This is a genomic window from Paenibacillus sp. FSL R10-2782 (assembly GCF_038592985.1).
In the GTDB taxonomy this organism is placed as follows: Bacteria; Bacillota; Bacilli; order Paenibacillales; family Paenibacillaceae; genus Paenibacillus; species Paenibacillus terrae_C.
The window spans coordinates 4,866,670-5,097,355 of sequence record NZ_CP151951.1; the positions used below are offsets into that span (position 1 = coordinate 4,866,670).

General features: G+C 46.3%; 158 protein-coding genes, 4 pseudogenes and 1 riboswitch (2 of these 163 running past the window's edge). Of the genes and pseudogenes, 19 read left to right on the forward strand and 143 right to left on the reverse strand.

Going from position 1 to position 230,686, the window contains the following annotated elements; all coding sequences use genetic code 11:
• Both uvrA and uvrB read right to left on the reverse strand, forming a co-directional pair.
• Positions 1 to 2,532, reverse strand: partial view of an excinuclease ABC subunit UvrA gene (gene uvrA, locus NST83_RS22430; RefSeq protein WP_342415710.1) — the 5' portion only. Its footprint begins 330 nt before the window's first position; the window shows 2,532 of its 2,862 coding nt (coding positions 1–2,532); its start codon is at positions 2,530 to 2,532; the stop codon falls past the left edge of the window.
• A 169-nt stretch (positions 2,533 to 2,701) separates the two neighbouring features.
• Positions 2,702 to 4,693 (reverse strand): excinuclease ABC subunit UvrB, encoded by a 1,992-nt coding sequence (uvrB, locus tag NST83_RS22435; RefSeq protein WP_137060472.1) that lies wholly within the window; start codon positions 4,691 to 4,693, stop codon positions 2,702 to 2,704.
• Positions 4,694 to 4,901: 208 nt separating this feature from the next.
• On the opposite strand from uvrB, the gene NST83_RS22440 reads away from it, so the two are divergent.
• A complete protein-coding gene (locus NST83_RS22440; RefSeq protein ID WP_342415711.1) occupies positions 4,902 to 5,729 on the forward strand; it encodes a flagellar motor protein in 828 nt (275 codons plus the stop codon).
• A complete protein-coding gene (locus NST83_RS22445; protein ID WP_137060474.1) occupies positions 5,713 to 6,525 on the forward strand; it encodes a flagellar motor protein MotB in 813 nt (270 codons plus the stop codon). The genes NST83_RS22440 and NST83_RS22445 overlap by 17 nt, the downstream gene beginning before the upstream one ends.
• Before the next feature lie 234 nt (positions 6,526 to 6,759).
• On the opposite strand, the gene NST83_RS22450 is transcribed toward NST83_RS22445, so the two are convergent.
• On the reverse strand, positions 6,760 to 6,984 hold the full coding sequence (locus tag NST83_RS22450; RefSeq protein ID WP_137060475.1) for an aspartyl-phosphate phosphatase Spo0E family protein: 225 nt from the start codon (positions 6,982 to 6,984) through the stop codon (positions 6,760 to 6,762).
• 263 nt (positions 6,985 to 7,247) lie between these two features.
• On the reverse strand, positions 7,248 to 8,648 hold the full coding sequence (locus NST83_RS22455) for a DNA-binding protein (RefSeq protein WP_342415712.1): 1,401 nt from the start codon (positions 8,646 to 8,648) through the stop codon (positions 7,248 to 7,250).
• 256 nt (positions 8,649 to 8,904) lie between these two features.
• Between NST83_RS22455 and NST83_RS22460 the strand changes: the two genes are divergently transcribed.
• Positions 8,905 to 9,276 carry a helix-turn-helix transcriptional regulator gene (locus tag NST83_RS22460; RefSeq protein ID WP_342415713.1) on the forward strand — a complete coding sequence of 124 codons (372 nt, stop codon included), beginning with the start codon at positions 8,905 to 8,907 and terminating at the stop codon, positions 9,274 to 9,276.
• A 96-nt stretch (positions 9,277 to 9,372) separates the two neighbouring features.
• On the opposite strand, the gene NST83_RS22465 is transcribed toward NST83_RS22460, so the two are convergent.
• The 24 genes and pseudogenes from NST83_RS22465 to ftsE form a co-directional block, all read right to left on the reverse strand.
• Positions 9,373 to 10,776, reverse strand: coding sequence for a DNA-binding protein (locus NST83_RS22465; protein ID WP_342415714.1), 1,404 nt, complete (start codon positions 10,774 to 10,776; stop codon positions 9,373 to 9,375).
• A 42-nt stretch (positions 10,777 to 10,818) separates the two neighbouring features.
• The gene (locus NST83_RS22470) at positions 10,819 to 12,216 is read right to left on the reverse strand and encodes a helix-turn-helix transcriptional regulator (protein ID WP_342415715.1); all 1,398 of its coding nucleotides are present in this window, start codon (positions 12,214 to 12,216) and stop codon (positions 10,819 to 10,821) included.
• A gap of 605 nt (positions 12,217 to 12,821) precedes the next feature.
• Positions 12,822 to 13,091 (reverse strand): hypothetical protein, encoded by a 270-nt coding sequence (locus NST83_RS22475; protein ID WP_342415716.1) that lies wholly within the window; start codon positions 13,089 to 13,091, stop codon positions 12,822 to 12,824.
• Between the two features lie 67 nt (positions 13,092 to 13,158).
• The gene (locus tag NST83_RS22480) at positions 13,159 to 13,869 is read right to left on the reverse strand and encodes a hypothetical protein (protein WP_137060480.1); all 711 of its coding nucleotides are present in this window, start codon (positions 13,867 to 13,869) and stop codon (positions 13,159 to 13,161) included.
• Between the two features lie 827 nt (positions 13,870 to 14,696).
• A pseudogene (locus NST83_RS22485) lies at positions 14,697 to 15,475 on the reverse strand (DNA-binding protein); the annotation flags it as partial.
• Positions 15,476 to 16,316: 841 nt separating this feature from the next.
• The gene (locus NST83_RS22490) at positions 16,317 to 17,804 is read right to left on the reverse strand and encodes a serine hydrolase domain-containing protein (RefSeq protein ID WP_342415717.1); all 1,488 of its coding nucleotides are present in this window, start codon (positions 17,802 to 17,804) and stop codon (positions 16,317 to 16,319) included.
• A gap of 34 nt (positions 17,805 to 17,838) precedes the next feature.
• Complete coding sequence (locus NST83_RS22495) at positions 17,839 to 19,194, reverse strand: FtsX-like permease family protein (protein WP_137060488.1); 1,356 nt, start codon at positions 19,192 to 19,194, stop codon at positions 17,839 to 17,841.
• Positions 19,169 to 19,945 carry an ABC transporter ATP-binding protein gene (locus NST83_RS22500; protein ID WP_137060489.1) on the reverse strand — a complete coding sequence of 259 codons (777 nt, stop codon included), beginning with the start codon at positions 19,943 to 19,945 and terminating at the stop codon, positions 19,169 to 19,171. The genes NST83_RS22495 and NST83_RS22500 overlap by 26 nt, the downstream gene beginning before the upstream one ends.
• A 138-nt stretch (positions 19,946 to 20,083) precedes the next feature.
• A complete protein-coding gene (locus NST83_RS22505) occupies positions 20,084 to 21,160 on the reverse strand; it encodes a sensor histidine kinase (RefSeq protein WP_342415718.1) in 1,077 nt (358 codons plus the stop codon).
• Positions 21,157 to 21,891, reverse strand: a complete 735-nt coding sequence (locus tag NST83_RS22510; RefSeq protein ID WP_342415719.1) for a response regulator transcription factor — start codon at positions 21,889 to 21,891, stop codon at positions 21,157 to 21,159. The genes NST83_RS22505 and NST83_RS22510 overlap by 4 nt, the downstream gene beginning before the upstream one ends.
• Positions 21,892 to 21,992: 101 nt before the next feature.
• A complete protein-coding gene (locus tag NST83_RS22515; RefSeq protein ID WP_342418024.1) occupies positions 21,993 to 29,240 on the reverse strand; it encodes an amino acid adenylation domain-containing protein in 7,248 nt (2,415 codons plus the stop codon).
• A gap of 54 nt (positions 29,241 to 29,294) precedes the next feature.
• Positions 29,295 to 31,538 (reverse strand): annotated as a pseudogene (locus NST83_RS22520) (amino acid adenylation domain-containing protein); the annotation flags it as partial.
• Positions 31,539 to 31,644: 106 nt separating this feature from the next.
• On the reverse strand, positions 31,645 to 39,420 hold the full coding sequence (locus NST83_RS22525) for an amino acid adenylation domain-containing protein (RefSeq protein WP_342418025.1): 7,776 nt from the start codon (positions 39,418 to 39,420) through the stop codon (positions 31,645 to 31,647).
• Positions 39,394 to 40,176: pseudogene (locus NST83_RS22530) on the reverse strand (condensation domain-containing protein); the annotation flags it as partial. The pseudogene NST83_RS22530 and the gene NST83_RS22525, both read right to left, overlap by 27 nt.
• Positions 40,177 to 40,187: 11 nt before the next feature.
• Complete coding sequence (locus tag NST83_RS22535) at positions 40,188 to 48,641, reverse strand: amino acid adenylation domain-containing protein (protein WP_342415720.1); 8,454 nt, start codon at positions 48,639 to 48,641, stop codon at positions 40,188 to 40,190.
• 145 nt (positions 48,642 to 48,786) lie between these two features.
• Entirely contained in the window at positions 48,787 to 67,008 is an 18,222-nt protein-coding gene (locus NST83_RS22540) for a non-ribosomal peptide synthase/polyketide synthase (RefSeq protein ID WP_342415721.1), read from the reverse strand.
• A gap of 706 nt (positions 67,009 to 67,714) precedes the next feature.
• Positions 67,715 to 71,776 (reverse strand): glycosyl hydrolase, encoded by a 4,062-nt coding sequence (locus tag NST83_RS22545; RefSeq protein ID WP_342415722.1) that lies wholly within the window; start codon positions 71,774 to 71,776, stop codon positions 67,715 to 67,717.
• A gap of 544 nt (positions 71,777 to 72,320) precedes the next feature.
• Positions 72,321 to 72,704: a hypothetical protein gene (locus NST83_RS22550; RefSeq protein WP_342415723.1), complete on the reverse strand. Its 384-nt coding sequence runs from the start codon at positions 72,702 to 72,704 to the stop codon at positions 72,321 to 72,323.
• A 286-nt stretch (positions 72,705 to 72,990) separates the two neighbouring features.
• A complete protein-coding gene (locus NST83_RS22555; protein WP_342415724.1) occupies positions 72,991 to 73,548 on the reverse strand; it encodes an rRNA adenine N-6-methyltransferase family protein in 558 nt (185 codons plus the stop codon).
• A gap of 177 nt (positions 73,549 to 73,725) precedes the next feature.
• A complete protein-coding gene (locus NST83_RS22560; protein ID WP_342415725.1) occupies positions 73,726 to 75,036 on the reverse strand; it encodes a serine protease in 1,311 nt (436 codons plus the stop codon).
• 165 nt (positions 75,037 to 75,201) lie between these two features.
• On the reverse strand, positions 75,202 to 76,668 hold the full coding sequence (locus tag NST83_RS22565) for a S41 family peptidase (RefSeq protein WP_342415726.1): 1,467 nt from the start codon (positions 76,666 to 76,668) through the stop codon (positions 75,202 to 75,204).
• A gap of 207 nt (positions 76,669 to 76,875) precedes the next feature.
• Positions 76,876 to 78,159: a peptidoglycan DD-metalloendopeptidase family protein gene (locus tag NST83_RS22570; protein WP_137060503.1), complete on the reverse strand. Its 1,284-nt coding sequence runs from the start codon at positions 78,157 to 78,159 to the stop codon at positions 76,876 to 76,878.
• A gap of 86 nt (positions 78,160 to 78,245) precedes the next feature.
• A complete protein-coding gene (gene ftsX, locus NST83_RS22575) occupies positions 78,246 to 79,163 on the reverse strand; it encodes a permease-like cell division protein FtsX (RefSeq protein WP_137060504.1) in 918 nt (305 codons plus the stop codon).
• A complete protein-coding gene (gene ftsE / locus NST83_RS22580; protein ID WP_137060505.1) occupies positions 79,153 to 79,839 on the reverse strand; it encodes a cell division ATP-binding protein FtsE in 687 nt (228 codons plus the stop codon). Before ftsE ends, ftsX begins: the two co-directional genes overlap by 11 nt.
• Positions 79,840 to 80,065: 226 nt before the next feature.
• Between ftsE and NST83_RS22585 the strand changes: the two genes are divergently transcribed.
• Positions 80,066 to 81,484 carry a VanW family protein gene (locus tag NST83_RS22585; protein WP_342415727.1) on the forward strand — a complete coding sequence of 473 codons (1,419 nt, stop codon included), beginning with the start codon at positions 80,066 to 80,068 and terminating at the stop codon, positions 81,482 to 81,484.
• 105 nt (positions 81,485 to 81,589) lie between these two features.
• Here NST83_RS22585 and NST83_RS22590 read toward each other — a convergent pair whose 3' ends face one another.
• On the reverse strand, positions 81,590 to 82,759 hold the full coding sequence (locus tag NST83_RS22590) for an S-layer homology domain-containing protein (protein ID WP_342415728.1): 1,170 nt from the start codon (positions 82,757 to 82,759) through the stop codon (positions 81,590 to 81,592).
• Positions 82,760 to 83,027: 268 nt separating this feature from the next.
• On the opposite strand from NST83_RS22590, the gene NST83_RS22595 reads away from it, so the two are divergent.
• Positions 83,028 to 83,816 carry an alpha/beta hydrolase family protein gene (locus tag NST83_RS22595; protein ID WP_342415729.1) on the forward strand — a complete coding sequence of 263 codons (789 nt, stop codon included), beginning with the start codon at positions 83,028 to 83,030 and terminating at the stop codon, positions 83,814 to 83,816.
• Positions 83,817 to 83,929: 113 nt separating this feature from the next.
• On the opposite strand, the gene NST83_RS22600 is transcribed toward NST83_RS22595, so the two are convergent.
• From NST83_RS22600 to argC, 13 genes are all read right to left on the reverse strand, one after another.
• Positions 83,930 to 85,561 carry a hypothetical protein gene (locus tag NST83_RS22600; RefSeq protein ID WP_342415730.1) on the reverse strand — a complete coding sequence of 544 codons (1,632 nt, stop codon included), beginning with the start codon at positions 85,559 to 85,561 and terminating at the stop codon, positions 83,930 to 83,932.
• Between the two features lie 109 nt (positions 85,562 to 85,670).
• Positions 85,671 to 87,275, reverse strand: a complete 1,605-nt coding sequence (locus NST83_RS22605; RefSeq protein ID WP_342415731.1) for a glycosyltransferase family 39 protein — start codon at positions 87,273 to 87,275, stop codon at positions 85,671 to 85,673.
• Positions 87,272 to 87,691, reverse strand: a complete 420-nt coding sequence (locus NST83_RS22610) for a GtrA family protein (protein ID WP_137060511.1) — start codon at positions 87,689 to 87,691, stop codon at positions 87,272 to 87,274. The genes NST83_RS22605 and NST83_RS22610 overlap by 4 nt, the downstream gene beginning before the upstream one ends.
• A complete protein-coding gene (locus tag NST83_RS22615; RefSeq protein WP_342415732.1) occupies positions 87,654 to 88,661 on the reverse strand; it encodes a glycosyltransferase family 2 protein in 1,008 nt (335 codons plus the stop codon). Before NST83_RS22615 ends, NST83_RS22610 begins: the two co-directional genes overlap by 38 nt.
• Before the next feature lie 23 nt (positions 88,662 to 88,684).
• Entirely contained in the window at positions 88,685 to 91,147 is a 2,463-nt protein-coding gene (locus NST83_RS22620; RefSeq protein ID WP_342415733.1) for a glycosyltransferase family 2 protein, read from the reverse strand.
• A complete protein-coding gene (locus NST83_RS22625) occupies positions 91,140 to 91,391 on the reverse strand; it encodes a hypothetical protein (RefSeq protein WP_137060513.1) in 252 nt (83 codons plus the stop codon). The genes NST83_RS22620 and NST83_RS22625 overlap by 8 nt, the downstream gene beginning before the upstream one ends.
• 524 nt (positions 91,392 to 91,915) lie before the next feature.
• The gene (argH, locus tag NST83_RS22630; protein ID WP_342415734.1) at positions 91,916 to 93,328 is read right to left on the reverse strand and encodes an argininosuccinate lyase; all 1,413 of its coding nucleotides are present in this window, start codon (positions 93,326 to 93,328) and stop codon (positions 91,916 to 91,918) included.
• 89 nt (positions 93,329 to 93,417) lie between these two features.
• Positions 93,418 to 94,653 carry an argininosuccinate synthase gene (locus NST83_RS22635; RefSeq protein ID WP_044646925.1) on the reverse strand — a complete coding sequence of 412 codons (1,236 nt, stop codon included), beginning with the start codon at positions 94,651 to 94,653 and terminating at the stop codon, positions 93,418 to 93,420.
• Between the two features lie 113 nt (positions 94,654 to 94,766).
• A complete protein-coding gene (gene argF / locus NST83_RS22640; RefSeq protein ID WP_342415735.1) occupies positions 94,767 to 95,723 on the reverse strand; it encodes an ornithine carbamoyltransferase in 957 nt (318 codons plus the stop codon).
• 43 nt (positions 95,724 to 95,766) lie between these two features.
• Positions 95,767 to 97,035, reverse strand: a complete 1,269-nt coding sequence (locus NST83_RS22645) for an acetylornithine transaminase (RefSeq protein WP_342415736.1) — start codon at positions 97,033 to 97,035, stop codon at positions 95,767 to 95,769.
• Between the two features lie 56 nt (positions 97,036 to 97,091).
• Positions 97,092 to 97,931, reverse strand: a complete 840-nt coding sequence (gene argB / locus NST83_RS22650) for an acetylglutamate kinase (protein ID WP_342415737.1) — start codon at positions 97,929 to 97,931, stop codon at positions 97,092 to 97,094.
• 80 nt (positions 97,932 to 98,011) lie between these two features.
• Positions 98,012 to 99,238, reverse strand: coding sequence for a bifunctional glutamate N-acetyltransferase/amino-acid acetyltransferase ArgJ (gene argJ / locus NST83_RS22655; protein ID WP_342418026.1), 1,227 nt, complete (start codon positions 99,236 to 99,238; stop codon positions 98,012 to 98,014).
• A gap of 106 nt (positions 99,239 to 99,344) precedes the next feature.
• Entirely contained in the window at positions 99,345 to 100,394 is a 1,050-nt protein-coding gene (gene argC / locus NST83_RS22660; protein ID WP_342415738.1) for an N-acetyl-gamma-glutamyl-phosphate reductase, read from the reverse strand.
• Positions 100,395 to 100,696: 302 nt separating this feature from the next.
• Between argC and NST83_RS22665 the strand changes: the two genes are divergently transcribed.
• Positions 100,697 to 101,617, forward strand: a complete 921-nt coding sequence (locus tag NST83_RS22665) for an SMP-30/gluconolactonase/LRE family protein (RefSeq protein WP_342415739.1) — start codon at positions 100,697 to 100,699, stop codon at positions 101,615 to 101,617.
• Between the two features lie 94 nt (positions 101,618 to 101,711).
• Here NST83_RS22665 and NST83_RS22670 read toward each other — a convergent pair whose 3' ends face one another.
• The 39 genes from NST83_RS22670 to NST83_RS22860 all read right to left on the reverse strand — a co-directional run bounded on the left by NST83_RS22670 (position 101,712) and on the right by NST83_RS22860 (position 143,720).
• Positions 101,712 to 102,611 (reverse strand): YitT family protein, encoded by a 900-nt coding sequence (locus NST83_RS22670; RefSeq protein ID WP_137060521.1) that lies wholly within the window; start codon positions 102,609 to 102,611, stop codon positions 101,712 to 101,714.
• 99 nt (positions 102,612 to 102,710) lie between these two features.
• A protein-coding gene (prfB, locus tag NST83_RS22675; RefSeq protein ID WP_137060522.1) for a peptide chain release factor 2 occupies positions 102,711 to 103,824 on the reverse strand; the annotation gives its coding sequence in 2 pieces (ribosomal slippage) (positions 102,711 to 103,751 and positions 103,753 to 103,824; 1,113 coding nt in all).
• Between the two features lie 355 nt (positions 103,825 to 104,179).
• On the reverse strand, positions 104,180 to 106,630 hold the full coding sequence (gene secA / locus NST83_RS22680) for a preprotein translocase subunit SecA (RefSeq protein WP_137060523.1): 2,451 nt from the start codon (positions 106,628 to 106,630) through the stop codon (positions 104,180 to 104,182).
• A 413-nt stretch (positions 106,631 to 107,043) separates the two neighbouring features.
• Positions 107,044 to 107,598 (reverse strand): ribosome-associated translation inhibitor RaiA, encoded by a 555-nt coding sequence (gene raiA, locus NST83_RS22685; protein ID WP_137060524.1) that lies wholly within the window; start codon positions 107,596 to 107,598, stop codon positions 107,044 to 107,046.
• A gap of 463 nt (positions 107,599 to 108,061) precedes the next feature.
• Positions 108,062 to 108,259: a cold shock domain-containing protein gene (locus NST83_RS22690; RefSeq protein WP_013373372.1), complete on the reverse strand. Its 198-nt coding sequence runs from the start codon at positions 108,257 to 108,259 to the stop codon at positions 108,062 to 108,064.
• Between the two features lie 464 nt (positions 108,260 to 108,723).
• Positions 108,724 to 109,434: a GNAT family N-acetyltransferase gene (locus NST83_RS22695; RefSeq protein WP_342415740.1), complete on the reverse strand. Its 711-nt coding sequence runs from the start codon at positions 109,432 to 109,434 to the stop codon at positions 108,724 to 108,726.
• Position 109,435: 1 nt separating this feature from the next.
• Positions 109,436 to 110,593: a dTDP-4-amino-4,6-dideoxygalactose transaminase gene (rffA, locus tag NST83_RS22700; protein WP_342415741.1), complete on the reverse strand. Its 1,158-nt coding sequence runs from the start codon at positions 110,591 to 110,593 to the stop codon at positions 109,436 to 109,438.
• A 45-nt stretch (positions 110,594 to 110,638) separates the two neighbouring features.
• On the reverse strand, positions 110,639 to 112,189 hold the full coding sequence (locus tag NST83_RS22705; RefSeq protein ID WP_342415742.1) for a multimeric flavodoxin domain-containing protein: 1,551 nt from the start codon (positions 112,187 to 112,189) through the stop codon (positions 110,639 to 110,641).
• Positions 112,190 to 112,287: 98 nt separating this feature from the next.
• The gene (locus NST83_RS22710) at positions 112,288 to 113,190 is read right to left on the reverse strand and encodes a polysaccharide deacetylase family protein (protein WP_342415743.1); all 903 of its coding nucleotides are present in this window, start codon (positions 113,188 to 113,190) and stop codon (positions 112,288 to 112,290) included.
• A gap of 1 nt (position 113,191) precedes the next feature.
• Positions 113,192 to 114,334: a GNAT family N-acetyltransferase gene (locus NST83_RS22715; RefSeq protein WP_342415744.1), complete on the reverse strand. Its 1,143-nt coding sequence runs from the start codon at positions 114,332 to 114,334 to the stop codon at positions 113,192 to 113,194.
• Positions 114,335 to 114,393: 59 nt separating this feature from the next.
• Positions 114,394 to 114,627, reverse strand: coding sequence for a phosphopantetheine-binding protein (locus NST83_RS22720; RefSeq protein ID WP_342415745.1), 234 nt, complete (start codon positions 114,625 to 114,627; stop codon positions 114,394 to 114,396).
• Entirely contained in the window at positions 114,624 to 116,291 is a 1,668-nt protein-coding gene (locus NST83_RS22725) for an HAD-IIIC family phosphatase (RefSeq protein WP_342415746.1), read from the reverse strand. The genes NST83_RS22720 and NST83_RS22725 overlap by 4 nt, the downstream gene beginning before the upstream one ends.
• A 31-nt stretch (positions 116,292 to 116,322) precedes the next feature.
• A complete protein-coding gene (locus tag NST83_RS22730; RefSeq protein ID WP_342415747.1) occupies positions 116,323 to 117,168 on the reverse strand; it encodes a TylF/MycF/NovP-related O-methyltransferase in 846 nt (281 codons plus the stop codon).
• Between the two features lie 94 nt (positions 117,169 to 117,262).
• Entirely contained in the window at positions 117,263 to 118,408 is a 1,146-nt protein-coding gene (locus tag NST83_RS22735; protein WP_342415748.1) for an aminotransferase class I/II-fold pyridoxal phosphate-dependent enzyme, read from the reverse strand.
• A 6-nt stretch (positions 118,409 to 118,414) separates the two neighbouring features.
• Positions 118,415 to 119,053 (reverse strand): acetyltransferase, encoded by a 639-nt coding sequence (locus NST83_RS22740; protein WP_342415749.1) that lies wholly within the window; start codon positions 119,051 to 119,053, stop codon positions 118,415 to 118,417.
• A gap of 12 nt (positions 119,054 to 119,065) precedes the next feature.
• Complete coding sequence (gene neuC, locus NST83_RS22745; RefSeq protein ID WP_342415750.1) at positions 119,066 to 120,205, reverse strand: UDP-N-acetylglucosamine 2-epimerase; 1,140 nt, start codon at positions 120,203 to 120,205, stop codon at positions 119,066 to 119,068.
• Positions 120,202 to 121,230: an N-acetylneuraminate synthase gene (gene neuB, locus NST83_RS22750; protein ID WP_342415751.1), complete on the reverse strand. Its 1,029-nt coding sequence runs from the start codon at positions 121,228 to 121,230 to the stop codon at positions 120,202 to 120,204. Before neuB ends, neuC begins: the two co-directional genes overlap by 4 nt.
• Positions 121,231 to 121,258: 28 nt before the next feature.
• The gene (locus tag NST83_RS22755) at positions 121,259 to 121,966 is read right to left on the reverse strand and encodes an acylneuraminate cytidylyltransferase family protein (RefSeq protein WP_342415752.1); all 708 of its coding nucleotides are present in this window, start codon (positions 121,964 to 121,966) and stop codon (positions 121,259 to 121,261) included.
• Positions 121,950 to 122,981: a UDP-N-acetylglucosamine 4,6-dehydratase family protein gene (locus NST83_RS22760; protein ID WP_342415753.1), complete on the reverse strand. Its 1,032-nt coding sequence runs from the start codon at positions 122,979 to 122,981 to the stop codon at positions 121,950 to 121,952. Before NST83_RS22760 ends, NST83_RS22755 begins: the two co-directional genes overlap by 17 nt.
• A 29-nt stretch (positions 122,982 to 123,010) precedes the next feature.
• A complete protein-coding gene (locus tag NST83_RS22765; protein ID WP_342415754.1) occupies positions 123,011 to 124,819 on the reverse strand; it encodes a 6-hydroxymethylpterin diphosphokinase MptE-like protein in 1,809 nt (602 codons plus the stop codon).
• Positions 124,820 to 124,945: 126 nt separating this feature from the next.
• Positions 124,946 to 125,218, reverse strand: a complete 273-nt coding sequence (locus NST83_RS22770) for a hypothetical protein (RefSeq protein WP_342415755.1) — start codon at positions 125,216 to 125,218, stop codon at positions 124,946 to 124,948.
• A gap of 71 nt (positions 125,219 to 125,289) precedes the next feature.
• Positions 125,290 to 125,673, reverse strand: coding sequence for a flagellar export chaperone FliS (gene fliS / locus NST83_RS22775; RefSeq protein WP_053326240.1), 384 nt, complete (start codon positions 125,671 to 125,673; stop codon positions 125,290 to 125,292).
• A gap of 14 nt (positions 125,674 to 125,687) precedes the next feature.
• Positions 125,688 to 127,160, reverse strand: a complete 1,473-nt coding sequence (gene fliD, locus NST83_RS22780) for a flagellar filament capping protein FliD (protein WP_342415756.1) — start codon at positions 127,158 to 127,160, stop codon at positions 125,688 to 125,690.
• Between the two features lie 14 nt (positions 127,161 to 127,174).
• Complete coding sequence (locus tag NST83_RS22785; protein WP_342415757.1) at positions 127,175 to 127,552, reverse strand: flagellar protein FlaG; 378 nt, start codon at positions 127,550 to 127,552, stop codon at positions 127,175 to 127,177.
• Positions 127,553 to 127,724: 172 nt separating this feature from the next.
• Positions 127,725 to 128,495, reverse strand: a complete 771-nt coding sequence (locus NST83_RS22790) for a flagellin (RefSeq protein ID WP_053326243.1) — start codon at positions 128,493 to 128,495, stop codon at positions 127,725 to 127,727.
• A gap of 427 nt (positions 128,496 to 128,922) precedes the next feature.
• On the reverse strand, positions 128,923 to 129,156 hold the full coding sequence (gene csrA / locus NST83_RS22795; RefSeq protein ID WP_342415758.1) for a carbon storage regulator CsrA: 234 nt from the start codon (positions 129,154 to 129,156) through the stop codon (positions 128,923 to 128,925).
• A complete protein-coding gene (locus NST83_RS22800) occupies positions 129,156 to 129,602 on the reverse strand; it encodes a flagellar assembly protein FliW (protein ID WP_342415759.1) in 447 nt (148 codons plus the stop codon). Before NST83_RS22800 ends, csrA begins: the two co-directional genes overlap by 1 nt.
• 82 nt (positions 129,603 to 129,684) lie before the next feature.
• Positions 129,685 to 130,593, reverse strand: a complete 909-nt coding sequence (flgL, locus tag NST83_RS22805; protein WP_342415760.1) for a flagellar hook-associated protein FlgL — start codon at positions 130,591 to 130,593, stop codon at positions 129,685 to 129,687.
• A gap of 24 nt (positions 130,594 to 130,617) precedes the next feature.
• The gene (gene flgK / locus NST83_RS22810; RefSeq protein WP_137060543.1) at positions 130,618 to 132,198 is read right to left on the reverse strand and encodes a flagellar hook-associated protein FlgK; all 1,581 of its coding nucleotides are present in this window, start codon (positions 132,196 to 132,198) and stop codon (positions 130,618 to 130,620) included.
• A 15-nt stretch (positions 132,199 to 132,213) separates the two neighbouring features.
• Positions 132,214 to 132,714: a flagellar protein FlgN gene (locus NST83_RS22815; RefSeq protein ID WP_342415761.1), complete on the reverse strand. Its 501-nt coding sequence runs from the start codon at positions 132,712 to 132,714 to the stop codon at positions 132,214 to 132,216.
• Positions 132,715 to 132,723: 9 nt separating this feature from the next.
• Positions 132,724 to 132,999, reverse strand: a complete 276-nt coding sequence (gene flgM, locus NST83_RS22820) for a flagellar biosynthesis anti-sigma factor FlgM (RefSeq protein WP_014278436.1) — start codon at positions 132,997 to 132,999, stop codon at positions 132,724 to 132,726.
• A 196-nt stretch (positions 133,000 to 133,195) separates the two neighbouring features.
• Complete coding sequence (locus tag NST83_RS22825; protein WP_342415762.1) at positions 133,196 to 133,606, reverse strand: TIGR03826 family flagellar region protein; 411 nt, start codon at positions 133,604 to 133,606, stop codon at positions 133,196 to 133,198.
• Between the two features lie 792 nt (positions 133,607 to 134,398).
• Positions 134,399 to 134,857: a LysM domain-containing protein gene (locus tag NST83_RS22830; RefSeq protein WP_342415763.1), complete on the reverse strand. Its 459-nt coding sequence runs from the start codon at positions 134,855 to 134,857 to the stop codon at positions 134,399 to 134,401.
• Positions 134,858 to 135,241: 384 nt separating this feature from the next.
• A complete protein-coding gene (locus tag NST83_RS22835; RefSeq protein WP_252361550.1) occupies positions 135,242 to 135,805 on the reverse strand; it encodes a phosphoribosyltransferase family protein in 564 nt (187 codons plus the stop codon).
• 350 nt (positions 135,806 to 136,155) lie between these two features.
• Positions 136,156 to 138,333, reverse strand: coding sequence for a helicase-related protein (locus tag NST83_RS22840; RefSeq protein WP_342415764.1), 2,178 nt, complete (start codon positions 138,331 to 138,333; stop codon positions 136,156 to 136,158).
• 204 nt (positions 138,334 to 138,537) lie between these two features.
• A complete protein-coding gene (locus NST83_RS22845; RefSeq protein WP_342418027.1) occupies positions 138,538 to 138,975 on the reverse strand; it encodes a hypothetical protein in 438 nt (145 codons plus the stop codon).
• Positions 138,976 to 139,067: 92 nt separating this feature from the next.
• Positions 139,068 to 139,790, reverse strand: a complete 723-nt coding sequence (locus tag NST83_RS22850) for a response regulator transcription factor (protein WP_137060550.1) — start codon at positions 139,788 to 139,790, stop codon at positions 139,068 to 139,070.
• Positions 139,791 to 139,794: 4 nt separating this feature from the next.
• Positions 139,795 to 140,955, reverse strand: coding sequence for a sensor histidine kinase (locus tag NST83_RS22855; RefSeq protein WP_137060551.1), 1,161 nt, complete (start codon positions 140,953 to 140,955; stop codon positions 139,795 to 139,797).
• Positions 140,956 to 141,002: 47 nt separating this feature from the next.
• Positions 141,003 to 143,720, reverse strand: coding sequence for a stalk domain-containing protein (locus NST83_RS22860; RefSeq protein ID WP_342415765.1), 2,718 nt, complete (start codon positions 143,718 to 143,720; stop codon positions 141,003 to 141,005).
• 273 nt (positions 143,721 to 143,993) lie between these two features.
• On the opposite strand from NST83_RS22860, the gene NST83_RS22865 reads away from it, so the two are divergent.
• The 3 genes from NST83_RS22865 to NST83_RS22875 are packed head-to-tail and all read left to right on the forward strand — an operon-like array spanning position 143,994 to position 149,468.
• Entirely contained in the window at positions 143,994 to 145,403 is a 1,410-nt protein-coding gene (locus tag NST83_RS22865) for an efflux RND transporter periplasmic adaptor subunit (protein WP_342415766.1), read from the forward strand.
• Positions 145,400 to 148,516 carry an efflux RND transporter permease subunit gene (locus NST83_RS22870; RefSeq protein WP_342415767.1) on the forward strand — a complete coding sequence of 1,039 codons (3,117 nt, stop codon included), beginning with the start codon at positions 145,400 to 145,402 and terminating at the stop codon, positions 148,514 to 148,516. The genes NST83_RS22865 and NST83_RS22870 overlap by 4 nt, the downstream gene beginning before the upstream one ends.
• A 52-nt stretch (positions 148,517 to 148,568) precedes the next feature.
• Entirely contained in the window at positions 148,569 to 149,468 is a 900-nt protein-coding gene (locus NST83_RS22875) for a TetR/AcrR family transcriptional regulator (RefSeq protein WP_342415768.1), read from the forward strand.
• Between the two features lie 126 nt (positions 149,469 to 149,594).
• Here the strand turns inward: NST83_RS22875 and metK are convergent, their stop codons facing one another.
• The 53 genes and pseudogenes from metK to NST83_RS23140 form a co-directional block, all read right to left on the reverse strand.
• A complete protein-coding gene (gene metK, locus NST83_RS22880) occupies positions 149,595 to 150,797 on the reverse strand; it encodes a methionine adenosyltransferase (RefSeq protein ID WP_137060556.1) in 1,203 nt (400 codons plus the stop codon).
• Between the two features lie 331 nt (positions 150,798 to 151,128).
• Entirely contained in the window at positions 151,129 to 151,419 is a 291-nt protein-coding gene (locus tag NST83_RS22885) for an alpha/beta-type small acid-soluble spore protein (RefSeq protein ID WP_342415769.1), read from the reverse strand.
• A 126-nt stretch (positions 151,420 to 151,545) separates the two neighbouring features.
• On the reverse strand, positions 151,546 to 152,127 hold the full coding sequence (locus NST83_RS22890) for a hypothetical protein (RefSeq protein ID WP_342415770.1): 582 nt from the start codon (positions 152,125 to 152,127) through the stop codon (positions 151,546 to 151,548).
• 56 nt (positions 152,128 to 152,183) lie between these two features.
• Positions 152,184 to 153,722, reverse strand: coding sequence for a stalk domain-containing protein (locus NST83_RS22895; protein WP_342415771.1), 1,539 nt, complete (start codon positions 153,720 to 153,722; stop codon positions 152,184 to 152,186).
• A 99-nt stretch (positions 153,723 to 153,821) separates the two neighbouring features.
• Positions 153,822 to 156,197: a copper amine oxidase N-terminal domain-containing protein gene (locus NST83_RS22900; RefSeq protein ID WP_342415772.1), complete on the reverse strand. Its 2,376-nt coding sequence runs from the start codon at positions 156,195 to 156,197 to the stop codon at positions 153,822 to 153,824.
• A 537-nt stretch (positions 156,198 to 156,734) separates the two neighbouring features.
• On the reverse strand, positions 156,735 to 158,081 hold the full coding sequence (locus NST83_RS22905) for an efflux RND transporter periplasmic adaptor subunit (protein ID WP_342415773.1): 1,347 nt from the start codon (positions 158,079 to 158,081) through the stop codon (positions 156,735 to 156,737).
• Between the two features lie 20 nt (positions 158,082 to 158,101).
• On the reverse strand, positions 158,102 to 161,236 hold the full coding sequence (locus tag NST83_RS22910) for an efflux RND transporter permease subunit (RefSeq protein WP_342415774.1): 3,135 nt from the start codon (positions 161,234 to 161,236) through the stop codon (positions 158,102 to 158,104).
• A gap of 350 nt (positions 161,237 to 161,586) precedes the next feature.
• Positions 161,587 to 165,603, reverse strand: coding sequence for an S-layer homology domain-containing protein (locus tag NST83_RS22915; RefSeq protein WP_342415775.1), 4,017 nt, complete (start codon positions 165,601 to 165,603; stop codon positions 161,587 to 161,589).
• Between the two features lie 193 nt (positions 165,604 to 165,796).
• Positions 165,797 to 166,927: an MraY family glycosyltransferase gene (locus tag NST83_RS22920; protein ID WP_044648751.1), complete on the reverse strand. Its 1,131-nt coding sequence runs from the start codon at positions 166,925 to 166,927 to the stop codon at positions 165,797 to 165,799.
• A gap of 137 nt (positions 166,928 to 167,064) precedes the next feature.
• Positions 167,065 to 167,826 carry a WecB/TagA/CpsF family glycosyltransferase gene (locus NST83_RS22925; RefSeq protein WP_342415776.1) on the reverse strand — a complete coding sequence of 254 codons (762 nt, stop codon included), beginning with the start codon at positions 167,824 to 167,826 and terminating at the stop codon, positions 167,065 to 167,067.
• 8 nt (positions 167,827 to 167,834) lie between these two features.
• Positions 167,835 to 168,971 carry a polysaccharide pyruvyl transferase CsaB gene (csaB, locus tag NST83_RS22930; RefSeq protein ID WP_342415777.1) on the reverse strand — a complete coding sequence of 379 codons (1,137 nt, stop codon included), beginning with the start codon at positions 168,969 to 168,971 and terminating at the stop codon, positions 167,835 to 167,837.
• Positions 168,947 to 170,962: a DUF5693 family protein gene (locus NST83_RS22935; RefSeq protein WP_342415778.1), complete on the reverse strand. Its 2,016-nt coding sequence runs from the start codon at positions 170,960 to 170,962 to the stop codon at positions 168,947 to 168,949. The genes csaB and NST83_RS22935 overlap by 25 nt, the downstream gene beginning before the upstream one ends.
• A 262-nt stretch (positions 170,963 to 171,224) precedes the next feature.
• Positions 171,225 to 172,943 (reverse strand): phospho-sugar mutase, encoded by a 1,719-nt coding sequence (locus tag NST83_RS22940; RefSeq protein ID WP_342415779.1) that lies wholly within the window; start codon positions 172,941 to 172,943, stop codon positions 171,225 to 171,227.
• Between the two features lie 96 nt (positions 172,944 to 173,039).
• Positions 173,040 to 173,486 carry a 3-hydroxyacyl-ACP dehydratase FabZ gene (fabZ, locus tag NST83_RS22945; RefSeq protein ID WP_137060568.1) on the reverse strand — a complete coding sequence of 149 codons (447 nt, stop codon included), beginning with the start codon at positions 173,484 to 173,486 and terminating at the stop codon, positions 173,040 to 173,042.
• Between the two features lie 899 nt (positions 173,487 to 174,385).
• Entirely contained in the window at positions 174,386 to 174,598 is a 213-nt protein-coding gene (locus NST83_RS22950; protein ID WP_137060569.1) for a DNA-directed RNA polymerase subunit beta, read from the reverse strand.
• 10 nt (positions 174,599 to 174,608) lie between these two features.
• A complete protein-coding gene (locus tag NST83_RS22955; RefSeq protein WP_137060570.1) occupies positions 174,609 to 175,436 on the reverse strand; it encodes a flagellar hook-basal body protein in 828 nt (275 codons plus the stop codon).
• A gap of 13 nt (positions 175,437 to 175,449) precedes the next feature.
• A complete protein-coding gene (locus NST83_RS22960) occupies positions 175,450 to 176,334 on the reverse strand; it encodes a flagellar hook-basal body protein (RefSeq protein ID WP_342415780.1) in 885 nt (294 codons plus the stop codon).
• A gap of 122 nt (positions 176,335 to 176,456) precedes the next feature.
• Positions 176,457 to 177,455 (reverse strand): rod shape-determining protein, encoded by a 999-nt coding sequence (locus NST83_RS22965; protein WP_044646231.1) that lies wholly within the window; start codon positions 177,453 to 177,455, stop codon positions 176,457 to 176,459.
• A gap of 172 nt (positions 177,456 to 177,627) precedes the next feature.
• Positions 177,628 to 177,915: a sporulation transcriptional regulator SpoIIID gene (gene spoIIID / locus NST83_RS22970; RefSeq protein WP_007432737.1), complete on the reverse strand. Its 288-nt coding sequence runs from the start codon at positions 177,913 to 177,915 to the stop codon at positions 177,628 to 177,630.
• Positions 177,916 to 178,116: 201 nt separating this feature from the next.
• On the reverse strand, positions 178,117 to 178,857 hold the full coding sequence (locus tag NST83_RS22975) for a M23 family metallopeptidase (protein WP_137060572.1): 741 nt from the start codon (positions 178,855 to 178,857) through the stop codon (positions 178,117 to 178,119).
• Between the two features lie 70 nt (positions 178,858 to 178,927).
• On the reverse strand, positions 178,928 to 180,364 hold the full coding sequence (gene spoIID, locus NST83_RS22980) for a stage II sporulation protein D (protein ID WP_342415781.1): 1,437 nt from the start codon (positions 180,362 to 180,364) through the stop codon (positions 178,928 to 178,930).
• A gap of 235 nt (positions 180,365 to 180,599) precedes the next feature.
• Positions 180,600 to 181,949, reverse strand: a complete 1,350-nt coding sequence (gene murA, locus NST83_RS22985; protein WP_137060574.1) for a UDP-N-acetylglucosamine 1-carboxyvinyltransferase — start codon at positions 181,947 to 181,949, stop codon at positions 180,600 to 180,602.
• Positions 181,950 to 182,275: 326 nt separating this feature from the next.
• Positions 182,276 to 182,527: a DUF1146 family protein gene (locus tag NST83_RS22990; protein WP_025683770.1), complete on the reverse strand. Its 252-nt coding sequence runs from the start codon at positions 182,525 to 182,527 to the stop codon at positions 182,276 to 182,278.
• Between the two features lie 471 nt (positions 182,528 to 182,998).
• A complete protein-coding gene (locus NST83_RS22995) occupies positions 182,999 to 183,412 on the reverse strand; it encodes a F0F1 ATP synthase subunit epsilon (protein ID WP_025683771.1) in 414 nt (137 codons plus the stop codon).
• Between the two features lie 70 nt (positions 183,413 to 183,482).
• Entirely contained in the window at positions 183,483 to 184,883 is a 1,401-nt protein-coding gene (atpD, locus tag NST83_RS23000; RefSeq protein ID WP_342415782.1) for a F0F1 ATP synthase subunit beta, read from the reverse strand.
• Positions 184,884 to 185,005: 122 nt separating this feature from the next.
• On the reverse strand, positions 185,006 to 185,872 hold the full coding sequence (gene atpG, locus NST83_RS23005; protein ID WP_137060577.1) for an ATP synthase F1 subunit gamma: 867 nt from the start codon (positions 185,870 to 185,872) through the stop codon (positions 185,006 to 185,008).
• Positions 185,873 to 186,118: 246 nt separating this feature from the next.
• The gene (gene atpA / locus NST83_RS23010; RefSeq protein WP_137060578.1) at positions 186,119 to 187,633 is read right to left on the reverse strand and encodes a F0F1 ATP synthase subunit alpha; all 1,515 of its coding nucleotides are present in this window, start codon (positions 187,631 to 187,633) and stop codon (positions 186,119 to 186,121) included.
• Positions 187,634 to 187,652: 19 nt separating this feature from the next.
• Entirely contained in the window at positions 187,653 to 188,198 is a 546-nt protein-coding gene (locus tag NST83_RS23015; RefSeq protein WP_342415783.1) for a F0F1 ATP synthase subunit delta, read from the reverse strand.
• Positions 188,195 to 188,683, reverse strand: coding sequence for a F0F1 ATP synthase subunit B (atpF, locus tag NST83_RS23020; protein WP_342415784.1), 489 nt, complete (start codon positions 188,681 to 188,683; stop codon positions 188,195 to 188,197). The genes NST83_RS23015 and atpF overlap by 4 nt, the downstream gene beginning before the upstream one ends.
• A gap of 109 nt (positions 188,684 to 188,792) precedes the next feature.
• Complete coding sequence (atpE, locus tag NST83_RS23025; protein ID WP_014278475.1) at positions 188,793 to 189,017, reverse strand: F0F1 ATP synthase subunit C; 225 nt, start codon at positions 189,015 to 189,017, stop codon at positions 188,793 to 188,795.
• Between the two features lie 104 nt (positions 189,018 to 189,121).
• Positions 189,122 to 189,946: a F0F1 ATP synthase subunit A gene (gene atpB, locus NST83_RS23030; protein WP_342415785.1), complete on the reverse strand. Its 825-nt coding sequence runs from the start codon at positions 189,944 to 189,946 to the stop codon at positions 189,122 to 189,124.
• A gap of 29 nt (positions 189,947 to 189,975) precedes the next feature.
• The gene (locus tag NST83_RS23035) at positions 189,976 to 190,356 is read right to left on the reverse strand and encodes an ATP synthase subunit I (protein WP_044646220.1); all 381 of its coding nucleotides are present in this window, start codon (positions 190,354 to 190,356) and stop codon (positions 189,976 to 189,978) included.
• The gene (locus NST83_RS23040; RefSeq protein WP_025683780.1) at positions 190,349 to 190,603 is read right to left on the reverse strand and encodes an AtpZ/AtpI family protein; all 255 of its coding nucleotides are present in this window, start codon (positions 190,601 to 190,603) and stop codon (positions 190,349 to 190,351) included. Before NST83_RS23040 ends, NST83_RS23035 begins: the two co-directional genes overlap by 8 nt.
• A 170-nt stretch (positions 190,604 to 190,773) precedes the next feature.
• A complete protein-coding gene (gene wecB / locus NST83_RS23045; protein ID WP_342415786.1) occupies positions 190,774 to 191,943 on the reverse strand; it encodes a UDP-N-acetylglucosamine 2-epimerase (non-hydrolyzing) in 1,170 nt (389 codons plus the stop codon).
• Positions 191,944 to 192,051: 108 nt separating this feature from the next.
• Positions 192,052 to 192,681: a uracil phosphoribosyltransferase gene (gene upp / locus NST83_RS23050; RefSeq protein WP_013312332.1), complete on the reverse strand. Its 630-nt coding sequence runs from the start codon at positions 192,679 to 192,681 to the stop codon at positions 192,052 to 192,054.
• Positions 192,682 to 193,088: 407 nt separating this feature from the next.
• Positions 193,089 to 193,322: pseudogene (locus NST83_RS23055) on the reverse strand (sugar ABC transporter permease); the annotation flags it as partial.
• A gap of 80 nt (positions 193,323 to 193,402) precedes the next feature.
• Positions 193,403 to 194,653 (reverse strand): serine hydroxymethyltransferase, encoded by a 1,251-nt coding sequence (glyA, locus tag NST83_RS23060; RefSeq protein ID WP_137060584.1) that lies wholly within the window; start codon positions 194,651 to 194,653, stop codon positions 193,403 to 193,405.
• A gap of 124 nt (positions 194,654 to 194,777) precedes the next feature.
• The gene (locus NST83_RS23065) at positions 194,778 to 195,365 is read right to left on the reverse strand and encodes a TIGR01440 family protein (protein WP_342415787.1); all 588 of its coding nucleotides are present in this window, start codon (positions 195,363 to 195,365) and stop codon (positions 194,778 to 194,780) included.
• A gap of 282 nt (positions 195,366 to 195,647) precedes the next feature.
• Positions 195,648 to 195,729, reverse strand: a riboswitch (ZMP/ZTP riboswitch).
• A 78-nt stretch (positions 195,730 to 195,807) separates the two neighbouring features.
• Entirely contained in the window at positions 195,808 to 196,392 is a 585-nt protein-coding gene (locus NST83_RS23070; RefSeq protein WP_342415788.1) for a low molecular weight protein arginine phosphatase, read from the reverse strand.
• Positions 196,393 to 196,426: 34 nt separating this feature from the next.
• Positions 196,427 to 196,987 (reverse strand): manganese efflux pump MntP family protein, encoded by a 561-nt coding sequence (locus NST83_RS23075; protein WP_137060588.1) that lies wholly within the window; start codon positions 196,985 to 196,987, stop codon positions 196,427 to 196,429.
• Between the two features lie 236 nt (positions 196,988 to 197,223).
• Complete coding sequence (locus NST83_RS23080) at positions 197,224 to 198,462, reverse strand: L-threonylcarbamoyladenylate synthase (protein WP_342415789.1); 1,239 nt, start codon at positions 198,460 to 198,462, stop codon at positions 197,224 to 197,226.
• 183 nt (positions 198,463 to 198,645) lie between these two features.
• Positions 198,646 to 199,338, reverse strand: a complete 693-nt coding sequence (spoIIR, locus tag NST83_RS23085; protein WP_342415790.1) for a stage II sporulation protein R — start codon at positions 199,336 to 199,338, stop codon at positions 198,646 to 198,648.
• Positions 199,339 to 199,594: 256 nt separating this feature from the next.
• Positions 199,595 to 200,788, reverse strand: a complete 1,194-nt coding sequence (locus tag NST83_RS23090) for an FtsW/RodA/SpoVE family cell cycle protein (protein WP_137060590.1) — start codon at positions 200,786 to 200,788, stop codon at positions 199,595 to 199,597.
• Positions 200,789 to 200,863: 75 nt separating this feature from the next.
• Positions 200,864 to 201,763 (reverse strand): peptide chain release factor N(5)-glutamine methyltransferase, encoded by a 900-nt coding sequence (gene prmC, locus NST83_RS23095; protein ID WP_342415791.1) that lies wholly within the window; start codon positions 201,761 to 201,763, stop codon positions 200,864 to 200,866.
• Between the two features lie 3 nt (positions 201,764 to 201,766).
• Positions 201,767 to 202,834 carry a peptide chain release factor 1 gene (prfA, locus tag NST83_RS23100; RefSeq protein ID WP_025683383.1) on the reverse strand — a complete coding sequence of 356 codons (1,068 nt, stop codon included), beginning with the start codon at positions 202,832 to 202,834 and terminating at the stop codon, positions 201,767 to 201,769.
• 258 nt (positions 202,835 to 203,092) lie between these two features.
• Positions 203,093 to 203,944, reverse strand: a complete 852-nt coding sequence (locus tag NST83_RS23105; protein ID WP_342415792.1) for an alpha/beta hydrolase — start codon at positions 203,942 to 203,944, stop codon at positions 203,093 to 203,095.
• A gap of 294 nt (positions 203,945 to 204,238) precedes the next feature.
• Positions 204,239 to 205,339 (reverse strand): redox-regulated ATPase YchF, encoded by a 1,101-nt coding sequence (gene ychF, locus NST83_RS23110; protein WP_014278491.1) that lies wholly within the window; start codon positions 205,337 to 205,339, stop codon positions 204,239 to 204,241.
• A gap of 143 nt (positions 205,340 to 205,482) precedes the next feature.
• Entirely contained in the window at positions 205,483 to 205,977 is a 495-nt protein-coding gene (locus NST83_RS23115; protein WP_342415793.1) for a GNAT family N-acetyltransferase, read from the reverse strand.
• Entirely contained in the window at positions 205,974 to 207,074 is a 1,101-nt protein-coding gene (fni, locus tag NST83_RS23120) for a type 2 isopentenyl-diphosphate Delta-isomerase (protein ID WP_342415794.1), read from the reverse strand. Before fni ends, NST83_RS23115 begins: the two co-directional genes overlap by 4 nt.
• 212 nt (positions 207,075 to 207,286) lie before the next feature.
• Positions 207,287 to 207,904: a sugar O-acetyltransferase gene (locus tag NST83_RS23125; protein WP_342415795.1), complete on the reverse strand. Its 618-nt coding sequence runs from the start codon at positions 207,902 to 207,904 to the stop codon at positions 207,287 to 207,289.
• A 179-nt stretch (positions 207,905 to 208,083) separates the two neighbouring features.
• Positions 208,084 to 208,575: a DMT family transporter gene (locus NST83_RS23130; protein ID WP_137060595.1), complete on the reverse strand. Its 492-nt coding sequence runs from the start codon at positions 208,573 to 208,575 to the stop codon at positions 208,084 to 208,086.
• Positions 208,576 to 208,612: 37 nt separating this feature from the next.
• Entirely contained in the window at positions 208,613 to 209,314 is a 702-nt protein-coding gene (locus NST83_RS23135) for a cyclic nucleotide-binding domain-containing protein (protein WP_137060596.1), read from the reverse strand.
• Positions 209,315 to 209,371: 57 nt separating this feature from the next.
• Entirely contained in the window at positions 209,372 to 209,797 is a 426-nt protein-coding gene (locus NST83_RS23140) for a DMT family transporter (protein ID WP_283653604.1), read from the reverse strand.
• A gap of 298 nt (positions 209,798 to 210,095) precedes the next feature.
• Here NST83_RS23140 and NST83_RS23145 point away from each other — a divergent pair, with 298 nt between their 5' ends.
• Positions 210,096 to 211,562: a phospholipase D family protein gene (locus tag NST83_RS23145; RefSeq protein WP_342415796.1), complete on the forward strand. Its 1,467-nt coding sequence runs from the start codon at positions 210,096 to 210,098 to the stop codon at positions 211,560 to 211,562.
• 38 nt (positions 211,563 to 211,600) lie between these two features.
• On the opposite strand, the gene cls is transcribed toward NST83_RS23145, so the two are convergent.
• Positions 211,601 to 213,112, reverse strand: a complete 1,512-nt coding sequence (gene cls, locus NST83_RS23150; RefSeq protein WP_137060598.1) for a cardiolipin synthase — start codon at positions 213,110 to 213,112, stop codon at positions 211,601 to 211,603.
• A gap of 268 nt (positions 213,113 to 213,380) precedes the next feature.
• Between cls and NST83_RS23155 the strand changes: the two genes are divergently transcribed.
• From NST83_RS23155 to NST83_RS23170, 4 genes are all read left to right on the forward strand, one after another.
• Positions 213,381 to 213,974, forward strand: coding sequence for a TetR/AcrR family transcriptional regulator (locus tag NST83_RS23155; protein ID WP_342418028.1), 594 nt, complete (start codon positions 213,381 to 213,383; stop codon positions 213,972 to 213,974).
• 64 nt (positions 213,975 to 214,038) lie between these two features.
• Positions 214,039 to 214,380: a multidrug efflux SMR transporter gene (locus NST83_RS23160; RefSeq protein WP_014278502.1), complete on the forward strand. Its 342-nt coding sequence runs from the start codon at positions 214,039 to 214,041 to the stop codon at positions 214,378 to 214,380.
• On the forward strand, positions 214,380 to 214,694 hold the full coding sequence (locus NST83_RS23165) for a multidrug efflux SMR transporter (RefSeq protein WP_137060600.1): 315 nt from the start codon (positions 214,380 to 214,382) through the stop codon (positions 214,692 to 214,694). Before NST83_RS23160 ends, NST83_RS23165 begins: the two co-directional genes overlap by 1 nt.
• A gap of 14 nt (positions 214,695 to 214,708) precedes the next feature.
• Positions 214,709 to 215,641, forward strand: coding sequence for a 1-phosphofructokinase family hexose kinase (locus NST83_RS23170; protein ID WP_342415797.1), 933 nt, complete (start codon positions 214,709 to 214,711; stop codon positions 215,639 to 215,641).
• 89 nt (positions 215,642 to 215,730) lie between these two features.
• On the opposite strand, the gene NST83_RS23175 is transcribed toward NST83_RS23170, so the two are convergent.
• Positions 215,731 to 216,165 carry an Lrp/AsnC family transcriptional regulator gene (locus NST83_RS23175; RefSeq protein WP_137060602.1) on the reverse strand — a complete coding sequence of 145 codons (435 nt, stop codon included), beginning with the start codon at positions 216,163 to 216,165 and terminating at the stop codon, positions 215,731 to 215,733.
• Between the two features lie 159 nt (positions 216,166 to 216,324).
• Between NST83_RS23175 and NST83_RS23180 the strand changes: the two genes are divergently transcribed.
• Both NST83_RS23180 and NST83_RS23185 read left to right on the forward strand, forming a co-directional pair.
• A complete protein-coding gene (locus NST83_RS23180) occupies positions 216,325 to 216,801 on the forward strand; it encodes a VOC family protein (RefSeq protein ID WP_342415798.1) in 477 nt (158 codons plus the stop codon).
• Between the two features lie 215 nt (positions 216,802 to 217,016).
• Entirely contained in the window at positions 217,017 to 217,481 is a 465-nt protein-coding gene (locus NST83_RS23185; RefSeq protein WP_137060604.1) for a DUF3592 domain-containing protein, read from the forward strand.
• 11 nt (positions 217,482 to 217,492) lie between these two features.
• Here the strand turns inward: NST83_RS23185 and NST83_RS23190 are convergent, their stop codons facing one another.
• The 4 genes from NST83_RS23190 to NST83_RS23205 all read right to left on the reverse strand — a co-directional run bounded on the left by NST83_RS23190 (position 217,493) and on the right by NST83_RS23205 (position 224,577).
• A complete protein-coding gene (locus tag NST83_RS23190) occupies positions 217,493 to 218,107 on the reverse strand; it encodes a LysE/ArgO family amino acid transporter (protein WP_342415799.1) in 615 nt (204 codons plus the stop codon).
• An 86-nt stretch (positions 218,108 to 218,193) separates the two neighbouring features.
• Positions 218,194 to 218,988 (reverse strand): molybdenum cofactor guanylyltransferase, encoded by a 795-nt coding sequence (locus NST83_RS23195; RefSeq protein WP_342415800.1) that lies wholly within the window; start codon positions 218,986 to 218,988, stop codon positions 218,194 to 218,196.
• Between the two features lie 220 nt (positions 218,989 to 219,208).
• On the reverse strand, positions 219,209 to 222,820 hold the full coding sequence (locus NST83_RS23200) for an Ig-like domain-containing protein (RefSeq protein ID WP_342415801.1): 3,612 nt from the start codon (positions 222,818 to 222,820) through the stop codon (positions 219,209 to 219,211).
• A 17-nt stretch (positions 222,821 to 222,837) separates the two neighbouring features.
• Positions 222,838 to 224,577, reverse strand: a complete 1,740-nt coding sequence (locus NST83_RS23205) for a 6-hydroxymethylpterin diphosphokinase MptE-like protein (RefSeq protein WP_342415802.1) — start codon at positions 224,575 to 224,577, stop codon at positions 222,838 to 222,840.
• Between the two features lie 613 nt (positions 224,578 to 225,190).
• Between NST83_RS23205 and NST83_RS23210 the strand changes: the two genes are divergently transcribed.
• Complete coding sequence (locus tag NST83_RS23210; protein WP_342415803.1) at positions 225,191 to 226,414, forward strand: MFS transporter; 1,224 nt, start codon at positions 225,191 to 225,193, stop codon at positions 226,412 to 226,414.
• 185 nt (positions 226,415 to 226,599) lie between these two features.
• On the opposite strand, the gene NST83_RS23215 is transcribed toward NST83_RS23210, so the two are convergent.
• Complete coding sequence (locus NST83_RS23215) at positions 226,600 to 228,279, reverse strand: glutamine--tRNA ligase/YqeY domain fusion protein (protein ID WP_342415804.1); 1,680 nt, start codon at positions 228,277 to 228,279, stop codon at positions 226,600 to 226,602.
• A gap of 208 nt (positions 228,280 to 228,487) precedes the next feature.
• Between NST83_RS23215 and NST83_RS23220 the strand changes: the two genes are divergently transcribed.
• Both NST83_RS23220 and NST83_RS23225 read left to right on the forward strand, forming a co-directional pair.
• Complete coding sequence (locus NST83_RS23220) at positions 228,488 to 229,213, forward strand: copper amine oxidase (RefSeq protein WP_342415805.1); 726 nt, start codon at positions 228,488 to 228,490, stop codon at positions 229,211 to 229,213.
• Positions 229,214 to 229,297: 84 nt separating this feature from the next.
• Positions 229,298 to 229,846, forward strand: a complete 549-nt coding sequence (locus NST83_RS23225) for a GNAT family protein (protein WP_342415806.1) — start codon at positions 229,298 to 229,300, stop codon at positions 229,844 to 229,846.
• Between the two features lie 111 nt (positions 229,847 to 229,957).
• Here the strand turns inward: NST83_RS23225 and NST83_RS23230 are convergent, their stop codons facing one another.
• On the reverse strand, positions 229,958 to 230,452 hold the full coding sequence (locus NST83_RS23230; RefSeq protein WP_342415807.1) for a GNAT family N-acetyltransferase: 495 nt from the start codon (positions 230,450 to 230,452) through the stop codon (positions 229,958 to 229,960).
• Between the two features lie 103 nt (positions 230,453 to 230,555).
• A protein-coding gene (locus NST83_RS23235; RefSeq protein WP_342415808.1) for an MFS transporter crosses the window boundary here: on the reverse strand, positions 230,556 to 230,686 show its end. The gene runs 1,123 nt beyond the window's last position; the window shows 131 of its 1,254 coding nt (coding positions 1,124–1,254); its start codon lies beyond the right edge, outside the window; the stop codon is at positions 230,556 to 230,558.

Consider the following 230,686-nt stretch of genomic DNA (forward strand, 5'->3'; position numbering starts at 1 on the left):
ACGATACAGTTCGGAAGCCAGCTTCACACGCTGCGCTTCGCCCCCGGATAAGGTAGTCGCAGGCTGTCCCAGCTTGATATATCCCAGGCCTACATCCAGCAGCGTCTGAATCTTGCGATGAATCTTCGGAATATTTTCAAAAAACTCTGTCGCATCCTCTACCGTCATCTCCAGCACATCGGCAATACTTTTACTTTTGTACTTAACTTCAAGGGTTTCCCGATTATAGCGTTTGCCCTTGCATACTTCACACGGAACGTACACATCCGGCAGAAAGTGCATTTCAATCTTGATAATGCCGTCGCCCTTGCAGGCCTCGCAGCGACCACCCTTAATGTTAAAGCTAAAGCGACCTTTTTGATAGCCACGGACCTTAGCCTCATTTGTTTTTGAAAATAAATCACGAATATCATCAAATACTCCGGTATAAGTTGCAGGATTGGAACGTGGCGTGCGGCCGATCGGAGACTGATCAATCTCAACGACCTTATCGATATTTTCAAGTCCGCGAATTTCCTTATGCTTACCCGGACGCACTCTCGCCCGGTTCAGATCACGCGCCAGTGTTTTGTATAGGATTTCGTTGATCAGCGTTGACTTCCCGGAACCGGATACGCCAGTAACAGCCGTGAAAACACCTAACGGGATTTTAACATTTAAATTTTTGAGATTGTTCTCCTTAGCCCCGCGTACCTCCAGCCACTTATCCGTAGGCTTGCGCCGTTCGGTATTGACCGGAATGAACTTGCGCCCGCTCAAATATTGCCCTGTCAGGGAATTTGGGTCTTCCATAACTTCCTGCGGGGTACCCTGTGACATGATCATCCCGCCGTGGATTCCAGCTCCCGGCCCAATATCAATAATATAATCGGCTGCCATCATCGTATCTTCGTCATGCTCCACCACAATCAGCGTATTCCCGAGATTCCGCATATGCTCCAAAGCACTAATCAGGCGGTCATTATCCCGCTGGTGCAACCCGATACTTGGCTCGTCCAAAATATACAGTACACCCATCAGGCTGGAACCGATCTGTGTCGCCAACCGGATGCGTTGTGCCTCACCACCGGATAACGTGCCGGCTGCACGACTTAAGGTCAGGTACTCCAATCCAACATTAACGAGGAATCCCAAACGGCTGTTAATTTCCTTAAGAATGAGATTGGCAATGGACTGTTCCTTCTCACTCAACACCAGCGTTTTGAAAAATTGAGACGCCTCGCCGATGGACAAATCAGTTACATAGGCAATGTTACGCTCCTGAATAGTCACCGCCAGGGTTTCTTTCTTCAAACGATGTCCCTTACAGGTGTTACACGCCTTTGCGCTCATAAATCCTTCAATAAATTCACGGATACCGTCAGAAGCTGTGTCACGATAGCGACGCTCCAGATTCGGGATAATTCCCTCGAAGGTCACATAGGCTTCCTTGCGTTGTCCAAAATCATTTTCATAACGGAATCGGATCTTTTGGTCACCCGTTCCATGTAGTATGGTGTTCATTTGTTCCGTGGTCAGTTGGCTGACAGGAATGTTCTGTGGAATACTATAATGCTCGCATACAGACTGCAAAAATTGCGGATAATAGGTGGAGGTTCCTCCACTCCATGCCTGAAATGCTCCATCTTCTACACTTTTCTCCGGGTCAGGAATGAGCAGGTCGGGGTCGACCACCATTTTAACGCCCAATCCGTCACAATCCGGGCAAGCACCGAACGGACTGTTAAAAGAAAACATCCGTGGCGACAGCTCGTCTATACTGAAACCACAGATCGGGCAGGCAAAATTAGAACTGAAGCGCAGCTCTTCTTGCCCCATCATGTCCACCAGCAACTGACCTCCTGAAAGGTTCAATGCTGTCTCAATAGAGTCGGACAAGCGTGTACGCACATCCTCCTTCACTACGATCCGGTCTACAACCACTTCAATGGAATGCTTCTTGTTTTTCTCCAGCTCGATCTTTTCGGATAGCTCACGCAATTCGCCATTGACACGCACCCGTACAAAGCCTTGCTTGGCAATATCCGCAAACAGCGTTTTATGCTCCCCTTTGCGTCCCGAAACCAATGGGGCCAATATTTGCAGCCTTGTCTTTTCAGGGTATTGCAAAATGCGGTCTACCATTTGTTCAACCGTTTGTGATGTAATTTCAATGCCATGTTCAGGACAATGAGGGTGACCGATTCGGGCAAACAACAGCCGCAAATAGTCATAAATCTCTGTAACCGTACCGACAGTAGAACGCGGATTACGGCTCGTAGTCTTTTGGTCAATGGAAATCGCAGGTGACAGTCCGTCAATGGAATCCACGTCCGGCTTTTCCATTTGCCCCAGGAACTGACGCGCATACGCGGATAAAGACTCCACATAACGCCGTTGTCCTTCTGCATAGATCGTATCGAAAGCCAGTGACGATTTACCTGAGCCACTTAGCCCCGTCAGAACGACAAATTTGTCCCTGGGGATGGTCACGTCAATATTTTTGAGATTATGCGCCCGAGCGCCTTTGATGATGATGCTTTCATTCGCCAAATGTTTCATCTCCTTAGCCATAGTTCACGTCATGCTATATTGCGATGGAATACCTCATGCAAGTGATATATCGCAAAGAGAACGACCACATGGGCCGCCCTCTCTATTTTCAAAAGCAATCATACATTTCATTTTCAATGTGTTTGCGCTACTAGCCGCCCCTGAAAGCTTAATCAGCCCGCAGCTCCAGCAAAGCGTCACGCAACTCGGCGGCGCGCTCGAACTGTAGATTCTTGGCAGCATCCTTCATTTCCGCTTCCAACCGCTGAATCAGTGACTGACGCTCCTTCTTGGAAAGTTTACCCGTCTCGCCAGGAAGGTAATCATTACGTGCCTCTGCCACCTTGGTCGCTTCAATGACATCACGAATCTTTTTACGAATCGTTTGCGGGGTAATGCCGTGGTCTTCATTATATTGAATTTGAATCGCACGGCGGCGTTCGGTTTCTTTTATCGCTTTATCCATAGAATCCGTAATTTTGTCACCGTACATAATAACACGACCATCACTATTCCGCGCTGCCCGTCCAATCGTCTGGATGAGTGAACGTTCGGAACGCAGGAAACCTTCCTTGTCCGCATCCAAAATCGTCACCAGCGATACTTCTGGCAAATCCAGACCTTCCCGTAACAGGTTGATCCCAATCAATACATCAAAGGTACCCAAACGGAGGTCCCGTAAAATCGCCATCCGCTCCAGTGTCTTAATCTCGGAATGCATATACCGGACCTTGATACCCACTTCTTTTAAATAGTCGGTCAGATCCTCAGACATCTTCTTGGTAAGCGTGGTGACCAGTACCCGCTCCTCACGCTCCATACGAAGCCGTATCTCGCTAATGAGATCGTCGATCTGTCCCTTGCTTGGACGAACCTCAATGATGGGATCAAGTAGTCCTGTAGGTCGGATGATCTGTTGCACAGTCGTTTCGCATTTCTCCAGCTCATAGGGGCCTGGTGTAGCTGATACGTAGACGATCTGACTCACCTTGTCCTCGAACTCTTCAAACTTCAGCGGGCGATTATCCAGCGCAGATGGCAGACGGAAACCATGGTCCACCAGTACATTCTTACGTGCCTGGTCACCATTATACATCGCCCGAATCTGCGGCAACGTAACATGAGACTCATCAATCACGATCAGCATATCATCTGGAAAATAATCCATCAGCGTATATGGTGTCGCCCCCCGCTCGCGGAATGTCAGTGGACCTGAGTAATTCTCGACGCCGGAACAAAAACCAACCTCTTTCATCATCTCGATATCATAGCGGGTACGTTGCTCCAAACGTTGTGCCTCCAGCAGCTTCCCTTGTTCCTTCAGCTCCACTAACCGTTCTTCAAGCTCACGTTCAATGTTGACCAGTGCTACCTTCATCGTATCCTCATGAGTAACAAAGTGAGATGCAGGGAAAATGGCAATATGATCACGTTCACCGATCAATTCACCCGTAAGCACATTAATCTCGGTGATCCGTTCAATTTCATCCCCGAACAGTTCTACCCGTATAGCGTGTTCCCCATGGGAAGCCGGGAATATTTCAACAACATCCCCCCGTACACGGAAAGTACCCCGCACGAAGTTGATATCGTTCCGCTGATATTGAATATCGACCAAGCGGGACAAAATCTGATTGCGGGGTTTCTCCATACCGACTCTAAGCGAGAGCAGCAGGCTTGAATATTCTTTCGGCGAACCCAAACCATAAATGCAGGAGACACTCGCTACAATAATAACGTCACGACGCTCAAACAGAGAGCTTGTGGCCGAGTGGCGAAGCTTATCAATCTCCTCATTAATGCTGGAATCCTTCTCAATATACGTATCGGAAGACGGGATGTATGCTTCCGGTTGGTAGTAATCATAGTAGCTGACAAAATAATCGACAGAGTTATTCGGAAAAAACTCCTTAAACTCACTCGCCAGTTGGGCAGCCAAAGTCTTGTTATGTGCAATAACCAGCGTAGGCCGATTCAGCTTGGCAATCGTCTGCGCGATGGTAAACGTCTTACCCGTTCCCGTAGCACCCAACAGCGTTTGATGCTTTTTTCCTTGTGTAATCCCCTCTACCAGTTCAAGAATGGCATGAGGCTGATCGCCTTGAGGCTGGAATTCCGACTGAATTTCAAAAGTCTTGTCGCTAACAACGATATCACTCATTGCCCTGCATCACCCTTATCGTCTAAAATGAAAACATCATGTTTCTACAACAGTCGAGCTGAAACGTCTTTACCTGTAAACCTATGTCGATATTTCCCGAGCAATGATACTTGGGAAATATGGTTGGATAAGAATGTTTGTTCCCGTATTATACCTCTTTCTTACCTTGGATGCAAACGATAAGTCTTGAATAGGAGTGAATTAAATTTTGGATATCACCATCGTGTTGGGCATCATCGCCGGAATCATAGCATTAATCGGTGGCTTCTTATGGGAAGGCGGACAATTTACAGGGCTGCTTCAGGGTACATCGGCTCTGATTGTGTTTGGCGGAACGCTCGCAGCAGTTGTTATCAGCTATCCCGCCTCTAAACTAAAGAGCATACCTGCGGCCCTTCGGATGGCTTTTAGCCGTGAGGAGAATCTCTCCGAGCAATATATTGAAGATTTGGTTTCCATGGCAGCCACCTCCCGCCGATCCGGGGTCCTTGCGCTGGAGCGTATTTCGTCAGAGCATCCAAATGCATTTCTGCGCGAAGGTCTTCAACTGGTCATTGACGGAACCGAGCAGGAACAAATTAAGCAAATTCTGGAACTTGAATTAGATACCATTGAGCATAAGCACGAAGGATATGCCAAAATATTTGAATCCGCAGGCGGCTATGCCCCTACGATGGGGATTATCGGTACTGTGATGGGCCTGATCCATGTACTCGGCAGCCTGACTGAGCCAACAGCGCTTGGACCGTCTATTGCCGTCGCTTTTATCGCTACACTATACGGCGTTGCCAGCGCTAATCTGATTTTCCTGCCCATCGCATCCAAGATCAGAGCATGCAGCGAAAGTGAAATGGTCACGATGGATTTACTGCTGCAAGGCATTCTCGCCATCCAAAACGGAGAGAATCCGAAGCTTGTACGCAAAAAACTGGAGTTCTTCATCCGCTCAGAGCAAAATCTGGATCATAAGCCGCCTCGTCGCTCACGTTCCGAGGATGCTACTCCAAAGGAGGACTTCCATGAGAGCGCGCGCTAAGCGCCGTGGGCAGCAAGGAGGCGGAGACCATCGTGACCGCTGGATGATTACTTACGCCGATCTGATCACACTGCTGCTCATTTTTTTCGTAGTAATGTACGCTATGAGCAGCCTGGATGCGAAAAAATACGATGTCGTTGTTCAATCCCTACAGGATACGTTCCATAAAGGCAATTCTATTTTGGAGCAAGGTTCAGGGATTACGGGTACTGCTGACCGTTACACAAGTAAGAATCCGCCCACAGCCAAGCAACCTTCATCCGATAACAAAGCAGCGGGACCGACCAAACTGACCGAACGTGAGCAGGCATTTCGCAAGCAGGAAAAAGAACTGCAAAATCTGATGAGCGTCATTGAGCAGTATATTTCGGATAATAAGTTGCAAGATCAGATTTTCGTGTCAGATCAGCCGCGCGGTATTGTCATCACCCTGAACGACCGCTTTTTATTCGATCAGGGCAGGGCTGCACTCAAGCAAGGCTCTGCAAACACGTTATCCAAGCTGGCCAGTCTGTTCCGGGATCTAAGAACGCCGATCAGCATCGAGGGCCATACGGACAATATTCCGTTCACACGCGCTTCGAACGCTTCGACCTACAAGGACAACTGGGAGCTTTCCGGGGCGCGGGCGCTATCCGTGCTTCGATTCTTTCTAGACAGAGAAGGATTATCTCCTACAGAATTTCAATACGCAGGTTATGCCGATACCCGACCAGTTGGAGATAATACCACCGAGGCCGGACGACAAAAAAACCGCCGTGTCGAAATTACCGTACTGCGCCAGCTTCAACAGTAAATGCCAAAAACCTCCTAGTCACACTTAACGTGAACCGGGAGGTTTTTTTAGATAGATATCATCGTTCTAGATGGCTTCCGCTCTGATGTGGCGCAGAACAATAAACCGTACGAACAGCGTTGTATAGAGCGGCGTACGAGATACGAGAGAGATTATTTTGTTTAAGTCTATATCCCCACTATGTATTTGAAGCCCAAGATGAAATTAAGTAAAGCCTGGTCATGATGCTGGAAATCAATAAGATAAGGCAAATTCGTGTTGCTTCTCTTGCACTGGTGAAGTTGTGGAGATGCTTTGCTTGTGGTAGCTATATTTCCAATCGCTGTACAAATTAAGGAGCCGATCCAACTCCATAGACTTGGTCAACACCTGTCGATCCTTCAATCCCACCTCTTTCGCCAAATCATTTAATTCTTTACGCTTTTCTTCGATGCAATCCTCCAATTCTTTCAATTTCACATCAACAAACCTCCTGTTTGGTATGGTATTTACAGTTAGTTTACAAGCTGATACCTTCCCTACAGGTTAATAATATAATAAAACCCATTTCATCCCTTTAACGGAATAAATCAAAGAAGCCAACCCCTTAGGATCGGCCTGGAGAGTGTGAACTTTTTTTCATGAATCTTATGTCCATCTATGAAACTTAACCCATACCATGATTAAATAGTATGATTCTATCAGAATGCTCTGCATTAATTGGATAATATAAAGGGAATATACTAAAGAATAGAATACCTAAGGCTAGTACCATCGAATAACCTTTTTTCATAGATATTCACCTCCTTAATTATATTTTCATATCTTTTCGTTTGCTCACTAGTCGCAAACTCTCTATAGACTTCAAATAATGCAACACATTGCTTAAAGTCGCTATCATTCCGACTAATTAATGATAAAGCAAGACAGTCCAGAACAGAGTTTGTACCTTTTTCAAATCTGTTATTCTTATACTCATAAATTGCCCTTTGATATAAAAAACAACAATAGTAGTTTCTATTCTTTACGTCATCAAGATATTTAAATTGTTCAATCTCTGCTGAAAAACTTTCAAGCACAGAATCTACAGAAAATTTGTACATATTGGCTGATTCCAAGATAGTTAAAAGGCCAGATAATTTTTCTTCTGGGTGTTGATTGAGAAAAGTAATATATTCACCTAGTACCTCTCTCTTTCCTAAGAGCATATCCAGTGTATAAGAGTTTGCCTTTGCCCAAAGACTAAACATCTTTACATATTGCTCTCCCTCCGAATTAAGTCCCTTAAACCAACTTAAATCAGCGTAGTTTTGTATATAGGATTGTGCTTCCTCAAACATTTCCATTTTCTGAAGAGCTGTAGATTTAGATAGGTAGCCATATCCATAATAAAAAACAAGATTTTTCTCTGTTTTATAGTCATCTTTAACTCTTCTTTTAGCATTATTCTCATATCGATTTAAATAAACAGTTTTGGCAAGAGTCCACAACTCATCTCCGTATTTCTCTACGCTGTCCCATTTATGTAAGTAAAAATAAGTATTGATAATTTTTAAAATTCCATCTAATTGATAATTCTCTGGTAAGCGATTTCGATAAGGAATAAATCTCAGTACGGCTTCCAAGTTTCTCTCCATATCTTGGCCTACCGATGCAACAAACAATTTATAATGACTAATCGCCAAGCGTTCTGAGTGCTGGTATTTTTCATTCTCAATCACGCACTCATAAAAGGGAATCGCCTCTTGTAACTTTCCTGCTTCGTAAAGTTCTTCTGCTAAAGTAAAGATAGTTGGAATGTGGTTAAGATCCTCCATCAGCCGTGAAAGTACCTTCTCCACGCACCGCAGATTTCCCACCTCAACACAACGAATCAGAAATGGTTTAACCCTTTTCCAATGAGGTCTTCCATCATAAAAGCATTCATCCACATATAATTCATACAACCAATCTTCGGGATAATTCAGTGCCTTAGTGATTAAATCCATTTGTCTAACGGAAATAGGTTTAGGCGGATTTCCGTTAAGCATGGCACTAAATATGCCCCGATTAAGACCCGTAGCTTGTCCAAAACTATTAAAAGTGTAACCACCAAGTTTTAATTCTTTCTCAATTTCCGAACGAATCGTGGTTGCATTTTCCAATAAAAACACCCCCCGGCGTATTCAGATGATTTTAAAAAATCACCCTCCTCGACAAACAATTACAATATACTAGAAATTATATGAATAAATTGGATGATGGTCAACCCCTTTTTTACATCGTTTCAATATATATTGGAATTTAATGTGTGTTTAATAGTCTCTACAAGGACTTAATATTATACTATTTTGGTAATGCAATTACCTCCACGCTTGATCTACCTTTGTCTACACTCATACTATAGGAGTGTGGATGTCTATGGAAACAACAAAACTCATAGGAGTAAAAATCCGCCAATTTCGAAAATTGCGTGATATTACACAAGAACAGCTTGCAGAAGCATCTGATTCAACAGGTTCCTATATCGGCAAGTTGGAGCGTGGTGAGGTCAATGTACAGATCAAAACTCTGGAGAAAATAGCCGAAGCCTTGGGAACAAACGTATTCGCATTTTTTGACTTCAATCCATATGAAGAACTCCGAAGTCAGCCCTGGATATGGGAATGTGTTCATTTACTCTCCCAACAGAATGAAGCCGATCAAAATAAGGCATATCGGATATTGAAGGAACTGTTCACCTCTTCAGAAAGTGGACCTACAGCAAGTAAACCCAATGAGTCCAGCGAATAACGAAAAAAATTAATTTTTTCCCGATTGGTCATGAACATAATATTTCAAAAGGGCTATGTTACTCTACCTTAGTAGGTTACATAGCCCTTTTATGTTCTAAGAAGTCATTTGGTTGATGTTATTTTCCACTGCTTTTATCACTTTTTCATATTCTGTCCGTTGTTCTTCGGTCGAATGATCCTTATATTTCTCAAACAACAACGTAATGGACTTGATATAGTAAGCCTTATCGTTTAACTGTGAGGATGCTTTGAGACTATTCAACATACTGCCTATTGCCTCAAAGTAGCTTCCTTTATTAAAATAGTAGCGACTAAGCTCAAGAAAAAAACGGGAATAGGTCACCAGATTGTAATTTGTATGATAGTAAGAAATATTTGTACGCAAGTCCCTAAACTCATTAATGTTTTCTGCAAAAAGGAGCAGAATATCGTCTATAGAGTGATTGTATTTATTGGCCGATTCCATAATGGTTAGTAGCCCCTGAAGTATCTCTGCAGGATTACTTTTAAGAAGATCGACATAGGCAGGCAAACTAACCATATTTCCCATTAGAATTTCTAAATTTAAGCGGTTTGCTTCTGCCCACATTTCAAATTTCCTCGCCTCTAAAATTCCCATTTCATCCAGTCCTTCAAAACCAGTCAAATCTGCATAGTAAGGTATGAATTCCATTGCTTCTTCATATAGTCCTTGCTTTTCGCGGGCATTCCCCTGCATTAAATAAGCTTGACCAAAATATACGATTAGATGTCTTTCTGTATTTAGAGGTTTAACTTCACGATTTTTTAATCTAACTTGAATCTGCTGCTGATAAACATTTGTGGCAATTACCTCAAGTTCTTTCGCATATTGCATAGTTGTCTCACAGTCATAAGCTTGAAAGTATACGTTTACCAGCTTTAACAGAGCGTCCAATTGATGATTTTCAGGCAAATTCTTACGAAAAGGAGCAAACTTTATAGCCAGTTGGCGATTATTCTCCAGATCTTTATTTAAAGAGTAAGAAAATAGTCTATACTGGCTGATCGCTAGCCGCTCCGAGTGATAGTATCTTTCGTTCTCTATTACACACTCGTAAAAAGGAACTGAATCCTTTTCCTTTTCCTTTCCTTCTGCGTGTAGCTCTTCTGCAAGCGAAAATATGGTCGGCACATAGGACAAGTCCTCTGTTAGCCTCGACAATACCTTTTGAATAAAGTCCTGTCTTCCTAACTCCACACAACGCAACAGAAACGGCTTGATCCGTTTCCAGTGCCCTTTTCCTTCGTAAAAGCATTCATCTATGTACAACTCATACAGCCAGCCTTCGGGATACCCTAACGCCTTGGTAATCAGGTCCATCTGCCGAACGGAGATCGGCTTGGGTGGGTTGCTGTTCAGCATGGCGCTGAATGTGCCGCGGTTAATACCGGAGATTTTACTAAAACCGCTAAAGCTATAGCCCCTTTGCTTCAATTCTGTCTCTATTTTTGAGCGGATCGTAGGTGTATGTTCCATGTTCATCCCCCCTGTGTGGTCAGATACAAGATAAATATTAGTTTAGGGAACCATTTGCTTCATACCATAACGCACTTCTTCAAGTACTTTTTCATATTCTGCAAGTTGTTCATGCGTAATATGGCCTGTTAGTTTTTCGAATAACAAGGTTACTCCCTTAATGAATGTACTCTTCGTATTTAATTGAGAAGATACTCTGAGGCTTTTGATTATATTATCAATGGCTTCTGAATATCTGCCTGTATTGAAATAGTAACGCGCAAGTTCCAAATACAAGCGAGAATAATTCCATAAAAGAGTGCTTATTTGATAGTGTGAAGATTTTGAAACGAATTTCTTATAGTCGCCAATTTCCTCAGAGAAAACATCTAGAATACTTTCTAAAGAGAAATTGTACTTATTTGCCGACTCTATAATAGTGATTAATCCATGAGAAATTTCTTGGGGATTGTGCTCTAAAAGCTCGACATAAGATGCTAAACTGCTGACCTCTCCAATTAAAACTTTTAAATTAAGAAGATTAGCCTTTGCCCATAATTGGAGTCTTTTCACCCCTTGCAGCCCATTTTCATCCAGACCCTCAAACCATGTTAAATCTTCATAATAGGGAATGAATTTTAAAGCCTCTTCATACAATCCTTGATTCTCCAACGCATTTCCGTGCAATAAATACCCTAAACCATAGTATACGACTAGAGGCTTTTCAGTATCGAAGCTATCTAGTTGCCTGTTTTTTGAACGGTTATAAGCCTGTTGATGATAGACACTTATAGCCAGTGTACGGAGTTCTGTCGCATACTTTATTGCAGCCTCCCAATTACTTGCGTTGAAATAAACATTAGTTAACTTTAATAATCCATCCAACTGATAATTCTCTGGCAAACTTTTGCGGAACGAATTAAAAATAATAGCAGCCTGTAAGCTGCTTTCTAAATCTTCGGTAAGCGAGTAACAAAACAATCTGTATTGACTGATCGCTAGCCGCTCCGAGTGATAATATCTTTCGTTCTCTACTACACACTCGTAAAAAGGAAATGAATCCTTTTCCTTACCTGCTTTATGCAGTTCTTCTGCAAGCTCAAATATGGTCGGCACATAGGACAAGTCCTCTGTTAGCCTCGACAATACCTTTTGGATGAAGTCCCTTTTTCCTAACTCTACACAACGCAACAGAAACGGCTTAATCCGTTTCCAGTGTCCTTTTCCTTCGTAAAAGCATTCATCTATGTACAACTCATACAGCCATCCCTCGGGATATCCCAATGCCTTGGTAATCAGGTCCATCTGCCGAACGGAGATCGGCTTGGGCGGGTTGCTGTTCAGCATAGCGCTGAATGTGCCGCGGTTAATTCCAGATATTTTACTGAAGCTGCTAAAGCTATAGCCCCTTTGCTTCAATTCTGTCTCTATCTTTGAGCGGATCGTAGGTGTATGTTCCATGTCAATCCCCCTCATTGAAAATAATGTTTCTTTTTTATGTAAAATACATCCTATAATCATTTTTAAAATAATACAATAGTGTGAAAAAAGAGAAATAAATGGTTTATATACTCATTCTAATTTATGATGCCTTAGAAAGAAGTCTTTTTTAAACCAATCCCATGATAATTGAAAAGTGAATGAAGTACATAACGTTTAAATCCTTCATCCAGTATGGATTGAACCTGAAAGTTGGGCGCACGATTCTGATCCTTTTCAAGAATATTAAGAGCTACTCGCAGTTCATCTGATCACTCCGCTTCTACGACCTATTCTTCTCTTTCCCATATGTAATTGACTAGGGACTCTTTAGGTTCACCCAAGCGTAGTAGCAGCTCCTTCTGGACCAGCTTGCCGTGTTCCAATAGCCATATATAACCTAACCACTTTTATTTGAACTCAGCACCCATACCGCTTCTTTAACGCTATACAACTCATATACCTGTATAAGCTCTTTAATGGATAAATCCTTTACTCTTCTCTCTCTTTGGTCTTAGCTCGGTTCCCTGAAAAACAGAATAAAACGCTCCTGGGGAAATTGAGCTTCCGCAGGAGCGCGTATGGAGCTAATTACTTTTTCTTCTGAGATACTTGGATGCTGCTGCTGCGACAATCACAAATACCAATATGGCAAAATAAGGATATGAATCGGAGCTGCCAGCATTGCTAAAAGCTTTGATAAGCGCATACAATGCCACCAATCCAATGAGACCAACAACGAATTGGGCACTTCTTCGTGCTGGCTGCTTTGAACGCTTAAATATGAACAGGACAGCAGCAACGCCCAAAAGAGCATAAACCATCAGAAAAGCAGTGACATAAAAAATTGGGTTCATAATTACCTGCCCCTTCTTTTACAGTATATACAATATTATAGTAAAAGTAAGGTGTTTAGTGCAAATCTTAGTTGGAATTAACCGTGTAATAAGGAGCTGGCAACCAGTGTAGATTGAGCGTAGTACCGCGTGAACCGTTATAGTTGTCCAAGCTTGAAGCAACCAAGTCTGTTCCTAAAGATACTAATGCAGCTGCGGCACTGGCAGCCCAAGGTATAGGATTAGGACCCATAATACCACCTATTGCAGCAGCCAAACCTGAAACAGTCAAATATCCTTTAGATTGTTGCTTTAATGAATAGGAGAGTTGTTTGGTTTCGCTTTGTGACATCGTTATTGCTACTCCCCACCAATACGAGTTCGAGGAAGCATTAGGTGTGATTACGTTTTGCGGTTGAATAGGTGCTTGTCCAGACGGGACAATCGTTTGGTTTTCAACGTCTAATTTGGTTTGTCCACTTTTGAGAGATTCGTTGATGATCTGAACACCACTAGCAATATATTCGTAAGCCTCTTTAGAGACAACATCCTTACCAGCTTCGTCAATGTAGAGCAGACCGTCCGCGCCCGGTTTAATATATTTCTCCAAACCCTGGGCTGCTTCCAGATTCTTTTGCAATGTTGCTGTATCGAGATGCTGTAAAGTTACAATAGGAGATTGGCTTTGTTCTTGAAAAGAGTCATTTACACTTGAACTTGCAAAAATTGCACTCGGCGCGACAACAGCTCCTAACAAACTAAAAGATAAAGCGGTAGCAACCAGTCTATTCTTCTTCATAGATAATTCCTCCGATTCAAGATATTTTTTCAAACTCAGTAAAACCCATCCCCCAAACGACTACACTACAACCTGAACATCCACACATTTAAGTCATTAATTTATAGTAAATATTACGAATTTTTTTATATGCGAAAACAAGGATGAATTATTCAAAATTATTTTAGTTCAAAGGGCAGAGTATCCCCCACAAAGTGTTTAAAGCATGGCCATTCTATAGAACATAATGGTTCTTTTTTACTTATTTCCACTTATCTTGCTTCTTATTTAGTATTTATTTTTGTTGAAAGGAAATCACTCTCAAAAAATGTAGTAGTTTTTTATATCTCCTCCCTTCCTAATGGGGCCGCTATATTAGCACAAACAAGATCTTGCGTGGTGGTTTTTTCCGCCCTAGATTTGGAAATCCCCTTGGTTGTTCTTGCTTCATGTGTCAAAAAATACGAACTCCTTTCAAACAAGTGGTTTTAGCTCCTTTGTTAAAATGCGAGTTCCTTTTAGCAAGTTCCTTCATCCACTGAGCCAACTGCTTTAAATCATACATGATTATTCATCTTAAAACCTATCCTCCTTCCCACCAGCTCTAAAGAAATTGTAATTCTTGATGTGTTACAAGAACGATGAAAATAAACATATCATTTCTTTTTTTACAAAATAATCAATAAAAGACCAATCCCTTATGATTGGCCTAATCTGATTGCATATGATTTTGAAGACTCTCCATAGAAACTGGTGGCTTAAACCAATTTCTTTGCTTGGATAATGAAAGATAATTAAGGGTGTCCTTTTGCCCTTTTAGGATGCTCTACATCTGCTTCACCTTCTATATCAAGCCCTTTAAACCAGCCTAAATCTGCATAGCCCTCAAGCTCTGCCTTTGCCTCCTTAATATATCCTTTCTTTTGTAAAGCTGTTGAGACAGAAAGGAATCCATAACCGTAGTAAAATACCAAGTGCCTTTCTGCACGTGAGCAATGATCTGCTCTTCTTTTTTCCTTCCTTATTTGTCTATCCATATAGATTTGTGCAAGTAAAAATATATATTTGTGATCTTGTGAATCGCCTCCAACTGATAATGCTCAGGAAGCAAATTACGATATGATGTAAATTCCAATACAAACTCAAGACTCTTTTCCAAGTCATACATTGTATAAGCTTTAAACCTTTTATATTGACTTATAGCCAGCCGCTCCGAATGACGATATTTTTCATTTTCGATTACACATTCATAAAAAGGAACTGATTCCTTTTCCTTTCCTTCTGCGTGTAATTCTTCTGCAAGCTCAAATATGGTCGGCACATAGGACAAATCCTCTGTCAGCCTCAATAAAACCTTTTGAATGAAGTCCTGTCTTCCTAATTCCACACAACGCAACAGAAACGGCTTAATCCGTTTCCAGTGCCCTTTTCCTTCGTAGAAGCATTCATCTATGTACAACTCATACAGCCAGCCTTCCGGATACCCCAACGCCTTGGTAATCAGGTCCATCTGCCGAACGGAGATCGGCTTGGGTGGGTTGCTGTTCAGCATGGCGCTGAATGTGCCACGGTTAATACCGGAGATTTTACTAAAACTGCTAAAACTATAGCCCCTTTGCCCCGGAATCCTTTGACCGTCGAAGCGACCATGTACGTCTCAATATGTGCCATAATCGGTTTGGAAAAGTAGAGGGGTAGGCGAATCCGGGACAACTAGTTGCGAATGGCGGCATGTTCGGGTGCGATATCGGTATGAAACATAGTCGTTTCTCCTTTGGTTTGAGTTGGTGTGGTAACTACCTTTTACCACAAGGAGATACCCTTGTCTCTATTCTTTTTGTTTTTAAAGTCTACTGGAAGCTAATTTGCTCATTTATAGTTGATAACTCAATTGAGATGGCATGGATGGTTTCAGTGATAATTTACCGCTTGTATTTTCCTTTTCATTATCAGAATTCTCACTAAAATGCATAAGTTCGGTTCTATTTGGAAACAGCCCGGTTCTGAAAATTCTCCATAGGTCAGCCCAGATGTCTTATTTCCAGTAGACAGATTCTCGGCAGATTTCTGAGATATCATGTCGATAAAAAGTAAGCTGTTCACCCTGCTGTTTTTTGTCTGCAGCTTGGTGTAGACGTATTTCCAACGCCTGTTGATATAAAATCCCGGGACTATTTCTGTTTGGATGCCTGAGTTGGCAAAGGCCCATCAAGTATAGATATCTTGTCGAAACATACCGTTCAAGTGCATTTGGCGGTATTGGTCCATTCCAAATAAATCTAAAAATACGGTTTTTACTTCAGGAGGAAGAGCATCTGCTATTACCCAGGTTGTAAGAGAAGAATGCGATTGACCGAACAGACCAATGCGTGCAATGGCTGGGGCGCTCTAACTCTGCCATGCAGGAATTCTTGCGATTATGCTAAGATGAGTGTAACTCATGGTGGATTCTTCTTTGAAGGCTTCCATTATACTAAATGATGTTTTTTCTTTAGAATAGTTCGCATCACAAGCGCCGTTTTTACAACACCGACACCTAACAATAAAATAAGAATAAAGTAAATGACATGTCCCAGACCAGGTAAGAACAGTTTAATAACAGACCAAGGAACCAGCAATTTGGGGAGTGTCATTAATAACAGAGATGGAATCAGCACATGGAAGAAAAGGATACTTACAATGTGAAGCAAACGCCCTGAAGTCGTTCGGGAACGGGTTTTCCAATTAAACAAACCGAATACAGACTGAGCAAGAATGGCGAGAATTGTAATAAGGACCCAATTCACAAGTAAAAAAATAGTTCTCTCTAAGTCTGACATCCCAATTTGAGGTATTTCTCCTCCATTCAATATAGCGTTGATACCAGTCATGATCTTGTCATACGATTGTAAGTCCAAATAATCCAGTGAATTGACAAGCAGGATGACTCCATAGTTTTCATTAATTGTCATTTTTGAATACGTATTTTCGGTAGCGCCATTATGAGAAATACCCTCCTTATCCACAACCCAGCCCATAGCATAATAGCTTCCTCCCCCCATATAAGCAATGGGTTTTTGTAAAGTTCTAATGCCTTTTACCGACAAAACAGGGGAGGGCCCATTCTGCCCTTCATTCATCTGTGCCGTCAAATAATGTGCCATATCTTCGGCACTAGAGATTAAATACCCTGAAGCTACAGTACCTTCATGATTAAGCTGCTTTGTCGGGAGCATAAAGCCAAATACAGGCTGATACCCGGTTGCCAGTCCGTCTTTTCGGGCTTCGTCAGGCGAAGTATAGCTATGTTTCATATGGAGCGGCTTGAAAATATGTTGTTGTACATATTCCGTATACGATTGACCGGAAGCAGCCTGGATGACACCGCTCAAAATGTTGTAGTTCAAATTCGAGTATTGAAATACAGAACCCACCGGCGCAGTCAACTGGACATGCTTTAGACTCCGGATATGCTGTTCGATGGATTCATCGCCCGTTGTTAATGTACTCTCCCCTGCATAAGTAGACAATCCACTGGTTTGATTTAGCAGTTCCCGGATTGTAATCCTTCTGGAAGCTTCTAGATCAGCTACACGAAACCATGGCAAATAATATTGAACCGGATCATCAAGTCGAATTTTACCCTTTTCTACTAGCTGTATTACAGCCATGGCTGTAATAGATTTGCTCGTTGAACCGAGGACGAAAGGTGTCTGCGGCGTCACCGGAGAGCTATCCGGCCCCGATATCCCATATCCTTCCATATAAACAATTCGACCCTCTTTGACGATTGCAAGTGAAGCCCCTGGAATATTTAATTCATTCATCGCCGAATTCACAAATTGGTCGATATGAGCGGTATCCACACTCTCCTCTGCAGGTTGAGCATGTACCGAAAGCGGAATAAGCAAGCAGACAATCGTAAATGGAATTATAATTACAGCTTTCCACAAGTGTAAAAACACCAAAGTTTTCATGGTAACGTCCTTACTGTTTAATTTTATGATCATGCTACTGCAATACAGCTCCTTTCATCATACTTTTCATGTAATCGTGGCAGGTAAGCAGAAAATAAATGGTTTGCATGATAAGATATACACCAATAACAACAAAGGAATAACTCCAATTGGAGTATGTCAAAATGTTTTCTAAAGCTTTCATAGCGAACAGAGCATGGAGAATGCCCACAATACAAGGGACAAAAAAGATAATCGCTAATTGTGTCACCACGATTTTACGAATTTCCTGCTCTGTCATTCCGATACGCAACAATGCTCTGAATTGAGCCTGATCTTCCTGAAGTTCTGTGAAAAGCTTGAAATAAATCATACTTCCTGAGGCGATAAAAAACAGTAGACTGATAAACATACCGATAAACATAGTCAGTGAAGCGATTTCCTTTAAATATTCATATTGAACGGATTTGACCAGAATGTAGAAAGCACCGGAAGCCGTTAAAATGACTGCACTGAGAATTGACACCATAAACAGCATCCGTGCATTGTCTTTGATCTTGTAACCAAGCTGTGCAACAATGACCATATTCGTTCGATGATAATAAATCTGATGGCGTTTTCGAATAAAGCTAAGCAGCAAAACACTAAACTGGGAAAAAAATAAATACGTTCCTAATGTGACAGGAATCAATATTAGCAGTGTCATCAAGATGAATGCTTGAGCGTCCAATAAATAAAAATTGGATCCGTTGAACGTCATAGCGATACCATATCCAGTTGCCAGGCAAACAATTGAGAGCGCCACCAGCCACGGAGAATAGATCAGTTCGCCCGTAGAGCGGCGTGAGGCTTTGAATAAATCAACAATCTCAGTTCTTCCTATTCTGAACACTGTGCTCAAAGATGTTATAGTGAATAATATTAGAAATCCCCCAACTGTGAACCACACCGCCTCCAAAGGTACAGCGAACTTAATTGGCTCCTTCATATCGAGCAACGCAGCGAGAGCCATAAAAAATAGTTTGCTGAACAGCATACCAAGTACGATTCCGCACCCGATGGCCAAAACGGAAATCATCATATTTTCATAAATGACCAGTTTGCGAAGTTGCATACGTGTCATTCCGAACAGCGAATAAAGACCAAACTCCTGCTTTCTTGTTTTCAGATAGGCTGAGTTGGCATACAACACAAACAGGAAGGAAAAACCAACGATAATATACTCACAAAAAATCATGCCCTGCCTTACCTTATCTGCTGCAATAATATGACCGTTGACGACGTCTGGATGAGCAAGAAATGAAGCGTAAATGTAAAAAATCATAACAGAAAATACACTGCTCATAAAAAATGCACTGTAAGAGCGCCAGTTTCCCCGAATGCCACTAAATGCGAGCGAACGGAACGTCATCAAAATTCCCTCCCAAGACGCTGAGCGCATCCAAAATTTGTTGAAAGAAAGCCTGACGGTTCGCACCGCGGCGTATTTCGGAAAACAGCCTTCCGTCTTTAATAAAGACAATTCGCTGGCAATAGCTTGCGGAAAAAGGATCATGTGTAACCATAAGTACTGTAGCGTGCAATCGCTCGTTCATATCTTTGAGAGCATCCATGACGTCTTTGGCTGCTTTAGAATCCAGATTACCTGTCAATTCATCAGCCAGCACCAGTGAGGGCTCATGAATGAAGGCCCTTGCAATGGCTGCTCTTTGCTTTTGACCACCAGACACTTCATGTGTACGTTTGGACAAAATACTGTCGATTTGCAGCCATTCTGCGAGTGGTTTGAGACGTTGTTCAATAAGTTGCGTAGAAGTGCCGTCCAGCACCAAGGGCAAAATAATATTTTCCTTTAAAGACAAAGTATCCAAAAGGTTAAAATCCTGAAAGACAAAACCGAGCTTGCGGCGACGGAATAAAGCCAATTTCCGGTCACTCAGTCGATTCGGATTAATACCTCCAATTTCAATTTGTCCTGACGTAGGACTGTCTATCGTAGCTAGTAGATTGAGCAGAGTTGTCTTTCCGCTGCCTGAGGGTCCCATAACGCCAACGAATTCCCCGGATTCAATATGCAAATTAATATCTTCCAGTGCTTTATAAGCTATATTTCCTTTAGAACTATAAGTTTTCCCAAGCCCTTCAGCACGTAGTACACTCATTCAGTTATCCTCCCGCTTTAAAAAATATTAAATGTTCTTTGTAGCTTTAGTATAGCTGTACACTCACGTGTGGCCCCATCGATTTCTCTTACAATTTGCATAAAGCTACCTTACATTATTGTCACTTTGCTCAGTAATCTAATTGTGAATCATATGAATTCCACTGTTCTCAAAAGTGATCGTGAACGTTGTCCCTTTGCCTAAGACAGACGTAACTGACAAACCATGTCCAAGCCGGGTACATACCTCTTTAGCCAAATACAAGCCCATGCCCGTTGACTCACCCGCCATCCGTCCGTTCTCGCCGGTGAAAAAAGCGTCAAAAATTCTGGGAAGATCGTAGTCTGCTATACCAATCCCTTCATCTGTGACCTTAAGGATTCCCCCCCCCATTCTATTATCTTTAAGCCAAAACTTGAGCGTCTTGTTCCCTGATTTACTTTTACTGTACTTAATCGCGTTGCTGACAAACTGGTTTAGCACGAAAGTCATCCACTTCTCATCCGTCTCAATCCACATTTCACCATCAATACTGGGAAAAATGGAGTACCTTATACAAAGACGCTTGTGTGCGTTTATCACCGAGCGGATTAAGTCGTGGAGAGCCGTGGTACGAAGATGCAAATCGATTTCAAACTTGTTCAAGCGGGCTGTATACAGCATCATTTCCAGTCCGCTGGTCATACGCTCGGTTTCCTCTTGGACACTCAGCGATAGCTGCTTCATATCCACTGGTTTCGAGTATTTATGCCCTATCATCTCTTGAGCTAGCAAGTCTATTACGGATAATGGTGTTTTCATCTGATGCACCCATTGCATGACAAAATGATTTTGCATCTCTTGCTGACGACGGTAATTGTGAAGCTCGTTCATATAAGCGTTGTATTGTTGTTCCAGCAGGAATGTAATCATCCGTTGTTCACTGGTAATTGAGGATTGAACGATGATTGTCGCCTGCAATTCATCGGAGCGTTCAAGAGCACCCCGCAGCTGCGCATAGTAACGACGTTGGCGTAAGTAATCAAATATTAAGCAGCTGATCAGCAAAAATGAAGATAAAATAATAAAATAAGGAATTGAACCCATGTCATCACGCCCAGGCTGATGTGCCTTTTCCAGTAGCATAAAGCCTACTCCCAATGCCGTAACAATCAAATACAGACCGATATATATGAAACGGTCCCGAATAAAATTAATTTTAGGCCCTTTCCTCATAATTCCTCCCGCATTTCAGCAGCTACATCCAGCTTGTACCCTTGTCCGCGAACCGTTTCAATGGCTTTGGGCAGGCCCAACTCCTCTAGCTTTTTCCGTAAGCGTGTCACATTTACCGTCAAAGTGTTGTCGTCGACAAACTGTACATCATCCCATAACGCTTCAAGCAATTGCTCACGGGTAACAACCTGACCCGAATGTTGGAGAAAACATTCCGAAAGCAATTGTTCATTTTTGGTCAGTTGCATCCGTCTCTCTCCCCATACCAGCTCATTACGGCTGCTGTAAAGCTGAAGACCGTTCACATTCCAGTCAGGTTGCGGTGCCCCTTGCTGTGCAAGATGTACTTGTCCGCCAATCGCATATTCCCCATAGACCCGCCGAAATACACTTTTCACCTTTGCCATCAACAGGTCCAGGTGGATTGGCTTAGTAATATAATCGTCACCACCATGTTCGATGGCCATAACCTGATCCATTTCTCCAGCTCTCGCCGATATGAATATAATAGGAATACTGGAACGGGAACGAATTTGACGACACCAGTAATAACCATCGTAATAGGGCAAGTTAATATCCAACAATACAAGATGTGGAGCAAAAGCCTCCAACTCCGACAAGAGCTCCTGGAAATGCTCTGCACAAACAGACTCAAATCCATACTTCTCCATATTCTTTTGTAAAATACGACTGATTTTGTCGTCATCCTCTACGATAAAAATTCGGTACAAAGCTTTTCCTCCTTTTCAATGCTTTCTCTTTCGTACAAAAAGGCCGCCATAGGATGGCGGCTAAAATGAAAGTTATACTCGTTAAATCCCGTTATTTATCACTACACATATAATTTCTTTCTATTCCTAGCAGACGGACAAAAATAATTTGCAAATGCTTCGAACAGTTCAAATTTATTTACTATACTTTGATTGCACATCAGGAAGGCTCCGGTCTTCTGGTCCGGAAGCAGCCACATCAACGCACTAAAGCCGGGAAAGTTGCCGCTCTTAACCAAAATACGTTCGCTTCCGTATTCTGGATGGATGTTCATCTCGAATCCGTTTCGTCCGTAAGGCTTGCCTGCTTTAATGTCCGGTTTTACGGACATTAAAGCTTGAGCCGACTCTCGGCTTAAGATACGACTACCACCATAAGCCCCCTCCCCCAGCATCGCAAGCATGAAACGGGCCATATCGTCCCCGGTGGACACCAGACTTCCTGTGGCCGTGTCTATTGGGCTATACGGATAAGCTGGAACAAGCTGCTGGTCAGGATGGTAACCTTTCGCTAATCTATTTGACCATTCTGCTGGCAGTGTGAAACTACTGCTGTTCATCCCGAGTGGCTGAAGGATGTGGCTATGGGCATATTGCCCACATGACATGCCTGTAATTTGTTCAATGATGTACCCCAGAATAGTGTAAGCAAAGTTGCTATATTGATATTGTTCCCCAGGAATATGAACAACAGCAGGCATATACTTATAGATAAACTGCTTCAATGTCATAATCGAAGGGACTTCGCCCCTGATCAGGTCATCCATCCCCGAATCCGGATGATCCAAACCGGATTCATAATTCAGTAGATGCTTCAAAGTTAACGACTCGTTAAACGCTCCAGGAATGTCAATGTCCTCGATGAGAGAACGAACCTTTGCATTTATATCCAATTTACCCTGCTCTGCCAATTGCCGGATAACGACCGATGTAAATATTTTATTGATGGACCCGACCCTCATCAGCGTAGTAGCTGGATCTACCTTTGTAGAACGTGTCAGATCGGTATAACCGCACCCCTGATTCACAACAATTTTGTTATCTTGAACCAAAACCAAAACAGCTCCTGTCACACCATCCATCCAAGGAGAATGAAGCAATCTGTCAGCAAATTCGTTTGGTTTTTCTATATAGCCTGTATACTTTATATCCTCAGAAGAAGGTATACGAAGGTTTTCACCTTGACGAACACAGTGCTTAATGATCGTTCGCAGATTGTCCTTCATAAGGTCTCCAAGCCGTTGAATGGATACATTCTGGAACTGTTTTGTGCTATAACTGATAGCCAGTGTGAGCTTGCCGGAGGTGATGCTGCCGACAATATCCAGTACATAGCGTCTTTGTTGCATCTCACTTACATCATTTCCTTTGGAATATGGTGAAATATCAATCGCACTGTTCTGCAGCTCTTGGTCAAACTGTCCAAGATAATTAAAACTGACTTCCGGCTGTATGGCGTTTTTGAACTCTTGCGCCCAATCGGATATATAGCGCAGTATTCCAAAGCCGATACCCTTATTCGGAATCTGGCGTAAATTATCCTTTGTTTTCAATATATGCTGTGAAATATCATCGTTCGCATCTGCCACGAGTCTGACCGGATATTGAGTCGTAAACCAGCCAACTGTACGTGTGATATCAATTCCGGGAATGATTGCCTCCCTGCCATGACCTTCCAAATGTATTATCGTCTGATAAAGATTTTTCCATTGGTACAGTGCCTGGCTCCATGCAGCGAGCAGCAAATCTTGAATGTCTGTATCATAAGCTTGATGAACCTGTGTAAGCAGCTGCCGCGTTTCTTCGTTCGACCACTCTATAGTGATGGTTACCGTGTCTTTGACAAGGGAATCCTTCTCCGTGTAATCCTTAGGAATCGGCTGACTTCCCTGGGATGTAACCTCCTGCCAATACGCACGCTCATGCTGCAACTGCGGCTGGTATGCATAAGCATGGAGCGCCTCCGCCCAGTTTTGGAAGGACGCAGTTTTGGGAGGGAAAGTTACAGCTTGCCCGTTGACTGCTTGCTCATACCCTGATGTAATGTCCTCTAGTAAAATCCTCCAGGACACCATGTCCATAACAAGATGGTGGACTACAATCAGCAAATGGTCGCTAGGATTACAACGGAACAGAACCAGCTTAACCAATGGGCCAATGTCCAATTGAATGCTGCTTTGTACCCGGTTGGACGCTTCCTCAATAGCAGTAGCTGGATTGTTTAACTGGATACAATCCCTGACTTCCAGCGTATAGAGCTCTCCTTCATCGACCTGCCGAATGTAAGGAATGTATTGTTCACCGCTCCGGCGGAATACGGTCCGCAGTCCATCATGATGTTCCGCAATACGCCGCATGACCCGATGAATAGCTTCCAGATCCAGACGATCAACCCCGGCAAAGAGCATGGATTGATTAAAATGATGAGGATTTACATTATCCGGGCTTTCCAGAAACCACCGCTGAATGGGGGTTAATCGAACCGTGCCGCTCACTGGACCTTGATCTACCTTATCATTCATTTGTTCCACATGTACGCTTAACTCTGCAATCGTCTGACTCGTATACCAATGTCTCATTTCCAGCTGGAATCCGGCCTGAGACAGTCTGGAAGATACCTGAATCGATTGAATCGAATCCCCTCCCAGATCAAAAAAATCATCATGGATGCCTACCTGTGGCACTCCCAAAATCTGCTGCCAGATTTCAACCAGCAAGCTCTCTGTTTCCGTTCGTGGTGCTGCATATCCACTTCCAGGGGTTTTCACACTGTTTTCAGGAGCAGGGAGTGCATTACGGTCAATTTTTCCATTCAAAGTCAGTGGCATGGCTGGAAGCTTAATGATAAAGGCCGGAATCATATACGCAGGCATATCCTGTTTCAATATCGTTCTTATACGTTCCGATGTCAGGGTGGAACTGCTTGTGTAGTAAGCACACAGATGTTTGGTCCCGCCTTCCTGTTCTATGGCAATGACAATGGTTTCCTGAATCTGCTCAATATTTAAGAGCCGAGTTTCAATCTCTCCAATCTCCACGCGGTGACCTCTTATTTTAACTTGATGATCTATTCTGCCCAGATATTCAATCGCACCGTCCGGGAGCCATTTTACCCAATCTCCGGTTCTATAGACTCTCTCTCCAGGGGAGAAAGGACTGGGAATAAATTTTTCGGATGTCAGCTCTGGCCGGTTGAGGTACCCGCGGGCAAGTCCACTCCCACCCACCCATAATTCGCCTGGTACGCCTGGTGGCTGGAGCTGTCCTACTTCATTCACAATGTAAGTGCTCGTATGACTTACCGGGTATCCAATAGGAATGACTGCTTTGTGTTCTGTGATATCATTGACGTGATATGCGGTTGCAAAGACTGTACTTTCTGTCGGCCCATAAACATGGATAAGCCTGTCTGGTCCAAGGTAACTCAATGCTTTCCTAACATGATCTACAGACACACGTTCTCCCCCGAAAAGAATTTTACGGAGTGAAACCAGGCGGTCCGGGTATATATCAAACATAACGTTAAATAAAGCGGTCGTAACAAACAAAACGCTGACATTATGCGCAGCCATATGTTTCGTCAGCTTATCCATATCCAGCAATGCATCTTTTGAAATCAGCACCAAGCCAGCTCCATTAAGCAAAGCTGAATAAATGTCAAAGGTGGAGCCGTCAAATGCATAGTTGGACAATTGTAATATCCTATCTTCTGGTTTAATTGTAATATAATCACTCTCATACACCACTCGGATAATGTTACGATGAGTTGTCAATATTCCTTTAGGCTTGCCCGTTGTGCCTGAAGTATAGATGACGCAGGCCAGCGAGTCCGAATGGGCCATACGTGGTTTTGTCTGCCTGTATAATTTCTCCTTCTGCTCATTTAGAGGGCCGGTTTCATCATTAAAAACGATGCACGTGCCGCTAAAGAACGAGGCTACCTTTTCCTGCAAATGGCTTTGTAGCAGCAAAATATCGGCGCCTGAGTCCTCTAACATATAACGGATTCGCTCCTGCGGATATGTCGGATCTACTGGCATATAAGCTCCACCCGCTTTGAGAATTGCTATCATGCCGATGATCATGTCCGGGCTACGATCAGCCATCAGACAGACGATTCGCTCAGATTCGACTCCGTAAGCAGTGAGTTTTTGGGCAAGTCTGTCTGCCTGTTCATTCAGCTCACGGTACGTTAATTGAACATCGCCATGCACTAGTGCAACATGATCAGGGTAACGCTCTGCTTGTTCCTCAAATAGCTGATGAATCGTTTTCTCGGTACATCCAGGCCCGGCTGCGTGATAGCACTGTTCCAGTGTCTGCCTTGTCTCTTCTACGGTCAAAAGCTGCAATTCCGCCAGCTTGCTATCCGGCTTGTCCACAATCTGTTGCAAGAGATGGTGCACATGCTCACCTATGCGCTTCACATTTTCCGCAAGAAAGACACGCGCATTATAGTTGAAGCGGATGCTGATTTTCTCACCCGGAACTACAATGATATTAAAATTATAGTTCGTCTGCTCCTGAACTTCAGCGTGAAGAATGTCAAGACGATCCGCGCTTGGCAAGCCGCTGTCTTCAAGTTGTTGTTCTACAGGATAATTTTCAAAGATCATAATATGAGTAATAAGTTGTTGTTTCTGTACCAGCTCGGATTGAATTTCATAAAGCGGATACGTATCAAAGGCTCCTGATGCCACAGCCTGCTGCTGGTTACGTTGCAGCAACTGAGTGAAAACCTCTCCTTCCTCCCAGCGAATACGAACCGGAATCGTATTAATGAACAAGCCGATCATTCGTTCAATGCCGGGGATTTCAGCTGGTCTGCCCGAAACAACGCTGCCAAATACAGTATCTGGGGTCCCATTATATTTGTGCAGCACAATCCCCCAGACCGTTTGTAAAAGTGTATTCAGGGTTACATGATTTTCTTTAGCCAGTTGTTTCAGACTGTCAGTCAGTGCTGTGCTTAATTCGAATGCGGTTTCGGCAAGCTCGTATCCTTGATGTATACTTGTATCTGCCCCTGGAAGTACGGCCTGTCCTTCATAATATTCCAAATATCCCTTCCAGTAAAGGGAAGCCTTGGCATGATCTTGTCTTTCCAGCCAAGAGATATATTCACTGTAAGGAGCTGTTGGAGGCAATTCCACTTGAGTATGACGAAGCTTGGCATAATATATTTCAAGCAATTCATTAAACAAAATCGGTGCGCACCATCCGTCCATAAGTACATGATGGAAGCTCCAGACTACGTGGTAAATGGTGTCATCTTTTTGAAATATGGAAATCCGCATGAGCGCATCGGATGCAAGATCCATACCGCGCATTTTATCATTGGCTGCATACATTTCCGTCCACTGTTTGGCATCCTCGTTCGTCATATACCGAATATCTGCAACATGCAGGGCCGGTTCTTTCTCACGGTACACCACTTGCAACGGGGTATCCCTCCAGCCAAAATAAAAGTTGGTCCTCAGGATGTCATACCTGTCTATGATTTGACGAAGACTTTCCCTGAAAACGCGCACATCTAGCTCACCCTGCATATCAAACGTAATTTGCTCAAAATATGAGCCCGAATCAGGAGCAGCCAAGCTGTGAAAAAGCATCCCCTTTTGCATAGCGGTCAACGGATATATATTTTCAACTGTACCTGTTTCTGCCGTATCTCGGGTCAGTTGCTCCAACTCAGCCATTGTGATCCCGGTCAACATAATATCGCTTGGCGTAAGCTCAGGAGATGCCGCTTTCTGTGTGCAGTGGGTAATGATGTCCAGCAAGCTGTCATGCATCAATTCAGCGAGTTGCTCCATTGTTTCTTTCCTGTAGTCTTTTCTACTGAACCCAATCCCCATCGACAATACTCCTCCTGTAATCATTCCATTGATGTCCAGGGTGTAAGGTCTTTCCTGAAGGGCGCTCATATCCGGTCCACTGGAATAAGGCGACAGTTGGATGCTGCTGTTCTCCATGTCTTGGTCAAACTGTCCAAGATAGTTGAAGCTGATATCGGGTCGGATTTCGCAAATGTCATGTGTATTCGAAGCAGCTAAATAACGGAGCAAGCCATAACCCATGCCCTTGTTCGTCATTTGCCGCAGCATTTCTTTGGTCTGTTTGATTTGTCTGGACAGTTCATGGTCTGCATCTATTTGAAGCACCACCGGGTATTGGCTCGTAAACCACCCTACCGTGCGTGTAATATCCAGACCGGGAATCATCGACTCACGTCCATGTCCTTCCAAATGAACAGCAACCTTCCCCAATCCTTTCCACTTATTAACCGCTATCCCTAGTGCTGTCAGCAGCAAATCGTTTATTTCCGTCGAGTAAGCTTTATAAGCATATTTCAGCAATTGTTCAGTTTCAGTTGCAGTCCAACGCACAGCAACCACCTCACTGTCCATCACTCTGGAAACTCCCCTATCCAAATCTGTTGGCAGCGGTAATACCGGAATTGTACTGATGTCCCTCCAGTAATTACGTTCTTTCTCTATTTCGGAACTGTTCGCATACTCTTGCAGTTGCTTTGACCATAGCTGGAAAGAGTCGGTTTTGAGTGGAAGCTGGATACGCTCTCCTTTCACAGCCTGCTCGTAAGCCTTCTGTAAATCTTCCAGCAAAATACGCCAAGAGACGCCATCCACGACTAGATGATGAATGGTGATTAGTAAATGATCGCCATCCATACAGCGGAACAATCCAGCTTTAACAAGAGGCCCCTTATTTAACTGAAAACTGGACTGAATCCGGCTGGACGCTCGCTCAACAGCCTCACCTGCATCGGTATGTTCACGAAAGTCAAATACGTCTAGACCGTAAAGCTCTCCATCTCCAACCGCACGGTTCCAGACCTCATAGCCGTGGTCGGCTTCATGAAAAACAATTCGCAGTGCATCGTGGTGTATTACTAATTCTTTTAACGTTGCATGCAGTGCTTCTTCCTGAAAAGCATCTTTTCTATATAGCATAAAGGATTGATTGAAATGATGAGAGTCTTCGGTCTGGCGCTCCAGAAACCATCTCTGAATAGGTGTAGACATGACCGGCCCGCTGATTTCTCCTTGGTCTGCTGTCTGGCTAACCTTTTGGACATGTGGGCTTAACAATTCAATGGTTGTATATTTGAATAAATCCTTTACATCTACTTTGTAGCCAGCCTGGTATAACCGGGAGGATACTTGTATCGCTTTAATAGAATCACCGCCGAGATCCAAAAAATGATGCTGGATGCCGATGGGAGAAACGCCAAGCACGGCTTGCCAAATCGTAACAAGTGTCTCTTCTACAGCGGTTCGAGGAGCCATATATTTATCATTTTCTCGCTGAATTTGTTCTTCGGGAGCCGGGAGCGCTTTACGATCCACTTTTCCGTTTGGCGTAAGAGGCATCTGCTCCAGCTTCACAATAAAAGCAGGAATCATATATTCCGGGATTTTTTCCGACAGGGCGCTGCGGATATCTGACGTCCGACATTCTCCACTGCCTGCAATATAAGCACACAAATGCGGAATACCTTCTCCATTTACGTGTGTAACTACCACGGCTTCTCGAATAGAGGGCATGCTTAATAGAGCTTCTTCGATCTCGCCCGGTTCGATCCGATAACCGCGGATTTTGACCTGGTTGTCTATTCGCCCAAGGTACTCAATGCTGCCGTCAGGTAGCCAGCGTGCCAAATCGCCTGTTCTGTATATACGGCCGCCGGGAACAAAAGGGTCCTCCGTAAATCTCTCCGCTGTTTCCTTCGGTAAATGGAGGTAACCTCTTGAAAGGCCCGGTCCTTTAATACACAGCTCTCCTGGAACATAGACAGGTTGAAGCTGATTCTCCGTATTTAAAATATAAATTGTAGTATTGGCAATCGGCTTCCCGATGGAAATGGCATGGTCTGTAGCACTCATTCTCCGCATAGTAGTGATGACGCTATTTTCAGTTGGCCCGTATTCATTGCAAATCTCGATCTGCTCGTTAAGTCCAGTTAAATGACGGATAAGCGCTGGGGTGATATTTTCACCACCGACAACTACATTTTTTAATGAAGATACGTCCCGGACATCCATCATGTCCAAAATACGGTATAAAAATTGTGGCGTGCTCTGCAAATGAGTGATTTTCCAGCGTCCGACCGCCTCCTTAATTGCAAAAGCATCTGCACTCTGCTGTCCATCAAGCAAATAGATGGTAGACCCTGAAATTAGCGGACCGAACAGATGTGTAATAAAGGAGTCAAACACAAAGTTGCTCATCATCAAAACACGATGTTCTTCCGTGAATGCATACGACTGTGCTTTCCATTGCAGGGTATTGGTGATGCTATGATGCTCAATCATCACTCCTTTAGGAGTGCCAGTTGTGCCTGAGGTATAAATTAAATAGGCCAAATGCGTATTACCCGTATCATCCAGATCAGCAGTATTTTCATCATATGCAGCTAGTTCATCGAGATAAACAACTTCTCCGCTGTAGTCTGACGGGACGGCGACATGCTTTTGAATTAAAACCATGTCTGCTGCCGAATCAGTCAACATATACTTCACGCGCTGCTCCGGGTATGCAGGATCAATAGGAACATAGGCGCCTCCTGCCTTCAGGATACCTAAAATACCTACAATCATTTCAATAGAACGGTCTGTGATCAGAGCAATGAATTGTTCTTTTCCAACTCCTCTGGACTTTAGAGTGCGCGCCAGACGGTTAGAGCGTTCATGTAACTCACGATATGTAATCTGTACATTTTCCATGACAATGGCTAGATGGTCCGGTGTGCGCTCTGCTTGTTCACGGAACAGTTGGTGTATCGTTTTTCCCTCAGGATATTCGATAGCAGTGTTATTAAATAATGCTAACCATTGTGCCGCATCACTGGAGGACAACAATCCCACACTGCCGTAGTGCAAATCCGGCCCAAATAAAATAAGAGACAGTATGTGCTCCAAATGCTGAACGAGCTGATTCATATACGCGTGATCGTACAATTCTGCATTACAGGACAATGTTAATTGAATGCTATTCTCTACATGCTCAAACTGAAACCATGCATCAGAAGAAATCCGTTCGTCACATGACTCCACATGAAGATGGCGTAAGGAAACAACGGTATGAAAAACAGGAGTATGATTCGCTGTATATGTGAGGCTCAGATTTTTCACCATTTTCCGAAACGGAAGATTTTGATGCTCAAGCGCTTCTGTTACCGTCTTTTTAAGCCCGGAAAAGGCGGATCTAAACGTACTGGATCGGCTCAGCCTCGTTTTGACAGGAAGGCATTCGTTCATTGGAAGCTCTGTAGTAGCTTGTTGCTGTAAAGCCGGCATGCCTACAATGATCTGCTCTTCCCCAGTATATTTATATATCAGACACTCCACGCCAGCCAGCAAAATCAAATAAATAGCCATAGGAGTACCCTTCGACATAGACAGGATACGCTCAGAAACTTGCGCGGATAACGAAAAAGACATGTGATGCAAACGGGAAATAGAGCCAGCGTCAGCTTCTTTTGAGTTCAGACTGGAATATGGTAACGAGTTCATCCGATCCTCGGGACTGAGCATTTGTTCCCAATACAGTTCATGTTCCTTGAAAATAGACAATTTATATACCTCCCATTGTGTGTAATGACATCAAGCTGCGAGCAGGTAGCACAAATTTTCAATTGGCACAGAATGAACGGAAAAAGCACGCAGAAGCGCACTCTTTCCGCTGTCATCGTCAAAAGTTAAGCTCTATCGCGTCCATGTCTACGATAGGTTGGGCCTCTGCTTGTTGCAATTGAATTTCATTGATTTTAATGGAGACATGTTGGGTGACCACTGAAAGAATATGTGTATAATCAGCGACAAGCTTGTCAATCATCTGTTTTTTGAAAAGGCTGGTACTATATTCAAAGTTTCCGCAAATCCTGTTTCCATCCTCATGCATGTACAGCGTCAAATCAAACTTAGCTACGGTGGTGTCACCTAGATCATACGGCTCCATTCTTAGAGAACTGCTGTGAATTGCTTCAGCATTCATGTTTTGCAGGACAAAAAACGTATTAAACAAAGGATGCCGATTGGCTGGTGCCGAAATGCCCAGACGGTGAATCAGCTGCTCAAAAGGGTACTCCTGGTTTTCATAGGCTGACAGCATAGTTTCTTTAACATGGCCCAAATAATTGGTGAATGTCAGTTCACCTTGAGGAACTGTGCGAATTGCCAAAGTATTTATAAACATGCCAATGAGCGGCTCCATATCGACATGGGTTCTACCCGCAACAGGAGTTCCTACAATAATATCTTCCTGACCGCTGTATTTGGACAGAAGTATTGTATAAGCAGACAGCAAGATCATATACAGGGTTACTTTTTCGTCCTCTTCCATTTTGCTTATCGACCTTGTTAAAGCTTCATCCAGCTCGAAGGACGCGACTGCTCCCTCTGGATTCCATACAGTCGGACGGTTAAAATCCGTAGGAAGCTCTAGTAGCGGTGGAGTTTCGCTAAACCTGTTCAGCCAATAAGCCTCTTTCTTCGCCAGTTGGTCCCGGCGGAAATGTTCCGTTTCCCACACCGCATAATCTTTGTATTGAATACGAAGCGGTGGCAACTTCTCCCCTTCATACAGGCTGACCAGCTCACGCACGAGAAGGTTCATGGATACTCCATCAGATATCAAATGATGCATGTCAAATAACAAAATATGGCGTTCCCGTTCAAGCACGATGATAGATGCTCGAAGCAGAGGTGCTTGCCCCAGATCAAACGGTCGAACGAAATGACGAACATAATCCTCCTTTTTTTCCTCCCCGACAATGTCGATGGAAAAAGGAACCTCAGCGTGCACCCGCTGTCTTGGCAACCCCTGAATGAACTCAAATCCCGTGCGGAGCGATTCATGTCTTGCTATAAGCAGGCGAAATGCTTCTTCCAGACGAGCGATATCCAGTTCTCCCTCAATGACCATACCACTTGGCATGTTATATCCAGTTCCGCCGCTTTGGGATTGGGCTGCCAAGTATAGCCGTGTTTGCGCCGGAGAAAGCGGATAGTGCTCTTTGCTTGCCGCCACCGGAATCGGGATATAGATTTGTTGCTCTAGGTTCGAGATGTATTGCGCCATTTGTCCCAGAATCGGATGCTGGAATACATCCCTGATTTTTAACGGTATATTCATGCTCTTTTGAATTTTGGAAACCAGTGTAATTGCTTTCAGAGAATGGCCTCCAAGTTCAAAAAAATGACCCTCCAACCCAATCGGCGACAAACCAAGAACTTCCTCCCATATTCCACATAGCTGTATTTCCAGTGTTGTCTGTGGGGCAGTATACCGATCCTGCATAAAGTCCACTTTATCAGGCTCCGGGAGAGCCTTGCGATCCAGCTTTCCATTGGATGTAACAGGCAGATGGTCAAGCTGCATGACAAAAGAAGGTATCATGTAAGCTGGAAGCTGTTGGGACAGGGTTTCCATAATCTCGGAAGCGGATATGGGAACAGCTGCTGTAAAGTATCCGCACAGGAGAGGTTCACCTGTATGGTCCTTCCTCGCCATGACGACAGCTTCATGTACATGCGGTACTTTTAGCCAAATCGCTTCGATTTCACCAGGTTCAATCCGGTAACCCCGGATTTTCACTTGATGATCGATACGTCCTAAATACTCCAGATTTCCATCCGGCAACCAGCGAGCCAAATCACCGGTTTTGTACATGCGCTCTCCAGAAGCATACGGGCAAGCAACAAATTTGTCTGCCGTCAGCTCAGGACGGTTGATGTAGCCACGAGCCAATCCGATTCCGCTGATACATAGCTCTCCTGGAACTCCTATTGGCTGCAAATGATGATCCGCATCTACGACATACAGCTTGATGTTATGAATCGGTTTTCCTATAGGTATTTTCCCTGGAGCCACGCCTTCTGGACAATCGTAGTAAGATACATCAATAGCTGCTTCCGTCGGTCCGTATAAATTCACCAGCCGTGTCCCGTTAGGTTCTCGCAGCAGTGAATTGAAGCGGCTAACATGCTGTGGTTTCAACGCCTCTCCACTGGCAAATATCCAGCGCAAGCTGTGTAACGATATGTCCTGAACGCCACTTGCCACACCATCCAGAAATACGGACAGCATAGAAGGAACAAAATGTAGCACTGAAATTTGATGGCGATCTATGACCTGAGCGATCGTAAATGGGTCCTTTTCCGCTCCCGGCTCCAGAAAAACAACACTTGCCCCTTGAGTTCCCCACCAAAACAACTCCCATACAGACACATCGAAGCTAAAGGTAGTCTTCTGCAAAATAACGTCCTTATCGTTCAGAGGATAACTGAATTGCATCCAATGGATCCGGTTTACGACAGAACGATGCTCAATCATAACCCCTTTCGGATGACCGGTCGTACCTGAAGTATAGATGACATATGCCAAATCTTCAGGACCGGCAATAGGAGTCAAATTGCTGTCATCCTCCTGGTAACAGCCCGGATCTTCCAAAACAAGACGGCAGCCTGTAAAGGAAGTTTGTGGCTGAAGATGAGCCTGCAACAGCATTACAGTTACGTCTGCATCGTGCAGCATGTAGGCTATGCGTTCCTCAGGCAGCAGCGGGTCAATCGGCATGTAGGCTCCGCCGGCTTTAAGTATGGCAAGCAGCCCAACCATCATTTCCAGCGATCTATCCGTCATCAGCCCGACGATTTGGTTGGGTCCAGTTCCGTTTAATCTCAACGTCCTTGCCAACCGATTGGCCTGTCCATTAAGTTCCCGGTACGTGAATTGCCGATCCCCCGCTATCGCAGCAACCTGGTCCGGTGTCTGCGCCACCTGTTCTTCAAACCATTGATGAAGGGTCAGATTGGATGGATATGCTTTATCCGTCTGATTGAACTCATCTAATATCTGTGTCTGTTCATCTTCTGTAATACAGGTCAATGCTTGTACAGGAAAAGTCGGGCACTGTGCGACCTGAAATAATACTTGCAGCAGATGACCACCCAATCGTTGCACATCTTCTTCCGCATAAGCCAACTCGTTATACTGAAAACGGAAGGTAAGCGTTTCTCCGGGAACGATTATGAGATTAAAATCATAGCCTGTATATTCATCAAGTGAAGCATCTGTTACCGTCAATGTACCGGAATTACGATGACCAGCATTTACTTCTTCCATCTCCTGCTCTACTGGATAGTTTTCAAACACCAGCAGGTGTGTAATTAAATTACGAGATACGTTGGACTGGGCCTGTATTTCATATAATGGATACGTGTCGTAAGCATGAGAGGCTATAGCCATCTGCTGAGTCCGAGCCATTACTTGATTGAAAGTATCTGTAGGTTCACAGCGAACGCGTACAGGGATCGTATTAATGAACAAGCCAACTATATGTTCAACCCCCGGGATTTCAGCAGGTCTGCCGGACACAACGCTTCCAAATACCGCATCCTGATGACGATTCCACTTTTGAAGCAGTATTCCCCACGCCGTTTGAAGCAACGTGTTTAAAGTTACCTTATGCTCAGCGGCAATCTGTTTTAAACGGGCAGTTAATTGTGAATCGACCGAGAGGGTCCATTGCTGCGGATCATAGGCACTCGCTTCAAACGCTTCGGTTGCTGTCAGCTTGCTTCCAGGAAGAAGCGTTTCCCCTTCATATTGATGCAAGTAGGTTTTCCAGTAAGCTTTTGCTGCCTCCTCATCTTGCTGTTCCAGCCATTCAATATACGTCGTGTAGGGCACTGCCTCAGGCAAACGGGGTTCTCGTCCTTCCTGTGCCGCAGTATAGATTTCCAGCAGTTCGCGGAGGACCAGCGGTACACACCATCCGTCCATTAGGATATGATGAAAACTCCAAATAAAACGATAAGCAGCGTCATCAGTACGCAAGACCGACATCCTAACAAGTGCATGCTGTGACAAATCAAAGCCCCTAGACGCATCATCCCTTGTGTAAGCATCTATATAACCTTCGCGCTGCTCTTTGTTTATCCCCCGGATATCTTGTTCATGAAACTCAAAGTTCCTTTGCCGATAAATAATTTGAAAAGGCATATCGCTCCAGCCACTGTAAAAGTTAGTACGGAAAATAGCATGTCGTTGCGTAAGCTGCTGTAAACTTTGCTTCATTAAAGAGATATCCAAATTCCCCTGAATATTAAAATTTGCTTGTTCAAAATAAGCCCCGGACTGCGTATGAAGCTGACTGTGGTATAACATGCCTTTTTGCATGGGAGTTAACGAGCATATATTTTCAATCTCTCCAGTATCCGCTGTATACTTCACCAGTTCATCAAGCATAGGAATCGTCAATCCCTGGAATGAAATATCACTTGGTGTTATCTCTGTACGTGTATGAGCCGCACAGTGTTGTATGACTCTAGAAAGCTCCGTCCGCACATATTCACCAAACAGGCGCACAGTCTGTTCGTCATACTGGTGATTGCTGTATCCTATGGACAGGGTTAAGGCACCACCGGAAATAATGCTGTTTAAATCCAGAGCATAAAGCCGCGGATGATTTTCACTTTCCAACAGACCGACGCTATAGGCTGATGGACGAAGCGATTGCACATTCAAATCCTGATCAAATTGACCAAGATAGTTAAAGCTGATTTCCGGTTTGCACAGGACATTGCGTTCCGTCTGTCGGGCGTACAAATATTTGAACAGACCATAGCCAATCCCTTTACGTGGAATCTGGCGAAGCCCTTCTTTCACATGTTTAATATGGTCCGATAGTGTATGGTCCCGGCTGATATTCAGCAGAACCGGATATTGGCTCGTGAACCAACCAACCGTCCGCGTCATATCCAGATCCGGAGAAATGGTTTCACGTCCATGGCCCTCCAAATTAACTACAACCTGCTCAAAGCCGGTCCAACGCTGGACCGCCAATCCGAGTGCAGTTAATAACAGATCATTAATTTCAGTATTGTATGCTTTATGCGTTTTCTTTAAGAGCATCTGAGTCTCTTCTTCGGTCCACTGTACAGTTATCACTGCGTTGTCAGCCATTCGTCCATTATCCGCCTGTCTGTCCTTAGGTAAAGAAGCTACAGAGAAGGCTTCCATGCGTTCCCAATACTCGCGTTCTTCCTGTAAATGCGAATCATTGGCATGCACGCTAAGCCACTCCGTCCACTCCCGATATGAGCTTGTCTTATATGGGAATTGGATCCTTTCCCCTTTAAGCGCCTGGTCATATCCTGTTCCTATGTCCTCCAGCAAAATACGCCATGAAACCCCGTCAACGACTAAATGATGAATGGTGATGAACAAGTGATCGCCTTCTGCGCATCGGAAAAGAGCAAGTTTTATAAGAGGACCGTTGCACAAATCCATGCTCTCCTGTATCTGCGACACCTTTTGCTCTATTGAACAAGCAGGGTTCTTTTCGTGGGTGAAATCGTAGGTATACAAGCAAAACGTTTCTCCCTCATTGCTTCCCCGATTCCAAGCTTCATAGCCTTGCCCACTCTCCCGGAATACCGTGCGCAGCGCATCATGATGACATACCAGTTGCGACATGACTTTACGTAGCGCAGTTTCCTCAAACGATTCCGCACGGTAGAGCATGACAGACTGATTAAAATGATGAATATCCGTAGTCATCTGTTCAAAGAACCAGTGTTGAATCGGGGATAATTTCATTTTCCCTTGTACTTCCCCTTGATCAACCGTCCGGCTTATTAACTGGATGTAAGGACTTAATTCCGCAATAGTCGGATACTTGAACAGTTCCTTCATACCAACCTTGTATCCTGCTTGATACAATCTGGAAGATACCTGAATGGATTTAATGGAGTCTCCTCCCAGATCAAAAAAATTATCGGTAATGCCCACTCTCGAGGCACCAAGAACATTTTCCCAAATGACGGCCAAAGCAGCCTCCGCTGGCGTACTCGGTGGCACATAAGCTTTATCGGTATGCACCATAGTCTCGGGAGAAGGCAGAGCTTTGCGGTCAATTTTCCCATTTGGTGTGAGCGGCATTCGTTCTAACTGAATAAAATGGGATGGTATCATATATGTGGGCAAATGCAGGGCAAGCTGCTCTCTCAAGTCGGCTGCCGTCACATGTTGTTCTGCCACCACATAAGCGCAAAGCTGCTGTTGCCCTGCTCCATTTTCTCTAGCAATAACTATTGTTTCCTGGACTGAAGGGATTTTCATAAGCTGTAATTCCACTTCACCCAGTTCAATGCGGTATCCTCTGATCTTCACCTGATGATCTGCGCGTCCCAAATATTCCAGATCGCCGTCTGGAAGCAGACGGGCCAAGTCTCCGGTTTTATACATTTTTGCACCGGACACGAATGGATGCTCCACAAATTTTCCTGCTGTTAGCTCTGGTTTTTGTAAATAACCCCTGGCTAATCCGTCGCCAGCTACATACAATTCCCCGGGCACGCCTACAGGCATAAGCTGCTTTCGGTTATTTAATACATAAGCTTGTAGTGTCGGAATGGGTTGTCCGATATTGCTTTTACCAGACTCTATCTCTTGCTCTCCAATTTCCTTGTACGTGACATGCACGGTCGTCTCTGTAATGCCGTACATATTGATTAATTGTATCGCTGGATATCGTTCTCGCCATTCCTTGAGTATCGCAGGACGGAGTGCCTCCCCGCCAAAAATGATTTTCCGTAAATGCAGCATAGTCGGACTGTGCAAGAACTCCTCCTGAATGAGCTGTGCAAAATAAGTGGGCGTCTGATTCAGAACTGTAACCCCTTCAGACAGAATCAGTTTTCTGAACTCCTGCGGATTTTTAGCCGTTAAAGCTGGTACGATGACCAATTTACCCCCGTTTAGCAATGCTCCGTACATCTCCCAAACAGAGAAGTCAAAACAATAGGAATGAAACATCGTCCAGGTGTCTTCCGCTCCAAAGTCAAACCGGTTTTGACTGTTAAACAACAGCCGTACAACATTTTTGTGTTCAATTAGAGTCCCTTTAGGTTGGCCCGTAGTTCCAGATGTGTAGATTACATAAGCAAGGGCTTGCGAATGCACGGGATACTGAGGATTAGAGTGAATCTCAGCATACGAATGTGCATCGTCCAGCAGCAGAACCTTTACATTGGCAGAAGTACCAACCTTCGCTTGAAGATGGCTTTGTGTCAAAATAACCTGAACGCAGGAATCATTCATCATATACTCAATCCGTTCCTGCGGGTATTCAGGGTCTATAGGAACATAGGCGCCTCCAGCTTTCAAGACGGCCAAGATTGCAACGATCATGGCCGGAGAACGATCAGCCAGTATACCAACTAAGTGATCGGTAACTACCCCCTCCGCTCTTAATGTTCTTGCCAGCCGATTAGCCTGCTCATTTAGTTGTCTGTAGGTTAAGCATTGATCTTGATATACAACAGCAGGATGATCTGGTCTGAGACAGGCCTGTTTCTCAAACAAGCCGTGAATTGTCTCTTCACGCGGGTAATCTGCTTGTGTGGTATCGTTTAAATAGGTCAAAAGTTCTTGCTGCTCTGCGGCAGACAGTATGTCCATTTTGCCTAATTCCAGTCCGGGCTGATCCATCATCAATGTAAATATGCCGATAAAATGCTCCATTACTTTGTGCATATAAGATTCGTCATACAGCCTGCTATTGTATTGGAGGGACATCGCTAGCGTCCCCATGTTCTGGCTGAACGTTAAGATACTATCGGTTATTGCCATATCACGGAACTCGGAAGCATGTAATTCACGAAGTGACACAACGGTATGCACACTAGGAATACCGTTCTCATCAGTCGGTAGATGCAGATGCTCCGTCATTTTGTGAAAAGGGAAATTCTGATGCTTAATGGACTCATTAACCGACAGGTTGACCTCCCTTAACAACGATCGGAAAGTAGAAGAATCGCTTATTTCTACTTTTAAAGGCAGCATTTCCTCAATATATGGATACATTTGCTGATGAGCCTGTGTAGTCGGAATTCCTAAAATGAGGTCCTTTTCATTAGTGTATTTGAACAGCAGCCCACTCAAGCCAGTTAAAACAATCAGATACACTGCCATATCCGAATCCTTAGCCATAGACAATACACGACTGGATATTTCCGAAGGCAAATCAGTCTGAATTGTTGCCCATGCTGGCTGCCCTCCGTTTTCCGGGTGACTGTAGGGAAATGTTGTCATCCTACTGTCAGAATCAAAACGTCCGCTCCAAAATATGCCTTCTTTTTCAAATCCGTTCATTGCGGCCCTCTCCTTGGAAAATTGTTGGAAGTACAGTGAAATCAGTCTACCCATACCGTTTTGGTAAAGATGCCTTAAATCGAGATTTCAATCAGTCCAAGCTCATTCTCATCCATTTCACTCAATGAAATGTCCATTAATTTCCTTCTCGGGTCAGTAGATATAGCATTCAGTATAAGAAGCAGATCATTGGACATGCGCTCCATCGTTTTGGCCTTGAAGAGACGGGTACTATATTCAAAACTGAATCGTAAGCCCTGTTCATCAGCCGTCGCATATAAGGTTAGATCAAATTTTGCGGTATTATAGGCATTAGTGTATGGCGTAAATGTCAGTGAATCTATTGCCAGGGTCGTCTCCTCTGTATTTTGAAGTACAAGCATCGTATCAAATAAAGGAGTCCGGCTAATGTCCCTTTTTAAATGGAGCTTGTCCACTAATTCCTCAAATGGGTAGCTTTGATGCTCGAAGGCACTTGTCATCGTATCTTTGACCTCTTGGAGATACGTGAGGAATGATTTCTCTGCTGCGGGATAATTCCGAATAGCGAGTGTATTCACGAACATACCAATTAACGGCTCCGTATCTACATGCGTCCTGCCCGCCATCGGTGCACCCACAATCACATCCTCCTGCCCACTGTATTTCGCAAGCAAAACCGTATAAGCTGCCCATAAAATCATGTGGAGGGTTGCCCCTGTACGTTTCTCCAAGTTCATAATGCCTTGACTAACCGTAATATCCGCATCAAATTGAAATTGTTCACCTTCATGGCTTTGCACAGGTAACCGTTCATAATCTGTCGGTAATTCAAGCTTAGGTAAGTCACCGTTAAACATATTAAGCCAGTATTTTGCATGCTTGTGCATGTCTTCATTTTCAAGCTGCTGTTGCTGCCATACGGCATAATCCTTGTATTGAATAGTAAGAGGAGGCATAGATTTCCCCTCATAGAATTCAATGAATTCTTTCATAAAAATATTCATAGAAATGCCGTCCGAAATCAGATGGTGCATATCAAACAACAGCAAATGGCGACTGTTACCAAGCGGGACAACCCCGGCACGCATTAAAGGAGGTTGATGAAGCTCAAAGGGCCGGATAAAGTTACTTATTATGACCTCAACCGCTGTTGTTTCGCCAGAATTTATTTGCTCAAGATCAAACGCTGCTTCTGCATGCACATATTGCACAGGCTCCCCTTCAATTGCTTCAAAGCCCGTTCGCAAAGGTTCGTGCCGTTGAATCAATTGCCTTAACGAATATTCCAGTCGATCTACATCCAATGCCCCTTCCACAATCAGCACAGCGGGCATATTGTAGATCATTTCTCCACCTGTAGACTGGCTAGCTATAAACAGCCGCTTCTGTGCGGAAGAAACAGGGTAATACACACTCTCCTGAGCTTTCGGTATAGGAGTATACGATGTACGGTTCTCCATCCGATCTACATACCCCGCCAAGTCTTCAATGGTTGGGTATGTGAAAATATCCTTAAGCGTAACTTTAGCATTTAATTCCTTATGAATTTTGGCAACAAGTTGAGTTGCTTTAAGTGAATGACCGCCGATATCAAAGAAATGATCCGTGATGCTCACTCGTTCTCTTTTCAATATGTCAGCCCATATCGCTGTAAGCAGCTGTTCCGTATGTGTGCGTGGCGGGATGTAGGATTCAGCCGACTGCTGATCTGCGGCTGGTACAGGCAATGCCTGGCGATTGATTTTCCCGCTGGTTGTCCAGGGCATACGATCTAGTTGTATTACAAAGGATGGAACCATGTATGCAGGCAGATAACGCGCGACTGCTGCACGTACATCTTTAGCGGAGAGATATTCCCCTGCTGTAATATAAGCGCACAAAACCTTGTCCCCGTCGCCATCATCTCTTGCGAGAACGATCGCCTCCTGAACAGATTCCAGCTTAAGCAGTACATTTTCAATCTCACCCATTTCAATACGAAATCCCCGGATCTTAACCTGATCGTCCAGACGGCCAAGACAATACACATATCCTTCTGACCCAAAGACCGCCAAATCTCCGGTGCGATACATTTTTGCGTTCGGTTCGGTCTGGAACGGGTCCGGCACAAAACGGGAAGCAGTTGCTTCCGGTTGATTCACATATCCTCTTGCCACACCAGCTCCCGCAATGTAAAGTTCCCCTGCGATTCCAATAGGCTGCGGCTGTAAAGATTCATTTAAAATGTATAGACGAGTATTGAGATTGGGCGTACCGATAGGGATGCTATTTTCAAAGTGCTGATCATGACACAAGTAACTGGCAACTTCAACGGTTGCTTCAGTAGGCCCATAGGTGTTATACAACTGCGTGCCATTCGGGATTGTCAGCACATCATAAAATTGCCGGGCTAATGACGACGACAGCATTTCGCCCCCAACCGATATATATTTTAATGTTGCAAGCTGATCTGCTGCGCTGTACTCACGAACATAATCTACAAAAGCTTGAAGCATGGAAGGTGCGAATTCGAGATGTGACACCCCGTATCGTTGGACGGCGGCCGTGATAGCTGCAGGGTCTTTCTCTTCTCCGGGCTCCAGTATACTGAGACAAGCTCCCCTTAGCATCCACCAGCACAATTCCCACACAGATGCGTCGAAAGAGACAGAAGTTTTTTGCAAAAGTACATCTTCCGCTTCAAGGGGACTCCGTTGTTCTAAAGTATGAAGAAAATTCAAAACAGAACGATGCTCTACCGCCACGCCTTTAGGCTGGCCGGTCGACCCCGATGTATAAATGATATAAGCCAAATTAGAAATGGAACAATTGCATTCCAAATTATGGGAATCTTCATCACCGCATGACGTGTGATCAACTATTATGCTCTCTCCAGCAAAGTTTATAGGATGCTGCGTATGATAGTCCGTCAGCAAAACCGCTGCCCCCGAATCCTCTAGCATGTACTCGGTTCTGCTCGCCGGGTATTCTGGATCAATGGGCACATAGGCCCCGCCCGCTTTCCAAATGGCCAGCATACTGAGAATGACCTGGGGTGAACGCTCAAATAGTATAGCTACAGGGTGATCCTCACGAACACCTGCTTTTCTTAATGTGCGAGCCAACCTGTTGGCTTGCGCGTTTAATTCTGCGTAAGTCATTTGTACCTCACCATATACCAGTGCGATGCGCTCTGGTGTTCGGGCTACTTGCGCTTCAAAAAACTGATGAATAAGAATATGTTCCGGGATAACTGCCGCTGTATTGTTAAAATGTTCAAGAATATTTTGGGATTCCTCGCGTGTCAGTATATCCAGCTTGCGGATTACAAGGTCTGGTGAATTGGTAGCTTGGGTAATTATACGCTCTAGATGTCCCTTCATCCTTGCCACATGTGCATGGCTGTATGTCTCTGTGTTGTATTGAAATTCGATTTGCATATTTCCACCAGGAACGACACTTATCATGAAATCATAATTGGTTTGCTCAGATGTCTTAACGTCCAAAATCTGCAATGATGTTGCTTCCGGATCACTGCCTTGTATCAGAGCCTGTTCAATCGGATAATTTTCAAAAACCATAATATGGGTGATTAACTTTTGTTTTTGATCTGTTTGTGCCTGAATTTCATATAGCGGGAACGTCTCATAGCTGTGTGAAGCAACAGCTTGTTGTTGTACGATACGGATGATTTCAGAAAAAGTCTGATCTGGACTGCACTGAATACGAACAGGCACGGTATTGATAAACAAACCAATCATGTCCTGAATTCCGGGCAAATGAGGCGGTCTACCAGATACAACACTGCCAAACACGACATCAGTGGTGTTATTATATCGCTGCAGCAGCAGGCCCCACACCGTTTGCATCAGGGTATTGACAGTAACATGCTGACGGATGGCTGTGTTTTTTAATTTAGTTGTCAGGTCTTCTCCCAAGCTCCAAGCCAGCTTCTCTTGACATGGCTCCCCAACAGGAGACGGTGGCAAAACGGATGACAGGCTGGTATGTCCTTCATAACCTGCCAAGTAATGTTTCCAGTAATCGGATGCTTCCTTTTGATTTTGCGCTCCAAGCCAGTTCACATAGCTGCTGTAAGGAAAAACCTCTTTCAACCGGGGAGGACGACGCTGGCTGATCGCATCATAAAGCTCAAACAGTTCTTGCGTAACCATCGGAATGCACCAGCCATCCATTAACATATGATGAAAGCTCCAGATCAAATCGTATTCATCAGGACCTGATTGCAAAACCGTAAACCTCGTTAGCGCGTCTTGCTCTAGATCAAAGCCTCTTCTTCGGTCTTCAGCCGCCAAATGGAACACCCTGTCGTTTCGTTCTGATTTATCAATGCAATTGATGTCCTGATAAACCAGATCAATTCGGCTTTTTTGAAATACCACTTGCAGAGCTTCCTTGTTCCAGCCCCTATAAAAGCTGGTTCTGAACACAGCATGTCGCTGTCCTAATCTGTTGAGACTTTGAGCAAGAATATCCAGATCCAGTTGGCCCTTCAAATGAATGATCATCTGTTCAAAATAGGCTTCCGATTGGGAATCGAGCAAACTGTGAAACAACATGCCTTTTTGCATCGGTGTCATCGGATATAAGCTCTCCAATTCACCTAGTTGTTGTGTAGATTGGATCAAACGGTCCAACTCGGCGATTTCCATTTCAGAAAACGATACATCACTAGGTGTGAGTTCTGTTCCTTCTTTAGAAATACAATGAAGTATAATTTCCTGCAGACTCGTTCTCAGGCAGTTGCCAAGCTGTTCTATGGACTCCTTCTTGTACTGGGTGTGGCTATAGTAAATAGTCAGCGACAATTTCCCCTCATAAACCATTCCGTGTATCTCAAGCAGGTACGGACGAACATGACGCTCACTTACAGTTAAGCCGCCAGGATACGGTGATGGTCGCATATGTCCATCCGAGTTCAAATCATATTGCCCCAGATAGTTAAAACTGATTTCCGGTGTTGGACCAGCCATTCCATCCTCGGTCTGATCCGAGGTGTAGCGCAGCAGCCCATACCCGATACCTTTGTTGGGAACTCGCCGCAGCTCCTCCTTCACCGTCTTGATTTGCGCAGATAATGCCTGTCCTGCCGGAAAGGACAGCCGTACCGGATAGCGACTGGTGAACCACCCTACCGTCCGCGTTACATCCAGTTCCGGCACGATCGCCTCTCGGCCATGCCCCTCCAGGCTGATCGCTACTTCCGTGATGCCCGTCCATGCCTGTATGGCCCGTCCCAGTGCGGTCAGCAGTAGATCATTCATCTCTGTCGTATATGCCCGGTGACTTTGCTTGAGCAGCTGCTCCGTCTCTCCCGCTGTCCACTGCACCGTCACTTCTTCACTGTCCTTTACCAAGGATACGCTCGTCTCGGCGTAGTCCTGCGGCAGCTCTGGTGCTGCTGTTGCTTGGATGCCCGCCCAGTACCCTGCTTCCGCCTGCAGCGCCTCACTCCTCGCATAGTGCGACAACCCCTCTGCCCAAGCCTGAAAGGCGTCCGTTTTCATCGGCAGCCGGATCGGTTCCCCTTGTTGTGCCTGGGTATACGCTGTGTCCAAATCCTCCAGCAGTATGCGCCAGGAGACGCCGTCGATGACCCAGTGGTGGATTGCCACCAGCAGATGATCGCCATCCGTACACCGGAACAATCCCAGCTTGACCAGTGGGCCTTCGTTCAGATCCACCGTCGCCTGAATCCGGCTCGCCTCTGCCTCAATCGCTTCCTCGCTGTCTGTATCCGGTGCCATGTCCAGCACCTCCAGGCTGTAGCCCGCTCCCTCCCCGATCTGACGGGTCCACGCCGTATAACCGCTATCGCTCTGGCGCAGCACGGTCCGCAGGGCATCATGGTGATCCGTTAATGCCTGCATCGCGGCTTGCAGTGCCCTCACTTCCCAACCGTCCGAGCGCTGCAAAACGACACACTGGTTATAGTGATGCAGGTCGGTCGGCTGCTCGATCACAAAGGCCTGCTGAATCGGGGTCATTCCCGTAACCCCGCGGATCTCGCCTTGCTCTGCCGTCCGCCTCACCGGCTCGACATGGGAACTTAAGACGGCAATCGTAGGATAGGTCAGCAGTTCTTTCATCCCCACCTGGTAGCCCGCTTGGTACAGCTTCGCTGACACCTGGATGGACTTGATGGAGTCCCCGCCCAGATCCAGGAAGGAATCATGAATGCCGACCTGCGCCACCCCTAATACCGCTGCCCAGATCGAGACGAGTTGCTCCTCAACTGCATTGCGCGGCGGTGCATAATCAACACCTGGCTCCAAGTACGCCTGTGGCGCGGGCAGTGCCTTGCGGTCTACTTTTCCGTTGGACGTCAGCGGCAGCGCCTCCAGAGGCACGAAGTAGGTCGGGATCATATACTCCGGCAGCGACGTACTCAGCGCTGCCCGCAATTCTCTACCCGTCATTTTTCCGTCCGTGACGACGTAGGCACACAGCTCCTGCCATCCGCTTTCTGCCGAGCGGGCGATCACTACCACCTCTCGGACCGCAGCCAGCGCCCGAATCGCACCTTCCACTTCCCCCAGCTCAATCCGGTAGCCCCGGATTTTCACCTGATCGTCCGTGCGGCCAATATACTCCAGCTCCCCGTCGATCCGCCGGCGTGCTACGTCACCCGCCCGGTACATCCGTTGCCCCGCTACAAAGGGATTCGCCACAAACTTCTCTGCCGTCTGCTCCGCCCGGTTCAGGTACCCTCGGGCTACCCCGTCTCCGCCAATGTACATCTCGCCTGCGACCCCGGCTGGCACCGGCTGTCCATACGGATCCAGCACATAAATGCTCGTATTCGCTGCCGGACGGCCAATCGGCACATACTCGCCCATCGGGCGGGCCGGATCATACAGATAGCTCATACAACCGACGACGGTCTCCGTCGGGCCGTATTCGTTGAACAGCAGCACCGTGCCACCGCTTTGCTCCCAAATCCCTGCCGCAAGCTTCGCGCTCAGATTCTCTCCGCCGACGATCATTCGGCGGATCGTGCTGTCCTGCACCAGCCCCAGTTCATGCACCAGATGCAGGTGAGCCGGGGTCAGCTTGATCAGATCGATCCGGGGATCGCGGAAGATGCGCGGCAGCAGCGCCGCTTTATCGTCACCCGGGTACACGATCACTGTATTTCCCGTGATCAGCGGCGTGAAGATGCTCGTCACCGTCAGGTCAAAGGCCAGGGAGGAATACAATGGGAACGTCGTCTTCATCCCTTGTACATACGTGCGGCTGGACCACCAAATATAGTTGGTCAGCCCCTGATGTTCAATTAACACGCCCTTGGGCTGACCCGTGGAGCCGGAGGTGTAAATCATGTAGGCCAAATGCTGCATCCGATCTCGGGGAGCGTCCAGCTCCTCCACAGGGGCAGCCGTTTCCTCCAGTGCCCCGTTCGCTCCAAGGAGTAGTACCCTACCGTTATAGTCCGCCGGAAGCTGGACTCCGTCCCCCACCAGCGCAATGCGAGCGCCGGAATCTTGAAGCATGTAGGCGATCCGTTCGTCTGGAGAAGCCGGGTCCATCGGCACGTAGGCCCCGCCTGCTTTCAGGACAGCGAGAATGGCGATGACCACCTCTGCGCTGTGTTCGGCACAGATCGCAACCCGATGGTCGGCCTGCACGCCCGCTGCCCGGAGGGTATGCGCCATCCGATTGGCCTGAGCATTAAGCTCCCGGTAGGTAAGCCTGCGATCCTCGCAGATGACTGCCGTCTGTTCCGGTGTACGCGCCACCTGTTGTTCAAACAGTTGCTCCACCGTCTGCTCCCGCGGATAATCTGCTGCCGTATCGTTCCAGCGATAAAGATATTCCTGACTCTGATTTTCCGGCAGCGTCTCTATATCACCGAGTGCCTGATCCGGTTGAAACAGCATCACAGATAAAAGGTGGTTTAAATGCGCAACCAGTTGCTTGATATAAGCTTCTTCGTAGCTTTGCGCATTGTACTGAAGCTGAACATTAATGCCATCCTTCTTCATTACAAAATGAAACTGTATATCCACATTTACATTGGTTGTTTCCAGAAGTGAATGGAGACTGTCCAATGCAACAAGCGTAGGAATGACAGGACGGTTGGCCGAATCATATTGCATACGGAGTTTTCCGACCATTTTTCTGAATGGCAGCCCTTGATGCTCCAAACTATCGCTTAACGACTGCTTAACCTCATTAAATAATGACTTAAATGAATGAGTAGGCTCCAGTTTACTTTTAATAATAAGAAATTTATTGATCCGGTTATGTACATCTTTTGATGTGGGTATACCGAGCAAAACGTTATTTTCGCCTGTGTATTTATTTAATAAACTGGTTACCCCAGCTAATAGAATTATAAAAACCGCCATGCTGGAACCGCCAGACAGTTGTAAAATCCGCTGTGAGACTGCTGCAGATAACGGTTCACATAAGGTTTCCCGTCCATTTATGTGTAATTCTGATCCACCCTTAGAAGCAGAATTGCAAAATGGGAAGGCCGTAGGTGCATCGTCAGCTTGAAACGTTTGATTCCAAAATAACTCCTGTTGTTTAAACTCTGACATGATCTGACCCCCAGTATGTTAATGATGAATTATGGTACATAACCATCTAAATAGCATCTAAATAGCATCTATAGAGCAACATATTGAGCCTCTTCCGAAATGGAGAGAATGTGTCTTACACACCCTCTCCTTCCGAAAGCAAGGATTAGAAACTCAGTTCAATGGAACTAATAACACTTTGATCCGGTACCCTTTTTTCAATTAATTTAATGTCCTGAATAGGAATTTCAGGCTGTTGCACCACTTCAGACAGAACAGACAACAAATCTGTGGCAAGTACATGAATTGTTTCCATCTCAAACAGATACCGGCTGAATTCAAACTCGCATCGCAGTTGTTCTCCTTCGGGCTGAACATATAACGTTAAATCAAACTTGGCACTTTTCCGTGACTGTTCGTAAGAAGAAAAGACGAGGGAGTCCATTTCAACTGCTATTTCACCCATATTCTGATATACCAGCATAGTGTCAAACAAAGGATTGCGTCCCGGTTCACGTTGCAACTGCAAATGTTTCAAAATCTCTTCAAACGGATAATCCTGATGCTCGTATGCATTAAGCATCGTTTGTTTTACATCCTGTACATAATCCGAAAATGTTTTTCCAGCAAACGGTTGATGGCGCACCGCCAGTGTATTGACGAACATTCCAATTAACGGCTCCATGTCGGCGTGGGTTCTTCCCGCCACGGAAGTACCAATAATCATGTCATCCTGCCCACTGTATTTAGCCAGCAAAACGGTATATGCAGCCATGAATACCATAAAGAGCGTTGCGTCCGTGCTTTCGGCAAGCTGCTGTAATTCCTGTGCAAGAGATTTTTCAATTACAAAATGATGGACATCTCCTTCATAGCTGCGCACTGTTGGTCTTTCATAATCTGTAGGCAGTTCCAGCTGGGGCAAGTCCCCTTTGAACATTTCCAGCCAGTAATCCTCGTGGCGCTTGTATGCACCATCTGCTATTTGAGCTTGCTGCCAGACTGCATAATCTTTGTACTGAATACGAAGCGGCGGTAACGTTTCTCCGCCATACAGTCTTATAAATTCCTGGACCAAGATGTTCATCGAAACCCCGTCCGATACCAGGTGATGCATATCAAATAATAAAATATGGCGTTCAGCATCTGTTTGAATGATTCCAACACGAAGCAACGGAGGGCGCTGCAGGTCGAACACACGCACAAACTCCCAAATACAAGAATCGATTTGATCCTCCGTTGCGTGAAGTAGCTCAACCTCAAACGGAGCATTTGGATAAATAAACTGTGCTGGCTCTCCTGCTGCCAGTTCAAACCCGGTTCGCAAAGATTCGTGCCGCCCTATGAGTTGTTGGAAGGCCTGTTCCAGACGGTTGACATCAAGAGAGCCAGTAACGATCAACGCACCTGGCATATTATACGTAAGCTGCGCACCTTCAGCCTGACTTGCAAGGAACAGGCGTCTTTGAGCTGAAGATACTGGATAATATGCCTGCTCCGCAGCAACCGGAATGGAATAATACGTATGTGAATCCAGCCCGGTAATCAGCTCTGACAAACGTTCAATGGTCGGAAAGCGGAATACATCCTTCAAAGAAATGGATGCATCCATCTGTTTTTGAATTTGGGAAACGAGTGTTGTAGCTTTGAGTGAATGTCCCCCTTTGTCAAAAAATGAATCCGTTATTCCGATACGCTCTACATCAAGTATTTCTGCCCAGATCGAGACGAGTTGCTCCTCAACTGCATTGCGCGGCGGTGCATAAGCAACACCTGGCTCCAAGTACGCCTGTGGCGCGGGCAGTGCCTTGCGGTCTACTTTTCCGTTGGACGTCAGCGGCAGCGCCTCCAGAGGCACGAAGTAGGTCGGGATCATATACTCCGGCAGCGACGTACTCAGCACTGCCCGCAATTCTCTACCCGTCATTTTTCCGTCCGTGACGACGTAGGCACACAGCTCCTGCCATCCGCTTTCTGCCGAGCGCGCGATCACTACCACCTCTCGGACCGCAGCCAGCGCCCGAATCGCACCTTCCACTTCCCCCAGCTCAATCCGGTAGCCCCGGATTTTCACCTGATCGTCCGTGCGGCCGATATACTCCAGCTCCCCGTCGATCCGCCGGCGCGCTACGTCACCCGCCCGGTACATCCGTTGCCCCGCTACAAAGGGATTCGCCACAAACTTCTCTGCCGTCTGCTCCGCCCGGTTCAGGTACCCCCGGGCTACCCCGTCTCCGCCAATGTACATCTCGCCTGCGACCCCGGCTGGCACCGGCTGTCCATACGGATCCAGCACATAAATGCTCGTATTCGCTGCCGGACGGCCAATCGGCACATACTCGCCTATCGGGCGGGCCGGATCATACAGATAGCTCATACAACCGACGACGGTCTCCGTCGGGCCGTATTCGTTGAACAGGCGCACCGTGCCACCGCTTTGCTCCCAAATCCCTGCCGCGAGCTTCGCGCTCAGATTCTCTCCGCCGACGATCATTCGGCGGATCGTGCTGTCCTGCACCAGCCCCAGTTCGTGCACCAGATGCAGGTGAGCCGGGGTCAGCTTGATCAGATCGATCCGGGGATCGCGGAAGATGCGCGGCAGCAGCGCCGCTTTATCGTCACCCGGGTACACGATCACTGTATTTCCCGTGATCAGCGGCGTGAAGATGCTCGTCACCGTCAGGTCAAAGGCCAGGGAGGAATACAATGGGAACGTCGTTTTCATCCCTTGTACATACGTGCGGCTGGACCACCAAATATAGTTGGTCAGCCCCTGATGTTCAATTAACACGCCCTTGGGCTGACCCGTGGAGCCGGAGGTGTAAATCATGTAGGCCAAATGCTGCATCCGATCTCGGGGAGCGTCCAGCTCCTCCACAGGCGGAGCCGTTTCCTCCGGTGCCCCGTTCGCTCCAAGGAGTAGCACCCTGCCGTTATAGTCCGCCGGAAGCTGGACTCCGTCCCCCACCAGCGCGATGCGAGCGCCGGAATCTTGAAGCATGTAGGCGATCCGTTCATCCGGAGAAGCCGGGTCCATCGGCACGTAGGCCCCGCCTGCTTTCAGGACGGCGAGAATGGCGATGACCACCTCTGCACTGTGTTCGGCACAGATCGCAACCCGATGGTCGGCCTGCACGCCTGCTGCCCGGAGGGTATGCGCCAACCGATTGGCCTGAGCATTAAGCTCCCGGTAGGTAAGCCTGCGATCCTCGCAGATGACTGCCGTCTGTTCCGGTGTACGCCCCACCTGTTGTTCAAACAGCTGCTCCACCGTCTGCTCCCGCGGATAATCTGCTGCTGTATCGTTGAAAACTGTTAAAATATCCTGTTTTTCTTCTTTTGTCAGCCAATCCAGTTCATGGACTCCCATGTCTGGTTTAGCGGCAGCCTGCTCCAACATTTGGAGGAATCGGCCTGCTACTTGTTCTATTATTGAGGTGTCGTAGACATTGGCATTAAATTCAAAATGAACTGTTATGTCTTCGCCAGGCAACACAATGACATTAAAGTCGTAATGCGTCTGCTCCGTGACGTGTGCATTGGAGATCAGCAAACTTTGACCCTCGTCTCCATCCATACTTGTCAACTGCTGCTCCAACGGATAATTTTCAAACACCATAATATGTGATAGTAGTTGGTGCTTCTGTGGTGTTCGCGCTTGTATTTCCATTAAGGAATACGTGTCAAACTCATGAGCAGCGAGTGCTTGCTGCTGCATCCTTAAAGCCAAATCAGCAAACGAATCATCCGCATCACAATGAACACGTACCGGAATCGTATTAATGAACAAGCCTACCATGCTTTCAATACCTGCAATAACAGGCGGTCTGCCTGACACCACCGTACCAAATACAACATCCGTATGGTTATTGTATTTTTGCAGTAGAATCCCCCATACAGCTTGCATAAAAGTATGAACCGTTACACGATTGCTATTCGCTGCCTGCTTGAGCGAATAGGTCAGCGAATGTCCAAACCGACGGATTACTCTGCCCGATTCGTAGCCTTCAAATTCCGCAGCTTGGACCAGCTTCCCTGGCAGTATCGTTTGTTCTTCATAGCCTGCAAGATAATTATTCCAGTAAGAAGCGGCTTCCTCGACAGGACGGGATTCAAGCCATTCGATATAGTCGCTGTACAGAGGAGCGTCTTGTAATCGAGGCTGTCTCTCATTTCGAATTGCTTCATACAATTCAAACAATTCTTGGGCGACAAGCGGTACGCACCAGCCGTCCATAAGGATATGATGAAAGCTCCAAACCAGACGGTATGAGCGTTGCCCTGTACGTAAAACAGATAACCTCATTAGCACATCCTGTTGGAGATTAAATCCTTTGGCCTTGTCTTGATCGGCATAGGCTGTCAGCCACTGTTCCCGCTCTGATTCTCGGATACCCCTAACATCTTCTGTGCGAAAATCAATGCGTGAATCCTGGTATACCACTTGAAGTGGGGTATCTTTCCAGCCAGTATAAAATCCAGTTCGCAATATAGCGTGTCTGTGTGTTAATTGATCCAAGGCTTGGACAAAAGCCGCTTCATTCAAGACACCTTCCATATCAAATGTAGTCTGTTCAAAATAGGCGGCAGACTGAGGATCCAGCAGACTGTGGAACAACATTCCTTTTTGTACAGGCGTTAATGGGTAAATATTCTCTATTGCTCTGTCCTGTCCCATATGCAATATGATCTGTTCCATTTCTGGAATGCTTATCCCTTTGCATAAAATATCGCTTGGGGTCAGCTCCATCTGTTTTTTGGACATACAGTGGTTAATGATTTCGCGCAAGGAGCATTGGAGTTTCTCAGCCAGGTGTTCCACCGTTTTTTGACGGTACTGCTTTCGATTGTAGCTGATAGCAAGATTCAGACATCCGTCTGTAATCATACCGTGGAACTCCAGCACATATGGTCTCCGCCCTCCCTGACTGACATCCGAGCCACCGGAATAATGTGAAATAGACATTCCACTGTTGCTTAAATCCTGATCAAACTGGCCTAGATAATTGAAACAGATTTCAGGTTCAACCAGCTTACCCATTTCTTCACCATGATGGGAGAGATGACGCAACAAGCTGAATCCGACTCCCTTTTGCGGTATTTCACGCAATGCTTCTTTGACCGTTTTAATGCGAAGTCCCGTGTCTGCATCCGTTGGAATGTGTAGAAGAACAGGATATTGACTCGTGAACCATCCTACCGTCCGGCTGATATCACAATCCGGCAACATATGCTCTCTACCGTGGCCTTCCAAATTTACAAATATATTTTCACTGCCTGTCCACCCATGGATTGCAGTTCCCAGCGCAGTAAGCAACAGATCATTAATTTCAGTACGATAGGCACGGTTCGTCTGTTTCAGCAGTTGCTCCGTCTCCATCTTTGTAAACCGCAGTGTCAGTAATTCGCTGTCTCCAATCGTGCCTTGACCCGTCTCGTCATAATCTCTAGGTAAAGGAGCTGTCTCAAAGTCTTTTACGCGTCTCCAATATTGAAGCTCCTGCTCGATGGACGTACTATTTGCATACTGCACCAGTTGATTGGCCCATACCTGATAGGCATCCGTTTTTGACGGCAGCTTGATATCCTTGCCCGACTCTGCTTGCCCGAAGGCATTCGCCAAGTCCTCCAGTAAAATTCGCCAAGATACGCCGTCTACCACCAAATGATGAATGACAATCAGCAGATGATCACCGTCGGGACAACGGAACAGTCCCAGTTTTACCAACGGACCTTTTTCCAGATCAATGCTGCGCTGAATTCGATTCGCGGCTTCCTCAATTTCTGCCATAACCTTAGCTGGATTGGAGGCTGTGAAGTCCAGGACTTCCAGATCGTACAATTCCCCTTCACTGATTCCACGATTCCATGCTTCATAGCCGCTGTCCGTCCGTCGATATACGGTACGTAAAGCATCGTGGTGCGTAATTATGCTGTCCATTACCTGCCGCAATGCCTCTTCTTTAAAGCCCGAAGGCCTGTGCAAGAAAAACGACTGGTTAAAATGTGCTTCATTTCCCGTTTCTTGCGTGAATAACCATCGTTGTATCGGTGTCAACTCCACTTTTCCACTAATTTCACCTTGCTCGGGTATTCTGGTCACCCGCTCTGTATAAGGACTGAGCGCAGCAATGCTCGGATATTTAAACAGGTCTTTCATTCCAATTTTGTAGCCGGCCTGAATCAATCGGGACGATACCTGAATGGCCTTAATGGAATCGCCACCCAAATCAAAAAAGTTATCCCCTGTTCCTATCTGCGGCACACCGAGCACCTTTTGCCAGACAGTGACCAGCACCTGCTCCACTTCGTTTCCAGGCGCGGTATACTCCACTCCGGTTTGAATACTCTCCGTTGGCACAGGCAGCTCTTTACGGTCCACTTTCCCATTAGGCGTTAGCGGTAACCGTTCCAGCGGAATCATATAGGCTGGTATCATATACGCTGGCAGCTCTTCCAATAGAGCTTCCCGTATCCGCGCGCCCGTCATCTCGCGCTCAGCTACATAGTACGCCGCCAATTGCTTCGCGCCATCCTCCGCTTCATGGACAACCACAGCCGCTTGCTGGACGAAGGGCAGGCTCTGCAGCTTCGCTTCAATCTCTCCCGGCTCAATCCGGTATCCTCGGATCTTCACCTGTTGGTCCAGCCGTCCCAGATAGCTGATTGTTCCGTCTGGACGCCAGCGTCCCCGGTCCCCCGTCCGGTATAACCGTTCACCCGCTGCCCATGGATGCGGCACAAACCGCTCACGGGTTAATTCCTCCTGATTCAAATAACCACGGGCCAGACCAGCTCCCCCGACCCAGATTTCTCCCGCCATCCCTATCGGCAGGAGCCGCCCCTCTTGATCCATAATGTAGGCGGTTGAGTTGGCGATCGGTCGCCCAATCGGAATATGGTTGGTATAGTCCTGGTCAATCTCAAAGCTGCAGGAAAAGGTTGTGTTTTCCGTCGGACCATAACCATTCACCAGCGTGACATTCGGGCATGCGCGGCGTACCGCCGATACGACCGATGGCACGAGCGCATCCCCTCCCACAATGAGGTAACGCAGCGGCTCAAACTGTGCTGGCTCTTGCTGCGCCAACTGATGGAACAGTGGCGCGGTCAGCCACATGACCGTAATTTGGTGCTCTCGGATAGCTTCCCCCAGCAGTTCTGCACTCAACAGAACCATCTCGGGTACAATGACCAGCCTCAGCCCGTTCAGCAAGGCCCCCCAAATTTCAAACGTACAGGCGTCAAAAACCAGCGCCCCTGTTAGCAAAATACGGTCAGCAGGTGTCCATGCTACAACATTTGTTTCTTTCACCAAACGTACGACACTTCGCTGCTCCACCATGACCCCTTTGGGTTGTCCGGTCGAACCTGAGGTATACATCACATAAGCCAGATGATGGGCTTCTGATACGCTCGGCAAGTCAGAGTCATCCGCAGCATATGCATTTTCGTCCCCCAGGTCCAGCATTCGGCCCTCATATCCGGCCTGCTCGACCCGTTCCATGGCCTGATGAACGGCATCTCCAGTTCCGGAAGATGCTGTCAGCAGCATGTTGACCTGACCGTCGGCCAGCATAAAGCGAATACGTTCCGCCGGATAAGTCGGATTGATCGGTAAATAGGCGCCTCCAGCCTTCAAAATGGCTAACATTCCCACAATCATGTCTGCAGAGCGATCCGCCAAAATCCCGATCCGCTGATCCGGCTGCACGCCGCAGGCCCGCAGCGTATGCGCTAGCTGGTTCGAGCGTTTCTGCAAGGCACGGTAGGTCCAGCTCTTGTCCTCGCATACAATCGCAATTTGCTCCGGTACACGTGCTGCCTGTTCTTCAAACAACTGCGCAATGGGCAGCTCGTGCGGATATGCTTGGGCAGTATCATTAAAGACGTCCAGAATCAGACGTTTGTCCGCCTCGGTTACCCACTGGAGCTCGTTGACACGTATGTCCGGGCGTTCCGCTATTTGCCGCAAAAGATGAAGCAACTGGTTGCTGATTTGCTCTATGTCTGCCTGATTATAGACGCTTGCATTGTATTGGAACTTGAATGTGAATGTGTCCCCAGGCAGCACAATGAGATTAAAATCATAGTTCGTCTGCTCACGAATCTCCGCACCAACTATAGTCAAGCCCGTCGTATGTTCGCCTTGAATAAGCTGCTGCATTTGCTCCTCTACAGGATAATTTTCAAAAACAAGCAAATGTGTGATTAAGTCCTGTTTTTGATGGGTATGAGCCTGAACCTCATACAATGGGTACGTATCGTAAGCCGCTGATGCCACGGAATTAGACTGAGTCCGAATCATGATTTCAGACAGAGAATCCGTGGAATGGCATTGAATACGCACCGGGATTGTGTTAATAAATAATCCGATCATTTGCCCGGCTCCCGCCAAATCTGACGGTCTGCCCGACACGACTGTACCAAAAACTACATCTTGGCTTGCGTTTGCCATTTGGAGCCATAGTCCCCATACTGTTTGCAATACTGAGTTTAACGTCACCTGATGTATTGCTGCTATCTGCTTTAATTGTCGTATCGAATCGTTATCAAGCTCAAGCGCCACTTCTTGGCGGATATATTTTTGATCAGAGTCCCCATCCTTCTCTCCAGGGATAGCAGTATGCTCCTCATACCCCGACAAATATTGCTCCCAATAGTGGGCTGCTTGCTCATCATCCTGCGCCGCCAGCCACTCCATATACTTGCTGTAAGGAGCTGATTTCTGTACATTAGGCTGTCGGTTTGCCAGAAAAGCCGAGTAATACTCGAACAGTTCACTTGTGACCAGCGGTACACACCAACCATCCATCAAAATATGGTGAAAGCTCCAAATGAATGAGTACGTCTCATCCGCAATACGGAAAACGGCCATTCGCATCAATATATCCTGTGACAGATTGAATCCCCGTTGCTGATCCGTCTCTGCATAGGAATGCAGCCTTTGCTGTTGCTGTACCTCCTCCAGTTCCCTTATGTCTTCTGTATACAGCTCGACTTGTGGGTTCTTGTAAACGATTTGGAGAGGATAGTCTTTCCATGCTCCATCAAAACGGGTACGGAGGATAGCGTGCGCTTTTGTCAATTCCTCCAGACTTTTCCCAAAAACGTCCAGCTTCAAGTCTCCTTGCATTTCAAAAGTAATTTGCTCAAAATAGGCGCCAGATCTGGAATCCAGCAAATTGTGAAACAGCATCCCCTTTTGTAAAGGAGTCAACGGATACACATCTTCAATGTCACCTATATGCTGTGTCTGCTGAATAATCTGCTCCAACTCTTCCATGGTCAAATGCTTTAGAGATAAATCACTTGGTGTGATTTCCGTCCGTTCGCAACTTGCACAGTGTTCGATGACTTGACGCAAGCTATCTTCCAGATGTGCTGCAAATTGCTGCATAGTTTGACTTAGATATTGTTTTTTACTGTAACTTAGCTGTAACGATAAATTGCCGTTAGTAATACTGCCGTTAATTATTAACTTATATGGCCTTAATTGATTCCCACTCACCTCGGAGCCGACAGAATAAGTGGACAGGCGCATAGAGCTATTTTTCAAATCCTGATCAAACTGACCCAGGTAATTAAAGCTGACTTCAGGCTGCAGGTCGCCAAATGTTGCATTCCGGGCACCGTGATTTTCAGATAAGTACCGCAGTAAGCCATATCCGATCCCCTTGTTAGGAATCTCCCGTAATCCTTCCTTAATGCCTTTAATTCGACTGGCTATACTAGTGTGATGACGAACGGAAAGAATGACCGGGTATAGACTCGTGAACCAGCCAACCGTACGTGAAATATCAACATCATCCATAATGCTTTCCCGGCCATGTCCCTCCAGCATAATTGCGACCTTCTCCATGCCAGTCCAGCGATGAACAGCTATGCCAAGAGCTGTAAGCAGCAAATCATTTATTTCCGTGTTATAAGCCCGATTTGCCCCTTTTAACAGCTGTCCGGTCTCCTCTTCAGACCATTGCAAGGTTATAGTCTCGCTGTCTTTTATCAAGGAACGGCTTACTTCCAAGTCCACAGGAAGTGGTGAGACGATGGTATGATCCACTGCTTCCCAAAAAGAACGCTCCGGCTCAATTGCATTGCTAGTGGCATAATCTGACAGCTTATATGCCCATGTCTGAAAAGAATCAGTTTTCAAAGGTAATTGAACAAAAGCTCCGGCTTCTACCTGTTCATAAGCACTTGCGATATCTTCCAGCAAAATCCGCCAGGACACACCATCCACCACCAAATGATGGATGACAATTAGTAGATGATCACCATCTGCACAACGGAACAGACCCAGCTTTACTAATGGACCTTTTTCTAAATCAATGCTTTGCTGTATCCGGTTAGCTGCAGCCTCAATTGCCGCAAAAGGCTGGGAGTCGGCTGTAAAATCTACAATTTCCAGATTATACAGCTCCCCATCATCCATTCCACGATTCCATGCCTCATACCCATATTCTGTCTGACGAAATACCATACGAAGCGCATCATGATGGCTTATGACACCTTTCATGGAATGTCGCAGCGTCTGTTCATCAAACCTTTGCTCTCTAAAGAGCAGCATGGATTGATTCATATGATGAGGATCGGCAATTTGGTTTTCTAAAAACCAATACTGGATAGGAGAACGTTTAACCTTTCCAACTACCGTCTTTTGATCCGCTACTCTGTTCAGTATTTGCATATGAGAATTTAGCGAAGCGATAGTTGGATAAGAAAATAAATGCTTCATCTCCAAATGATATCCCGCTTGTCTTAAACCGGATGAAACTTGAATGGCCTTAATGGAATCGCCACCCAAATCAAAAAAGTTATCCCCTGTTCCTATCTGCGGCACACCGAGCACCTTTTGCCAGACAGTGACCAGCACCTGCTCCACTTCGTTTCCAGGCGCGGTATACTCCACTCCGGTTTGAATACTCTCCGTTGGCACAGGCAGCTCTTTACGGTCCACTTTCCCATTAGGCGTTAGCGGTAGCCGTTCCAGCGGAATCATATAGGCCGGTATCATATACGCTGGCAGCTCTTCCAATAGAGCTTCCCGTATCCGCGCGCCCGTCATCTCGCGCTCAGCTACATAGTACGCCGCCAATTGCTTCGCGCCATCCTCCGCTTCATGGACAACCACAGCCGCTTGCTGAACGAAGGCCAGGCTCTGCAGCTTCGCTTCAATCTCTCCCGGCTCAATCCGGTATCCACGGATTTTCACCTGTTGGTCCAGCCGTCCCAGATAGCTGATCGTTCCGTCCGGACGCCAGCGTCCCCGGTCCCCCGTCCGGTATAACCGTTCACCCGCTGCCCATGGATGCGCTACAAACCGCTCACGGGTTAATTCCTCCTGATTCAAATAACCACGGGCCAGACCGGCTCCCCCGACCCAGATTTCTCCCGCCATCCCTATCGGCAGGAGCCGCCCCTCTTGATCCATAATGTAGGCGGTTGAGTTGGCGATCGGTCGCCCAATCGGAATATGGTTGGTATAGTCCTGGTCAATCTCAAAGCTACAGGAAAAGGTCGTGTTTTCCGTCGGACCATAGCCATTCACCAGCGTGACATTCGGGCATGCGCGGCGTACCGCCGATACGACCGATGGCACGAGCGCATCCCCTCCCACAATAAGATAACGCAGCGGCTCAAACTGTGCTGGCTCTTGCTGCGCCAACTGATGGAACAATGGCGCGGTCAGCCACATGACCGTAATTTGGTGCTCTCGGATAGCTTCCCCCAACAGTTCTGCACTCAACAGAACCATCTCGGGTACAATGACCAGCCTCAGCCCGTTCAGCAAGGCCCCCCAAATTTCAAACGTACAGGCGTCAAAAACCAGCGCCCCTGTTAGCAAAATACGGTCAGCAGGTGTCCATGCCACAACATTTGTTTCTTTCACCAAACGTACGACACTTCGCTGCTCCACCATGACCCCTTTGGGTTGTCCGGTCGAACCTGAGGTATACATCACATAAGCCAGATGATGGGCTTCTGATACGCTCGGCAAGTCAGAGTCATCCGCAGCATATGCATTTTCGTCCCCCAGGTCCAGCATTCGGCCCTCATATCCGGCCTGCTCGACCCGTTCCATGGCCTGATGAACGGCATCTCCAGTTCCGGAAGATGCTGTCAGCAGCATGTTGACCTGACCGTCGGCCAGCATAAAGCGAATACGTTCCGCGGGATAAGTCGGATTGATCGGTAAATAGGCGCCTCCAGCCTTCAAAATGGCTAACATTCCCACAATCATGTCTGCAGAGCGATCCGCCAAAATCCCGATCCGCTGATCCGGCTGCACGCCGCAGGCCCGCAGCGTATGCGCCAGCTGGTTCGAGCGTTTCTGCAAGGCACGGTAGGTCCAGCTCTTGTCCCCGCACACAACCGCAATTTGCTCCGGTACACGTGCTGCCTGTTCTTCAAACAACTGCGCAATGGGCAGCTCGTGCGGATATGCTTGGGCAGTATCATTAAAGACGTCCAGAATCAGACGTTTGTCCGCCTCGGTTACCCACTGGAGCTCGTTGACACGCATGTCCGGGCGTTCCGCTATTTGCCGCAAAAGATGAAGCAACTGGTTGCTGATTTGCTCTATCTCTGCCTGACTATAGACGCTTGCATTGTATTGAAATTTGAATGTGAATGTTTCGCCAGGCAGCACAATGAGATTAAAATCATAGTTCGTCTGCTCACGAATTTCCACATTGACTATCGTTAAACCGGATTTGTGCCCTCCCTGTACGAGCTTATGCATCTGTGCGTCTACCGGATAATTTTCAAACACCAGTATATGCGTAATCAATTCTTGTTTTCGACCGCTCTCCCTCTGCATCTCATATAATGGATACGTATCATATGCGATGGAAGAAATCGCCTGTCGTTGGCTCATTTGAAGCAGCCCTGCAAAGCTCATATCTGCTGTTGTGCGAATACGTACTGGGATGGTATTAATACATGGTCCCACCATAGTGGAGACACCTTCCAGTTCCGCCGGTCTACCCGACACCACGCTACCAAAGACAACATCATCACTGTCGTTATGTTTTTGAAGTAGTGTTCCCCATATAGTCTGTATAAAAGTATTGACAGTAACTTGTACATCAGCGGCTGCCATCTTCATGTAACGTGTTAATGCCTCATCTATAAGGCAAGTATATTCTTCACATACATAGCTGTCGTTCACATTTTGAAGAGGCGTAGCGGCAGGGACATTCGCTTGCCCTTCATACCCATCCAAATAAGCCTGCCAGTAGGCAGATGCCTCTTCATGGTTTTGCGCTTCAAGCCACTCGATATATTGGGAGTATGGAGCTACAGCAGGTAGCTTAGCCTGTCGTTGCTGGAGTGCAGCATCGTAATGCTCCATCAGCTCACCGAAAATGAGTGGCAGACACCAACCGTCCAGAATGATATGATGAAATGTCCAGATACACTGGTATTGATGGTCTTTTGTGCCTAAAATGGTCATGCGCATCAATGGACCGCGTGCCAAGTCGAATCCGAGCTCCTTTTCTTGCAACGCGCATAACCTTACATGCTCCTTATACTGTTGTTCATTTAGTGCGCCCATGTCTTCATAAACGAAGCTCAACCGGGCATTCCGATATACTATTTGCAGCGGAGCATTCCGCCAATTATCCATAAAACAAGTACGAAATACGCTATGTCTCTGCATTACTTTTTCCAAAGCATTTGCAAAGTGATCCACGTTAAGCTGACCATGCAGCTTAAATAAAATCTGCTCGACATAAGCAGATGATTGCCTGTCAGCTACACCGTGAAACAACATTCCCTTTTGCATCGGCGTTAAAGAGTAAATATTTTCAACCTCTTGAGGATGCTCGCAAGCTTGCTGCAGTTGCTCCAACAGTTCGTCCAATTCTCCAACGGACAATCCTTTCATCGAAACATCACTTGGCGTAAGCTGCACCTGTTCCTGACTCACGCAATGCTCAATAATTTCAATGATTTTATCGTGCAGCAGCCAAGCCAGCTTTTGTATACTTTGCTTTTCAAATTGTTTGGCACTGTAGCTGATGCTGAAAGACAGTTGTCCTTGCGCCACGATGCCGTTAATATCAAGTGCATAGAGTCTGTTCTGGTTGGGACTGACAGATAGTCCACCCATAAAAGGCGCTACCTGCATGCCTTCATAACCAGTCTCCGTATCGAATTGCCCCAGGTAGTTAAAACTGATTTCCGGTGTTTGGCCAGCTATTCCATCCTCGGTCTGATCCAAGGTGTAGCGCAGCAGCCCATACCCGATACCTTTGTTGGGAACTCGCCGCAGCTCCTCCTTCACCGTCTTGATTTGCGCAGATAATGCCTGCCCTGCCGGAAAGGACAGCCGTACCGGATAGCGACTGGTGAACCACCCTACCGTCCGCGTTACATCCAGTTCCGGCACGATCGCCTCTCGGCCATGCCCCTCCAGGCTGATCGCTACTTCCGTGATGCCCGTCCATACCTGTATGGCCCGTCCCAGTGCGGTCAGCAGCAGATCATTCATCTCTGTCGTATATGCCCGGTGACTTTGCTTGAGCAGCTGCTCCGTCTCTCCCGCTGTCCACTGCACCGTCACTTCTTCACTGTCCTTTACCAAGGATACGCTCGTCTCGGCGTAGTCCTGCGGCAGACCTGGTGCCGCTGTTGCTTGGATGCCCGCCCAGTACCCTGCTTCCGCCTGCAGCGCCTCACTCCTCGCATAGTGCGACAACCCCTCCGCCCAAGCCTGAAAGGCGTCCGTTTTCATCGGCAGCCGGATCGGTTCCCCTTGCTGTGCCTGGGTATACGCTGTGTCCAAATCCTCCAGCAGTATGCGCCAGGAGACGCCGTCGATGACCCAGTGGTGGATTGCCACCAGCAGATGATCGCCATCCGTACACCGGAACAATCCCAGCTTGACCAGTGGGCCTTCGTTCAGATCCATCGTCGCCTGAATCCGGCTCGCCTCTGCCTCAATCGCTTCCTCGCTGTCTGTATCCGGTGCCATGTCCAGCACCTCCAGGCTGTAGCCCGCTCCCTCCCCGATCTGACGGGTCCACGCCGTATAACCGCTATCGCTCTGGCGCAGCACGGTCCGCAGGGCATCATGGTGATCCGTTAATGCCTGCATCGCGGCTTGCAGTGCCCTCACTTCCCAACCGTCCGAGCGCTGCAAAACGACACACTGGTTATAGTGATGCAGGTCGGTCGGCTGCTCGATCACGAAGGCCTGCTGGATCGGGGTCATTCCCGTAACCCCCCGGATCTCGCCTTGCTCTGCCGTCCGCTTCACCGGCTCGACATGGGAACTTAAGGCGGCAATCGTAGGATAGGTCAGCAGTTCTTTCATCCCCACCTGGTAGCCCGCTTGGTACAGCTTCGCTGACACCTGGATGGACTTGATGGAGTCCCCGCCCAGATCCAGGAAGGAATCATGAATGCCGACCTGCGCCACCCCCAATACTGCTGCCCAGATCGAGACGAGTTGCTCCTCAACTGCATTGCGCGGCGGTGCATAAGCAACACCTGGCTCCAAGTACGCCTGTGGCGCGGGCAGTGCCTTGCGGTCTACTTTTCCGTTGGACGTCAGCGGCAGCGCCTCCAGAGGCACAAAGTAGGTCGGGATCATATACTCCGGCAGCGACGTACTCAGCGCTGCCCGCAATTCTCTACCCGTCATTTTCCCGTCCGTGACGACGTAGGCACACAGCTCCTGCCATCCGCTTTCTGCCGAGCGGGCGATCACTACCACCTCCCGGACCGCAGCCAGCGCCCGAATCGCACCTTCCACTTCCCCCAGTTCAATCCGGTAGCCCCGGATTTTCACCTGATCGTCCGTGCGGCCGATATACTCCAGCTCCCCGTCGATCCGCCGGCGCGCTACGTCACCCGCCCGGTACATCCGTTGCCCTGGCACAAAGGGATTCGCCACAAACTTCTCTGCCGTCTGCTCCGCCCGGTTCAGGTACCCCCGGGCTACCCCGTCTCCGCCAATGTACATCTCGCCTGCGACCCCGGCCGGCACCGGCTGTCTATACGGATCCAGCACATAAATGCTCGTATTCGCTGCCGGACGGCCAATCGGCACATACTCGCCCATCGGGCGGGCCGGATCATACAGATAACTCATACAACCGACGACGGTCTCCGTCGGGCCATATTCGTTGAACAGGCGCACCGTGCCACCGCTTTGCTCCCAAATCCCCGCCGCAAGCTTCGCGCTCAGATTCTCTCCTCCGACGATCATTCGGCGGATCGTGCTGTCCTGCACCAGCCCCAGTTCGTGCACCAGATGCAAGTGAGCCGGGGTCAGCTTGATCAGATCGATCCGGGGATCGCGGAAGATGCGCGGCAGCAGCGCCGCTTTATCCTCACCCGGGTAGACGATCACTGTATTTCCCGTGATCAGCGGCGTGAAGATGCTCGTCACCGTCAGGTCAAAGGCCAGGGAGGAATACAATGGGAACGTCGTCTTCATCCCTTGTACATACGTGCGGCTGGACCACCAAATATAGTTGGTCAGCCCCTGATGTTCAATTAACACGCCCTTGGGCTGACCCGTGGAGCCGGAGGTGTAAATCATGTAGGCCAAATGCTGCATCCGATCTCGGGGAGCGTCCAGCTCCTCCACAGGGGCAGCCGTTTCCTCCGGTGCCCCGTTCGCTCCAAGGAGTAGCACCCTACCGTTATAGTCCGCCGGAAGCTGGACTCCGTCCCCCACCAGCGCGATGCGAGCGCCGGAATCTTGAAGCATGTAGGCGATCCGTTCGTCTGGAGAAGCCGGGTCCATCGGCACGTAGGCCCCGCCTGCTTTCAGGACAGCGAGAATGGCGATGACCACCTCTGCGCTGTGTTCGGCACAGATCGCAACCCGATGGTCGGCCTGCACGCCTGCTGCCCGGAGGGTATGCGCCATCCGATTGGCCTGAGCATTAAGCTCCCAGTAGGTAAGCCTGCGATCCTCGCAGATGACTGCCGTCTGTTCCGGTGTACGCCCCACCTGTTGTTCAAACAGCTGCTCCACCGTCTGCTCGCGCGGATAATCTGCTGCCGTATCGTTCCAGTCATAGAGTGTTGCCTTTACTTCGTCTTCATCCATCATGGATAATTCGGCTATAGTACAATTTGGAGAACCTGACATTCCTCGCGCAATGTTCAGTAGACAAGACATGATGGATGAAATTTCCTCACCGTTAAACAACTCTGTACGATAATCGACGTATATTTCCATCGCATGCTTATCTATTTTTTCGACGACATGAATCAACAAATCGTTGACCTCATCCCCACAAAAATTCGTATAAGCAATTAACGGAGCCCCGTCGATTTCCTGCACGGTCAGTGGTCTATACTCAATTGCCGTTCCAAACAACCTTTGAATGTCCTGAACTGTATGCAACTCACGAATATCCTTGATGAGCTGGTTATATGGATATTTTTGATGACGTAAAATTTTGGATTGCAACTTAGATACCTTTTGAAGAAAGGAAAGTACTTCTTCCTGAGGGTCCACAAATATTCTTACAGCTGTGGTGCTCACATACATTCCGAGAGTTTCTTTTTCCTCTCTCGTAGAGCGATTCACATAATTGGTTCCAACCACCATATCGCTTTCGTGCGTCATTTTATTCATGTATACGTAGAATGCGCTTAGGAAAAACGTAAACATACTGATTTTATATTGATCCGAAAACAGCTTAATACGTTGATATAATTCGGCATCAATATCAAAATATTTTCGTTCACCCTTGGTACTTGTCAGTAATGAATTGTGTGGTTTGAGTTCGGTTAGAACCGGCAACGTTTGAAACTGCTCCAACCAAAACGCTTTATCTTTTTGATAACGTTCCGATTGTTCATAATTTTTTTCAGTAGATATATAATCGATGTAAGAGCCTGCATTCGACGAAGGTAGGAATTGACCCTCTTTAATATCCATGTAGGTTTTTGTAATTTCGTTTACCAGATTAGCCAGACTGATTCCGTCGGATATTATATGATGAATTTTGATGTTGTAACCAAAGCATTTGTCTTTAATTTTAAAAATTCTGAATTGGTATAAATCAGAATCATAGAGTTTGAGAGGTTCTCTATTATGAATATCGAGCCAGCTGTCCATATACTGTTCATAGTTCTCTTCCGGTATCTCCACATGAACTATTGTATTATATGTAAGAGGGCCGATATATTGCTTCGTTTCTTCCCGCTCAGTCATCAGCTTTATGCGGAAAGCAGTGTGCCGCTTAATGACTGTTTCAATAACATGCTGTAATAAATAAAGATTTATAGGAACAGTGAATTTAATCGTGCCCGAAAGAAGACAGGAAGCTGTATTCGGATTCAGCATTTCGGTATACCAGATTCGTTGTTGTGCTTGTGTTAACGGATACAATGTTTTTTCAGTATGTTCCATTATTTACGCCTCGCTTTATGTGCTAATTTGTAATACGAACCTTGTCAACATAAAACGTAAAAACATTAATTTACCAACATTCTTATCATAACACCATGTTTTTGTCGAAGTAACGTTGAAATTGTCGAATTGTTAAATTATAAATTTTATTTTTTCTACTATACTTTAACATATCATCTCAATTGAAAAATATTTACATTTTACCTTTATTTAGAGAATATTTTTTATGTCCCCTTGCATAATCTGGATTTTTAGGTGATGGGTTTTTCCGCCTAGATCTGGAAATCCCCTTGGTTGTTCTTGCTTCATGTGTCAAAAATACGAACTCCCTTCAAACAAGTGGTTTTAGCTCCTTTATTAAAATGTGAGTTCCTTTTAGCAAGTTCTTTCTATAATCGTCCCTTCATCCACTAAGCCAACTGCTTTAAATTATGCACGGTTATTCATCTTAAAAGCCTCCCCTCCTTCCTACCAGCTCTAAAGAAATAATAATTCTTGATGTGTTACAAGAACGATAAAAAAACATATAATTTCTTTTTTCACAAAATAATCAATAAAAAGACCAATCCCTTAAGATTGGCCTAGTCTAATTGCATATGATCTTGAAGACTCTCCATAGAAACTGGTGGCTTAAACCAAGAGAAGAACGTAATGCCCCTCTCTTGGCAAATAATCGGTTGATTCACATATTGCCGTATAATGGACGCTAGTCTTTATTAGCTGTTGGTTCGGTTCCCCAAACAAGTACGCCATTATGATACAACGTAGCTTTCGTATGATCCGCATATGAAGTTTGCGTGCCTTTATACGAGTAATCGTCACTTTCGTTATAGTTCGACCAGTCTGTTTTATGAATACGGGTTTGAATTTCGCCCGTGCTTCCTCCAGGTGCTAACACGCCTGCATTCGAGTTGAAGCTGACTTCCAAATAATAATCAGCGCCAGTTTCAGCTTTATCCATTTTAACCAGCTTGCCATTCAGCTTCGAGCAGCTCAGCGCCGCATAGTCGCAGTTGAATGTCTGCGCGCGGTCACCGTCGATCGTGTAGTAGTAGCGAATTTTCAACTCGTTGATCGGTACGGAGGTTGTACCTTTGTTTAAAATTTGGAAATACGGCTTCAAGTTATTGTCGTTCACATTGGTATCCGCTGCGCGATACTGGAGCACCAGTCCCGTTGTCGGCTGCTGATCATCCGATTTGGGCGTTGCACTAGCCTTGTTCGAAACCGTTTGACCTGCACCATTCTTCGCTACGACTTGGTAGTAGTACGTCGTGTCTGCCGTTACGGCTGTGTCGGTGTAGCTGCTTCCGTATACATCGCTCGCTACTGTGGCGAACGCGTCGTTTTCAGCCGCCGAACGCTTCACTTCATAGCTTGCCGCATTCGCCGATGCTGTCCAGCTCAGCTTTACTTTCGCCGTTTCGCCCGCTGCGTTCAGCGTGAAGCTGCCCGGTACTGACGGCTGGTCGGAAATGCCATACGTTTTTAAGTTGGTCGGGAGTTTGTCAAGCGTAATGACGTTCGGATGATTATACACTTTTTTCAGATGCTCAAGACTGTTCTGTTTGCCGTCTCTCAGGAAATCCCCATACCATGTAGCGAACCAGCTCCAATGGGCTTGATACGCCTTCATCAGATCAGGATCGGGGATAGGTCCGTTTTCGCTCATGGCAACTAACTTTTTGTCCTTGCCCAATGTAACAAGGTCTTCATATTTTGCAATTTGCGGACTGTAGTCGCCTGCTTGTGGATAAGAGTCAAAGCTCAAAATATCCACATAGTTGTCTCCCGGATACCAGTCGGGAGCAACAGAGTTCCAGACCCAGATCAGATTGTTCAATTTGTGCACATGAGTCAAACGGTCGTGCATCAAAATATACAATTTTTTAACAGGCTCAGGACCTTTGGCGCCCCACCAGAACCATTTGCCTTCCGCTTCATGCAAAGGACGGAACAGGACAGGAACTTTCGCAGCCTGCAACTTCTTCAATTGCTCTGCGATCACATCGATGTCGCGAATAAGAAATTTATAATCTTCGGACTCTGGATTATTCATCGCATATTCTATATCGAATGTGGTCGAATCGGCATAGAAGCCCCTCCACCATTCTTTTCCCGGCGTATCGATAAGATCTTTCGGCGCGTTCCAGTGCCATGCAAAGGTAACAATGCCCCCTTGCTTATCCCATTCAATCGCCTTTTCTGTCTCTGTGGAACGAAGACCGTGTTCCGCTCTGCTTGGCGAATAGTCAATCAGGTCAAGCGCCGCAATAGCCGGCTTTTTACCTACATTTGCTTGCAGCCAATCAATTTCGGGCATATCCTCTTGACCGGAAAGTATATTCTTCCCGTATTGATCAACCAGGTAGTTCATCAATGCTTTTGCTTCTACCGTCGCATTCGGATTGGTGAGCGTTTTGGTTACCGCATGCGGTGGACGGTCAGCAGCAGGCCCCAGCTTGACGTAGTCGATATCGTACCAGCCCCAGCCCGTTTCAAAACCGATCGTATTCGCCCCTGCATTCAACAGAACCTTACCACCGGAGGTTTCTTTAAAATCAGCCGATTTCCAAAGCACCAGTTCGCCAGACGCTTTGCCGTTTAAAGAGAAATTCGTACGTTTGTCATCATAAGGAGAACGGTAGCCGATTGTAAGATTGTACAAGCCTGCCGTTGGAGCCTGGATCGTCATCGTCAGGGAATCCCCTGCATTGTGGAAATTAGTTACGTAACCAGTACCGGAGAAGCCGGTTCCGCTGGATTCCACAGTTGTTCCCTTCAACGTGCCGTTTTCGGCTTCATAGCGAACCGGGCCGTTTGCAGACGCCTGCGGAACCGCTTTCAAGACATTGGAATTGCTCGTTCCCGCATTTGTTTTCGCGGTTACTTTATAAAAATAAGAAGTGCCGTTCGTTACGTTAGTATCCGTATAAGACGTTTCGATCAAGTTGGAGGCTACAGCAGCAAAAGGACCGTCTGCATACGTTGCCCGCTGTACACTGTAACCCACAGCTCCGCTGGAAGCGTCCCAGGACAAATCGACTTTCCCATCGCCAGCCGCACCTCTCAGCGCAAAGCTTTCAGGTGGCACAGACGTATCATTGCCGGCAGTCAACACGATGTGATAAGCCGTCAAAGGCGGTACGGTATAGGTAAAGCGGTTGCCTGAAATTTGCGTAATTGGCGCTGCTTCCTTAATTTCCGAGCTATTGTTGTCGAAGCCCCATACTTTACCGGAACCGTAAGTCGTCTCGCCAGAAAGATCAAATTGGGCGTCGAATGCGCTGTCCATGCTTTTATTCATGACAACGAGGTGCAGCTCTTTGTAGGATGCATCCGTTACGGAAGCATGCACCGAGCTATTGACAATATCTGACGTTTGCGCATTAACGCTGATATCACCGAAAGTAGAGCTTTTTCCGTCATAATTGCGGTAAAGCTTGTAAGCGGCACTAACATAGTTGTTCGCACCATCCTTTAACCTCCAGTAGTTTGCCATATAAACGTCGTTTTTGCCCAAGATGCCCAGCACATCGGTCATAGCGATACCGCCGGAAATATCATTTTCGCCCCCGTAGCTATACTCGGTCAAAGCCAGCTTGGTTCCTGGGTAATACTTGTCCACCGACTGCTTCAATCGAGGCAGTAAAGGCAAGAATTCGCTGTTCCATTGAGCGATCCAGCTATCTTCCTTGTAGGTCGGGTCCCACAAAGTACGAGGCGCCTGCATTCTGGCTTTCTTCGTTTCGTCGTTGCCTACCTCATTCGTAATTCGTATGCCTCCGCCCATCGCTTCGGGATACCAGTGCACATCAAAAACATCCAGCAATCTCTTGCCTTCGGCTTGCGAGCTGAGACGCATTTGATCCAGGTAATAGTCCACGAACCAGCTGTAGTTGCCTTTTACAGAGTTCCAATCAGGCGCAGTTTGAAGATCTGTATAGGCACCAAAACCATAAAGAACCGGTCCAAAAATTTCCGCGCCCGCGTCAACCGCTTTAACAGCTTTGGATAAACTTACCGACCGATCTACCAACTCTTTCGCTCCGACCTTTTCACCATGAATGCGCGGATGCGTATGCGACCAGAGAGCGGGTTCATTGTCGAGTGAGTATCCTTTCACACCCGTCTTTGTTGAAGCAGCGCCGTATTTTTTCACTAATAAGTTGACGAATTCATCCGCATAAACCTGATTGTCATTCAGATCAGGCTGTAGTTGGAACGGCGCATTTTTGGCGTTTACGACCTGATTCCAACGAGCGGAAGGAGCCTTTTCGCTTTCCTGTACACTTCCGTTTCCATCCTTGGCCACATAACCGGCCATCGGTAGCGTGACTAAAGAATAAGTGCCAAGCTTCAGCGATTGATCATGAAACGAAGTCGTCACCGCTCCCGGCTTTTCACATTCAGCTTGTGTCAGACCGCCATTATTGCATAAATAGTTATCGCTGGATTGCTGCCAGTCGCTTCCTGCATTGGACATATTGTTTTCCCAGTTGTATCCGGTCATTCGATTGCCACCAAGTCGCCTGGCAGTCAGATTCTCATCGCCTGCCAAATCCTGATTCGTACCGTATATATAAGGGCTAATAGGCTTACGATCCTTGGATGTATCGACTTTAATGGTAACGGTCTTCACCGTTTGACCGTGAACTACAGTTGGAGCAGGTAGAGCCCCCCCTACTATAATCGTGCATGCCATGACGACAGGCAGCCATTTGGAACGCTTTGATAAAATACCACTACTACTATTTTTCACCTTCATGCCGCTTTCCTCCTTTCAATTTGAAAAGAGCGGCACCCATACGAGTGCCGCTCCGTCAGGCTTTAAGGCTCCTGATCCCAACGAGTTTATCGTTCTGGTACAGCGTCACCTTACTCTAATCTGCAAATTAATTTTTTCTCCTCTCCGTCCGAAATCCAGAATTGGCCCGGATCTTCAAGTGTTGCAACAGCCGTATTCACACCGCACATGATGGGTTTGCCGTTTGCATCAAGGTAGTACCGTTATCGGCTTCTTGTTGACAAATGTGTAATAGTACAGCTCTGCTATACGTTCTACCGACCAAGCCTGCATATCGAACCATTTGTTGGACCGACGGTCCGTATACATAGATTATTCCATATAGCCATATAGTAGAACATGAATTCGCCGCTCGGACATTGCTGTAATCGCCGTTCCAGAATACTTAAAAGTCATATTTGCTTTATGTAGCTTTTGTCATCTCAAAATAAAAAAAGAATGGTTGAGTAGACACGGAGCCTGCTAAACCATTTCTCATGAAAATTTTTGATTCACACCCATCTCCCTACCGTACCTTGTCCTTTTGAATAAGCCCATAATAGATGCGTGCAGGCTCTGATTCTCCAGTGGATAAAATATATTCTGCCAAGGGGGCGCACAGCTTTTGAAGATAGAAGGAGTATAGCAGCTCCGCCGTGTCAAAATGAATTTTCAACACCCGTTTCATCAATCCATCAAATTTGGGGTAATCCAGTTCTTCCGGGGTGATATCAAACGGGTATTCAGGAAAGGTTTTTTTTTGGATTTCGATGAACTGCTCCCTAATCTTTGGTTGATTGCCTGATCGCGCGGCTGAGAAATTCATCATAAAAAACGATATAAAATCTGTCTCACGATCACTTAATTTATAATACTCACACCAACGCATGAACATCAGCGGTTTTACCATATATAAATCCCCTTTTAACGAAGTCCAATTTAATCATTGAATCACACAAAATCTAACAGGTTCCAGCATATGTAATATATAGGTTAAGTCCCATTTTAAAATATGATTCCTTAAACAAATTTTGCATTTTAACATATCCCTATATCTTACTTCTCCGTAATTAGCCTACAAAGAATGCTCAACAAAAAAGACCTTTTCAACATCTTAATGACGCTGACCAGGTCTTCTCATGGAAATCCGTATCTTTACATTCGTATCTATTCTAGTCCTCTACATAGCTGACCCATTACAGGCTGCAAGTGAAAACATAGGCGGGCGGGACGTTGTAATGTACCTTTTTGATTTGAATGTCTCTAAAGAAGGTACGAAAGAAGTTGTGTTTTACCTTACTATACTGAAACGTAATAAATTTGCCCTCCTGACCCAATACTTCTGCCGTTTGTCCCAAAATCAGGCTGGATAAGGCGGCAGGTAGGCTGGTAAAAGGGAGTCCTGATACGACGTAATCCACTTTCGAGACATGATACTGTGTTATATACCGGGCTACATGCTCGGCCGATCCATGAATGACGTGTACTTGCTCCAAGTGTCCGTACTTGCTTTGCAATGTTTTGTAAAACGATTCATTGGCCTCAATCACTAGCAATAGCGTATCCGGGCGCTTGTTCTTAATCAGTTCTTGCGTAAACACACCGGTACCTGCACCATACTCAATGATGCACGCTGCTTGGTCAAAGTAGATTGGTGTGGCAATTTGCTTGGCCAACTGTCTTGAGCTTGGTATGATAGCGCCTACGCTACGTGGATGCCTGATATACTCTCGAATAAAGTGAATCGCATTCATCTTTCCCTCTCCCTGCTTGACACACGTAATAGGCATTCGGTTCATCCAGATATCACATTACATATTCATTGTATCTCGATCAGAATAGTCATTTCAAGCAGGCTACAGTCTGAATAAAAGAAAGTGGACAGCCTTATTGGAATCTAGTCAAATAAAACTGCCCTCTCGCTGTAATCTTTATTGTTCTATCGTGTCGACACTTGGACTTTCCGTCTTGGATGCCTGTCCACCTTTACGCCGTCGTGCGTCCAAGCGCATGGCAACAATCCGGTAGATGGAGGTAGGGCGTATGGATACGGCCCAGTTTGCGTCCGCATCCGGTGCAAGTACGACTCCCAACTGATGATGATCCCCATCGTACATGCCGCGCTGCACAAACTTGCTCTCACCTTGAAGGTTCCGTACCTCCAGCTTGCAAAAAGCGGAGTTGATCCGCAAGGCTTGATGCAGCTCGTTGCGGCTGTTCACGACGACGCTGTTCACGCGGTAAATGGACTCGCCGGGCAGAATGCCCATCGCCGTCGCTGGACTATCCGGCAGCACAGCCAGTACACGCAGTCCTTGCTCCGGATGAACAAACATAGGGCTGAGACGGCTCTCCTCCATGTTGCCGTACCAGATCAGCGCCTCATGGGCCAGGAAGGAGAACAACGCTGCCACCAGCGTCAGCGGACTCCACCATGCTGCCAGCAGGCTTAGCAGGAGCAAGGCTACGCTGTAGAGAAGCAGGCGGTTAGCGGTTAGCACCGCCTTCTGGCGTGGCAATTGGCCTATCGTCACGCTGCTGAAGCCCATTAGGACCGGCAAGGCTGCCAGCATATATCCGGTTCCATCACCAAACAACGGCGTCCACGGAAGCGCAAAGCCTCCCTGAACAGGAACCAGAAGCAACAACGGAATGGGCCAGAGGTCTTCCATCCGGTAGCCTCCGACCAGCCTTCCCCGCTTGCCCTCCACGAACAGTGGCGTTGCGGCCTTTCCTCCCTGCCAGCGAACCAGCAGCGCCTCAGCCACATGCAGCGCAGCAACGAGTACCAGCAACGCTGGAATATCCAATCCACGGATGGCTGCCACCGATGTTCCAAGCGCTCCCTCAGGCTGCCAGCCCTCCGCCACGTTTAGAGCAAACTGGACTAGACCCAGAAGGCCCACCGAATAGGCCAGACACAGGTAACGTACGCGTACCAGCATAAGCAGCAATGTGGCCACCCACAGACATACGATGGAGGCCGAGGTCAGATGAACACTTACGAACATTCCGAGAGCAGACAGGGCCAGCCCCGCGATTAGACCACTCCATACTACGCGCCACGTCTCCCCCGGCCAATTATGCAGCCTAGTATGAAAGAGCTTGCGCTCCAGCAGCATTTGCCGACGATAGCCAAGCGCGACAATGAGTATCGAGATATAGTAAAACGGCTGCAAAAGCAGGTACAAGCAAGCATTTAGAACGCTCCATCCCCATTGTAAAGCCCATTCCAAGTTCATTCACACTCCTTATGCCCCTGGCCCGCTGTTCAGCGGATCACGTACATTTCATATCCATTTATTCTATATGAAATTGCCAACGTAGGGAAGACAATCCGGCAGACTGCAAATAAATCCCACAATAAAAGGAGGCTGTTTCCAGCCCCCTTAGTTGTAGCCTTATTATTATTTCGCTGCGCTAGTCTTCATTTCCTTCCGAATCTCTTCAATCCCCTGCTTGAGTTGATTGTCATTTTTCGGATCACGAATTTTTTCGATCAGCTTGGCTTCCATCGCCGCTGCTGTCTTCGCATCAATCACACCGTTAACCGTCAGCTTCGCCTGTTTTTGAAAAGCATTAACGGAGCCTTCCGTCACTTTATCAAAATATCCGTCTTCACGGCCCGGCTTGTAGCCCAAGCCTTGCAGAATGATTTGCGCATTTTTTACATCGCCGCTATTCATATTGTATTTCAACGGCTTTTCCTTGTTCAGCGGTGCTGCTGTGAAGAATTCAGGCTGTTCCACCGCGATATCCGGCTTAATACCTTTTTTGTGAATCCACGTTCCATTTGGCGTCAGCCATTTGGCAATCGTGATTTTGAGCAGGCTACCGTCGCCCATTTGCTTGTCATAGCTGGTCTGTACGGTACCTTTACCAAAGGAGTTTTCCCCGATCAATACTGCTCCAGCCGATTGCTGGAGAGCGCCAGCCAGGATTTCGGACGCGCTTGCGCTACCTTTATTCATGAGCAGCGTCACTGGATATTTCTTACTTGACCCTTTAGATTTCTCTTCTTCACGCTTCTGATTCTTGTCTTCCACTTGCACGATCGTTTTACCAGCAGGTACAAATTGCTGTGCAATATCAATCACGACGGAAAGCACGCCGCCCGGGTTATTACGCACGTCGATGACAAGCCCTTTAAGCCCCTGTTTTTCCAGCTTCGCGAGTTCTTCTTTAAAACGATCTGCTGTATTCAAGGAGAACTGGGTAATCGTGATGACGCCTACACCGCCGCTTTCCATATGAGCCGTCACGGTTTCCATATCGATACTATCACGGGTAATGGTGTATTCCAGCGGATCAGGAGAGCCGCTGCGCTGGATTTTGACCTTGGCCTGACTACCCTTAGGTCCACGTATTTTGGAAACGGCCTTGTTCAAATCCAGACCATCCAGCGTTTCACCGTTAACGGACAAAATAATGTCCTTGGAACGCAGTCCCGCCTTCTCGGCCGGTGAGCCTTTAATTGGCGTTACCACGACCACTTTTCCATTTTCTGCCGCTACCTCGGCCCCGATCCCGGTAAAGGAGCCTTCAATGGACTGTTCAAACTGCTGTGCTGTTTCTTTGCCCATATAAGAGGAATATGGGTCGTCGAGCGATTCCATCATACCGTTGATGGCTCCGTCCACTAGCTTGGTACGGTCGACGTCCTGATAGTATTGCCCCTGGATCAGATCCATCGCTGTCTCAATTTTGCGGATATCACTTCTGGAGGTGGAGCTGCTACCTGTCACACTCGCCAGCAGTCCTTCGCCCAGAGCGCTGCTTCCCACTGTCGTCGTTCCAGTATAAGCAAAAGTGAGCAGGCTACCGCCAAGCAGCCCAATCACCATCAAGAGTACCGCTGTACTTTTTTTCAACATCTAATCGTCCACCGCCTTCAATTGATCTTGTATACTATTGCCTTGCAACGCATATCCATCCACGCAGTATACGTCTAGCTTGTACGGAATATGTTAATTGTATCCTACTCTGTGTTTCAATGCACATGTTCTGCACCGGGTATCAAGCTATGAAGGCAAAGCCCTATCTACAACCGTATTGGCTACAAATAGGGCTTCCCTTTTCAACTATAGATAGTTCATCGGATTTACTGGTTTGTTATTCTCGCGCACCTCAAAATGACAGTGAGGTCCTGTTGAATTGCCCGTCGAACCAACTTCTGCAATTTTTTGACCGCGTTTCACAGTCTGTCCTGTACGTACCACCGTACCGCCATTGCGAATATGTCCATACAAAGTCCACAGCCCGTCTCCGTGATCAATCACGACCGTATTGCCGTAGCCACTCCACCATTCCGCAACAATGACAACACCGTCTTCTGCTGCATGAATATCAGTTCCCTGCGGAGCAGCCATATCAATGCCTGTATGGCCTTTAAGCTTGCCGGTAATCGGATGTACCCGCATGCCAAACGTTGATGAGAGTCGGTAATTGGATACAGGCAAAGCCAGCGTGCCCGATCCGCCCGTATACGTACTGGCTGCCGCATGACTGGAATTAGAGCCTGCGCCTGAGGATGAAGAAGCATATCGCTTGGCTTCAGCAGCACGCGCAGCCGCTCTAGCACGTGCTGCTTTAGCCGCCTGTTCCGCTCTGAGCTTGTTTTTCTCCTGCACCAGACCCACACGTTTGTTAGCGAGGGCTACCAGCATATCATTCTGCTCTTCACTGATTTCATCCGACTCAGCAATATCATGATCATAATTGGCAATCAGACGCTGCTTTTCCTTCTCCTTCGAATTCAGCTCAGCCTTGGCGCCCTGTTTGAGGGCATACAGCTTCTTGGCATTTTTATATTCCGTGTCGAGCTGCTTCTTCTTACTGACTACCAGAGCCTTGTCCTTTTTATGCTCGTCCAGCAGGATTTGATCCTGCTCCACGATCGTTTTCAGGGAGTCTACCCGGCTGAGAAAGTCACTAAAGCTGGTCGAAGACATAAGCACGTCCATATAGGAGACGGTTCCATCCGTATACATCAGACGCACGCGAGTTTCCAGCATTTTTTCCCGTGACTGGATACGATCAATCGCTTCGGCTAAATCTTTTTTAGTCGCACGCAGATTATCTTCCGTTTGATCAATCTGAACTGCTACACGGGTCAACTGGTCGCTGACGCTGTTAATCTGGGCGAGTACAATTTTCAGGTTTTGCACGGTTTTATTTTTGTAATGTTGGGCATACTGTTTATCTTGAGCCGCCTTTTCCTGCTGTTGCTTGGCAGACTTGGCCTTCTTTTCCAATTGATTTAGTTGCGAATTAATTTCACTCATGCTTTTGGCATATCCGTCTGAGGGCTGAATCAGCAATGCGGCTACCAAGGTAGCGGCCAACACAGATCCTGTCTTCTTCAACTTGCAATCCCCATCCTTTATCGCAAAATAACACCGGGCTTCCCCGTTCTAATTAATATCGATTACGACGTCCACCAAATGTTTCCTTATACTTTTAAGAACTTGCGCATGGATAGGGTACTGCCAACAATGCCGACCAGCATCCCCAAAATAATCAGCAAAGCACTCAACTGAATCCAAATGCCTTCAAGCGGCATAAGCTTCAACATGTTCAGCGCAATATCTCCTTGAACGGCTGTAAGCAAACGCTGATAACCAGAAAACAAAATACCAACGGTAATTACGGAACCAATCAGGCCAATAAGGGCGCCTTCGATAAAAAACGGCCATCGTATAAAAAAGTTGGTCGCACCGACCAGCTTCATAATGCCAATCTCTTTGCGTCGTGCCAGAATGGTCACGCGGATCGTATTCGAAATCAGGAACATGGACATCAGTCCCAATCCAGCCACGAATACAAAGCCCACATTACGGATGAGCTTGGTAATGGTGAAGAGCGTCTCCACGGTGCCTTTTCCGTAACGGACCTTTAAAATCGGTTTCTCCGGATGTATCGTGTTCAGCTTCTCAATCTTCTCAGCTACAAATGGGACTGTCGTCGGTTCAATGACCTCTACAACGATTTTGTCTGGAAGCGGATTGCTGTCCTTATCAAAACCCTCCAGCAGCTCCTTGCCGCTGTCTCCCAAATCTTTTCGCAGCTCCTCCAGGCCTTGAGCCTTGGTGACAAAGGTAGCTTTGCTGATTTCCGGCATCGCCGCGATTTCCTTTTGCAGCGTTTCACGCATGCTTTGCTCCACATTCAGCTCCAAAAATACGTTAACCTCCACCTGGCTATCCGCTTGGTCAGCCAAGGAGTTGACGTTGAGCACCAGCATAATAAACACGCCCAGTATAAGCAGTGACACAACAATCGAGGTGACGGATGCCACGGACATCCAGCCATTGCGGAATATGTTTTTGAAGCCTTCCCGCACATGACGCAAGAAGGTATTAAAAGTCATATCCGTACTCCCCTCTCACCTGATCCCTTACGATGTTGCCATTTTCGATGGCAATGACGCGTTTACGCATAGAGTTTACGATGTCCTTATTGTGTGTCGCCATAACAATGGTCGTGCCGCGAAAATTAATTTCGTCCAGCAGCTGCATGATCTCCCACGATGTTTCGGGGTCCAAATTACCTGTGGGCTCATCGGCAATGATCACGGACGGATTGTTGACGATAGCCCGTGCGATAGCTACGCGCTGCTGCTCCCCACCGGAAAGCTGGGCAGGCTCGCGATTCATTTTCGTTTTCAAGCCAACCAATTCAAGTACTTCCGGCACCCGCTTGCGAATCAGCTTCTTGGGAGCCTCAATGACTTCCATCGCAAAAGCGACATTCTCATAGGCCGTCAAACGCGGCAAAAGCCGGAAATCCTGAAAAATGACTCCGATGTTGCGACGAACGTAGGGTATTTTACGCTGCTTGAGCTTCCCGATATTAAATCCATTAACTGAAATTTGCCCCTTGGTCGGTACTTCTTCTCTATAAATAAGCTTCATAAAAGTCGATTTACCCGCCCCGGACGGGCCGACTACGTATACGAATTCATTACGGTCAATTTTGACCGATACTCCCTGAAGTGCGTGGGTTCCATTAGCATAGGTCTTCCACACATCCTGCATTTCAATCACTCGATCACTTCCCGCTGCTTAATCAGATTACGTAAATAACTTAATATCCATTCGACATATTCCATGCATTTCCTTTAAAAAGTCCTGTATTTCATCATACCGTTTATCATTGTAACAAATTTGTTACCTGAATAGTACCGAAAGTTTTCTGCTTTTGGCACATATATATGAATATTATGGCACATGAATACGCTGCCAAGCTTACGAGACAGGAGACAGCCGCATTATGAAAAAAATTCATTTATCCTTCATCTGGATATGGACTGTAATTCTGGCGCTAGCCATGTTGTGGGGAGGACTGCATCTGTACGCCGACAGGCAAACGCTGCCGAAGGGCGTAACCGTTGGAGGAGTCAATGTGGGAAATATGGATAAAACAGCCGCACTCCGACTGCTGGACACAAAGCTGAATGCATTGAAGCAACGCCCCCTGATCCTGACGGACAGCGACAGTAGCGCGCAGGATATCAAGCTTACGCTCGGAGAAGCGGGTATCCACTATGAAGCGAAGGCATTCCGTGATGCCGTGAATGCGCTCGTCTCGGAGCATCTTTGGACTCGTGCGCAGACGCGGTTTTCCTTTGGAAAAGAATGGACGATTACGCCTTCCCGGCAGGAGTCAGCCTTGCAGGCCAGATTCGGAGCAGATTGGGAGGAACAGCGTTACAGCAAGCCTATCAATGCCGTGCGCCAGATCGACGGGGACGATCAGATTCACTATATTCCGGGCCGTTCTGCCAGGCGCCTGGATTGGCCCAAACTGGGCGTAGCGCTGGATAAGGCGCTGCCCAAGGATTTTACTGCTTCCGGGGAACCAGTGCGGGTGGAGCTGCCGTTTCGTCAACTAGAGCCGGACATTACGGTGGACGGTCTGCGGAGCGAAGGGATTGAACGCAAAATCGTCCAGCTTTCCACCAGCCTCGGCAGCAGCTCGGAAGGACGTGTGTATAACGTCAATTCGGCGGCAAGCACCGTTGACGGATTGATTCTCAAGCCGGGCGAGATATTCGATTATGCTCAGATCATTGCCAAGGCTGAGCGCACACATGGCTTTCGTGAGGCTCCCGTGATCGTTAACGGGCAGTTGGAACCGGGCATTGGCGGCGGGATTTGTCAGGTATCCAGCACCGTCTATAATGCGGCGCTGCGAGTCGGCCTGGACATTGTTGAGCGCCGCAACCATTCCTTGCCGGTCAGCTATTTGCCCAAAGGGCAGGATGCAACTTATGCTACAGGATCTATCAATTTCCGTTTTAAAAACAATACAGGCAAGCATTTGCTCCTTCGTGCTGCTGTCCAAAACCGGATGCTTACCGTCAAATTTTTCGGCACCTTCCCGTCCAATGTGTCCTATGAGCTGGAATCGCGTACGGTTCATGTATTACCCATCCCAGAGAAAACAATAAGTAATGACTCACTTTCCCCCGGCTTCTATCAGGTGCTTCGGCAGGGCAAGGCAGGATACGTAGTGGAAACGTACCGAATGAAGATCGTAGATGGCAAAACCGTGGAACGCACCCGAATCAGCCGGGATACCTACCGTGCGCAGCAGCGTATTGTGGCCGTTCACAGTGGAAGCACACCGCCTGAGCCTCAGACACGCGATCAGCAGGAGCCCATTGTAGAAGATGGCATAAGTGAATAGGGCATGCATAAGGTATGCATAAAGCATAACAAAAAATCCCCCTTCGACTACCGCCTGGATGGGTACCAGCGGAATGAAAGGGGGATTTCAAGTGACGGGATGGTTTTACTCGCTGCGTTTGCCTGAAACAGAAATTTCCACAGGCGCACTTTCGTTTCCGTCTGCATCCACTGCTTTGACAACCAGCCTAACAGTGGCTTTTTGAGTAAGCACGTTAATGCTGAACGTACCATTGTCCTTAGCTACTGCACTACCGATAGGCAGATCGTTGGAATAGACGGTTACTGTGGAACCTGCTTTAGCTGTCCCCGTAATCGTACCTTCACCGTCATACACTTCGTTTACTTTAAGTGTATCACTTGCAGCTACTGCACCAGTATTTGTATCTGTCGTTGTATTGGTGCTTGTGTCTGTCGTTGTGGAGCTGTTCGTAGTCGCATCCGTGCTGTTGTTCGTTATGCTATCTGTATTTGTTGTCATGCTGTCTGTGCTGGTGCTGCTAACTTCCGTTTCGCTTCCAGAAGAAGTAGACGTGTTACCATACGTCGAATCCGTAACGTTACCGTATGTGGAACCTGTTACTGTTCCGCCAGGAGTCGATGTGAGATTATCAACCGCACTCAGGTTGTAACCGGAAGCTGCATCCAGAATGGCAACCGCTTCTGCACGTGTCAGCGACTTCAATGGCTGGAATTTACCATCAGGATAACCATTGATGATTTTTTGCTCCACAGCCGCAGCTACACTTTTCTTCGCCCATGATCCGATTTTGTTGGAGTCAATGAATTTGGTGACGTCTGCCGCGTTACCTGCTGTCAATCCAATGGCTTTGCCCACAATGGCGGCTGCTTCCTGACGCGTTACTTTTCCATTCGGTTTGAGCTTGTTATCTGCATAGCCGCTTATGTAACCTGCATTCACGGCATTAGTCAGTTCATTATATGCCCAGTGCGAAGCTGGTACATCTGTGAACGTTCTGTTCCCATTACCGTTTACCTGAACGCTGCCCGCATACGTTACGTCCGTCACGGCTGGAGTATCCTGCGTGAACGTACCGAGACTGCGATTCAAGAGAACGATAAATTCTGCACGCGTGATGGCCGCATCCGGTTTCACCGCACCGTCTAATTGTCCTGTAGCCGACCAACGTTGTACTTGATCTCCTGCCCAATGACCACTTGTGCTCTGAGGAGCCGCTGCTGCTACGCTGAACGCGCTAAGAATAAGACCTGTACTCAATACACCAGTAACTGTGTTTCTGAACTTATTTCCCATACTCTGAATTCCTCCTTTGATTGGCTTCACCATTCTTTTTTTAAACACTTTACCAGAAATCAAACCCAAATAACCCCCAAATTAAAAAAATCGTCCCATATAACCATAACCCGTCCTTATGTAGCATAAATGGGACTCAGGACTTAATACCTAGTTATTTACTAGGATATGTATATTTGGACAGACTACGTTATAATGAATGAATCATCGGGTATATGTTAGATTACTTCAATGAGGTCACAAAATCCCTAGTAAAAGAGGTTTTCTTATGGCTCTTATTCAATGTCAATTTTATTCAGAAATCCTTGGCTTGAACACATCCATGCATGTTATTCTCCCTCAGGAAACCCGTTCGCAGATAGGACTGGAGGGCAAGCAAGGAACCGGGCCACACCCAACACTGTATTTGTTGCACGGCCTGTCGGACGATGATTCGATCTGGTTACGCAGAACCTCCATTGAACGCTATGTCGCTTCACTCGGCATTGCTGTTGTAATGCCACAGGTACACCGGAGTTTTTATGCGGATATGGAGCAGGGAGGGGCATATGGAACCTTTATCAGTGAAGAATTGCCGGCTTTGGCACGTTCCTTCTTCCCCTTGTCCGCCAAGCGGGAGGACAATTTTGTGGCGGGTCTTTCCATGGGCGGGTATGGAGCCTTCAAACTGGCACTCCAGCATCCTGAGCGCTTTGCGGCCGCTGCCAGTCTCTCGGGGGTGATGGATCTACACGCGGCACGCATCGACCCTATACATAAAGCGATGAGTTCGGCTGAATGGAGTCACATTTTTGGTCCAGATGAAATACGCGGAACAGATCACGACTTGCTAGAGCTGATACAACGTCATGCTACCTTGGGAACTTCACTTCCCCTGCTCTACCAATGCTGTGGTACGGAAGATTTTCTGTATGAGGGAAACCAGACCTTTCGACAAGCGTGCGTTACTGCCGGGATTCCACTGACCTACGAAGAGGGCCCAGGGACTCATGAATGGGGATACTGGGACGCGAAAATACAGGATGTACTCGCCTGGTTGCCGCTTAAGGGTCGATAAATAAGTGTAAAAAATACCCGCAGCTTCCCTCGCCGTATCATGGCGAAGTGGTTAAGCTGCGGGTATTCATTATAAAGCTATATGCCAATCAAGATTCAGGGTCTTGCCACACATCAAGGAGCTGTCGTCGCAGCCGTAGATGGAGAATCGGCTTGTGACTTGGGTAGTACTTTGTACAAGCGCCATTCCCCGTTAAACTCGCGTTCGAGTTGAACCCAGGGTGCTCCTTTTTCATACAAATTCGGATACACCATGTTGATTTTACTCAGTGGCATGCCCGACTTAATCTGAGGTACAAGGATATAATCCACATGACTTTCCTGCGGATAGCTTAATGCCCTATTAAACGTATAATCACTTGTGATCAGGAAGCGCTTCGGATACTGGCTATATACAATCATGGTGTAGGCTGAGGCCGAATCGGTCATAATGGTTGACTTTGGCAAATGCTCATCCAGCCAGACTGCAATTTTCCGGTCCGATTCCTGTCTTACATAGTTCACATTCCCTGTTCGTGTGAGGAAACTGTTCTCATCTGGCGCGATATCCGGGCGAGTCAGCGCATAGGAGAGTAATCCGGCCGTAAGCACCAGACTGACAGACACCATACCAAAGGCCGCCCGCCGCGCTCTACCTTGGAGCTGACTTAGCTCATACGGCAGCCAAGCGACGGTAATCGGTAACACGTACATAAAATAGCGAAACCATCCATATGAGGATTGCTTCATCATGAGTAAAAATTGTAAGCCCGGCACAGACAGGAACAACAATAAAATAACCAGTGTTCCCCACCGCAACAACCGCCCGCTTAACAGCCGAATGAACAGAATTGCGAACAAAGGTACGGAATACCAGAGTGTTTTGGAAGCGATAAATTTCAAGGCAACCAACGGATGATTAAAGATTTCCACGAATTTATCATCATTTAGCAGCTCTGCCGATTGCGCCGTGTTGGAATACTCCGAATTGAGGAAATAAAAGGCGTTTCCCATAATGAGGTAGTTAAAGAAAATCCACAGCAGACCGGAAAAGACAACAGGCAGCAGGAGAAGCAGCCAGGTCGCCTCGACCTTGTGTAGCTTTTCCCGAAAAGGCAGCTCACGTCTGCCCATGTTCCGGTGAAGAAACAGAATGGCCACGACCACGCCGCCTGCCATCGCCACCCCGAGGGGGACTGCCTCATATCGAGTCCAGAACGCCATGGCAAGCGCTAATCCGGATACGATCAGACTCGCCGTCATGCGGTCCTTGAGCCACAGCGCAAATTCAATCACCGTCATCATAATAAAATACATGTATAGCGAATCGCTCAGCCCGTTGGCACCGAACAACAAAATAAACGGATTCAGCGCATAGAACAGCGCCAGCATCAAGCTCATTCCCAAGCTAAGCCCTGTTCTAACACCCGCCCGATACAGCAGCACAGCTGTCAAAGCGGCAAAGGCAGCACTCAGGATGACAGCCGCCAATCCGTAGGATGCTAATGCCGGAAATAACGGATACAACAGTAATATCACCATTTCCAAAAGACTGGGCAACGGATTCCAGATGAATCCGATGGCACCCAAATGCGGATCACGGCTATACAGCACATAAAATGCATTAGCTACGCGACTGAGCGCGTCCGTATGCATGTATCCCAGAACATAACTGAAATAAATGCCTGCGGACAGCTCCAGCGCAAGTATAAACACAAACAGACCTATAACCATCCATCTGTTTGCAGACCATTTGCGAAAGGACATTCCTCTCGTTCCCCCTCAAACTTGTTGCGGCGATGTGGATGTACCCGTATACTTTCCACCCTACAGCCGGATCAACCCAACCACGAGTTCTGTGCTGCCAGAAATACAATTATCGCAGCTCTTTATCATGCTCCACTTTGTACAACCGCCACTGTCCACTAAAATCACGCACCAGGGAAGCCCACGGAGCTCCCTTTTCAAACAAATCGGGATAGCTTCGGTTCACCTGATCCAGCGGAACCCCTTCCACCACGCGCGTTACCAGAACATAATCCACCTTGGAAGCAGGCAGATCCGTTAAAGATTTTCCAAAATCATAATCGCTCGTAATTATAAATTTCTTTGGAATCTTGCTGCTCAAAATGATGGGATAGGCCGCATAGGAATCTGTCAAAATGAGAGACGAACTATAATGCTCATCCAGCCACGGCGCAATTTTCCGTTCTATCAATTGCCGATCATAGCTTTCATTTCCACTATGCGTCAGGTAACTGTGTTCATCTGCCGCAATAGCGGGATTGCTGAGCGCATAGGACAACAAGCCTGCTGTAATCAGCATCCCTGCTATCACCATAGATACTCCGACTCTCCGCATATTCCCCTTCAATAGACTTAGCTCATAGGGCACCCAAGCGACCGTAATCGGTAACACGTACATAAAGTACCGAAACCATCCGAAAGAGGACTGCTTGAGCATCAGCAAAAATTGAAGACCGGGTACGGATAAGAAGATTGTCAGCAGCGTTAATGTACTCCAACTGAACAGACGCTTGTCCAATAAACGCACGAGCAAAATAGCAATCAGCGGGACCGCATACCATAAAGTACGTTGCCCGATAAATTGCAGCATCAGCGCAGGATGGGCAAACATCGCCGCAAAACGCTGATCCTCCAGCAGAGCCGCCGATTGGGTGGCATTGGAATATTCGGAACGCAAAAAATAAAGCGGATCGCCCATAATAATCCAGTTAAAAAAGATCCAGAGCAGACCGGAAAAAATGATCGGCAGCAGTAACAACAGCCAGGTCGCTTCCACCTTGTACAGACGCTCACTGATGGATAATTCCGTTGTATTTGTATCTTTGTAGATGCGCCGTCGATGTAGAAAAAGAACTGTCAGCACTACCCCCAAAGCCATCCCGATACCGAGCGGAATCGCTTCATAGCGCACCCAGAAGGCCAAAGCAAGGGCAAAGCCTGACACAATCAAGTGTGCCGCCTTTCGATCCTTCAACCACATACAGAACCGGGTCACTGTCAGAAGAATAAAGAAGATATACGGCGAATCGCTCAGCCCGTTGAAGCCGAACAAAAACATGAACGGATTCAGCGAAAATAACAGCGCAATCAGCAGACTGATTCCACCATGAAGCCCCAGTTGTTTCCCGGTTCTGTACAATAGCGCCGCACTGGCCCCTGCGAACACGCTGCTCACAATCACGGCAGCCAGTCCATGAGAAGCGAGCACTGGAAATAACGGATAGAACAACAGCACGATCAGCTCCATCAGGCTGGGCAAAGGATTCCATACAAACCCAATGGCCCCCAAATGAGGGTCACGGCTGTACAGCACATAAAAGGCGTTAGCAACCCGACTTAGCGCATCGGTGTGCATATAGCCGAGATGCCAGGCAAAATAAATGCCCACCGCCAATTCAAGCGCAGTAACGCAAGCGAACAAAGTTAACATTTTTCCGTGTTTTCTCAAAATCATGAAGTCTCTTTCTGACGCTGTTGTGGAACAGAGAAGATCCAATAGCGATTCCAGATATAATTATGAACGGGCACAATGATGGTGGTCAGTACCTCACCAATCAGATACGACCAGCCGATCCAATGAATGGTTGCGTACATAAGACCTGCATTCAAGAGCAGGCCACAGGAGCAAACCAACAAATATTTAAGAAACTGGGTGCGACTCCCCTCCCCGGTAGGCTCGAATGTCCAGTTCCGGTTCAGCACATACGACACCAGCAGCGTGACTACGAATCCGATCGTAGTAGCCATTACCGCAGGCACCCTGAACATTTCCACCAGCAGTACAAGTACACCGACATGGATACCTGTACCCAGCAGCCCCACTATGCCATATTTAATGATTGGATACTTTAGATATGAACGTCTGATCATGTTGATTAAACTCCCTGTCCACCCACAATCGGTCAGCGTTCGCCCGTTTGTCTGCAATCAGATAACGAGGTCTGGCTTTGACTTCGTGATATATGGCGGCAATATATTCTCCTACCACTCCGATGGACAGCATCAATACACTGCCGATAATCAAGAGCAGCAAAATAACAGTTGTAAAACCGGTCACAGCGGTACCCGTTAATTTGTGCGCCAAGGTTTGAATTCCCAATATAACTGAAATCAGCATAAAAATGAGTCCCATTAAACTTACTACCCGCAACGGCACGGTTGAAAACGAAACTATTGCTTCCGCTGCCAGCCGAACCAGCCCCAACGGACTCCAGCGACTGGGGCCCTCCTCCCGCGGAGCCACCCGGAACGAAATCTGGGTTTTGCGGAAACCAAGCCAGGCCGTCATCCCGCGAAAAAACGGAATCCGTTCAGGCATCGCCATCCAGGCATCCACCACCCGGCGGTCCAGCAGCTTATAATCCGAGGCATCCTTGAGGTTAAAGCCTGTCAGACGATTCAAGGTCGCGTAGAACAATGAAGCCCCAAGCTTTTTGCCCACCGACTCTTCTCCACGGAATTCCTTCACACATTCGACCAGGTCGTAGCCCTCATCCTGCCATAAACGCACCATTTCCCCGATCATCTCAGGAGGATGCTGCAAATCGCCGTCCATGACGATGATGGCATCGCCGGAGGCGTTTTCCAAACCTGCGCACAACGCCAGCTCCTTGCCGAAGTTCCGGCTAAGTCGAAGTGCAAGCAAAGAAGGCATGCGGCGGGACAACTCGGACAGCTTGAGCCACGTATCATCTCTAGAACCGTCATCGATGACAATCAGCTCATAACGTGAAGTGACGACAGACAGCACCCCATCAATCACCTTGAGTGAACGCTCCAGATGCGAGCTTTCATTATACATGGGAATGACAACGGATAAAAAAGGTGTTTTTGTCTCCATTCTTGCTCCTTCTTTCTTCATATTCAGGAGGACTGTGCCGGGGCTTCATCCAAGTCATGCATATCAGTCAGTCCATGCGTCGTCTTCTCCCAATAGAACGGCTTGGTAATGAGCTGCCAGGCCGCCTTCACCGCAGCAATACTCATAAGTACCCAATACAGCGGAGAGAGAAGCCCGTATTTGACCATGGAATATGAAAATGTACGTTCACCACGCTCTTCCAGCTCTCCGATGACCCAATACATTCCGGCCACGTTACTGAATACGAACAGAAAGTTACCGATATAAAATTCCGCACTGGCTAGGTAATACACATAGCCCGGGAACAGCTTGGGGATAAAGGCCATTTCCCAACCAAACCATAAAATCAGCAATCCCCAAAAGATCGGATTCAGCAAAGGTAGCATCGGTGTCGCCAAAATCATCACCTGAAAGCCGAAAAAGCCTTTCCAGCCCACCTCACGCACCAGCTTTACCGGATTGCGCATATGAACCAGCCATGTCTGCATGTATCCCTTGATCCAGCGTGACCGCTGACGAATCCAGTTCCCTACGCGACTATTCGCTTCCTCCCATGTACGGGAATCGACAATGGCGGTTTTGTAACCGCCTTTATACAGACGTATACCCAGATCGGCATCCTCGGTTACATTGTAGGGGTCCCACGCATTGATATCTTTGAGTACGGATACCCGAAAATGATTGGATGTTCCGCCCAAAGGAATAGGCGTATCTAACTGCATAATACCCGGCAGCAACAGTTCGAACCACATACTGTATTCCTGCGTGAACCAGCGGGTCAGCAAATTTTGCGTACTGTTAAAATAGTTGAGCTTCGCTTGAATACACGCATAATGCTCAGGGAGCGAGTCGAACGCCGCAATGACCTTTTTTAGCTGGTCGGAGTCGGGACGATCCTCGGCATCATAAATAACCACAAATTCGCCGCGCGCCCGAATAAGTCCGTAGTTACACGCCTTCGGCTTGGTTTTGGGCAAGCCGTCAGGGACGACCAGTGTCGTATAATAGGCGGGCAGCTTCATTTCACGAAGCAGCTCAATGGTCTCAATATCGTCCTCTTCAATCAGCAGCCGCACATCCAGCTTGGATTTTGGATAATCAAGCTGCTCCAAATTCCGCAACAGCATCGGAAGCACGCCCGCCTCCTTGTACATCGGTACGAGAATCGTATAGATCGGCAGCTTTTTCTCATCCATGGCGTCGACCTCTTCCTTTGAGAAGCGAAGCTGCGCCCCACGCCGGGAACCGAGATAAATAATACCGAATTTGAAGAGCGTCATGGCAAAATAAAACAGCTGAATCAGCATATTAATGATCAGCACCGTATTCCAGCTGTTCCAGAAAAGACCGAGCAGCGTAATCACGCCCATCGCCGCGAACACCCATAGTTGTCCCTTCGTAAAGGTCGTACGCGCCGAATTGTGCGGCTCTTTTTCCAACAATCCGGTCGTGCTCTCCTGCATCATTTCCTCACCGTAGATTTTACCCCAGAGCTGCTCCATCTCTTCCTTGGTCGCCAGCACCTGCTCCACCGGCATGCCGAGAATGTCCTCCAGCTTCAAGCGCCGCTCTTCCGGCAACGGATCACTGACCGCCACAATATAGCGATTCATATATTCATGAATGACAACCACACCGTAAGCCATCGCCACCTGCTCCGGCAGCTTGTAGGCTGCATCCAGCGCCAGCTCTTCGCCAATACGGCCGATCCGGTTCTGTGTAGCAATCGCGCGGTACAAATCCGCAGGCTCCAGCATTTGCAATGACAGCAAAATATCGCCGAGCAGCCCGCCGCTCTTCGCCTGGAATTCCAGCGCTCGCTCCAGTTGCTCTGGTAAAATATAGCCGGAACGTACCAGCATGTCGCCTAGTCGCTCTTTGGATTCATCACCGTCCACCTGCTCCTGCAACTGCTCTCCGGTAATGAAGCCCATCTCTACCAAAATGTCGCCCAGCCTGCCACCGTAACGTTTTTGGTTTCGGATGGCGTCGGTAAGTTGATCGCGGGTAATTATGCCGTTGTCCACCAATTGATCTCCAAGGCGGGCCTTTCCGTTCCGTCCGTGCTGTATTCCCGTGGCGGCCTCTCCGCCTGCTGAACCAGGAGCGCCGGAGACTACTCCCAAGACGGCTCCTGCCGCAGCCTGTTCCTGTTGGCCGCTAGCATATTGGACCTGCGCCTCCTGGGCTTGTCCATCCTGCACACTTTTATCCAGCAATTGCTCCACCGCTGATGCCGTATCCGCTGCGCTCTGTAATGCCTGGATACGCAGTTCCGTATCCTGAAGCCGCCGCTCCAGTTCCTCAATATGAAAATCCAGCTTGTACAGCACCGGGGCCTGCTCCGTCCGCTGGGACTCTAATTGCTGCTCCAGTCGAGCGATCTGCTGACGCTCTTCTTTTATTCTTCTCTTGGTTTGGGGAATTGAAACTCCCCCAATCTGCCACCTCAGCCTGTCACCCATGGATTCCCGCCCTTTCAATCCAACGCCGCTCTTCTGCGAGCGCATCCGCAAGCAACTGCTTCAACTTCGCATCCCGTTGCTTCTTCCGTTCCAGCGCCGCGTGGAAAAGCTCTCGTTCCTCGCGCAGCAACTTCTCTGCCTGTATCCGCTCCTCGTGCAACGAAGACACCAACTGATCGGCGTCAGAAGCGTGATAACCGATCCATGCGCTCCTTAACTGCCGCGCCGTTCTTTTGCTTCTCATAATACCTCCCTGAACCGTAACAACTCTGCCTCTTGCCCTTTCCCTTCATCCAAGGTCTTACGTCTTCCTGAAAAGCAGGACATTCTCTTATTCTCATTTAAACCCTTCGTTTACACATTGATGCAAGTTTTCTGATCAAGAGTGACCCGTCAAAACCTGACATTTATTCATTTAATATCAGTTCTGTCCTGATAAATTGGTAATGAAATTAAAAACTTAGTGCTATTCTACCATACTCGTAGTAGGAGTAGGTATACAATAATGTAAATTCTAGAAACTTTCACACTAATGCATACATAGGTATATAGAATCATTTTATAGTTCTCGTGGTTGCACCTGTCTAGGAAATTTCACTCAATCTATTATTCTCAGATCGCCATTTAAGCCAAATCCCCTCCTAATACTTTAAAAAGCACAAAAAGCACCGCGCACGGTGCCCTTGCTATCTTGATATCCTGCTATATGTGCTAAACTATCAAATTCTACACAACGTCCCGCTGCTGTGCAAGGATTCCTTTAGCCGATTAATTACTCCGTTTGTGCCCTTCAAACCATGTAGACGTGCTGCTGAGTAGCTGTTCACTGCGTCCGATGGCTGCCTGTACCTGTCCGGTTGCAGTTCCACCGTATACATTACGGGCGTTAACCACCGTTTGCGGTTGAAGCACCTCATAGATACGGTCGTCGAACAAGTCGGAAAACTGCTGGAATTCCTCCAGTGTCAGATCAAGCAGATACTTGCCATGCTGGATGCAATACAGCACCGTTTTGCCGATGACCTCATGCGCCTGACGGAAAGGAAGTCCCTTGCCGACGAGGAAATCTGCAATATCTGTCGCATTGGAGAAGTCCTGATTGACCGCTTGACGCATGCGATCCTTGTTCACCTTCATCGTTGCGATCATTGGCGCGAACAACTGCAAAGCCCCTTCCAGCGTAGCAACAGTATCGAACATCCCTTCCTTATCCTCCTGCATATCCTTGTTGTACGCCAGCGGCAAGGATTTCAAGACGGTCAGCAGTCCAACGAGATTGCCATAGACGCGTCCGGTTTTACCGCGTACCAGCTCCGGTACGTCCGGGTTTTTCTTCTGCGGCATAATGCTGCTGCCTGTGCAAAAAGCATCATCCAGCTCCACGAAGCCAAATTCCGTGCTGCTCCACAGCACCAGCTCTTCGCTTAGGCGCGACAAATGCGTCATGATCAACGAAGCACCAGCCAGAAACTCTACGATAAAGTCCCGGTCGCTAACGGCGTCCAGACTATTTTCATACACGCCATCAAAACCCAGTTGCTCGGCTACAAAATGACGGTCTATCGGGAAGGTCGTCCCTGCCAAAGCACCCGCACCGAGCGGCAATACATTAATGCGCTTATAGCTGTCTTTGAGTCGGTCAATATCGCGCTCCAGCATAGACACATAAGCCAGCAAATGATGCGCGAACAAAATAGGCTGCGCACGCTGCAAATGCGTATATCCGGGTACAATCGTATCCAGATTATCCTTCGCCTGCCCGATTAGTGCGGCTTGCACATCATGCAGCATACCGACCAGCGCCACCACACGTCCGCGCAAATACAAGTGCATATCCGTTGCCACCTGATCATTACGGCTGCGTCCGGTGTGCAGCTTCCCGCCAACCGGACCAATCGCTTCGATCAGATTTTTTTCGATATTCATATGAATATCCTCGTCCGAAACCGAAAATTCAATCTCCCCACGGCGGATACGCTCCAATACCGTGTGTAGTCCTTCCTTGATCGTATCCGCATCGGCCTGCGGGATAATCCCGCATTTGCCCAGCATGGCTACATGAGCCAAACTACCCTGAATATCTTCTTCCGCCAACGCTTGATCAAACCCGATGGAAGCCGTGTATTCCTCTACCAGCTTGTTGGTCTGCTTCGTAAAACGTCCGCCCCATAGCTTACTCATTTTTGCAAGATCCCCTCTCTGCAATACGAACCGCCCTCGTCGCTTGGACAAGGGCGGCCCGCATCCCGTACATTTTTAGGTTAACTCATTTATTTATTATTTTTGGCTACTCCTGCATTGACCTTCAAGCGCAGGGCATTCAAGCGGATAAAGCCTGTTGCATCCCCTTGATCGTAGGCTTGTGTAGGATCGGCTTCCATTGTCGCAATATCCGGGTTATACAAGCTGACCGGACTTTTGACACCCGCGCCAATAATATTGCCTTTGTACAGCTTCACGCGCACGGTACCACTGACATTCTTTTGGCTCTCATGAACCAGTGCCTGCAAAGCCACACGCTCCGGCGCGAACCAGAAACCGTTGTAGACCAGTGTAGCATAACGGGTAATCAGACTGTCGCGCAGATTCATGACCTCGCGATCCATCGTGATGGACTCCATTTTGCGATGAGCCGTGAACAGGATCGTACCGCCCGGCGTCTCATACACTCCACGGCTCTTCATACCGACAAAACGGTTTTCCACCATGTCCACACGTCCGATGCCGTGCTTGCCGCCCAGCTCATTCAGCTTTTCCATAACCTGCAACGGGTTTAGCTGCTCTCCGTTCAAAGCGACACAGTTTCCTGCTTCAAACTCCAGCTCCAAATATTCTGCTTCATCAGGAGCATCCTCAGGCGCATTGCTGAGCAAGAACATTTCTTTATTTTCAGGAGCGCTTGGATCAAACCAAGGGTCCTCCAGCACACCGCTTTCATAGCTGATATGCAACAGATTACGGTCCATGGAGTATGGCTTGGCCGCAGAAGCGGTTACCGGAATATCGTGTTTCTCCGCATAGGCAATCATTTCTGCCCGGCCCGGGAACTGATTGCGGAACTCTTCCAGCCGCCAAGGTGCGATCACCTTGATATCCGGCGTCAACGCCGCCGCGTTCAGCTCGAAGCGCACCTGATCGTTGCCTTTGCCTGTCGCGCCGTGAGCGATAGCTGTTGCACCCTCTGCAATCGCAATATCCACCATCCGTTTGGCGATCAATGGACGTGCAATACTCGTTCCTAGCAAATATTGTCCTTCATACAAAGCACCCGCCTGAAACATCGGATAAATAAAATCCTTGGCGAATTCATCACGCAGATCATCAATATACACTTTGGAGGCTCCAGTTGCGAGCGCTTTTTCCTCCAAACCGTCCAGTTCTTCCTTCTGTCCGATATCTGCGGTAAACGCTATAATTTCAGCGTCATAGGTTTCTTTAAGCCATTTCAAAATGACCGACGTATCCAGACCGCCGGAATATGCGAGTACGATTTTTTCTTTTGCCATGATTGAAGTCCTCCCTGAATGCTTCTAGCCACTATCTTTCATTCACATCTGCATCTAAATCTACAGATCATCTTCTACAAATGCAATCTTTCTAACCATAAAACATAACCTCTTTATCCCATCAAAGCAACCATCAATGCTTTTTGTGCATGCAGACGGTTCTCAGCCTCATCAAAAATCACTGAATTCGGTCCGTCGATTACACCTGCGCTCACTTCTTCGCCACGATGTGCAGGTAGACAGTGCAGGAACAGATAGTCCGACTTCGCCAGCTTAACCAGCTCCTCATTCACCTGGAAGTCGGCAAAAGCAAGCTCCCGTTCCTTCTGCTCTTCCTCAAAGCCCATGCTCGCCCATACATCCGTGTAGATCGCATCTGCATCCTTTACTGCTTCTTGCGGACTTTGGGTAATCACAATCTCACTGCCGGTTTGTTTGGCAATCTCACGGGAAGCTGCCACAACACTCGGATCAGGCTCATATCCAGCAGGACTTGCTATCGATACATGCACGCCGAGCTTCGCCCCACCAATCAACAGGGAATGCGCCATATTGTTGCCGTCCCCGATGTAGGCCAATTTAAGCCCTTTAAGCTTGCCCTTTTGCTCATACAAGGTCTGATAGTCAGCCAGCACCTGACACGGATGCGCCAAATCACTCAAGCCGTTGATCACAGGAACAGATGCATAACGCGCCAGCTCTACCACATTATCGTGGCCGAAGGTGCGGATCATAATGCCATCCAGATAGCGAGACATTACCTGTGCCATATCGCTAATAGGCTCGCCACGTCCCAGTTGAATGTCGTTTTTACTGAGAAAAAGGGCATGCCCACCCAATTGAAACATGCCGACTTCAAAGGATACCCGCGTACGCGTAGAGGATTTTTCGAAAATCAGTCCGATCGTTTTCCCCTTCAGCGGCTGATAGGTTTCTCCATTTTTGTGCTTGCGCTTGATTTCGATGGCGAGATCAATTAAATATTGAATTTCTTCAGTTGAATAGTCGTCCAACTCAAGGAAGTCCCGCCCTTTCAGATTAATTTGCTGCAATGCGCCGCCTTGGCTCATGCTATCATCTCCTTTTACACTCTAATCAAGTGGTTTAGCCACGCTAAGCAATATGCTCTAGAATCACTTCGGTAATAAGAGCTACAGCCTGATCTATTTCGTCCTTCGTTACATACAGGTTAGGCAACAGGCGAATCACGTTGGGCCCTGCGGTAATGAACAGAATGCCCTTCTTTTGTCCTGCCAAAACAAGCTCCGCAACAGGCTCAGTACACTCGATACCGACCATCAGACCTTTTCCACGGATATCCTTTATAAAAGGAATCTCTCCAAGCTGCTTTTGCAGACTTTGGAACAAATACTCGCCCAGCTCAGCCGCACGCTCTGGAAGTTTTTCGTCAATAATCGTTTCAATGGTCGCCTGAACCGCTGCCATAGCAAGCGGTGTGCCTCCAAAGGTAGAGCCGTGACTGCCCGCCGTGAACGCTTCACGCAAATATCCTTTGCCCAGCATCGCACCAACGGAAAACCCACTGCCCAAGCCCTTCGCCAACGTAAAGATATCCGGCTCTATGCCGTAATGCTCAAAGGAAAACAGCTTGCCTGTACGTCCCATGCCCGTCTGTACCTCATCAATGATCAAAAGCAATCCATGCTCGTTGCAAAGCTTTGTAATCACGTCTACAAAAGCAGGTTCTACCGGATACATTCCGCCTTCTGCCTGCACCATTTCCAGCATGATTGCAGCCGTATTCTCGCTAATCGCCGCTTCGAGCGCAGCCTGATCGTGGAGAGGAACGCTTTTGAACCCGGCTGGTAGCGGCAAAAAGCCTTCTTTTACTTTATCCTGACCCGTAGCGGTCAAGGTTGCCAGCGTCCGTCCGTGGAAGGATTGCGTGAACGTAACAATCTCGTAGCGCCCGGTCTGCTTCACCTTCTGGTGATAACGACGCGCCAGCTTGATCGCAGCTTCATTCGCTTCCGCTCCGCTGTTGCAGAAGAACACGGCATCTGCGCTGCTATTAGCAGTCAGTAGAGCGGCGGCCCGTTCCTGCCCCGGAATATGAAACAGATTGGATACATGCCATAGTTCATCAATCTGCTGTTTCAAGCGTTCAGCTACAGCCTGTGGCGCATGCCCAAGATTGGTAACCGCAATGCCTGACATGAAATCCAAATAACGCTTGCCCTGATCATCCCACAGCCAGCTACCTTGGCCTTTGACTAGTGAAAGCGGGTATCTTGCGTAGGTTGGAAAAAGAGGGCTTTCTGTCTGCACAGCTGCGGAGGCCTTTTCGGTTTGTGCTCCGGCAACGGCTTCGTTCGTACCTGGCGTTTCAACGCTCACCAGCGTATTCGACTCCTTACTCACTATGTTCACGCTCCTTTTGTTCGTTAGGTTATATAGATTTCGTTGTATGTTTGCAATTACTGCATGCGCACGATGCGCGTTCCAATGGCTTCCCCGCCCAGCACACGGCTTAATACCTGCGGTTCACTGCCGTTCACAATGACAACCTCCTTCACCATGCCATGGATGCAGGCAATAGCCGCTCTCACCTTAGGGATCATGCCGCCGTATATTTCACCCGTGCTGATCATATCCTCAATCTCCTGTACGGTGATGGAGTCCAGCACCTTCTTTTCTCCACCGATCTTCTTCAATATTCCCGGTACATCCGTAACGACGATCATCCGACTAACACCCATATGGGATGCCACCGCACCCGCCGCTGTATCTGCGTTAATATTGTAGCGCTGACCGGATCTATCAATCCCGATGGGCGCAATAACGGGCATATAGTTCATATCCAGCACACCTGTAATAATCGAAGCTTGAACAGACGTTACTTCTCCGACCCAGCCGACCTCTGCTGCATTCGACACAGGCCTTGCTTCGATTAAAAAACCATCACTGCCCGACAAACCCAGTGCTTGACCTCCGTGCATTCCGATCCTGCGTACAATCTGCTTGTTAATGCTGCCCGCCAGCACCATTTCCACGACATCCAGCACAGGCTCGGTCGTCTTGCGCAACCCGTTGACGAATGCCGTTTCGATGCCCAGCTTCGCCAAATTGTCGGAGATCGCAGGGCCGCCGCCATGTACAATAACAGGTTGCAGACCTTCCGATTGCAAACGGACCAGATCGTCAAAGAAGGAATCAGGCAGCGCAGCCAGCGTACTTCCTCCGCATTTCATTACAAAATTACGACGCGCCAATCCCGCATGATTGGCTTGATCCGCGTTTTCCACTGCCGATTGCATATAATCTCCCCTTTTCTACTCTGCACCGTCCGTGCCATTTTACAATAATATCAGTATTACATCCGTACTTATTTCGTTATCTATGTCCGATATGCAGCGTTAATCCGCACGTAATCGTAGGTTAGGTCACAGCCCCATGCTGTGGCGGTTCCGTTCCCGTGATGCAAATCCACAATAATCCGCACCGTATCTCCCCGTAGGTAGGAGAGCGCCTCATCTTCATCAAAAGCGACCGGACTGGACGCGCTCAGCACAACAATATCACCCAGGCGGATGTCTACCGTATCCGGGTTGACCGGCTCTCCGGCCCGCCCAACAGCGGCAATAATCCGGCCCCAGTTCGCATCAGCACCAAAAACTGCCGACTTCACCAGACTGGACCCGATCACCGTCTTCGCGATCGCTTGAGCGGATGCATCGCTTACCGCACCACTCACGGACACCTCTACCAGCTTCGTAGCGCCTTCCCCATCGCGGGCAATTGCCTTCGCCAGCTCACGGCAGATATAGGTGAATGCTTCGGCAAAAGCATCCCAATCAGGATGTCCTGCATGCAGCTCACGGTTACCTGCCAGCCCGCTTGCCATCGCGATCAGCATATCGTTCGTGCTCGTATCGCCATCTACTGTAATCATATTAAAGCTGGTATCCGTTGCCTGCTTCAATAGCTGATGAAGTGCAGTCTGCCCAATCGCAGCATCACAGGTCATAAAAGCCAGCATTGTGGCCATGTTCGGATGAATCATGCCCGAGCCCTTCGCCGCCCCGGCGATGTGTACGGTCACACCATCCACTTCAACCGCCACACACGCTTCCTTCTTAACCAGGTCCGTCGTCAGAATGGCTTGGGTAAATTGCTCCGCTCCATCGCTTTCCCCGTTCACACGGCCAGGTAATGCGGATATGCCGCCAAGCACACGGTCCATTTTCAAATGCTCACCAATCACGCCCGTCGATGCAACGGCTACATTACTCTCCGCAACACCCAGCTCACGAGCAGCAGCCGAGCGCATAGCGTAGGCGTCCTGCTCTCCTTGCTGTCCGGTGCAGGCATTGGCGTTCCCACTGTTCACCACGACCGCTTGCAGCCGACCATCCACGAGGCTCTCGCGAGTCACTTTGAGCGGTGCAGCCTGAAATACATTGGTGGTGTATACCGCAGCAGCCGTCGCCTCTACCTCGCAGCGAATCGCGCCGATATCGTTGCGGTCCGTATTTTTAAGCCCGCAGTGCAACCCTCCGGCTGTAAAGCCGCGTGGGGTTACGATATTCCCCCCGTTTACTACTGTAAACCCTGATTTGCTCATCATTGTGTGCCCTCGTCCGCAACGCTTTCTATAAGTAACGGTTCTATTTACGAATCTATTCCCGCCCGCTTACGTTTCCCGCTTCCATGTTGCGTCTGCTTGCTGCTTACGGATATACCGGTATGAAGCCCAGTCCGAGGTTCTCCTCCCATCCCATCATTAAGTTTAAGTTCTGAATCGCCTGTCCAGCAGCACCCTTCACGACGTTATCAATGACCGAAATAATCGTAAGGCGCCCGGTCCGTGCATCTGTTGCAAAACCGATATCGCAGTAATTGGAGCCAAATACTTCCTTCGTTGCCGGCCATACACCTTCACCACGCACACGGACAAAAGGATGGTCTTTATAATAATCCCGGTATAGCCCGATGAGATCCTGATCTGTGTAATCACCCTTCAACGTGACATAGATCGTACTCATAATTCCTCGGGTCATCGGAACCAGTTGTGTCGTAAACGTAATCGTAACGTCCTCACCCGCAATATCGCCCAATACCTGTTCGATCTCAGGGATATGCTGGTGCTTGTTAATCTTGTAGGCTTTAAAATTCTCGTTCATCTCCGCATAATGCGAACCGAGACTTGTTCCCCGGCCGGAGCCGGATACCCCGGATTTGGCATCTACAATCAGTGTCCGATGGTCGATCCAATCTGCCTTCAACGCAGGGACAATCCCCAGCAATGTTGCCGTTGGGTAGCAACCCGGATTAGAAATAAAAGAGACGCCGGCAAGCGTTTCTGCATACACCTCGCTGAGTCCGTATACGGCTTGCTTGAGATATTCGGATGAAGCCGCAGGCTTTTTATACCATGCTTCGTACGTTTCCCCGCTTCGCAGTCTGAAATCCCCGGAGAGGTCAATGACCTTCAATCCGGCATCCAGAAGCTGCGGCACCAGCTTGGTACTCACACCAGAAGGCGTAGCTGTGAAAACCAGATCAGCCTTGGCAGCCATCTCTTGAACATCGACACCGTCCAAATCCTGAACCACAATGTCCGTCAGATGCGGAAACCCGTCACTGATCGGGACACCCGCGCTGGACGAAGAAATAACAGATACGATCTCTACCTGCGGATGATGAACTAAAAAACGAATGAGCTCCACCCCGCCATACCCGGTGGAACCGACAATTGCCACTTTTAGCTTGCTGCTCACAGACCTTCCTCCATTCCGTTCCTATGAAATATGTATTATTATACGACTCTATTCATATAAATACAACATACTCATGTAAAGTTATTCACCCAAATTTGAAATATAAGCTCTTGCCTATTCTTTTGACGGACAAGCTGTACAGGCTATAATAAAGGAAATTAAAAAAAATAGAGCCTATTGGATACAGTCTGCCGTTTTGCATAAAGAAAGGGGGAGAATACCTTTTAAATTATCTCTTTTGAAGCGTATGATTGGGATTCACAGTTGGATCATAATTTCAAAAATAAACTTAAACGTTAGGGGTGTTACACATCGAAACATATACATCGAATATCGTAATAGATGCTAAAGCAAAGTTAGGCGAGGGCCCTAGCTGGGATCAACAGTTCCAACGTTTATTTTGGGTCGATATTGAAGGCTTTCAATTGCATATCTACGATCCTTCTACATGCACAAATCGTACAATAGACGTTGGTGAACCTATTAGTGCAGTTGTACCTTATCTCAAAAACAAAGTAATCGTAGCACTAATTAGCGGTCTACATTGTTTGGATATTGAGACAGGGGCCAAGGTATTAATCCATGATCCCGAAAAAGGTAGATTAGGTAATCGATTTAATGATGGTAAATGCGATCCTTCAGGACGTTTTTTGGCAGGAACAATGAGCCTAAATGGTGAACTCGCACAAGGAGCATTGTATAGTCTGAGCACCAAAGGCAATGTCTCCTTACTGGTTGAAGAAGCTTCTATATCTAATGGATTAGCTTGGAGCGCAGATCATCGTACAATGTATTATATTGATACTCCGACATTGGAAATCGTTTCCTTCGATTATGATGTGGCACAAGGCACTATTAAGAATAAGCAACTGGTGGCTAGATTGGATGAAAGTGAAGGGTATCCAGATGGCATGACAATCGATGCAGAGGGTATGTTGTGGATTGCTCGCTGGGGAGGGAAACGTGTTTCCCGTATCCATCCTGCCCATGGAAAAGTGATTGCTGAGGTGTCACTCCCAGTCAATCGTGTGACTTCGTGCGCTTTTGGCGGTGAACATCTGGATGAGTTATATATAACGACTGCTCAAGAAGACGATGGTATTGATCAACCACTAGCAGGCGGTTTATTTATGGCCAAAACAGGGGTAAAAGGAATGCCAACCTCGTATTTTAATCAAGGACGAACGGCAAATTGGCTTGAACGATTACCAAAAAGGATCTAATGAGCTATGCTAAAAAGAAAGGAGCCTACTACATCAGTGGGCTCCTCCTGCATTGATTCAGTTAAGAACAAGCCTTTCGGCAGGTCACCTTGTTTCAGCCTTCCTTCTTAAAGCCTTCACCCAATACCTCACGCGTGTTACTAATGATCACAAAAGCATCCGGATCTACCAAGCGAACAAGCGTTTTGAGACGGGTCACCTCATTTTGGCCTACCACAACCATTAGCACAGGACGTTCTTCGTTCGTATAACCTCCTCGTCCTGCCAGCTCCGTCAATCCCCGATCCAGGTCCTGTAAAATAGCCTGTGTGATCTTTTCCTTTTGATTGGATATGATATAGGCCACTTTGGAGTAGCTTAACCCCATTTCCACGGCATCAATGACCTTGCCGGTTACAAACAAACCAATCAGTGCATACAGCGCCCGTTCTGGCGATAGAGCAAAGCCAGCCAGTGTGATGACTGTACCATCCATGAGCATGACGCAGAGTGATAGGCTGAGGCCGGTATATTTTTGAATGATCTGCGCCAAAATAGCCAGCCCACCCGTCGAGCCTCTGCCCCGGAATACAGTGCCCAATCCCAACCCTACTCCGATTCCACCATACAGGGAAGCCAGCAACGGATTCGTTGTCGGAACTGCCCAATCCTTAGTTAGATAAACGAATAAAGGTAACATGATACTTCCCAGCAGGGAGCGCAAACCGTATTTCTTTCCTAACAGCAGCACCCCAGCTATAAATAACGGAATATTCATTCCCCACTGCGTATAAGCTGGTTCCAGACCAAACAGATCCTCGCCCAAAATAGATAAACCCGACACACCGCCGGATGCAATTCGGTTCGGAAGCAGGAACATATTGAAGGTCAGCGCCGTAATGAAGGAGCCGAGCACAATGAGTAGAACATCCATCACATTGCGAGCGGGGCCACTGGCGGCAATTAGAGGCTTACGGCGTCTTCGCCTAGCAGCGGGGAGATTCATTTGGGACATCTTTCGTATTCTCCTTTAATTTAAAAATACCGTGTACACAAAAATTCCTACAGTCCACAGGCACTTGGCCTACGGGACTGTAGGAAGACATACAGGCTATTATTCTGCGTCCAGCTTGATCTGACTGCGCAGGTAACCATCGATGAACGGGTCCAGATCGCCATCCATGACAGCCCCTACATTGCCTGTTTCCACACTGGTACGATGATCCTTCACCATGCTATATGGGTGGAACACGTAAGAACGAATTTGGCTGCCCCATGCAATATCGGACTGTTCCCCACGGATTTCGTCCAATTGTTGACGCTGCTCTTCAATTTTGCGCTCATAGAGCTTGGAACGAAGCATCGTCATAGCCTGCTCACGGTTCTTGATCTGGGAGCGCTCATTTTGGCAAGTTACAACAATGCCGGAAGGAAGATGCGTAATCCGAACTGCTGAATCGGTCGTGTTAATATGCTGACCGCCTGCGCCGCTGGCGCGGTACGTATCAATTTTAAGATCCTCTGTCCGGATTTCCACGTCCACATCATCCGCAATTTCCGGCACGACATCACAGGATACGAATGATGTATGCCGACGACCCGAGGAATCAAATGGAGAAATGCGAACGAGACGATGCACGCCTTTTTCTGCTTTGAGGTAGCCGTAAGCATTATAGCCCTTGATCAGTAGCGTTACACTTTTGATCCCTGCTTCATCACCCGCCAGGTAATCCAGCGTTTCTACCTTAAAGCCACGTTTTTCTGCCCAGCGTGTATACATCCGTAGCAGCATTTGACCCCAGTCCTGCGACTCGGTTCCGCCTGCCCCCGGATGCAGTTCCAAAATGGCATTAAGCTTGTCATATGGCTGATTCAAAAGCAATTGTAGTTCGAACTCCTCAAGCTTGCTCAGCAAGGATCTGATACTGTTCTCAATTTCTCCAGCCAGTGTTTCGTCGCCTTCCTCATCAGCCAGCTCAGCCATCATCCCCGCATCCTCATATTCCTGACGGAGCTGTTCATAGCTGTCTACCGAAGACTTAACCGCGTTCATTTCCGCGATCACAGCTTGGGCTTTATCGTTATCATCCCAAAAATCAGGCGCAGCCATCTTTTCCTCGAAGTTTGCGATCATTTCCTGTTTGAGATCTAAGTCAAAGAGACCCCCTAAGGTTTGTTAGTTTCTTGCCTATTTCTCTTAAATCATGTTTAACATTTGGATCAATCATTATGTCATTCTCCTTTTAGTCATTAGGTTAAAGGTTTAAAAGTGTTGTGAGTTACGGCTAGATGAGGAGACGCTACGCGAATGATTTGATCTTATGATCGCTGTTGCAGCGAGATGCCCTTGATTGAAATAAAACATTTAAAGGGGGGCATCTCACTGCAAAGGCGAACGCTGGCGCTTCTCCAGATTCAAATCCTTCGCTTCGCTACCGACCGCCGTAAAGTCAAACGGCTTTTAGATAACCGGGTGCTCCCCTGTATGGCACAAAATGGCCGACGGTCAGTTGGATAAACTGCCGCCTGCCATTATATGCATTGCAGGAAATGAAGGGTTCCCTAAATCCGTCCTTCAATCCGTTATTTTCTGCGTGGACGCGAAGGAGCGGATTTCTTCTTAGGAGCAGCAGGTTCGCCACTCGTCGAGATTTTGTCTTCGTCGATGACAGCCTGACGCTCTTGATTGGATTCAATTTGCGCCTTCATGATGTAAGTCGCTACTTCCTCCTGGATGCTGGCGATCATGGCATGGAACATTTCAAAACCTTCAAACTGGTATTCACGCAATGGATCGGTTCCACCATAAGCACGCAAGTGAATACCTTGACGCAACTGATCCATAGCATCGATATGATCCATCCATTTGCTATCCACTGCACGCAATACGATAACCTTCTCGAACTCGCGTACCATGTCTTCGCCAATCGTCTCTTCACGTCTGTGGTATCTTTCCGTAACTTTCTCGAAGATCATTTCAACGATCTCCTCTTTTTCTTTACCCCACAGGTCATCACGACTGATTGCATTTTCCTCAAGCAGATTGCTGTTCACATATTCTGCCACTTCTTCAAGTTCCCAGTTTTCAGGAATGTCATCACCGCAATGAGCTTCCACCACACGCTCAATGACAGGCTTGATCATGTCGAACACGACTTCTTTAATGTTCTCGGATTCCAGCACTTCACGACGCTGTTTGTAAATAATAGTACGTTGCTGATTCATCACGTCATCATACTGGAGAACGACTTTACGCTGGTCAAAGTTGTTGCCCTCAACACGTTTTTGCGCCGATTCGATTGCACGTGTAATCATGCGGCTTTCAATCGGTTGGTCTTCCTCGAAGCCCAAGCGCTCCATCATATTCAGCACGTTGTCTGCACCAAAACGCTTCATTAACTCATCGCCCAGCGATAAGTAAAATTGTGTGGAGCCAGGATCCCCCTGACGTCCTGCACGTCCGCGAAGCTGATTATCAATACGGCGAGATTCGTGACGCTCTGTACCGATGATGTGTAAACCACCAATACTCGCTACGCCTTCGCCCAGCACGATATCTGTACCACGTCCCGCCATGTTCGTGGCAATGGTTACCGAACCCGCTTCACCTGCACGGGAAATGATTTCAGCTTCCTCGGCATGATACTTGGCGTTCAGCACTTTATGCCGTACACCTTTGCGTTTCAGCATTTCGGAAAGAAGCTCCGAATTTTCAATAGAGATCGTACCTACCAATATCGGCTGGTTTTTTTTGTGACGCTCCACAATTTCATCCACCACCGCATGGAATTTACCTTTTACGCTCTTGTATACTACGTCAGGCATATCCACACGCTGATTTGCCCGGTTCGTAGGAATCTGGAGAACTTCCAGACCATATATTTTTTTGAATTCTTCTTCTTCTGTTTTAGCTGTACCCGTCATACCCGCCAATTTGCGATACATACGGAAATAGTTTTGGAAAGTAATCGTCGCCAGCGTCATGCTCTCGTTCTGTACTACGATGTTTTCCTTCGCTTCAATCGCCTGATGCAAACCATCGCTGTAGCGACGTCCGGCCATCAGACGGCCTGTGAACTCATCGACAATCATAACTTCGCCGTCAGCTACGACATAATCCACATCCAGACGCATAATGGCGTTAGCCTTCAAGGCCTGTACGATGTGGTGATTGATTGTAACACTTTCCTGATCGTACAGATTCTCCAGTCCGAAGAAATTCTCAGCTTTGGATACACCGTTCTCGGTCAAAGCAACTGACTTCACCTTGATATCCAAGGTGTAATCTTCTTCAACATTCAGACTCTTCACAAAACGGTCAGCTGCAAAATACAGCTCCGTGGATTTCTGAGCTTGTCCAGAGATAATCAGCGGCGTACGGGCTTCATCGACGAGAATCGAATCCACTTCATCAATGATACAGAAATACAACGGACGTTGTACCATCTGTTCTTTGTAGAGCACCATGTTGTCACGCAGGTAATCGAATCCAAACTCATTGTTCGTGCCGTATGTGATGTCGCAAGCATATGCCGCTTGCTTTTCTCCATGACCCAGACCGGCCAAATTCAGCCCAACCGACATGCCCAGAAAATTATAGATTTGTCCCATTTCTCCGCTGTCACGTTGCGCCAAATAGTCATTGACCGTAACCACGTGCACGCCTTTACCCAACAGTGCATTCAAATAAACCGGCAGTGTTCCCACCAGTGTTTTACCTTCGCCGGTTTTCATTTCGGCAATTCTACCTTCATGCAGCGCAATACCGCCAAGCATCTGCACGTCATAATGACGTTTGCCCAGTACCCGCTTGGACGCCTCACGAACGGTTGCGAAAGCATCCGGCAAAATCTCTTCTGCCGTAGTTCCCTGCTCAATCCGGGCTTTAAACTCCGCCGTTTTCGCTTGCAGTTCCTCATCCGATAGCTTCTCGAAATCCGGCTCTAATTTATTGATCAGCTCAACCGTCTTCATTAGACGCTTGACGTCACGTTCGTTTGTATCTCCAAAAATTTTCTTTACAATTCCTAACATGGTTTACCCCTTTCACGCAAAACAATTAATAGAATCAATTTCACAATAAGAAAGGGTCCATGATGAAATTGATCCCGATATGTTTGACAGGCCCGGCTATACCAGCCCATCGTGCGATGTTCTTTGCATAAATTGTAACAGTTTGTAGGACATGCCGCAACAAAAGCCGCTCCCTGATTTGCATCTGGTTAAAGATACCCAAACAATTGACGTATGAAATACACATTTGGTTGCGCTCTTTTGCATTAAAATTACATTTCATTTCCAAAAAAAACATATAAAAGAGCCCTACCCCGCCAGGTTCGCAAGGATAAGGCTCGTCGTTATTTTCATTCTTCCCAATCTCCAATGAGATGCTTTCAATCGGGAACCCTTTATTCATTTTAAAACATAACAAGTTCCTGTCTTACAGATTATTCTCGTTCGATTAGGCCGTATTTACCGTCATTGCGCTTGTAAACCACGCTGACTTCTTCGTTATCAATATTGGCAAATACGAAGAAATTATGTCCAACCATGTTCATTTGAAGAATAGCCTCTTCCACATCCATCGGTTTCAATAAGAAACGCTTGGTGCGGACGACTTCCAGCTCATCCAATTCTGCATCTTCAGCAACAGCCACGCCACCTGCCGTATCTTCAACAAAAAGGGTTTTCAAGCTGCCTTCTTGACGAAATTTACGGTTCAGCTTGGTTTTATGCTTACGAATCTGCCGCTCAAGCTTGTCTACCACGGCATCAATGGACGCATACATGTCGTCGCTTTCGTCTTCGGCACGGAGTACAAGCCCCGGCAAAGGAATGGTTACTTCTACAGTGTGCAAATCTCTGGTTGTGCTTAACGTTACACTTCCGTCAGACGTCGGGGGTGCATCGAAATACTTCTCAAGTCTGCTGAATTTCTTATCAACGTATTCCTTCAAAGCGTCGGTAACCTCGATCTGTTGACCTCGTACTGTTAAGTTCATAGGGCACGCCTCCTTTGCTCCTCCAGTATAACACATATGTTAACGCCAAGTAAAAAAAGCACCCAACTTTTCGGAGGTATTTTACAAAATTCTGTTTTTTTCGATAAAACGCTTCCTCCAACACCCTTTTTATGGAGATCATGTTTTAAAGAGGCATTCATACACATGTGAATAATAAGCACATATAAAAAAAAGTTGCTCTGCTGCATCGTGACATTTATGAATTCCCGGCTTTACGCTCAGCTACCTTAACGAAAAAGGACGGGTGGCCCTTTCACACTGAATCGGATACAGTTCTGCCGAAAAATTTCCTTTTGCTGTGAACGGGTCACTCGTGTAAAGGGCCCTTTTATATACCCGGAAAACATAAAAAAGCCCTGGAATACATTCCAGGGCAGTTACTAGCGCGTTATCCATTGCTAACCATCTTACCAATTATGTAGGTCGGCTATGCCGGGGATGATTATAATTTGGTTACGTTAGCGGCTTGTGGTCCACGTGCGCCTTCGACAATGTCGAACTCCACGTCTTGTCCTTCTTCAAGTGTTTTGAAGCCTTCTGTTTGAATTGCGGAAAAATGAACGAATACGTCGCCGCCATCAGCGGTTTCAATGAAACCATAACCTTTTTCTGCGTTAAACCATTTTACTTTACCTTGCATGCACTAACATTCCCTTCGTCATCAAATGAAGTGAAGCTCTCGCCCACAATCCGACTATACCACCCAAAGTTATCCATTGTCAATTGGAATTGATAATGTTTTCTTTCATAGTTATTCCAGTTATCATAAGTAAATCACTCTATTCCTATAGATTGGCATGGTATAATAAGCAAAAGAGCCTACTATATTCATATAGTAAACTCTTTATGAGCGTTTGAAACTCATAAAATAAATTCAATTAAATTTTTTGTTGCATCCGTTTCACTTATTATCGGGGATCTCCAGCCATATCAATAAAATTCAAACGTCTTGGAGTAGTTCGCTGTTGGTTTCAACGAAAGAGGAACCTCATTTCGTCCTAAACGATCTGGCGTTGGATCTATGAACGAATCTTGACCATTACCCTCATCACAAAAGAGGGCACACTGTCATAGGAAGCAAGGAAGGCTCGTCTACACATCTTCTTACGACTCCCTCGTCCAATAATACCAACTTTCCATTTTTTGAATTCTATAACCACACTTTATATATAAATTCATTGCATTATAATTTCTACCTTGTGTCGAAACTAATAGTTGATCAATTGGCCTGGATTCAAGAAACACTTTTAACTCTGTTAGTAACTTCGTGCCTATTCCATGGCTTTGATGCTTTAGATCGACTCCCAAAAGACCGATCCTTGCTTCTCTGTCGTTTAAATTTTCTTTAATTGTTACGAATCCAATAATCTCTCCATCCATCGTAAGAACAAGGCAATAATCATCAAACGAACCCAGAATCGACTTTTCCACCCATAAATTATATAATTTATCCACTTTTTCTGCATCAAAAATATGCTGATAACAAGAATATCGACTATCTTTAAATAATCCTGTCAGTTTATTTTTCAATAAAGGAAAGTCATGCTCCGTGGCAAATACAAGGGAACTTTCATTTTGTGCATTACTACCTATTCTAGTCTCAAATGTTACTTTAATATCAGCCATATGAAAATTTTCATTTTCCAGAAATTGAATAGTGGTTATATCATCAATTTTACAAAGCGCTTGTATAAAGTCCAATTGATTCTTTTCTATAAAATGTTGAAGATATGAGCTTGTAACTGGGGAAGTAGTTGATACTTCGGCCATATTCATAGCAAAAAAAATAGAATCCCAATGCAAAAGCCTCAGCATTCTAGACCCCTCCGACTAAAGAAGAACTATACTGTAAAAAGAAATTATAAATACAGTCTACAATCCGATTTATATCAGACTCCTCAATATTAAAATAGAGAGGTAATCTAATTAAACGTTCGCTCTCTCTAGTTGTGTAAACATCCCTACCAGTAAATGAACTATGTTTTAACCCTGCCTCGGAGCTATGAAGCGGTACATAATGAAAAACAGCCATAATTTCATGTCTTCTCAAAAAATTCAATAGTTCAGTCCTTATTTCTAAATCTCTAACTTTAATATAAAATATATGAGCATTATGAGCATTGCCCAGAGGTATACAAGGTATGTCGATTAATTTTTCTTCACTCAGAGGTTTTAATCTATTAAAATATAAATTCCAGCTAGCCAATCTATTTTTTGTAATCATCTCCGCGGCTTCAAGTTGTGCCATTAAAAAGGCAGTATTCAGTTCACTAGGGAGGTAGGACGAACCTATGTCAACCCAAGTATACTTATCTACCTGACCTCTAAAAAATTTGGATCTGTTTGTCCCTTTCTCACGTATTATTTCAGCCTTCTCCACAAATCGGTCATCATTGACCAACAAAGCACCACCTTCTCCGCAATGTACATTTTTGGTTTCGTGAAAGCTGATACATCCTAAATGACCAATAGTCCCAAGTTTTCTCCCTTTATATTCACTAAGAATCCCTTGTGCTGCATCCTCTACAACTACCAAATTGTATCTATTCGCCAAATCTAAAATTTTATCCATATCACAAGCTACTCCAGCATAATGCACTGGGACAATTACTTTTGTTTTATCTGTGATCGCATCTTCTATAAGATCTTCATCAATATTCATAGTATCTGGTCGGATATCCACGAACACAATCTTAGCTCCTCTTAAAACAAAGGCATTAGCAGTGGATACAAATGTATAAGATGGCATGATAATTTCATCCCCCTGTTGGATATCCAAGAGAATAGCAGCCATCTCCAGAGCATGTGTGCAAGAAGTCGTTATTAGTGTTTTTTTCACATTAAAAGTTCTATCAAACCAATTTGCACATAACCGCGTAAATTCTCCATCACCCGAAAGATGTCCACTAGAAAATGACTCTTTGATATACTCTCCTTCTTTACCTACGATTGCCGGTACATTGAAATTTATCATTTTCATCTCTCATTTCAGCAAATTATGTGGTGAAGCACGTGCAGCTTAATAAAAGTGTGGTGATTTAGTCATAGTCTCTATAACCTCTTTCATAACCTTCTCACTGTCAAAGATTTCACTCGCCCTGCTTATTGCTACAGATTTTTCGTGTTCCCTAAATACGGGGTTTTCCCAATTTTTTATAAATGTATTCACATCATCAAAACTGTTAATATGATAGTGCTCTCCTGCCGTGTGAGCAACATCCCCGAAGGCATATGTAAAAACGGGTAGCCCTTGCCTTAATGCAATAGCCGCAGAAGTACCACCTCCAGATCGAAATGTGTTCAAATACGCGTCACACACTTCATAAACAGCGGCTAAATCCTTTTGAACTCCGACATGAACAGATTGTTTATCAAGAGTGATATATCGATTCGTTATCTTATTATAATTTTTAAGTTCACCTATAAACATAATGCGGGTATGATCATTACATTTCAGCAAATCGTCCAGCTTTGTTAAAAAAGAATCGTCTAGCTCCGTATCAAGCCGATTACCTACTATGGCCAATACAAAATTGTCCTCGCCTAACCCCCAATACTCTCTATGCATTTTAGTCTGTGGAGGCGTATATTTATAAGTAAACACACTCTCAATAACAGATTCCCGAGACCTGCTTAATTCTTCTAGGGTGTTCAAATCTGCTGTGTTTACTTTTCTGGGCAAAATAGAAAATGTGCTCTCTGAGATGGGGAGATCATAAGCTAATGGCAGAGTGATAACAGGCACAAAATTAGAAAATAGGTCGGCGCTTACATTTGAGCCTGAGACAGATAAAACAAAAAGCGGCTTTAAATGTAATATCATTTGGATTAGCTCTGATATCTGGGCACCATTTGGCATTTCCTTTTTACATTGAAAGAATGGAATACTTAAATCTTCATACACTAGCTTTTCAGTTTGATTGTACCCCTCAACATAGTTAGATAGGACAGCTCCGAAATAAGGCGTGGTTATAGATCTTGGCATGTCTGCGGTATTGATAAGAAAAATATTTTTTTTGAGATTATATAAAGCTTTGCAATGATCTAGCGCTACTTGTGTTGGACTATGTAACATAGAAAGCATCTGTCCCGCTACAACAACTACAAGATCTTGGTTGCGTTCTTCATAAGGAATCCAATTCGCCTCGTTTGCAATTTGATTATTAAAATACTCAAAATATTTTCGATATATCCTTCTCAGTCTGTTAGTATTTTCCTCCGTTTTTAATTTAGGAGTAGTAAAAAGAAAGCTCGTAATTTGCCAGTAAACAAAATGTAGCACATCTATTCTTACTTCTTTTTCTATAGATTCAAAAATATCATCCAAAAACTTCTGATCCTTTGTACAGGTGAGTAAAAATGACGTTAAATATAGCCCCCAATTCTTATAATCCGATATCAATTGTTCGATTTCAGTTACTATCACTTGACGACTATTTGAATCTATACTTTCAAAGTTTCCAATTAATTTGGTTAGTTCATGGTCCAGTAATTTGTATACTTCCACATTTGATAATTTATCATTCGATAGTATTTTTTTTAATTCAAGCGTTTCTTTGGAACTTCTCATTAGGGACCTCTTTTCATTAGTATTAGGGTTTACTGTGGGGACCACGTTCAGGATTAAAAGCCTCACAATAGCCCCCCTTCTCCCCTTTATTCACATCACTACAGATTATACGATGATGTCCCTAGAGGAGGTAGACGTATACAGTCTATTCTATCCATCCAAAACTCTCTGTTGTCAGAAATCTCCCCTTCTCTTGTACTAAAAGCACCCACAAATCCATTCTGTACTAGAACAGGAGTTAGTTTGTCCAACATTAACTTTTGGTTAACACCACCACCAAAGGCAGGCGTGTACCAAATCGGATTTATACCTAAAACACTCTTCATCCAATCTTTACAAGGACCGATTTCAATATCATAAAATTCCTGTGGATCGCCATTATAAGGAATATGATTATGAGCATGCACACCTATAGTCATTCCTGCCTGGCTCATTTCGACTATTTCTTCTGTACTTATATAAAAATCATTTATAAATTTATACTTATCGGGAAACAAGGACTGAAAAATAGATTCGAGAAAGATAGTTGCTTCGGTAACAGATAATTTAAAATTAAGCATAAATTTATTGTATCTACGTAGTTTATTCTGTTCATACTTATAGATTTGACTTTCCTCTTCCACACCGCACGTATCATACATCCCACTCAGTAATTCCCATATCTCTTCATCAGATTTGAAAGAGAGCACCGTGTGAACCAAATGAACTAATGGAATGTTTCCTGTGATGTGTGGACCAGACATGATTGTAAAATATGCAGGAATTCCTTTTTTTTTCAAAATGTCAAAGGCAAACGTGTATTGATCTTTTGTTCCATCATCAAACGTTAGTACACACCATGGTTCCGAATTGAACTTATCAATCTCGTCCAACGAGATAATTCGATGTGTCTTGCTAATTAAATCTAGCTGTTCTTCAAAGTCATGGGGATGCATGGGAACAATACCATCCCATCCCTTCTTCTCACGTACATAGTGGTACATCGCAGCAATATTACCCAATTCAATTCCACCCTTTAGGAAGTGGCCAAATGTTCGGTCGATCCATATCTCCATCAGTTTTAACAAGATATATATCATTCACTTCCGTATTTTGAAAAGCACCTTCATTATTTTTAATTTTCCATACAAAATTAATGGGATTAACACGATGCCGAAAAGGCTGGAACAAACCTGCCAATCCACATTCCGTTGGAGTGTAGTCTATATTTTGTTTTTTAAATCCAATAGATTCCAGGACATGTTCTAAACGATTTGAACTTAACTGATAATCTGCCGCAGCACACCCTTGATCTCGGGCCCATGATAAGACTCCAGCTATCATCTCGTTCAAGCGATGATCTGCTATTCCTTTCCAAACATCAGCATTAACTGGAATGATTTCTATAATCCTTAACACTTTTGTGCCATGGATGTTCTCATCGGGAGCATGTACTCGATCTAGTCGTGCAACTACAATCCCTTCAGAAGTGGAATCACCGAAAAATAAATACTTATAGCCCGCGCTATTTATATACCTCCAATCCCAAAAGGAGGCGCTACGATACTGAGAAAGTGAAAAACGATGTTGAACACTATTAATGTATAATTGCTCTAACTCCTCACCCGTAATATTGAGTATAGGGCTGTATGAATGTATCAATCTTTCTTCAACACCCGCTATCCATTGCTCAATGCTCGCTTGATCAACCGGGTCCTTTAGTAAATTCACATAACCGTTCACATCGAGCGGGATGACGTAACGGTTCAAATGATCTGAATACGAATACCCCATACGCTCATACATAGGTACCACTTGAAAATTACAGCCTAAAGTCAAACACACCGGATTATACTTCTCTGCTTCTTTCATAAGCATAATTCCCAAGCCACTGTTTTTATACTTTTCTGACACAATCCACATTGCGAAACTGATGCCTTTATATTGTTCTCCGTTAGAACTATACTCACCAGGAATGACCCCAAGGAATCCCTCAATGCAGCCATTGTCGACCAGAAGCAGGGATTCTGCTAAACCGTCCTCATCAACCCGATACTGCCAATCGAACAATTCTTTATTATAAATGGCATGCTCTGAAGACCAATTAATTCTCATAAATGCAACCAGCGATTCATAATCAGAATCTTGATATTTTACAATTTCCAATAGTTACGCCCTCCTTTTCACGCGTTATATTTTTCTACAATAACATTTCGAAGAAAATATTAATTATGAATACTATTCAAAATATGCAAAATGCTTTGCACTGAATCTATATTAGCTATTTCATCAATGGGAATAGACACATTAAAAATAGCTTCAAGTTCCATCACTAAATTCAATTGATTGAGCGAATCCCAATGTTCAAAGTCACTTTTTACCGATTCCAACGTCACTTTTTCGACAGGCACATTCATAATTTTAGATATTATTGATTGAACCAACTCAAATTTATTCAAAAAGAGCACTCCTTAAGTAAGATATGATGAGGTAGAAATATCTCTCCTAAATTTAATTCATTGTTTTTAGATACATCCCTATACTTCTTTGAAATAAAATCATAAAAAGGTTTATTCTTTTCCGTCTTTACATACGTAGCCTTAATATTATGAGGTAAAAAATGCTTGGTAACTAAATAAAGCATTGCTTCCTCAATTCCCTTGCCCATGACACGACAACTCATAACAAAATCATGGATTTCAGCCTGACCTCCATCATCAGATGAAACCGAAATCAGTCCTGTATAACCTGCATTTCCAAATTTGTCTTCCACTTCAAATAAGATTGCATGATTATTCGGTAGTTCACTCCAGGACCAATACTCTTCAATCGTAAACCTGCGGGTCGCCATGTTAAACTGATTCGTTTTATTCATTAACTGTACAGCCCGTGTTAGCAATAATTTATCTAATTTATGTGGAGTCAGCTTAATTTCAAGTGAGTGGAGCCATTCTTCCAATGATCCTGCGTTTAACTTTATCGACTCCCGCTTTTGCTCCTGTTTGAACCAGTCTGTTCGTTTACGATCCTCCAACGTTATAGCAGGAGTCTCAAAACAATCCAGTTGGCTAATAAAAACTGGATATTGAGTTACATCTACAGGTAGGTCAGGTACATATATTTCAGGAAGAGCTTGCTTGATACGATCTCTTTCAGATGGATTATCATCCAAAAACACAACAGATTGCAGACCTAGATTGAGTTCTTTTACAATTTCAACAACATTGGCAGCCTTGTCGTTCCAGTTGATTCGAATTGAAGAAAAATCCTTTTTTTTCAGAATCATTTCCGGATGCTGTTCTATCATTTCTAGTGCTATCGGTTCGCTGTTTTTACTGCAAATAGCCAGAATGACACCTCGGTTACTCAATCTTTGCAATTCTTGCTGAAAAAGCTTGAAACTCTCACCGACGGGATCAATCCCCCCCAGTTTGATGTTGTCAATGCCATCGTCGCCAATAATGCCACCCCAGAGCGTATTATCCAGATCACAGATAATTAGCTTTTTACTTTGTCCGTATAGACCACTAACGATTGATTTTAGCTCATTGGATACAAAGAGAAAAAAATCACGCGAGAACTGAATTTTCCCAAGTGCATACATTTTAGCATCGTAACTTTTTTGTTGGATTGCAGTATACCAATAGTTAGAATCAAGAATAATAACATGATCATGCTTTTGTAGTCGTTCTGAAAGACGTAGATTCATTTGCATAAGTACATTACTTAATCCTACATTGTGCTTTAATGTCATCGATTGTATCCAACGGTAATGAGGTGGGAGGGACCAAGACACAACAAAAATATGTTTGGCTTTTCCCTCAGCCCTGATAATAAGCTCGCAAAATTGATCGACTTCATTAAGAACATCACCGATATCAATTTCCTTATATTCCAGCAGTTTATTAAAAGAAGGAATTACTTTCTCAGGACTTGTCCATAAAAGCAATATATCCTTTTTTTCCGACCATACGGAGTGATCAGAATTCATAAGAACCTGATTCACTTGGTTATAAGGGGCCTCTGTCACTTCTAACGTCAAATCCTGAAAAGGTCCCTCTAGAAAACGAACCATCGGATTTAGATTAGAATCAGAGAGGATTAATAGTTTATTTTTTCTCATTTATTTTCTCCCCCATAAATCAAGGTTCAACTTACTTCATAATGGCGACACTACCACATAAGTCACTTATAGGCGTGTACTTAACACCATGTTCTCTGCAATACTCTCTAACCGCCTGCTTTACACCATGAAATCGAGTACTGTTGTAGTCATGGATTATAATATATCCTCCATCTGACATCTTAGGATAGAAAAATTTTAGGCCTTCGAGAATAGGCTGATACAAATCAACATCAAGACTAACAAATGCAAAAGTTTCATTCACATCACTTGCTGTTTCTGGAAAATATCCTTTTTTCACAATACAATTATCTTTAAACGCCATCTTTTCCAACACTAACTCCACATCCGAATTGCAAAATTCTCCAGCAACCGAGTTTGAAAAATCCCCTTTATTCTCGTTATCAATATCCTTTTGGTCAAAACCGCTAAAGGTATCAAATAAATATAATTGGCGATCAGGAAAAATCCGGTTAATATACTTAGAAAATTCCCCCTTAAACACACCGAGTTCTGCTACACTTCCCTTTACTCCACACTCATTTATTTCATCAGCAATTTGCCGTAATAGAGCCAGCCTAGTGTCAAATTTCAAACTCATATAATAGTCAATAATTTTTTCCTTTTCAATCGATAACTCTTCAGTGAGTTGCTTGTACACTGATTCTCCGTGAATATTCGCTATAATTACATAATCGAATTCAAGCTTACAGATTTCATTAGGAGCGACGACCGATTTGGACAAAAATTTCGAGCCTTGTTTAGATACATCGTTGTCTGCAAATGCAATAACCTCGAATTCATCACTTAATAGATAATGAACACGAAGTCCCCCGTCACCTGCACCAAAAATAACTACTTTTTCTTTATCAACCAAATCTCACACCTCTTCTTGAAATAAATATATTAATTGAATAATTGCTCTTTATTTATGCAAAACATGGCTGTGCTAATTGAGTCCAATATTATATTTATCGAAAAAAAGCTTTCATTTGGTTAATAACAAAGCTCTGCTCATCCACTGACATATTTGTTCCAGAGGGCAAACAAACTCCCTTTTCAAATAGTATTTGGCTAATATCCACACCACTTTCATGAGTGAAATATACGGCGTCCTTAAAGAGTGGCTGTAGATGAAGCGGCTTCCAGACTGGACGGGATTCAATGTTATCTTTGCCTAGATATCCTATTAAATCACTAACACTACTGCCTAAGATTTCAGGATCTATTGTCATTGTTGTCAACCATCGAGTAGACTTGCCAAAGCTTTTTTCCGGCATAAATTGTATTCCATCAATTCCTGATAGCTCATATCTGTACTTTTCAAAGACTTCTCGTTTCTGTTGAATGCGCTCATCCAACACACGAAGCTGTCCTCTTCCTATGCCAGCCAAAACATTACTCAGACGATAATTAAAGCCAAGATCCTCATGCTGATAATGTATTGCCTTTTCCCTAGCCTGCGTTGCATAATGCCGTGCTCTGCTCAGAGCTTCTAAATCATCTGAAACCAGCATGCCTCCGCCAGAAGTGGTAATAATCTTATTTCCATTAAATGAAAGAATACCGAATTTCCCAAGCGTTCCACTCATTTGCTTGTCGTAAGTTGCTCCGAGTGATTCCGCAGCATCTTCTACAATTGGCACCTCGTAATAATCACATATTTTTTTCAAGCGATCGTAGTCTGCACTCTGTCCGTACAAATTGACTATGACTACAGCCTTAGGCTTTTTCCCCTTATCTGCATAAGTCTTCAATGCTCGCTCTAGTGCCTCAGGGGACATATTCCAACTGTCCGGTTCTGAATCGATAAAGACAGGAATTGCACCTTGATATAAGATCGGGTTAGCACTGGCAACAAAGGTAAGAGAAGAACAAAAAACAATATCATCCTTTTCCACACCAAGCAATATCAAAGACAAGTGAATCGCTGCTGTTCCAGAACTTAGGGCAACAGCACCTCCACATCCTAAGTAGTTTGCCACCTCTGATTCAAAAGCGTCTACATTTTTGCCCAGAGGGGCAATCCAGTTCGTTTCGAAGGCCTCTGTGATATATTGCTGTTCAAACCCGCCCATATGCGGTGAAGATAAATAAATTCTATCTCGGTTGGACATCTCATTTCATCCCTTATCCTTATAGGTTTTTATTACTTTGGCCGGACAACCCACAGCTATGACGTTCTCTGGCAAATCGCGGATGACACAAGAAGCAGCACCAACGATGGTATCGCACCCTACACGAACACCAGGTATAAGACTTGCACCTATTCCGATATGAGCACAGCACCCAATCTGAACTCCGCCTGCCATATGTACACCTGGGGAAATGTGTACAAAATCTTCTATCCGGCAATCGTGGTCTATGGTAGCTGCCGTATTAATTATGGTGTGCTCTCCAACGTAGGCGTCAGCATTAATAACTGAATTAGGCATGACAACCGTCCCCTCGCCGATAGATGCGCTCGGTGCGATTACAGCGCTCGGGTGAGCAGCAGTTCCAAATTGGACTGTTGCTGCTTTTAATTGACTCACAATTTTCATTCTGATTGTATTGTCTCCGATTGCTACAATGAACAGCGCTCCGGGATACTGAGATAATAGTTTGTCAACCTGATTAATGTCCCCCAAGACTGGCAACCCGTTCCATTCTTCTTCTTTACAAAAGTCATCAAGAACTCCAATGATTTTTTCACCACAAGATCGTAAAATATCAACTATGACCTTGGCATGTCCTCCTGTTCCAAAAACGATATAGCTCAAGGCCGACCCTCCTTAATAGGTAATTGTCTTTTGAATAAGCTGCTTCGACTTGGATGTTCGTTTCAATATATCCACGATATGAGAGCTTGTGTTATCTCTACTGTATATATTGTCAGACGCTTCAACAATTTGCTGGAAAGGTTCAGACATTGCATACTCCAATGCAGACATCAGTTCGATCTCATCGGCTTTAATATCTATTGTGTTTGCAGAGCGCTCCCTACCTGTCTGACGGGTCCCAATGTTAATGACTGGAACATGAAAGGAAGCAGCCTCGATAATCCCCGAAGAGGAATTTCCAATGAATACTTTTGCATTTTTCAACATTGTCAGATAATCAAGTTGCTCAAAACTGGTTACAAGATGCATCTCACCTCTTGCAGCAAAACGATTATATACATCAACGATAGCATCAGCTCCAGCATCCGAATTAGGCATCACACAAATAACCTCATTCTCTCCAGTCAAAAGAACTTCCAGCATCTTGCCAAGCTTGCTCATATCCACCTCTTCCGTGGTGACAGGATGGTAAGCAAATAACACATAATCGTTATCTATATCCAGATCGTATTTACGTTTTGTTTCCTCTAGATCAGGCAAGGATGTATTCATCATCGTTTCAATTCTCGGAGCACCGACTACATGGATTCTCCATGGTTCTTCCCCGAGCCGGATTAGACGCTCTCTGCTTCCATTTGTCGCCACGAAATGAATGTGAGCCAACTTACTGATCGCATGCCGAACAGACTCATCAATCGTGCCGGATACTTCGCCACCATGTAAATGAACCAGCGGAATGTTCATGTGAGAGGATACAATCGCGGCTGCAAGCATTTCTCCCCGATCTCCCAGAACAACGACGAAATCTGGCTCCAAAGCTTCTATGGATTGCGTCATGCCCATGATTGCTATTCCGATAGAGCGAGACATATTGGCATGAGTTGACCCTTGCAGCAGACAGTCTACCTTAGCAGATACACGAAATCCGTCCTTATGAATAGCGTCCAATGTATATCCGTACTGTGGGGATAAATGCATTCCTGTCACCAACAGATGGAGCTCCAGAGCATGTTCATCCTCAATAGCCCGCAAAACCGGGTAATATATCCCATAATCAGCCCGTGTTCCGGTAATCACCAATACTTTCTTCATTGCACATCATCCCATGACAACAAATAGTCTTCATGTACATCCTTTAAAAGCTGCTTGCCAACTAAATCAGCATAATATTTAGGAGCTATTCCCGTTCCTGGGCGTTTGATGACTAGATCTTCTTGAGTTATCGTCTGGCCTGCCTTTTTAGGTGCTGCCATCACAACACTCTTTCTTGCAACAGCTCTGGTGCTTTCCTCAGAGGGCATACACCTTTTAGTCCCATCCCCCAGAGCCTGCTCTACATTACGAATCGCAACAACCATTCTGGAGAAATCAACAGGCTCCAGTGAAGCCTTATGGTCAGGACCTGGAAGTGATCGATCCAACGTGAAATGCTTTTCAATAATTCTCGCTCCCAATGCTGAAGCCGCTACAGCAATCTCAATACCAGCAGTGTGATCCGAATATCCTGTGACCTTCCCAAAAGCTTTAGAAATTGTATTCATAGCCAACAAGTTAACATCTTCCAAAGGTGCCGGATAGTCGGAAGTACAGTGTAGCAATAATACTTCACTTTTTTTGAATGCTTGTAATGATTCTCCAATTTCATCCAGATTAGACATTCCGGTAGATAAAATAATTGGACGCTCATAGCGATCGAGCTTCTGAAGAAAGGGAATATTGTTCATATCTCCCGATCCAACCTTGAATGCATCGATATCAATTGAATTCAGAAAATCGGCACTTTCTTCATCAAAAGGTGTAGAGAGAAAGTCTATTCCTTTATCCTCACAATACTTTTTCAACAGAACAAAATCATCAAAGCTTAATTCCAGCTGTTTTAACATGTCCAGTTGGCTCTCGGTGGAGTTCGTATTTTCTGTCTGGTAATCAGCCTTTTGGGCGTACTTGGTTACCAGTTTTTCGCTTTTAAAGGTCTGGAACTTCACCGCATCGGCACCGCACAAAATCGCCTGATCAATACACTCAAATGCAAGCTCCAATGATCCGTTATGATTTACCCCCACCTCTGCAATAATGTAGATGGAATGGCTGTCGTTATTTGATAAAAAGCTTTGCATGTTATACTACTCCCTCCTGTTACGGGGATCACTTGTGATTGGATTCTCTCCAAAAAAACTCTGCCATCTTCAAATCAAACTCGTCATCTATGTCAACTGATCGTTCTTTAGGCATAATATAACCGCAATTATGACGTCCAACCAGGGTGCTATGATTCATCAACAGATCTCTTTTTACGATATATATTGCTCCGTTTAGAACATACAATTCCTTTAGATCCTGTCTCCTTAAATGCTCCCTTTCACCTTCCAAGTAAGGCGTTAGTCGTCCGTTATCCATTTCTCTTAGCAGGTAGGGTTGAACTTCTGATAAAGCGACACTTTGTAGTGAATCAGCCTGATTACTCGAAAATATTGTATACGCCTCTTCAATATCCATAGCATTTCGCAATGGAGATGTGGGCTGCAGCAGTATAATAACATCAAAAAATTGATCCAGCGTCTGTTCATAAAATTCAACAGCATGCTTCAATACATCAATGCTTTTGGCCTCATCGGTAGCCAGCTCAGCAGGCCTTATAAATGGAACTGCTGCGCCAGCTTTACCTGACACATGAGCAATCTCTGCACTATCCGTTGTAACTACAACTTCGTCTACACAGCTACTGTTCAGCGCTGCCTCAATACTATATTGAATGAGCGGTTTATCATGTAACAATCTAATGTTTTTACCAGGTAAACCTTTTGATCCACCGCGCGCAGGAATAATCGCCAGACATTTATGATTGCCCATCATACAGCACCCATGTAAAACCCAAGCCATTTTTTTCAATCAGCTCCCGAATGGCTGTCTGAAAGATCTGCGGTGCAGTCTTCGAAGAATACTCTTGAGGAATCGCCTTTCGGAAACCTTCATATTCCTGCTCTGTTGTATGAAATGACGAAGGGATAATATACATTTGTCCATTCTCCAGTGCTCTTTCAGATTCCTCAAGCGTCATGAGTTCCTCATATAGCTTCTCACCCGGCCGGATTCCGGTCTCTATGATTTCTCCACCATAGGGTTTACCAACTGCCTCTTCATATGAATCAACCAAGCATTGGGCCAAATCCGTAATTTTGAGAATCGGCATTTTTAGTACAAATACTTCTCCGCCTTGCGAATAGTGCGCCGCATCTACGACCAATTGAGCGGCTTGAGGAATAGACATCATAAACCGAGTCATCTCTGCATGTGTGACCGTCACCGGTACCCCTTTAGCAATCTGATCACGGAATAATGGAATAACGGAGCCCCTGGATCCCATAACATTTCCAAAGCGGACACAAGAAAAGATGGTACGTTTGCTCCCTTTATACAAGTTGGCGGCAGAAATTAAACGTTCTGATAGCAGCTTCGTAGCACCCATTGTATTCGTTGGATTTACCACTTTATCTGTGCTGATGGCTACTACTTTTTCTACATTATGCTCAATAGCCGTCTCTATCAGATTTTGTACGCCAATAACATTCGTTTTCACTGCTTCCATAGGGTTATACTCGCATGCAGGCACATGTTTGAGAGCAGCAGCATGAAAAATATAATCCACATCCTCCATAGCATAACTCAATCTTTGCTTGTCCCTGATATCACCGATCAGATAACGGATATTCGTATATTCTTTTAATTCTTGCTGCAGATCAAACTGCTTGCTCTCATCCCTGCTAAAAATCCGCAGAGCTTTGGGATTATAGGATAAAATATTACGTACAATTTCACTTCCAATCGAGCCTGTGCCGCCCGTAACCAATACAATCTTGTTAGTAAACATAATGACCTCCGGAGTGTAAAACGATTAATTTATATATCTTTATGGACCACTGGTTCGCTATCTGTTTTTTTATCTAAACGGCGAATCGATTCTGAAAACATTTCTTCAAGTATTGGGATTTGTGTTGTGATATCCTCTAGCAGCTTACCCAGATGCTCATAGATTAGATCAGACTTACGCGTCAACTGATGTTCTGTTACAATCACAGGGAGCACCTGATCAAAACGCGCAATTTCGATAGGCATAATGGACTCAAATATAGGTGAGAACCAATCCCTGTTGGCAATCAATCCCCACATCTGCTCTATAGACTCCACCATACTTTGAGCCTTTGCTGGTTTAGTCCGGCTAAATTCGCGTATTTTTTTCATCAGCTTATGAATTGCTGCAATCTCAGAACGTACATTGTAAAGATCTCCGAGTGTCGCTATCAGCTTATCTCTGACATCCTGCACCTTATTCATATCAGCAGCAATATTTATTTTGTTTATCAAATCGGCAATTGCATCATGATCAACAGATTCTGATGCTAACAATTTATACATCTCTTCCATCGGTTCGTATGGAGCTCCCTCAATCACTGCACCATTGCGAGTTGAATTGATAAATTCAATCCTTGGAAGTGCCTTAATCAGATTTTCGAGTCCATTCTTCATCAGGGAGAAACTTTCGTCTGTAGTATTGTATGTCCCCTTTACATTAAGCACTTTTTTAGGTGCTTCCTGCACTATCTTATCTGTAGTTTCGGCTGCAAAATGTTCAATTCCATCTGCGTAGAATTTGTTATCAGGGAACGACAAATCCTGACCTGCAAGTATGATCCGTTTAGCCCCTAGATATGCCGCTGCTTGAATAGCCGTTCCTGCAACCGTTTCTGTAGGGGATATAAAGAGTTCCTCTTTACTGAGTCCAAAGAAATATTGTGATACAGCATCACTTTTCATAATACTATGGATTTTCCCTGCACAGTTCTGATCAGAGATTTCATAATAGGAGGAGGAAGTAAACAATAAAGGCTGCTCTCTCGTTTCAGAGGAAGCAAAGATCTTCTTATTGACTGAATGGCCATCCATTATTACAGCAAGGTGAGGCTGTATTCCATGCTTTATTAATGCCTGAATGCTGGAACCTGCTGAAATAATCAGTGCGTGAGGTCGTAATTTTTTCAGCCATTCGATATCTTCCTGTAAAGATGGGCCTGATGATACAACAATCACCGTTGCACCCTCAAAAGCGTGAAAAAGCCGCTCAATGGAAGGAGTGTATAGTACATCAGATAGATGATATAGAAAATTTCGAGTCCATTCTTCTCGAAAACGATTCTCTGTATGTTTATCTACCAAAAAGCTCTGGCGGTACTCCTGAAATTTTTCCTTTACTTCACGTAGCGTACTCATATCATCTGATAAATACTTACGCAGCGCAATAAACACTAAATCTTCCATCATGTAACTACTCAGCATATGAAACATCATATTGAGCTGAGAATCACCAACGGATAGCCAGTACAAATTGGGATGCCCCAGCAAAAGACTGAGGTCATACTCCGTCACAGCCTTCCGAAAAAGCCGCTCATCCGGCTCGTATACAAACAACCAGTGATTCGGGTACAATTCGAGGAGATCAACAATGCTAAGTCCCCTTTCAAATCCATATACAAAAAGGATCTTTCCGTTTCCAATTGCTCCCTTAACAGCATTAAGCCAAGCCGTATCCCTTTCAAAGGGCTCAGTAAACAAAGGTATAGATAAATCATCATTCGGCAAACTATTGATTTGGGTTGCAACATGAGGAAACCTCTGCTCTAGAATTGTATGGTTTATTTGTAGTTGAGACAAGGTAATACCACCGTTTCGCATTAATATTTGTTAATTAGTATATCGGATTTACTCTTAATGGAATGAAGCTTTTCACAGAAAATACCCCATTCTTAAATCGAATGGGGTACGCTCCAAAATGCATTTTTATTTGCGATGATCAATAAACAAACTGTCTACAGAATAAGCCTGCTGGTATGCATGCTGCTGCACACGAATGGCTCCACGTTTCTCCATCCAGTGACCTGCTTCATCCTTAAGTGCATGCATACGCTGTAAAATTACCGAATCGTGACTTAGTATATCACGAATTTTCTGCTTATTATTTTCCGTTATCGACGGCTGAAGGGACTGCATCTGTTCTACAATGCGCTGCCTTTGATCTGCAAACTGTTCAAACTCTTCCTCACTTAAATTCATAAGGTTAGATAACACTGCTTCTGTCCTATGTTGCAGTTCTTCAAGGAGTACTTGCATATTAGGATCTGCCATTACACACTACCAACTACACCAGGCATTTTCATGGCTTCCAACCAAGCTTCCCGTAGGTCAGTCAAATGTTCCAGCACCTCTTGTGCCGGAGCGGCTATTTTATGAACATTCGCCTCGATCAGTTCATGCAGCATATATTCATACACCCGCAATAAGTCATGGGATATTGGATACTCAAAATTCAACGCAGATATCAACTCGTGTACAATAGCTTGTGCTTTACACAAATTATTATTTGCTTTCTCGTTATCCCTATTCTCTATCCCCTCAATCCCCGCACGAACGAAACGAATAGCCCCATCGTACAGCATAATCAGCAGTTTAGGCTTGGATGCAGTTTGTGCTTGAGTCTGCCGGTATTTCTGATAGGGTGTATTGATCAATTGTAAAACCTCCTTTATGACGACATGCCTGTAAGACTAGAAGAAGTATTATTATACTTGCTTATTGCCGTTTCCATGGCGGTGAATTTTTTGTAATAGTTAGTTTCAATCATCGTTAGACGGCTGGTCATGTCACTAATTCGACGGTCCAGACTCGTTAATTGCTCTCCCATTGTGCTCGTAGAAAGAAATGAAGCAGTTAGATCCTTACTAACTTTTGAAGTACCAGCTGTATCGGCCATTCTTTGCAGTGAAGTATTCGAAATCTTTTTAAGTTTAGCAATAACACCATCTTGCTGTGTGTATTTATTAGTTAGCGCGGTACTTGGATCCTGTTTCCCAAAAAAATTCGTGATAATATCCGGGTCTTTTTCAACCGCTGCACGCAATTTGTCTGCATCCAAAATTAGCTTGCCTTTCGTATCATACGTCCCTGTAGTGATCCCAAGCTCAGACATCATTAATGGCTTATTCTTACCATTTGCATCAACTCTGCCAATATCTACACCTTGAATCATGGCATTACGCATTTCAGATAATGTATCCTGCAGGATCGAATCGTTTCTAAGCATGCCACTCTTGGCCTTGGTTGTCCAGAGCTTGACTTCATCATCGCTCATACCGGCTTTTTGTTCCGTCGTAAGCGGAGTATATTTTTTATATCTCTCCTCACTTACCTTGCTATTGAGTGTAGCGAGAACATCATTATATGCATCGACAAAGCTTTGAATATTCTCGACAATCTTATCGGTATCTTTGGTAGCCTCTATTCTTGTCGCAGCGCCACCTGCTGTCTTAAGCGTAATATCAACGCCATTTATTGTGAAGTTATTGGAAGACTTCGTTACGTCTAACCCATTTACCTTTAATACAGCATCGGTTCCGTTCGTTGAGGATAGTTTAAATTCGCTACTAATTTGAGAATCAATATTGAATGCTTGCGAGCCGGTAGTTTTACTTGTTAATGACAAACCGGATTTAGCATCATATAGGGCGGTCACCCCTGTCTTACTGTTATCGTTGATTTTTTTGACAAACGATTCAATGGTTTCATTCGCATCCACATCAATGGTAGAACTACCAACCTGGACCGTTCGGGCTGCCCCATCTGCGAATGCCAGTTCACTACTGGCCTTTTCAGTCCACGTACTGTTTGAGACAGATCTTGCGGCAGTAGCCAGATTTGTTACCGAGATATCTAATACTCCACTGGCGGACGAAGAAGCCGATGCAGTCAACGCGTCACTATTACCCGTCACAGTTACTTTCTGCGGATTCATTGAAGCTGTACGATTTAATATACCCAGTTTATCTTGTAGAAATGAAACAATTTTAGTACTGGATTCACGATAGTTTTCTCGTTTCCATTCCATTAATTGTTTTTGCTGATTCAGCTTATCGAGCGGCACACGCTCAGCTGTCATCAGCTTTTTGACCGTTGCATCAACATCCATACCCGAGGCAAGGCCAGTTATTCTGGTTACCATAATTGTATGTCCCCCTATACTTTTTTATCGATAATGATTCCGGCAATCTCCATCATTCTAGCCGCTATATCAAGAATTTTCTCAGGAGGTACCTCACGAATCAAATCTCCCGTTTCCTTGTTCATCACTTTGATCATGATTGCATGTGTCTTTTCATGTACGGATATTTCAAACGTCTTCTGCGGGCCTTGAATAGCATCAATTGCTTTCTGTAGCTCCAAAACTGCTTCCTCATGTGTCTGCTGTTTCTGCGCGGCACCACTTCTATTGGCTGTTTGGACAGCATCTTGTACAGAATTTGTTTCGGCATCTGAAGGGGCTTCACGTTGTATTCCTGCTGATGGCTGAATCGGCAACAAACTCCCAGTGCTAGGGGGTATCATCGAGTCCATACAATAACCTCCATTAATAATATTAGACACAATAAAACCGTTCTGTATTTGAAATGCCAATACATTATATATCGGTAAATGAGTGCAAATATTTATGAAAAAATAAAATAAAAAACAAAAAAAGATCCTGCGATAAGCAGGATCTTTTTTTGTAAACTTATGTCGTTTAAAATTAACGCAGCAACGACAGTACGCCTTGTGGCGCGGAGTTTGCTTGTGAAAGCATGGATTGGGAAGCTTGCAGCAAGATGTTGTTTTTGGACAGAGTAACCATTTCTTTTGCCATGTCAGTATCACGAATACGGGATTCGGAAGCTGTCAGGTTTTCTACAGTTGTGCCCAAGTTGTTGGAAGTATATTCCATACGGTTTTGCATAGCACCCAGGTTCGCACGTTGCTTAGCAACTTTTTCAATTGCTTTAGTTGTAGCAGACAAACTTACTGCAGAAGTAAGACCACGGATATCAGTGGAATCGATACCTTTAATAGTAAGAACGAACGCGTTATCATCAGCTTGGATTTTAACGCTTCCACCGGAAATCGCAATACCGTTGAATTTAGTGTTGGACAGGATTGCATCAATTTGACCGCCCAATTGACCAAGTTCTGCTTTGATGTTGGATTTATCGCCAGCGCTGTAAGTATCATTGAGTTGTTGAACGCTCAGCTCTTTCATACGAGTCAACATGGAGGATACTTCGTTCATTGCACCCTCAGCTGTTTGTGCGAAAGAGATACCATCTTGAACGTTGCGTTGTGCTTGTTCCAGACCACGGATTTGACCGCGCATTTTTTCGGAAATGGAGAGACCAGCAGCATCGTCAGCTGCACGGTTGATACGCAGACCTGAAGACAATTTTTCCATGTTTTTACTTGCTGCTGAGTTGTTCAATTGCATGTTACGGTGTGTATTTACTGCTGGTAAGTTGTGATTGATAATCATTTTTATATTTCCTCCCTGAAATGGTTTAATTCCCACGTCCTTGTGGTATAAGCGTCTTCACAGGTCGGCCGCCCTGAAGAATTACCGCTCTAAAATATATATCGACCCTATGATGAGAATTGTTTATAGCATTTCGATTTTTTTTGAAATATTTCTTAGTAGTCTACGACTTGGTTATTTCGATTTAAAACCAACATTTTATACATGATGACTTTATCCAAGTCCGACCTGTCCACAACTATCCTTAAGCCATCAAACTTCCGAAATCACCTGATTAGAGATTTTCGATATTACGATAAACAGTTGAGTGTATGGATATATCAATTTACTGTTCCAGATAATTAAGCATAAAATCTAGTCAATCAAAGGCCGACACTTTACTTGTGTCGGCCTTTCTCAATGAATGTCCACCGCTATGACTAGCAAATCAGGACTTTCTCTCTTTCATATCCAATATAGCACTTTGAATGGCATTGGAATCCATAACTGCACATTGATTATTTTGCTGAATAGCCTCAAAAACTTCTTTTCGATAGATATCAATATCCTTAGGAGCAGAAATACCAATTTTCACAGTATCCCCTTCGACGGAAAGAACAGTGACAACAATATCATTCTGAATTACAATGGATTCGCCCTTTTTACGTGTTAATACCAGCATCAGGACTCACCGCCTTTGCTTAACTCTGTTCCATTCCATAATGGATGCTTAATTGTATAGTCTGTATTCTGCAAAACAATTTGCTTTCCTGTATGCTGTTCCACGTTAAAAATTAAAGGTGCAAGCAAATTAACCGTTGTTTTGGATTGATCACTGTTCCATGTGCAGATACATCGCACTGCTATCTGTTCTTGACTGGTAATTCCAATATCCTCAAGAGCATCATCAGATAGCTCAAATTCATAATCTTCAAAGAAATCAAATGGATTTACGGTAATAAAAATAGTAGCAGGTTGCTCTACTGCACTGAAAAGACTAAATAATTCATTATGCTCCTGTAGTTGAAATTCCCGAAGTTGTTCAAAGCCTGGTATTCCTTTTGGAAACACATAAAGAACGGTGCTGGTATCTTTGTTTTCTTCTTCAATTTTCTGTTTTGGGGTCATTAGTAACTCCTCCTATAAATAGTAACAAAAAAGCTACGGACCACTCGTCCATAGCTTCAAGTAACAATGTCAAAGATAAAAATCAACTCATAAAGTCCATCAAAGATGGCTGCATAATCTTGGCAGATGATTTCAAGGCAGCCTCATAGATAGTTTGGGCAGACGTAGCTTGAATCATCAGACTAGCAACATCTGCATCCTCTGTCTTGGCTTGAAGTGTCGTCAAATTCAAATTACGATCATCTAAACGGGCTTGTACCAATTCAACCCGGTTCGTGCGTGCACCTACTTCAGACAAACTTGTTTGCATTTTGGTAAAACGGGATTCAATGCTTGAAAGTTGACTTGATATTGCTGTACTATTCCCACTGGTTAATGCGGTGGATAATGCATCCATGACCTTAAAAACATTATCTGCATCTGTCGATTTCCCGAAAAAATCGCTGCCTGACGTATTTACCCGAAATGCATCTTGATCCCCGATCGCATAACTTACTGCACCTTGATCCGGATTAATCTGATCATAACTCGTGACCGTAGCTGATAGCTGATACGGTGCCTGATCATAATTTTGCCCATTGAAAACATACTTCCCACGAAGCTGGCTGTTACCAATATTCATCATTTGCTCTTTTAGTTGGTCAACTTCCAGCTTAATCGAATCCAAGGCGGATTGAGGAAGTGTTTCACTTGAAGCCTGAACTGTCAGCTCTTTGAGACGCTTCATTACATCACTGCTCTGTTGCATGGTGGTATCAGTAAAATCTAACCAGCTAACAGCTGCGTCTGAATTGGTTTTGTATTGCTCATTAGAAGCCAACTCAGCTCTGTAACGCAGTGCATAGGTTACCCCTACCGGGTCGTCTGAAGGCTTATTCAGCTTACGACCGGTTGAAATCTGATTTTCCAATTTATTCGTATTATTGTTATTCCGATTCAGGTTACTGAGCAGTTGCATATTGGTCATCCCTGAGGTTACTCGAATTGGCATACCTTACTCCACCTTCTCATTATACTAGAGACCTACGCGGCCTGTACCATTAATCAGCTTATCCAACAGTTGGTCAAATGTAGTCATGAACCGAGAGGCTGCACTGTAGGCATGCTGAAATTTAATCATGCTCGACATTTCTTCATCCAAAGACACCCCACTGACCGACTGACGGTTCATGTCCACTTGCTCGGTCAACAGCTGTGCATTTTGCGATTGGCGCTCTGCTTCCTTGGTTTGGACGCCCAATTGTCCTACGATTGAACTGAAAAAGTCATCTACCGTGGTAGTCTGGGCTTGAGTGGTATTAAAGCCAAACTTCACATTTTTCAGGTTCGCCATAGCCAATGCCAAAGCATTGTTACCTACGGTTACCTTCTCATTCGCCGTACCCGTTCCATCTACTCGCAAAGAGCTGGAAATTTTATTGGGATCATCTTGAATATCCTTATTCAGCGTAATATTACCTGCTGTAATGGCAGCCCCATCTTTGGAGGTAAAGAATGCCTCACCTTTTTGTGGTGTCGTGCCACTAAGCGTGTATCCTAGCTGGTGAAGGCCATTAATCCCTTGTACAGTTACTTTTAAATCAGCCGTCAAGGTTCTATTGTTATTCGCATTCGAGTAAGTGACTGCTGTGTTATTGGCACCCGAATTCAGTACCGTTCCCTCGGGTAGAACTGTACCTGCGGGTAAAGTAATTTCAATGTTGCCATTCGCCAGCGTATTAGCCAACTGGTCCATCTGACTCTTATAATCTGCTACATATTTATCCCGGGATAGAATCATACCGTATACTTCTCCGCCGGTTAAAGTCCCCCCCTGATATGCAGCCTCAAGACCAGCCGCTGTAATAGCTGTTACCTCTGTACCCGCAACAGCTATTTGTCCGGCCACCGTTACCTGATAGCCGTTATCCAACTGAGTTACCTGCACATTCGCAAGTTTGGACAACTGATCAATCGCATAATCCCGCTGATCCCGCAAATCATTCGGGTTATCTCCAATTTGTTCCAACTTATAAATATTACCGTTCAAATCCGCTACAGACTGCAATAATGAGTTCATTTCAGTTGTTTTTAGTGTAACGTTACTAGTTAAATCAGAACTAAGTGCATCCAGCTGTTTGCTGGCCTGATTCATAGCATCTGTCAGAGCAAGCGTAGTCTCTTTTACAATTTTGCGATTCGTGACATCCTGAGGGTCTTGACTCAGATCGGACCATGCATCCCAAAAGTTATCCATGACCTTGCGGATCCCCGTATCCGAGGGCTCGTTCATAATGGTCTCAAGCTTGTTCAGCGTATCATAACGGATATCCCAGCCACCTTGAGAAGAACTTTCGTTACGGTACTGGTCATCTAGAAACGTCTGACGAACACGCTCAATAGCGGTAAATTCAACCCCTGTACCCATCTGACCTCTTACAACAGAACGGTTCAAACCATATGCCTCCATAGATTCAGAGGCTTTCATACTGACCACTTGTCTGGAATAACCGGCTGTGTTGGCATTTGAGATATTGTGTCCGGTTGTATTTAATGCTGCGGTTTGTGTGTTTAAGCTTCTTTTCGCTGTTTCTATACCATGAAATGTTGAGACCATGTCTTCCTCCTTTAATTAGGCGCGTGTATCAAATAGTCCCGCTCGTACAGCTGATGCACTTTTATCAGCCGGGCGCTGGTAAGTCGCCTCCGATTCCGCATAATATGACATACTCTCAATGGAAAAATCGATATAGGAAATCGCCTGCTGTATAAGCTGTTGATTCAACTCATTTAGTTTCTTCAATTCCTGAAGGGTATCCGCCAAATTTTTTTGAATATGAAGGAGCCGCTGCTTGTCTTCTGGATCAAAAACGAGACGGGATAATTCAGTAATATTGAGGTTCAACCTGGACTTAATGCCACGTTCCTGCAAAAATGCATATGCAGCCTGCATACGCTGTTCATCCAACTGCTCAATATATCTGGAAAGCTTCGATTCCTGATTCATGACAGCGATAAGCTGTTCCACACGATTGGAGATCAGCGCATCTTTTTTCTGCTCTCCCAATGAAATTAATTGCTGATGTGACACCCTGAGTTCCTCCAACACATCAATCAGGCGCACTAAAGGCATATCCTTCACCTAGCTTTCGGAAGACTGCTTGAAGTAAGGCAACAGCTTCTCTGCAATTTTGTCAGCATCCACACGGTAAGTTCCAGAAGCTACTTGCTGCTTAAGCTCCTGAATCTTTTTAACGCGGTCTGCGTCACTGCTACGGTTCAGCATTTCCATCGCTTCCGGGGAAATCGAGACCTCGTCCTTGCGACGGGATTTCTTTTGTTCCTCTTGGCGTCCTGCTTCAATATTTCGTTGATATGGGTTAATGGCTCCGATGCGGTTGGTCTCGTTAATTTTCATAACTTCCACCTTCCTTATTTATTTGAAATGGTCAGAATGTATCAGACGACATAGCGTCGAACATGGTTCGTATTATGTCTTACTTCTTTATTTTGTGCATGGTTGCTGAAAATAAAAAAACCGATAAGCTCTATAAAGATTATCGGCGGTATTTGAACCTTTTTGAATAGCTAAATTCGTTTTTAATTCCCTTGTACTACTTTCCGCGAAGTTTATCAATCGCACTGTAGGTACCTGAACCCATACCATTACTCTGATCCTGCTTGCTGCTTTCGCTGACGGCCTGATGCAGGTCTTTGGTCAGGCGTGTTCGACAAGAATCGCACATATGCCCTTCCCGAATCTGTGTCCCGCATACCTCGCAAGGATACGTCATATTAGGGGCATTAGCAATGGAAATACGTCCCTCACGTATAAAGGTTGTAATTTGCTTAACGGATATCCCGGTAGCCTCCGAAAGCTCATGCATATGAATCCCCTTATTTTCACGTATATATTTGACGCATTGCTCGTATTCAAGCTCAATTTCTTTAATACAGTTTTGGCAGATTCCCCTAACATTCATAATAAACAGCTTTCCACAGCGAGGACAGTTATCCAAGTTCATCCTCTACAGCGCCCCTTTCCTGTTTCCGATCTTGTATTGGTGTATCCTTACATTACCTTATACCTAAGAGCCTCGTCTAGCGAATATTTTTAAAAAAAGAAGGGATAGATTTTACACAAATGCACATTTTGTACGATATCATAATAAAGGTACAAAATACTTACGGACTCTGATTAGGTAGTGCAACGAAAAATCTAAGCATTTAAATACCAACTAACGGGGCCATAATCTAACATCAAATCTTTCCTCATATATATAATGATATGCAAATGGCATGTAACCTAAGGGGACAAAAGATTACTCCCAATTGCATGTGTCTGTTTATTGTCATACAACGCTCAGGTTTTTAGATTAAAATAAAATAAGCGCCATTCCTGTTATTTCGGGAATAGCGCTTCACTATAGTTAAAATAGCTGTATATGATATAAATGGGTGTATATATGCAAATCAAAATGAGGGGAAAACCGGGCGAAACAATCTTCAGAAGAATTCAAGTTCACCTGTGCCCCGAATACTACTAAATAACTGCTACAAATCCGGGGGAACGGTGCCCATACGAATGCTCCGCACATGGAGTGTGGGTATTCATTATATCAATGAGACTAACATCATTCCTGGTTAAAATCTATCTGAAGATACGTGTAGACGCACCATTGAAAAATTGCAGCCAAAAAAACATACTATTTCACAAATAATTATTCAAAAAAGCATTGTTTTAATAGATGCCTTCCCGTATACTGTAGTCAAACACTTGGTTTAATAAAAAACATTTATTATGAATTTATAATGAATTATTTATTAGTGTTTGCTTGCGGAACTTGCAGTTCTTGGCCTACTTTAATCAGGTTGTTGATTTTAAGCAGTTCTTCCACAGTTACACCATATTTTTCAGCAATGGAAGTCAGCGTATCGCCATCTTGAACACTTACTGTGATTGTATTTACAGTAGCCGGTGTTACAGTTGTAGTAGCTGGTGTTGTAGTTGTTGCTTGATTATTGTTCTCAGTAGCTGGTTGAGCCGGTGTTGTAGTTGTGGCATTTCCTGTTCCGAAGACTTTAGCTTCAAATGCTTTTTGTGCTGCTTCTTGTTGTTCTCTTATCAATTGGTCCTCTGCTTGTTGTCTTTCATACTCAGAACCAGACTGTGCGGCGGATACTTGACCTGTAGCAAGTGGACTCAACAGAGATACTGCACCTAAACTAATTGCCAACATGCTAGATACTGCTACCTTTTTTATTACGTTTTCCATGATTTTTTCTCTCCTCTTTTTAAGTTGAATTTTAATTAACTGCTTTACTACTGAGCGAGACACTCCCAATGTCCGCTCTCTTGTCGTTAGCTAGTCATTTATTACCAATCCATGTTAGCTATCAACAGATAGAAATTGTACTCCTATTTTCCAAATAAATCAACCTCTAAATTGAAATATTCTGTTTTCACCCCTCACTACCTTACTTTTTGTGCGTGTCTATATTTTTATTATATACCTCTCTCTATCTCGTTGTCAAATCTTGCTCATTGTGCGGTTTAAAAGGCTTCTCTGCTCTAGCATTTGGGCTTTTCTCGGAACGGTAAGAACTTTGTTCCCTGGCTCCAAACCAAAACTCTCGTAAAGGGGACATGAAATTCAGGCTTATGATCTAGCCAAAGTCAGGCAAAAAATGGCCATATGTATACCCTCTTCGGATGCCTTTTCCCCTAAAACACGCGCACACGCTTGTAAAGTACTGCCAGTTGTATAAATATCATCCACAAGCAAAACAGTAACATATTTATGATTCTCCATTTTGCGTTGATACTCAGCGTTTAAAACAAAATACTTAATTAACTCCGTCATACCTGGCACAACAGAGAACGCATTATACATCGTGTCTGTGCGTTCTTTTTTTGTTTTGAAGCTTTGTTTGCCAGTATCTTGCGGACGAGCAAGTAAAGGTAAAAAAGGCAGCTTATTTCGCCTGGCAAGCTCCTCTGCCAAGATCTGAGCCTGATTGAAACCTCGCTCTGCCAGTCGTGTTTCACTTACAGGAACACATGTCACCAAACTCACGCTCCGCAGAGACTGATTGAAACGAGAATATTCCTGACCAGTAAACTCATGCCTCATAGCCTGATAAGCCCGATGCATCATCTCGCCGAGCAGAGGACCATACTTTTCATTTCCGCGATACTTAAACTGCCCAATCCATTCTCTCATGATAGGCGTATAGCTAGTCGCACTCCGATTACACACGTAGTAACGTGCTGCCCGGTCAGGCCTTACACAATCAGGACAACATGTCGGGCGTCCACAATGAACACATCGAATGTTGTGGATCCAGGGAATTTGAGAGGAACAAAAAGTACAAATCCCGGGAAACTCGGAAAAACTTTCAGTGTGAATTCCACAAGCGATACATATTTCCGACTGACGCTGAAGTAGCCAGTTCAAAAAAAGTTGGGTTCTGCGCATCATTTTCATACAGAATGCACCTTTCCTGGTAATCTACGTGTCAACATTGCATCAGGTTTCACATTTTCAAAAAAACTTTTTTTTATTTTGCACATTTAATGTTTTACCTCCTGTAGATAGCCCTTTTTTCGCGCTAGTGCATTCATGCGCTTAATTTGTCTAATCGCCCTCTTTTGGCCACGAGTCCATTGGGAAGATGTGAAAACGACGACGCCACATGGGTCTTCCTTCGACCTTCCTGCTCGACCAGCCATTTGTACCAGAGAGGCTTCATCAAAAAGGCTGCTATTCGCATCCAGTACATACACATCACTCCGTGGAACCGTCACACCGCGCTCCAAAATAGTGGTTGTGACCAGTACACGTATTTCAGTTGCCCGAAAGGAACGTACCTTAGCGCTTCGTTCTTCATCCTGGGATGAAGTGCCGGCAATTGGGATATCAGGCAGACGTTTGATCAACAATTCTACTAGAGATTGAATTTGTGAGATTCGTGTTACAAACACGAAGACCTGAGCGCCGCGGTGTATGGATACGAACAAGCGCTGAATCAGGGATTCAGGAAGCCGCCCTTTTTGCAGCCAATGCTTCACAGGAGTAGTCTCCAAACGGAAGGGGACAGGCAGTGGATGACGATGAAAACGAACGGGAACCTTGGCGTGCGGTAATAGACCGCGTGCAGCCTCTTTTTGCAATAGTAGCGGTGGAGTAGCAGACAAATAAATGAACTTCCCCTCCCGCTTACACACAGCCTGTGCGGCAAAAGCGAGCATAGGATCATTGTGATAAGGAAACGCGTCAATTTCGTCAATGACAACCAGATCAAAGGCCTGACGATAGCGCAGAAGCTGATGAGTCGTCGCAAGTGTCAGCTGTCCCCTTTGCCAGCGTTCATCACTGCCTCCATAGAGCGTCACCATACTTACTTGGGGAAAGGCAATTGCCAAACGGGGCGCCAATTCCAGTACCACATCCCGACGCGGTGTCGCTACAAGCGCCGACCCTCCAAGCTCCAGCACATGTTGCAGGAGTGGAAACATCATTTCAGTCTTGCCTGCGCCAGTCACGGCCCAGAGTAAAAACCGCTCTGCCGCAACATCAGCCTTGCCGCCGAAGCCAGGCAAGTGCCATACACCTTCGCCAGTTGTTGGCGAAGAATGCCCGCTGCTGCTGTCGCGGGCAAGAACAATGCCCTGCGGCGCAGCAGCAGGGCTTGGCCCCCGACGTGTAGCCATGCCACGCCGCAGCAGTTCGCCCGCCCGGAGCCAAAGGCTTTCTGGGCGGGCGTGCCCCCGCACCCCACCGGGTGGTGCGGCCAAAAAGCGCAGCGCCGCTTCGGCGGCGGCGCGTTGCGCAGGGCTCAGCCCCCAGCGCTCAAGCTCCGCGACCGGGGCTGCGTCCGCCGTGCGCGACACGGCGGGTTTCGCTGCACCGCGCAGCAGCAACGAGCACTCACGGCTGCGCCCCAGTGCGAGACACGTCTCGCAGTAGGCGCACGCCTTGCTTCCGCACGATGCACAGCCCGTGCGGTACATCGCCCCGCTGCCGCAACGATTGCAGCGGAGATCACGCGCGGCGGACCGACGCGTATATGATGCAAGGCCAGCAGCAAAGCTGAGCCGACCTTGCAGGTACGCGAGCTGCGCAGCTGAGCGCCAAACGTTCTCCAGACCCGGCGCCGCCTCAGCCAGCAGTGCTTCAGCTTCTGGAACGAGCAATTGGCGTCCTGACAGCACATCAGCCAGCACATCCGCTTGTCGTGCCACACACTCCATATCCAGCTTTTCAATTTCACTGTTGGAATGCCTTCTTTGCTCAAGGTACAGTACCCCTGTCGATTTTCGTTCCTCACTCTCTCTCCCACACATCATGTTGCTTGCATGGAACCGTTGTTCCTCCAAATTGCGTTCACTCTCCATGTCGGAAGTCCAGCCCTGTACCTCATCCCAAATGCTTATAGCATCGATTCCTCCGCTCAGATACTGATTTGCGTCAACAGGCTCTGCATTTAGCTCGTCCTTTAGCAGTACGAGAACGTATTGCCGCCATTGCTCCCTTGTCCATCGCTTCATGTTCGTTGATCCCTTGAACACTTCACACAGCTTTACGCCCCAAGGCAATGGGAGCTCTCTCCCTAGCATCACCCATTCTTCGACAGCATCCTCCTGTCCATCGCTCCCTTTCAGCCACCATGTCATATCTACTCGAATATCCACGGATAGGCGGATATCCCATTTCCCCTTATACTTGACTGCATATACCGTAATTTTCATTTGGCATTCCTCCCAACCCTCAAATGTTTGTTTTTCTCCCTGTCTATATAACAAATAAACAAAAAAAGCACACTTCCATGGCTCATAGCCTGAAGTGTGCTTCACATCATTCGGATTTCAGTGAAATCCATTTTATCTTGCATATGCAATTCCGTGTAAACATTTATATCCGGTTTTGACCGTAATGTACACAATACTTTGTCATTAACGAACAAGGGGAGCATCCACCCACGGGTTGACTGTTCTGAGGTCAATAACAATCTGCTTTTCACCGCCTGACTTCGGTAAAACCGGGTTTCCCGGTGAAAAACGATATGAAATGACCGAAACATCCATATGGCTGTAACCTATCATCCGTGTAAGGATCGGCAACGTATCGTCCACGGATTCGTCATCCAGTACCGTCACATGCAGCGGCTTACGACGTAACCAGGCAAGTATGCTCAATGAACGCATCACCCACTCCACACGTTCTCCGTCATTAGAAGTAATGACAATATAACGGGTCGGCCGTTGATCCGTAGATAACGCACGCACTTCATCGCCATTGAGATATCCCTGAACAGCCTGTCGTATATATATAAGATGCACGACTGCGGCTCCCAGACCATATATAAGCAATATCCAAACCAAATGAGCCATCACGAAGGTTCCACCTCCTCCTATAGCGACAATATATGCCGTATAGCAGGAAGAGGTGTCACGGTTATGTACTGGGGTTCAAAGACTACACCTTACAGCGTAACCCATCCGTATTTGATGGAGTTAATAACCGCTTGTGTCCGGTCATCAACCTCCATTTTTTGCAAAATACTGCTGACATGGTTTTTGACCGTTTTTTCACTAATGAATAAATATTCACCGATCATCTTGTTGCTCTTGCCTTCTGCCATTAAGCGCAGCACTTCAGCCTCACGACGGGTCAGCGGGTTATTTTCACCTGCGACGAACTTCACGCCAGCTTCCTTGGTATGACCTTCAGCCATAGCCCCGGTTTCATTCAGGTACGTCATCCGACGGAGCTGCTGAATGAGTTTACCCGTTACCTTCGGATGAATAAACGCATACCCTTCATGTACAGAGCGAATCGCGTTAATGAGAGACTCGGCCTCCATATCTTTTAACAGGTAGCCATTAGCTCCCTTGCGCAACGTCTCAAATACATAGCTTTCATCATCATGAATGGACAGAATGATCACTTTGACATCCGGGAACATCTCTCGCAGTTTTTCCGTTGCCTCGACACCATTTTCAATAGGCATATTAATGTCCATCAGAACGATATCCGGCTTCTCTACATTACAGAACTCCAACACCTGGATACCATCGCCACATTCGCCGATGACCTCAATGTCGTCCTCCATATTCAAAATACGTTTAAGTCCTTCACGGAACAACTGATGATCGTCCGCCAAGAGTACTTTAATGGGTGCGTTACCAATTTCCTGATTTTCCATGTTGTTACTCCTTTCCCTTTTCCACGTTGGTTGGGATATGAATCACTATCTTGGTGCCTTGATTCTCAGCTGATTCGATCTCCATTCTCCCCTCGAGCAGTTCAACCCTTTCCCGCATACCAATCAGACCAAAATGTCCATGATCTTTGCTTTTCTGCTGAAAAAGCTCAGGCTTAAAGCCCAGACCGTTATCCTGCACCACGATTTTTACAAGCTGCGCCTGATAAGTAATCTCAACAAGCACATAGGTAGGATAAGCATGCTTGGCAGCGTTGGTCAAAGCTTCTTGGATCAGGCGGTAAATGGCTGCTTCCATCGCGGAAGAGAGACGGTGTTCCTTGCCCCTTGTTTCAAAAAGCGATCTAATCTTTGTTTTCTCTTCAAAATCCTGCACATATTTCCGGAGCGTCGGAATAAGTCCCAAGTCATCCAGGGCCATAGGACGCAGATTGAAAATAACCTTTCGCATTTCCTCAAGACTGGAGCGAACCTGTTTCTTCAAGTCTACTATTTCGTCCTGAACCATCTTAAATTCCTGCTTGGCGATCATTCTTTCCACAATTTCCGTCCTAAGCACTAGATGCGCAAGAAGCTGTGCAGGTCCATCGTGAATTTCACGGGATATCCGCTTGCGCTCCTCTTCCTGGGCTAAAATAATTTTCAGACCAATAAACTGTCGGTTTTTGGCCGATTCGATGATCCGCGTTACTTGTCCCAACTCACCCGACAAGTATTCCAGCACGACGCCCATCTGCGAACCGATGGTTTCGGCCCGCTCGACAGAGGCCTCGACACTTTTAGCCCGCTTTTGAAGATCATCTCTTCTGGCCTTGAGGTACATTTCCTTCTCGCGAAAGATCATCACATCGAGCTGAAGCTGTGTTGCTTTCTCATAAGCCTGCTTGATATCCTCTTCCGAATAGCGGACAAAGTCACGGCTGACCTCAGTCAGCCGAATACGGGACCGCCGATAGTTCATTTCCAGCTGATCCACCTTTTCAATCGTTTCTGCCGTTTCCTTTAGGACGCTCTGGAGTTCCTGATTTAATGTGATCAGCTCGGTCCGGGCCGTGTCCAAAATTTCGAACATCTGATATTTGCTGTTCTCCATCACCTGGATGGCATTCTTAATGACTCGGTCTATGATATCGGCTTGAAAGTCCACAAATGTTCTACTCCAATCCTAGCAATTCAAGTATATATCATACCATATCATGACTGGAGGGTGATGGTCTTCGTTTCTTGTTCCCATTTTACAGTCATTCCTAACTGCTCAGACACGAGTCTTAATGGGACTAAAGTCCTGCCACCTAACACAATGGGTGCTACATCCGTGCTCTGACGCTTGCCGTTCAGGACGACTTCTTTCTTGCCTACTGTTAAATCCATCAGCACACCGCCACGCATAATCGTAATCCGCTGATCGCCTGCGTTCCACTTGGCTTGCCCGCCAAAAGCGTCCAACACGTACTTGATCGGCACATACGTTGAGCCATTACGGGTCATCGGAGCCGCATCGATTGTTGTGGGCGTCCCGTTCAGGGTCATTGACTTTTGTCCGATAGTCATTTGAGCCGTTCCTTTTTTGAGTCCTTCGGTTCCGACCGTTCCCGGTGTATTAAAAGAAATATTATCAAAAGCGACATTGCCCGTTTTAGCACGCTCATCCTGACCTTCGGCCACATTGACTACATACAGGCGCTTGAGCTTCGCCGAATATGAAATATTCAAACCGCTCATATCTGCGTTAATGGTTTTCCAGCCGTTCCAGTCGATCGCTTTGGCCAGGTCTATATATGCTGTTTTGCCTTGGGCATCTTCCAGTTCCGCACGCAACCAGTTCAGGCTCTTATCCCCTCTAACATCAATCGAGATGGATGTAGCCGCTTGTTCAAGCGTTTGGCCAGTTGTACCATTCAGTTGGGCGTAAGCATACATTTTACCACTGCCGTTCGTCATGTCGTAGTTCAGCTCAAGCACTTTGGAATTGGCATGGTCGCCATCTCCTTGTACAACAGCCGCTGTGCCGGTAACGCCTTCCACATTCGAAGTAAAATCAACCGGATACGAAACATTTTCGAAGTTCTCCCAGTTGCTTGTGCTCGTCCCGCCGGCAGACAAGAAGACGACTGCGCTAAAACCATCGTAGCGACCGATAGCATAACCCGTTTTTACACCTGCATCCACCGTATTTACTGTAAGCTGATTATCCTTAACGCTTCCCTTAAAGCCGATAAACTCCCATTTGAGCGCATCTGACGAAATGTTGACGCTCTGGCCGTCTTTCGTCTTTGCAGTTACTGGAACCGCAATTTTAGCTCCTGCTGTAAGCGATCCTGTCCCACTGCCTGCGATAAGTGATGAAATTTCATCTGCTCCCAGCACAGTAACCTTGGTTGTAGTACTGGCTGAGCCACTGGACGCCGTCAACGTAGCTGTTCCTGGTTTTGCTCCCTTCACAACACCGCCACTCACCGACACCACGGACGGATTGCTCGATTTCCACGTCACTTGTACATTCGAGGTATCGAATGGATTGTAGTAGGTGTCATAGCCTTTAAAAGAATAGCTTCCGGTCTGGCCGATAAGCAGCGTTTTATTGCCTTTAATCGTGAAGCCTTTAAGCGTCCCTTTAGGCGCACTGGTATACACCCCCACACCGTTTACAACGCTGCGTTGCTCCGTACCGTATTCCGTATTGAACGTAAGCCCTGCTGTCGTATCTCCCAAATCGCGGGTTACCATCGTGGTGGAGCCGCCGCCATCCAGGTTCATACCCTTCCAGACACCAATATCTTTCATCAGCGTTTGCAGCTCACTCAGGGATACACCCACGCTGTTCTCGTTCTTCTCAACGGCAATGACGTAAGCGTAACGCTTGTCACGGGAATATCCCAAAGCCGTCCGCGCCCGCGTCCCGCCTATACTCGTTGTACTGCGGGAAAACGAAGTTTTCTGACCGTCATTCACCAATATGGTGTGTCCGCCAATCATCATCTGGAGATTGGAAGGATCCACCTCACTCCCTGTCGATTTGACACGAAGATGATAGCTGGTTTCTACCGTTTGTCCCACTGTCAGATGATCTTTGACATAATCGGCTGCTTTGCCATGGGTACGTAAAATATATCCGTCCTGCGGCACAGTCATATTCAATGTAGCATTATTGGAAATTTGCGTAACCACACCATTTTGCACCAACACCTCAGTAGGCGTTGTTGAGCTGTTTTTCGGCCGCTCAATTGCTTTCCAGGCAGATGTATAAATATACATAGCGTTGGAATGGCTGTAGCTGCTTCCACTCGTTTCAGGCGAATATGAAGCCTTATTCATCCCCGCTAAAGGGAAGGTTGAACCATCCCCGGCTTTTACTGTGCCTTCAAAGGTAAACTGCTCTACCATTGGGGAACCGTCTTTGGTTACTGCAAAAGCATACATCCCCGTTAAATCGGACGGAGTAGACATCAATACTCCCTTCGATACTTGTCCACCAATCGGGGCCCCCTCGCTGGAGGTATTAAAATAATCTCCGTTCACACCAGCGACTGCTCCAGTCTCTTTTGCCATACCACCTGTGCTTTGACGGGTTGTAAACTGTCCATTTTTCCCGGTCATAACATCCAGCTTGACGTATGGATTTTGCAAATCCACCCGGACGATATCAGCTAACGCTGTTCCTTTGGAGCCTTTAAAACGATATTTCATCAATGTTGCACCTGAAGTAATTATTTCTTCTCCCAGCTTTACAGTTGAAGCGGAAGCTGCACTCGCAATCGGCGCAGATATCCAGCCGTTTAACGGAATTAGGGCGCCTGTTCCGGCTACGGGTCCAACCCATAATACTCCCGCCAGCGTCAAAACAGCCCATCTTTTAGCGATCCCTCTGCCATCTACCTTCTCATTGCCTTGTCTCCTATTACCTAAAACCATATGGATGATAGCTCTCCCATCTTCATTGTATTCAAACGGACTTTTCCGATCATGTACTCTAAACTCTATCAAATAAACAAAAAAAGCCTCTTATGTTAATAGACTTATTATAAAGGCAAAAGTTACGAAAATCCCGTTAACTTTTCATAAAACAAAAACTATAAATTGACGAATGCATAATCAGCACACTATAATACACATGAACTCATTGGTTCAAATAATACTAATCAGTTCAAATCTAATTTTTGCAACCTATCGTGGAGGTTTGAAATCATGAATAAACAACGGGCACTCATCGTACTTACTTTATCCCTGAGCATTGTCATCGCTGGATGTTCCAGCGCGGAGAAAGATGCTAATCCAGGCTCAACTGCACAGCCAACCGTTGTGCGTACTGCAGTTGTCAAATCCTCTCCGCTCCATACTGCCTATAACTTGTCAGGCACTCTTCAGGCTTATGAGGAAAACACACTGGCTTTTCAAAATGGAGGCACCGTAGCCAGTGCGTATCTCACTGTCGGCACCGCTGTACAGAAAGGCACCGTAATTGCTAGTTTGGATGATGCTGACTACAAGCTTCAGGTGGCACAAGCGACAGCTTCCATCCTGGAGGCACAGGCTGGTATTGATAACGCGCAGGCTAATCTACAGGCTGCTACCTCTGCGATTCAATCCGCCGATGCCGGCATTACAGGAGCCAGTGCGAATGTTAATAAGATCAATAAAGGTGCACGTGCTCAAGAGAAGCAGCAAGCGCAAGCCGCTGTAGATAAGGCGCAAAGCGCTTATAACAAGGCCAAGACGGATAGCGAGCGTACACAGAAGCTGTTTGAGGCAGGCGCTGCTTCCGCGTCGGATAACGAGAATGCCCGCGTGAATGCTACGGCAGCCCAGAAAGATCTTGAGCAAGCCAAGGAATCCCTGTCCCTTTTGCTGGAAGGGGCTACAGCCGAAGATCATCAATCCGCCCAGGCTTCCTTTCAAGATGCGCTTGCAGGTAAAAGCAAAGCTCTCGCTGCCAGTGAACAAGCTGCGGCTTCCAAAAAGCAAGCCCATGCCAACTACGAAAAAGCCCTTGTCGCCAAGGGGCAGGCAGAACTTGCACTTTCACGCACCCGTCTAATTTCTCCTGCGAACGGCGTTATTTTAGGCAAGAGCGTGAATACAGGTGACTTGGTCGCTTCAGGCCAAGCCGTCTATCGCATAGGCTCCATTGACCGTCTCAAGGTACTGCTTCCAGTACCGGACAGTGAGATCAGAGATTGGAAAAAGGGGCAATCGGTGAATGTGATGTTATATGAAGAAAGCCGTCAAGGTACGGTTTCCAACATCTATCCTTCAACCAGTACCAATACGGGAATAGTTAACGTAGAGATCGTTATAAACAATCCACAGCGAGACTGGTTACCTGGTCAGGTCATTAAAGCTGCTCGACAGGTGACAGACAAGAACGGCATTCTCGTTCCCGCTGAAGCGGTCATTAACACGGGGAGCGAGCCTTTTATTTTCAAAGATATTAAAGGAAAAGCTGTTAAAACACCTGTAGAACTTGGCGATCAGGTTATAGACAATCAATTGCATATCGTATCCGGCCTTCGTGAAGGCGAACGCATTGTCATTAAAGGGGCAGAAAATCTGTTTGATGGAAATCCGGTTAAAGCGGAAGAAGGCGGCCGCCCATGATTGAATATTTCGTGAAAAAGCGAAAAATTACGCTACTGTTTTTTGTTATGCTTGTTTTAGTCGGAGCTTTTGGATTTTTCCAATTACCGAAGCAGGAAATGCCAGATGTCACCATACAGAATGCTATGGTAACAACAGTCTATCCCGGTGCTACACCACAAAAAGTAGAACAAACTGTAACCAAAGAACTGGAAAAGCGCATTAAGGAAGTTGAAGGTGTTAAAACGATTAGTTCGACTTCTGGCAACGGATTCTCCTCTATTTTAATCGAATCCAAAAATGGAGTTGATCCTCAAACCGTCTGGGATAATATGCGTAAAAAAGTACAGGATGCGCAAGCTGATCTTCCCCAAGGTGCTGAAACACCCGTTGTGAATGACAAGCTAACCAGCTCGTTTATCGGCTCCTATGCCCTGGTTGCTGATTCTCCTGCACCATTGTATAAACTAAATGATTTGACCACAACGTGGAAGGATCAGCTCAATACCTTATCAGGTGTATCAAGTGTCAAGTTCAATGGGCTTCCTGACCAGGAAGTACGCGTCCAAATCGACAATCAAAAGCTTCAGCAGTACCATCTGTCGTGGGGGCAGGTCGCACAAGCGATTCAGTCACAAATGGATCGGGTGCCTACCGGTGATATTGAATACAATGGGCGCACCTATCAACTCATTGTCCGGGAAACCCAAAAAGCCGAAGAATTAAATCAGGCCATCCTGACACGTACAGAGGCAGGGGCTCCTGTGTATTTGCGAGATGTCGCTACAACGGAGCTGTCACATCCCCAAGCAGAATATTTTGCCTATGTAGGGGGGAAGCCAGCCATTACGCTAAGCATTGGAGCAGAAAAGGGTACAGACGTCCCGCCTATGAGCGAAAAGGTCAATGTCAAGCTCAAAGAGCTGGAAAAAACACTTCCCAAAGGTGTTCGCCTTGAAACTCTTTTTGCACAAAAAGATCAGGTAGATCATATCTTCGAGGATTTAAAGCGTGAAACGATTCTTGCAATTGTGGCTGTTATTCTCGTTTGTATGCTGGGTTTGAATTTGCTTACCTCTGCTTTTGTCGCATTGGCGATTCCGATTTCGGTTGCGATTGCCATTATCTTTTTGCCCATGTTCGGCATTACACTCAATCAAATTTCCGTTGTCGGTCTGATCATTGTACTTGGGATACTCGTCGATGACGCCGTAGTGGTCAATGATAATATTGAGCGGAGACTTACGGAATTAGGAGAATCGCCTACAGATGCAGCTATAAAAGGAACCAAAGAGGTGATGCTTTCTATTTTGGTTGCCACACTGGCTACCATCTCGGCCTTTGCTCCACTGTTGTTTCTACCCGGAAATGTAGGGGCATTCATCAAGCCCATTCCCGCCATTGTTTCTCTGACCATGCTTGCCTCCATGATCATGTCACTCACCATCATCCCTATTTTCCGAGGATGGTATGAGAAACGCAGGCAGACTCGTCAACCTAAGGGTAAAGCTAAACCGGCAGGCTTGTTGGGCCAACAGATTCAGTCTTTAAACAAGCTGTATTCACAAAAGTTGATGTCCAAAGTCATTAAGCGTCCCTTGCTGACTGCAATGGCAGGACTCATGTTTGGAACAGCCGCTTATGGATTGCTTCCTTTTACATCAGTTGAACTCTTTCCTAAATCAGAGGACCCTCATGTCGCATTAAAAATAAAAATGCCTATAGGCACCTCTGTTATAGAAACAGACCAGATCGTCAAAGACATTGCAGGTTGGATAAAGAAGCAACCCGAAACCTCAAAGGTCGTCTACAGTGCCGGAGGAACTGCACCGCAATTATATAGTGACATTAATAGTTCGGGTGGAGATATTAGATATGATGAGACGGTAGGACAAATTGCCGTCGTCGGCAAACAAAATATTTTTGATCTCGATACGACAGTTAATGCTTGGGAACAGCATGTTAAAAAGTCCTACCCTGGAACTACAGTTACGACGTATGTTCCACGTCTGGGAGTCCCGGTGGGTAAGCCCGTTTCTATCCGGATTTCAGGTCAGAATCTGAATCAGCTGCAAACTCTTTCCCAAAAAGTAAAAGAGCAGATCGCCACAGTAGAGGGTACAACAGGCATCGTGGATGATATAGGAATTGAAAGATATGCACTGGATTTGCAGGTTAACAAGCAAGCCATGGATCAATACCTGGTAAGCTACACAGATCTGACCCGTACTCTGCTTCTATTAAAAGAAGGGGCTAAAGTTAGCCAATTTGATACAGGTAACGATCTGGTGGATATTAAATTGTATTTGAATCATAGCAGCGAGGAGCCCAGCGCGCTTTTCCAACAATTAAGTGTAGTCAATTCAGCCGGTGTGCAGATTCCGTTAAACCAGCTCGTACAGGTTAAGCCGTCATTTGCTATTCAGCAAATCAAGCATTACAATATGGAGCGAACGATTACGGTAGAAGCCGACTTGAACGGGCGAACTGCAAGCGAAGCGATGGTGGATGTAGAAAGCAAACTGGCACAAATGAAGTTCCCTGAAGGCTATAAATGGGAGGTAGGCGGCGAAACATCCGATCAGTCCACCATATTCGCGGATTTAGGAAAGCTGGCGATTGTTGTTGTCCTACTCATTTTACTCTTGATTACCATGCAGTTTTATTCTCTCTCCATTCCTATTATCATTATGACGACAGTGTACTTGGCAGCAGCCGGTGGAATTATTGGTATTTTCCTGACAGGTATGCCTATCGGATTTATGAGCATCATGGGAATTATCGCGCTGGCGGGAATTGTAGTGCGAAACGGAATTGTGTTAATTGAGTTCATCGAGGATGCCCGGCATGAGGGAATGGAGCTGAAAGAAGCTGTGATAAAAGCAGCCGCTGCCCGTTTTAGACCCATTTTATTGACTTCTCTGGCTGCAATAGTAGGTATGATTCCGTTAGCCCTACTGGGAAGCCTGCTCTTTAAGCCACTGGCGTTTACCGTCATTTTCGGATTGTTATTCTCGACGTTGTTAACCCTGTTTGTAGTGCCGTCATTGTATATGATCATGGCCAAGTACAAAATGCGCCGTCAACTCAAAAAACAGCAACACACGGTTATCACACACGATCAACCTTTGTAGTTGCATACTGAGAAGTACACACTGTCGGATTGAACCCTAGGGGGAAGTATGTATGGAAAGCAAAAAAAATGATATATTACAGGCGGCCATTCGGCTGTTTTCCAGAAAAGGCTACTATTCAACATCTGTTGAAGAGATCGCCAAAGAAAGTGGGATGGCAAAGGCATCCTTTTATAAATATTTTCAGGGAAAAGAAGAACTGCCTCTAGAAATGTGCATTATCCTAGAGAAAAATATTGAACAGGATATCCGGGCACTTTACAGTAAACCTGATCTCACTAATCATGATAAACTGCACGGTTTTATTGTACTCTATTTAAAAAATCTTGTTGAAAACAAGGTATATCTTATGATAAATATGCCTGAACCATCCATGCTCATTTTTCAGAATGAACAACTCAATGACGTCTTCGAACAACATGAATACAAGCTGTACAAATGGGTATGCGACTGCTTGATTGATGTTTTCGGACCCGACATTGAAGATTCTGCATGGGATATAACCTTTGTACTCAAAAGTGTTGTATTTGAATACATTCGCTTCTTTGCGGATCGGATGAACGATGAAACGGTTGAAAATCTTACTCAATTCATTATTTTCCTATCCAATTCCTTGGTTGCCAGCCTGAAGAGTACCGATTTGGCCCCTCATTTGTGGAGCAATCAGGGCTGGTTGCCTGAAAGCATTCTAAGCAACCCCTTTGGTCAGGGCCGCCAGATTAACGGCCTTCTCTACTCTCTGGAGGACAGCATTCTGCTGTCTTCTTGGAGTTCGAGTGAAAAGCAGGAATACCAGCAAATTGCTGCTCTATTAAAGGAAGAAGCTTTGAAAGCGAATCCTCAGATGGGTCTTTTAAAAGCTCTCTTTTCATATTTGGAGCAGCGGAAGGAACTAAAAAAAGTTTGTCATTTGCTCCAAAAACTGTTGAATCTTACATCCCCAACGGAGTAGGCGCTTAGAAATTCATCACAGCAATTCACAACTTAGCTTGTAGAATACATCAAAAAAGACTGCTCATATAAATCATGAGACAGTCTTTTTTTTGGTTATTGCTTATATTTGATAGCATATGGGAAATTACAGACCGGCTTGCACTCTCAGAGCGTCAGCTTTATCTACACTCTCCCATGGCACATCCAGATCTGTACGACCAAAGTGACCGTAAGCAGCCGTTTGCTTGTAAATTGGACGACGCAGATTTAGCATTCGAATGATACCTGTGGGGCGAAGATCAAAATTGTTACGAATCAGTTCAACGAGCTTCTCGTCGCTTACTTTCCCAGTACCGTATGTATCGACACTAATGGAAACTGGTGTAGCTACACCAATGGCATAGGCAAGCTGAATTTCCACCTTATCTGCCAATCCGGCTGCAACAAGGTTTTTCGCTACATAACGGGCAGCGTAAGCAGCGGAACGGTCCACTTTGGTCGGATCCTTACCGGAGAATGCTCCCCCACCATGACGCGCATAACCACCATACGTATCTACGATAATTTTGCGGCCTGTTAGACCTGCATCCCCTTGAGGCCCGCCAATAACAAAGCGACCTGTTGGATTGATGTAATACTTGGTTTGCTCGTCCAGCAATTCCGCAGGAACAACTGGCAAAATAACCTTTTCCTTGATGTCTGCCTGAATTTGCTCTAATGTAGTATCTTCTGCATGCTGTGTAGAAACTACAATGGCATCAATACGAACTGGTTTGCCATTTTCATACTCTACCGTTACTTGCGTTTTACCATCCGGGCGAAGGTATTTTAATGTTCCATCCTTGCGCACTTCGGCCAAGCGGCGTGCAATCCGGTGAGACATGGCGATAGGCAACGGCATCAACTCAGGTGTTTCATTCGTAGCAAAACCGAACATCAACCCTTGATCGCCTGCTCCAATGTTCTCCGTTTCTTTATCTACCTCAGCAGGATCACGGCTTTCCAGAGCAGCGTTAACCCCTTGAGCGATGTCCGGCGATTGTTCATTCAAAGAAGTCAATACAGCGCAAGTATTATAATCAAAGCCATATTTCGCACGTGTATAGCCAATTTCCTTAATCGTATTGCGTACAATGGATGGAATATCCACGTATTCCGATTTGGAGCTGATTTCACCAATGACGAGAACGAGACCAGTAGCTACTGATACTTCACACGCTACCCGTGCATTAGGGTCATTAGCCAAAAAGGCGTCCAATACGGCATCGGAAATCTGATCACAGATTTTATCCGGATGACCTTCTGTTACAGATTCAGACGTAAACAAATGACGGCCTTTTACAGACATGAATTTCAACCTCCCACAATTAAAATACATGAGGATTTGTATAAAATCCTGACATGGCAATGGCATTAGCCAGACACTCTCACGCCAACATGTGGCCGGAAAATGACTTCTATACCTGATTAACAAAAAATGAACCTTTTCCGGTAGGAAAAGGTTGCGTACAAGCCTCAAATGCCATGATATCCTATTTAAAACAAGGTGTCAATTCATATCACCCAATTACAAAGGGCCAAACTAAGACAAATTGACAAGAAATAAATTTCTCATCCACATGAGGATAGCCTTATTAAAAAAACGATTCACGTCAAAATCAGTTAAAAATTATTGCAACTTACAAGGTACCAAATTCAGATAAGCTGCGTTCGGCAGATTGTACCAATCGCTTGGTAATTTCACCACCTACAGAGCCATTCTGTCTTGAAGTCAAATCACGCCACTCCACATTTGTGCTTCCTTTAAACTCGCCCAACTCCGCAGCAAACTCACTGTCGGCACTCGGATGTATATGCGTATATTGGGGATTATAAACAGGAAGCCCAAACTCAGCAGCAATTTCATACTTCAAATCATTTAATCTGGCACGGCTTTCGGGAATCAATCGTCTTTGACCTTTTGACGCCATCGTACACACCTCCATCAATTGTATTTTCTTTCATGAAGTTAGTGTGCAGCGTTTGGAGTCAGCTTAGCCAAGAACAATTTGCTATCCCAAGCAGTATTTACGAAAAAGAACATTCCAACATACAATCTATTGGAGAGTATAACCGCCACGTACCATGACGACCAGGCCAGACTTCTGTCCTTCTTTTACCTGAATACCTCTTCCTTCTCTAGGAAAAGATAGTAAATGATTTTTCTCAACCGCCTGATTATGGACAATTTCTGTTCCGGAAGTGATATCAATAGCTCCACTGGCATCCATACTATAAACAACAGCATACCCGTTACGTAAAATAAATTCCGCCCCAACTTTGGCAATCAGCTTTTGACCAGGCTTTACATCAACAACCTTCAATTCCTCGGTCTGTTCCACAGCTGCGGAGGCTTTGCCTGTACTAGGCGCTCCCGAAGTTGTTGCGTTAGAAGGAGCGTTTGTGGTGGGAGCTGCTGAACTAGTCGTTTTACTATTAGTGCTACTTGCTGATACTCCACCTTTGATTGCCTGAGCGATTTTCTGGTCAACATAGCTTTTGGTTACAACTGGATCATCAGATGTACCTGGTTGTCCAGAGCTGGAGGCTCCATTAACAGAGTTGTTCATTAAGGAGCCTGCAACTATCCCTCCTCCAAGTAAAACCGCAGCCAGCGTTACTTTGTAGCGTGATTTCATGAAAATCCTCCTACAGCAGGTTAATGCATTGTGAAAATACTTTTGTATTCGTGATATTATTGGCTTGCTCCAGAAGAAGCACCTTGCAGCACCCATGGTTTATTATAAGCCATCTTCAATGTATCAATGCTCGTAACTATATCTTCTGCTTGCTGTTCAGCCGTGGTCACTTTCAGATTAGCCTCATAAACCTGAAGTTCAGTAGCTAAACCCACATCAAATTGCTTTTTAGCCATATCGGCCGCACTTCTAGCGCTCACCAAACCAGCTTGAATTTGAGAATACTGGCTTTCCAAGCCTTTAATGTTGTTATAAAGGGTTCTCACAGCTTCTTCAAGAGTTCTCTTTGTACCCTCTGTAGCATACTGAGCTTTCTCAACATCAAGTTGTTGAGCTTCGTATGGCGTATTTCCTTGAGTATTAAAATTGTAGAGCTTCAAGCTCAGTTCAGCTAAATCCACTTTTTGTTCACTTAACCAAATAGCCGTGCTGCTGGTAAGCACTTGGCTTACCTTAGTTTCCACATTATCTTTGAATTCAGAATAAACAGGTTTATCCTTCAATTCGTAACGCTGCTCTGGCTTGTAACCAATCACTTGATTCAAAGATACATATGCGCTATCCAGATCTTTTTTAGCCTTGTCTAAAGCAGCTTGATTTTGAGTCAACTGGTTGGTTGCTTGAGTCACCTCATAATCGCTCGACATTTGATTATCTCTTTTAATTTGTGCAACTTTCAGCTTGCGCTCAGCATCTTCAATATTCAAAGCAGCCAATTTAACGGCATTTTGCTTTTGAAGAAGCTTGTTATAAAGATCCTTTACATTGTATTCAATACCTTCTTTGGTCATATCCAGATTCTTTTTGGTAGCCTCATAATTAAGGTTAGTTTGAGCATAACCTTTGAAAGCTTTATCTTGTCCTTCGTCACCTGCTTCGGCAGGAACAAAGTCAATATTTTTGCCTGCTTCTTTCATGATTTTCCCAGCTTGATCGATATTCAGTTCTCCTGTTTTAACCGAGGTGCTATCAGCTATAGCCAGTTTAACTGCATCATCATAGGTCAAAGAAACATTATAGTAGGTATCATAAGTAACTTTAGTCACAGGAGATGTGAAAGGTTTACTGGATAAGCTGTTGGTTTGATCACCAGTAGTGCTTCCATCAGCTTGATTGGAAATAGTTACTGTCCGTGTAGCCTTATCCCAATTTACTTTGGCGCCTAATGATTGGCTCACAAAACGCAGAGGAACGAGCACTTGACCCTTTTGAATTTGAGTAGCTGCATCGAGTTGTACAGGAGCACTATTCTTGTAAGCAAGTTTAGAACCCACATTTAAAGTTAACGTATCATCATTTTTGGATGCAATTACTTTTTTAGCTTTGCTATCCCACTCCACTTGTGCTCCCAGGCTTTCAAAAACGCCGCGAAGAGGCACTAAGGTTGTACTTTGACTAATCACTGGGGACTGTGTATATTGCTGAGTTACACCGTTAATAATAACCTTTATATCACTTGTTTGAGCCCCTGCAAGATTGGCAAATGCAGAAGAAAGAACCAATGTGGAAAGTACCGCCACTCCAAAACGTTTCATAATTTCTCTCCTTTGTCAATAAGGCTAATAAAAGAAAAGGGCTCCAAAAGGAACCCTCTTCTCATCTAATTCAGTTAACTCAAAAGAGTTGCTCTTAAATTAGTTTTTGTTTTCAACAGTAACTGTTTTTGCAGTTGCATCATAAGTGATGGATGCATCCAGCGCTCTGCTCACCCAAGCGATTGGCAGTACAGTACGGTTTTTGTTAGTTACAGCTTTAACGTCCATACGAATCACAGAACCGTTAACAGTCAACAGGTTTGTGTTCAGTTTGATTTGAGCAACAGTGCTACCTTTGATCAGGGTAACTGTGGAAGTTGCTTTGTCAAACAGGATGTTTTGTTGGGATACACCCAGAGCTTCAGCTGCATAACGTACTGGCAAGTAAGTGCGTCCGTTTTCAGCATAAGGAGCTACTTCTGCTGTTTTACTTTGACCATCTACAGTGTAAGAAGTGCTTCCCAGTGTGAAGACAGCTTTGGTACTAGTAGCACCTGGAGCTGGAGTTCCAACAGTTGCGATTGCTGTTTCAGCAGCTGCAGTGTTGTTGTCTTTCCAGTTTTGAGTGTTGTCAGATGCGCCTTTGTATGCAGTGTAAGATACTGCGCTACCTTTCAGCTTAGCTACGATGTCGCCTTGAGCTACAGTACGGTCAACAGTCAGCTTAGGAGCTGTGATTGTGATTGTACTTGGAGTAGCACTTTCGCTATCGATGTAGAAGCTCAGACGGCCTTTGTTGCTTTCGCCGTAAGTATCAGTAGATACGCTCTTCACTTTAACGTCACCAGCTGTAACTTTCACTTCTGGAGTAGCAGCAAAGCGTACGCCTGTTGGCAATTCCAAGATTACTTCACGGCTACCATCTTTCTTAACGAAAGCTTCTTTAGCTGCTTCAGTAATTGTGATGTCGCCAACTTGTTGGTCGCCCAGACCGATTGTCAGGGTTGGTTTGGATGCAGCAGCCAAAGTAACAGCTTGCTTCACAGTTGCAACCTTAACAGTACCGCTCAGACCTTGGCTACCAGCAACATCAACGTTCAGATCGCCGGAGAAACCTGGTTGTGTAGCAACTTCAACGTTTTTCAGTTTCAAAGTACCTGGATCTTTAGAACTGTTAACGTTTTTGAAAGTCAATCTCAAAGTACGTTTGTCGGAATCAGTGTAAGATACATCTGCTCCACCCAAGCCGTTAGTGTTTTCGAAAGATCCGGAGAAGTTGCTTCCTGGAGAGTTACTTTCGAAAGTAGACTGCCAACGAGCACCTTCAGGCAAACGCAATGTTACAGTGCGGTTGTTAACAAAAGAACCAGCAACCTTTTCTTTAATTACGATATCACCAATTTTTTGCTCGTCATGACCAGCAAGAATTGTCGTTGGAGAAGCTACGGAAACACCGCCACCGATTTGACCATAGTTACCAACTACGAGAGAGCTAACGTCAGTAGTTGTGTTACCGGAGATACTAGCAGTAACATCGCCTTCTTTAGCGTTAGTTTCATCGTCAACGTAGAAGCTCAAAGGCAGGTTGAATGTTGTTTCTTTGCTACTTTTTGTTTTCAAAGACAAAGTCAGAGTGTCTCCATCAACTTTAGAAACTACATCACCAGATGTGATATCACCAAAGAGAATGCTAGCAGTTCCTGAAGCGTTCCATTTAAAACCGCTAGGCAATTTCAGTTTGATGTTATTGTTGTTAGCCAAAGCACCTGCTGTTTGTTCTTTAACTTTCAATGTTGCAGTGAAGTTGTCTGTGTTAGAAACAGTGTCCGCAGCAGACAAAGATACTTGACCGGAAGATACTACGTTAGCAATTGTAACTTCGCCGCTAGTCAAACCACTCAGGGAAGAAGCATCAATTGTAGCTTTTACAGGTCCATTGCTAGGTCCACTTACATTGATGTTAGCAAAGTTCAGATATACATCAGCACTATCTTTGGAGTTATCAAAGTTCAGTGTTACTTTTGCAGAGTTATCAGTCAATTTCTCAACTTTAATTGCAGTAGCATCATTATAGCCAGTAGATGCAGCGTTTTTATCCAAAGCGTTATCTTGTGCATCAAGATATACACCCAAGCCATAAGTAGCGTCAGTAGCAGAAGTAGCACGGCCAACCTGATAATCATCAGATTTACCAGCAGGTTTACCAAAATCAAAGCCTTTAGGCAAAGTAACAGTGAAAGAAGCACCGCTAGCAATAGAAGCTTGGCTAATACTTACTTTTGCTCTACCCAAAACAGCGTTATTTTGTTGGTCTGAGTTGATACTTGGAGTGCTCAGTGCAGTGTAGCTAGAAGCTGCATGAACTGCAGTTGGGGAAGTCAGTGCTGCGATTGGAGCTGCAACACCAGCAACCAATGTTGCTGTTGCCAGCACGTTGATCATTTTTTTATTAAACTTTGTCATAACCTTTTTTTCTCCTCCTTGAATATAACCAGAAATATTATTTTTGTCTTTTTGTCGGATCTTGTCACTCATCAGTCGTTACACCTCCTTTCCGAGCTTTATGAGAACCCTTATAAAATGATATCTGTGACAATATCACAGAAGCTTGGAATCTAGTTGAAAGAAAGCGTCCATTTATGACGTACTCCAGTATTATACAATGTGATAACAATGTCGTAAAGAATTTTTTTAGCGAATTATGTCTTTACGCTTTTGTACCCCTTGTTTCATACTCACCCAATTAGACGTAGCATGGGTTCGAAAAGTTGCGTCCGTTTCAAAAAAAATTTTTATTTTTTTTGAATATGTATTCCGCTTTCCTACAGTCATAATTATACTATTGAACCTGTTCCTCCGTCATCCTACAACTTTTACCTGTTCAACCTTAATGTACAAGAGTTCTCTTGCGCATTTATGGTAGTCCCTTAATGAGTATATTCACTGTACATTATCCATAGAATATAAAGGATACATAAATCCCAAAGGTACGCCCAGATTGAACACTCAAAGTAGCAGGTAATGACGGAGTATCAGCAATTTTTATAGCCTGCACACCCAGAACAAAACAAATTACTTCACTATATTAACCTTAGCACCGTCAGTAAGCAGGCTTATTCCCTTAACGGCAATGGTCTGGCCCTCGGTAAGCCCCTTGGTTATTTCAACCTCCTTGGCGCTTTCCTGGCCTGTTTGCACTTCTACCCGTTTAGCAGTAGCACCCTCAACCACATAAGCATACTTTTTCCCAGCTTGCTCTGTAACGGCGTCTTGTGATACCAAAATATTTTGTGCAGCTTCGGATTTCATATAAACATACACAACCATACCGGATTTGAACTCGCCAGATGGATTGGGGACTGAAATTTCGACAGGATATGCCTTGAGATCATTATCCATAACCGGATTGACCGCTGTCACTTTGGCCTCAATGCGCTTATCCAATGAGTCTACCCCTAGAGTTACAGTGGAGCCTACATTTAGCTTAAGCAGATCCTCCTCAGAAACGTTCACCTTGGCAAGGATAGGATTTGTATTTGCAATCGTAACAACGGTCGCCTGAGGACTGACCATTTGTCCTGTTGTACCAGTCACAACTGAAATGGTGCCCGACATAGGTGCTCTGACTACAGCGTCGACAAGCTGACTACGTGCAGTATCCAAAGCAGCCTTGGCCTGATTAGCCGAAGCACGTGCTACATCAATACCCGTTTTCTGTTGTGCAAGACGCAATGACTTCTGGGCATTAGTATATGTTGTCTGGGCACTTTCCTTGGATGTTTGTGCATTATGAAGTGAGAGCTGGGCGTTTTCCAACGCAGTTTGAGCTTTTCTGTGCGCTATTTGAGACTGTTCCAGGTCAGATTGCGAAACAGCACCAGCACTAAACAACTGCTGGTTACGATTTAGCGTATTCTGAGTATCACGCACGGAACTCTGGGCATCTACCACAGCAGTCTGCGCTTGGGTAATGGCATTGTCTTGCTGTACCAATGCGCTCTTAGCCTGGTCCACAGAAGTCTCTCCCTGCTGAACAGATTGCGCTGCTCCGCTTTCAGCTTGCTTCAAATTAGCAAGTGCAACCTGGTAAGATTCCTGAGACTGTGTAATCGCGTCCTGAAGGTCTTTCTGATCAATTGTAAATAAAATATCGCCTTTGTTTACCCTTTGTCCCACTGTCAAATTAATATTCAGTATTTTTCCGCTAATTTTCGGGGAAACCTGAGCCGTTTCTTTGGGCGCAAAGCTACCTACAATACCTGATGAATCCTCAATACTGCCTTTAGCCACTTTTGCTACATGGACCGGAATCGTTTTCTGCACCGCAGCCGGAGCGGCGGGGGCTTCCCCCCCACCGCAACCTGCCAACGCTACTGACAAAAGCAATGTCGTGGCAATCAGAGCACTTTTTTTATTCATTATATCTCTTCACCTCATTATTAAATGTGAACACTCTTTTGTTGCAGCTTTGCTTCTTTTTTGAGCTTTCTCTTCAATTTCCGTTCTTTACGCTTTTGTATACTATTGTCCATGATAACGTAGATTACCGGAATAAGAATTAATGTAATAAGAGCTGAGAAGGACAACCCGAACACGACGACAACAGCCATTGGAGCTTGTGTTTCGTTACCATTTCCTGTAGCGAATGCCATTGGAAGCAATGCGAGTACAGTAGCAAACGTGGTCATTAAAATCGGACGTAACCGTTCAGATGCTCCATGAATAATGGCTTCATCCCGATCCTGACCTTCTTTTCGGAGCTGAATAATGAAATCAATCATGACGATGGCATTATTCACGACCAAGCCGACAAGCATAATATAACCGGTCAGAGCCGATACACTAAGGCTAGCTCCTGTTACAACCAAACCAATAAGCACACCTATTAACGTAGGTGGAACCGAGAACATAATTACAAACGGCGTAAGCAAGGATTCAAACTGCCCTGCCATAACCATATAAATCAGCACCACGGATAGCAATATAGCTACTCCCAGATTTGTAAAGGACTCCATCATTTGCTCATTTTGTCCACCACCCGTATCGGCACTATATCCCTCAGGGAAATGAGTACCTTTCAGAAGAGCTTCTATTTTTTGATTAACCGTAAGAATGTCTCCTGCTCCGTCTATGTCAGCAGTAATCTGTACTTGACGTGTTTGGTTCTCGCGTGTAATCGTCTCGGGAACCTCATGCTTATCTATACTGGCCACTGATGACAGAGGCACATCGATCCCTTGTGCAGTTGTAATCCGCAATGTTTGCAGATAAGCCAGATCATGACGATACTCATTCGGCAACGATATTTTCACATCAATCTGGTCTTCTCCGGTACGATAGCTTGTAGCAACCGAGCCGTTAAAGGAGGTGCTCACAGCAGACAAAACTTGAGATGCTGACAAACCATATCGGCTGGCAAGCTCTCGATTAATCGTAATCTCATATTCCTCACGAGTAGAATTCAACGTACTCTTAGCATTGACCACTCCCGGTATATTTTTAACCTCAGCTAAGAGATTATCCGAAAGCTCCCGCAATACTTCTACATCATCACCCTTCAGGTTGATGTTTACGGCTGATCCACTTGATATCCCGCTTGAGGATTGAATAATAATTTCCGCATCGGGGATATTTTCGACTTTTTTGCGGAGCTCATTGACCACGGCATCAGTAGGTCGTGTATGCCCATCCTTCAGCGTAACATTAACCTGGGCAGCATTAGCAGATGTTGAACCGGATATACTTGACACACCGCCTCCAGAACCTACAGTTACTGACATTTTATCAAGTTCAGGAATCTTTAAAATTTCCTTTTCAATTCCTTGAACAACTTTCTCTGTTTCTTCCAACATGGTTCCATTAGGCATCGTTACCGAGACCGTAAACTCCCCTTCGTCAGTTTCAGGAAAAAATTCCGTTTTAACCATAGGAATCAAAGCTGTCGCAGCTACAAACATAAGTAAAGTAATAGCCAAAACACTTTTACGGTGATTTATCCCCCACTTGAGAACACGGCGGTATCCGCCTTTAAATTTCTCAAAAGCGATATTAAACCAGATAATCGGGTTAATTCCTTTATAGGTACCCGAAGAATATATTGACTCATCTGGTACAGTAGGCAACCAACGTGAACTAAGCATAGGTACAATTAAAAGCGATACTAGCAAAGCCGCAATATGAGAGAAAATTACGGTCAAGGCTAACGGCTTAAACAGCACGCCCGCAATTCCATCTACAAATACAACTGGTAAAAACACTACTATCTGTGCAAGTGCAGATGCCATTACCGCATTACCCACTTGCTTGGAGCCATCAATAGCGCCCTGCAGCATGCTTTTGCCTTCATGTCGTTGTCTAAAAATATTCTCGATAATAACGACAGCAAAGTCAACAAAGGACCCTAGCCCCAGTAGCAATCCACTTAATGAAATAATGTTAATGGTTTGTCCAGTGAAATACATCATCATAAACGTTGCTACAAAAGAAATTGGAATAACGATAGTTGCAATAATTGTAGAACGTGCGCTATTTAGAAATAGCAGTAACACAATAGCTGCAATGATAAGTCCCAATACAGCATGCTCTATTAGTGAATGTACAGAATCGCTAATAGGTTTGGAAGCGTCCGTGACCATCTCAAGCTGAGTCCCCGCAGGCAAGTTCTTACGGATTGAATCCAGACTTTCCTTCACAGAATTAGCAATGGCAAGTGTATTCCCTCCGGTAGCCTTTGTGACCGAAATATTAATACTTGGCTTACCATTGTATGTGGAAATGGTGGTGACATCATCCAAGGAATCTTCAATGGTTGCGACATCCTTTAATTTCACACTGCCTTTGCCCACAGTGATCGGAGTCTCTCCCATTTCCGAAACAGCTTTATATTCACCTTGAACCCTGATTTGGATCTCTGTATTACCACGATCAACAGAACCTGCAGAGCCGGCCACATTATTAGCTGCTAATGCCTGACTGATCTGATCTAACGTAATACCATAACTTTGCAGTTTGGCCTGATCTACAGTAATTCGAACCAACCGCTCTTGTCCCCCAGACAAACCGACCGAAGCGACCCCTGAAATTCTTTCGAGCTGTGGTTCAATGATATCCTCTGCAATAGGCTTCAGTTTGTTAACATCCTGATCACCAGTAAAGGCCAAATTAATTACAGGCGTAGCATTGAGATCCAGTTTCAAAACACGCGGTGAATTGGCAGCTTTGGGAAGTGAACCCCGAACACCATCCAATTTATCTCGCATATCCAATGTAGCCTGATTTAGATCTACTCCCCAGTTAAACTGAATCATGACCATAGAGGTCCCCTCAGAAGACTGAGAGCTAATCGTATCCACATCCTGAATGGACGATAGACCTTTTTCAATAGGCTTGGTAACCAATTCCTCAACTTCTGTCGGTGTCGAGTTTGGAATACTGGTCACTACCATAGCAATAGGCAGCTTCATATCCGGCATCTGCTCGACAGGAAGCCTTAACGAAAAAATACCGCCCCCGATTAACAAAGCAACAATTAACATAAATACTGTTACAGGACGGCGTATTGAAAACTGAGACATCTCATCACTCCCCACTCACTTCTTTATGTAGCATTTAAGCACACTAATCCTCTACTACGATGAAATAGGCGTAAAGTTTCAGATAAATGCGCAAAAAAACATATAAGCAAATAATAAACACATTTTGAGATAAATACTTAAAAAAAGTAGTTAATTTAAATGCATTTATGGTATTTCAAGAACAAAAACGGTGTAAACTTACCCATCAGCAATCTGCTCTTTGTTATTATGGCATAGGCTCTTAATCCCAGTCAAATAGCTGATTTTTAAAAAACATCCCTCTCATGTATATGAAAGGGAATTCCAATTTCACATGGAGGGATGTTCAATAAATTCAGTTTTTTAAGGATCTAGATTTTAGGAAGCAACTTTTTATCAGCCATAACTTTAGCTATGATAACGGCCGCATCTCCACGCAAGGTCAGAGATGTAGGATTAAACATATATCCTTTTTTCAGATCACTAGCATCAACAGGTGAACCCGTGATAAAGCCCTTCTTGGAAATCGCAAGCACAGATGCTTGTGCATAGTAATCAATCTTGTCTGCATCTTTAAAGGTTTTAGACAAGTTCTTCATGATCTTGTCATGATCTGTTTCCAGCTTCAAATTCAGTGCCTTGGCGATCATGACTGCTGCATCTTGGCGCGTGATTACATCTTCCGGCATAAAGATTCTTGGTTGCGAACCTTTTACAATACCGGCACGTGCGGCTGTTTCAATATAACGATAATCATAGAGAGCATCTGCTGATATCGTATTTGGAATAGAGACGTCATCAAAATGCTTCGCCCCGCTGAAATTAAGAGGAATTTGCAGACCTTTGACAATCATAGACGTGAATTCGCCTCTTTTAATGTAGCTGTCAGGTCCAAAACTATTAATTGGATCCATTGGGTTCATGACACCCTTAGCCAGAATGGCCTCAATATAATCTCTAGCGTACTTGTGCTTAATGACATCACTATACGTTTCTCCAACCTTAGCTACAACATAGTAGCCGAAACGATCAAACGGTACTTTAATGGTATGTTTCTTCGGATCCACCACACCACCAATGTTCTGCCAATCTTTAAGATCCGAATCAAAATAGAACACTGTCATTTGTTTCCCTGCATCCTGCGCGATACTGCTATCATACGTCAAGGTTAATGTTGCACGCTTGGATGGAACTAATTCATTAGAAGGATCACGCCAGTAGAAGTTTTTGATCTTACTACTATCATTTTGTGACTTGTTAGCCAGTTGATAAGGATCGGCACCATAAGTTACCGGATCGTAAGCATCCGTTTTGATATCATCTGCTGTACCTGGGTCAATCCAGAATACAGGACTTGACTTGGTAAAACGAGTCGGGAAGTCTCTGCTGAAGTATCTGCTTCCATCTGCAATCAAGCTCTGCATATCCGACAATGCTTTTTCAGTTTCAAATTCATGACGGTCCACCACACCATCTTCGCTATTTGCTATCGCAAAGTACAATGTATGACCGGAGAAAACCTGATTTTTGAATTGCTGCGGTTGATCATAATCCCGACGAATCAGACTAGTTCCCTTAGCAAAAGCAAGTGTAAGATTACCATCAAACACTTTGTGAGATGTTTTCATCGCTTCCATGTATTGCTCACCAGGAATATTAGTAGGCACATATTTAACCGTAATGGTCTGTTTCAGTTTATCTTTACCTTTTGTAACCACTACGTCAATTTTATTATCTTTGTTGGCCTTTAGACCTGTGACGATGGCTTTGTAGGTTGAAGGGTAATCAACAGTGCCATCATAATCAGAATCGAATCCCTCTTGAACTGCTGTTTCCTTACCTACCATAACACTATCTGCATTACTTGCATTCACAACCACTTGCACAAAGTTTTGATTCACGATTCTCTTTTCAGGAAGCGGACGCAAAATATCAAAAGATGTGGATTGGCCAGATACTTGCAGTCGGAACGTTGCAAATGGTCCGCTCTTGCCACTGTTGTACAAGGTAATGTTATAGGCTACTGGTGTTCCATCTTGCGGAACAGTTTGGTTTTTCAACACAAAGCTGAAATACTTTTTGTCCGGATGATAGTATACGAGCAAGTCTTTTAAATCTTTATTTGTAAATTTATCTGTAGTAGAACCAGAGTTGTATGCTGTCTTAGCATCCTCGGCTGAATAAAACTCATTATTCAGTGTCCAGTTAACCTCGCTATCATCCGATCCCTTAATTTCCAAAATATATTGATCCTTATTGGAAATATCACTTAGGGAACCATTGACCTGATCCGCTTTACCCAAATCAGCAATACTGAATGTACCAAATACATTGATATTTTTCAGGGATGTATTGTAATTGGTATCATCCACTTTAGTGAAATTAGCATCTTTTGTTTTCGGTGCAATTTCGCTATATTTCGGAGTACTGCTCAAGCCACTAACAGGCGTAAAAGGAATAATCCCCTGTGTGTTTGCAACTGGAATTACTGGAATATTGGTCTGTGTAAAGTTTACTTTTACCGTATTGCTATATTCAATACCCGGCTTGTACACAAATTTGATTTCATTATTCCCGCTTGCCAGTGCGTTGGCTGCGGCTAGTTCCGAGGAAGAAGCAAGCTTAAAGTCCGCCCCTGAGCCATCCAAATCAACCAATACATTATTAATATACAGGAATACATTTCGGTTACTTCCAGTGTAATGAATATCTGCTGTGTTGCTCACATCAAGCAATTTACCTTTAAAGTACCCCAATTGAGTCAGTTTATAGGTATTCAAGTTTGAACTGGAGGTATTCAACGGAATTTGTTGTCCGTCATAAATCGTATCATACTTCATGAATGGACCCTGCAACAGATTCACTGTAGCTTTAACTAACTTGGTCGAGTCACCATTCAGGTAAAAATTCAGTACATTCTGTCCTTCTTTAGGCAAAGTGTCTACATAAGCAACGACTTTCTTCACTTGTGTTGACTTGCCATTGATCGTCCGAATCACATCTTGAGACCCTACAGTATGAACCGTTACCCCGGAAAGCTCACTGATTGAAGAAGGTGCACCGTTAACAACGATGAACTCCATACCTACAGGAACAGATGGAGCATCTGTAGTCTTGTTCTTCATAGAGCTACCCGTTAACTTCATAGCTTCATCTAGGGCAGCTGCCTGATCAGACCCGTTTCCATTAATCCTGCTCAATAATTGATTATTAAAATCAGGAAGATAGTTTACATCATCAATATACGGCTGAGTGCTGCTGCGCAATGTAAATTGGACAGCCGATGGAGCAGGCGGGGTACTGCTATCACTATAAGTCAGACCCAAGGATACTCTGGTCAAATGATCCACCACTACCTCTGAAGGTACAGTCACCTGAAATGGATATACTTTATAACCATTGGATGTAACCACATTAGCAGTATCAATCGTGGCATCAATCCCACTAGCACTACCCACAGCACTGCCATTGTTACTCACATCTGTAAACCGTGCATTAATTGTAGCCACACCCGGATCGGATGCACCGCCTGGAACCAAAACCTTACCCTTCAAAACAACTCCACTCGTAGATGATACGGTAAAGTCAGGCGAAGTGGTCAGATCGGCCGACACATTCCCATCCATGTTCAGGTTCAAATCAGAAAATTCAGGTTTGCCCGTATAGATCGTAATTTCACGTGTAACCGTAAGAGCCTGAGTTCCGTTACCCACTTTAAGAGTCACTATATTTTTACCCGGACTGAGTACAACACTTCCTGTTAGTTTGTAGCCGGTATAAGAGTTAACTGTATACGTATTACTACTTTTTGCAGACGTGAGTGTCACACTGTCAGCATTAGGCGCTATACCTTGAATGACCACTTTAACGTCATCCGAACCGCTATTACCAGCGTCTGTCAGCACAGCAGTCTGGTTCTCTACTAACTGCTCGGTTTTACCGTTCAACGTAGCAGACAGATCATAAACCTTTGGTCCATCCTGGTACTCTACATAAATAGAATCCTTCATATCCGCCGAGTTTTGGCTGCTTTGGAATGTGATTCGATTCAAACCAGGAAACAGTTTAATGTCTGTAACTTTAAGCGTGGAGCCAGCGACTGTAATTCCGCCCTTTTGGCTCTCATTTTTATTTACTACGTTAAGAGTCGCTCCATTTTTGGAGAGCTGGAATACACTATATGATATCGTGCTTCCGTTCACACCGTTAATCGTTCCGTTAACTGTAATACGGTCCGTGTTTACCGACCTGGCTGAATCCACGTCATATTTTTCATTTGGAAAAATAAAATAAGTTCCCGTCGCAGCATGAGCCGTACCTACCAGGGCCGCCGGCACCAAGCCAATGATGAGACCAACCGTCAGCAAAATAGATAGCAATCGTTTCAAATCATTGTCCTCCTTAGATTCTGTCGCACCTTGGGGCACGTAATCATTCAATACCTTTTTTATCGGTAGCGAACATACAAAAAATTAGTAAATACGCAAAAAAGGAGGGAGTTTTTTCGTAGCGAAGAACAAAAAAGCCCTCAAACCCGCGGTATACCGCCAAGCTTGAAGGCTTACTTTTAAAATAAAAAAATTATAATTTCGAACGAGTCTGAGAATCTGGCTTAGCCAGCAGCCGAATCAAGGTGTTAATCACCGGACGTTTGGTTTTACCGACAAGACCAATAACCTCGGCTCCGATCTGCAAGAAGAACATCATAATACATATCACGACAAAGATAACCCAGTTCGCTTCATTAAGCGCGGCATATGATTGAATCACCGCTAATACACCGAAAAATGCAGCAATAGCGTAAATGATCAATACGGTCTGTCTGTGGCTAAAGCCCAATTCACGCAGACAGTGATGTAAATGACCTTTGTCTGGTGAGAAAATCGGTTTTTTCTGCAACTTGCGACGAATGATTGCAAAGAATGTATCTGATAAAGGTACGCCGATAATGATCAATGGCGTAATAAACGATACAATAGCGATTTGTTTAAATCCAAGCATTGACAGCATTGCCAGGCAGAAGCCCAAAAATAGAGATCCTGTATCACCCATAAATATTTTTGCTGGATGAAAGTTGAAAAACAGAAATCCGATAATGCTGCCCAGCAGAACCAGACAAAGCATAGCAACCATATAGTTGCCCATCAGAAGAGACATTACAAAAATCGTTCCGATTGCGATTCCCGAAACACCAGCAGCCAGTCCATCCAGACCGTCAATCAAATTGATGGCATTCGTTACACCTACAATCCAGAAAATCGTAAGCGGGATGGAGATCCAGCTTTCCAAAGAAGAGTATGCATCCTGAAAAGGCACATTCACAAAATCAACACGAATATCAAAAGCAAATACAACCATACACGCAACGGCAATTTGAGCCAAAAATTTCAATTTTGCATTAAGATCAAAACGATCATCGAGAGCACCAATCAGTGTAATCAGCGTTCCGCCAATCAGAAAGGCTGCGATAAAATTAATATCCCGTGAGGACAGCATTCCTTCAGGCACAAAAGGTAAAATCGCCAATAAGGACAAAAGAAATGCCAGGAAAATCCCCAGACCGCCAAGACGCGGCATAATTCGGGTATGTACCTTTCGGGCATTCGGCACATCAACGGCTCCAACCTTCACAGCAAATTTCTTGACGAGCGGCGTCAATAACAGCGCAAGTCCCAGTGCCATGATGAAACCAATAATATAGATCAATAGCATTTGATCATTCGACCCCCAATTTTAAAGCAATCCCTTTTCAGATGTAACCGCATTGAATTATACTCTGATCGAAAATAAATACCAAGCTTCATATTCTGGCAAATTAGCGGGTTTTGAAGGCAGATTCAAGCTATTTATCACACTTTTGTGACGTTTTCTTTTTCACGCATCACTTTCACGGCGAATTTCGGCAGCGCAAGCATTCTTTTGTAGCGACTTGGCTCTTTCAATAGCCTATACAACCACTCAGCTCTGAGCTTTTGGAACAATTTAGGAGCGCGTTTGGCTTTACCGGATATAATATCGAAGCTGCCGCCCACCCCCATCATCACAGGAACACCCAATTGTTCTTTAAATTTACCAATCCAGGGCTCCTGCGTGTCAGCTCCACGTGCTACAAACAGCAAGTCAGGATTTGCTTCACGAATAGCTGCAATCACCGCTTCATCCTCTTCCGGTCCGAAAAATCCGTCACGCTTGCCGCAAACCGTAATTCCGGGATAAAGCTCATGTACCCGTTGTGCAGTCGCTTGAATCACCTCAGATGTTGATCCGAGTAAATAAACTTTCCAATGATAGTTTTCTCCAGCTCCAAGTAATTCATGTAGCAAGTCAAAACCCGCCACACGTTCTGGTACTGGATGCCCTACATAATTTGCGGCCCAAACCACGCCAGTCCCATCCGGGACGATGAGCTCCGCCTGCTTCATCACTGACATGTACATAGGGTCTTCCAACGCTGCCATAACCATAATCGGATTAGCAGTGATCACTTGATGGGGTCGGCGAGACTCCACCGCTTGGATTAATACATTTAATGTATCTTTCATATTAAGCCTTGATACCGGAACACCGAAAATCGGGACGGTAGGCACATTCGTAACCTTATCAACTGTCACTGTATCCATCATCCTTTGCGACACAAGTAATTAACGATATGCTGTGCCGGTAAGCGAGCCTCGCTTTTTAACAAAGCAATTGCCGCTCCCTGGCTCTCGATCCATTGGCTCCGCTGATCCAGCAGTCGTACAGCCTCATCAGCCAGCTTTTGACCATTCAGCGCTTCTGTGGTGCCTACAGGCTGGCTACCGACGCGGCCGAGGAAATGGTCAATTTTCGGATCATAGGATATCCCCAACGGGGGCACCTGATGAGATGCTGCATAAATCAGACTGTGCAATCTCATCCCGATCATCAAACTGCAACGACTGACTTCCAGCAGCATCTGCTGAGGATCGGTAACCTGCTCGCACATGCTGACACGGCTGCCCGTTTCCCTAATATCCCCCAACAAATCCATTACCATCCTAGAAGCCTGCTCGTCGTCTGGCAGATGGAAAGGGAAAAAGCGCAAATGCACGCGGCGCCCGGCAGCTAATTTCTTCAAACCATCTGCAATTGCGGTTAATTCACGACGCTCCTTGTCCCAATAACGTACGGACACACCAACGATCGGAAGTTCATCCTCCCCTTCAGCAGCCACTCTGTTCAAACCTTCGGAATTGGAGGGCAATGGAAGACCCATCACGGGATCGGGAACGACCTCAACAACAGGGCGTTTTAATTTCATGGTGCCCAGTAGCGCAGCAGACTGTTCATCTCTTACAGATACATATTCGCAGCGCTGAAACACAGACCGGATCATAGGGTAAAATATCTTCCGTTGCACCGGACCAATGCCTTGAGCATACACAAACGTCGGCTTTCCGGCCCACTGAGCCAGTTTGAGAATCGCCAGATAATAAGGAATGCTTTTGGCACTTGTTGCGTCCTGAAGCAAACTTCCGCCGCCGCTGATTAACCCGTCACTGTTTTTAATTGCTCTCCGAACTTCTCCCAGACTCATACGCGGTACGGCTTCTACTCCGTACATCTTCTGCGTCCAATCGGGGTCCGAAGATAGCACAACAGGCTTAACCGTAATACCTGCCTGACGGCTTTCCTCCTCTAATGCTGTCAAAATCGACTTGAGCACTGCCTCGTCTCCACTATTGCGAAAGCCATAATAACCCGAGATTATTATCGTTTGAACGGTGGTGACCATTTTTTCCAACATCCTTCCAGCACTTGCCACACGACAATTGCAATAATTCCCAAAATCAGACCAAATCCCAATCCTAGTAGCCCACGACTAAGCGAGAGTGCCGCTGGAGAATGAATGTGTGCAAAGGTATCGACCATAGAGGCTTGACCAATAACAGCTATAATCAGCAAATAGATCGCATTGCGATATTTCAACGCAAGGAATGCACCTGCAATAAACAGTGGGTGTGCCATCAAGAATTCCTTATTACGCGGACGCACACCAAATGCATTCTCAAGGAAATTTCGGAAAACTAGTTCCGTGTTAGACACAGTACCCGCATTCCCGGTACGGCTCAAATAGTACACTCCTGCGGCTCCGATCACAGCCAGTGCGATGACCCATAATACAGTAATCGGCGTGCGCAGCAGCTTTGAAATTTCTTCGCGTATAGAAACGCCCCGGTAAAAGAAAATGTATATTGCCGCCAAAAAAATCGGCAAAATATGAAGCAAGCTTACGCCTCTAAATTGGTTCAGCACAAGGCTGTAAGCAATACTATTCAACAACGCAATAACAAACGGTACAGCAGCCAACGACAAGACTGCTGTCTGAACGTACAATACAAGTGTTTGAACGAGACGACGACCTATTGAAAGCTCAGGCTCCTGTTCGCGTTTGATTCTAATCGTACGCACAGCAATAACCATTGCAACCGTGGGTCCACTAATCGCTGCGAGCAGTGCCAAGCCCTGCTCCATCAAGCTGGAGTTCAGAACGTAAAGGCCTGCTGAGCCAACCAATCCCAATCCAAACGCTAACAAGGTCAACGCTGGGACAAAATACGACACCATAATGGAGAAGAAAGCCAGCGCACCCAGTACAACCACCAATTTCAGGTAACGTTGGTAGGATGAATCAACCACTTGAAATGGTTCAGCCTGTCCAAGCTCAAATCCCTTTTTCTCCATCCGTTGAACAGCATTGCCCGGGTTGTCCAAACTGTGGATCAAGTTGTCTACAGAATCCTTCACTTTGGCCTCAGCCACACTGCGGGTCGGAGCTGTATTAAGATACAACATGCGAATGTTGCGGTCCTTGGTCGCCAATGCAAAACGATCAGCCAACGTCTCCACATCAAGCATTGAATCTTTGTCGCTCAGTGAGTACAAGCGCACAACGTTATATTTTATAGCGTAAGCCAGCTTGTTGAAGCCTGCCTGCGGTTTTTTCAAGTTTTCAATAGCGGCCAGGCCAATATTGTATTTGTTCAGCAATTGAGCAAATGCCGCCAGGCTGTGTTCCTTCTCATTATCTGTAAACCCTTTGACAGAATCTCCTTCAAACAAAATGCGTTTTACGCCATTCTCCTGAAAAGAAGCCAACGCCTCTTCCGTCAATTCCTGATTGTAAGGAAGGCTGTCGCTCATCCGAGGAACGATAAAAAATCCTTTATTCCGAAGCTGTTTCATGGCAATCGGATCAGGCTGCATAGGCTTGAGATACGCATCCTCTGGAGAAGTTTCTACAACGAGCCCTTCATGGCCCTGATAAGTCCATGGTTTGACGTTAATGTCCAGACTGTTAAAAGTACGTTCAATTAACGGCTTCAATGCCGCAGCGCTTTCCTGATCAGTGAAAACAACGTACGTAAAATTCTCATTGGCGGGGGATACCCGTTTTTCCATATCAGCAATATTCTGAGTCGTATAGGTTACCACATGGCCTGCTTTACGGAAATCATCCAGCGTGCTTTCATACATTGCCATACTGTTCACACCGGCCTGCTTTAAGCGGTCAAGCTGCTCATTCAAGTAATCCTGCGGGTGAGCCTGATACGAAGCTGCCTCCGTCAAATCCCGATAATCGAATACGATCTCTACTTTTTTACTAGATGATTCTGTCTGCACACGATCGACAATTACAGGAATGGAAGCCAGCAAGCCAAGTGCAACCAGAATCCATAACCATTTTCGAGAAGCCGTATTCCAATACTGCCATTTCTGATACACCAAAGAACCTCCTTAATATTCGGGATTTTGCAAAATTCAATGCTGCCCACCTTGCCCTTACTCAAGTTGCTGGTAGGCCACTCATTGAATTTTGCAAAATCCTCCGTTACCGGAATAAGCCTATTTTCCCAAAGCCTCTTCCAGTTTATTCTGCAATACAGAAATGACCTCCACGGCGTACTGCCCTTTGCCGTGAGAGGTCACCGATTTCTTAGTTCGTATCCAATTACCTTAACCCTATTCTATTATAAATGGATTTGTCTCAAGCGTCTACGCGTGCCATAACAGCTTCCACCAGACGGCTGATTTTTTGCTCAGCATCCGCCAGAGAGGAACCTCTTACCGCAAAGTATACTTTAATCTTCGGCTCGGTACCAGAAGGACGCAAGCAGAACCACGAACCGTCTTGCAGTAAGAACTTAAGCACATTCTCTTGCGGTAGTCCGTCCAAACCCTGTGAGTAATCCAGCACTTTTTCCACCTTCACACCTGCAATTTCCAGAGGCGGGGTAGTGCGCCAATCCGTCATTTTGCCTTGAATCTGCGCCACTCCATCCTTGCCCTTGAGTGTGCGGGACTCCAACTTCTCCAGAAAGTAACCAAACTGCTCGTACAGTTCCTGTAAAACATCATACAGCGTCTTGCCTTGAGTGCTGTAATAAGCAGCAGCTTCAGCGATCAGCATAGCCGCCAAGACCGCATCCTTGTCACGGGCATAATTACCTGCCAAATAGCCGTAGCTCTCCTCATAGCCAAACAGGTAGGTATAATCGCCTGTTTGGTCAAACTGATTCATTTTCTCACCAATATACTTGAAACCTGTAAGCGTATTAAATACGGTTGCTCCAAAATACTCAGCAATCACTGCACCCATTTCACTCGTTACGATGGTTTTGATGACCGCTCCGTTACTTGGAAGCTTACCCGTTTCTTTTAGCTGGTTCAACAAATAGTAGGCCATGATCGCGCCAGACTGATTTCCGGACAATACTACATACTCGCCGTCACGGTTTTTCACAACCGCTCCCATGCGATCCGCATCCGGGTCTGTACCGATCAACAGGTCCGCCCCAATCTTTTCCCCCAGCGCAATCGCCAGCTTGAAGGCATCGCGTTCTTCTGGGTTTGGTGATTTGACAGTAGAAAATTCAGCATCCGGCTGTTCCTGTTCAGGCACAACATGCACCTGCTCAAAACCGATTTTCTCCAACACGCGGCGAATCGGTACGTTGCCTGAGCCATGGAGAGGTGTAAACACAACTTTGAAGTTTTTGCCCGGTCCGGCTGCAATCAGCTCACGATTAACACTCACACTGGCTACCGTATCCACAAACGCTTCATCTTCTTGCTCTCCAAGCCAAACCAGCAAGCCCTGATCCTCTGCTTCTTCACGTGTCAGACGGTGAATATCGGCAAAAGAAGGAACCTCATGGATGTAACCAATTACCTGCTCAGCCTGATCAGGAACAAGCTGGCCACCTTCATCGTTGTATACCTTGTATCCATTATATTCAGGAGGGTTATGGCTTGCTGTTACTACAATCCCACCGCTGGCTCCCAAATGACGTACGCTAAAAGAAAGCTGTGGCGTTGGACGCAAGGACGGGAACAGCTTGGCAACGATACCGTTGCCTGCCAGCACCAAAGCCGCATCCAAAGCAAACTCTGGCGAGAAATGACGCGAGTCATGAGCAATTACAACCGAAGGCTTCCCTTCTTTCCCCGCATGCTGCTCCAAAATATAACGAGCCAGGCCCTGAGTCGCACGTCCAATGACGTAACGATTCATCCGGTTGCTACCTGCCCCGATTACTCCGCGCAGACCACCTGTGCCGAATTCCAGCTCTTTGTAAAAGCGATCCTCCAACTCCTGCTCATTGCCTTCCAATGCGCGCAACTCCTGTTTGGTTTCTTCATCAATATAAGGATCATGCAGCCAGCTCTCAATGCTTTCCAATGCTTTTTTACTCAACTGCGTCATGCCAATTTCCCCTCTCCGTTTTTGGTTGGCCAATACAGGATTTCTATGTACACATGCACTCAGTTCAGACGTCGTGCTTATGTCAGCAGACCTTGCTTATTGGGGAGGATCGGACAATGCAAACATAATCTCGCCCTCAGCTACTACCGCATCGCCTACCTTAGCCGTAGCCTTCCCTTTACCGAATGCTCCTTTGGAACGGGTTATTTCCACTTCAAGCGTCAGCGTATCCCCAGGAACGACCTGTCCGCGAAAACGGAACCCATCCAGCCCTGCCAAGAAACCAATTTTGCCGCGATTGCTTTCCAGATGCAACAGTGCGAATGCCCCTACCTGAGCCAAGGCTTCGGTAATCAGCACACCGGGCATAACAGGATAACCCGGAAAATGTCCAATGAAATGAGGCTCACTCATCGTTACATTTTTAATGCCTACTGCTCTTTTCCCTTCCTCCAGCTCAATAATGCGGTCCACCAACAAAAACGGCGGCCGATGCGGGATAATCTCCTGAATTTGATTAACATCGATTTGCACTTTGTCCATTTACTTTAATAACTCCTCCCGCTTGCAGGCTCAGGCTCTCAACAAAATAGAACCGCTGCAAGCATAATATTACCCCGCCTGCGCTGCATAAAAGCAGTTCAAAGCGGTAACAATGTTAGATATCCTTCACCTACTGCAGAAGTGAAGGTTGAGATAAGGGGCTTTTTCCGCCGGTTATGCAACCAGAGGCGCGAAGAGGCCCTTTTGCCCGTGCTTGGTCTTACCCCGCAGTGTTTAAACTTCCCCATCATTATACAGTTATCAGATGTAAAAAGAAAATTACGCGGAAGTACCATATTGATTGCTCGTTTTAGGGGGAAGCGGAGCTTCAATTTGAGTCAAGGGGGATAGGCTGCGCGATTTATTTGATCTTCCGATCGCTGTTGCCCCTTAATTTTTTCATTATATAAAACCCGATAAGGTTAAAATTCAGGGGCAAAGGCGAACGCTGCCGCTTCTCCAGATTCAGATAAACCTCTCCGCCGAGTTACCTTGGGCTCAAAAATAAAGCCTCGCTTCAATAATACTCGCTTGGCGTGAAGAGCAGCTAAATAACCGAAGGCCTCTGCGATGGCCTTCATGAGTGCTCGATGACGTGCTGCATTAGGGCACGTTTTGCACAACAAAACCCTGTGCCAGCGGCGCAGGGTTTTGTTGTTTTTGTATACTACCCACACAAATTGCGGGTTGATTTACCTTAACAAGAGTGGGCTCGATGGCGGGTAGCCAGCGGAGCGAAGGATTTGAATCTGGAGAAGCGTCAGCGTTCGCCTTTGCAACGGGATTTTTTACATCTGGATAACTCTTATACAATAAGAAAATCCCGTTGCAACAGCGATCGTAAGATCAAATCATTCGCGGAGCGGTCTTTTCCCACCGCCCACTCTTTTAAAGTAAACTTAAGGCGCAAATACAAGATCAATGACATGCTGCCAGGTTTTCCATTCAAATACGCCTGTCAGCCCTTGCTTGCCTACGATCACATATCCTGCAATCAAACCACCCAGCAGCGAAAATAGGAACAGCAACGGGATTACGAAATAACGGGCAGTACGCCAGCGAGACTTCGCCTTTTTAGGCACCGGACGGGAATCGGATTGTTCTTCTTTCATTACCAAATCCCTATGCCCTCAAATTGTTAGCAAGGTTCAACATTGTATCGCTAGAAGTCAGCGCCCGTGCCGCCAATTGATACATTCGCTGAACTTGCATCATGTCCGTCATTTCACCCGCTAAATCCACATTAGACTGTTCCAAATAGCCGGAACGTACAGATACGTCCGCTGGAACAGCGCCCGCTACACCTGCTGCACCAAATACATTCGCTTCTGTCACACCATATGCTAACACGAACAGATTATCGTCCCGCTGTTCCAATCCTTCTGGACGTTGCACATCCATCAGCTTGATCCGCTGACCAACTATTGGATTTCCCGTTCCGTCTGGGCGAATGAGCAATTCACCGTCCGGGTTAATCGCTACCTTGGAGCCAGACGGAGCAGTTACAGGAACATCATTGTTATCCAGCACTTGATAGCCTTCAGCAGTTGTCAGCAACATCGTTTTGCCGTCATTCGGATCTGGAACAAAATGAAAGCTGCCATCACGCGTCCAAGCCTTCTGTCCATTTCCCTGAACTTCGAACATGGCATTGCCCTGGATCGCCAGATCGGTAGGAAGCCCCGTCTCTTTAAGCGGTCCCTGCTCCATATTTTTCATAGCCGAGGCTATTTTTACACCGTAGCCCAAATTATAGCCAAGCGGCATAGCCCGTCCATTTTGGAGATACGTCGAAGGCTGCTGCTGCACATTGGCCAGCACATCTTCAAAAGAACCCTGTTTACTCTTATAACCAACCGTATTGACATTGGCGATATTATCGGCAATCAAATCCAAACGCTGCTGCACACTGGCCATAGATACCATTGCGCCGATCATGGAGTTGTTCATCACTTACCCCCTGTTATACACGGCCTACTTCATTAACGGCCTTGTCCAAGCTTTTATCATAAAATTGAATGACCTTCTGATTCGCTTCATACGCTCTTAACGCAGCCATCATATCCACCATCGACTGGGAAGCGTCCACATTGGATACTTCCAGATAGCCTTGACGAACAGATACCACATCATTCGCAGTCATCGTTCTGGCCGTAGCACCGTCCGTATCATTCAGACGAAAATTCCCGTTACCTTCACGAACGAGCTGGTATGGACGGTCAATGACACTAATTCCAAGCGTCGTTCCCAACGTCTGATTAGAGGATTTGTCCACCAATTCGCCCCGCTCATTTACTTTAAGCGCTGAAACAGCCCCCGTCAATTGAATCGGCTTGCCATTCGTATCCAGCACTGCTGAACCAGTCGAAGAGAGCAACGCCCCAGTTCCATTTACCTGAAAATGCCCGTCTCGCGTATAGCGTACATTACCGTTGCTGTCCCGAACCGTAAAAAACGCTTCCGGACGATAGGTGACTTCACCGTTAGCATTGATAAATTTCCCCGCTCGATCAAAAGCCATAGGTCGACCGGTTGCCGGGTCGTTCACGTTAATATTGGACTGTATTGCGAAATCCGTGGCTTGTCCGCTATCCTTCAATGCCCCCTGAATGTAAGGGGAGAGGCTTTCCTCAGCAAAAACGCCAGTATTAAGCTTACCGACCTTACGATCCGGGTTATCCGGATTGCCTCCCGTCATCGAAATAAGCATTTCCGGAAAAGAACGCTGAACACTGTTTTCCTGCTTGTATCCAGTCGTGTTCATATTAGCAATATTTTGCGTAACGGTGTCATGGCGTCGTTGTTGTGTTGTCATTCCGGCAGCCGCAGTATATAAGCCTCTTAACATGTATCGTGCACCCCAATCCTGTACTCTCCTGATCAAATATCTACTCGTACGGAGGTATGAAAGCCAACATCCAGGTAGCCTGCCTGACCGCACACGAGTCTCATATAATCACTATCGGCAGATTAGAACTTTTTCTTAACGACATGATCCAAATTATCCAGCATAATTCCTGTGCCCTTGACGACACAATGCATCGGATCTTCAGCAACCAGCACCGGAACACGCAGTTCTTCCGCAAGCAGCTCATCCAATCCGCTCAGCAACGCGCCGCCGCCAGTCAAAATAACACCACGGTCAATAATGTCGGCTGACAGCTCCGGCGGGGTCTGCTCCAATACAAATTTTGCCGCAGCAACAATCGCTGATACAGGATCTCTAAGCGCATCCTGTACTTCAGCCGCAGAAATACTTAACGTTTTAGGCAACCCGGATACCATATCACGTCCCCGAATGTCCATCTCGGCTTGTCGTCCGCTCGGATGCACAGTACCGATGGCGATTTTAATATCTTCCGCCGTACGCTCCCCGATCAAAAGCTTGTACTTTGTCTTCACATATTTCATAATGGCGGAATCGAACTTGTCTCCTGCCATTTTAATGGAAGAAGCCGTTACTACATCCCCCATCGAGAGGACAGCAACGTCTGTTGTTCCACCACCAATATCCACAACCATGTTGCCACTAGGCTCAAAAATATCCATTCCTGCCCCGATGGCAGCTGCTTTCGGCTCTTCCTCCAAAAATACTTCTTTGGCCCCGCTACGCTCCGCCGCTTCACGAATCGCTTTTTGTTCCACTGAGGTAATGTTTGTCGGTGCACAGATCAGAATACGAGGGTGGCTGTACCAGCTTTTCCCCCCCACACGATTGATAAAATATTTTAGCATGGCTTCGGTCACTTCAAAATCGGCGATGACACCGTCGCGCAGTGGACGGATGGCTATGATATTACCGGGAGTACGTCCAACCATACGGCGTGCTTCCTCTCCGACAGCCAGAACTCTTTTTGTATCGCTTTCTATTGCAACAACGGAAGGTTCGTCAAGAACAACCCCCTTCCCTTTGACGTGGATAAGCACGTTGGCCGTACCGAGGTCGATACCGATATCATTACTGAACATATTAAAAAGGCCCCCAAAGTGATATTTTAAAAAGCTAAGATTCGACAAGAAGCGGCAAATATATGTATAAACCTACGGTTACATGTCATTTTTCGATCTTGTACCATCTTTTAACATATCATACTTCAGGGGGTTGATTCAATGGCTTTGCCAGCCAATTCACTATATATTTTTAAGACTTGCCTGAAACGAGGATCTCCCTTCTTTTTCCGCTCGTTTTTTTGTACTTGATTTTCGTCGCTTCCCCTCCCCGCAGATGACGGATGGATTTATGGTATTCGAGAATGTGCTTCACCTGATCTGCAAGGTCCGGGTTGATTTCAGGCAGCCGTTCGGTCAGATCTTTATGCACCGTGCTCTTGGAGACACCAAATTCCTTGGCAATCGTACGGACCGTATTCCTTGTTTCCACGATACAGCGACCGATTTTGATGGTCCGTTCCTTGATGTAATCGTGCACGCTCCCGCCTCCCTACTGTGGATTGTTTGGTACATTATATGAGGAGCGTGCCTATATATTCGCGGTTTGGCGGGAAGACATGCTTCGGAAGGCCTATTTATTTGACAAAAGCAACTTATGGTTTACCCCATGAACTACAAAAGCACAAGAAAAAGCGAGGGATGATGATCCCCCGCTTTGCATGAAAAGCTATTGCCGAATTTATTTTTTAGGAAGCAGACCGGTTGGATTCACTGGCTTGTCATCCTGATACACTTCAAAATGCAGATGTGTTTTCAAATCCTTTTCAAGTTCATTACGACCCGCCGAAGCGATGACATCGTTCTGTTTTACTTGATCGCCTTCTTTTACTTTCAGATCGTTCAAGCTTTGGTAGACGGTTCTGAGATTGTTATCATGTGTAATTTCCACAACATTGCCTACCAGCGGGTGCTGTTCCACACGAGTCACCTTACCACTGAGGGCGGCTCTCACTTCGAATGTTTGATCATCGGAGCGAGAAAGATCAATGCCAGTGTTGGCGGTAAAGGTTTTATCGTACTCTACCATCGCAGCCGCCTGTTCGTCAGCTGTCGCGTTTTCGTCAAAAAATGGCTTTACGACCTGTACTGCGGCAGCATCCGCCACCGGCCATGCGAGATTTTCCGACTGGGCAACGACTTCCATACTTTCAGGCTGTTGTCCGGTGACATCGGTATTGACCGTTGATGTATTCTGTACCGATGAATTAGCTGGGTCAGGTTTGAAAGACTTCTGGCTGGCATCCTGATAGACCCACACTAAGGTTAGTATAATGGCTGCTGCGGCAATGTAGGCTGCCGGGTATGCCCACCTTTTGGACAACAGCTTTTTCCACGAAGACGGCCGTGAAGCCCTTCCACCCTGAAAGGTTTTGGGTGTTTCTTCATGATTTTGGTTCTGGTTTTTATTTTGTTCACTCATTTGCTCATCACCTCAGTAACCAGTGTTACCGGGTGCAACTCTTTTATACTTCAAAGTTTTGAAAAATTTACTAACTTAGAATACGAGAGGCTGGGGCAAAAGAAACGCCTGTGTAATAGTGAAGGAGAATTTGAGTGGCGGTATGTCCTTCCCTAGCCATTCCGTTAGCTCCCCACTGGCTCATACCGACACCATGTCCGTAGCCGTAGGTTGTAATGGCGATCCGATCTCCTTCGGCCTTCCACGTAAATTCAGCAGAACGCAAGCCCAACTTGTTTCGGATTTCCGGTCCTGTAAAAACGGTGCCTCCTACCTCGATCTGCTTGATCCGATGCCCCTTTGTCTTGGAAAGCACCCGAATTTCCGGCATACTCCCTCCTCCAGTAGAAGCGGCTATCGCCGTACGGCTCAATCCTAATCTATCAAGAACATTCTGGAGGCTCAGCGTGACGGTTTCTGCATAACGGGGTGCCAGCTGCTTGTCCCATGGACTTGACACACTCCGTAAATAAGGAACTGCCTTGGCCCATACATCCTCTGAATTTTCAGTATAACCGTTACTGGTAGAAAAAAAGGAAGCGGTAATCGGTTTACCCTCATATACCATGATCGTATCCTTGGTATCACGTACAGCCTGCCGAATTTTGGCCAGTTCTGCTGACTTGCCAGAAGTCCCCCACTCTCGATCAAGTTTGGCTTTGGAAATGTAGGCTTGGTGCTTAACTGTATCAGTCACATCCGCCCCTGCCGGAGCGCCGCTGGTGTCATCAGCCAGCAAACGCCGGGCAATGAAGGTGCGCGCGGCAATGGCCTGCGCCTTCAATGCCTCGCCCTCGAAGCTGGGAGGCATTTCGGCGGCTACTACGCCGACAATGTATTGCTCCATCGGCAGCGTCTCCGTGCGACCGGCGGATGTAACGTACACGCGCACGTCCGGCTCTGCCGCCGCTGGTACACTGCGCGCTGGCGCAGCGGGCACCGCAGGTATGGGCGGGACGCCCGGCAGGCGTGTAACAGGCGCCTCGCCCTTAGCAACCGCAGGCGTGGCCGTGCGGTTGCCAGGCGGCAGCGGCTGCGCCGTGTGGCGAGGCCATGCCAGCAGTGCGGGCACGACCATCGCTAGCGCCAGCAGGCCCGCCATAGCCGCAGCGGGCAGCCAGGGGCGGCGGCTACCCCAACGTGGGGCACGCCCAGCGGCAGGCCGCAGATACGGCACTGGCGCTGGCGGCAGGCTACTGCTGGCGTCGCGGATCGTGGCTGCCCCGGGAGCGAGCGACGACGCCGGGATAGGGCGCTGCACGGGAGTGACCCTCACCGCCGCCGCACGCCCGGCGGTGAGGGTCACTCTGTCAGGAGCTGACACGCCCGGCGGAACGGTCTGCTGTTGCACAGGACGCCCTGCCTGTGCAACAGCTATAGAGCCGTGGCTGTCTCCCGCAGGTGCGGCCCGGCGATGTTCCTTGGGATGATGAATAGGTATACGAATGCGAACCTGTGAATCTTTCATAAGCTGAAACCTCCATCAAAGGGCTAGAGTCATGCTGGAAGCAGTGATATGCTCCACCAGATATTTTCAATCATATGAGGTCGTCCACTTTGATAGAACCCTTTTAAGAGAACTGAAAGAATGAAAAAGACAGGCTGAAAACATAAAAAAACCAAGCCCCTCATGGACTTGGTTCCTCACTTGTTCGTCAATATTATAACATGCAGCCGCCGCATGAGACTATATACGCTAAAGCTTAGGCCAGGGAAGGCTGAATGTTGAACAGATTCCCAGATGCCGCTTCTGGTATAACGCGCTCTGCGCTGGAAGCATCCCGCTTGACTTCTTCAACCGTTATTCTGTAAATGTCCGCGCCTAATCCGCTTAGCTTCTCCGCCAAATGAACATAACCACGGTCGATATGATGTACGCCGGAAACCTCCGTTGTACCTTCCGCAATCAGTCCGGTCAGAATCAAGGCAGCACCTGCACGCAGATCTGTCGAGGTCACTTTTGCACCTGTCAATTTAGCATTGCCGGTTACAATCGCGGAACGGCCTTCAACCTTAATCTCCGCATTCATCAGATGAAACTCATCCACATGCATAAAACGATTTTCAAATACAGTTTCCGTGATAATGCTGGTGCCCTCAGCGGCAAGTTGAAGTGCCATCATCTGAGACTGCATATCCGTAGGGAAACCAGGATAAGGCAATGTTTTAACATCAACGGCCTTTAACGGTTTATCCGAAATCACACGAATTCCATTTTCATCCGGTTGAATGGTTACACCCATTTCTTCCATTTTGGAGATAACTGGTCCCAAATGGTCTGATATCGCGCCTTCTACATATACGTTCCCGCCTGTGATCGCAGCAGCAACCATGTAAGTACCTGCTTCTACCCGGTCGGGAATGACCGTATGCTTCACACCGTGCAGCTTTTCAACGCCTTCAATGCGAATAACACCTGTACCAGCACCGCGCACCTTGGCACCCATACCGTTCAGGAAATTCGCAAGATCGACGATCTCAGGTTCCTTGGCGGCATTTTCAATGGTGGTAATACCCTCCGCAAGAGTAGCGGCCATCATAATATTTTCGGTCGCACCTACGCTGGCTACATCCAAATAAACTTTGGCTCCACGCAGACGCCCGTTACTTTTAGCTTCAATAAACCCTTGGCCCAGACTAATCTCGGCACCCAATGCTTCAAAACCCTTCAAATGCTGATCAATCGGTCGCGTACCAATTGCACACCCGCCTGGAAGCGAAATTCTTGTGTGTCCCAAACGTGTAAGCAACGGCCCCATAACCAAAAACGATGCGCGCATTTTCCTAACCCACTCGTAAGGGGCTTCACAGGAAATTATCTTCCGCGCGTCAACACGAATGACCTCGTCTTGGTATGTAACGCCTGCTCCTAAGGACTCCAGCACTTTGTTAATGGTCATCACATCGTCTAGAGGAGGTGCATCAATGATAACACTTTCCCCTTCTTCTCCTAAAAGAGATGCGGCGATGATCGGCAGAACTGAGTTTTTGGCTCCGCTGACTTTGACACTCCCGGTCAATCTGTTGCCACCGCGGACGATAAATTTGCTCATCTATGGTTCCCTCCGCGCGTCATTTCCCTTTTCCATCATGGAAAAAAAGAACATATTCCGCTATTTTCATGCCCTGCTTTTTCATTACATAAAAAAAACAAGATTTTACTAATACCCTAACTGCCATCATAACACTGATCAAATCAAGTATACAAGCGTTTTTTACACATGACGAATATTGTGTTTCCAGCCTGTTTGGCCAGCTATACACGTATAGTTCTTTTGTTTACCATTGTTGACAATATGGTACGATGTTATTCGACAATTTCCCGCAGATACAGGACCATAAAGTCATATAACCCGCCTGCTTCATATTAAAACACATTCTAAAGCATCTGGCTCCATGAGATATAGCTTAACAGAAACCCGGACACCAGCTGCCCTAAAATAATGGCAAGAAACAAGTGCAGTAATCTGCCCTGTGGTCCCTTAGGATGCCTAATGAACAAATCCAGCTTTAAGCTCTGTAAAGCCCACCAAGCTAGCGCTATACAAATGAGCGACACGATCATGGAGACCAACGCGGTCATACTCGCCGATTGACTTAACTGTTCAGCCAATTGCTGCTTCCCGTTCATCCGTAATCCCTCCCATCTGCGTCACAGACTTCTTTATAATACTCGGCGAACGCCTAATATGCCAGTGCTATTTCTATTTTCAGGACAATTATTTCGACAAAATACGAACATTTCCTTCTGTTTCGTGAATTTAAAAGGTACTATGTACCTAGCTATTAAGTGAGTATTTTGCATAATCCCAAAAGCGATTGCAAATTAGCAATATATACATCGAAACGGTTTAGTTCGTCTATATATTGTACTTTCGAGCATTGGGAATCGAATGATGCAAAATGTTGAAGCAAGAAATGGGACTGTATTTGGTGAAATCCATCTAAAAAAAGAGCTCGATCACAGTGATCGAAGGAAGGAAAAGTCTACCTCCTCTTCTTCTGCCGGAACATCATTTGGCAGAAATTATGAGGCGGTCTCCCTGTCATTCCATCCGTATACCATGCCGAACCCTTTTACATTCCAGTTAAAAACCCAATGTTAATTCTTATTGGTTCTGATGCTCGTTGCATTCAGACGATTAAGCGCCCGTTGAAGAGCTACCTCCGCCCGATGATGGTCTACTTTCTCCTGTTTGCTCTGGAGCCGCAGCTCTGCCCGCTCCCTTGCCGCACGGGCACGCTCCACATCAATATCTTCGGAACGCTCCGCACTTTCAGCCAAAATGACCACTTTATCCTTGCGGACTTCGACAAAGCCCCCATTGACCGCAATCACTTCTGTCTGACCGCCAGTTTTAATACGTACTGGCGCAATCTTCAAGGGAGTGACCAAGGGAAGGTGTCCAGGTAAAATCCCGAGATCACCTTCCGAGCCGCGAACACTGATGCTGTTTACCTGTTCTGCAAAAACCAGGCGCTCCGGCGTCACAATCTCCAACAAATACGTGCTCACTTGAATCCCTCCTGAAAGCTGCCCGCAGACAGCTCACTTCGTAAGGCTCGGCTATTCTTCGCCTGTATGCTTACAGCGTTTTGGCTTTTTCTACCGCTTCTTCGATGGCCCCTACAAAAAGGAAGGCCGCTTCTGGAAGATGATCATACTTGCCTTCCAGAATTTCTTTGAAGCTTCGTACAGTTTCTTTAACCGGTACATATTTACCCGGGAAGCCGTTGAACGCTTCGGCAACATGGAAAGGTTGGGACAGGAAACGCTGGATTTTGCGCGCACGGGCTACCAGCATTTTGTCTTCTTCACTCAGCTCGTCCATACCCAGAATGGCAATAATATCCTGAAGCTCGTTATAGCGGGCCAAAATTTGTTTTACACCTTGTGCTACATTGTAGTGCTCTTCACCTACAACTTCTGGAGCCAAAATCCGGGAGCTTGATGCTAGTGGGTCAACCGCCGGGTAAATACCCATTTCGGAAATTTTACGCTCCAGGTTTGTCGTTGCATCCAAGTGGGCAAACGTTGTAGCAGGAGCCGGGTCAGTGTAATCATCCGCAGGCACATAGATGGCCTGAATGGAAGTAACAGAACCCTTTTTGGTAGAAGTAATCCGTTCTTGCAATTGACCCATCTCAGTTGCCAGTGTAGGCTGGTAACCTACTGCCGAAGGCATACGTCCCAACAGGGCGGAAACCTCGGAACCCGCTTGGGTAAAGCGGAAGATGTTATCGATAAAGAGCAACACGTCACGGCCTTCCTGATCACGGAAATACTCCGCCATCGTCAGACCGGTAAGGGCAACACGCAAACGCGCGCCTGGAGGCTCGTTCATTTGTCCGAACACCATCGCTGTTTTATTGATAACGCCGGAATCTCTCATTTCATGGTACAAGTCATTTCCCTCACGCGTACGTTCACCAACACCTGCGAATACGGAAATACCACCATGTTCCTGAGCGATATTGTTAATCAATTCCTGGATAGTTACAGTCTTACCTACACCGGCACCACCAAACAATCCGACTTTACCGCCTTTGGCGTAAGGAGCCAACAGGTCGATAACTTTAATGCCGGTTTCGAGCATCTCTGCTTGAGTTGTCAATTCATCGAAGGCAGGAGCCTGACGGTGAATCGGATTTCTAGATGCTTCACTCAAATCAGTACCATTATCAATTGGCGTTCCAAGTACGTTAAATACGCGTCCCAGAGTTGCTTCACCGACAGGTACCGAAATAGGTGCTCCCTGATCGATTGCTTCAACTCCACGAACCAGACCATCTGTGGAAGACATGGCAATACAACGCACACGGTTGTCACCAAGGTGTTTCGATGCTTCGAGCGTCAGGTCAACTTTGACTCCGTTCTCCAGCACAGTCCCAATATGAATGGCATTCAGGATTTCCGGAAGCTGTCCGCGTTCAAACTCAACGTCGACAACCGGACCCATGATGCTCACTACGCGTCCTTTGTTCATCTTTTGGTTTCCCTCCTACAAGCTTGCACAGCCGCAAATCCGAGCTACACGATTTGTTTTGCGCCCGCAAATTATCATATTAGTATAGGACCAGCTATACAGCAGTCCGCAAAAAAAGCCCATTAAGACTGGGCGCTTGCCCCTGCCACAATTTCCGTAATTTCCTGGGTAATAGCCGCTTGACGAGCACGGTTATAGGTCAGAGACAGCTCACCAATCAGCTTAGTAGCATTTTTAGTGGCAGATCCCATTGCTGTCATTTTTGCTCCCAACTCACTCGCCTTACCGTTCAGTAAAGCACCATAGATGAGTGTTTCCGCATACCGCGGCAACAGCACTTCCAGCACTCCTTCCGGTGACGGCTCATACTCATAGTTAATCGAGGATGATGCAGCAGCGGAATCCGGTGTCGCCATTGGCAACAGACGGTCAACGGTCGGAATCTGAGTCAATGCATTAACAAAGCGGTTATAGCATAGATACAGCTCATCAAATTCCTTGAGCTCAAAGCCCTGCACAGCTTTGTTGGCAATCGTCTTGATATCTGCAAAAGCAGGTGTATCTGACAGATCTGTTACCGACTCGGCAATAGGAAATTCGCGGCGTCTGAAATAGTCCCGTCCTTTTCGTCCAATAATGAAAATTGTAAATTCATCCTGTGAACGGTGACGTTCCGCAATTGTCTGTGTAACCTGCCGCAAAATGTTGGCATTATAACCACCAGCCAGACCACGATCAGATGTAATGATGAGATATGCCGTCTTTTTGACCGGACGCGATTCCAGCATCGGGTGCTTAACGTTGTTTGACCCCGCAGCAATACTGGTCACAACTTCCCTAAGCTTTTCCGAATAAGGACGAGCCGCCTCAGCCTTCTCCTGAGCTTTTCTAAGCTTGGATGCAGCTACCATCTCCATTGCTTTCGTAATCTGCTTCGTACTCTGCACACTTTTGATCTGACGTTTAATCTCGCGCATACCTTTTGCCATGATTTCACCACCTTCAAGCTTTGGCAAAGCCAAAGCTACTTCGTAAGCAAACCCTTAGCTTTAACAAAGTCAAAGCTAACTTCGTAAACTGGTTCTGGATATCTGGCCGTCCATGATGAAGAACAGTCCAGCCGAACTAATCATACAGGGCCAGTTATTGAGGATAAAACATGCCAAGGAAGCCACAGCCCGGAGGGCACGCTTCCTTAGGACACTTCTCGTCATAAACTGGCAAATTCCAATGTATTAAACCGACGTGGCAAATGATTTTTTGAATTTCTCGATAGCTGCTCTGAGAGCCGCATCGTTATCAGGTACCAAGTCTTTTGTATCACGAATAGATTGAAGAATATCTTGATGATCAGACTCCATATAAGAAAGGAAGTCTTTTTCAAAACGTTTCACGTCTGCTACAGGAATATCATCCAGGAAGCCTTTTACCGCAGTGTACAAGCTCACAACCTGTTGCTCTACAGCCAACGGCTGGTTAACACCCTGTTTCAAAATTTCCATCATACGCGCGCCGCGATCCAGACGAGCTTTGGTGGACTTGTCCAAATCGGAACCGAATTGGGAGAACGCTTGAAGCTCACGATATTGGGCAAGATCCAGACGCAGGGAACCTGCAACCTTTTTCATCGCTTTGATCTGAGCCGAACCACCTACACGGGATACAGAAATACCTACGTTAATCGCTGGACGTTGTCCTGCATAGAACAAGTCAGCTTCGAGGAAGATTTGTCCGTCTGTGATGGAAATAACGTTCGTTGGAATATAGGCAGATACGTCGGATGCCTGTGTTTCGATGAATGGCAACGCAGTTAGCGATCCGCCGCCTAACTCGTCATTCAGCTTCGCTGCACGTTCCAGCAAGCGGGAATGCAGATAGAAAACGTCACCTGGGTAAGCCTCACGGCCCGGTGGACGACGCAGCAACAGGGAAAGTTCCCGGTAAGCGGACGCTTGTTTGGTCAAGTCATCGTATACAACCAATACGTGCTCGCCTTTGTACATAAAGTATTCACCCATAGCGCAGCCAGAGTAAGGTGCGATATAGAGCAATGGTGATGGCTCGGAAGCTGCCGCTGTAACGACAATCGTATATTCCAAAGCACCATGACGACGCAAGGTTTCAACGACTTGGGCTACCGTAGATTGCTTTTGGCCGATGGCAACATAAATACATTTCATGCCGCTGCCTTTTTGATTCAAAATCGCGTCAATCGCAATAGAGGTTTTACCTGTTTGACGGTCACCGATGATCAGCTCGCGTTGACCGCGACCAATCGGAACCATCGCATCAATAGCTTTAATCCCCGTCTGCATTGGCTCATGTACCGATTTACGGGCCATAACGCCTGGAGCCTGGCTTTCTACCGGACGGAATTCCGTTGTAGCAATCGGGCCTTTACCGTCAACTGGTTGTCCCAGCGGATTAACAACACGTCCGATCAATGCTTCCCCTACAGGAACCTGCATGATCTGACCTGTACGTTTCACTTGACCGCCTTCACGGATATCGGAGAATTGACCGAGAATAACAACACCAACATTGCTTTCTTCCACGTTGAGCGCCAAGCCCAAAACGCCGTTTTCGAATTCAACCAATTCACCGGACATGACTTTTTCCAGTCCGTAGACGCGGGCAATACCGTCGCCGACTTCAACAACAGTGCCGACTTCAACGACCTCAATATCATTTTTATATTGTTCAATCTGACTTTTAATCAATGAACTGATTTCTTCAGGTTTGATACTCAAGTGTGTTCACCCCTATCTTCTATACTCGTCTGTTAAAGGATTTCTCAAGACGATCCAGCTTGCCGGCCAGACTACCGTCGTACAGCGTATCGCCGATAACCACTTTCAATCCGCCCAGCAGACTCGGGTCCACTATGTTTTCCACACGGATTGTTTTATGTTCACGGGCTCCGAATTGCTCGGCTACCGCTGTTTTTTCCTGCTCACTGAGCGCATAAGTGGAATACACCTTTGCATGGGCAAGTCCCAGCTTGTACTCCTGAATATCGAGGTATCCGGCGAGAAGAGATTCGAACAAATCTGCTCTGCTGCGGTGGATCAACAGCTTAATCGTGTTGATCAGCGGGGCAGACAGCTTGCCCTCAAAACTGTTAGCCAGAACCTGAAGCTTGACCGCTTCCGTAATGTTAGGAGAGTTGATGAACTTACGGATTTCAGCATCTCCAGAGACAGCTTCTACAAAAGCACGCAGCTCTTGCTCGGTCTCCATAATGGTTTGCTCTTGCTCCGCCACTTCAAACAAAGCTTTCGCATACCGTTTGGCAACTACCGTATCCCGGCTCATGCTTTGCCTCCTACCTCTTTAAGGTACTGGTCGACAAGCTCTCCCTGGACTTGGTCTTCTTTGATTTCTTTTTGAATCAGCTTGGAAGCGATTTGTACCGAAGCCCGGCCCACTTCGCTGCGCAGCTCGGCAACTGCTTTATTGCGCTCGCTCGTGATCTCACGAACAGCTTCGTCTTTCAGGCGGACAGCTTCGTCCTTGGCCTGAACGATAATTTGCTCCGCTTGCTTGCTACCTGTTTGTTTCGACTGCTCAATAATATCGTAGGCTTCTTTGCGTGCCTGTTGGAGAGCCTGCTTTTGCTCCTCAACATAGGCAGCAGCCTGTTCACGCGTCTGTGCCGCTTCATTCATTTGCTGTAATACAAGCTGACGCCGCTTCTCCATAACGGAAAAGAGAGGGCCGAATGCATAACGCGTCAGTAACCAGTACAAGATCAAAAATGCAATTACAGTAAAAACGATACTTGTCCAATTTAAACTCAATTGAAGTCACTCCTTTCCGGTGAACGTCAGTCCTAGTTATCTCTTAAGCCAAGCAACAAAGAAGGCGCGGATGGCTGTGCCTTCCCCGCCAAACCTTGCTTCCATTCAATTAAGCTGCTGCGTAGAAAATGAATGCCAGGACGACACCGATGATTGGCAGTGCTTCTACCAGACCTACACCGATAAACATAACAGTTTGCAATGAAGCTTTTGCTTCTGGCTGACGAGCAATACCTTCAACTGTTTTACTTACGATCAGACCGTTACCAATACCTGCGCCGAGCGCACCCAAACCTACTGCGATAGCTGCTGCTATTAATGCCCAAGCTCCCATTTTAAAAATCCTCCTTAGAGATGTGTATTTGTGTTGTACATGTATTTGCAGTTAAGAGCGAAGCGCACTCCTGAACTTAACTAAAAACCGGAAACTGAAATTACCTAATGCTCTTCTTCATGCGTATCAATTGCCTGTGAAATATACACGAACGTCAAAATGGTAAAGACGAACGCCTGAATACTGCCAACAAAGATACTGAATCCTTGCCATACAATCAGCCCCAATACGGAAGCAATCCACCCTCCAACGCCAATTGCTGTCAATTTCAGCAGCACACTAATCAAAACCTCGCCGGCAAAGATATTACCGAATAGACGCATACCATGTGTCAAAAGTTTCGAGAATTGCTCAATCAGGTTAATTGGCAAAAAGAAAGGGAATGGCTGAAGGTAATGCTTGAAATAAGCTTTGGTGTTACGGAACATTCCCAGAAAATGAACCAGCACAAAGATCATCAATGCCAGACCAATGGACACCCCTGCATCTGCGGTAGGTGATTTCCACCAGCTGACACCCACGTGGGCAGGTTCGCCCGGATGAGCCGCCTGTGCTTGTTCTAACGCTTCCTTGACTGGAATGATTTGGTGTCCAAATACTTGGGCACTTTGCGTATTATCGAAATCGGTCACAATACCGAATGGTAAGCCCAGCATATTTCCGACAAAAATGAACATGATCAGCGTCATCCCCAAGGAGAGGAACGGCTTCCCTTTTTTCAAATCCATCGTGCTGGTAATCAGTCCTTGAACGAATTCAACGACCCATTCCATAAAGTTTTGCAGCTTGCTTGGATTGTCCACAGACAAATTGCGCGTTGCAGCAAAAGCCAGTCCAAACACAATCGCACAAGTTACAAAAAGCATAATAATGACGGACAAGTCAATGTTAAACCCGCCCAATTCGATAATCGGTGATTCATGCAACATGTTTTCTCACCCCTTTCTCAGTTGAGCCATCATTTTTCCTGAAGCGCGAATATGATGCCTATAATTAAAAGAAGAAACTGGCCAGTTACCAGGCTTGCCATTACAGCGATCTCATGGAAATAGGCCGGGAATTCTATCGCCAGCACTACCGCCAAAATAGAGGTCGCTACACGAACTCCAAAGCCGATGCCCACCCTTTTCTTCTTGCCTTCACCGGCGGCCGCACTCGCAACCTGTCGAATTTTGTAGGCCATATACAGCACATTAAGACAGCTTACTCCCGTTCCCAGAATGATTCCGTGAGCAATGTCACGATGTTGGGGCATGAAGGCGGAGACCAGGAAACACAGAGCCATAATACAAAGCGCTACGATCCATAACATTTTTTGCATTCGGGTCATCTCACTCATGGTTATCCCTCAATACCTTTCCGATCACAAGGGCAATACTCAATGCGCCTACAACCAAGCCTGCGAGAACGCTTACGCCAATCCAAATTCCGGAACCACCAAGTTTGGCGTCTAGCCACTTTCCGGCATAAAAACCCCCCAGTGTGCACACAGCCAAATCAATGCCGATAGCGCTCACCAGTCCAATTGCCTTGAAGGCATTTCCGGTGTTATTTCGGTTGTTGTTTTGCTTGGAAGGTTTGACCACTTTTCCATGTCACCCCTGCAATTCCAGTCCATTTTACTTAAATATAAGATGCTTTGTCAATTGAGATATTTTAGTGCCCTAAAGTATAAAATCAGCCGACAAAGCATCTTAAAATGCCGTACCCCTTGGTAACCGTACAGTTTAACTGTATGCTTACCCTGTAAGGATGATTATGTGGTGCGGACACCTTTTGTGAACATTGTGTGAAATTCTTCAGGACGTTCGGATCGAACACCGTAATGGTGCAAAATAGCATTGACAATTCTTACCGAAGCTCGTCCATCGCCATAAGGGTTTGCTGCCTGACTCATAGACTCATATAATGCAGAATCCGTCAAAAGAGCCTTGGTCCGATTGTAGACGTTCTCCTCACTCGTACCCACCAGTTCCAGTGTGCCAGCTTCAATTCCTTCCGGTCTTTCAGTCGTATCACGCAGTACCAGTACAGGCACGCCGAATGAAGGTGCTTCCTCCTGAAGACCACCCGAATCAGTAAGTATGAGATGAGTGTGCGGATAAAAGTTGTGTAAATCCACCACATCCAGGGGATCAATCAGCTTAATACGCGGATGGTTGCCTAAAATCTCAAATGCAGGCTCCTTCACAGCCGGACTCGGATGAACCGGATACACGATAGCAATATCCTCAAACTCGTCTGCGATTCGTTTGACCGCACTAAAAATTTGGCGATGTGGTTCACCCTGGGACTCCCTACGGTGTGCCGTCATCAGAATCAGACGCTTGCCTTTAGCCCATTCCAACACCGGATGCTCGTAATCCTGACGAACCGTATACTGAAATACGTCAGTCACGGTATTGCCTGTTACATATATTCGAGATTCAGGCTTATTTTCCTTCCGCAAATTCCCAGCAGATAAAGAAGTAGGAGAAAAATGAAGATCCGACAGCACTCCTGTCAGTTGACGGTTCATTTCCTCAGGGTACGGAGAAAGCTTGTTCCACGTCCGCAAGCCCGCTTCCACATGCCCTACTTCGATCTGTTGCATAAAGGCCGCATAGCTGGCCAGGAAAGTCGTCAGCGTATCCCCGTGAACGAGCACGATATCAGGCTTTGCCTCACGTAACACAGGTTCCAATCCTTGAAGCACACGGATCGAAATTTCATTAAGCGTCTGACGATCCTTCATCACATCCAGATCATAGTCTGGGTGAATATTAAATACTTCCAGAACCTGATCGAGCATTTGGCGATGTTGAGCCGTTACACATACTACAGACTCGATATGCTCGGGGTGACGTTGAAGCTCCAATATAAGAGGAGCCATCTTAATCGCTTCCGGACGCACGCCAAAAATAGTCATCACTTTGATTTTGGACATTTCTGTTGAACCCCTTTTCAAAATAAACGCCCGACTCCAAGATCGTTCTTTTATGAAAAACGACTTGTCCGTAACGCCCATATATTGTGCCGAATGACCAGAGGCCGTTTACTTGGTTCCGTACAAACGGTCTCCCGCGTCACCAAGACCAGGAATAATGTAGCCGTGATCATCCAGACGCTCGTCCAGTGCAGCAACATAAATATCTACATCGGGGTGGGCATCCTGAACAGCCTTGACCCCCTCGGGAGCGGCAATCAAATTCATCATTTTAATTTGGGTGCAGCCTCTCTTTTTCAGCACATCAATAGCCGCGATCGCCGAGCCGCCTGTTGCCAGCATCGGATCAATCACGATCAATTCACGCTCTGTCACGTCTGTAGGCAGCTTCGTGTAGTATTCCACAGGCTGCAATGTCTCGGGATCACGGAACAGTCCCACATGCCCTACCTTTGCTGCTGGCAGCAGTTTGACAACGCCATCCAGCATCCCCAAGCCTGCACGCAAGATTGGAATGAGACCCAGCATGCGACCGGAAATAACCTTGCCTTCTGTCTCAGCAACCGGTGTCTGCACCGTAATGCTCTCCAGCGGGATATCCCGCGTAATTTCATAAGCCATCAATGTTGCTACTTCATCCACCAGTTCGCGGAAATCCTTGGTGTTGGTCCGCACATCGCGGATAAATGTAAGTTTGTGTTGGATCAAAGGGTGATCACAAACCACCAGTTTTGCCATGATAAATTCCCTCCGGTATTATCGTCACGTTCTCTCGCACCAGAATATCGAACATCCTGTATGGAAAGGATCTATGTAACCTATTTGTACAAACCAAATAAGCACAGATGCAATGCGTGCCTGTAAATCCTGTTTATTATAACATTCCCTTGATTGATTTAACACCTGCCACCGCAACCTTTTGTCAAGAGGAAGATATGATAAGTAAAATGCATACTTCGCCCACTTCAAGAGTGACTTTTGTCATACAAAAAGTGCATAAAAAAGGATCTAATGGCACTTGACCGTCAAAACCTTTTAAATTTCGGACTCCCTGCCTAAACCAACAGCCTTTGTGTCTTAATACAGCATCAGACTTTAGGATTTCAGCAGCCCATGTGCCAAATTATGGTTTGATGTTTTTCCCATTACATTTCGACCTCCCTTTTCTTTGTCAGACACAACTGAATGCTGGTAATGAATGCAACGATGATAAAGAAAATAATGGATTTAGCAGTACCCAATCTATGACCGTTTATTTGTAAACGCTTCATTATATATGTCCAACGCAACGGTCTCCTTCTACTTAATGATTCACCCTTTGTCAGCGCCAAATTCAACTCAAATGCATTAAAGGACCAGGCTATCGCCAGAAACAGACAGAATCGCTAGAAATCAAAAAAAAGACTGTTTCCCCTCCGGATTACGGAAGAAAGACAGCCTTATTAAACAAACAGATTGATTAGTATTGAACACCTGGATAAATCGGGAATTTGTCTGTCAGTTCGCCAACAGCTTGGCTGGCTTTGGACAATACCGTATCATCCTTTGGATTTTTGAGAGTTTCGGCAATGATTTTACCGATTTTGACCATAGCCTCTTCATCCATACCACGGGATGTAGCAGCAGGTGTACCAATGCGGATTCCGCTAGTAACAAACGGACTGGTCGGGTCGAAAGGAATCGCGTTTTTGTTCACCGTGATGCCCACAGAATCCAACACATGCTCCGCTTCTTTTCCAGTAATGTTCAAGCTACGAGTGTCCAGCAGCATCAGATGATTATCCGTACCGCCGGATACAATGTTAATGCCTTCAGCCAGCAATGTCTCAGCCAGTACCTGAGCGTTGCGAACTACGTTTTGCGCATAGGTTTTGAAGGAAGGCTGGAGCGCTTCACCCAAGGCAACGGCTTTGGATGCAATCACATGCATCAACGGCCCCCCTTGAGTACCTGGGAATATAGCTTTGTCAATCGCTTGCGCCCACGCTTTGCGAGTCAAAATCAGACCTCCACGCGGACCACGCAGCGTTTTGTGTGTCGTTGTTGTTACAAATTGAGCATGCGGAACCGGGCTTGGATGAATACCCGCTGCCACCAGACCCGCGATATGTGCCATATCGACCATGAAGAGAGCGCCCACATCATTGGCAATGGAAGCGAAGGCTTCAAAATCAATGGTACGCGGATACGCGCTCGCTCCAGCTACAATCAGACGAGGGCGATGCTTGAAGGCTGCCTTGCGCACTTCATCATAGTCGATGCGGAAGTTGTCTTCACGTACGCCGTAAGCGGCAAAGTTATACAGCAAGCCGGAGGCGTTAACCGGACTTCCGTGTGTCAGATGGCCACCGTGTGCCAGGTTCATACCCAGTACGGTATCTCCAGGTTTAAGAGCTGCCAGATATACTGCCATGTTCGCTTGCGCTCCCGAGTGAGCCTGTACGTTAGCATGCTCTGCACCGAACAGTTCTTTGGCACGGTCGCGTGCAATGTCCTCGACGATATCCACATGCTCACAGCCACCGTAGTAGCGTTTGCTTGGATAACCTTCAGCATATTTATTCGTCAGTACAGAGCCCATCGCTTCCATTACCGCTTCACTGACGATATTTTCGGATGCGATTAGCTCGATATTATGGCGTTGTCGTTTCAGTTCAAGTCCCATTGCTTCCAGCACTGCCGGGTCACTTTTACGCAGATGTTCCATCATGATTGATTACTCCCTCTCCATGGTCAATTGTCAGGTATACAGGCAAGCGCCTGCTCCTCAGTTGGGTACCTCATCATCAATACAAAAAAGATACAAACATGCTGTCCAAACCAAAATGCAAATGCTAGTCACAGCTTCCGCCGCCTTCTTGCTCCAGACTATACACCGCTCGTTGTCCGCCAATGAGCGGAGGACGAGTGAACGCCGCCGTCACACGCGCTTCGCCAATCCAGCGAAGACTTGGACGAAACGGAACAGCAACTGGCCGCATATGCATACCGATGAGCGTCTCGCCAATGTCTATCCCCGCATGTGCCTGTACATTCGCCGCCAGACATGCATCTTCCAGCGCACGATAGGCGGCGGCAGCCATAGATCCGCCTGCCGTACGAACGGGGACGGCAGCAACCTCCGTCAGTCCCAGCCGCTCCAGCACGGCCCGGTCAACGACCAGCGCACGGTTCAAATGCTCGCAGCATTGAAATGCCACGTCAAAACCGTACGCCCTGCGCACGGATTCCACTCCAGCCAGCAATTGCTGAGCTACATCGAGCGCTCCCGCCGTGCCAATCCGGCTTCCCGCCACCTCACTGGTGCTAACGCCGATCACCAACAAACGACCAGCCTTGAGACTGGCTGCTTCTGCTATTTCCTTCACGACAAAAGCGGTCTGTGCTTCAAGCGTAGCCTCATGATCCATTTGTCCTACCATTGGAACCTCCTTTGGTTGAACAGCCCTACAGAGACTAGGCACGGGCTTATCCCCCATGTTCAACACGCTCTCTCCTGATATCACAATCTGACTATATTATAGCCGATGAATCGGATTTCGAGCAGGAAAAATGGAAGAACTGCTTAAAGGACCTCTCCCGGTTCGGATATTCGAAGTAACAGCACACGGAAGAATCATTGGCGTTTGTCTGGACAGAAGGCTATCAGAGGCTGGACCCAGCTCTATACGAAAAAAGAGCAGTCCACAGCCATTGTGGATTTGCTCTTTTGCCCAGGCGACCGGCCGTATATCCGGTGCTCCATTGTGGTTAATCCCACTTTTGTCGCCAGTTACACCGGATTCTTGTTTTTCCACCTTATCTTAACGGATTAACCGCCGAAAATCAACAGATCCCGTACAAAATAGATGAGTGATACGAACTTTATCCAGCCAAAGCCTTTAGTTTGTCCACCAGCTTGTGCAGCGCCGTTCGGATTTCCGCAGCTGTGACATCGTAATCTTCACGTGAACCGCCGAACGGATCAGAAATATCAAAGCCCGGAATACGTTGACGCAATTCAATCATCCGCTCACGCTCCCGTGCCGAAAGCTCCTGACCCAGCGAACCTATCAGTTGTTGTGAAGCGTACAAGCCATCTAGCTCCTGCACATCATTCAGCACCGAATCCTGGTCCTCCACATACTCCTTGAGCGTAAACACTTTGCCCACCGTTTGGGGAAAGCGCTGAATGACGTGCTGCTTATGCCCTTGGGTCAAGGTTAAAATTAGATGTGCCCACTCGGCAAGCCCGCCGTTCAAAGGAGTTGAGGTGATTTGATCCGAGATATTGTGGTCACGTAGCACTGCCTCAGCGTGTCGGGAAATAGGCGTACCTTCCATCGCGGCTACTCCCGCCGAGCGCACTTCCAAACCTAGCCCGTGCTCAGCAGACAGCTTGCGCAGCATCCCTTCAGCCATCGGACTGCGACAGGTGTTCCCTGTGCATACGAATAAAATATGTTTCAACGTCTTCACCCCCTTATGTTGAAATAATATATAATTAAAACATAAACATAATGCCAAACGCCAGTAAAATGGCACCGCCCACCGCTTCTCCATAGTCTCCCAGATTGCGGCTGACCTTGCGGCCTAGCAGCAGCCCCAGCATCGCCATCGCTCCCCCGCAAAATCCAAACACCAGAACGGTCAGTACCAAATCACTCTGGAACATGCCAAGTGACACCCCAACAGAAAAGGAGTCGACGCTCACTCCAAGCGCAAATAGCAAAAGACCCAAGGATGAACGATGGTCCAGCACCTGTACCCCGTCACCTTTGAAGGAATTATAAACCATATGCCCGCCCAAAAGGATGAGTAATCCCCCTGCAAAGTAGGTCGTCACATGGCCAAGTAAAGAACTCATATAATGGCCTGTGAACATACCCAGCAATGGCATCAGAATGTGAAAAAAGCCAATGACCGTACTGATCCTCAGCACGTCCCGCAGGCGTATCCCTTTCATGCCGATTCCTACGCCCAACGATAACGCGTCCATCCCCAGCGCTACAGCCATGACCAGAATCGTTACAATCTGCCCGGCTTGGGCAGAGGCTGCCAGCATACTCCATCCCTCCAATATCCGTCGGCTCTTGTACACGTTATGCGGACAAGAGGCAAAACAGTACAAGCATACGGTGAACGCGCCTGTACCGGGATAGGTAAACGGACGACTATGCTAAAAGGCTAATTATCGAACATCCTTTCTGTCTGTCATGCGGTCTAGAGTAAACGGACGACTATGCTAAAAGGCTAATCCATCTAAAGCCTCTACATTTATGGACAAATGCCCGGATCGTCCTAGAGACGGACGATCCGATGGCCCGCCGCTTTGAGCAGGCGGTTCATGACGGCGTCTCCCAGCCCTTTCGGCGGACAGGCTTCCGCCAGGATGTAGGTGACGCCTTCCTCGTCGCAGCGGCGCAGCACGCCGTACAGGCGCTGCGCCGCCTCATGGAGCGCGTCCAGCTTGCCCAGCGTGTAAACGCGCTCTCCGGCATAGCCAGCGGCATGCTCGTCGAACGCGAGCACCGCTGTGCGCTCCCCGCGCGCGGACGCCTCCGCCAGCGCGGCGCGAATCCAGCCCGTCACCTCAGCGGAGGACGGGCCTTGCACTACGCTTAAGCGGCCTCGCGGCGCGTAGTGCGTGTACTTCATGCCCGGCGAGCGTGGTGCCGGGCTGTCGGCGTCCTCGCCGGGCGAAGCAGCGGCGAGCGCCGGGTCCAGCTCGACGGCGCGAGCGACCGCAGCGAGCTGCTCGGCCGTCACGCCGCCGGGGCGCAGGATGGTGACGGTTCCGTCGTCACCGGCCTGCACCACCGTGGACTCCAGCCCCACACCCGTGGGGCCACCGTCCAAAATGCCGCCGATGCGGCCCTCCAGGTCCTCCCGCACATGCTGTGCAAGGGTCGGACTGGGCCTGCCCGAGCGATTGGCGCTTGGCGCAGCCAGCGGACAGCCTGCTTCTGCGATCAGACGCAGCGCTACCGGATGATCGGGCATGCGCACGCCGACCGTGTCCAGCCCCGCCGTCACACGAGGCGACAGGGCTTGCGGCATCACGGGCAGCACCAGCGTCAGCGGTCCTGGCCAGAACGCATCCATCAGCGCCTGCGCTGTATCATTCACTTTCGTTACCATGCCATCCAGCTGGGCAGGGTCGGAAATATGCACGATCAGCGGATTATCAGAAGGACGCCCTTTGGCGGCGAATACTGATTCTACCGCTTCCGTGCTGCGCGCATCCGATCCCAAGCCGTACACCGTCTCGGTAGGGAACGCTACCGTGTCTCCTGCTTGCAGCAGCACAGCAGCCTCACGAATGCCTTTTTCCGCCGCAATACGGGCTTGTCCGGATAACATTTCACCAGAGGATTCCCCTTTAACAACCAAACCTCTTACGTCCCACCATTTTGTATGGGAATCTGGCAACGGCGGATTTAGTTCACGAAGCGCCTGTTCATCCAATACCCGCTCACATTTTTCCTTCTGCACAGACTCACCGCGCAAACCTTGTATTTGATTCGATTTATCGCTCATATTAGATCATCCCATACCTTATTGTCATACAGTCCTGGTTCAATTAGCTCTATCCCCAAAGAACTTACTTGGGCGGCTTATCTGAACCAAGTCTGTCCATGTCTCACAGCTGTAAACCCTATACCCCATTATAACATACCGGGGTCATACACCCGTTGTTCTCTTTTCTACAACTTACGACGATTAGGCAAAAAGACCACTCACCCATCCCCAAAGCCCCGTCAATGCATCCCATAGAAAAAACCGTACTTCCGGCTCCTTGTCAGCGGCATTCGTCCGTTCGCCTCCCTGGTTCGCTTTTGCCGAGATCGTTTGTGCTGCCGCTTCCCCGCTACCTGCATCAATGAAGCACAACGGAGGGAACAGTACACACCACCAATTCTGTCCCTTACCTTGTCCCAGCGTGACCCGAAGCGCTTCATAATTTCCTGCGGGATAGACAAGCCCACCGTACATCTTGGTCGGAAAAGGTACGTTTGCCAATTCCACCTGATGGTCGTACGAAATGCCCCGTCGAGCCAGTTCCGCGCCTACTAAACGGTCAATTTCGGGTAAATGAGCAGCAATCAGCACTCTGGCTTGCTCCAAGCTTTGCGGGTTTTCCAGCTTGCCTACCCACGCATCCATCTGTTGTACGATGGTATCCCTAATTTCACGTTTTACCAGTTGATCCTCCGGACGATCCGAATTGGCCAAAATGCGCAATCGGATGGAATCATGAGGAATGACGCCCGCTCCTGTCGTTGCCACCCCTGCCACTACAGACCCTCTTGACCCTGGTGTCATGGCGGCATCTGTTTTTTGACCTTCCCACGACATCATTAATATTGAAATACAAAATAGTATCATTGCAGCTTGCTTGGTCCAGCCTCTCATCCCAATCCCCCCCAAACTCTATCATGTCTATCAGTCTGTCCGGTTTGGGAGAGGCTAAACCTATCAATCTCGTAAAATGTTCAAGACCATTTTAAAAACACCCAATACACCCTACATCAAGCACATTGATCTGGGCCGAAGCTTCGCAGTAACCCGCGAATACGAAAAGGCCCAGATTTCACAATCTGGACCCTTTTGTATCTTACTATTTTATCTCACCATAAAGATCAAATGGCATCCATTTAGAAGCATGGCATTAAGCTTTTTTTGCCTTCGTTAAACTCACTCTGGATGGCTGTGGCAGATCGTCCTCCAGCTCCTGACCGTGGACCTTGATACTCATAACCAAGCCAATACTAGCCATGTTAATCAAAAGCGACGTACCTCCATAGCTGATAAAAGGGAGCGTAATCCCCGTCAGTGGCATGATTCCCAAAAACGCGCCGATATTCTCAAAAATCTGATACAGCAGCATGGATACAATACCGACGATAAGATACGGTCCGGCACGGTCACGGCATTCCAGCGAGATCAGGATCATTCGGTGAATCAAAATAAAATATAGCAACAGCAGCACCGACGAGCCGACAAAGCCAAATTCCTCCGCTACGACCACAAAAATAGAATCCGCATACGTGTAAGGCACACGACCGGATTGCACCGAAGTCCCCTGCAAAAAGCCTTTGCCCATCATCCCGCCAGAGGCAATCGCCAGCTTGGCGTTTTTGGTATGGTACGATGCCTTAGCGGTCGCTTTTTCCGGTACTAGCCAAGGGTCCAAACGCTCTACCCAGTGACTGCGTCCAATCCCTTTCATAAAGGTGTCAATCTGATCATGAAAGGAAATATAAGCTTTAAGTCCACCGCCGACGGCTACTGCAAATATGGTAAATCCGATCAGTGCATGGGATGCCTTCACATTACCAATCCATAGCATACCAATGACAATGACGATGTATCCGAGTGCATTCCCCAAGTCATTTTGCACCATGACCATAGCAAAGGGGACAAAGCTCACCAAAGCAACTGGAAGTACATCCTGAACAAAATACAGCTTGCTCTTGCGCTTCTTCATCAGCATATAAGTCAGAAAAATGATGAGAACCAGCTTGAATACCTCAGCAGGCTGAAGGTTCAAGCCACCAATTTTCAAAAAGCCCTGAGAGTTGTTAACCGTCCCGCCAAAAAAGCCGAGAGCGAGCAGGAAAATTCCGCCCCCATATACATATAGTGCTTTTTTAATAAATATTCGGAAATCGACTACTGCTATACCCAAGATCGCCACAAAACCCAATATATAATACCCGATCATCTTCTGATAGTCATTGCCGTGCTCCACAATGTTCGTAGGGCCCCTGCCCGCACTATATACCGTTATGATGCTGATTGCCATCAGCAAAACCAGAATGAAGATCACCGGACCGTCAATTTTTTTCAATTTCTGAAGCATGATTTCCCCCTGAGCCGTTTCTCGGTCATACTCCCTTTATTCTAAAGGAAAGACTCGCAAAAAGAAAATGCAGCATTATTCCGCAACGCCCAGGACATGACGTTCGATTCCGGCAAGGTCTGGAACGATCAGAATCGTATTCCAATGACCTGCCTGCTCCAACAGTCCAGCCACGTCTCGGGCCTGTCCCATGCCCAGCTCGAACCCGATCAGCCGCGGCGGGGCCTGAAGCAGCCCAAGCTGCTCCAGCATCGCCCGATACGGGCCAAGCCCGTCAGGCCCGCCATCCAGCGCCATACGCGGCTCATGGTCGCGCACCTCCGGCTGCAAGCCTGCGATGTCGGCGGCCGGGATGTACGGCGGATTGGACACCAGGATGTCCACCGCCTCTCCCGCGAACGGCGCCAGCAGGTCGCCTTCGCGCAGCTCCACGGCTGCGCCGTTGGCAGCGGCGTTATGCGCCGCCATCTCCAGCGCTGCGGCGGAAATATCCCCCGCCGCCACACGCCACCGGGGCCGCTCAGCCGCCAGCGTGACGGCAATCGCCCCGCTGCCCGCGCCGATATCGAGCGCCTGCGGAGCGCCGTCCGGCCACAGCCGGTCGCCGTGCTGAAGTATGGCCTCGACGAGCAGTTCTGTCTCAGGGCGCGGAATCAGCACCGACGGCGAAACCGCGAACGGACGGCCATAAAACTCCTGCCGTCCGATAATATACTGCGCTGGCTCACCCGCTGCTTTGCGGGCTATCACCGCTTCCCACGCCTCTTTGCCCGAGGCTGGGAACGGATCGCCCAGCGCAGCGTAGAACGCCGTGCCTTCCAGCCCGAGCACATGCTCCAGCAGCAGGCGGGCGTTATGCTGCGGCTCCAGCACGCCGCAGCTTCCTAAAAAAGAAGAAGCCTCTACTAAGGCTTCTCTGATACTCATACTCCGTTCCGGCAACATCCGATACACAAGATCGCGTTCGTGTCCCAAAACTTAAACCTCTTGTTCCATCAAATCAGCCTGCTCTGCAATCGTGAGCGCCGATACGATTTCTTCAATCTCCCCGTTCATCACCTGATCCAGCTTGTGCATGGTCAGCCCGATACGGTGATCTGTTACACGGCTTTGCGGGAAGTTGTAGGTACGAATGCGTTCACTGCGATCCCCGGTACCTACCTTGCTCTTACGCTCGCCTGCATATTTGGCTTCCTCTTCCTGACGAAGCATATCCGAAATACGGGCACGCAAAACCTGGAGTGCCTTCTCCTTGTTGGAGTTTTGGGATTTACCATCCTGACAGGTTGCCATAATGCCTGTTGGCATATGCGTTACACGTACCGCCGACTTGGTTGTATTAACGGACTGACCGCCAGCACCACTGGAGCAGAACGTATCAACGCGGATATCCTTGTCGGAAATTTCAACATCCACTTCTTCGGCCTCAGGCATAACGGATACCGTAGATGTAGACGTATGAATACGTCCGCCGGATTCCGTTGTCGGAATCCGCTGTACGCGGTGTGCTCCGCTTTCGAATTTCATTTTGCTGTATGCGCCGCGTCCGTTAATCATGAAAATAACCTCTTTAAAGCCTCCGAGGTCATTCATGTTCGCGTCCATCAGCTCTACACGCCAGCCTTGGGTATCGGCATAACGAGTGTACATCCGGTACAGATCCGCCGCGAACAATGCCGCTTCGTCACCACCCGCTGCGCCACGAATCTCGATAATCACATTCTTATCATCATTCGGGTCCTTCGGCAGCAGCAAAATGCGGATTTTCTCGTCCAGCTCCCGTTTGCGGGCACTAAGCTCATCAATCTCCATTTTCACCATTTCACGCATCTCGTCGTCCAGCTTTTCGGCCTGCATCGCTTTAGCAGCGTCCAGCTCTTCAACGACAGTTTTATATTCGGTATATGCTTCATAAGCAGGCTGTAAATCAGACTGTTCTTTGGAATAATCTCTAAGTTTCTTGCTATCGTTCGCTACATCCGGATCGCAGAGCAGTTCGCTCAGTTTATCGTAGCGGTCCGCCAATGATTGCAATCGGTCCAACAAGCGATTCACCTCTTCAGTTAAATTAATATGAAGCCAGATTCAAATTCACTGGCTACAGCTCTTTATTATACCAACTAATTGACTAATTAGCTACTAAAAATACTTCTAATTCAGGAATTGAATAACAACCATAATTTCAATAAAAAAAGACATGCACCACAACCCCTTTAACCTGAAGGAATTCAATCCCCTAATACACACAAAAAAACGCTAAGCATTGATTGACTGAGCGTTTTTTCGTTAGAATGGTTAAAATCCCTACTTGCCTTCATAAATCCATTCGACTAATTTCCTATCAAAGGAATGAGGTTCTTCGAACATAGGATTATGCCCACTATGCTCAAAAATTACTTTCTTCACGTTCTCATAGGTGTCATCCACAAGATCCCACAGTGAAACGGGTGCAACCAAATAATCATGTCTCCCTAAACCAATAAATACTGGCTTATTAACATCGGTCAACGATTGTATCAGATTAAGTTTTCCGAATGCTTCTCCCCATAAATGATCAATGATTGTCATATTCGTATATACACCATCCCACATGTAAGCTGCATTAAATGTATAATCGTAAAAGCTTTGGCTTCCCATACGAATACACATGTGAACAAACCGTCTCGCGGGATCTTTCTTGATATCATGTTCTAATAAAACAATATCTTTTTCAAAATGCCTCTTTCTCTCTGGACTTGCTGTCTCATTAAAAAATGAAAAGCTTTGCCGCTGTCTTTCTTCGCTATTGGTAGGTGCTGAATTTAACAAAACAACTTTCTGAACATGCTCAGGGTATTTTCTGGCATATTCCAAAGCCATAAAGGCATGTCCGGAATGTCCCAATATGATAAAATCCTCAAGATTAAGGGATTGTCTTGCTGCTTCTATATCATCTATTGCTTTATCCAACGTATAATCTTCGGGTTCTAAAGCTCGGGACGGCTTCACAAATCCTCTATGATCCAAGAAAATGAACTGAAACTTTTTATATAAATTCTCCGAAAACAAGTGAGGATAATATATACTACTGCCAACCACCAATATTGGCTTTCCATACCCTTGTATACAGTAATTCAACTTAAATCCATCGCTAATTAAATGTTGATTTTTGTTCATTTTAATAGTCCTCTTTTCTTTTTTATTAAAAGAAGAGCTATCGACAAAATGAAGCTCTTCCTTATACCACTCCCTTTCCTTTTTCCAATTCTCGTGTATTCTCCATGGAACGTTCTAACATCTCAGCTCACCTCCATCGGTTCTTTTTAGCTATGTAATTAAGGGGATTTTAGCATATTTTCTTTCAAAATCGAGCTAAGAATATGAATTTATCCTAAAAAATAAAAAAAGCCGCCACCCAACACAGGCAGCGACTACTTTATTTAGCACAATGTTTCATACTGTAAACCTATGTTATACATTAAAACGGAAATGCATAACGTCTCCGTCCTGTACCACGTATTCCTTACCTTCCAAACGAAGCTGACCACGTTCCTTAGCCCCGTTCATAGAGCCAGCAGCGACCAAATCGTTGTAGGATACAACCTCGGCACGAATAAATCCGCGTTCAAAATCCGTGTGGATAACGCCCGCAGCACCCGGTGCTTTAGTTCCTTTGTGAATGGTCCATGCGCGTACTTCCTGCACACCTGCTGTGAAATACGTATACAGACCCAACAAGCGGTAAGCGGCTTTGATCAGACGATTCAGACCGGATTCAGCCAGTCCCAGTTCCTCCAGGAACATCGCCTTATCTTCGCCTTCCAGCTCGGCAATTTCAGATTCTACTTTGGCGCTAATCGGCACCACTTCTGCATTTTCCGCTACAGCAAAATCACGTACCTTTTGCACATAAGGATTGCTGTCGGCTTCCGTTACACCGTCTTCGCTGACATTAGCTGCGTACAGTACAGGCTTCATCGTAAGCAAATGAAGATCACGTACAATCAGTTGTTCTTCATCCGACAATTCCACGCTGCGCGCAGGCTTATCAGCATACAGTGATTCCTTGATCCGCTCCAGCACTTCAACTTCCTGGGTGTATTGCTTATTGCCACCCTTCATGTTTTTGCGGGAACGCTCAATGCGCTTGTCTACGCTTTCGATATCCGCCAGAATCAGTTCCAGATTAATGGTCTGAATGTCACTGATCGGGTCGATTTTGCCGTCCACATGGGTGATGTTCTCATCCTCAAAACAACGTACCACATGCACAATCGCATCCACTTCACGAATATGAGCCAGAAACTTGTTACCCAAACCCTCGCCCTTGCTCGCACCGCGTACAAGTCCTGCAATATCAACAAATTCAAAGGCCGTCGGCACCGTTTTGTTCGGCACAACCAGTTCAGTCAGCTTATCCAGCCGCTCGTCCGGTACTTCAACGACACCTACATTCGGATCAATCGTACAAAATGGATAGTTTGCGGATTCCGCACCCGCCTGCGTTATTGCGTTAAACAGTGTTGATTTGCCCACGTTCGGCAAGCCCACAATCCCCGCTTTTAAAGCCATAATCAGAACAACTCCCGTTTATATAAAATGTGCGTTATGCCATCCGTTAGTTTACCAACCCACATTATATATGAGAACACATACATGCGGCAAGCATATGGCTGTGACTTTCAGGATTTCCGCTGCATCCTTTGCTTTTTCATTCAAATCTCTTTGCTCATCTGAATATCCGTAACCCGATAGCCTGACTTGCGGTACACATGCAAAGCCCGCTCATTATGCCCAAATACATGCAAACCGATGCGAACGGCTCCCAGCCTGCGAGCTTCCTGTTCCAAAGCCCCCATCGCCAATGTGCCTAGCCCCCGCCCCTGATATGAATCGTAGACGAGAATATCCAGCAGAAAAGCTTCTTTTCCTTGCACGCTATCCGTAATATTGAACCAGATATAGCCCGCTTCCTCTTGGCTCTCCACATCTTCAGTATCCGAATACATCAGCATGTAAAGGTGAGCCTGGGGGGTATCCAGTCTCTGTGGCAGGTATCGGGCAAAGCTTTCTGCCGCGCGTTCCGGCGCTTCTTCCACCGTCCATGTGCCTGCCTGGATTTTTTCATCCGCGTAGTCCGCGAGTGAGCGCTGCTCAAACCGTTCATATTGCTCTGCGTCCATCGGTACCAAGGTTACAATGCTACTCATGCGTTCGCCTTCTTTCTCAACCGAGTCGTGTCTTTAAGTCCCTTAATCCCAGCTACTCCAATTCCAAACATAACTGTGCGCAGTTCCATTTCGACCTGCTCCAGCCGCGCTTCCAACGCCTCTGTGGAGGCGACCGCCGATCCGAGCAGCGACCGTCCGAAACCCGCCATATCAGCGCCCAAGGCAAGCGCCTTGGCTGCATCGACACCGTTTCTCAGTCCGCCACTGCCGATCACTGCGCCATTCGGCTGCGCCGCCCTGACTTCTACAATACAATCTGCGGTAGAGTTCCCCCAATCCGCAAATGCTTCCGCCGCTGCACGACGTACAGGATCAGAATTGCGGAACTTTTCCACCTGACTCCAGCTTGTCCCGCCTGCGCCAGCGACATCAATAAAAGCTGTCCCCACATCGTACAGTTTCGAAGCCGTCTCGCCATCTATACCCCAGCCTACTTCCTTCACGCCTACAGGCACTGAAAGCTGGCGGCACAACTCCTCAATGCGTCCAAGCAAACCGCTAAAATCCAGATTCCCTTCGGGTTGGAAAACCTCCTGTAATCCGTTCAAATGAAGTACCAGCATGTCCGCTCCGGCAATCTCCACCGCACGGCGACAGTCGTCCACACCAAATCCGTAGTTCAACTGCACCGCTCCCAGATTGGCAAGGATCGGAATATTCGGTGCCAGGCGGCGAACCGCAAAGGTCGAAGCCAGTTCTGCTTTTTCCACCGCAGCTCGCACCGAGCCTACCCCCAGCGCCCAGCCTCGTTTCTCCGCTGTCTCTGCTAAGCGCTCATTAATCGCTCCCGTCTCAGCACTGCCGCCTGTCATGGAGCTAATCAACAGTGGCGTTCGCACAGCACGTCCCAGAAAAGTAGTGTCCAGACGTACCTCATCAAAATGCAGCTCAGGCAGCGCACAGTGTTTAAAGGCATAGCGCTCCAGTCCACTCGTAATGCCTTGGCCCGCCACGTCCTCTTGCAAACAAAGGCGAACATGCTCTATCTTCCGTTCACCTGTCCGTGCAGCAGGCAGCAAAGAGCCGGATCTGCCAGAACCCTCAGGTGCTTCGGGTTTATTTTCCACATTACTCATCTATGTCCCACCTCATTCAGGTCACTTCATGTACTTACATTGGTCTGAAAACACAAATAAGACCGCTCCCGAACACGGTAACCGATCTAATTATGTATGATTACAGGCAATCATTTAGATACCTTCATTGTAGCATGGATGGAAAAATATATACACAATCGCGAGCCTTTCCTCTGCTTATATAAACCGTTCAGGTGAGTTTTGTTTGTGCCTTAGTCCTGAATCTCTTCGTAATAATCTTTTTTTTGCTTTTCCCAGTACCGTCTGTCTTCATCTGTAATTTCCCTTAGCACTTTACATGGATTTCCTACGGCAACCACATTATCAGGAATGTCTTTGGTAACGATAGATCCAGCCCCAATAACTACATTATTTCCAATATTCACTCCTGGAGTGATTACGGTATTTGCGCCAATCCATACACTGTTTCCAATCGTTATCGGTTTACCAAACTCCAGCAAGGTGTTGCGCACATCTGAATCTATCGGATGCCCAGCCGTATATACGCCTACCCTGGGGCCGAAAAAAACATGATCCCCTATTGTTACTTTCGCTACGTCAATAATGATGCAATCATAATTGGCATAGAAATGATCGCCCACTGTAATATTATAGCCGTAGTCACAGCGGAACGGGGGTTCGATATATATCTCCTGACCTGTAGACTCGAAAAGTTGTCTAAGTAGCTCTACCCGATATCCCAGTTGCTCTTCTGTACTGTTATTGAACAAGCGGGTAAGCATTCTCGATTTCTTGCTATCCTTTGCCAATTCTTTTCCGCCAGCCATATATAGTTTGCCTTTTAACATATTTTCTTTATTCGTTGCCATGTACACTTTCCTTCCTGTTTAAAAGGTTTTCATTTCACTCCATGAAGTTGGACAAATGCCAGATACTAAATTATATCTCATAGTGATATCGATATAATAAAGAAAACGGAGTTGATCATTCATGAAGCTGCTTAATCCACGGAATGATATTTTATTTAAAGGTTTTTTTCAATAGGACGTTATCCCTTCATCCCATCAGGCACATGTGAAATGCTTTCTTGCTGGTCCTTCGTACGTCCGTTGCCGAACTTGAATATCAAAATGCCTCCGATAATGACCAGCACACCGATCAGCTTGGTGAAGGTGAACGGAATCTTTTCCAGTCCCAGCCATCCTAACGAATCCCACAGCAAAGCAGTGCCCAATTGTGCCGTTAACACGATAGAGATCGCATAGGTGGGGCCAAGCAGCTTCACTCCTTGCACCAGACAGAACACCACGCCAACACCAATCATTCCACTGAACCAGTACCACGGTTGCATATGCTGTAGTGTAAATGTATTTTTTCCTGCAAAAATAAGACTGCCGAGCAAGGAGGCCAGAAACCCCGTTCCCAGCACAAGTGTGGTTGTAGCCCATGAACCTGTTCGTTCGTTCACCTTATTATTGAATATCGTTTGCAGGCTAACAAAGGCCCCTGCGATAACCGCCAGTACAATTCCTAATAGCATGATTTCAGTTCTCCCTCGCTAATTCTTTTACGAATGATTATGCTTCATAGATATTATGGCCTGCCAGTTGGCCCAAACCTTCTCTGTCACGAATCACAATATAGCCCCGTGCTCGTTCCACCAATCCATCTGCGCTCATCTTGCGAATTACACGGTTGAGATGCCTGTAGCTGGTTCCGATTAAATTCGCCACATCTACGAGACTGGATGCCCGCAGTTCCTCATGAAATGAAGCATCACCTTCGTCAAAAGAAACGGATAGCAGGTAACTGGCCAGCCTGACTTCCACGGGATACATTAAGTTAAAGCTAGAGAAGTCCGAATCCATGCAAAACTTACGGGTAACGATATCCAGCAAAAATTGCAGCATTGGAGCGTAGTCCCTTCCATATTTATTCATCCAATGGTGGTGAATACCAATGACATATATAGGAGACACAGCCTCCACTGTGTTGATCACATTGCTGTTGCGAATATATTCTACATCTCCTATGATCTCAATTGGTGTTTTAAAGCAGAGAACCAGTGTTTTGCCTTCCGTTGAACTGGTATAAATCTTGACCTTGCCCTGTACCAATATGTACAGATGTTCAATGGAATCCCCTTGGGAGCACAGCTTTTCCCCTTGTTCCAAACGATGCAGCGACAAATAAGGCCGCAGTGGCTCATGTAGTATCGATTCTAACTGATGCAATTGTAAAAAATGCTTCAGTTGCTCTTGATCCTGAATTTCTTTCATGCTTGGGCTCACCTTCGTTTTCTACGTTATGGGTTCCTTCGCCGAAGGAAGTTTTATTTAGAGCTTCAAAATGATCACACCCGCAATCATCATGCCAATGCCTATAAATTGCGGCAGCTTCATCTTTTGCTTCACTACACCGAACCATCCGTTAATATCAACCAAGAAGGTCAGGCACAACTGGGCAATCAACAGCGCCGAGATCGTGAACGTAACCCCAATATGCTGTATAGCGGTGACTTCACTGAATATGATGATAGCTGCAAAAGCCCCACCCAAGAGATACATGGGCTTCACCTGCTTCATCTCCGCCAAACTGCCATCTCTTGTAAACATCCAGACCAATGCCGCCAAAATAACACCCGTCAGTTGAGTAACCGTAGCCGCCTGCCATGTACCGATATCCTGACTAATCCGTGTATTCGCTACCCCTTGCAGCGTAATACAAGCGCCTCCCAGAAAAGCAAACAAAATTCCTCTCATGAATCGTTATTCTCCCTATTGAAGTGACTTTTCTATTTATTAAAGTATAGGTTAATCTCACCATAAAGGACATATGTCCTGAGAAAGGGCTGGCGCCTATACCGTATGATCCATTCCGATTCCACATAATCTATAATTGATGTCCATTCCAACCATCCATATCCTTACCTTTTCTTCCGATCATTACGCTTCAATTCTGTACACTTCCGTTAATAACTAGACAGTATCCCATCATAAACTGCATGTTCCGGCACGATGAAATGGAATGCAGCATTCAATTGAGGAGTTGACCGCCCGTATGGTTAAACATAATCCGCTGCATCGAAAAAGCCGTACTATTAAAATCATTATCCTGTTACTCATCCTATGGCTGATTGCCGTCATGATCTATCAGACCCATAAGCCATTGCCCCCCTTCGTCTCCTATGAAAGTCAGGAGTATTCAACCAACGAGGTGAACTTCTGGACGGATTTGACCTATTCCTCCGGGGATGGAAGTACCGCACAGCATGAAGGGCAAATTTTAAACCGTATGTTTGGGATCATTAATGAAGCCAAACAATTTATCGTCATCGACCTGTTTCTGTTCAACGATTATAAACATAAGGGCCAGCGCTTTCCCCAAGTCAGCGCACAGATGACCGAGCGTCTGATTGCCAAAAAGAAGGCTAATCCTGATATGCCTATCTTTTTCATTACGGATGAAGTCAATACCAATTACAATTCATCCCCCAATCATTTGCTGGAGAATATGAAGCAAGCGGGAATCCAGGTCGTGCAGACCGATGTGGACCCGCTGCGGGATTCCACACCGAGCTATTCTGCGGTGTGGCGTACCTTTTTCCAATGGTTCGGACAGCAGGGCACGGGCTGGATTCCCAACCTGATGGCCAGTGACGGACCTGACGTTACGGCACGCTCCTATCTCAAGCTGTTGAACGTCAAGGCCAATCATCGTAAATTGGTTGCCAGCGAACAGACAGCGCTCATTTCCACAGGCAACGTCCACGATGCGAGTGCATATCACTCCAATGTGGCGCTGGAGGTGAAGGGACCCATCATCGGGGACATTTTACAAACCGAGCAGGCGGTGCTGGACTTCTCCGGCGGAGGGCGGCTTCCTGCCTATCCGCCACAAGCAGAAGCCTCTGCTCAATCGGGAAAGGACAACTACAGGATCAAATATCTAACCGAAGGCAAGGTATATACCTCGGTTCTGGATGCCATCGGACAGACCAAACAAGGCGACAGTATTCATATGGGCATGTTTTATTTGGCTGACCGCAAAGTGCTGAACAGCCTGCTGGATGCCTCTGCACGCGGTGTGAACATCCAGTTGCTGCTGGACCCGAATCAAAACGCGTTTGGGCAGGAAAAAATCGGCATCCCCAATCTTCCGGTTGCCAAAGAACTGTCCGACAAATCAGGTAAAAAAATTCAAATCCGCTGGTATAATACGACCCATGAGCAATACCATACCAAGCTGATTTATATTGCCAAGGAACAGGGAGATCACATCATTCTGGGCGGGTCTACGAATTTGACACCACGTAATTTGAACGACCTGAATCTGGAAAATGAATTGTGGGTGGCCGCTCCGGCGGACAGCAAGCTGATCCAACAGATTGCGGCCTATTTTAATACATTATGGAATAACCGGGGAGCTGAATACAGTCTGGATCTGGAGGCTTACGAGGACAAATCTACATTTTGGAAAGATATACTATATCGTTTACAAGACATGTTGGGCTTTACCACATTTTAAAATCAGGATGGCGCTGTAGCTTGCTTACTTTCTTCCACCTACAGCAGCGGTGAAAGCAGACGGGCGAGGGATTCCATCAAGCGCTTGAACAGACGCTTTTTCATAAATTCCTCGCGTACGATCAGGCTGGCAGACTGCAAATCCCGCTCATAATCCGCCACCATCTGCTGTACACTATGCGTGCGAATCAACAGAGCGTTGACTTCAAAATTCAGGTGGAAGCTACGCATGTCCATATTAGCCGTCCCGATGGTCGCAACCTCTCCGTCAATAATGAGGAGCTTGGAGTGAAGGAAGCCTTTTTCATACTCATATACCTTGACCCCAACCTCCAGCAACGTTTGGAAGTACGAATGGGACGCGAGGAACGGCAACCACTTGTCCGGTTTCGCAGGAAACAGAATCCGCACATCCAAACCGGACAGAGCCGCCATCCTCAGGGCAGTCAAAATATCTTCGTCCGGGATAAAATAAGGAGTGGCGAGCCAGACCGATTTACGGGCGGACGTGATCATGGAGAAAAACAGATTTTTGAGCACTCTCCGCTCATTATCCGGGCCGCTGGCAATAATCTGCACGCCTCCGTCCGTAACCGGCTCGATTTTGGGGGACAGATATTCCTTGTCCAGCACCGATTCACCCGTCATATGAAGCCAGTCCTGCAAAAATATAAGTTGCAGCGTCCGTACAGCCTCACCCTTCACAATCATGTGTGTGTCACGCCAAAAACCGTAGGCTTTATTGCGACTAAGATACTCATCCCCTACATTCAAACCGCCGATCAATCCGATTTTGCCGTCAATGACCACGATTTTACGGTGATTACGGTAATTTACTCGGCTGGAGAAGAACAAGATCCGCGCGCCGCCGTATGCAACAACCTCTACTCCTGCATCTCTCATCTCCTTCAAAAATACCTTCGACAGTTGAATGCTGCCCACCGCATCGTACATAAACCGAACCTTGACACCTGCTTTAGCCTTTTCAATCAAAATTCTCTGAATGCTGGTACCGATATCATCCGACCGGAAAATGTAATATTCCATATGGATATGATGCTCCGCCTTGTGCAGTTCCGCCAATAGTGTGGAGAAGGTTTCATCTCCATTGTTCAGAATTTGAGTTTCCGTTGCAAAATAAATCGGGGAACGGGCCAGTCTGCGAGCCAAACGCATTAACTGCTGCTGCTCATCGGTAAAATAGGTCAAGTCCCGTTTGACGTGCATGGCATCCTTCTCAATACGCTCGTAAGCCTGCTGGTCACGCAATGCCTTTTTGTCATACTTGCGGCGTTTGAACACATTTTGCCCGAACAAAAAATAAAGAGGAAGTCCAACCACCGGCAGCAAGGCCAGCAGCAAAATCCAGGACATTGTAGTGGAGGGATTGCGATTCTCCGAAAAAATAATCAGACTGATGGAAATGACCGTCAGCGTGGAGAAAATACTGATGACCGTTCCTTCATTTCTGCCAATATAATTAAACAAACCAAAATAATAAATAACAAAAACCATAGCCGCAATTAACACAGCCAGTAAGCTTCGCCTCATAATTTACCTCATTTCCAATGTACTGCATCCTCACCAAACAACAAGAAACAGACACTGTATATATGAACTAGATGATTCATCGCTAAAAAATAGACATCTTCATTATATTGTACATGAGCACCTTATTTCTTCCCACTTTTTTGTTAAGGTTTTAAAGAAAAAAAATAGAATCCGTAGAAAAACCCGCAACAAAACCGGATAAAGCCGGGTTGACACTTACTTTTTTCCGTGCAAAAATAAACTAACGAACGTTAGGTAGGTGAGAATGATGGGAATGGAAGACATTCGAAAAGCCGCTCTTTTCCAATTTGCCGCCAATGGGTATGAGGGGGCATCCTTAAGCAATATTGCCGCTGAGGTAGGTATTCGAAAACCTTCTATATATGCGCATTTTCAAGGCAAGGAGGATCTGTTTCTACAGGTGGCGAGGTACGCCTTTCAAGAGCAGAATTTACGTATTTTTGAATACTTTTCGGAACGCAGAGATCAGGCGCTGGAGCATACGCTGCATGACTTCCTGTTTTGGATGGGACAGGAATATGGGAGTAATAACACAGCCAAGTTTATGCTTCGCTTTTCCTTCTTGCCGCCTGTGTCTTTGTATACCGAGGTTCTGGATATTGTTAATCCCTTTCTGGAAAATATGGAGCGAAAATTAACTCGCATCCTCCGGAATGCACGAGATAGGGAACCCTTTGGACATATGGAGCCAGAGGATGTGGCTCTATCCTTCATAACACTGCTGGACGGAATCATGGTGGAACTGCTCTATAGTGGCAGCCTGAACTACCACCGAAGATTAAAAGCTGCATGGCCTATTTTTTGGCGCGGGATTACGTTAACCCCGCCTCATGAAGCGTGAAGTAACAAGAACGTAGCGGGTGATTAATCTACAACTAATCTATATTTAAAGGGGAACGCTCATCATGAATCGCAGCTGGATTTATGTTTTTATAGGTGGCCTTATTGAGGTCGTATGGGTCTCGGGTCTGAAGCACGCAGATTCCGCACTCGCCTGGATTGTAACCGTGCTGGCTATGATCGCCAGCTTTTATTTGATCATGAAAGCGGCCAGCCGTTTGCCCGTAGGCACGGTGTACGCTGTATTTACCGGACTTGGAACAGGTGGGACGGTTGTAGGTGAAATGCTGCTGTTCGGGGAACCGTTTCAATGGTCCAAAACGCTGTTAATCGCTCTTTTGCTGGCAGGGGTGGTCGGCCTGAAATTGGTTACTGACCGTGATGCTCAGGAAGGGAGTGGCGCATAATGGCTTGGATTGCATTGGTTATCGCGGGATGCTCGGAAGTGTTTGGAGTCATCGGTATGAAGGGAGTTACGATCGGCAAGGGCTGGAAGGCATTCATGCTCATGGTTCTATCTTTTGTCATTAGCTTCTCGCTGCTCAGCTACGCCATGAAGAGTTTGCCTATGGGAACTTCCTACGCGGTGTGGACAGGCATTGGAACGGTAGGCAGCACGATTACGGGCATGTTCTTGTACGGTGAACAAAAAAGCGTATTGCGTGTCCTGTTCATTGCTATGATTCTTGCCGCAGCATTGGGTTTAAAGCTGATTTCTTAAAGGAGTGGTGCCTTGTGATTACCACCGTAACGCTTAACGCGGCTGTGGATAAAATCTACACGGTTGCAGGCTTCGGTCTGAATGCCGTCTACCGAATCGAGGGCGGCCTGACGGTGCCGGGCGGCAAAGGCGTGAATACTGCCCGCGTCATTCGCACTTTGGGCGAGCCTGTGCGGGCGACCGGGTTTGCCGCCGGACACACCGGACGACTGCTCATCGACGGGTTGAGCGCGGAAGGCGTAAGCGCCGATTTCATCGAAACGGCGCAGGGGGAAACCCGCCTCGCCATTACCGTGCTCGACCCGTCCACACGCACGCAGACCGAGCTGATCGAAAGCGGCCCAACTATCGGGCCGTCTGAGCTGGCCGCGCTGCGGCGCAAAATCACGACCCTTGCCGCGGACTCGGCTTGGGTCGTGTTCTCGGGCAGCCTGCCTCCGGGCTGCCCGCCGGATCTGTACGCCGAGCTGTGCACGCTGGCGAAGGCGCGCGGCGCACGAGTGGCGCTGGACGCGAGCGGCGAGGCCTTGCGTCTGGGGCTTCGCGGAAGGCCCGACCTCGTGAAGCCTAACGAGGACGAGGCCGCTCGCTTCGCGGGCATCGACGCAGCGCGCCCGGGTGCTGCTGAAGCCGCGGCAGCGAAGCTGCTGGAGGCCGGAGCGCAGCTGGCCGTCATCTCGCTCGGCGCGCGCGGGGCGCTGGCGGTAACGCGCGATGCGCGCTACCGCGTGAGCCTGCCGGACACGGACATTGTCAGCGCGCTCGGCAGCGGTGACGCCATGGTCGCCGGGCTGGTCACCGGCGCGGCGGCGGGACTGGAGCTCCCGGCCATGCTACGGCGGGGAGCGGCCTGCGGCACGGCGGCGGCTTTGCACGCCATGGCCGGAAAGATCGAGCTCCAGGACGTGCAACGTCTGGAGCAGGGTATTACAGTGACGCTGTTGTAATGGGCGTCACTTTTTTTATCCAATCCAAATATTCGTTTGTTCGATGTTGCGAATGTTTGATGCTCCGAATGTCCTGTTCTCCGACTGACTTATAGCAAAACCCTGTTTTCCAGTATATTTTTCATACAAATATGCGACTTCGAAGGGCCTAATTTCACCAGTGAATCCTGAAACTCTGCAATTTCCTCTACCGACGTGGTTTGTACCTTGATGAGATAATTAAATTCCCCGCTGATGCGAAATAAATCGGTGACCTCTTTTGCTTCTCTACAAAAATCGACCAGCTCTCGGCAATGCTCAGTCTTTAATAAAATAAACGTAGTCATCCCACGATTCAGCTCCCGTAAATTAAATACGGTGCTATACCCGGAAATAATTCCTCGATCCTCCAGCTTGATAATTCTTTCTTTAACGGACGGTTGAGACATCGAGATTTCTTTACTGATCTGGGAAATAGATATCCGGGCGTCATGCTGAAGCAACTGCATAATTTTGTGGTCAATATCGTCTATGTGATGATGCATATCAAGCACCTCCTGTTTTAATTTTAAAAATAATGTTTTTTTGTACGAATTAACTTTTATTTAATAACTAATATAGGCTAAAATCCTCACTTTTCATATATATGAACCTTATTATTATCCATATAATAAGGTGAACTTATTTATAAGGGGAGATTTTGAATGAGCGTGAAGGGTCTTGCACATGTGGCGATTCAAGCCCAAGATTATCAAGCAACCATTGCATTCTATACTGAGGTATTGGGTTTTAAAAGAGGACATCATTGGAGTCTGCCTTCTTTTCAAATTCGGGAAGCTTCCATGCTCATTTCACCGGATCAAATAACCTGTCTTGAGATTTTTGATAACGACGCAGTCATTCCTGCTCAAGGAAAAAAAGCTTCCTCCGAGGATGAAATTGCCCACGGTGCTTTGCTGCACTTCGCATTTTATGTGGATGATGTAAACGAAATATACCAAAAAGCCCTTGCTCATGGAGCAAGAACCTTTGTAAAACCAGATCAGCTCACGCTTGGTGAACCCCCTCTGGTGGTAAAAAACGCTGTGATCTACAGCCCCAATGGCGAAGTTATCGAATTTATCGAGGATGTAAATTTTGATATGTCCTTGTCCAGCAAAAAATATCCAGCATCGTTATAAGCTCATGATTTCAAATTTACTGAAAAGTCCGCTTCCCCCGGAAGTGGGCTTTTTCATATTTCACTTAACCCTGATCTATGATCAATCTGGAAGAATTAAAACGATTTTAATAAAGGACCGATATATTGATAAGCTACCTTTTTCACCAACATAGATGGTCACGAAAAATATTAAGCTATGCAAAGGAGTAGATTATCATTTCAATTGATTTCAATGTGTATTGGTTTCATTTTAGCTCCGAGCTGCTGATGCCGTTCTTCTGCTTGCTTGGACTAGTACTCATCTATTTTGGATTCAGGACCATCCGCCGCCATCGCTACCGCAAACGCCATTGGGTTCGCACCAAAGGGCAAATCGTGGATGCGCATATCGAAGTCGACGTTGATGTCGTTCCCTTTGACCGTGATGATCCGGTAGATACCAGTTACACCCGCCGATTGAAGGTACGCTTCTACACCACTTCAGGTGAAATCGTAGAATTCTGGAATCCTTATAGCACAAATCTGAGCTTCAACCGGGTTGGCAGAAAGATTAACGTATTATACAATCCAGCGAACCCTCGGGATGCCCTAATCGCAGGCGGTGTAAATGGTGCAGGCTGTCTTGCCTTTATGCTGTTTATGATCGGTATTCCCTTTGCTTTAACCGGGATATTCGCTTTACTGAAATTTTTCTTGTAACAAGGTTTGGATCATATGCTGTTCATGAAATTTACCGCCATATAAATAGCCAGACCTAAAATAATCAAGGCTGATATCTTATTAAGCATAGTGCCGAATCTTCCTTCTGAATCCATACGTCCTACAAAACGCCCGGCTGTCGCCAAACCCATAAACCATATCCACGAAACTGACACGGCAGCCAGTCCGAAAGCCCAGCGTTCCCCGCCATCATATTGGAGGGAGCTGGTTCCAATCACGCCGACGGTATCCAGAATGGCATGGGGGTTCAGCAAGGATACCGAAGCTGCAAAAATCATCTGCTGCTTCGGCAGCATAGGCTGGCTTTCTCCCGAGGAGGCTGCCTTAGACTTCCAAAGGGTCCAAGCCATATAGAGCAGAAACAAACAGCCTGCTGCATAGAGCACATTCGTAAGCCATAGGAAACGCTGCAAAATAAGGGACACACCCCCAACAGCGAGCGCAATGAGGACGGTGTCACAGACACCCGCCGTAATCACGGCAGGCAATGCATTGCGAAACCGTGACTGGGACGCCCCCTGGTTAAACACAAATACATTTTGTACCCCTAAGGGCAAAATCAGCCCTAATGCCAATAAAACGGCATGGATAATAGCTTCTAGCATGAATATATTCCCCCAAATTCATTCCATCCTATTTTCTCTGATGTTTTCTCACTTATACAGTTTTCGAACAGGAAGCTTGCACATCCCTAATCCTCTCGTATTTCCTTTAAGTTCTTCACGCTCTGAGCTTCCCTCACGGTCTGCATGGTCTGCATGGCCTGCGTGTTCTGTTGTACGCTATGCTTCAACTGCTCTATAGCAAGCTGGTAATCCTGCGGATTGTTCATGTTAAATGCGGCCTTATGCCATATGTCTTCACTCACCCCCGGCAAATCCTCTACCTTCGCATAACGAACGTTCAGCTTGTCCAACCAATCAGTGAGACGAAGTCGTCCACTGCGCAAACATTCCTCGGCAGACGGCAGCACACTCTGATGGTACACAGCCAGTAGCGGGTGTATACGCCCGTCCACAGAAGCGATTACAGCTTGTAATGAAGATTCCGTTGGCTGGATCAACAAGCCATTTCCACCCATCAGTGCTTGCTCCCCTTCCGCTTCTTGTTTCCTTTGGTCACTGGTTGTCTTTTGCACCGCTCCCCAGTCCGTTGTTTGGGCAACCAAGGCACGCAATACCTCTGGCTGCACGAAGGGCATATCACAGGCGACGACAATCCCCCACTCCGTGTTGGAAGCAGAAAGCCCAGCATGGATGCCGCTTAATGGCCCCAAGCTAGGATACAGGTCTGTCGTCATTTCCAGACCAAACCGTCTATACTGCTGCGTATCTCGGGCCACGACGATAACTCGTTGCGCTACTTGCCCCAGCACAGCAGATATTCTCTCCAGTACCGCAACTCCCCCAAGCTGGAGCATCGCTTTGTCCTGTCCCATTCTGCTAGAGCGTCCACCTGCCACAATAATTCCAGTTACATCTACCATCACCATTAAACCTCCTTTTTCCTATATAAATTCTATTATTGATTATGAATGATCACAGAATAGAGTCATCACTTCGAGGCTTTCTTGTTATATAAGTGGAATTCAAAAACAGGGACAGCTCTAATCATAGCATCCAGATAAAGAATAAAAAATGGCGATCCATCTGGATCGCCTGAAAATAGAAAGTACCTCTTTATCTCTTCATCTAGTTCATTGCTTTTTAATTTGTGAATTTAATGAGTTGCAAAAACCGTTTCAGTATGGAGGTCGCTTCCACCCGGGCCGCCTGCTGTTTGGGGGCAAGCAAGTCGGAGGAGACGCCTTTAATTAAGCCTTGCTCTGTAGCCTTCGCCATAGCCTCTTGAGCCCAAGGAGAAACAGCGGATGCATCGCTGTATATCTCTTTATATTTCTCACTAGCAGGGCCAGCATTCAGAATTTGGGCATAATGTGCTGCCTTTTCGGTAATAATCACGATCTCCTCACGGGTAATCAATTTTTCTGGTCCAAATGACCGATTCCCGTAACCACGGATCAGACCAGCTTCCATTGCAGCTCCCACACTACCAGCATACCAGGCGTTTTCTTTCACATCCCTAAAATGTTCCGTTAACGGCTTTTCCTGCATACCGAGCCCACGCACAAGCAATGCAACAAATTCAGCTCTTGTTACAGGTCGATCCGGATCAAAAATATCAGGCTGAACACCTTTGACAATCAGCTTGTTTGCCAGCATCTCCACATCTTTTTGTGCCCAATGATTCTCCAAATCCTTAAACTTTTTGTCTGTTGAGACTACAGCATAAATGCTGTTATGATTTGACTTGATGATTGCCTCTGTTTGGCCATTCACATTCCGGATCAACACAGGAACAGACGATAACACACCTGTCTGTGGATCGAACCATACCGCAGCTACGTGCTCAGGATCAACTTCATGATCCAAAATCAATTTCCGTTCCACGTAGTGACCGAAAAATTCAGTGATCTCGTGATCTCCGGCCATAAGCTTGAAATCAACCGGGTTTACCACAACACCCGCTAAACCCGTGTCAGCAATAGCTTGTCTTACTTGTGCCCCATTTTCCCCTGCCAACGCTGAAATTTCAACTGTCAGACTATCTTCTGGATATAATGATGTCAATTTGTTGACGAGTTCAGGAGAAAGGGTGAACTGTGCTACTGCCGTGCGAATGCTGATTGGTACCCTTGTACTTTCTTTCTCATATTCTTTTAAAAAGGCGGAAGGTATACTCACTTTTGCCGCTTTACTGTATCCCGAAGCATCAACGATCAGCTCTTTCTGCTCACCAATTGTAACATTCAGAGCTTGGCTAGCGTCGCCATCATTCAAGCCGATAAGTTGGATTGTACTATTCTTATCGGATACTATTTTAGCGTCCGTTAATACAACACCAGTGTTTGCCCCTGTTTGGGAAGCAGGAGACGAGGTATCCGAATTTGACGTTTCTTTGTCCTTCGAACGATGTGGGCGCTCGTCCTTCGTTTGGAACGTCCATTCCTGTGGATCATGGATCCCCGTATACGGATTCATCGCCAGATCCGTCAGCGCACCTGAGGTAATTTCCAGATAGTACGCCTTTCCTTCTTCCAATCCACCCGAAAAGGAAAAGTAGGCTTTATTTTCCGAGATTGACGGGGATCTCCCCGCTCCCCACTGACCTGATATCGCCAACTCCCGAACTACTGCTCCTCCCGAAGCCTCGTGTAGCCTTACATAGCCGTGGTTCCACTTCACCGGTTCATTAAATTCCAGCATAAAGTTCGCATCGTAGGGACTCACACCACTCATACCCGGCCCCTCCGGTGCCTTATTCACCAGCTTCGGCGCGGTTTGGTCTGCCGTCTGGAAGCTCCACGTATCCTTGTCCCAAATCGCATTCGTCCCCTGACCTGTACGGTCCACAAACATACCGGAGCTGACCTCTACATAGTACCGGGTGCTATCCGTCAACGGGTGGTCCAGCTCCATCGATACGTTCTGACCACTAATATGGATCGTTCCCCCGAAGGTCGTACCTCCACTCACGTTAATCCGTCCCGCTTCACTGCCATCTTCCTGATGCACCACCAGATGGCCTGCGCCCAGTTGCACCTCTTCACTGAAGTCCATTCGTAGGCTCGGTATGAGCGCTTGCCCGCTCCCTTCTGGATACAGGCTCGTATAATAGGGCCGTTCATCTCGTATGCGGAACTTCCAATCCTCCGGCGTATGCATTCCCACATACGGGTTCATTGCTAAGTCCGTCAGTGCTCCCGAGGTGATTTCCAGATAGTACGACTTCCCTTCCTCCAGCCCACCCGGTAGCCTAAAGTATACTACCTTCTCTTCTTCGTTGATCATATAATTCGCATCCCCGGCTCCGGATACCCGCAACTCTCGCACCACGGCTCCTCCCGAAGCTTCGTGCAGCCTTACATACCCCTGGCCCCACTTCATCGGTTCATTAAACTCCAACATAAAGCCTGCAACTGGGCCCGCCCCACTTAGCTCTGTACCTTCTTCTGGTGATACCTTCCTTACCAGCTTCGGCGCTGTGACGTCTGCTGTCCGGAAGCTCCATGTGTTCTTGTTCCAAATGGCATATGATCCTTGACCCGCACTATCTACAAACATACCCGAGCTAACTTCTACATAATACTGAGTGTTGTCTGCCAGTGGATGGTCCAGTTCCATCCGTACATGCTGACCACTAATATGGATCGTTCCCCCGAAGGTCGTACCTCCACTCACGTTAATCCGTCCCGCTTCACTGCCATCTTCCTGATGTACCACCAGATGACCTGTTCCCAACTGCACCTCTTCGCTGAATGCCATGCCCAAATCTGGCGTGAGCATCTGCCCGCTTCCGTTTGGATATACATGGGTATAGTATGGTTGCTCGTCCTTCGTTTGGAACGTCCATTCCTGTGGATCATGGATCCCCATATACGGATTCATCGCCAGATCCGTCAGCGCACCTGAGGTAATTTCCAGATAGTACGCCTTTCCTTCTTCCAATCCACCCGAAAAGGAAAAGTAGGCTTTATTTTCCGAGATTGACGGGGATCTCCCCGCTCCCCACTGACCTGATATCGCCAACTCCCGAACTACTGCTCCTCCCGAAGCCTCGTGTAGCCTTACATAGCCGTGGTTCCACTTCACCGGTTCATTAAATTCCAGCATAAAGTTCGCATCGTAGGGACTCACACCACTCATACCCGGCCCCTCCGGTGCCTTATTCACCAGCTTCGGCGCGGTTTGGTCTGCCGTCTGGAAGCTCCACGTATCCTTGTCCCAAATCGCATTCGTCCCCTGACCTGTACGGTCCACAAACATACCGGAGCTGACCTCTACATAGTACCGGGTGCTATCCGTCAACGGGTGGTCCAGCTCCATCGATACGTTCTGACCACTAATATGGATCGTTCCCCCGAAGGTCGTACCTCCACTCACGTTAATCCGTCCCGCTTCACTGCCATCTTCCTGATGCACCACCAGATGACCTGTTCCCAACTGCACCTCTTCACTGAATGCCATAAACAGATTTTCATAAAAAGAAACGCCGCTTGCCTGAGGTGAAAGCCATGTATAGTATGGGGGCTCGTCTATTTGCGCCTGCATATAGACCGATGAAGCCACGTTGGATGAAGAAGCTTCTTGGACGAACCCGTCAGACACTGATACATTCTCCGTCGCGTTGTTGCTTACACTCTCCGATGCAAACGCCGCCGACACATAAGGGTTTGCCAGGTTGAGCACCTGTGTTGTCAGTACACTTGCCTTAATCATTCGATTTACATGATTCTTATTTCTTTTTTTCTTGCTCATATACGTGCTCCTTTTATTTAGGTGTGAATGGAACGGTGAAATTCATGAATCTCACTCTTAATTTCCCTATAATCTTGCTGACATTTCCATATGAAATCCCCGAAGTACAGCAGAATTTGCTCCCCTCTGATCAGAGGATTTCTACTGCTCTGAATGGCATCCATTTTGCTGTACAAAAACTCATACCGCATACGATGACGAGGCAGAACATACATTTTGAAAAAACAATTGCCTAATAATGCAGCAAACAAGTCATCAAACTGCCCGAAAGACACGTTTAGCATATTGAACTGCTTCAGACTAAGCTTATGTTTGATATCGAGCAGAGCGTGGTGAATCTGTTCCATAATTGCTTGAAAGACCTCTTCAGCCCGCTGATGCTCTTCAATGCGTGACCTCAGATACAAGAGATCGTATTCCGAATTACTGCTGGTTTGCAGCCACGAATCCTCAATCGGATCTTTTAGCCGCGTCCAGATTATCTCTTCCAAGTTCTGAAAAGAAGCTCCCTTGATAGCAGCGCCTTCACGCGTTGTGTTAATAAATTCGGTTCCCTTCGCTGTACTGATGTAAAATTCCATTTCTGTTTTCATTTTGATAAAAGACTGTCGTGTAACCACCTGCTGGCCATGAACGCCTTGTACACGCGGCAAATCCGCACTAGCAGGAACACCTTGGGCATGAGTAATCCCCTCAGCATAATATTGTTCATCACGATAAGCTAAATTTTGCCCCACCAGCACAATAGGGTCTGCTTTCATCTGGATCATACATTGGAGTGCAATGACCGCTACAGAAGGAGCATCATTAATAATCGTCGGTTTATGTCCCTCCGGTGTGCGCAATATGTGCATGGAAAGCTCATCCTGAGAGATGATGATATGCATAATACGACCTGGATAATCATCAAGTGTGTGTTTACCGACCGTACTGCCGAAAATGAGTGGAATAGAATCAATTCGCTTATCAACTACCTTTTGGAGCACATTAACATTGTAATCACTCGGATCATAGCTGAACGTGCCATGCGGATGAATACCATGCTCCACCAGCGTGTTCACTGCTGATCCTACCGTAAACAGGTAAGCAAGATTATTTTCCCGAATATGACGAAGGTGCTGAATTTCGTCGTTAAGCGAAGGACCAGCAGATACAATGAGGACTGGTTTACCCTCAATCTGTTCTGAGCCAATGTGCAAAAAATCTGAACTACACAAAATAAAAGGAAAATTATGCATGCTGTTCAGTGCCCACTTTTTTTCGTAAGCATGATTGACGGCCATTTTGTTCTTCTTGTATGAAACCATTTTGCCTAACATTTCATTAAACTTCTTCAGTTCCCCGGCAAATATAGACCGGTAAGGGAGCCATGGGACAACTAGTACTCCGGATACCCGGTCAATCAACCTACGCATGATACCAAGCGTTTCTCCAGAAATCGGTCCAACCATCACCTCTTCCACCATCTGGTCTGCCAGCCAGTCGTGTTCGTTGAGGTGCTGCAAAAAAATATTCATGACAGTAGCATCCGGCTCAATGATGGAGAAGCTGGTATTCGGATGTCTACTCAGAAATTCGCGGATATGGTACCCCAGTCCTACTCCAAAAAAGATAACGTGCGCTTGTGGCACAACTTCTTTAAAACCGGCAACAAATAATTCCGCTTCCCGTGAAGGCTGCTCAGGATGATGCAAATAATGAGAGCGTCCTCCACGAATCAGTACTACATTGGGTTCGCCATTTGCAGAAGGTAACAATTTACCTCCTTCTCCCGCCGGAAGCAGAAGAAGCCGAGGAAAACGTCGGTACAGAGAATTGTGTCTATGATGTTGTGATGCCATTTTTCATTCCTTTCTACCTGAGAACTTCGCAAAAACCAACAATATATATAGATAAAGATAATTCCGTTCATCTATATATTTACTTTTACAGAAATAGATTCTGATTTTACGAATCATCTACACAAATGTATTTTTATTTAAGAAAAAAATAATTCTAATTTCCCCTGATTATGGATTATGTATCGGCTATTACTTGCATTAAATTTAGCCCTTAGAGGGTCTTTATAAATAAAGATTTCACAAAAAGCTAAATAGCGGACTGAATCACCATATATAGACTGAAATGCTTTAGTTCGTCTATATAATTACTCGTTATAGTGGCAAAGAATAAAACTACACAAAAAATTAAAATAATCATCAAATTTGTTTAAAACCACAGCAACTGAATACAAATAAATACATATTACATAATTGTTAATTAATTGGTTTGTTAACCCTTTCAACACATGATACATTGAATAGAGAACCTTCCCATAGATCGGCATCCTATGCTTTATTCTCTACCGGGCTAAGAAAGGAATGGCTTGTCTTGCAAAATAGAGAAATTCAAGAGACTCCTCTATACTCCTTAAAGCTGTATAATTTTTTTCTGTATGGAGCCATGGTCATTTTCTCCAGCTTCTTCCCGTTGTATCTACAAGAGATCGGCATGGACAAGCTTGAGATCGGGAGCCTGATGGCGATTGGGCCTTTTGTATCGGTATTCGCCAACCCCTTCTGGGGATATACCAGTGACCGAAGCCGTAATCTTCGACGTATTTTGCTGTTTATGATTGCAGGTACATTGCTACTGCTGCAAGCTTTATTTCATGTCCATACGTATGTCATGATTTATGTGTCGATGATTGGTTTTTATTTCTTCCAAAGTCCTTTGTTCGCTCAAAGTAACAGTCTCATTCTTAGCTACATTGAGGGAACAGACCGGAAATTCGGCTCCTTCCGCATATGGGGCTCCTTTGGCTGGGCTGTGACGGCGGCAGTAGCTGGTCTGATCATTGACCAAACGGGGATATCCAGCATATCAACCATCTTTACAGTGTTGCTTCTGGCTGCCCTGATCTGTACCCTGGCGATTCCACCGTTGAAAAGCAGCGTTGAAACGGCGACCATTCATTTACGTGGCTTTGGCAGCATTTTAATGAACGGATACTTTATATCTTTCATTTTGTTGGGTATCTTGGTATCCATTCCGAATTCGATCAACAGCGCCTTTATGTCCCTGTATATCACCGAACTAGGCGGGTCCAAGCTAATGCTGGGTTTCGCCGTCTTTATGTCATCGGTATTCGAAATTATTGTTTTTTTGCTGTTCGACCGCTTTTTGAAGAAAAAAATGACAGTAATGGTCGGCTGTCTGGCCCTTGTCAGTTTGCTGTTTGCTTTACGTTGGGAGCTCATGGCCTTGGCCACAGACCCGATTCAGATCGTGTTCATTCAGGCACTTCATTGCGTCACCTTCGGTGGATATTTCTATGTAGGCACCCAGTTGACCGTCCTATTCACACCGATAGCTTACCGCTCATCCGGCCAGGCCGTATATACGTTGACGTGGAGCGGGATATCTGGCATCGTAGCAGGCTTTGCAGGAGGCTGGCTGTTTCAGAATTTCGGTGGCGAAATGATGTACAATGCAGGTGTCTTCTTTGCCTTGCTCGGCTTTGTAGGATTCACCATCATGTGGTATATGCTGTACAAGAACGGCTACAAGCCCTGTCATTCCAACGACCACAAACAAGCAGAAGAAGCCCCTTAACAACACTCGGGGAATGTATGTAACACCCTGTTCTTCTCTTGCTTGCCCATTGCAAACAGGGATGTCTAGTATCGCCAACTATCAATATAGATGTCACCCATGCTGGGCGTACAAGTAAAGGAGTCTGCCGATGGCAGACTCCTTTTTGATTTGGTCGCACGAGGCTACCATCCTCCACTAATAACCTATTGCTTAGGCAATTGGAAAGAACTTTTCAGTGATACCACGCGGTTAAATACAGGCTCGCCCGGCTTGGAAAGCTTCGGATCAACACTAAAATAACCATGACGGAAAAATTGGAACTTGTCCTGCGGCTGTGCTTCCTTCATATTCGGCTCGACAAAGCCGTGAGCAATTTCCAGAGAGTTTGGATTCAATTGATCGAGGAAGGTTTTTTCCGTTACATCCTCTTCAATCGCTTCCGGGTCTTCTGCGTTAATCAAAGGCTCATACAGGCGGAACTCAGCAGGAACGGCCTGAGTAGCCTCCACCCAATGGATGGTTCCTTTGACTTTGCGTCCAGTAAAGCCAGATCCGCTCTTGGTTTCTATATCGTAGGTACAATGGATTTCCGTTACATGACCATCCGCATCTTTAATGACATCGTTACATTTGATGAAATAAGCATGCTTGAGGCGTACTTCATTGCCAGGGAACAAGCGGAAGTATTTGCTCGGCGGATTCTCCATGAAATCCTCACGCTCGATATAAATCTCACGCGAAAACGGAATTTGACGTGTGCCCAGCTCCGGATTTTCCGTGTTATTTTCCGCTTCCAGCATTTCAACCTGACCTTCAGGATAGTTCGTAATGACCACCTTCAACGGATCAATGACCGCCATCGTACGAGGTGCCTGTAGCTTCAAGTCCTCACGTGCAAAATGCTCCAGCACTTGCAAGTCGATCACGCCGTAGGCTTTGGAAATGCCTGTCTCATATACAAAGCTGCGGATCGCTTCCGGCGTATAGCCACGACGGCGCAAACCGGAAATCGTTGGCATACGTGGATCATCCCAGCCGTCTACATGCTTCTCATCTACCAGAAGCTTGAGCTTACGCTTGCTGGTTACGGTTTGAGCCAGGTTCAGCCGCCCAAATTCGTATTGATGCGGCACCTTTTCCATCTCACATTCGGCTACAACCCAATCGTACAGCGGACGCTGATCCTCAAACTCCAGCGAACAGAGTGAGTGCGTTACACCCTCGATGGCATCCTCCAGCGGATGAGCGTAGGAATACATCGGGTAAATGCACCATTTGTCACCCGTGTTGTGATGCTCAGTATGCGAAATACGGTAAATCACCGGATCACGTAAATTAATGTTTCCCGAAGCCATATCAATTTTGGCACGCAGTACCTTTTCACCGTTTTGGTATTTCCCTGCTCGCATTTCTTCGAACAGCTTGAAATTTTCCTCCACGCTGCGGTCGCGGTAAGGGCTGTTTTGCCCCGGTTCGGTCAGTGTGCCACGAGTTTCACGGATTTGATCCGCGCTTTGATCGTCCACGTAGGCTTTACCCTTTTGAATCAGCAGAACGGCGCGGTTGTACATTTCGTCAAAATAGTTGGAGGCAAAATGCTTTTCCTCCCATTCATAACCGAGCCACTTCACGTCCTCCTGAATGGAGTTTACATATTCCGTGTCTTCCTTCGCCGGATTCGTATCGTCAAAACGCAGGTTGGTGCGTCCTCCGAATTCATCTCCCAACGAGAAATTGATCCAGATGGCTTTGGCATGTCCAATGTGCAAATATCCGTTCGGCTCTGGTGGAAAGCGTGTAACGACTTCCTTTACCTTACCCGTACGTAAATCCTCTTCAATGACACTCTTAATAAAATTGGGGGGAGTGATCGGCTTCTCCACGCTAATCAACCTTTCTTCCGTGTAATCTGTACAAAATTGGTTCCCTTAAATATACCCTTTCACACCGCATAACTCAATAAAATGAAAAACCTTATGCCCTCTTCAGCCCAAAAAGTAACAAGTTATGAAAAGAAGTTAACATTTTTGACAAATAAATTCGTTATAGTGTATATATCTTTTATTTTACCCGGAAAAGGAGAACCCACCCGTGTTTAAGCTACTCATCGTGATCCTGCTGTCTATGCTTTTGTCCTCTTCCGATCTAATATCCGGTCATCCTTCACCAGATCCGGCGTCAGAACCCGTACATTCTCGTCCGTTAGCCGTTGCTCCTGAAGACTCATCCGTAAAATTGTATGCTGAGGAGCCGTCTCAGGGGCTATTTCGCACAGCCACGCTGGAAATCGGCCAGCAGCGTCGTACATTCGCATGGTCAGGCTTGGCAGATGTCGCCACCGCACCACAGTTGTACTATACGGATGTAAACGGCGATGGCGTTCACGAAGCGGTGGTCATCCTGACTCGTGCTTCAGGCACAGGTGTCGAATTGCAGGAGCTTCATATCGTCAACGCACAGACCATGGAAGAGTATGCGGTTGAATCTGCGGCAGATGCCGTATCTCAGCGTGTCCATAGCAGTGTGGAGCTGCGTGACCATAACCAGCAGGTGCATATTGCAGTTACGATTGATGGCATCACACACACGCTCGATCCTAAAGCATCGGCGTTTTACGATGATCCAGCCCATTTTACAGACCGTCTCGATTTCAGCTCTGTCGTCATGTACGATGTCGAAGAGGCTCCTCTGCGCGCTACCGTATCCGGTAGCGTGTCCCCAACCGAATTTGTAGGGGATTTGGAGCTGAAGTATGTATATGAGCTTGGACGGTTCCGGGTGGGACCTATTGAGTTTGCAGCTTCCTCTCCATTTTGACGACTCTCGCAGAATAAGGTAGCATGGGATTAAATGCTAGACTGGCTGGTTTAGCGATTTTCCGAGTGAAAGAGGGGATCCATCATGTTTACATACGCGTTGGACGAACGCACCGTCCTTCGTCCGCTCACCAAAGAGCATGTGCAGCCTCTGTTTGAGCTGATCGAAATGTCCCGTGACCGCCTGCGTCAATGGCTTCCATGGGTGGATTCCACCACGGAAATCAGCCACACAGAGCAGTTCGTGCAGAGCACCTTGAAGCAAGCGGCAGAGAATGGCAGCGTGACCGCCGGAATCTGGTTGGATAATGAGCTGGCTGGCATCATCAGCTACCATGAAATCAATTGGACTCACCGTTCGGTCAGCATTGGATACTGGCTTGGACACGGTTACGAAGGACAAGGTCTCATGACCAGCGCATGCCGCGTATTCATCGAGTATGCACTGATAGAGCTGGACCTTCACCGGATCGAAATCCGTTGCGCTACCACCAACCGCCGCAGCCGGGGGATCCCGGAACGTCTGGGCTTCGTACTCGAAGGTATTATCCGTGAAGCAGAGCTACTGCAAGACGGCTATATGAACCATGCTGTGTATGGTATGCTCCAGAGCGAGTGGAAACAGCTTCGGTAAACTTGCAACATAAGGAACAGCGCCGCAACCCGTTTAGGGCCAGCGGCGCTGTTCCTTATGAACGGCTTATCTGGAGGCTATAAGAAGCTGATTGCGTTGTAGAATCCATGTCTATTTTAAGAAACAGGCCATTAACACATCGTCCACGAATTGGCCAGCTATGTAAAACTCCTCATGCAAACGTCCTTCGATCAAGAATCCGCATTTTTCATAAAACATAAGGGCCTCCGTGTTGCACGAAAGTACCCGCAAACTTAATTTGCGAATGCCCTCAACGGCTGCAATATCCTTCATGGCGTTCATAAGCGCCATCCCAATACCTTTGCGGTGATAGGCTGGATGAACGGCTATATTTATTTCCAAAACATGGCGATTACTAGCCAACAGCGTTGGAGAACGAAATCCGATATAACCGCAGAGCACTCCCTGTTCGATAGCGACCAGTTGAGAGCCCGGAGGAGTATTGCGCAAAAACTCCCCACGTGACTTCCATGACAGCGAGGCGGGGGCTGTTCGTTCATTCCATACCAATTCATCCAGCGCAATTAGATCAGGAGCATCCTTCATCTCCGAATGACGTATCGTCAGGGGTTGACTTGTAAGCAATTTCTTTCAATCCTTCCTATGAAGGCTTTCCTGAAGTATAGGCAGCAACCATTCGTCGTTTATTGTACCATAATCACGGGCTTGTCACAGTCTTTATTAGGACTTAAGTACTGGAAACGTCTGTCTTGGACGTAGTAGTCTCAAAAGCAGCCTCTTCACGGCGGGAACGGTTCAATCCGCTATGCAGAATGAAAAACAGGATGGACAAAACCGCCACGATCAATGCCAGACAAA

Bases quoted from the DNA above. Each gene is read 5' to 3' on its own strand.
- uvrB (WP_137060472.1), bottom strand. From the start codon at position 4,693: ATGAGTGATATCGTTGTTAGCGACAAGACTTTTGAAATTCAGTCGGAA.
- NST83_RS22445 (WP_137060474.1), top strand. From the start codon at position 5,713: ATGAGAGCGCGCGCTAAGCGCCGTGGGCAGCAAGGAGGCGGAGACCAT.
- NST83_RS22460 (WP_342415713.1), top strand. From the start codon at position 8,905: ATGGAAACAACAAAACTCATAGGAGTAAAAATCCGCCAATTTCGAAAA.
- NST83_RS22465 (WP_342415714.1), bottom strand. From the start codon at position 10,776: ATGGAACATACACCTACGATCCGCTCAAAAATAGAGACAGAATTGAAG.
- NST83_RS22470 (WP_342415715.1), bottom strand. From the start codon at position 12,216: ATGGAACATACACCTACGATCCGCTCAAAGATAGAGACAGAATTGAAG.
- NST83_RS22475 (WP_342415716.1), bottom strand. From the start codon at position 13,091: ATGAACCCAATTTTTTATGTCACTGCTTTTCTGATGGTTTATGCTCTT.
- NST83_RS22480 (WP_137060480.1), bottom strand. From the start codon at position 13,869: ATGAAGAAGAATAGACTGGTTGCTACCGCTTTATCTTTTAGTTTGTTA.
- NST83_RS22490 (WP_342415717.1), bottom strand. From the start codon at position 17,804: ATGAAAACTTTGGTGTTTTTACACTTGTGGAAAGCTGTAATTATAATT.
- NST83_RS22495 (WP_137060488.1), bottom strand. From the start codon at position 19,194: ATGACGTTCCGTTCGCTCGCATTTAGTGGCATTCGGGGAAACTGGCGC.
- NST83_RS22500 (WP_137060489.1), bottom strand. From the start codon at position 19,945: ATGAGTGTACTACGTGCTGAAGGGCTTGGGAAAACTTATAGTTCTAAA.
- NST83_RS22505 (WP_342415718.1), bottom strand. From the start codon at position 21,160: ATGAGGAAAGGGCCTAAAATTAATTTTATTCGGGACCGTTTCATATAT.
- NST83_RS22515 (WP_342418024.1), bottom strand. From the start codon at position 29,240: ATGGCTCCTCGAACCGCTGTAGAAGAGACACTTGTTACGATTTGGCAA.
- NST83_RS22525 (WP_342418025.1), bottom strand. From the start codon at position 39,420: ATGGACATACTGTCTGCCGCAGAGCAGCAAGAACTTTTGACCTATTTA.
- NST83_RS22535 (WP_342415720.1), bottom strand. From the start codon at position 48,641: ATGTCAGAGTTTAAACAACAGGAGTTATTTTGGAATCAAACGTTTCAA.
- NST83_RS22540 (WP_342415721.1), bottom strand. From the start codon at position 67,008: ATGGAACATACTGAAAAAACATTGTATCCGTTAACACAAGCACAACAA.
- NST83_RS22545 (WP_342415722.1), bottom strand. From the start codon at position 71,776: ATGAAGGTGAAAAATAGTAGTAGTGGTATTTTATCAAAGCGTTCCAAA.
- NST83_RS22550 (WP_342415723.1), bottom strand. From the start codon at position 72,704: ATGGTAAAACCGCTGATGTTCATGCGTTGGTGTGAGTATTATAAATTA.
- NST83_RS22555 (WP_342415724.1), bottom strand. From the start codon at position 73,548: ATGAATGCGATTCACTTTATTCGAGAGTATATCAGGCATCCACGTAGC.
- NST83_RS22560 (WP_342415725.1), bottom strand. From the start codon at position 75,036: ATGAACTTGGAATGGGCTTTACAATGGGGATGGAGCGTTCTAAATGCT.
- NST83_RS22565 (WP_342415726.1), bottom strand. From the start codon at position 76,668: ATGTTGAAAAAAAGTACAGCGGTACTCTTGATGGTGATTGGGCTGCTT.
- ftsX (WP_137060504.1), bottom strand. From the start codon at position 79,163: ATGACTTTTAATACCTTCTTGCGTCATGTGCGGGAAGGCTTCAAAAAC.
- NST83_RS22585 (WP_342415727.1), top strand. From the start codon at position 80,066: ATGAAAAAAATTCATTTATCCTTCATCTGGATATGGACTGTAATTCTG.
- NST83_RS22590 (WP_342415728.1), bottom strand. From the start codon at position 82,759: ATGGGAAATAAGTTCAGAAACACAGTTACTGGTGTATTGAGTACAGGT.
- NST83_RS22595 (WP_342415729.1), top strand. From the start codon at position 83,028: ATGGCTCTTATTCAATGTCAATTTTATTCAGAAATCCTTGGCTTGAAC.
- NST83_RS22600 (WP_342415730.1), bottom strand. From the start codon at position 85,561: ATGTCCTTTCGCAAATGGTCTGCAAACAGATGGATGGTTATAGGTCTG.
- NST83_RS22605 (WP_342415731.1), bottom strand. From the start codon at position 87,275: ATGATTTTGAGAAAACACGGAAAAATGTTAACTTTGTTCGCTTGCGTT.
- NST83_RS22610 (WP_137060511.1), bottom strand. From the start codon at position 87,691: ATGATCAGACGTTCATATCTAAAGTATCCAATCATTAAATATGGCATA.
- NST83_RS22615 (WP_342415732.1), bottom strand. From the start codon at position 88,661: ATGGAGACAAAAACACCTTTTTTATCCGTTGTCATTCCCATGTATAAT.
- NST83_RS22620 (WP_342415733.1), bottom strand. From the start codon at position 91,147: ATGGGTGACAGGCTGAGGTGGCAGATTGGGGGAGTTTCAATTCCCCAA.
- NST83_RS22625 (WP_137060513.1), bottom strand. From the start codon at position 91,391: ATGAGAAGCAAAAGAACGGCGCGGCAGTTAAGGAGCGCATGGATCGGT.
- argH (WP_342415734.1), bottom strand. From the start codon at position 93,328: ATGAGTAAGCTATGGGGCGGACGTTTTACGAAGCAGACCAACAAGCTG.
- NST83_RS22635 (WP_044646925.1), bottom strand. From the start codon at position 94,653: ATGGCAAAAGAAAAAATCGTACTCGCATATTCCGGCGGTCTGGATACG.
- argF (WP_342415735.1), bottom strand. From the start codon at position 95,723: ATGAGCCAAGGCGGCGCATTGCAGCAAATTAATCTGAAAGGGCGGGAC.
- argB (WP_342415737.1), bottom strand. From the start codon at position 97,931: ATGCAATCGGCAGTGGAAAACGCGGATCAAGCCAATCATGCGGGATTG.
- argJ (WP_342418026.1), bottom strand. From the start codon at position 99,238: ATGAGCAAATCAGGGTTTACAGTAGTAAACGGGGGGAATATCGTAACC.
- NST83_RS22670 (WP_137060521.1), bottom strand. From the start codon at position 102,611: ATGTCCCAAATGAATCTCCCCGCTGCTAGGCGAAGACGCCGTAAGCCT.
- secA (WP_137060523.1), bottom strand. From the start codon at position 106,630: ATGTTAGGAATTGTAAAGAAAATTTTTGGAGATACAAACGAACGTGAC.
- raiA (WP_137060524.1), bottom strand. From the start codon at position 107,598: ATGAACTTAACAGTACGAGGTCAACAGATCGAGGTTACCGACGCTTTG.
- NST83_RS22690 (WP_013373372.1), bottom strand. From the start codon at position 108,259: ATGCAAGGTAAAGTAAAATGGTTTAACGCAGAAAAAGGTTATGGTTTC.
- NST83_RS22695 (WP_342415740.1), bottom strand. From the start codon at position 109,434: ATGCTGAGGCTTTTGCATTGGGATTCTATTTTTTTTGCTATGAATATG.
- rffA (WP_342415741.1), bottom strand. From the start codon at position 110,593: ATGATAAATTTCAATGTACCGGCAATCGTAGGTAAAGAAGGAGAGTAT.
- NST83_RS22705 (WP_342415742.1), bottom strand. From the start codon at position 112,189: ATGAGAAGTTCCAAAGAAACGCTTGAATTAAAAAAAATACTATCGAAT.
- NST83_RS22725 (WP_342415746.1), bottom strand. From the start codon at position 116,291: ATGAGAAAAAATAAACTATTAATCCTCTCTGATTCTAATCTAAATCCG.
- NST83_RS22735 (WP_342415748.1), bottom strand. From the start codon at position 118,408: ATGTCCAACCGAGATAGAATTTATTTATCTTCACCGCATATGGGCGGG.
- neuC (WP_342415750.1), bottom strand. From the start codon at position 120,205: ATGAAGAAAGTATTGGTGATTACCGGAACACGGGCTGATTATGGGATA.
- neuB (WP_342415751.1), bottom strand. From the start codon at position 121,230: ATGCAAAGCTTTTTATCAAATAACGACAGCCATTCCATCTACATTATT.
- NST83_RS22755 (WP_342415752.1), bottom strand. From the start codon at position 121,966: ATGATGGGCAATCATAAATGTCTGGCGATTATTCCTGCGCGCGGTGGA.
- NST83_RS22760 (WP_342415753.1), bottom strand. From the start codon at position 122,981: ATGTTTACTAACAAGATTGTATTGGTTACGGGCGGCACAGGCTCGATT.
- NST83_RS22770 (WP_342415755.1), bottom strand. From the start codon at position 125,218: ATGAATTTAAGTGAGGAAGAGTTTGAACAGTTTGCAGATCAAAGGCAG.
- fliD (WP_342415756.1), bottom strand. From the start codon at position 127,160: ATGGTAACCAGAATAACTGGCCTTGCCTCGGGTATGGATGTTGATGCA.
- NST83_RS22785 (WP_342415757.1), bottom strand. From the start codon at position 127,552: ATGGACTCGATGATACCCCCTAGCACTGGGAGTTTGTTGCCGATTCAG.
- NST83_RS22790 (WP_053326243.1), bottom strand. From the start codon at position 128,495: ATGATTATCAATCACAACTTACCAGCAGTAAATACACACCGTAACATG.
- csrA (WP_342415758.1), bottom strand. From the start codon at position 129,156: ATGCTGGTATTAACACGTAAAAAGGGCGAATCCATTGTAATTCAGAAT.
- NST83_RS22800 (WP_342415759.1), bottom strand. From the start codon at position 129,602: ATGACCCCAAAACAGAAAATTGAAGAAGAAAACAAAGATACCAGCACC.
- flgL (WP_342415760.1), bottom strand. From the start codon at position 130,593: ATGCCAATTCGAGTAACCTCAGGGATGACCAATATGCAACTGCTCAGT.
- flgK (WP_137060543.1), bottom strand. From the start codon at position 132,198: ATGGTCTCAACATTTCATGGTATAGAAACAGCGAAAAGAAGCTTAAAC.
- NST83_RS22815 (WP_342415761.1), bottom strand. From the start codon at position 132,714: ATGCCTTTAGTGCGCCTGATTGATGTGTTGGAGGAACTCAGGGTGTCA.
- flgM (WP_014278436.1), bottom strand. From the start codon at position 132,999: ATGAAAATTAACGAGACCAACCGCATCGGAGCCATTAACCCATATCAA.
- NST83_RS22825 (WP_342415762.1), bottom strand. From the start codon at position 133,606: ATGAACTTGGATAACTGTCCTCGCTGTGGAAAGCTGTTTATTATGAAT.
- NST83_RS22830 (WP_342415763.1), bottom strand. From the start codon at position 134,857: ATGGAAAACGTAATAAAAAAGGTAGCAGTATCTAGCATGTTGGCAATT.
- NST83_RS22835 (WP_252361550.1), bottom strand. From the start codon at position 135,805: ATGAGAGAATGGATTGGGCAGTTTAAGTATCGCGGAAATGAAAAGTAT.
- NST83_RS22840 (WP_342415764.1), bottom strand. From the start codon at position 138,333: ATGAAAATTACGGTATATGCAGTCAAGTATAAGGGGAAATGGGATATC.
- NST83_RS22845 (WP_342418027.1), bottom strand. From the start codon at position 138,975: ATGGCTCATTTGGTTTGGATATTGCTTATATATGGTCTGGGAGCCGCA.
- NST83_RS22850 (WP_137060550.1), bottom strand. From the start codon at position 139,790: ATGGAAAATCAGGAAATTGGTAACGCACCCATTAAAGTACTCTTGGCG.
- NST83_RS22860 (WP_342415765.1), bottom strand. From the start codon at position 143,720: ATGGTTTTAGGTAATAGGAGACAAGGCAATGAGAAGGTAGATGGCAGA.
- NST83_RS22865 (WP_342415766.1), top strand. From the start codon at position 143,994: ATGAATAAACAACGGGCACTCATCGTACTTACTTTATCCCTGAGCATT.
- NST83_RS22870 (WP_342415767.1), top strand. From the start codon at position 145,400: ATGATTGAATATTTCGTGAAAAAGCGAAAAATTACGCTACTGTTTTTT.
- NST83_RS22875 (WP_342415768.1), top strand. From the start codon at position 148,569: ATGGAAAGCAAAAAAAATGATATATTACAGGCGGCCATTCGGCTGTTT.
- metK (WP_137060556.1), bottom strand. From the start codon at position 150,797: ATGTCTGTAAAAGGCCGTCATTTGTTTACGTCTGAATCTGTAACAGAA.
- NST83_RS22885 (WP_342415769.1), bottom strand. From the start codon at position 151,419: ATGGCGTCAAAAGGTCAAAGACGATTGATTCCCGAAAGCCGTGCCAGA.
- NST83_RS22890 (WP_342415770.1), bottom strand. From the start codon at position 152,127: ATGAAATCACGCTACAAAGTAACGCTGGCTGCGGTTTTACTTGGAGGA.
- NST83_RS22895 (WP_342415771.1), bottom strand. From the start codon at position 153,722: ATGAAACGTTTTGGAGTGGCGGTACTTTCCACATTGGTTCTTTCTTCT.
- NST83_RS22900 (WP_342415772.1), bottom strand. From the start codon at position 156,197: ATGAGTGACAAGATCCGACAAAAAGACAAAAATAATATTTCTGGTTAT.
- NST83_RS22905 (WP_342415773.1), bottom strand. From the start codon at position 158,081: ATGAATAAAAAAAGTGCTCTGATTGCCACGACATTGCTTTTGTCAGTA.
- NST83_RS22910 (WP_342415774.1), bottom strand. From the start codon at position 161,236: ATGTCTCAGTTTTCAATACGCCGTCCTGTAACAGTATTTATGTTAATT.
- NST83_RS22920 (WP_044648751.1), bottom strand. From the start codon at position 166,927: ATGCTATTGATCTATATTATTGGTTTCATCATGGCACTGGGACTTGCG.
- csaB (WP_342415777.1), bottom strand. From the start codon at position 168,971: ATGGTCACCACCGTTCAAACGATAATAATCTCGGGTTATTATGGCTTT.
- NST83_RS22940 (WP_342415779.1), bottom strand. From the start codon at position 172,943: ATGACGCAGTTGAGTAAAAAAGCATTGGAAAGCATTGAGAGCTGGCTG.
- fabZ (WP_137060568.1), bottom strand. From the start codon at position 173,486: ATGGACAAAGTGCAAATCGATGTTAATCAAATTCAGGAGATTATCCCG.
- NST83_RS22950 (WP_137060569.1), bottom strand. From the start codon at position 174,598: ATGAAAGAAGAACAATCCGATTCCCGTCCGGTGCCTAAAAAGGCGAAG.
- NST83_RS22955 (WP_137060570.1), bottom strand. From the start codon at position 175,436: ATGAACAACTCCATGATCGGCGCAATGGTATCTATGGCCAGTGTGCAG.
- NST83_RS22960 (WP_342415780.1), bottom strand. From the start codon at position 176,334: ATGTTAAGAGGCTTATATACTGCGGCTGCCGGAATGACAACACAACAA.
- NST83_RS22965 (WP_044646231.1), bottom strand. From the start codon at position 177,455: ATGTTCAGTAATGATATCGGTATCGACCTCGGTACGGCCAACGTGCTT.
- NST83_RS22975 (WP_137060572.1), bottom strand. From the start codon at position 178,857: ATGAGTGAACAAAATAAAAACCAGAACCAAAATCATGAAGAAACACCC.
- spoIID (WP_342415781.1), bottom strand. From the start codon at position 180,364: ATGAAAGATTCACAGGTTCGCATTCGTATACCTATTCATCATCCCAAG.
- murA (WP_137060574.1), bottom strand. From the start codon at position 181,949: ATGAGCAAATTTATCGTCCGCGGTGGCAACAGATTGACCGGGAGTGTC.
- NST83_RS22990 (WP_025683770.1), bottom strand. From the start codon at position 182,527: ATGAACGGGAAGCAGCAATTGGCTGAACAGTTAAGTCAATCGGCGAGT.
- atpD (WP_342415782.1), bottom strand. From the start codon at position 184,883: ATGAACAAAGGACGCGTAGTGAGCATCATGGGTCCGGTTGTCGACGTT.
- atpG (WP_137060577.1), bottom strand. From the start codon at position 185,872: ATGGCAAAAGGTATGCGCGAGATTAAACGTCAGATCAAAAGTGTGCAG.
- NST83_RS23015 (WP_342415783.1), bottom strand. From the start codon at position 188,198: ATGAGCCGGGATACGGTAGTTGCCAAACGGTATGCGAAAGCTTTGTTT.
- atpE (WP_014278475.1), bottom strand. From the start codon at position 189,017: ATGGGAGCTTGGGCATTAATAGCAGCAGCTATCGCAGTAGGTTTGGGT.
- atpB (WP_342415785.1), bottom strand. From the start codon at position 189,946: ATGTTGCATGAATCACCGATTATCGAATTGGGCGGGTTTAACATTGAC.
- NST83_RS23035 (WP_044646220.1), bottom strand. From the start codon at position 190,356: ATGAGTGAGATGACCCGAATGCAAAAAATGTTATGGATCGTAGCGCTT.
- wecB (WP_342415786.1), bottom strand. From the start codon at position 191,943: ATGTCCAAAATCAAAGTGATGACTATTTTTGGCGTGCGTCCGGAAGCG.
- upp (WP_013312332.1), bottom strand. From the start codon at position 192,681: ATGGCAAAACTGGTGGTTTGTGATCACCCTTTGATCCAACACAAACTT.
- glyA (WP_137060584.1), bottom strand. From the start codon at position 194,653: ATGATGGAACATCTGCGTAAAAGTGACCCGGCAGTGCTGGAAGCAATG.
- NST83_RS23065 (WP_342415787.1), bottom strand. From the start codon at position 195,365: ATGGTAGGACAAATGGATCATGAGGCTACGCTTGAAGCACAGACCGCT.
- NST83_RS23075 (WP_137060588.1), bottom strand. From the start codon at position 196,987: ATGCTGGCAGCCTCTGCCCAAGCCGGGCAGATTGTAACGATTCTGGTC.
- NST83_RS23080 (WP_342415789.1), bottom strand. From the start codon at position 198,462: ATGAGCGATAAATCGAATCAAATACAAGGTTTGCGCGGTGAGTCTGTG.
- spoIIR (WP_342415790.1), bottom strand. From the start codon at position 199,338: ATGAGAGGCTGGACCAAGCAAGCTGCAATGATACTATTTTGTATTTCA.
- NST83_RS23090 (WP_137060590.1), bottom strand. From the start codon at position 200,788: ATGCTTCAGAAATTGAAAAAAATTGACGGTCCGGTGATCTTCATTCTG.
- NST83_RS23105 (WP_342415792.1), bottom strand. From the start codon at position 203,944: ATGAACAAAAATCAACATTTAATTAGCGATGGATTTAAGTTGAATTAC.
- ychF (WP_014278491.1), bottom strand. From the start codon at position 205,339: ATGGCTTTAAAAGCGGGGATTGTGGGCTTGCCGAACGTGGGCAAATCA.
- NST83_RS23115 (WP_342415793.1), bottom strand. From the start codon at position 205,977: ATGAGTAGCATTGTAACCTTGGTACCGATGGACGCAGAGCAATATGAA.
- fni (WP_342415794.1), bottom strand. From the start codon at position 207,074: ATGAGTAATGTGGAAAATAAACCCGAAGCACCTGAGGGTTCTGGCAGA.
- NST83_RS23125 (WP_342415795.1), bottom strand. From the start codon at position 207,904: ATGGCAACGAATAAAGAAAATATGTTAAAAGGCAAACTATATATGGCT.
- NST83_RS23130 (WP_137060595.1), bottom strand. From the start codon at position 208,575: ATGCTATTAGGAATTGTACTGGCGGTTATCGCAGGGGCCTTTGTTAGC.
- NST83_RS23135 (WP_137060596.1), bottom strand. From the start codon at position 209,314: ATGAAAGAAATTCAGGATCAAGAGCAACTGAAGCATTTTTTACAATTG.
- NST83_RS23140 (WP_283653604.1), bottom strand. From the start codon at position 209,797: ATGAGAGGAATTTTGTTTGCTTTTCTGGGAGGCGCTTGTATTACGCTG.
- NST83_RS23145 (WP_342415796.1), top strand. From the start codon at position 210,096: ATGGTTAAACATAATCCGCTGCATCGAAAAAGCCGTACTATTAAAATC.
- cls (WP_137060598.1), bottom strand. From the start codon at position 213,112: ATGAGGCGAAGCTTACTGGCTGTGTTAATTGCGGCTATGGTTTTTGTT.
- NST83_RS23155 (WP_342418028.1), top strand. From the start codon at position 213,381: ATGGGAATGGAAGACATTCGAAAAGCCGCTCTTTTCCAATTTGCCGCC.
- NST83_RS23160 (WP_014278502.1), top strand. From the start codon at position 214,039: ATGAATCGCAGCTGGATTTATGTTTTTATAGGTGGCCTTATTGAGGTC.
- NST83_RS23165 (WP_137060600.1), top strand. From the start codon at position 214,380: ATGGCTTGGATTGCATTGGTTATCGCGGGATGCTCGGAAGTGTTTGGA.
- NST83_RS23175 (WP_137060602.1), bottom strand. From the start codon at position 216,165: ATGCATCATCACATAGACGATATTGACCACAAAATTATGCAGTTGCTT.
- NST83_RS23180 (WP_342415798.1), top strand. From the start codon at position 216,325: ATGAGCGTGAAGGGTCTTGCACATGTGGCGATTCAAGCCCAAGATTAT.
- NST83_RS23190 (WP_342415799.1), bottom strand. From the start codon at position 218,107: ATGCTAGAAGCTATTATCCATGCCGTTTTATTGGCATTAGGGCTGATT.
- NST83_RS23195 (WP_342415800.1), bottom strand. From the start codon at position 218,988: ATGGTAGATGTAACTGGAATTATTGTGGCAGGTGGACGCTCTAGCAGA.
- NST83_RS23200 (WP_342415801.1), bottom strand. From the start codon at position 222,820: ATGAGCAAGAAAAAAAGAAATAAGAATCATGTAAATCGAATGATTAAG.
- NST83_RS23225 (WP_342415806.1), top strand. From the start codon at position 229,298: ATGTTTACATACGCGTTGGACGAACGCACCGTCCTTCGTCCGCTCACC.